Annotated in this window: 203 protein-coding genes and 9 pseudogenes (2 of these 212 running past the window's edge); 151 read left to right on the top strand and 61 right to left on the bottom strand. The window is 32.9% G+C overall.

From position 1 onward, the window contains the following. Window positions 1–386, bottom strand: the 5' end (the start) of a protein-coding gene (locus tag SAMSHR1132_RS12970) for an alpha/beta hydrolase (RefSeq protein WP_000814445.1). It extends 529 nt beyond the left edge of the window; 386 of the gene's 915 nt are visible here — the first part of the coding sequence; the start codon lies at window positions 384–386; its stop codon lies beyond the left edge, outside the window. Between the two features lie 178 nt (window positions 387–564). Here SAMSHR1132_RS12970 and SAMSHR1132_RS12965 point away from each other — a divergent pair, with 178 nt between their 5' ends. Further along, window positions 565–1119 (top strand): TetR/AcrR family transcriptional regulator C-terminal domain-containing protein, encoded by a 555-nt coding sequence (locus SAMSHR1132_RS12965; protein WP_001100497.1) that lies wholly within the window; start codon window positions 565–567, stop codon window positions 1117–1119. A gap of 15 nt (window positions 1120–1134) precedes the next feature. Here SAMSHR1132_RS12965 and SAMSHR1132_RS12960 read toward each other — a convergent pair. Further along, window positions 1135–1515 (bottom strand): annotated as a pseudogene (locus SAMSHR1132_RS12960) (transposase); the annotation flags it as partial. Between SAMSHR1132_RS12960 and SAMSHR1132_RS14160 the strand changes: the two are divergent. The 15 genes and pseudogenes from SAMSHR1132_RS14160 to SAMSHR1132_RS12880 form a co-directional block, all read left to right on the top strand. Continuing rightward, a pseudogene (locus SAMSHR1132_RS14160) lies at window positions 1505–1729 on the top strand (AAA family ATPase); the annotation flags it as partial. The pseudogenes SAMSHR1132_RS12960 and SAMSHR1132_RS14160 sit on opposite strands and share 11 nt — an antisense overlap. A gap of 189 nt (window positions 1730–1918) precedes the next feature. Continuing rightward, complete coding sequence (locus tag SAMSHR1132_RS12950) at window positions 1919–2104, top strand: hypothetical protein (RefSeq protein ID WP_000604733.1); 186 nt, start codon at window positions 1919–1921, stop codon at window positions 2102–2104. 35 nt (window positions 2105–2139) lie between these two features. Next, window positions 2140–2805, top strand: a complete 666-nt coding sequence (locus tag SAMSHR1132_RS12945; RefSeq protein ID WP_000697875.1) for a response regulator transcription factor — start codon at window positions 2140–2142, stop codon at window positions 2803–2805. A 10-nt stretch (window positions 2806–2815) separates the two neighbouring features. Further along, window positions 2816–3703 (top strand): sensor histidine kinase, encoded by an 888-nt coding sequence (locus SAMSHR1132_RS12940; RefSeq protein WP_000142802.1) that lies wholly within the window; start codon window positions 2816–2818, stop codon window positions 3701–3703. Window positions 3704–3809: 106 nt separating this feature from the next. Further along, complete coding sequence (locus SAMSHR1132_RS12935) at window positions 3810–4565, top strand: ABC transporter ATP-binding protein (protein ID WP_000923758.1); 756 nt, start codon at window positions 3810–3812, stop codon at window positions 4563–4565. Continuing rightward, window positions 4562–6568, top strand: a complete 2007-nt coding sequence (locus tag SAMSHR1132_RS12930; RefSeq protein WP_000702338.1) for an ABC transporter permease — start codon at window positions 4562–4564, stop codon at window positions 6566–6568. Before SAMSHR1132_RS12935 ends, SAMSHR1132_RS12930 begins: the two co-directional genes overlap by 4 nt. A 1167-nt stretch (window positions 6569–7735) precedes the next feature. Next, window positions 7736–7987, top strand: a complete 252-nt coding sequence (locus tag SAMSHR1132_RS14395) for a hypothetical protein (protein ID WP_042355824.1) — start codon at window positions 7736–7738, stop codon at window positions 7985–7987. A gap of 9 nt (window positions 7988–7996) precedes the next feature. Further along, entirely contained in the window at window positions 7997–8494 is a 498-nt protein-coding gene (locus tag SAMSHR1132_RS12920; protein WP_001065264.1) for a glutathione peroxidase, read from the top strand. Window positions 8495–8902: 408 nt separating this feature from the next. After that, complete coding sequence (locus tag SAMSHR1132_RS12915; RefSeq protein WP_000775125.1) at window positions 8903–10789, top strand: assimilatory sulfite reductase (NADPH) flavoprotein subunit; 1887 nt, start codon at window positions 8903–8905, stop codon at window positions 10787–10789. A 60-nt stretch (window positions 10790–10849) separates the two neighbouring features. Beyond that, on the top strand, window positions 10850–11455 hold the full coding sequence (locus SAMSHR1132_RS12910) for an NAD(P)-binding protein (protein ID WP_001057043.1): 606 nt from the start codon (window positions 10850–10852) through the stop codon (window positions 11453–11455). Between the two features lie 458 nt (window positions 11456–11913). Further along, window positions 11914–13284 (top strand): CitMHS family transporter, encoded by a 1371-nt coding sequence (locus tag SAMSHR1132_RS12905; RefSeq protein ID WP_001083507.1) that lies wholly within the window; start codon window positions 11914–11916, stop codon window positions 13282–13284. Window positions 13285–13516: 232 nt separating this feature from the next. Beyond that, window positions 13517–15367 carry an anaerobic ribonucleoside-triphosphate reductase gene (gene nrdD, locus SAMSHR1132_RS12900; RefSeq protein ID WP_001071723.1) on the top strand — a complete coding sequence of 617 codons (1851 nt, stop codon included), beginning with the start codon at window positions 13517–13519 and terminating at the stop codon, window positions 15365–15367. Next, window positions 15364–15900: an anaerobic ribonucleoside-triphosphate reductase activating protein gene (nrdG, locus tag SAMSHR1132_RS12895; protein WP_000173327.1), complete on the top strand. Its 537-nt coding sequence runs from the start codon at window positions 15364–15366 to the stop codon at window positions 15898–15900. Before nrdD ends, nrdG begins: the two co-directional genes overlap by 4 nt. A 557-nt stretch (window positions 15901–16457) precedes the next feature. Then, window positions 16458–18080 carry a BCCT family transporter gene (locus tag SAMSHR1132_RS12885; protein WP_000711872.1) on the top strand — a complete coding sequence of 541 codons (1623 nt, stop codon included), beginning with the start codon at window positions 16458–16460 and terminating at the stop codon, window positions 18078–18080. Between the two features lie 262 nt (window positions 18081–18342). After that, window positions 18343–19029: an MBL fold metallo-hydrolase gene (locus tag SAMSHR1132_RS12880; protein ID WP_000184401.1), complete on the top strand. Its 687-nt coding sequence runs from the start codon at window positions 18343–18345 to the stop codon at window positions 19027–19029. A gap of 187 nt (window positions 19030–19216) precedes the next feature. Here SAMSHR1132_RS12880 and cudC read toward each other — a convergent pair whose 3' ends face one another. Continuing rightward, window positions 19217–19780, bottom strand: coding sequence for a choline uptake/conversion transcriptional regulator CudC (gene cudC, locus SAMSHR1132_RS12875; RefSeq protein WP_000198606.1), 564 nt, complete (start codon window positions 19778–19780; stop codon window positions 19217–19219). 259 nt (window positions 19781–20039) lie between these two features. Between cudC and betB the strand changes: the two genes are divergently transcribed. The 5 genes from betB (at window position 20040) to mbcS (ending at window position 26538) form a co-directional block, all read left to right on the top strand. Further along, window positions 20040–21530 carry a betaine-aldehyde dehydrogenase gene (gene betB / locus SAMSHR1132_RS12870; protein WP_000421710.1) on the top strand — a complete coding sequence of 497 codons (1491 nt, stop codon included), beginning with the start codon at window positions 20040–20042 and terminating at the stop codon, window positions 21528–21530. 260 nt (window positions 21531–21790) lie between these two features. Continuing rightward, on the top strand, window positions 21791–23500 hold the full coding sequence (betA, locus tag SAMSHR1132_RS12865; protein WP_000066522.1) for a choline dehydrogenase: 1710 nt from the start codon (window positions 21791–21793) through the stop codon (window positions 23498–23500). Window positions 23501–23771: 271 nt separating this feature from the next. Next, window positions 23772–23984, top strand: coding sequence for a sterile alpha motif-like domain-containing protein (locus SAMSHR1132_RS12860; protein WP_000011689.1), 213 nt, complete (start codon window positions 23772–23774; stop codon window positions 23982–23984). Window positions 23985–24300: 316 nt separating this feature from the next. After that, window positions 24301–24744 (top strand): antibiotic biosynthesis monooxygenase family protein, encoded by a 444-nt coding sequence (locus SAMSHR1132_RS12855; protein WP_000780656.1) that lies wholly within the window; start codon window positions 24301–24303, stop codon window positions 24742–24744. Between the two features lie 198 nt (window positions 24745–24942). Continuing rightward, complete coding sequence (gene mbcS / locus SAMSHR1132_RS12850; protein ID WP_001172353.1) at window positions 24943–26538, top strand: acyl-CoA synthetase MbcS; 1596 nt, start codon at window positions 24943–24945, stop codon at window positions 26536–26538. Between the two features lie 62 nt (window positions 26539–26600). Here the strand turns inward: mbcS and SAMSHR1132_RS12845 are convergent. Continuing rightward, window positions 26601–26938: pseudogene (locus SAMSHR1132_RS12845) on the bottom strand (hypothetical protein). Window positions 26939–27225: 287 nt separating this feature from the next. Here SAMSHR1132_RS12845 and lqo point away from each other — a divergent pair. Next, window positions 27226–28722, top strand: coding sequence for an L-lactate dehydrogenase (quinone) (gene lqo, locus SAMSHR1132_RS12840; protein ID WP_001130053.1), 1497 nt, complete (start codon window positions 27226–27228; stop codon window positions 28720–28722). Between the two features lie 185 nt (window positions 28723–28907). On the opposite strand, the gene SAMSHR1132_RS12835 is transcribed toward lqo, so the two are convergent. Continuing rightward, window positions 28908–29798, bottom strand: coding sequence for a fructose bisphosphate aldolase (locus SAMSHR1132_RS12835; RefSeq protein ID WP_001031401.1), 891 nt, complete (start codon window positions 29796–29798; stop codon window positions 28908–28910). Between the two features lie 122 nt (window positions 29799–29920). Next, the gene (locus SAMSHR1132_RS14390; RefSeq protein ID WP_000280977.1) at window positions 29921–30337 is read right to left on the bottom strand and encodes a hypothetical protein; all 417 of its coding nucleotides are present in this window, start codon (window positions 30335–30337) and stop codon (window positions 29921–29923) included. A gap of 254 nt (window positions 30338–30591) precedes the next feature. Between SAMSHR1132_RS14390 and SAMSHR1132_RS12825 the strand changes: the two genes are divergently transcribed. After that, window positions 30592–31929 carry an aspartate aminotransferase family protein gene (locus SAMSHR1132_RS12825; protein ID WP_000048710.1) on the top strand — a complete coding sequence of 446 codons (1338 nt, stop codon included), beginning with the start codon at window positions 30592–30594 and terminating at the stop codon, window positions 31927–31929. A gap of 73 nt (window positions 31930–32002) precedes the next feature. Here the strand turns inward: SAMSHR1132_RS12825 and SAMSHR1132_RS12820 are convergent, their stop codons facing one another. Continuing rightward, window positions 32003–33451, bottom strand: a complete 1449-nt coding sequence (locus SAMSHR1132_RS12820; protein ID WP_000534437.1) for an APC family permease — start codon at window positions 33449–33451, stop codon at window positions 32003–32005. A 706-nt stretch (window positions 33452–34157) separates the two neighbouring features. Here SAMSHR1132_RS12820 and SAMSHR1132_RS12810 point away from each other — a divergent pair. Continuing rightward, complete coding sequence (locus SAMSHR1132_RS12810) at window positions 34158–35117, top strand: L-lactate dehydrogenase (RefSeq protein WP_000846635.1); 960 nt, start codon at window positions 34158–34160, stop codon at window positions 35115–35117. A gap of 278 nt (window positions 35118–35395) precedes the next feature. Then, complete coding sequence (gene budA / locus SAMSHR1132_RS12805) at window positions 35396–36100, top strand: acetolactate decarboxylase (protein ID WP_000186131.1); 705 nt, start codon at window positions 35396–35398, stop codon at window positions 36098–36100. Between the two features lie 87 nt (window positions 36101–36187). Here the strand turns inward: budA and SAMSHR1132_RS12800 are convergent, their stop codons facing one another. Beyond that, complete coding sequence (locus tag SAMSHR1132_RS12800) at window positions 36188–37048, bottom strand: oxidoreductase (protein WP_000953551.1); 861 nt, start codon at window positions 37046–37048, stop codon at window positions 36188–36190. A 72-nt stretch (window positions 37049–37120) separates the two neighbouring features. On the opposite strand from SAMSHR1132_RS12800, the gene panB reads away from it, so the two are divergent. The 5 genes and pseudogenes from panB to SAMSHR1132_RS12780 all read left to right on the top strand — a co-directional run bounded on the left by panB (window position 37121) and on the right by SAMSHR1132_RS12780 (window position 40260). Next, window positions 37121–37939: a 3-methyl-2-oxobutanoate hydroxymethyltransferase gene (panB, locus tag SAMSHR1132_RS12795; RefSeq protein WP_000860052.1), complete on the top strand. Its 819-nt coding sequence runs from the start codon at window positions 37121–37123 to the stop codon at window positions 37937–37939. Next, window positions 37932–38783, top strand: a complete 852-nt coding sequence (gene panC / locus SAMSHR1132_RS12790) for a pantoate--beta-alanine ligase (RefSeq protein ID WP_000163748.1) — start codon at window positions 37932–37934, stop codon at window positions 38781–38783. The genes panB and panC overlap by 8 nt, the downstream gene beginning before the upstream one ends. A 1-nt stretch (window position 38784) precedes the next feature. After that, the gene (panD, locus tag SAMSHR1132_RS12785; RefSeq protein WP_000621528.1) at window positions 38785–39168 is read left to right on the top strand and encodes an aspartate 1-decarboxylase; all 384 of its coding nucleotides are present in this window, start codon (window positions 38785–38787) and stop codon (window positions 39166–39168) included. Between the two features lie 315 nt (window positions 39169–39483). After that, window positions 39484–39609, top strand: a pseudogene (locus tag SAMSHR1132_RS14500) (trypsin-like serine peptidase); the annotation flags it as partial. Between the two features lie 15 nt (window positions 39610–39624). Continuing rightward, on the top strand, window positions 39625–40260 hold the full coding sequence (locus SAMSHR1132_RS12780) for an LPXTG cell wall anchor domain-containing protein (protein ID WP_000755977.1): 636 nt from the start codon (window positions 39625–39627) through the stop codon (window positions 40258–40260). Between the two features lie 129 nt (window positions 40261–40389). Here the strand turns inward: SAMSHR1132_RS12780 and SAMSHR1132_RS12775 are convergent, their stop codons facing one another. After that, window positions 40390–42072, bottom strand: coding sequence for a CocE/NonD family hydrolase (locus tag SAMSHR1132_RS12775; protein ID WP_001071575.1), 1683 nt, complete (start codon window positions 42070–42072; stop codon window positions 40390–40392). A 143-nt stretch (window positions 42073–42215) separates the two neighbouring features. On the opposite strand from SAMSHR1132_RS12775, the gene SAMSHR1132_RS12770 reads away from it, so the two are divergent. Then, window positions 42216–42803 carry a TetR/AcrR family transcriptional regulator gene (locus SAMSHR1132_RS12770; RefSeq protein WP_000151108.1) on the top strand — a complete coding sequence of 196 codons (588 nt, stop codon included), beginning with the start codon at window positions 42216–42218 and terminating at the stop codon, window positions 42801–42803. Window positions 42804–42887: 84 nt separating this feature from the next. Here the strand turns inward: SAMSHR1132_RS12770 and SAMSHR1132_RS12765 are convergent, their stop codons facing one another. Then, a complete protein-coding gene (locus SAMSHR1132_RS12765) occupies window positions 42888–43337 on the bottom strand; it encodes a VOC family protein (protein WP_000125699.1) in 450 nt (149 codons plus the stop codon). Between the two features lie 565 nt (window positions 43338–43902). On the opposite strand from SAMSHR1132_RS12765, the gene SAMSHR1132_RS12760 reads away from it, so the two are divergent. Together SAMSHR1132_RS12760 and SAMSHR1132_RS12755 are read left to right on the top strand one after the other, a co-directional pair. Then, a complete protein-coding gene (locus SAMSHR1132_RS12760; protein ID WP_001059091.1) occupies window positions 43903–45411 on the top strand; it encodes an FAD-dependent monooxygenase in 1509 nt (502 codons plus the stop codon). A gap of 193 nt (window positions 45412–45604) precedes the next feature. Then, a complete protein-coding gene (locus SAMSHR1132_RS12755) occupies window positions 45605–46327 on the top strand; it encodes an epoxyqueuosine reductase QueH (protein ID WP_000606202.1) in 723 nt (240 codons plus the stop codon). A 186-nt stretch (window positions 46328–46513) separates the two neighbouring features. Here SAMSHR1132_RS12755 and SAMSHR1132_RS12750 read toward each other — a convergent pair whose 3' ends face one another. Next, a complete protein-coding gene (locus tag SAMSHR1132_RS12750; RefSeq protein WP_000159830.1) occupies window positions 46514–46789 on the bottom strand; it encodes a hypothetical protein in 276 nt (91 codons plus the stop codon). Between the two features lie 154 nt (window positions 46790–46943). Beyond that, the gene (locus SAMSHR1132_RS12745) at window positions 46944–48008 is read right to left on the bottom strand and encodes a quinone-dependent dihydroorotate dehydrogenase (protein WP_000277410.1); all 1065 of its coding nucleotides are present in this window, start codon (window positions 48006–48008) and stop codon (window positions 46944–46946) included. Between the two features lie 217 nt (window positions 48009–48225). Here SAMSHR1132_RS12745 and SAMSHR1132_RS12740 point away from each other — a divergent pair, with 217 nt between their 5' ends. The 7 genes from SAMSHR1132_RS12740 (at window position 48226) to SAMSHR1132_RS12710 (ending at window position 54213) form a co-directional block, all read left to right on the top strand. Continuing rightward, window positions 48226–49092: a fructosamine kinase family protein gene (locus tag SAMSHR1132_RS12740; RefSeq protein WP_001005505.1), complete on the top strand. Its 867-nt coding sequence runs from the start codon at window positions 48226–48228 to the stop codon at window positions 49090–49092. A 337-nt stretch (window positions 49093–49429) separates the two neighbouring features. Continuing rightward, window positions 49430–49708 carry a TIGR04197 family type VII secretion effector gene (locus tag SAMSHR1132_RS12735; RefSeq protein WP_014373916.1) on the top strand — a complete coding sequence of 93 codons (279 nt, stop codon included), beginning with the start codon at window positions 49430–49432 and terminating at the stop codon, window positions 49706–49708. 14 nt (window positions 49709–49722) lie between these two features. Beyond that, the gene (locus tag SAMSHR1132_RS12730) at window positions 49723–50091 is read left to right on the top strand and encodes a hypothetical protein (RefSeq protein WP_000066358.1); all 369 of its coding nucleotides are present in this window, start codon (window positions 49723–49725) and stop codon (window positions 50089–50091) included. Further along, window positions 50079–50375 (top strand): DUF4176 domain-containing protein, encoded by a 297-nt coding sequence (locus tag SAMSHR1132_RS12725; RefSeq protein ID WP_000447705.1) that lies wholly within the window; start codon window positions 50079–50081, stop codon window positions 50373–50375. Before SAMSHR1132_RS12730 ends, SAMSHR1132_RS12725 begins: the two co-directional genes overlap by 13 nt. A 407-nt stretch (window positions 50376–50782) precedes the next feature. Beyond that, complete coding sequence (locus tag SAMSHR1132_RS12720; protein WP_001163733.1) at window positions 50783–51889, top strand: NAD(P)/FAD-dependent oxidoreductase; 1107 nt, start codon at window positions 50783–50785, stop codon at window positions 51887–51889. After that, complete coding sequence (locus SAMSHR1132_RS12715; RefSeq protein ID WP_000895209.1) at window positions 51883–53223, top strand: nucleoside recognition domain-containing protein; 1341 nt, start codon at window positions 51883–51885, stop codon at window positions 53221–53223. The genes SAMSHR1132_RS12720 and SAMSHR1132_RS12715 overlap by 7 nt, the downstream gene beginning before the upstream one ends. Window positions 53224–53322: 99 nt before the next feature. After that, entirely contained in the window at window positions 53323–54213 is an 891-nt protein-coding gene (locus tag SAMSHR1132_RS12710; protein ID WP_000706532.1) for a CobW family GTP-binding protein, read from the top strand. 146 nt (window positions 54214–54359) lie between these two features. Here SAMSHR1132_RS12710 and SAMSHR1132_RS12705 read toward each other — a convergent pair whose 3' ends face one another. The 4 genes from SAMSHR1132_RS12705 to SAMSHR1132_RS12690 form a co-directional block, all read right to left on the bottom strand. Beyond that, window positions 54360–55190, bottom strand: coding sequence for an alpha/beta hydrolase (locus SAMSHR1132_RS12705; protein ID WP_000380158.1), 831 nt, complete (start codon window positions 55188–55190; stop codon window positions 54360–54362). Between the two features lie 29 nt (window positions 55191–55219). Beyond that, window positions 55220–56218 (bottom strand): amidohydrolase family protein, encoded by a 999-nt coding sequence (locus SAMSHR1132_RS12700; protein WP_000836434.1) that lies wholly within the window; start codon window positions 56216–56218, stop codon window positions 55220–55222. A 98-nt stretch (window positions 56219–56316) separates the two neighbouring features. Further along, window positions 56317–57021, bottom strand: coding sequence for an SDR family NAD(P)-dependent oxidoreductase (locus SAMSHR1132_RS12695; protein WP_000161840.1), 705 nt, complete (start codon window positions 57019–57021; stop codon window positions 56317–56319). Then, complete coding sequence (locus SAMSHR1132_RS12690; RefSeq protein ID WP_031787527.1) at window positions 57014–57571, bottom strand: TetR/AcrR family transcriptional regulator; 558 nt, start codon at window positions 57569–57571, stop codon at window positions 57014–57016. Before SAMSHR1132_RS12690 ends, SAMSHR1132_RS12695 begins: the two co-directional genes overlap by 8 nt. Window positions 57572–57697: 126 nt before the next feature. On the opposite strand from SAMSHR1132_RS12690, the gene SAMSHR1132_RS12685 reads away from it, so the two are divergent. The 3 genes from SAMSHR1132_RS12685 to SAMSHR1132_RS12675 are packed head-to-tail and all read left to right on the top strand — an operon-like array spanning window position 57698 to window position 59235. After that, window positions 57698–57997, top strand: coding sequence for a DUF2316 family protein (locus tag SAMSHR1132_RS12685; RefSeq protein ID WP_000055861.1), 300 nt, complete (start codon window positions 57698–57700; stop codon window positions 57995–57997). 20 nt (window positions 57998–58017) lie between these two features. Next, window positions 58018–58833 (top strand): NmrA/HSCARG family protein, encoded by an 816-nt coding sequence (locus SAMSHR1132_RS12680; protein ID WP_000658999.1) that lies wholly within the window; start codon window positions 58018–58020, stop codon window positions 58831–58833. A gap of 24 nt (window positions 58834–58857) precedes the next feature. After that, on the top strand, window positions 58858–59235 hold the full coding sequence (locus SAMSHR1132_RS12675) for a VOC family protein (RefSeq protein ID WP_000616232.1): 378 nt from the start codon (window positions 58858–58860) through the stop codon (window positions 59233–59235). A 153-nt stretch (window positions 59236–59388) separates the two neighbouring features. Here the strand turns inward: SAMSHR1132_RS12675 and SAMSHR1132_RS12670 are convergent, their stop codons facing one another. The 3 genes from SAMSHR1132_RS12670 to SAMSHR1132_RS12660 all read right to left on the bottom strand — a co-directional run bounded on the left by SAMSHR1132_RS12670 (window position 59389) and on the right by SAMSHR1132_RS12660 (window position 61145). Next, entirely contained in the window at window positions 59389–59619 is a 231-nt protein-coding gene (locus tag SAMSHR1132_RS12670) for a DUF896 domain-containing protein (protein WP_000697137.1), read from the bottom strand. A 186-nt stretch (window positions 59620–59805) separates the two neighbouring features. Next, window positions 59806–60189, bottom strand: coding sequence for a hypothetical protein (locus SAMSHR1132_RS13600; protein ID WP_000004802.1), 384 nt, complete (start codon window positions 60187–60189; stop codon window positions 59806–59808). Window positions 60190–60575: 386 nt separating this feature from the next. After that, window positions 60576–61145, bottom strand: a complete 570-nt coding sequence (locus SAMSHR1132_RS12660) for a TetR/AcrR family transcriptional regulator (RefSeq protein ID WP_014373914.1) — start codon at window positions 61143–61145, stop codon at window positions 60576–60578. A gap of 178 nt (window positions 61146–61323) precedes the next feature. On the opposite strand from SAMSHR1132_RS12660, the pseudogene SAMSHR1132_RS14325 reads away from it, so the two are divergent. The 8 genes and pseudogenes from SAMSHR1132_RS14325 to SAMSHR1132_RS12625 all read left to right on the top strand — a co-directional run. Further along, window positions 61324–61413 (top strand): annotated as a pseudogene (locus SAMSHR1132_RS14325) (hypothetical protein); the annotation flags it as partial. Window positions 61414–61539: 126 nt separating this feature from the next. Continuing rightward, the gene (locus SAMSHR1132_RS12655; protein ID WP_000200677.1) at window positions 61540–62595 is read left to right on the top strand and encodes a PTS transporter subunit IIC; all 1056 of its coding nucleotides are present in this window, start codon (window positions 61540–61542) and stop codon (window positions 62593–62595) included. 634 nt (window positions 62596–63229) lie between these two features. Next, window positions 63230–63931, top strand: coding sequence for a lytic transglycosylase IsaA (isaA, locus tag SAMSHR1132_RS12650; RefSeq protein ID WP_000751272.1), 702 nt, complete (start codon window positions 63230–63232; stop codon window positions 63929–63931). Window positions 63932–64196: 265 nt separating this feature from the next. Next, entirely contained in the window at window positions 64197–64685 is a 489-nt protein-coding gene (locus tag SAMSHR1132_RS12645) for a GNAT family N-acetyltransferase (protein WP_000586365.1), read from the top strand. A 517-nt stretch (window positions 64686–65202) separates the two neighbouring features. After that, window positions 65203–67020: an acyltransferase family protein gene (locus SAMSHR1132_RS12640; protein ID WP_000379839.1), complete on the top strand. Its 1818-nt coding sequence runs from the start codon at window positions 65203–65205 to the stop codon at window positions 67018–67020. A 359-nt stretch (window positions 67021–67379) separates the two neighbouring features. Next, window positions 67380–68174, top strand: coding sequence for a CHAP domain-containing protein (locus tag SAMSHR1132_RS12635; RefSeq protein ID WP_000725213.1), 795 nt, complete (start codon window positions 67380–67382; stop codon window positions 68172–68174). Between the two features lie 663 nt (window positions 68175–68837). Further along, window positions 68838–69992: an aminotransferase class I/II-fold pyridoxal phosphate-dependent enzyme gene (locus tag SAMSHR1132_RS12630; RefSeq protein WP_096001356.1), complete on the top strand. Its 1155-nt coding sequence runs from the start codon at window positions 68838–68840 to the stop codon at window positions 69990–69992. Between the two features lie 22 nt (window positions 69993–70014). Then, window positions 70015–71013, top strand: coding sequence for a D-lactate dehydrogenase (locus SAMSHR1132_RS12625; RefSeq protein ID WP_000161376.1), 999 nt, complete (start codon window positions 70015–70017; stop codon window positions 71011–71013). Window positions 71014–71102: 89 nt separating this feature from the next. Here SAMSHR1132_RS12625 and copZ read toward each other — a convergent pair whose 3' ends face one another. The 3 genes from copZ to cwrA form a co-directional block, all read right to left on the bottom strand. Continuing rightward, the gene (copZ, locus tag SAMSHR1132_RS12620) at window positions 71103–71309 is read right to left on the bottom strand and encodes a copper chaperone CopZ (RefSeq protein WP_000076662.1); all 207 of its coding nucleotides are present in this window, start codon (window positions 71307–71309) and stop codon (window positions 71103–71105) included. A 306-nt stretch (window positions 71310–71615) separates the two neighbouring features. Beyond that, on the bottom strand, window positions 71616–74024 hold the full coding sequence (locus tag SAMSHR1132_RS12615; protein ID WP_000024118.1) for a heavy metal translocating P-type ATPase: 2409 nt from the start codon (window positions 74022–74024) through the stop codon (window positions 71616–71618). A 237-nt stretch (window positions 74025–74261) separates the two neighbouring features. After that, a complete protein-coding gene (gene cwrA, locus SAMSHR1132_RS12610) occupies window positions 74262–74453 on the bottom strand; it encodes a cell wall inhibition responsive protein CwrA (protein ID WP_001221565.1) in 192 nt (63 codons plus the stop codon). A 229-nt stretch (window positions 74454–74682) separates the two neighbouring features. Between cwrA and SAMSHR1132_RS12605 the strand changes: the two genes are divergently transcribed. From SAMSHR1132_RS12605 to SAMSHR1132_RS12595, 3 genes are all read left to right on the top strand, one after another. Then, window positions 74683–75279 (top strand): sugar O-acetyltransferase, encoded by a 597-nt coding sequence (locus tag SAMSHR1132_RS12605; protein ID WP_000136511.1) that lies wholly within the window; start codon window positions 74683–74685, stop codon window positions 75277–75279. Between the two features lie 194 nt (window positions 75280–75473). After that, complete coding sequence (pruA, locus tag SAMSHR1132_RS12600) at window positions 75474–77018, top strand: L-glutamate gamma-semialdehyde dehydrogenase (RefSeq protein ID WP_000259684.1); 1545 nt, start codon at window positions 75474–75476, stop codon at window positions 77016–77018. Window positions 77019–77128: 110 nt separating this feature from the next. Continuing rightward, window positions 77129–77296, top strand: a complete 168-nt coding sequence (locus tag SAMSHR1132_RS12595; RefSeq protein WP_014373913.1) for a hypothetical protein — start codon at window positions 77129–77131, stop codon at window positions 77294–77296. A gap of 75 nt (window positions 77297–77371) precedes the next feature. On the opposite strand, the gene farR is transcribed toward SAMSHR1132_RS12595, so the two are convergent. After that, window positions 77372–77920 carry a fatty acid efflux pump transcriptional regulator FarR gene (farR, locus tag SAMSHR1132_RS12590; RefSeq protein ID WP_000665235.1) on the bottom strand — a complete coding sequence of 183 codons (549 nt, stop codon included), beginning with the start codon at window positions 77918–77920 and terminating at the stop codon, window positions 77372–77374. A 142-nt stretch (window positions 77921–78062) separates the two neighbouring features. Here farR and farE point away from each other — a divergent pair, with 142 nt between their 5' ends. From farE to SAMSHR1132_RS12570, 4 genes are all read left to right on the top strand, one after another. After that, a complete protein-coding gene (gene farE, locus SAMSHR1132_RS12585) occupies window positions 78063–80543 on the top strand; it encodes a fatty acid efflux MMPL transporter FarE (protein WP_001051411.1) in 2481 nt (826 codons plus the stop codon). 246 nt (window positions 80544–80789) lie between these two features. Then, window positions 80790–81017 (top strand): FeoA family protein, encoded by a 228-nt coding sequence (locus SAMSHR1132_RS12580; protein WP_000935796.1) that lies wholly within the window; start codon window positions 80790–80792, stop codon window positions 81015–81017. Between the two features lie 11 nt (window positions 81018–81028). Continuing rightward, a complete protein-coding gene (feoB, locus tag SAMSHR1132_RS12575) occupies window positions 81029–83023 on the top strand; it encodes a ferrous iron transport protein B (RefSeq protein WP_000432918.1) in 1995 nt (664 codons plus the stop codon). Window positions 83024–83035: 12 nt separating this feature from the next. Further along, window positions 83036–83206 carry a FeoB-associated Cys-rich membrane protein gene (locus SAMSHR1132_RS12570; RefSeq protein ID WP_000217627.1) on the top strand — a complete coding sequence of 57 codons (171 nt, stop codon included), beginning with the start codon at window positions 83036–83038 and terminating at the stop codon, window positions 83204–83206. A gap of 70 nt (window positions 83207–83276) precedes the next feature. Here the strand turns inward: SAMSHR1132_RS12570 and clpL are convergent, their stop codons facing one another. Beyond that, the gene (clpL, locus tag SAMSHR1132_RS12565; protein WP_001058995.1) at window positions 83277–85382 is read right to left on the bottom strand and encodes an ATP-dependent Clp protease ATP-binding subunit ClpL; all 2106 of its coding nucleotides are present in this window, start codon (window positions 85380–85382) and stop codon (window positions 83277–83279) included. Window positions 85383–85790: 408 nt separating this feature from the next. On the opposite strand from clpL, the gene SAMSHR1132_RS12560 reads away from it, so the two are divergent. After that, window positions 85791–86312, top strand: a complete 522-nt coding sequence (locus SAMSHR1132_RS12560; RefSeq protein WP_000384651.1) for a methylated-DNA--[protein]-cysteine S-methyltransferase — start codon at window positions 85791–85793, stop codon at window positions 86310–86312. A gap of 185 nt (window positions 86313–86497) precedes the next feature. On the opposite strand, the gene SAMSHR1132_RS12555 is transcribed toward SAMSHR1132_RS12560, so the two are convergent. After that, on the bottom strand, window positions 86498–87664 hold the full coding sequence (locus tag SAMSHR1132_RS12555; protein WP_000151981.1) for a hydroxymethylglutaryl-CoA synthase: 1167 nt from the start codon (window positions 87662–87664) through the stop codon (window positions 86498–86500). Between the two features lie 253 nt (window positions 87665–87917). Here SAMSHR1132_RS12555 and SAMSHR1132_RS12550 point away from each other — a divergent pair, with 253 nt between their 5' ends. Further along, window positions 87918–89195 carry a hydroxymethylglutaryl-CoA reductase, degradative gene (locus SAMSHR1132_RS12550; RefSeq protein ID WP_001190996.1) on the top strand — a complete coding sequence of 426 codons (1278 nt, stop codon included), beginning with the start codon at window positions 87918–87920 and terminating at the stop codon, window positions 89193–89195. 143 nt (window positions 89196–89338) lie between these two features. Here the strand turns inward: SAMSHR1132_RS12550 and SAMSHR1132_RS12545 are convergent, their stop codons facing one another. Then, on the bottom strand, window positions 89339–89770 hold the full coding sequence (locus tag SAMSHR1132_RS12545) for a CHAP domain-containing protein (RefSeq protein ID WP_000875615.1): 432 nt from the start codon (window positions 89768–89770) through the stop codon (window positions 89339–89341). Between the two features lie 419 nt (window positions 89771–90189). Continuing rightward, window positions 90190–90408, bottom strand: coding sequence for a sterile alpha motif-like domain-containing protein (locus SAMSHR1132_RS12540; protein ID WP_000011686.1), 219 nt, complete (start codon window positions 90406–90408; stop codon window positions 90190–90192). Between the two features lie 166 nt (window positions 90409–90574). Here SAMSHR1132_RS12540 and cidR point away from each other — a divergent pair, with 166 nt between their 5' ends. The 8 genes from cidR to SAMSHR1132_RS12500 all read left to right on the top strand — a co-directional run bounded on the left by cidR (window position 90575) and on the right by SAMSHR1132_RS12500 (window position 99215). After that, on the top strand, window positions 90575–91453 hold the full coding sequence (gene cidR / locus SAMSHR1132_RS12535; RefSeq protein ID WP_000351761.1) for a cidABC operon transcriptional activator CidR: 879 nt from the start codon (window positions 90575–90577) through the stop codon (window positions 91451–91453). 238 nt (window positions 91454–91691) lie between these two features. After that, the gene (gene cidA / locus SAMSHR1132_RS12530; protein WP_001174559.1) at window positions 91692–92087 is read left to right on the top strand and encodes a holin-like murein hydrolase modulator CidA; all 396 of its coding nucleotides are present in this window, start codon (window positions 91692–91694) and stop codon (window positions 92085–92087) included. Continuing rightward, on the top strand, window positions 92080–92769 hold the full coding sequence (locus SAMSHR1132_RS12525; protein WP_001001008.1) for an LrgB family protein: 690 nt from the start codon (window positions 92080–92082) through the stop codon (window positions 92767–92769). Before cidA ends, SAMSHR1132_RS12525 begins: the two co-directional genes overlap by 8 nt. 45 nt (window positions 92770–92814) lie before the next feature. Next, window positions 92815–94554: a pyruvate oxidase gene (locus SAMSHR1132_RS12520; protein ID WP_001062644.1), complete on the top strand. Its 1740-nt coding sequence runs from the start codon at window positions 92815–92817 to the stop codon at window positions 94552–94554. 300 nt (window positions 94555–94854) lie between these two features. Further along, window positions 94855–96921 carry a glucose-specific PTS transporter subunit IIBC gene (gene ptsG / locus SAMSHR1132_RS12515; RefSeq protein WP_000473670.1) on the top strand — a complete coding sequence of 689 codons (2067 nt, stop codon included), beginning with the start codon at window positions 94855–94857 and terminating at the stop codon, window positions 96919–96921. Between the two features lie 384 nt (window positions 96922–97305). After that, window positions 97306–97716, top strand: coding sequence for an acyl-CoA thioesterase (locus tag SAMSHR1132_RS12510; RefSeq protein ID WP_000206038.1), 411 nt, complete (start codon window positions 97306–97308; stop codon window positions 97714–97716). A 39-nt stretch (window positions 97717–97755) separates the two neighbouring features. Then, on the top strand, window positions 97756–98100 hold the full coding sequence (locus tag SAMSHR1132_RS12505) for a thioredoxin family protein (RefSeq protein ID WP_000240659.1): 345 nt from the start codon (window positions 97756–97758) through the stop codon (window positions 98098–98100). A 146-nt stretch (window positions 98101–98246) separates the two neighbouring features. Further along, window positions 98247–99215, top strand: coding sequence for an alpha/beta hydrolase fold domain-containing protein (locus SAMSHR1132_RS12500; protein WP_001228155.1), 969 nt, complete (start codon window positions 98247–98249; stop codon window positions 99213–99215). A gap of 81 nt (window positions 99216–99296) precedes the next feature. On the opposite strand, the gene SAMSHR1132_RS12495 is transcribed toward SAMSHR1132_RS12500, so the two are convergent. Together SAMSHR1132_RS12495 and SAMSHR1132_RS12490 are read right to left on the bottom strand one after the other, a co-directional pair. Beyond that, window positions 99297–100232 (bottom strand): DMT family transporter, encoded by a 936-nt coding sequence (locus tag SAMSHR1132_RS12495; RefSeq protein WP_014373910.1) that lies wholly within the window; start codon window positions 100230–100232, stop codon window positions 99297–99299. Between the two features lie 179 nt (window positions 100233–100411). Further along, complete coding sequence (locus tag SAMSHR1132_RS12490) at window positions 100412–100615, bottom strand: hypothetical protein (protein ID WP_001177185.1); 204 nt, start codon at window positions 100613–100615, stop codon at window positions 100412–100414. 549 nt (window positions 100616–101164) lie between these two features. Here SAMSHR1132_RS12490 and SAMSHR1132_RS12485 point away from each other — a divergent pair. The 5 genes from SAMSHR1132_RS12485 to SAMSHR1132_RS12465 are packed head-to-tail and all read left to right on the top strand — an operon-like array spanning window position 101165 to window position 104153. After that, on the top strand, window positions 101165–102208 hold the full coding sequence (locus SAMSHR1132_RS12485) for a PTS fructose transporter subunit IIC (RefSeq protein ID WP_000353629.1): 1044 nt from the start codon (window positions 101165–101167) through the stop codon (window positions 102206–102208). Window positions 102209–102210: 2 nt separating this feature from the next. After that, the gene (gene sdaAB, locus SAMSHR1132_RS12480; RefSeq protein WP_001140229.1) at window positions 102211–102891 is read left to right on the top strand and encodes an L-serine ammonia-lyase, iron-sulfur-dependent subunit beta; all 681 of its coding nucleotides are present in this window, start codon (window positions 102211–102213) and stop codon (window positions 102889–102891) included. A gap of 13 nt (window positions 102892–102904) precedes the next feature. Continuing rightward, a complete protein-coding gene (gene sdaAA / locus SAMSHR1132_RS12475) occupies window positions 102905–103804 on the top strand; it encodes an L-serine ammonia-lyase, iron-sulfur-dependent, subunit alpha (protein WP_000460417.1) in 900 nt (299 codons plus the stop codon). An 18-nt stretch (window positions 103805–103822) separates the two neighbouring features. Beyond that, the gene (locus tag SAMSHR1132_RS12470; RefSeq protein WP_042355800.1) at window positions 103823–103930 is read left to right on the top strand and encodes a hypothetical protein; all 108 of its coding nucleotides are present in this window, start codon (window positions 103823–103825) and stop codon (window positions 103928–103930) included. A gap of 52 nt (window positions 103931–103982) precedes the next feature. Then, a complete protein-coding gene (locus SAMSHR1132_RS12465) occupies window positions 103983–104153 on the top strand; it encodes a hypothetical protein (protein ID WP_001549802.1) in 171 nt (56 codons plus the stop codon). A gap of 291 nt (window positions 104154–104444) precedes the next feature. Here the strand turns inward: SAMSHR1132_RS12465 and SAMSHR1132_RS12460 are convergent, their stop codons facing one another. Next, window positions 104445–104936, bottom strand: a complete 492-nt coding sequence (locus SAMSHR1132_RS12460) for a GNAT family N-acetyltransferase (RefSeq protein ID WP_000617350.1) — start codon at window positions 104934–104936, stop codon at window positions 104445–104447. A 193-nt stretch (window positions 104937–105129) separates the two neighbouring features. On the opposite strand from SAMSHR1132_RS12460, the gene srtA reads away from it, so the two are divergent. Beyond that, entirely contained in the window at window positions 105130–105750 is a 621-nt protein-coding gene (srtA, locus tag SAMSHR1132_RS12455) for a class A sortase SrtA (protein ID WP_000759363.1), read from the top strand. A gap of 230 nt (window positions 105751–105980) precedes the next feature. After that, the gene (locus tag SAMSHR1132_RS12450) at window positions 105981–106781 is read left to right on the top strand and encodes a Cof-type HAD-IIB family hydrolase (RefSeq protein WP_000237537.1); all 801 of its coding nucleotides are present in this window, start codon (window positions 105981–105983) and stop codon (window positions 106779–106781) included. Between the two features lie 246 nt (window positions 106782–107027). Here the strand turns inward: SAMSHR1132_RS12450 and SAMSHR1132_RS12445 are convergent, their stop codons facing one another. Next, the gene (locus SAMSHR1132_RS12445; RefSeq protein WP_000161546.1) at window positions 107028–108020 is read right to left on the bottom strand and encodes a D-lactate dehydrogenase; all 993 of its coding nucleotides are present in this window, start codon (window positions 108018–108020) and stop codon (window positions 107028–107030) included. A 269-nt stretch (window positions 108021–108289) separates the two neighbouring features. Between SAMSHR1132_RS12445 and SAMSHR1132_RS12440 the strand changes: the two genes are divergently transcribed. Then, window positions 108290–108961 carry an NAD(P)H-dependent oxidoreductase gene (locus SAMSHR1132_RS12440; RefSeq protein ID WP_000069108.1) on the top strand — a complete coding sequence of 224 codons (672 nt, stop codon included), beginning with the start codon at window positions 108290–108292 and terminating at the stop codon, window positions 108959–108961. A 117-nt stretch (window positions 108962–109078) separates the two neighbouring features. Here SAMSHR1132_RS12440 and SAMSHR1132_RS12435 read toward each other — a convergent pair whose 3' ends face one another. Together SAMSHR1132_RS12435 and SAMSHR1132_RS12430 are read right to left on the bottom strand one after the other, a co-directional pair. After that, a complete protein-coding gene (locus SAMSHR1132_RS12435) occupies window positions 109079–109885 on the bottom strand; it encodes a VOC family protein (RefSeq protein WP_000863980.1) in 807 nt (268 codons plus the stop codon). A gap of 173 nt (window positions 109886–110058) precedes the next feature. Next, window positions 110059–110343, bottom strand: a complete 285-nt coding sequence (locus SAMSHR1132_RS12430) for a GNAT family N-acetyltransferase (RefSeq protein WP_000067119.1) — start codon at window positions 110341–110343, stop codon at window positions 110059–110061. A gap of 226 nt (window positions 110344–110569) precedes the next feature. On the opposite strand from SAMSHR1132_RS12430, the gene mhqR reads away from it, so the two are divergent. The 3 genes from mhqR to mhqD all read left to right on the top strand — a co-directional run bounded on the left by mhqR (window position 110570) and on the right by mhqD (window position 112665). Beyond that, entirely contained in the window at window positions 110570–111004 is a 435-nt protein-coding gene (gene mhqR, locus SAMSHR1132_RS12425) for a MarR family transcriptional regulator MhqR (protein WP_000376235.1), read from the top strand. Between the two features lie 77 nt (window positions 111005–111081). After that, window positions 111082–112050 (top strand): ring-cleaving dioxygenase MhqE, encoded by a 969-nt coding sequence (gene mhqE, locus SAMSHR1132_RS12420; RefSeq protein ID WP_000183744.1) that lies wholly within the window; start codon window positions 111082–111084, stop codon window positions 112048–112050. Between the two features lie 21 nt (window positions 112051–112071). After that, a complete protein-coding gene (gene mhqD / locus SAMSHR1132_RS12415) occupies window positions 112072–112665 on the top strand; it encodes a methylhydroquinone degradation carboxylesterase MhqD (protein ID WP_000400023.1) in 594 nt (197 codons plus the stop codon). A gap of 104 nt (window positions 112666–112769) precedes the next feature. Here mhqD and SAMSHR1132_RS12410 read toward each other — a convergent pair whose 3' ends face one another. The 4 genes from SAMSHR1132_RS12410 to SAMSHR1132_RS12395 all read right to left on the bottom strand — a co-directional run bounded on the left by SAMSHR1132_RS12410 (window position 112770) and on the right by SAMSHR1132_RS12395 (window position 117996). After that, window positions 112770–113849: a YkvI family membrane protein gene (locus tag SAMSHR1132_RS12410; protein ID WP_014373909.1), complete on the bottom strand. Its 1080-nt coding sequence runs from the start codon at window positions 113847–113849 to the stop codon at window positions 112770–112772. Between the two features lie 338 nt (window positions 113850–114187). After that, on the bottom strand, window positions 114188–116152 hold the full coding sequence (locus tag SAMSHR1132_RS12405; protein ID WP_000192164.1) for a fructose-1,6-bisphosphatase: 1965 nt from the start codon (window positions 116150–116152) through the stop codon (window positions 114188–114190). A gap of 382 nt (window positions 116153–116534) precedes the next feature. Then, window positions 116535–117299, bottom strand: coding sequence for an ABC transporter permease (locus SAMSHR1132_RS12400; RefSeq protein ID WP_000536971.1), 765 nt, complete (start codon window positions 117297–117299; stop codon window positions 116535–116537). Window position 117300: 1 nt separating this feature from the next. Further along, entirely contained in the window at window positions 117301–117996 is a 696-nt protein-coding gene (locus SAMSHR1132_RS12395) for an ABC transporter ATP-binding protein (RefSeq protein WP_000383664.1), read from the bottom strand. 390 nt (window positions 117997–118386) lie between these two features. Here SAMSHR1132_RS12395 and SAMSHR1132_RS12390 point away from each other — a divergent pair, with 390 nt between their 5' ends. The 3 genes from SAMSHR1132_RS12390 to SAMSHR1132_RS12380 are packed head-to-tail and all read left to right on the top strand — an operon-like array spanning window position 118387 to window position 120092. Further along, the gene (locus tag SAMSHR1132_RS12390; RefSeq protein ID WP_096001354.1) at window positions 118387–118848 is read left to right on the top strand and encodes a MarR family winged helix-turn-helix transcriptional regulator; all 462 of its coding nucleotides are present in this window, start codon (window positions 118387–118389) and stop codon (window positions 118846–118848) included. Beyond that, window positions 118841–120004 (top strand): MFS transporter, encoded by a 1164-nt coding sequence (locus SAMSHR1132_RS12385; protein ID WP_000185199.1) that lies wholly within the window; start codon window positions 118841–118843, stop codon window positions 120002–120004. The genes SAMSHR1132_RS12390 and SAMSHR1132_RS12385 overlap by 8 nt, the downstream gene beginning before the upstream one ends. After that, on the top strand, window positions 119994–120092 hold the full coding sequence (locus SAMSHR1132_RS12380; RefSeq protein WP_042355791.1) for a hypothetical protein: 99 nt from the start codon (window positions 119994–119996) through the stop codon (window positions 120090–120092). Before SAMSHR1132_RS12385 ends, SAMSHR1132_RS12380 begins: the two co-directional genes overlap by 11 nt. A gap of 8 nt (window positions 120093–120100) precedes the next feature. On the opposite strand, the gene SAMSHR1132_RS12375 is transcribed toward SAMSHR1132_RS12380, so the two are convergent. Next, a complete protein-coding gene (locus SAMSHR1132_RS12375) occupies window positions 120101–120712 on the bottom strand; it encodes a DedA family protein (RefSeq protein ID WP_000435044.1) in 612 nt (203 codons plus the stop codon). Between the two features lie 545 nt (window positions 120713–121257). Here SAMSHR1132_RS12375 and SAMSHR1132_RS12370 point away from each other — a divergent pair. From SAMSHR1132_RS12370 to galU, 13 genes and pseudogenes are all read left to right on the top strand, one after another. Further along, the gene (locus tag SAMSHR1132_RS12370) at window positions 121258–122535 is read left to right on the top strand and encodes an MFS transporter (RefSeq protein WP_042355951.1); all 1278 of its coding nucleotides are present in this window, start codon (window positions 121258–121260) and stop codon (window positions 122533–122535) included. Window positions 122536–122740: 205 nt separating this feature from the next. Continuing rightward, entirely contained in the window at window positions 122741–122944 is a 204-nt protein-coding gene (locus SAMSHR1132_RS14320; protein WP_001004924.1) for a hypothetical protein, read from the top strand. Window positions 122945–123342: 398 nt separating this feature from the next. Next, complete coding sequence (locus tag SAMSHR1132_RS12360; protein ID WP_042355949.1) at window positions 123343–125154, top strand: FUSC family protein; 1812 nt, start codon at window positions 123343–123345, stop codon at window positions 125152–125154. A gap of 149 nt (window positions 125155–125303) precedes the next feature. Further along, the gene (locus tag SAMSHR1132_RS12355) at window positions 125304–125720 is read left to right on the top strand and encodes a DUF2188 domain-containing protein (protein ID WP_001146428.1); all 417 of its coding nucleotides are present in this window, start codon (window positions 125304–125306) and stop codon (window positions 125718–125720) included. A gap of 263 nt (window positions 125721–125983) precedes the next feature. Then, entirely contained in the window at window positions 125984–126676 is a 693-nt protein-coding gene (locus SAMSHR1132_RS12350) for a GTP pyrophosphokinase (RefSeq protein ID WP_000289132.1), read from the top strand. Window positions 126677–126857: 181 nt separating this feature from the next. Beyond that, window positions 126858–127625 carry a MerR family transcriptional regulator gene (locus tag SAMSHR1132_RS12345; RefSeq protein ID WP_000073992.1) on the top strand — a complete coding sequence of 256 codons (768 nt, stop codon included), beginning with the start codon at window positions 126858–126860 and terminating at the stop codon, window positions 127623–127625. A 149-nt stretch (window positions 127626–127774) separates the two neighbouring features. Then, window positions 127775–128455: a GntR family transcriptional regulator gene (locus SAMSHR1132_RS12340; protein WP_000220917.1), complete on the top strand. Its 681-nt coding sequence runs from the start codon at window positions 127775–127777 to the stop codon at window positions 128453–128455. Window positions 128456–128479: 24 nt separating this feature from the next. Beyond that, a complete protein-coding gene (gene gntK / locus SAMSHR1132_RS12335; RefSeq protein WP_000876668.1) occupies window positions 128480–130033 on the top strand; it encodes a gluconokinase in 1554 nt (517 codons plus the stop codon). Between the two features lie 115 nt (window positions 130034–130148). Beyond that, a complete protein-coding gene (locus tag SAMSHR1132_RS12330) occupies window positions 130149–131507 on the top strand; it encodes a gluconate:H+ symporter (RefSeq protein WP_000481417.1) in 1359 nt (452 codons plus the stop codon). Between the two features lie 383 nt (window positions 131508–131890). After that, window positions 131891–131993, top strand: a pseudogene (locus tag SAMSHR1132_RS12325) (hypothetical protein). Next, a complete protein-coding gene (gene fnbA, locus SAMSHR1132_RS12320; RefSeq protein WP_014373906.1) occupies window positions 131977–135123 on the top strand; it encodes a fibronectin-binding protein FnbA in 3147 nt (1048 codons plus the stop codon). Before SAMSHR1132_RS12325 ends, fnbA begins: the two are co-directional and overlap by 17 nt. 673 nt (window positions 135124–135796) lie before the next feature. Then, window positions 135797–138709 (top strand): fibronectin-binding protein FnbB, encoded by a 2913-nt coding sequence (gene fnbB / locus SAMSHR1132_RS12315; RefSeq protein WP_014373905.1) that lies wholly within the window; start codon window positions 135797–135799, stop codon window positions 138707–138709. A 179-nt stretch (window positions 138710–138888) separates the two neighbouring features. Next, window positions 138889–139755 carry a UTP--glucose-1-phosphate uridylyltransferase GalU gene (gene galU / locus SAMSHR1132_RS12310; RefSeq protein WP_000721334.1) on the top strand — a complete coding sequence of 289 codons (867 nt, stop codon included), beginning with the start codon at window positions 138889–138891 and terminating at the stop codon, window positions 139753–139755. A gap of 210 nt (window positions 139756–139965) precedes the next feature. Here galU and sarU read toward each other — a convergent pair whose 3' ends face one another. Continuing rightward, a complete protein-coding gene (sarU, locus tag SAMSHR1132_RS12305; RefSeq protein ID WP_000386371.1) occupies window positions 139966–140709 on the bottom strand; it encodes an HTH-type transcriptional regulator SarU in 744 nt (247 codons plus the stop codon). A 323-nt stretch (window positions 140710–141032) separates the two neighbouring features. On the opposite strand from sarU, the gene SAMSHR1132_RS12300 reads away from it, so the two are divergent. From SAMSHR1132_RS12300 to SAMSHR1132_RS12285, 4 genes are all read left to right on the top strand, one after another. Further along, on the top strand, window positions 141033–141389 hold the full coding sequence (locus SAMSHR1132_RS12300; protein WP_000998867.1) for a SarA family transcriptional regulator: 357 nt from the start codon (window positions 141033–141035) through the stop codon (window positions 141387–141389). Window positions 141390–141691: 302 nt separating this feature from the next. Next, window positions 141692–146575 carry an E domain-containing protein gene (locus tag SAMSHR1132_RS12295; RefSeq protein WP_001208316.1) on the top strand — a complete coding sequence of 1628 codons (4884 nt, stop codon included), beginning with the start codon at window positions 141692–141694 and terminating at the stop codon, window positions 146573–146575. A gap of 347 nt (window positions 146576–146922) precedes the next feature. Next, window positions 146923–148116: an MFS transporter gene (locus tag SAMSHR1132_RS12290; protein ID WP_000966088.1), complete on the top strand. Its 1194-nt coding sequence runs from the start codon at window positions 146923–146925 to the stop codon at window positions 148114–148116. Then, window positions 148097–148330 carry a hypothetical protein gene (locus SAMSHR1132_RS12285; protein ID WP_096001329.1) on the top strand — a complete coding sequence of 78 codons (234 nt, stop codon included), beginning with the start codon at window positions 148097–148099 and terminating at the stop codon, window positions 148328–148330. Before SAMSHR1132_RS12290 ends, SAMSHR1132_RS12285 begins: the two co-directional genes overlap by 20 nt. 106 nt (window positions 148331–148436) lie before the next feature. On the opposite strand, the gene SAMSHR1132_RS12280 is transcribed toward SAMSHR1132_RS12285, so the two are convergent. The 3 genes and pseudogenes from SAMSHR1132_RS12280 to SAMSHR1132_RS12270 form a co-directional block, all read right to left on the bottom strand. Next, window positions 148437–148730: a hypothetical protein gene (locus tag SAMSHR1132_RS12280; RefSeq protein WP_001102138.1), complete on the bottom strand. Its 294-nt coding sequence runs from the start codon at window positions 148728–148730 to the stop codon at window positions 148437–148439. Window positions 148731–148848: 118 nt separating this feature from the next. Beyond that, on the bottom strand, window positions 148849–149124 hold the full coding sequence (locus SAMSHR1132_RS12275; RefSeq protein WP_000678760.1) for a hypothetical protein: 276 nt from the start codon (window positions 149122–149124) through the stop codon (window positions 148849–148851). 281 nt (window positions 149125–149405) lie between these two features. Further along, window positions 149406–151216: pseudogene (locus SAMSHR1132_RS12270) on the bottom strand (phospho-sugar mutase). 116 nt (window positions 151217–151332) lie between these two features. Between SAMSHR1132_RS12270 and SAMSHR1132_RS12265 the strand changes: the two are divergent. From SAMSHR1132_RS12265 to SAMSHR1132_RS12225, 9 genes are all read left to right on the top strand, one after another. After that, window positions 151333–151725, top strand: a complete 393-nt coding sequence (locus SAMSHR1132_RS12265) for a (deoxy)nucleoside triphosphate pyrophosphohydrolase (protein ID WP_000755945.1) — start codon at window positions 151333–151335, stop codon at window positions 151723–151725. A gap of 1 nt (window position 151726) precedes the next feature. Continuing rightward, the gene (locus SAMSHR1132_RS12260) at window positions 151727–154588 is read left to right on the top strand and encodes a DEAD/DEAH box helicase (protein ID WP_000088726.1); all 2862 of its coding nucleotides are present in this window, start codon (window positions 151727–151729) and stop codon (window positions 154586–154588) included. A 308-nt stretch (window positions 154589–154896) separates the two neighbouring features. Continuing rightward, complete coding sequence (locus tag SAMSHR1132_RS12255; RefSeq protein ID WP_072324236.1) at window positions 154897–155655, top strand: tandem-type lipoprotein; 759 nt, start codon at window positions 154897–154899, stop codon at window positions 155653–155655. Between the two features lie 111 nt (window positions 155656–155766). Further along, a complete protein-coding gene (locus SAMSHR1132_RS12250) occupies window positions 155767–156540 on the top strand; it encodes a tandem-type lipoprotein (RefSeq protein ID WP_000581884.1) in 774 nt (257 codons plus the stop codon). A 244-nt stretch (window positions 156541–156784) separates the two neighbouring features. Beyond that, window positions 156785–157579 (top strand): tandem-type lipoprotein, encoded by a 795-nt coding sequence (locus SAMSHR1132_RS12245; protein ID WP_014373904.1) that lies wholly within the window; start codon window positions 156785–156787, stop codon window positions 157577–157579. Continuing rightward, window positions 157566–158921, top strand: a complete 1356-nt coding sequence (locus tag SAMSHR1132_RS12240) for an alpha/beta hydrolase family protein (protein WP_000083861.1) — start codon at window positions 157566–157568, stop codon at window positions 158919–158921. Before SAMSHR1132_RS12245 ends, SAMSHR1132_RS12240 begins: the two co-directional genes overlap by 14 nt. Then, window positions 158921–159247 (top strand): hypothetical protein, encoded by a 327-nt coding sequence (locus SAMSHR1132_RS12235; RefSeq protein WP_000494026.1) that lies wholly within the window; start codon window positions 158921–158923, stop codon window positions 159245–159247. Before SAMSHR1132_RS12240 ends, SAMSHR1132_RS12235 begins: the two co-directional genes overlap by 1 nt. 2 nt (window positions 159248–159249) lie before the next feature. Further along, window positions 159250–159543 carry a hypothetical protein gene (locus tag SAMSHR1132_RS12230; RefSeq protein WP_000270268.1) on the top strand — a complete coding sequence of 98 codons (294 nt, stop codon included), beginning with the start codon at window positions 159250–159252 and terminating at the stop codon, window positions 159541–159543. A 353-nt stretch (window positions 159544–159896) separates the two neighbouring features. After that, window positions 159897–160088, top strand: a complete 192-nt coding sequence (locus tag SAMSHR1132_RS12225) for a hypothetical protein (protein ID WP_001224379.1) — start codon at window positions 159897–159899, stop codon at window positions 160086–160088. A 138-nt stretch (window positions 160089–160226) separates the two neighbouring features. Here SAMSHR1132_RS12225 and SAMSHR1132_RS12220 read toward each other — a convergent pair. Both SAMSHR1132_RS12220 and SAMSHR1132_RS12215 read right to left on the bottom strand, forming a co-directional pair. After that, window positions 160227–160413, bottom strand: a pseudogene (locus SAMSHR1132_RS12220) (hypothetical protein). After that, window positions 160349–160630: a single-stranded DNA-binding protein gene (locus SAMSHR1132_RS12215; RefSeq protein ID WP_000120222.1), complete on the bottom strand. Its 282-nt coding sequence runs from the start codon at window positions 160628–160630 to the stop codon at window positions 160349–160351. The pseudogene SAMSHR1132_RS12220 and the gene SAMSHR1132_RS12215 overlap by 65 nt, the downstream one beginning before the upstream one ends. Window positions 160631–160927: 297 nt before the next feature. Between SAMSHR1132_RS12215 and SAMSHR1132_RS12210 the strand changes: the two genes are divergently transcribed. The 3 genes from SAMSHR1132_RS12210 to SAMSHR1132_RS12200 all read left to right on the top strand — a co-directional run bounded on the left by SAMSHR1132_RS12210 (window position 160928) and on the right by SAMSHR1132_RS12200 (window position 163154). After that, the gene (locus SAMSHR1132_RS12210; RefSeq protein ID WP_000217463.1) at window positions 160928–161623 is read left to right on the top strand and encodes an SDR family oxidoreductase; all 696 of its coding nucleotides are present in this window, start codon (window positions 160928–160930) and stop codon (window positions 161621–161623) included. 248 nt (window positions 161624–161871) lie between these two features. Next, window positions 161872–162285, top strand: coding sequence for a DUF1433 domain-containing protein (locus tag SAMSHR1132_RS12205; protein WP_001034763.1), 414 nt, complete (start codon window positions 161872–161874; stop codon window positions 162283–162285). A 446-nt stretch (window positions 162286–162731) separates the two neighbouring features. Further along, a complete protein-coding gene (locus SAMSHR1132_RS12200) occupies window positions 162732–163154 on the top strand; it encodes a carboxymuconolactone decarboxylase family protein (RefSeq protein ID WP_001146760.1) in 423 nt (140 codons plus the stop codon). Between the two features lie 75 nt (window positions 163155–163229). Here the strand turns inward: SAMSHR1132_RS12200 and SAMSHR1132_RS12195 are convergent, their stop codons facing one another. Next, window positions 163230–164768, bottom strand: a complete 1539-nt coding sequence (locus tag SAMSHR1132_RS12195; protein WP_000200968.1) for an AbgT family transporter — start codon at window positions 164766–164768, stop codon at window positions 163230–163232. Between the two features lie 234 nt (window positions 164769–165002). Here SAMSHR1132_RS12195 and SAMSHR1132_RS12190 point away from each other — a divergent pair, with 234 nt between their 5' ends. The 11 genes from SAMSHR1132_RS12190 to cntE all read left to right on the top strand — a co-directional run bounded on the left by SAMSHR1132_RS12190 (window position 165003) and on the right by cntE (window position 176755). Then, the gene (locus SAMSHR1132_RS12190) at window positions 165003–165821 is read left to right on the top strand and encodes an SDR family oxidoreductase (RefSeq protein WP_000824959.1); all 819 of its coding nucleotides are present in this window, start codon (window positions 165003–165005) and stop codon (window positions 165819–165821) included. 232 nt (window positions 165822–166053) lie between these two features. Next, window positions 166054–166821 (top strand): MBL fold metallo-hydrolase, encoded by a 768-nt coding sequence (locus SAMSHR1132_RS12185; RefSeq protein ID WP_001026127.1) that lies wholly within the window; start codon window positions 166054–166056, stop codon window positions 166819–166821. Between the two features lie 675 nt (window positions 166822–167496). After that, on the top strand, window positions 167497–168318 hold the full coding sequence (cntK, locus tag SAMSHR1132_RS12180; RefSeq protein ID WP_001081677.1) for a histidine racemase CntK: 822 nt from the start codon (window positions 167497–167499) through the stop codon (window positions 168316–168318). A 10-nt stretch (window positions 168319–168328) separates the two neighbouring features. Further along, window positions 168329–169147, top strand: coding sequence for a D-histidine (S)-2-aminobutanoyltransferase CntL (gene cntL / locus SAMSHR1132_RS12175; RefSeq protein WP_001058787.1), 819 nt, complete (start codon window positions 168329–168331; stop codon window positions 169145–169147). After that, window positions 169140–170444 carry a staphylopine dehydrogenase CntM gene (gene cntM / locus SAMSHR1132_RS12170; protein ID WP_000040571.1) on the top strand — a complete coding sequence of 435 codons (1305 nt, stop codon included), beginning with the start codon at window positions 169140–169142 and terminating at the stop codon, window positions 170442–170444. Before cntL ends, cntM begins: the two co-directional genes overlap by 8 nt. Window positions 170445–170583: 139 nt before the next feature. Then, window positions 170584–172182, top strand: coding sequence for a staphylopine-dependent metal ABC transporter substrate-binding lipoprotein CntA (cntA, locus tag SAMSHR1132_RS12165; RefSeq protein WP_001229068.1), 1599 nt, complete (start codon window positions 170584–170586; stop codon window positions 172180–172182). A 12-nt stretch (window positions 172183–172194) separates the two neighbouring features. Then, window positions 172195–173130, top strand: coding sequence for a nickel/cobalt ABC transporter permease (gene opp1B / locus SAMSHR1132_RS12160; RefSeq protein ID WP_000472241.1), 936 nt, complete (start codon window positions 172195–172197; stop codon window positions 173128–173130). Then, window positions 173127–173993 (top strand): staphylopine uptake ABC transporter permease subunit CntC, encoded by an 867-nt coding sequence (gene cntC / locus SAMSHR1132_RS12155; protein ID WP_000584757.1) that lies wholly within the window; start codon window positions 173127–173129, stop codon window positions 173991–173993. Before opp1B ends, cntC begins: the two co-directional genes overlap by 4 nt. Then, window positions 173993–174808, top strand: a complete 816-nt coding sequence (gene cntD, locus SAMSHR1132_RS12150) for a staphylopine uptake ABC transporter ATP-binding protein CntD (RefSeq protein ID WP_000173860.1) — start codon at window positions 173993–173995, stop codon at window positions 174806–174808. Before cntC ends, cntD begins: the two co-directional genes overlap by 1 nt. After that, a complete protein-coding gene (locus SAMSHR1132_RS12145) occupies window positions 174801–175550 on the top strand; it encodes an ABC transporter ATP-binding protein (protein ID WP_000598773.1) in 750 nt (249 codons plus the stop codon). The genes cntD and SAMSHR1132_RS12145 overlap by 8 nt, the downstream gene beginning before the upstream one ends. Window positions 175551–175561: 11 nt before the next feature. Then, window positions 175562–176755, top strand: coding sequence for a staphylopine family metallophore export MFS transporter CntE (gene cntE / locus SAMSHR1132_RS12140; protein WP_000675397.1), 1194 nt, complete (start codon window positions 175562–175564; stop codon window positions 176753–176755). Between the two features lie 226 nt (window positions 176756–176981). Here cntE and lnsB read toward each other — a convergent pair whose 3' ends face one another. Then, complete coding sequence (gene lnsB, locus SAMSHR1132_RS12135) at window positions 176982–177731, bottom strand: CPBP family lipoprotein N-acylation protein LnsB (RefSeq protein WP_000072468.1); 750 nt, start codon at window positions 177729–177731, stop codon at window positions 176982–176984. Window positions 177732–177924: 193 nt separating this feature from the next. On the opposite strand from lnsB, the gene SAMSHR1132_RS12130 reads away from it, so the two are divergent. Next, window positions 177925–179502, top strand: a complete 1578-nt coding sequence (locus SAMSHR1132_RS12130; protein WP_000143498.1) for an FMN-binding glutamate synthase family protein — start codon at window positions 177925–177927, stop codon at window positions 179500–179502. Window positions 179503–179669: 167 nt separating this feature from the next. Here SAMSHR1132_RS12130 and SAMSHR1132_RS12125 read toward each other — a convergent pair whose 3' ends face one another. After that, complete coding sequence (locus SAMSHR1132_RS12125) at window positions 179670–180134, bottom strand: YehR family lipoprotein (protein ID WP_000736690.1); 465 nt, start codon at window positions 180132–180134, stop codon at window positions 179670–179672. 235 nt (window positions 180135–180369) lie between these two features. Here SAMSHR1132_RS12125 and SAMSHR1132_RS12120 point away from each other — a divergent pair, with 235 nt between their 5' ends. The 4 genes from SAMSHR1132_RS12120 to SAMSHR1132_RS12105 all read left to right on the top strand — a co-directional run bounded on the left by SAMSHR1132_RS12120 (window position 180370) and on the right by SAMSHR1132_RS12105 (window position 184653). Then, the gene (locus SAMSHR1132_RS12120) at window positions 180370–181446 is read left to right on the top strand and encodes a M42 family metallopeptidase (RefSeq protein ID WP_001076690.1); all 1077 of its coding nucleotides are present in this window, start codon (window positions 180370–180372) and stop codon (window positions 181444–181446) included. 247 nt (window positions 181447–181693) lie between these two features. Next, entirely contained in the window at window positions 181694–182356 is a 663-nt protein-coding gene (locus SAMSHR1132_RS12115) for an ABC transporter ATP-binding protein (RefSeq protein ID WP_000923518.1), read from the top strand. Further along, on the top strand, window positions 182349–183122 hold the full coding sequence (locus tag SAMSHR1132_RS12110; RefSeq protein WP_000072156.1) for an ABC transporter permease: 774 nt from the start codon (window positions 182349–182351) through the stop codon (window positions 183120–183122). The genes SAMSHR1132_RS12115 and SAMSHR1132_RS12110 overlap by 8 nt, the downstream gene beginning before the upstream one ends. Window positions 183123–183465: 343 nt before the next feature. Further along, entirely contained in the window at window positions 183466–184653 is a 1188-nt protein-coding gene (locus SAMSHR1132_RS12105; protein WP_000115416.1) for an MFS transporter, read from the top strand. 64 nt (window positions 184654–184717) lie between these two features. On the opposite strand, the gene SAMSHR1132_RS12100 is transcribed toward SAMSHR1132_RS12105, so the two are convergent. Both SAMSHR1132_RS12100 and SAMSHR1132_RS12095 read right to left on the bottom strand, forming a co-directional pair. After that, entirely contained in the window at window positions 184718–186070 is a 1353-nt protein-coding gene (locus SAMSHR1132_RS12100) for a carboxylesterase family protein (RefSeq protein WP_000704099.1), read from the bottom strand. 312 nt (window positions 186071–186382) lie between these two features. Then, complete coding sequence (locus SAMSHR1132_RS12095; RefSeq protein ID WP_001030724.1) at window positions 186383–188020, bottom strand: APC family permease; 1638 nt, start codon at window positions 188018–188020, stop codon at window positions 186383–186385. Between the two features lie 180 nt (window positions 188021–188200). Here SAMSHR1132_RS12095 and SAMSHR1132_RS12090 point away from each other — a divergent pair, with 180 nt between their 5' ends. The 8 genes from SAMSHR1132_RS12090 to SAMSHR1132_RS12050 all read left to right on the top strand — a co-directional run bounded on the left by SAMSHR1132_RS12090 (window position 188201) and on the right by SAMSHR1132_RS12050 (window position 197275). Further along, the gene (locus SAMSHR1132_RS12090; RefSeq protein WP_000565923.1) at window positions 188201–188800 is read left to right on the top strand and encodes a YdeI/OmpD-associated family protein; all 600 of its coding nucleotides are present in this window, start codon (window positions 188201–188203) and stop codon (window positions 188798–188800) included. Window positions 188801–189383: 583 nt separating this feature from the next. Further along, on the top strand, window positions 189384–190616 hold the full coding sequence (locus tag SAMSHR1132_RS12085) for a betaine/proline/choline family ABC transporter ATP-binding protein (protein ID WP_000948993.1): 1233 nt from the start codon (window positions 189384–189386) through the stop codon (window positions 190614–190616). After that, a complete protein-coding gene (locus tag SAMSHR1132_RS12080; protein ID WP_000560002.1) occupies window positions 190613–191248 on the top strand; it encodes an ABC transporter permease in 636 nt (211 codons plus the stop codon). Before SAMSHR1132_RS12085 ends, SAMSHR1132_RS12080 begins: the two co-directional genes overlap by 4 nt. Window positions 191249–191264: 16 nt before the next feature. Beyond that, window positions 191265–192203 (top strand): osmoprotectant ABC transporter substrate-binding protein, encoded by a 939-nt coding sequence (locus SAMSHR1132_RS12075; protein WP_000734093.1) that lies wholly within the window; start codon window positions 191265–191267, stop codon window positions 192201–192203. A gap of 2 nt (window positions 192204–192205) precedes the next feature. Then, window positions 192206–192901 carry an ABC transporter permease gene (locus tag SAMSHR1132_RS12070; RefSeq protein ID WP_031787198.1) on the top strand — a complete coding sequence of 232 codons (696 nt, stop codon included), beginning with the start codon at window positions 192206–192208 and terminating at the stop codon, window positions 192899–192901. 626 nt (window positions 192902–193527) lie between these two features. Then, the gene (locus SAMSHR1132_RS12065; protein WP_000381277.1) at window positions 193528–194928 is read left to right on the top strand and encodes an MFS transporter; all 1401 of its coding nucleotides are present in this window, start codon (window positions 193528–193530) and stop codon (window positions 194926–194928) included. 239 nt (window positions 194929–195167) lie between these two features. Continuing rightward, window positions 195168–196103, top strand: a complete 936-nt coding sequence (locus SAMSHR1132_RS12060) for a 2-dehydropantoate 2-reductase (RefSeq protein ID WP_000684064.1) — start codon at window positions 195168–195170, stop codon at window positions 196101–196103. Between the two features lie 320 nt (window positions 196104–196423). Further along, window positions 196424–197275: an NAD-dependent epimerase/dehydratase family protein gene (locus SAMSHR1132_RS12050; protein WP_000034525.1), complete on the top strand. Its 852-nt coding sequence runs from the start codon at window positions 196424–196426 to the stop codon at window positions 197273–197275. 89 nt (window positions 197276–197364) lie between these two features. On the opposite strand, the gene SAMSHR1132_RS12045 is transcribed toward SAMSHR1132_RS12050, so the two are convergent. Continuing rightward, window positions 197365–198861 (bottom strand): serine hydrolase FLP, encoded by a 1497-nt coding sequence (locus SAMSHR1132_RS12045; RefSeq protein ID WP_000152894.1) that lies wholly within the window; start codon window positions 198859–198861, stop codon window positions 197365–197367. A 230-nt stretch (window positions 198862–199091) separates the two neighbouring features. Here SAMSHR1132_RS12045 and SAMSHR1132_RS12040 point away from each other — a divergent pair, with 230 nt between their 5' ends. Next, complete coding sequence (locus SAMSHR1132_RS12040) at window positions 199092–200921, top strand: APC family permease (protein WP_000483057.1); 1830 nt, start codon at window positions 199092–199094, stop codon at window positions 200919–200921. Window positions 200922–200997: 76 nt separating this feature from the next. Here the strand turns inward: SAMSHR1132_RS12040 and SAMSHR1132_RS12035 are convergent, their stop codons facing one another. Next, a complete protein-coding gene (locus SAMSHR1132_RS12035; RefSeq protein ID WP_001185672.1) occupies window positions 200998–203076 on the bottom strand; it encodes a cation:proton antiporter in 2079 nt (692 codons plus the stop codon). 156 nt (window positions 203077–203232) lie between these two features. Beyond that, complete coding sequence (locus SAMSHR1132_RS12030) at window positions 203233–204642, bottom strand: amino acid permease (RefSeq protein ID WP_000101547.1); 1410 nt, start codon at window positions 204640–204642, stop codon at window positions 203233–203235. A 286-nt stretch (window positions 204643–204928) separates the two neighbouring features. On the opposite strand from SAMSHR1132_RS12030, the gene SAMSHR1132_RS12025 reads away from it, so the two are divergent. Next, window positions 204929–205735, top strand: coding sequence for a metallophosphoesterase (locus tag SAMSHR1132_RS12025; RefSeq protein ID WP_000690424.1), 807 nt, complete (start codon window positions 204929–204931; stop codon window positions 205733–205735). A gap of 534 nt (window positions 205736–206269) precedes the next feature. On the opposite strand, the gene SAMSHR1132_RS12020 is transcribed toward SAMSHR1132_RS12025, so the two are convergent. Beyond that, a complete protein-coding gene (locus SAMSHR1132_RS12020) occupies window positions 206270–206926 on the bottom strand; it encodes a C39 family peptidase (RefSeq protein ID WP_001080274.1) in 657 nt (218 codons plus the stop codon). 112 nt (window positions 206927–207038) lie between these two features. On the opposite strand from SAMSHR1132_RS12020, the gene SAMSHR1132_RS12015 reads away from it, so the two are divergent. Beyond that, window positions 207039–207518 (top strand): GyrI-like domain-containing protein, encoded by a 480-nt coding sequence (locus SAMSHR1132_RS12015; RefSeq protein WP_000875877.1) that lies wholly within the window; start codon window positions 207039–207041, stop codon window positions 207516–207518. Window positions 207519–207633: 115 nt separating this feature from the next. Here the strand turns inward: SAMSHR1132_RS12015 and SAMSHR1132_RS12010 are convergent, their stop codons facing one another. The 3 genes from SAMSHR1132_RS12010 to SAMSHR1132_RS12000 all read right to left on the bottom strand — a co-directional run bounded on the left by SAMSHR1132_RS12010 (window position 207634) and on the right by SAMSHR1132_RS12000 (window position 210890). Then, complete coding sequence (locus SAMSHR1132_RS12010; RefSeq protein WP_001191960.1) at window positions 207634–208845, bottom strand: multidrug effflux MFS transporter; 1212 nt, start codon at window positions 208843–208845, stop codon at window positions 207634–207636. Between the two features lie 184 nt (window positions 208846–209029). Beyond that, window positions 209030–209689, bottom strand: coding sequence for a membrane protein (locus SAMSHR1132_RS12005; RefSeq protein WP_000831306.1), 660 nt, complete (start codon window positions 209687–209689; stop codon window positions 209030–209032). Window positions 209690–209747: 58 nt separating this feature from the next. Beyond that, window positions 209748–210890, bottom strand: a complete 1143-nt coding sequence (locus tag SAMSHR1132_RS12000; RefSeq protein WP_001177027.1) for a glycerate kinase — start codon at window positions 210888–210890, stop codon at window positions 209748–209750. Window positions 210891–211157: 267 nt separating this feature from the next. Between SAMSHR1132_RS12000 and gtxA the strand changes: the two genes are divergently transcribed. The 10 genes and pseudogenes from gtxA (at window position 211158) to SAMSHR1132_RS11945 (ending at window position 221798) form a co-directional block, all read left to right on the top strand. Further along, window positions 211158–211544 (top strand): flippase GtxA, encoded by a 387-nt coding sequence (gene gtxA / locus SAMSHR1132_RS11995; protein ID WP_000779346.1) that lies wholly within the window; start codon window positions 211158–211160, stop codon window positions 211542–211544. A 134-nt stretch (window positions 211545–211678) separates the two neighbouring features. Continuing rightward, window positions 211679–211786, top strand: a complete 108-nt coding sequence (locus SAMSHR1132_RS11990) for a type I toxin-antitoxin system Fst family toxin (protein ID WP_000482653.1) — start codon at window positions 211679–211681, stop codon at window positions 211784–211786. Window positions 211787–212549: 763 nt separating this feature from the next. Beyond that, window positions 212550–214313, top strand: a complete 1764-nt coding sequence (locus SAMSHR1132_RS11980) for an ABC transporter ATP-binding protein (RefSeq protein ID WP_001064639.1) — start codon at window positions 212550–212552, stop codon at window positions 214311–214313. Between the two features lie 24 nt (window positions 214314–214337). Continuing rightward, window positions 214338–216071, top strand: a complete 1734-nt coding sequence (locus SAMSHR1132_RS11975) for an ABC transporter ATP-binding protein (RefSeq protein ID WP_000486509.1) — start codon at window positions 214338–214340, stop codon at window positions 216069–216071. Window positions 216072–216487: 416 nt separating this feature from the next. After that, window positions 216488–217174 (top strand): dethiobiotin synthase, encoded by a 687-nt coding sequence (gene bioD, locus SAMSHR1132_RS11970; RefSeq protein WP_001217904.1) that lies wholly within the window; start codon window positions 216488–216490, stop codon window positions 217172–217174. After that, a complete protein-coding gene (gene bioA / locus SAMSHR1132_RS11965) occupies window positions 217152–218510 on the top strand; it encodes an adenosylmethionine--8-amino-7-oxononanoate transaminase (protein WP_001110052.1) in 1359 nt (452 codons plus the stop codon). Before bioD ends, bioA begins: the two co-directional genes overlap by 23 nt. Before the next feature lies 1 nt (window position 218511). Further along, window positions 218512–219556: pseudogene (bioB, locus tag SAMSHR1132_RS11960) on the top strand (biotin synthase BioB). Beyond that, window positions 219498–220622, top strand: a complete 1125-nt coding sequence (locus SAMSHR1132_RS11955; RefSeq protein ID WP_000577170.1) for an aminotransferase class I/II-fold pyridoxal phosphate-dependent enzyme — start codon at window positions 219498–219500, stop codon at window positions 220620–220622. Before bioB ends, SAMSHR1132_RS11955 begins: the two are co-directional and overlap by 59 nt. A gap of 5 nt (window positions 220623–220627) precedes the next feature. Further along, entirely contained in the window at window positions 220628–221314 is a 687-nt protein-coding gene (locus tag SAMSHR1132_RS11950) for a 6-carboxyhexanoate--CoA ligase (RefSeq protein ID WP_014373902.1), read from the top strand. Between the two features lie 16 nt (window positions 221315–221330). Continuing rightward, entirely contained in the window at window positions 221331–221798 is a 468-nt protein-coding gene (locus tag SAMSHR1132_RS11945; RefSeq protein WP_000200960.1) for a QueT transporter family protein, read from the top strand. A gap of 51 nt (window positions 221799–221849) precedes the next feature. Here the strand turns inward: SAMSHR1132_RS11945 and SAMSHR1132_RS11940 are convergent, their stop codons facing one another. The 4 genes from SAMSHR1132_RS11940 to sbi all read right to left on the bottom strand — a co-directional run bounded on the left by SAMSHR1132_RS11940 (window position 221850) and on the right by sbi (window position 227286). Continuing rightward, the gene (locus SAMSHR1132_RS11940) at window positions 221850–222827 is read right to left on the bottom strand and encodes a leukocidin/hemolysin toxin family protein (RefSeq protein WP_000783434.1); all 978 of its coding nucleotides are present in this window, start codon (window positions 222825–222827) and stop codon (window positions 221850–221852) included. 7 nt (window positions 222828–222834) lie between these two features. Continuing rightward, window positions 222835–223773: a leukocidin/hemolysin toxin family protein gene (locus SAMSHR1132_RS11935; protein WP_000594510.1), complete on the bottom strand. Its 939-nt coding sequence runs from the start codon at window positions 223771–223773 to the stop codon at window positions 222835–222837. Between the two features lie 746 nt (window positions 223774–224519). Further along, the gene (locus SAMSHR1132_RS11930; RefSeq protein WP_000240358.1) at window positions 224520–225446 is read right to left on the bottom strand and encodes a leukocidin/hemolysin toxin family protein; all 927 of its coding nucleotides are present in this window, start codon (window positions 225444–225446) and stop codon (window positions 224520–224522) included. Between the two features lie 529 nt (window positions 225447–225975). Then, window positions 225976–227286 (bottom strand): immunoglobulin-binding protein Sbi, encoded by a 1311-nt coding sequence (sbi, locus tag SAMSHR1132_RS11920; RefSeq protein WP_000790873.1) that lies wholly within the window; start codon window positions 227284–227286, stop codon window positions 225976–225978. 586 nt (window positions 227287–227872) lie between these two features. Here sbi and SAMSHR1132_RS11915 point away from each other — a divergent pair. Together SAMSHR1132_RS11915 and SAMSHR1132_RS11910 are read left to right on the top strand one after the other, a co-directional pair. Further along, complete coding sequence (locus SAMSHR1132_RS11915) at window positions 227873–228739, top strand: cation diffusion facilitator family transporter (protein ID WP_000019134.1); 867 nt, start codon at window positions 227873–227875, stop codon at window positions 228737–228739. A 309-nt stretch (window positions 228740–229048) separates the two neighbouring features. Further along, on the top strand, window positions 229049–229735 hold the full coding sequence (locus SAMSHR1132_RS11910) for a 2,3-diphosphoglycerate-dependent phosphoglycerate mutase (RefSeq protein WP_001125204.1): 687 nt from the start codon (window positions 229049–229051) through the stop codon (window positions 229733–229735). 152 nt (window positions 229736–229887) lie between these two features. Here SAMSHR1132_RS11910 and SAMSHR1132_RS11905 read toward each other — a convergent pair whose 3' ends face one another. Next, a complete protein-coding gene (locus SAMSHR1132_RS11905; RefSeq protein ID WP_000762708.1) occupies window positions 229888–229992 on the bottom strand; it encodes a putative metal homeostasis protein in 105 nt (34 codons plus the stop codon). 178 nt (window positions 229993–230170) lie between these two features. On the opposite strand from SAMSHR1132_RS11905, the gene SAMSHR1132_RS11900 reads away from it, so the two are divergent. Further along, window positions 230171–230686, top strand: partial view of an MDR family MFS transporter gene (locus SAMSHR1132_RS11900; protein WP_000078863.1) — the 5' end (the start) only. It continues 924 nt past the right edge of the window; the window shows 516 of its 1440 coding nt (coding positions 1–516); its start codon is at window positions 230171–230173; its stop codon lies off the right edge, out of view.

Raw genomic sequence — 230686 nt, 5'->3', positions numbered from 1 at the left:
ATACGACGTTCTGTTCTTGCTGCACTTACTGTATATCCACCACCTGCACAAACGCCAAGCGCACCAATTCTGTCATTATCCACAAAGTCTAATGTTGTAAGATAATCAACTGAAGCTCTAACGTCTTCTGTTCTCGCAAATGGATCTTCTAAATATCTAGGAGAACCTTCACTTTCACCTTGATGTGATGCATCATATACAACCGTAACGTAGCCAAATTCTGCTAGTTTCTCTGCATACATACCTGCTGTTTGTTCTTTAACACCGCCACCTGGGTGACAAACTGTAATTGCTGGATATTTTTGGCTTTCATCAAATTGTTTTGGTGTATATAAATTCGCTGCTAATAAATTTGTTTTACTTTTAAAATTAACTGATTGTTTCATAGATTAAATGCCTCCATTTTTTTATATAAGTCATTCATTTGTTGTAGATATTTATTACTCTTGTGTGTATAATGCTATACTAGAGTATTTAAATGTACAATTCAATTAACAAGGAAGCACATATGTGTTTTAATACACAGTTTTAAAAAAATGGGTTTTAAAAGAAAGGAGTATTATTATGAATGTTGGGGATTTACGTGTTGTTAAAACGAGGGCAAGTATAAATAACGCCTTTATGACACTATTTTTCGAAAAAGATTTTGATACGATTTCAATTAAAGAAATTACAGAATATGCTCAAGTTGGGAGAAAAACATTTTATCTACATTATATTGATAAATATGATTTACTAGACCAAATCGTATCAAAAAAACTTATAGAGCTCGAACAAATTGGTGAAATGAAGAATCGTCTGGGTGTACAAGAGGGTACACAATTATGGTTTAAATTTTTCGAAGACAATAGAGCTTTTTTTATGAGACTTTTCAATATTAGTAGTACTTCAAATTATAAGAAAAAGCTGCTTCATTTTATTGAAGAAGAATTTAAGAAGAAAGTTCCGACACGTGTTGCTACGGAAAAAGGCTTAGACTACGACTTATATATTAATTTTATTAGTAATGGTATTATAGGCCTACTAGATATCTATCTAAATCGTAGCGATGACACACAAGAACAAGACAAAATAACCTTACAAGTATCACGATTACTATCTTTGTATGATTTAACATAGATTAAAAATGAAAGCTTAGGACATTAAGTTCTTAGGCAATGTAAAAAGCTGATTTCTATTAATTATTTGATAGAAATCAGCTTTTTTGATATGTATTTGATAATATACAGCTCGTTGAGCTGCTATTTTCCTTATATTAAGTGCTATTAATACAAAACCTAGTTCTCGCTTAACTTTATTTATCCCTTGAACTGACATTCGAGTGAAACCCAAAATAGCCTTCATAAATCCAAAAACAGGCTCTACATCAATTTTTCTTTGACTATAGATTTTTTTCGTTTCTGGTTCAGAAAGCTTTTGATTAATTTGGGCTTTAAAGTATTCCCAATTATAATTCTTCATAATTTTCTTATTGGATTTTGAATTTGGCTTCACGCATTGATTGCTCATAGAACATAAGTGGCAAGATTTAGGCTTTAATTTAAAACACGAAGATTTTACTGATTATGAGGCAATAACGACGATTATTAAAATTACAAAAGGGAATTTTAGGCTGATTCATCGCTTATTTTCGCAGATAGACAGAATTATGGATGTAAATGGTTTAGATAAAATAAGTACAGAAGTCATAGAAACAGCTAGAGATAGTTTAATCATAGGTATTCGATAATAGAAAAAGCAACACATTTTAATATAGTGCGCTACTTTTCTCATTTATTAGGCAAAGTCATTCTCATATATCGAGTAAAGTGACAAGCTACAGAACACTTTAAAATGAATATATATGACATTGTTGACTAGAAAGCGTTAAAATAGAAGTATATGTAACATTGAATTAATTGAAAATTGAGGTGAAAAGATGATACTAGTAATGTTGTCACCGTTATTAATCATATTCTTTATTGTGATGTCCATTTTAGAAGAGCGTCGCCGTTCAAAGAAAAAGCAACTCGAGAAAGAGCAAGAAAATGCACAAAATCAAAATGATACGGAACATATAGACAAACTTGAGTCATTACAGCAATCACAAGATAAAAATGAATAACAAAAGATAATTCAATTAAAGGAAGAAGATTATAGATGAAAATATTAATTGTTGAAGATGATTTTGTTATAGCGGAAAGTTTAGCATCTGAATTAAAAAAATGGAATTATGATGTGGTTGTGGCAGAACAGTTTGATAATATAACAGCCGTTTTTAACAATCATCAACCACAGCTTGTGCTGTTAGATATCAATTTACCTACTTTAAATGGTTTTCATTGGTGCCAAGAAATACGCAAAACATCAAATGTACCTATCATGTTTATTAGTTCGCGTATTGATAACATGGATCAAATTATGGCTATACAAATGGGTGGCGATGATTTTATTGAAAAACCATTCAATTTGTCATTAACTATTGCTAAAATTCAAGCGCTTTTAAGACGTACTTATGATCTAACAGTAGTCAATGATACGCTGACAGTCAAAGGGTGTACGCTAATATTAGATGAAGCTAAGGTTGCTTATCAAGGGGAGAGTATACAGCTATCTTTGACGGAATTACAAATTTTAAAATTGTTGTTCCAAAGCGAAGACAAGTATGTGAGTCGAACAGCTTTAATTGAAAAATGCTGGGAGTCTGAAAACTTCATAGATGATAATACATTAGCAGTAAATATGACACGTCTACGTAAAAAATTAAGTACTATAGGCCTCAATGATTTTATCACTACCAAGAAAAATGTTGGATATAAAGTATAGGGTGAATATGATGACGTTTATTAAAAAAATTGCTCAGGAAATAGGTATAGTTGTTGTTATTGTAGCTTTGTTTGGCTTGATGTTTTATCTATATCGATTGCCACTAGAAGCTTTTTTATTGACGCTTGCAATCGTTTCATTGTTATTACTTATTTACATAGGAATTATGTACTTAATCTTTGTTAAGACTATAAGTCAACAGCAACAAATTGAAAACTTAGAAACAGCATTGTATCAACTTAAAAATGATCAGCTTGAATATAAAAATGATATAGAAAGTTATTTTTTGACATGGGTACACCAAATGAAAACGCCAATTACTGCGGCACAACTATTACTTGAAAGAGATGAACCAAATGTTGTGAATCGTGTTCGCCAAGAAATTATTCAAATTGATAACTATACAAGTTTAGCATTAAGTTATTTAAAATTATTAAATGAAACATCTGATATATCAGTCGCTCAAATATCAATTAACGATTTAATTAGACCAATTATTATGAAATATTCGATACAGTTTATTGATCAAAAAACAAAAATACATTATGAACCTTGTCATTGTATGGTATTAACCGATGTACGATGGACTTCTTTAATGATAGAACAGCTAATTAATAATGCATTAAAATATGCTAGAGGTAAAGATATATGGATTGAATATGATGAGAAATCAAAACAATTACATATTAAAGACAATGGTATTGGCATTAGTGAAGCGGACTTGCCAAAAATATTTGATAAAGGCTATTCAGGATATAATGGACAACGCCAAAGTAATTCAACGGGCATCGGTTTATTTATTGTGAAGCAAGTTTCCAATCATACGAATCATCCTGTTTCAGTCATATCTAAACAGAATCAAGGTACAACATTTACGATTCAATTTCCAAATGAATAAAACTTTCAATATTGTAAGTATACTAGTAACATTTTTTCGCTATTTTGAATGTTATTAGTATTTTTTTGTTTTAATATAGAACTAACAAAGAAATGAGGTGCGTACCATGTTGCTCGAAGTTAAACATGTAAAAAAAGTGTATGGTAAAGGTTTAAACGCTACAACAGCACTTAATCATATGAATTTGTCGGTGGAAACAGGCGAATTTGTTGCTATTATGGGTGAATCCGGCTCAGGGAAGTCCACATTACTAAATTTAATTGCTTCTTTTGATGGAGTGACTGAAGGTGACATTATTGTGGATGGCACACATTTGAATAACATGAAAAATAAAAGCAGGGCGTTGTATCGACAACAAATGGTTGGTTTTGTATTTCAAGATTTTAATCTTTTACCGACGATGACTAATAAGGAAAATATTATGATGCCTTTAATTTTAGCAGGTGCAAAGCGAAAAGAGATATCGCACCGTATAAAGCAATTGACGGAGCAGTTACATATAAATGACATAATAAATAAATATCCTTCAGAAATCTCGGGTGGTCAAAAGCAACGCATCGCTATAGCACGTGCACTAGTAACAAACCCAACAATATTATTAGCGGACGAACCGACAGGAGCTTTAGATTCAAGAACTTCCAAAGAATTGATGAAATTATTTCAAGATATCAACAAACAAAAACAAACGATATTAATGGTGACACATTCTAATATAGATGCGTCTTATGCAGCACGTGTCATTTTTATAAAAGATGGACGTTTATATCATGAAATTTATCGTGGTGAAGAAAATCAATTAACATTTCAACAACGTATAGCAGATAGTCTATCACTTGTGAATGGAAGAAGTGCAAAAATATGAAAATAAGATTGCTATGGCATATTGTTCGTCGTCAGTTTGTCACACAGAGACTCGTTATCATACCCTTCATCTTAGCTGTCAGTGTACTATTTATGATTGAGTATACACTTGTTTCAATTGGATTGAATCGTTACGTTCAGCAGAAAAATGATTTGTTTGTGCCGTTTATTATAATAGCGAATATATTTATGGCGCTTCTAACATTAATTTTTATTTTATATGCAAATCACTTTATGATGTCGCAGAGAAGAAAAGAATTTAGCATATTTATGACATTGGGTATGACTAAAAAAGGTATGCGCTTAATGATAGTTATGGAAACAATGATCCAATTCATTATCATTTCAGTAATAAGCATTGCCGGTGGTTACTTGCTTGGGGCCGTTTTTTTCTTGTTTATACAGAAAATAATGGGTAGTACAAGTGCCACATTAAAACATTATCCATTTGATGTGTCAGCCATGTTAATTACCTTGATTATTATTGCGTTAGTGATGTGTATGCTATTAATATTTAATCTTTTTAGCGTTAATTTTCAAAAGCCGATTACATATCAACATCGCTCCGATTCAAGTAGTGGTATATCGCGATGGCTACGCTATTTTTTAATTATCATCGGTATTGCAGCATTGTATCTCGGTTATTTTATGGCACTACAGGAAGATACGACATTTGGTGCATTTTTTAAAATATGGATTGTTATTGGATTAGTGATTGTCGGAACTTATGCATTTTTTATTGGTATGAGTGAGATAATTATTAGTTTATTGCAACATTTACCAAACATATATTATCATCCTCATTACTTTTTTGTCGTCACTGGTATGCGAGTTCGTTTGAAAATGAACGCAACGAGTCTTGCTACCATAACACTACTATGTACGTTTTTAATAGTAACGATAACGATGAGTGTAACAACTTATCGCGACATGGATCATGCAATTACAAAGTTATTTACGAATGATTATGATATCATCACGTATATGAAACAAACAAATGAACCATCAGAGCGGCAACAAACCATTGAAAATATTCAACGAGATTTGAGACAAGTTGTTGATGCTCGAGATTTTAAAGTTTATCAAATGGTATTATTTAGAGCGACTCTGGAAAAGAAGAATGCCCATTATAACTTAAAACAGGCTAATGATGATATGCCAATAGATTTTATTGGAAATGAAGGAGCGATATTTTCAAGTCAATCGGTGATGATTACTGTACTGGCAGAAGAAGATTATAATCGTTACCAAAAAAGTAAAGTACATTTAAACAAAGATAGTATAGGAATGATTACGAATGTACCGATTTTTAAAAGGCAGTCTCAGGTAGGTCTAAATAATCAATGGTATCAGGTGAAACAGTTAAACGAGCATAAATTTAACTTAATAATGATTCAAGATAGTATGACGCTTATTGTAAAAGATAAAAAGCAACTTCAAAAAGTAAGAGAATTTTACGCACCTGAACAGAAGAAAATAACAACAGCCATTAACTTTAATACACCTAGTGATAAAAAATTGACGACACATCAAGCTCAAATGATTTCCAAAAAGTATAGCGTTTCAATAAATTCAAAATCTGAAATGTTAGGTGTTTGGCATCGCTTATCAGGAGGTTTGATTTTTGTAGGTGGGGTAGTATCATTTGTACTTATTATGGGGATATTTTTAATGATGTATTATAAGCAAATTTCAGAAGGTTATGCTAATCAACATAATTATGTCATTATGGAGCAAGTTGGATTAGACAATAAAAAAATAGAAAAGATAACTCGAACACAAATGTTTTGGCTATTTTCGATACCAATAGTTGTTGCATTGATTCATACATTGGTAGCAAGGAAAATTATATACACTATATTAAATATGATTGGCATAAACAACTATCATGTTTTTATTACGAGTTATATCACCGTAGTACTAATTACTTTAATAATATATGTAAGCATGTACAAAATAACGTCGAATGTTTATTCGAAAGTCATATATCGACAGCGAAAGTAATAAACAATAATGTAGTTAAGAATTTTACGTAGTAAATGTAACTAGAAAGCATGTACATTATATATGCTAAAACGTATATAAATATTTTGAACCGATAGGCTGAAATGGCTTATCGGTTTTCTGGATTTGGAATATATTTTTGAAATATCAAAAAAATATAGCTTGTTTATATAAAATGATTTAAAATGTTTTATAACAACATATTTTATGCAACACATAAAATGTGTAAATCACAACATGAATCATTAAATATGTTGTTATAAACAAAGACGCGATAGCACTACAGAATGTCGTTATAAAACGATTGAAAAATACATACTGATACTTGTGAAAATAGAAACAAAAAGCTAATGAGGGGTATTACAAAATGAAATTGTATGTAATATATCTTATTTAATGCAATTAGTTTACTTTTCGAAAAAATCATACTTCAAAATGTTTGAAAATTAACACAATTCAGTTTATTTTTAGAAGAATAAACCGAAAAAACTTTCAATGCATACACATCGCTATCTTATACGTAAAACAATTTGTATATATAGGATGAAAAACAAGTCCAATTTATTAATTAAGCATTTTAATAGTGAATAACTGAACCTTATAAAACAATCAGATTCATATTGATAAAAATGATGGATTGAAAAATAATAAGATTAAAAAATCATTAATTTACAATTATAAAACAAGTAATTATTGGCATTCAATATTACTTACAACTACTAACTTTATGTGAACGAGACGTTACTGAAAAAACAATAAGTAGCATATCTATTTAGAATGTTCGTTTTTAATTTTTATAATTGAATAATTATTATTGATGATTTAATATGTATTCGGTCGCACACGATACAAAGTGACTTGTTTTAATAATATGCAATAATATGAAATTTGTTGTCGCGTGTAACAATGTAAAAGCGTGTTATTTTAATTTTAGGAGGGTTATAAGGATATTTAATGAAACAAAGGAGGGCTTAATAAACAATCACATGTGAAGTTTATAAGGATTAGATGAGTTGGGCAGCTCTTTAATCCATAGTTATAACTAAATTTAAAGTGTTAGCTTTAACGTATGGTATCAGTATGTATAGGTTCTAACTAAAGTATTAATCTATAGTTTAAAGAGCAGTCTAATTGTCTTTTTAAAAATAGAAAATAAGGATGATTATAATGAGGGGTTATAACGAAAGATATTGTATATGGACAAATACAACTATACAATGTGATTATTTTAAGGTAGAAAGACAGGGTGAAAATGACGCTATATCGCATAGGTTGACTAACAACATAAAATCGAACATTTTTTATTTTATAGTTGGAAAATATATCGCGCTATATAATTCGTGTTCGCGGTACGAAAACATACTTATTTTATCAGAACATTCTAAAAAAACACTATTCAATAGAATAAAGACTGTGTAGGGGTGTCTTATGAATAATAGAAATGTGTATGATATCGAAGTAAGTGATTATAAAGGTATCACTTATAAATTAGAAGCGTTTAAAGGTAAAGTTATTTTAGTTGTTAATACTGCAACAGAATGTATATATAGCGAACAATTGAAACAATTAGAAACACTGTTTCAAAAATATAAAGATCGCGGATTGGTAGTGTTGAGTTTTCCAAATAATAATTTTGATAATCGACAACCAGGTTCTAATGAAGAAATTTTAAAAATTAGTCGCGAAAAATTTGGCGTCACATTTCCAGTCTTAGCTAAAATTTCAGTGAACGGGGACGATGAACACCCGTTATTTACACATTTAAAACATGAACAACCAGGTATCTTTGGGTCCCCAATTAAATGGAACTTCACAAAATTTATTATCGATCGACAAGGTAACGTTGTAAATCGATATTTACCAATGGATGATCCACTGGATATGTCGGCAAATATTGAAGTATTATTGCAAGAAGCTTCATCTTAAATATTAAATAGAGCGCTTTACGTAAGGTTGAATAAACATGCCTCTTAATGATGTATTAGTAATATGTCATTAGGGGGTATTTTTTATTCGGAAAATCAGTAATTTGACCTATTTTACTGAATAGCTGATTTGGTACATAATAAGTAGTAAATAAATAGAAAATTGCATCGATGAACAATCTGAAATATCAAGATAGTACGACATAGTGAACATGTTTAGAGTACTAGAAGTCTGTACAGTATTTTACTGCAGTGGAAACTGAATAAATGAAAGTAAAGATAAACAGTTAGTGAAAACAGGCTTATTATTTGTAAAATGGTTTAATACCAATACTCTCTAGTATGAAAAGTATACGTCGATGATAGTGATGAAACAATGATATATTTCAAATCTAATGAGGTGAAACATTTGAAATTAAATACGTCTAATAGTCCATTTAATGAAAAACAAGTAACAGAATTGAATCAATTGTTACAAACATTGACGCAAAGCCAAAAACAGTGGCTTAGCGGATATTTACTAGCGGTGGATAATGATGATGCAACTACTGGTAGTGCGTTAGAGCAAACAGTTGAAGAGATAGAAGGCAATAATAATCATCTATCAGAACAACAATTAACATCTGCGAGTTATATGCTACAAAATAAAGAGCCACACATTCAAGCTAGTCAGAGACATGTAACGGTACTTTATGGGTCTGAATCAGGTAATGCGATGGGGTTGGCTGAAATATTTTCAGAACGGTTAAATGAAATTGGTCATCAAGTTTCTCTGATGTCAATGGATGATTATGATACGACGAGTATCGCGCAGTTAGAGGATTTATTTATTATTACTTCTACACATGGTGAAGGTGAACCACCTGATAATGCATGGGATTTCTTTGACTTTTTAGAAAAAAATGACGCACCAAATTTAAGCCATGTGAGATATTCAGTACTTGCTTTAGGAGATCAAACGTATGAATTTTTCTGTCAAGCAGGTAAAGACGCCGATACTTTATTGGAAAAACTAGGTGCCGAACGTATATGTCAACGAGTAGATTGTGATATAGATTATGAAGAATATGCTGAAAAGTGGATGTCAGATGTTATTAATAAGATTGATACGAAAGCAGAAGGTATTCAAAGTGAAACCATCATAAGTGAGTCAATCAAGTCTGCTAAAGAAAAGAAATATTCTAAATCGAATCCGTATGAAGCGGAAGTGTTAGCAAATTACAATTTGAATAGTGCAGGGTCAAATAAAGAAACGCGCCATATTGAATTTTTACTTGATGATTTTAGCGAGTCCTATGAACCAGGAGATTGCATTGTAGCACTACCTCAAAATGATCCTGAATTAGTTGATACATTGATTTGCATGCTAGGCTGGGATCCACAATCAACAGTACCAATCAATGATCAAGGGGACACATTGCCGATAGTTGATGCACTAACGTCACATTTTGAAATTACTAAACTAACAGTGCCATTGCTTAAAAATGCCGATATATACTTTGACAATGAAGCATTGTCTGAACGCATTGAAGATGAGGCATGGACACGTGAATATGTCATAAATAGAGACTTTATAGATTTGTTAACTGATTTTCCGCCAATAGAATTACAGCCTGAAAATATGTATCAAATACTTAGAAAATTACCGTCTAGAGAATATTCTATTTCTAGTAGTTTTATGGCAACACCAGATGAGGTTCATATTACAGTTGGAACGGTTCGTTATCAAGCACATGGTCGCGAGAGAAAAGGTGTATGCTCTGTACATTTTGCTGAGCGTATTAAACCTGGTGATACAGTGCCAATATATTTGAAGAAGAATCCGAATTTCAAATTTCCTGTGCAACAAGATATTCCTGTCATTATGATTGGTCCAGGTACAGGAATTGCACCATTTAGAGCATATTTACAAGAGCGTGAAGAACTTGGTATGACAGGTAATACTTGGTTGTTCTTTGGTGATCAACATCGTGATACAGACTTTTTATATGAAGATGAGTTAGAAGAATGGCTTGAAAATGGAAATTTAACACGTTTAGATGTTGCATTTTCAAGAGACCAAGAGCAAAAAGAGTATGTGCAACACCGCATTATGGAAGAAAGTGCACGATTTAATGAGTGGCTTGACCAAGGTGCTGCCATTTACATTTGTGGTGATGAAAAATGTATGGCAAAAGATGTTCATCAAGCAATTAAAGATGTTTTAGTGAAAGAGCGTCATATTTCTCAAGATGAAGCGGAGCAACTATTAAGACAATTAAAGCAGCAACAACGATATCAACGTGATGTCTATTAGTTTGACGCAATGAATAAATGAAAATGTGCAAACAAAATATTATAGAGGGTGTCGTTCAACATGAATATGCCATTAATGATAGATTTAACAAATAAAAAGGTTGTTATAGTAGGCGGTGGAGCCGTTGCAAGTCGTCGTGCACAAGTACTAAGTCAATATATTGAAAGTATGACCGTTGTTAGTCCTAACATTACGAAAGACCTTCAAAAATTAGTGGAAGAAGGTATCGTAATATGGATAGAAAAATCTTTTGAACCGAATGATATTGCGGATGCGCATTTTATTATTGCAGCAACGAACGATTCAAAAGTTAATGAAGTAGTAAAACAAGCCGTACCTAAGCATGCTTTATTTAATCATGCTGGTAATGCATTAGACGGCAATGTTGTATTTCCAAGTACATTTCGTCGAGATAGACTGACAATTAGTGTATCATCGGACGGTGCAAGTCCTAAACTGACTAAACAGATTATGTTAGAACTTGAAAAATTATATCCGCTCTCATACAGTTCATATGTTCATTTTCTGTATGTTTGTCGAAAAAAAATAAAAGTTCTAGACATACCGCAAAGTGAAAAGCAAAGACTGCTGTCAAAAATAGTGTCAAAAGAATATCTTAATCATGATAAACAAATACAATTTCTGACAGAAATAAACGAGAATTAGAGAGGTCGTACTGTCTAATGGCAGTCTTAAATTACTAGTAAATTTGTTATTGATTGAAAATGGCATATTTGAGTAATTCATATAACCCTATAATGTGATAGCAATTTAAAAAAGACAAATAATATTTAGATATATGAAAGTAATTTAATAAAATAGATTATCAAATTGAAATCTGGTTGAAGTAGCTAAGAAAGATAGCTTGCTTTAGCCAGATTTTTTATGTAACAAAGCATCAATCATTAATTGAAATAGAAAATAGTATGCGCGTTTCTAAAACGAAAGATTTATTTTTCATTTTAGAAACCTTCTACTTACAGGATGTTAACAAGAAACTTACACAAAAAAGATTTTTTTGATAAAATAAGATAACTTAAATATAAAAAATTATATTATTTTGATTATTTAAGTTAAAGAGGGGGACTATGTAAATTGTATAAAAAGTGGAGGGAGAAATTGATATGAATAGTGATAATATGTGGTTAACAGTAATGGGGCTCATTATTATTATTTCAATTGTAGGTTTACTCATTGCTAAAAAATTAAATCCAGTGGTAGGTATGACATTGATACCATGTCTAGGAGCAATGATTTTAGGATATAGTGTAACTGATTTAGTTGGTTTCTTTGGTAAAGGACTAGATCAAGTTAAGAATGTCGTAATTATGTTCATTTTTGCTATTATTTTCTTTGGCATTATGAATGATAGCGGCTTATTCAAGCCACTCGTAAAGCGTTTAATTTTAATGACGAGAGGCAACGTTATCATTGTATGTATGATGACAGCTTTAATTGGAACATTAGCGCAATTAGATGGTGCAGGTGCAGTAACATTTTTACTTTCAATTCCTGCGTTATTACCATTATATAAAGCGCTAAACATGAATAAATATTTATTGATTTTACTATTAGCATTAAGTGCTGCCATTATGAACATGGTACCTTGGGGAGGTCCAATGGCTCGTGTAGCTGCAGTTTTAAAAGCTAAAAGTGTAAATGAACTATGGTATGGATTAATCCCAATTCAAATTGTAGGATTTGTTCTTGTCATGTTATTTGCGGTGTATTTAGGATTTAAAGAGCAAAAGCGTATTAAAAAAGCAATTGATAGAAATGAATTACCGCAAACACAAGATATAGATGTACATAAATTAGTAGAAGTATATGAGCGTGATCAAGATATAAAATTTCCTGTAAAAGGACGCGCGAAGACAAATCCAATGATTAAATGGATAAATACAGCGTTAACTGTGGCTGTAATCATTGCGATGTTAATGAATGTTGCACCACCTGAATTCGCCTTTATGATAGGTGTTTCACTTGCACTTGTTATTAATTTTAAATCAGTTGATGAACAAATGGAGCGTTTAAGAGCGCATGCACCAAATGCATTGATGATGGCTGCTGTTATTATTGCTGCAGGTATGTTTTTAGGGGTGCTAAATGAAACGGGTATGCTAAAAGCAATCGCAACAGATTTAATTAAAGTGATTCCTGCAGAAGTAGGACCATATTTACATGTTATAGTAGGCTTTTTCGGCGTACCGTTAGACTTACTTACTAGTACAGATGCCTATTATTTTGCAGTGTTACCTATTGTTGAACAGACGGCTGGTCAATTTGGTGTACCATCTGTATCAACCGCATATTCAATGGTAATTGGAAACATCATTGGTACATTTGTAAGTCCATTTTCACCAGCATTATGGTTGGCGATTGGTCTGGCAGAAGCAAATATGGGCACATATATTAAATATGCATTCTTTTGGATTTGGGGATTTGCCATCGTAATGTTAGTGATTGCGATGTTAATGGGTATCGTTACAATATGATAAATTAGCTAGCAACACTAGATTTAGTAGTGGTCACACCATACGTTGAACAGACGGTTTGATCTTAGAACAATTTTAAAAATTAATGAAATAATTGTGTGGAAATATGAATTTCACTAAATGTTAAAAACTTTGTGACGGTTTAGTTAACACTAGCATTAAAATTTGAAAATACTATATATAGTGGTTTAACGTAATAGGTAGACACAATATATAGGAAGAAGGGGTAAAATTGAATCAAATCGAAGAAGCACTAACAGGTTTGATTTCTAAAGATCCTGCTATTGTTAATGAAAATGCCAACAAAGATAGTGACACATTTTCAACTATGAGAGATTTAACAGCAGGTATCGTTTCTAAATCATACGCATTAAATCATTTATTACCGAAACACGTTGCAGATGCACATCAAAGAGGGGACATACATTTTCACGACTTAGATTATCATCCATTCCAACCGTTAACAAACTGTTGTTTAATAGATGCTAAAAATATGCTACATAATGGATTTGAAATAGGCAACGCGAATGTGACATCACCAAAATCAATACAAACTGCGTCAGCGCAGCTTGTACAAATTATAGCTAATGTTTCTAGCAGTCAATATGGTGGCTGTACGGTCGACCGCGTTGATGAATTACTCAGTACATATGCACGACATAATGAAGAACAACATAGAAGCATCGCACAGCAATTTGTCAAAGAATCTGAAATTGAACGCTATGTTGACCAACAAGTCACAAAAGATATAAATGATGCAATTGAAAGTTTAGAATATGAAATTAACACCTTGTATACGTCAAATGGACAAACACCTTTTGTAACATTAGGATTTGGATTAGGTACAGATCACTTAAGCCGTAAAATACAACAAGCTATTTTAAATACACGTATTAAAGGATTAGGTAAGGATCGTACGACAGCCATTTTCCCAAAACTTGTATTTTCAATTAAAAAAGGCACAAATTTTAGTCCACAAGATCCCAATTATGACATTAAGCAATTAGCATTAAAATGCTCAACAAAACGCATGTATCCGGACATATTGAATTATGACAAACTTGTAGATATTCTAGGCGATTTCAAAGCACCAATGGGGTGTCGTTCATTTTTACCAAGTTGGAAAGATGCGGAAGGTAATTTTGAAAATAATGGACGTTGCAACCTTGGTGTTGTGACACTAAATTTACCTAGAATGGCACTTGAATCTGCCGGTAATATGACCAGATTCTGGGAAATTTTTTATGAACGTATGGACGTATTGCACGATGCATTACTTTACCGTATACATCGATTAAAAGATGCTGTGCCGAATAATGCACCTATTTTATATAAAAGTGGCGCATTCAACTACAAATTAAAAGAAACGGATGATGTTGCAGAATTATTTAAAAATAAACGTGCAACGATTTCGATGGGCTATATTGGATTATATGAAACAGCTACTGTTTTCTATGGTCCAGACTGGGAAACTTCTCAAGAAGCAAAAGCCTTTACGATTGAAATTCTTAAAGAGATGAAACGTTATCAAACGAAATGGACTGAGTTATATGATATTTGGTTCAGTATTTATAGTACGCCAAGTGAATCTTTAACAGATCGATTCTGTCGTTTAGATCAAGAAAGATTTGGAGACATTAAAGACATCACGGATAAAGGATATTATCAAAATTCTTTCCATTATGATGTACGAAAAGATGTCACACCTTTTGAAAAGTTAGATTTTGAAAAAGATTATCCTTATTATGCAAGTGGTGGTTTTATTCATTATTGTGAATATCCGAAACTTCAGCACAACTTGAAAGCACTTGAAGCGGTATGGGACTATTCTTATGACAAAGTTGGTTATTTAGGTACAAATATCCCTATTGATCATTGTTACGAATGTGATTATGATGGTGACTTTGAAGCAACTGAAAAAGGATTTAAATGTCCAAACTGTGGAAATGATAATCCTAAAACAGTTGATGTTGTTAAACGAACATGTGGATATTTAGGAAATCCCGTACAACGCCCAGTAATTAAAGGTCGTCACAAAGAAATTTGTGCCCGTGTAAAACATATGAAAGCGCCTAAAGAATGACACTTTTAGACATTAAGCAAGGGCAAGGCTATATTGCTAAAATAGAATCACATAGCTTTGTAGATGGCGAAGGGGTAAGATGCAGTGTTTACGTATCAGGATGTCCGTTTAATTGTGTAGGATGTTACAACAAAGCTTCGCAAAAGTTCAGATATGGTGAGCAATATACAGAAGATATATTAAACGAAATTTTAGATGATTGTGACCACGACTATATATCGGGACTCAGCCTATTAGGTGGCGAACCATTTTGTAACTTGGATATCACATTAAATCTTGTTAAAGCATTTCGAGAACGTTTCGGAAACACGAAGACAATATGGGTATGGACTGGGTTTTTATATGAATATTTAGCAAATGATTGTACAGAGCGTCGGGAATTATTATCATATATTGATGTTTTAGTAGACGGTCTATTTATTCAACATTTATTTAAACCCGATTTACCTTATAAAGGGTCTTTAAATCAGCGTATTATAGATGTACAACAATCACTTGCAAATGCACGCATGATTGAATACATTGTGAGTTAAAAAAGAATTAAGCAGTCAAGCTACAGTAATAGAAGTAGATCTTGGCTGCTTTTGTTTGTTTAAAATAAAATAATTAAAGTTTGAGAGACTATTAAATAGTAAAAGTTGTAAAGATACCTTTATTGAAATGATGGATAGGCAATTTGAAATAAAAAGAGTTAAACATTTGATAAAAAAGTAAATAATAAAAAATGCACATATAGCGTTGAACATTTATACAAAAAATAATTTTAGTAGGAAGTTTGTCTAACTTTTGATAGCGTTTTACAATAAATAAATATTCATTAAAAGTGTATTAAAATACAATATAAGGCAAATGATAAAATTTGTTAAATTCGTTAAATCATAACTTAACACAGCTGTTTTAGCGCTATTAATGTTTTGTTTATTGTGAGAAAAATTATATAAATATTCAATAATTGCCAACTTTCAAATTGTATGAAATTTGCATTATTATTAAATATTAGTTATTGTCAATTTTGTGAATCAATATAATTATTACATTTTGAGATAAATCGAAACAGGATTCATAAAATTAATAATTAGGGGGAGCACAATTGAAAAAAGAGAAAGTTATGGACTGGACGACCTTTATAGGTACGGTAGCTGTACTTCTTTTTGCAGTTATACCTATGATGGCTTTTCCAAAAGCAAGTGAAGATATCATCACTGGTATTAATAGTGCCATTTCTGATTCAATTGGTTCGATATATTTATTTATGGGGCTGGCGATTTTTTGCTTTGTAATGTATATCGCATTTGGCAAGTATGGTAATGTCACACTAGGTAAAGCGAGTGATAAACCAGAATTCAATACATTTACATGGGCAGCTATGCTGTTTTGTGCAGGCATCGGCTCTGATATTTTATACTGGGGTGTCATTGAATGGGCTTTTTATTATCAAGTTCCGCCAAATGGTGCAAAAAGTATGAGTGATGAAGCACTTCAATATGCGACACAATATGGAATGTTTCACTGGGGACCAATTGCATGGGCAATTTATGTCTTACCAGCATTACCAATTGGCTATTTAGTGTTTGTTAAAAAACAACCTGTTTATAAAATTAGTCAAGCTTGTCGCCCGATTTTAAAAGGGCAAACAGATAAATTTGTTGGTAAAGTTGTAGATATCTTATTTATCTTTGGATTACTAGGTGGTGCGGCAACATCCCTAGCACTAGGTGTACCGTTAATTTCAGCAGGTATTGAAAGACTAACAGGTCTAGATGGTAGAAATATGGTATTACGTTCGGCAATTTTACTGACAATTACGGTAATATTTGCAATTAGTTCATATACAGGTTTGAAAAAAGGTATTCAAAAACTAAGTGATGTAAACGTCTGGTTATCCTTTGTTTTATTAGCATTTATATTTATCGTTGGTCCAACCGTCTTCATAATGGAAACAACGGTTACAGGTTTCGGTAATATGTTAAGAGATTTCTTTCATATGGCGACTTGGCTAGAACCATTCGGTGGTATTAAAGGACGAAAAGAAACGAATTTCCCACAAGACTGGACAATATTTTACTGGTCATGGTGGTTAGTATATGCACCGTTTATTGGCTTATTCATCGCTAGAATTTCTAAAGGCAGACGTCTTAAGGAAGTCGTGTTAGGGACTATTATTTATGGGACACTCGGATGTGTATTATTCTTTGGTATTTTCGGTAATTATGCTGTGTATTTACAAATTTCTGGTCAGTTTAATGTGACGCAGTATTTAAATACACACGGTACTGAAGCAACTATTATTGAAGTAGTGCATCATTTACCATTCCCGTCATTGATGATTGTGCTGTTCTTAATATCAGCCTTTTTATTCTTGGCGACAACATTCGATTCAGGATCATATATTTTAGCGGCTGCTTCTCAGAAAAAAGTAATTGGAGAACCGCTACGTGCCAACAGATTATTCTGGGCATTTGCACTATGTTTATTACCATTTTCATTAATGTTAGTTGGTGGTGAACGTGCATTAGAAGTATTGAAAACAGCGTCAATATTAGCAAGTGTCCCATTAATTGTTATCTTCATTTTTATGATGATATCATTCTTGATTATTTTAGGACGCGATAGAATTAAACTTGAAACGCGAGCTGAAAAATTAAAAGAAGTAGAGCGACGTTCATTGAGAATCGTTCAAGTATCAGAAGAAGAACAAGACGATAATTTATAATTAAAAGCGGGTCTGGGATGACGAAATGAATTTTGGAAAATATCATTTCTATCCTACTCCCGTTTTTTTAGTAGCATCGTGAGATGAACTCTCAATTTTTCAATAATGACGTGCTAAAAGCTTTGAGTTTTTTAGTGTCCAAAGCGCCCATTTACTATATGAAGCATATCTAAATCGAAGTTTGAAAGACTCGCATTGATTATAAAATTTAATAATGGGTATTGCGTATGTACAACTCAAATTAATCGAAGGATGAAATAAAATGACTAATCAATTTAAAAATAAACAGTCCCAATTACATGACAGTTTAGAATCCATCACAAAAAATTTATTTGCGACACCTACTTCGGAACTACCATTTGATAAACGATTTCTATTTAAATCTTTTATTTTAAAACGTGAAACAGGTAATATTGTTATCTATCATTCCGGACAATTAGATGAGTCCAAACAAGATATTGCATCATTAGGTGGTGTTTCAAAAGTATTGATGAATCATGATCATGAGTCTATAGGAGGTTCTAATCAAGTTGAGGCGCCTTACTTTATACATGAAAACGATGTGGATGCATTGAAACATAAGATTTCTGTTCAAAAACAATTTAGTAATCGTGAAATGTTGGATGCGGATTTAGAAGTTATTCCTGCGCCTGGACATACACCAGGAACGACACTGTTTTTATGGGATGATGGTCATCATCGGTACTTATTTACTGGGGATTTTATATGTTTTGAAGGTAATAGATGGCGTACAGTTATATTAGGTTCAAGTGATAGAGAAAAGTCTATTCAAAGTTTAGAGATGGTTAAAGAATTAGATTTTGATGTACTTGTACCTTGGGTTACTATCAAAGATGAACCTCTAGTTTATTTTGTAGAAGATGAATATGAAAAATGTGAGCAAATACAAAATATTATTGACAGAGTACGTGAGGGCGAGAATAGCTAATTGAAATATATTAGCGAAGTAATGTAATGAGTCTATGAAAGCACTAGAAAATAACTTCATAATTGATTGTCATATAAAAATAAAAACGGTAATTTCTATCTCAACATTAGAAATTACCGTTTTTTCGTGCACCTATAGCATTGTTTTAAATATCTATTGTTGTTATTGTCGCTGTTCGAGTTTGATTTTAATCTTCAGAACTAGAAGGTTGTTCTGGAATTGGGAAATATTTAAAAATTTCACCACTTTCAATTGCTTCAGTCAATTGATCTAACCATTCATAGTACACATGTGTATGATCAAGTTGAGCTTTAATTTTTTGAACTTCTTGTGCTTCAGATTCCGTCAAATCACTACTTTCAAGTAGCGGATTTATAATTGCCTGTGCATCTTTTACTGCTTCAACGTTGATATCTATTTCACGTTGGAATTTTTTAGTGAAAAAATTTCTGAAGAAGATAAAAAAGTCTTTTTCTGCAATAAAATGTTGTTTTCGACTACCTCTTGTGAATTGTTGTTTAACAATATCAAATTCTTGTAGTTTTTTAACGCCAGCACTCATGCTCGGTTTACTCATTTGCAATTGATGACGCATTTCATCAAGCGTCATACTGCCTTCAAACACCATAGTGCCATACAAGTTACCTACACTTCGATTCGTGCCATACAAATCCATTGTCTGTCCAATTGAATTAATTACAATATCTTTTGCTTGTTCTAATTGTTGCTGATTGTTCTGAGAACGAGTCATCATTGCACCTCCATGCATCGTTTTGGTCATTTGTCACTCTAAAATAAATACTAATACATTATAAGACCTTTTATAAAAAAAGACATTAAAAATATTTAAAGTGTTAAAGTTAAACGTTTCGTTAATTAAAAATCTAACAAACTTACAAAACTAAATTCATTAATTGTTTTGCAAATTGACACAATTTTCATTTCTATGCTAACATAAGTTTGTAAAATTCGTTAAATAAAAATTTAACAAACTTAACGGAGGTTGTTGAATGGAACTTTTAAAACATTTATCTCAGCGTCAATACATTGATGGTGAGTGGGTTGAAAGCGCGAATAATAATACAAGAGATATTATCAATCCTTATAATCAAGAAGTGATATTTACAGTTTCTGAAGGGACTAAAGACGATGCTGAACGTGCTATTTTAGCAGCGAGACGTGCATTTGAGTCTGGAGAATGGTCACAAGAAACTGCTGAAACGAGAGGTAAGAAAGTACGTGCTATCGCAGATAAAATTAAAGAACATCGCGAAGAATTAGCACGCTTAGAAACATTAGATACTGGAAAGACGTTAGAGGAATCATATGCAGATATGGATGATATTCATAATGTATTCATGTATTTTGCTGGCTTAGCAGATAAAGACGGCGGCGAAATCATAGATTCACCAATTCCAGATACAGAAAGTAAAATTGTTAAGGAACCAGTTGGTGTGGTAACACAAATCACACCATGGAACTATCCATTATTACAAGCGTCATGGAAAATTGCGCCAGCACTTGCTACGGGTTGTTCACTAGTTATGAAGCCAAGTGAAATTACACCTTTAACAACGATACGTGTTTTTGAATTAATGGAAGAAGTTGGATTCCCTAAAGGTACAATTAATCTTATTTTAGGTGCTGGTTCTGAAGTCGGTGATGTGATGTCAGGTCATAAAGAAGTTGATCTTGTATCATTTACAGGTGGCATTGAAACTGGTAAGCATATTATGAAAAATGCTGCTAACAATGTTACGAATATTGCCTTGGAGCTTGGCGGTAAAAATCCAAACATAATCTTTGATGATGCTGACTTTGACTTGGCGGTAGACCAAGCATTAAATGGTGGATATTTCCATGCCGGACAAGTTTGTTCAGCAGGATCAAGAATATTAGTACAGAACAACATTAAAGATAAATTTGAAGAAGCGCTTATTGATCGAGTGAAGAAAATCAAATTAGGCAATGGTTTTGATGCTGATACTGAAATGGGACCAGTCATTTCAACAGAACATCGTAATAAGATTGAATCTTATATGGAAGTAGCTAAATCAGAGGGTGCGACAATTGCAGTCGGTGGCAAGCGTCCAAATAGAGATGATTTGAAAGCTGGTTTATTCTTTGAACCTACTGTCATTACAAACTGTGATACATCAATGCGCATAGTACAAGAAGAAGTTTTTGGTCCAGTAGTAACTGTAGAAGGGTTTGACACTGAAGAAGAAGCAATTCGATTAGCAAATGATTCTATATACGGATTAGCAGGTGCTGTATTTTCTAAAGATATTGGAAAGGCACAACGTGTTGCAAATAGATTAAAACTTGGAACAGTTTGGATTAATGATTTCCATCCATACTTTGCACAAGCGCCATGGGGCGGATATAAACAATCAGGTATCGGTAGAGAATTAGGTAAAGAAGGCTTAGAAGAGTACTTAGTTTCAAAGCACATTTTAACAAATACAAATCCGCAATTAATAAATTGGTTTAGTAAATAAAACTAGATAAGGTGAGTGCCATTGTAAGAACACAAGACACTCACTTTATTATGTATAAGTGGCGAGATATTGATTGGTAATTTGGACTCAGACTGAAAGTGAACAATAGATTATTTCAAAAATTCAAATGACAGTAGTCATATAAAAACTAATATTGTCAGTTAAGTAAAAATAGAGATTCAATGATAACTAATCAGCCACTAACAAATAGTTCATGCAATACTCACTTTGAAATACAACAAACTTTGGAGGTCATAACGATGAGCAATAAAAACAAATCATATGATTATGTCATCATTGGAGGCGGTAGTGCAGGTTCTGTACTTGGTAACCGTCTAAGTGAAGATAAAGATAAAGAAGTCTTAGTATTAGAAGCGGGTCGCAGTGATTATTTTTGGGATTTATTTATTCAAATGCCAGCTGCGTTAATGTTCCCTTCAGGAAATAAATTTTACGATTGGATTTATTCAACAGACGAAGAACCACATATGGGTGGTCGTAAGGTGGCACATGCTCGAGGTAAAGTTTTAGGCGGATCAAGTTCAATTAATGGCATGATTTACCAACGTGGTAATCCAATGGACTATGAAGGTTGGGCTGAGCCAGAAGGTATGGAAACTTGGGACTTTGCACACTGTTTGCCTTATTTTAAAAAATTAGAAAAAACATACGGCGCAGCACCTTATGATAAATTTAGAGGCCATGATGGTCCAATCAAGTTAAAACGAGGACCAGCAACAAATCCATTATTCCAATCGTTCTTTGATGCAGGTGTAGAAGCGGGTTATCATAAGACGCCTGATGTGAATGGATTTAGACAAGAAGGATTCGGACCTTTTGATAGTCAAGTTCACCGTGGTCGTCGTATGTCGGCTTCAAGAGCATATTTGCATCCAGCAATGAAACGTAAAAACTTAACAGTTGAAACACGTGCTTTTGTCACGGAGATTCATTACGAAGGTAGAAGAGCAACAGGTGTGACATATAAGAAAAATGGAAAATTGCATACTATTGATGCTAATGAAGTCATCTTGTCTGGTGGAGCATTCAATACGCCACAATTACTACAATTATCAGGTATCGGGGATTCAGAATTCTTGAAGTCAAAAGGTATTGAACCACGTGTTCATTTACCAGGTGTAGGTGAAAACTTTGAAGATCACTTAGAAGTATATATTCAACATAAATGTAAGGAACCTGTATCGTTACAACCAAGCTTAGATATTAAACGTATGCCATTTATTGGTTTGCAATGGATTTTTACACGTACAGGTGCAGCAGCATCTAATCATTTTGAAGGTGGCGGATTCGTTCGTTCAAATAACGAAGTTGACTATCCTAACTTAATGTTCCATTTCTTACCTATAGCAGTAAGATATGATGGTCAAAAGGCAGCAGTTGCACATGGTTATCAAGTCCACGTAGGTCCGATGTATTCAAATTCTCGTGGTAGCTTAAAAATTAAATCTAAAGATCCTTTTGAAAAGCCGAGTATCCGTTTTAATTATTTATCAACGGAAGAAGATAAAAAAGAATGGGTAGAAGCTATTCGTGTAGCAAGAAACATTCTATCTCAAAAAGCTATGGATCCATTTAATGGGGGAGAAATTTCACCAGGACCAGAAGTTCAAACAGATGAAGAAATTCTTGATTGGGTCCGTCGAGATGGAGAAACAGCATTACACCCATCTTGTAGTGCTAAAATGGGACCTGCTTCAGATCCAATGGCAGTTGTGGACCCATTAACAATGAAAGTTCACGGTATGGAAAATTTACGTGTAGTAGATGCATCAGCTATGCCGCGCACAACTAACGGTAACATCCATGCACCAGTGTTGATGTTAGCTGAAAAAGCTGCGGACATTATACGTGGAAGAAAACCTTTAGAACCTCAATATGTGGATTATTATAAACATGGTGTTCATGATGAAAATGAAGGGGCAATCGAAGTAAAACCGTATGCTAAATAATCAAATATTTGTGTAATATCTATAGCCTGGCACATGTTGTAATAGTGCCAGGCTTATTAAATAGAGAAATTGAGTATTGAAAATTAAAGCATTACATTATGCAGCAATCAGAAATATAGGGAAATAAGTGATAATAACCATAATTAGACTAGACTACAAAGTGTTTAAAGTATGAATAACTATAAAAAGTTCACTAAATAGACATTTAAATGTGTTTTCTTGGAAGCTTTCGTGGTAGGATTTATATAAGTAAATGGAGAGAAGGAATACTATGAGCTTTTACGAATATATACAAACTTTTAAAGATGATAAAACACCATTAGGCGAATTAGCGATTTGGATAAAAGAAGATGAATCATTTCCAAAACAAGAAAAGCTAACAGAAAATATTTTGTCTTATTTTCATCAAACGTCCAATTTAGATCATGAGTTTTTAGAAATTGTTAAAAGATCTCTTTCTCTGTATGATCAATTAAAATCATAAACCGATAATATGATGTTAGCTATATATAAATACGAAAGCCGATAATTCTTAATAAAGGAGTTAGCGGCTATTTTTACGCAGAATAATAGTTGTTTTCATGGAATTAAGTCGAAAATTTAACCGATTGATACAGGAAAATTGTTGGAAATAGTGTGAATAAATTTAAAATTACTGCAGTTCGTTCTAATATAGCATCACTTGTTTACACAAAGATTTATCACTTAAAGTGAGTGCGCAGTATGATTGCTTTTTTTAAAATAAGGGAATAAATGACTAGTAGTGAAGATAAAAATATTAAGAAATGAAGGCGTAAGTGATGAAATTATATGACGCATATAGAGCGTATTTAATAGAAGAATTGGATGACGGTATTACAATACAAAAAAATAATGACATAGCCTATTATGATGTCTTGGAGGAAATCAATGATTTATCAAATGATACGTTATGCGTATTAAATCATCTATATATTAACAAAGGTCAAGAAGATGCATTTGAACAAAAATTTTTACAACGTACTAAACATTTGCAACATGTTAATGGATTTAAAGCGTTACGGTTTTTAAGGCCAAGAATGGCTGGTCGACATTATATTATTATTACGCTTTGGAAAGATAGACAATCATTTTATAATTGGCAAAATTCAACCGAGTATCAACAGACGCACAAGCATCGTGGAACGTCAAAAGGTGCTGATGTTAAGATAGTTAATCGTGAATTATCTTACAATATTCGCATTGAATTAGCTGAAAGTATTTAAAAGAAAACGCATATCAGAAAGATTTTAAATGTCCTTGAAAGTTGCCGAAAGTCATATAGTACTTTTAAGGACATAAATATTTAACTCTATTTAATTGAAAATTCTGTAAAGATAGGCGTATGATATACATAATTCATTTATAAAATAACAGCGTTCATTACAGGAAAAGTGGATGTATGATATGAAAGGAAGTTAGTTATGCAAAAGTCAGATTTATTTGCGCCGGAGAAATATAATATTATTTCAGAAATCGAAAAATACAGTCATATACCTGATAAAAAAGCCATTCTTTATCATAATACTGAAGGCGAAGATATAACGGTAACTTACCAGCAATTAATTGAACAAGCCAATAAAGTAGGAAATGTACTTGCATCTCATGGTTTATCGAAAGGCGATAAAGTATTAATCATGATGCCACGTTCTATAGCAACGTATGAATTATATATTGCTGCTTTAAAATTAGGCGTTGCAATCATTCCATGTTCTGAAATGTTAAGAACCAAAGATTTACAATACCGTATTACACACGGTGAAATTAATGCAGTCATTGCATTAGAACCTTTTACGGTTGAATTTGAAAAAATTAAAGAATATGAGACGTTAACTAAATTTGCTATCGCTGGTCAAAAAGATGGCTGGATTTCACTCGAATCTGAGAAGGAAAATGCAAGTAATCAATTAGAAATAGCTGATACGACGCGAGACGATACAGCAATTTTATCTTATACCTCTGGCACAACTGGAAATCCTAAAGCAGTGACACATTGTCATGGATGGGGATTTGCACACTTACAAATGGCGCCCAAACATTGGCTATGTATTAATGAAGATGATTTAGTATGGGCTACAGCAGCACCAGGATGGCAAAAATGGGTTTGGAGTCCATTTTTATCTGTGTTAGGTTCTGGGGCAACAGCTTTTGTTTTCAATGGAAGATTTAGTCCTGAAACATATTTAGAATTGCTTCAAAAATATCAAATTAACGTATTATGTTGCACACCGACGGAGTATCGTATGATGGCAAAGCTACAGAATTTAAATGACTATGATTTAACACATTTACATAGTGCAGTTTCTGCAGGTGAACCGCTAAATAGAGAAGTAGTAGAACAATTTAAGAAACATTTTGATTTAACCGTAAGGGATGGTTATGGTCAAACAGAAAGTACATTGTTAATCGGTTTTTTAAAAGATACACCACAAAGAAGCGGATCGATGGGGAAAGGCATTCCAGGGAGTTTTGTAACAGTAGTAGACGATGAAGGTAATGATGTTCCAGCTAATACGAAGGGGAATATTGCAGTCCCACTTGATTTGCCTGCACTTTTCAAAGGCTATTACAAAGAGCCAGAGCGCACAGCGAAAGCACAAGCGGGGAAATACTATATAACAGGTGATTTAGCTCATGTAGATGATGATGGCTATTTCTGGTTTGAAGGTCGTCGAGATGACATTATCATCAGTTCAGGCTATACAATTGGGCCTTTTGAAGTTGAAGATGCTTTAACCAACCATCCTGCTGTAAAAGAATGCGCAGTAGTAGCTAAACCACATGATATTCGTGGTAATATCGTTAAAGCATTTGTTATTTTACAGAATCATGTTACAGGTGATGATGCACTCATTAAAGAGTTACAACAATTCGTAAAAAATGAAGTAGCACCATATAAATATCCAAGAGAAATCGAATTCGTTGACGATTTACCAAAAACAAATTCAGGTAAAATTCGTCGTGTTGAGCTACGAGATGCTGAAATAAAAAAATGGCAACAACAAAAAGATAGCAAATAATAAACATAGCAAAGCAGTCCAATGCGTTAGGTATGATGATACGCAATGGACTGCTTGTTTAGTTATGGTGTTCTTTTTCGTCGAGTGATAAATATTAAAATAACTTTAGAAATAAGTGCAATTAGTATTAAGAACGAGAAAATATAAGATATTAAACCTTGAATCTCCCAGTTTAATAAAAAGTCATAACCATCACCGATATTAAATTTAAACTCAGTATGTGTCAGAATGATAACTACAATACCTACAAGCGCAAGATTCAAAATAAATTTCAATATTAAAGGTAATTGAAGTGATTTTCTTAGATGCATATATTGAATCTCCTTTTTATGATTGATTTTACACTTATATTGTATCAAAATAGGTATATGTTTAAAATGCTGTGTGTCGGGAGTAAAATGGAAATGGTAGTTAGCGATTTATTACCAAATAATTATGATTGATTTGATATTTATCTTTTATGAATAAAAGATTTAATATATTGCAAAGTTAATGAATAATTATAATTTACATTTACCACTGCTTGCTTTAACATATATATGTAAGCATTAACTATAGCATTTTGTTACAGCGTATCAATTGAAACAGGAAGTTATTTATGGCGTTGATATTTTATAGAGATATGTCAGTTTTATGTAACTTTCATATTGATGATACACATTTACAATTTTTGGAGAGGTGAAACCAATGGCTAAGTCTAATAGTAAAGACATCGTTTTAATTGGAGCCGGTGTACTTAGCACAACATTCGGTTCAATGTTAAAAGAAATTGAGCCAGACTGGAATATCCACGTTTACGAACGCTTGGATCGTCCTGCAATCGAAAGTTCAAACGAAAGAAATAATGCTGGTACGGGTCATGCAGCATTATGTGAATTGAACTACACTGTTTTACAACCTGATGGTTCTATCGACATCGAAAAAGCTAAAGTGATTAACGAAGAGTTTGAGATTTCAAAACAATTCTGGGGTCACTTAGTAAAAAGCGGTAGCATCGAGAACCCAAGAGAATTTATCAATCCATTACCACATATCAGTTATGTTAGAGGTAAAAACAATGTTAAATTCTTAAAAGATCGTTACGAAGCGATGAAAGCATTCCCTATGTTCGATAATATCGAATATACAGAAGACATCGAAGTAATGAAAAAATGGATTCCATTGATGATGAAAGGCCGTGAAGATAATCCTGGTATTATGGCGGCAAGTAAAATTGACGAAGGTACAGATGTAAACTTCGGTGAATTAACACGTAAAATGGCTAAAAGCATTGAAAAGCATCCAAATGCAACAGTGCAATTTAACCATGAAGTTGTTGATTTCGAACAATTATCAAATGGACAATGGGAAGTTACTGTTAAAAATCGCCTAACTGGTGACAAATTCAAACAAGTAACTGACTACGTATTCATCGGTGCTGGCGGTGGAGCGATTCCATTATTACAAAAAACAGGTATCCCTGAAAGTAAACATTTAGGTGGATTCCCTATCAGTGGACAATTCTTAGCTTGTACAAACCCACAAGTTATTGAACAACACGATGCCAAAGTTTATGGTAAAGAGCCACCTGGTACACCACCAATGACAGTACCTCACTTAGATACGCGTTACATTGATGGTCAAAGAACATTGCTATTTGGACCATTTGCCAATGTTGGACCTAAATTCTTGAAAAACGGTTCTAACTTAGATTTATTCAAATCTGTTAAAACATACAACATTACAACTTTATTAGCAGCAGCAGTTAAAAACTTACCTTTAATTAAATATTCATTTGACCAAGTGATTATGACAAAAGAAGGTTGTATGAACCACTTACGTACATTCTACCCAGAAGCACGTAATGAAGATTGGCAATTATACACTGCTGGTAAACGTGTTCAAGTTATCAAGGATACTCCTGAACACGGTAAAGGATTCATTCAATTCGGTACAGAAGTGGTTAACTCACAAGACCATACTGTAATCGCATTATTAGGTGAATCACCTGGGGCTTCAACTTCAGTTTCAGTTGCGTTAGAAGTATTAGAACGTAACTTCCCTGAATACAAAACTGAATGGGCACCTAAAATTAAGAAAATGATTCCATCATACGGTGAATCATTAATTGAAGACGAAAAATTAATGAGAAAAATCCGTAAACAAACTTCAAAAGACTTAGAATTAGGTTATTACGAAAACTAAATTCTAATAGTTATATTTAAAATCGGGCAACTGAGAAATCTTAAAGATTTTTCAGCTGTCCGATTTTTTTCGCGTCATCTATAATACGTACGGTAAATTCATGTTAATCAAAAAAGACTCATACACAATGCCTTTAAAGCACATGTATGAGTCTTATCTATTAGTTTAAATTTTTGATGTAAAAGTTAGTTTTTGTTTACAGAAGCATCGTAAATAGATTCTACAGCATCACCTAAAGCTTTGTCGAATTCTTCTTTAGATTGATCAGCTCTTAAATCACTAGCTAAAGCACGTGAGAAGCTTGCGATAAGTTCATCGTTATCTTTAAGTAATTCATTAGCTTTTTCTCTGCTGTAACCGCCTGATAATACAACGACACGAACAACATTAGGATGTTCAGCTAAGTCTTTGTATAAGTTTGGTTCAGTAGGAATTGTTAATTTTAACATTACTAATTGATCAGCATTTAAGCTATCTAAACCTTTTTTAAGTTCAGCTTTTAATACTTTTTCAATTTCAGCTTTGTCTTTTGCATTAATATTAACTTCTGGTTCGATGATTGGAACTAAACCTTTAGCAATAATTTGTTTCGCGACTTCAAATTGTTGCTCAACAACGTCTTTGATACCTTGTTCATTTAATTCTAAAATGTTAGAACGCATTTTTGTACCAAAAATGTGACGCTCGTTTGCACGATCTAATAAACCGTCTAAGTTGTCGATAGGTTTCATTAATTGAACACCATTTTGCTCTTCAGCAAGACCTTTGTCTACTTTTAAGAACGGGACAACACCTTTATCAGCTAAGTAATCAGCAGTGTATTTGCCTTCTACTTCGCGATCCATTGTTTGTTCGAAAAGAATCGCACCTAAAATTTTATCAGGTGAGAATGAAGGTGAAGTTACCACACGTGTACGCATATCGTGAACAAGTTGGAACATTTCGTCTTCATTGCTATATTGATCTTCGTTTACACCGTATTCTTTAAGTGCTTTTGGTGTACTACCACCACTTTGGTCTAATGCGGCAATAAAGCCTTTTCCATTTTTCATTTTTTCTAATTGCTCTTTATTCATACTTTCCACTCCTTAACTTTTCAATACACCTCCAGTATGATAAAAATGAGAACATTTCTCAAGTCATAAACCTTGAAAAATGTATAAAATGTGAAAAATAATTGTCAGTTTAATTAAAAATATTATTTTATTCTGGATATGCTAAACATCATTAGCAGCATAAAACAGATATGCGAGATTATCCATCCAATAAATTCAATACTATTAAATTGGAACATTGGTCGCTGTGCAATGAAAATTAAGAAAGGATATAAAGTGATAAATATGAAAAATAATAGTACATAGCTCCAATAATAAAATCTTTTAAAGAAATGAAATAACAGCACAAAAATGATATAGATAACAATGCCGATTATTAAGTGACACATCAATTCCAAGATAAATGGTGTATTTTCAGGTGCAATTAAAAAATCTAAATTTAATAATAAATCTTCTATATGCGTTTGAGCATTTAACATATCAAACAACTTGGTTATCCATAACAAAATGACTGATATGACTATCGCAGCTGTAAAATGAAAAATAATCTTTAAATACATTCACGACACCTCAAAAGTAAAATTGAAATATATTCTTTGTATTCCCTAATTAAATAGTGAATATCCAAATTGATAATTGGAATTATACAATTCGCAATTATCAGAATATATTTACAAATCTGAATTTTATTAGTATATTGGATAGTATTCAAAATGGCATGACAGTATTTAAATGAAATTGTGAGTCGAATTTTATGATCGATTTTAGATTGCTGGTTTTACGAATAATTACTGTCATTGGGAGGGAATGTAAGATGAGTAAAGTACATCAATTAATCCAAGAGGACGAGCATTATTTTGCGAAATCTGGACGTATTAAATATTACCCATTAGTTATTGATCACGGTTACGGAGCAACATTGGTTGATGTTGAGGGGAAAACGTATATCGATTTGTTGTCTAGCGCGAGTTCTCAAAATGTAGGTCATGCACCCAAAGAAGTGACAGAAGCGATAAAAGCACAGGTAGATAAATTTATACATTATACACCAGCATATATGTACCATGAACCTTTAGTACGTTTAGCTAAAAAGCTTTGTGAAATTGCACCAGGAGCTTTTGAAAAAAGAGTAACATTTGGTTTAACTGGATCAGATGCAAATGATGGTATTATTAAATTTGCTAGAGCATATACTGGTCGCCCATATATTATTAGCTTTACGAATGCATATCATGGTTCAACCTTTGGTGCATTATCTATGTCAGCGATTAGTTTAAATATGCGTAAACATTATGGGCCACTACTGAATGGTTTTTATCATATTCCTTTTCCTGATAATTATCGTGGCATGTATGAACAGCCGAAAGCCAATACTATAGAAGAATATTTAGCACCTTTAAAAGAAATGTTTGCGAAATATGTACCCGCTGAAGAAGTTGCATGTATTGTTATTGAAACGATACAAGGTGATGGCGGACTTTTAGAACCAGTTCCAGGTTACTTTGAAGCGTTAGAACAGATTTGTCGTGAGCATGGTATTTTAATGGCAGTAGATGATATTCAACAAGGTTTTGGACGAACGGGTGCATGGAGTTCTGTATCACACTTTAATTTTACGCCAGATTTAATTACATTTGGAAAGTCTTTAGCAGGTGGTATGCCTATGTCAGCAATTGTTGGACGCAAAGAGATTATGAACTGTTTGGAAGCACCTGCACATTTATTTACAACAGGTGCCAATCCGGTTAGTTGTGAAGCTGCATTAGCAACAATTAAAATGATTGAAGATCAATCTCTTCTCCAAGCTAGTGCTGATAAAGGAGCATATGTAAGGCAAAGAATGAATCAATGGGTATCTCAATACAATAGTGTAGGGGATGTAAGAGGTAAAGGTCTCACAATAGGAATTGATATCGTTTCTGACAAAATACTCAAAACACGCGATGCCAGTGCAGCACTTAAAATTTGTAATTATTGCTTTGAACACGGAGTAGTCATTATTGCTGTAGCTGGAAATGTGTTGCGATTCCAACCACCACTTGTTATAACATATGAACAATTAGATACAGCTTTGGATACTTTAGAAGATGCACTGATTGCTTTAGAAAAAGGGGACCTAGATCAATATGATATTGCAGGGCAAGGATGGTAATTGTTAATACTTTAAAATAAAAAATCATTTCCACATCTCAATGTGTCATTCAGATGGGAAATGATTTTTTGTTTTATTTTGGTGGGTGATATTCTTCTACATCATTTTTCTTAGAGTGTCTAAATCCATAGCTTAAATATAGAATAATACCAACAATGAACCAAATTAAAGTATATAATTTTGCTTCGAAACCTAATCCCCAAAATACAAGCAATACTAAGACAAATGTTACTGCTGGTAATACAGGATATAAAGGTAATTTAAATGCAGGAATTGGTAAATCTTTACCTTCACGTTTTCTTAAACGATACATTGCTAATGATACAAACATAAATGCGACTAATGTACCTGCTGAAATTAGTTGTGCTAAGAAAGCGAATGGGAACATTGACCCAATTAAAACGCCAATAATTGTTAATACAATAAGTGCACGATTTGGCAAATGTTTGTCATTTAAATGACTTAACCATGAAGGTAATAAGCCATCTCGACCAAATGAATATAATAAGCGCGAACCAGCTAACATCATACCAATTAACGCTGTAAACATACCGATAACTGAGATAGCTTGAACAATAGCAGCTATAACGCCATGTCCACTTTGACGTAATGCCCAACCCACAGGCTCAGCATTGTTTGCATATTGTGAGTAATGGAACATACCTACTAACACAAGGGCAACGGCGATAAATAATACAATAGCAATACCTAATGAGCCAAGGATACCTCTAGGCATAGTCTTTTGTGGATTAAGTGCCTCTGCTGAGTTCGCAGCGATAGAATCGAAACCGATATATGCTAAGAAAATCATTGAAACACCTGCATAAATACCTTGCCAACCACCAAAGTCACCTGTAGCAGTAACTTTATGTTCTGGAATAAATGGAACATAGTTACTTGCATTAATAGCTGTTAAACCAACAATAACAAATAAAATAATAGCTAATACTTTCAAAATAACTAAAATGTTTTCCATACGTGCTGCTTCTGACATACCGCGTGATAGTAACAGTGCAGTCAATAAAATAACGATAGCAGCAATAATATCGATAAAACCGCCATTCGTACCAAATGGATTTGATAAAGCTGCTGGCAACTCAATACCTATTGGTTTAACCAATCCTCTTAAATTCGCTGAAAATCCAGAAGCTACAAAGGCAACGGCAATAAAGTATTCAGCTAATAAAGCCCAACCGGCAACCCAACCGAAAAACTCCCCAAATAACACGTTAACCCAAGAATACGCTGAACCCGCAAATGGCATAGCAGCTGCCATTTCAGCATAAGTAAAAGCAACTAAGCCAGCTACAATAGCCGCAAGTAAAAATGATAAGGCAACGGCTGGACCTGCGTGTTCCGCAGCGACGATACCGGGTAATGTAAAGATAGATGTTGATACAATCGTGCCCACACCTAAGGCTAAGAAATCACGTACACGCAAAGTACGTTGTAAATGACCATCTTTATTTTGATAGATGGTCGGATCCTCTTTTCGTGCTATTTTATTGAAAAAACTTCCCATAAACTTACCTCCCAAACATTCATAAACAATTCTATACGGTGTTTTTTAATATGTTATATCATAGCACAAATAATTAATATTTTGTCTAAAAATTCTGAAAAATCACAACTTTATGTTACAGATTAATGACTTGCTTTGATAACGCCCATAGATTTTTTAAATGATAGAATTGATTATAGCAGAAATTATATGAATAAGTACTACTTTTTGCTAATTTTCTAACAATTTTGTATATTACATGATACTTTTTTGAATCGCCCTAGTAATAGTGTTCAATCAATAGGTAGATAAAGTATATAAATGATAGAAAAAGATTTCTTTGACCGCGAAAACATTTTTGAAATATGATGTGGAATGAGGGTTGGATTGATATAACTTGATAAGTAATTTAAGTCGATAAACCATACTTTTTAAAACAAAAAAATTAGTAAGTATAATAGTTTGAAAATGCTTATATATAGCGACATAATGCAACTTTCGGATGCTAAAAATTGTCACAAATTTCAAATTACGTGCAAAACCTTGAAATATCAATATTTATTGGCGTTAGAGTGTAAATTGACTCCGCTTACATCTCAGTTTTATGTTTGTAATTTGGTAGCATAATATTATAATAAAATAAAATTGTTAATCTTTAATTTCAGTATAGATATTTTTACGTGTAGTCACGTGTAAAATAAATTCAATTAGGTTAGGAGACATAATTATGAAAACATTTGGTAAAAAGGTTGTATTAATCGGAGACGGATCTGTAGGATCAAGCTATGCCTTTGCAATGGTTACGCAAGGTGTTGCAGATGAATTTGTAATTATTGACATTGCAAAAGATAAAGTAAAAGCAGATGTTCAAGATTTAAACCATGGTACAGTCCACAGTCCTTCACCAGTTGATGTGAAAGCAGGTGAATACGAAGACTGTAAAGATGCGGACTTAGTAGTTATTACTGCTGGGGCACCTCAAAAACCAGGTGAAACACGTTTACAATTAGTTGAAAAGAATACAAAGATTATGAAGAGTATTGTTAAAAGTGTAATGGATAGTGGTTTCGATGGTTACTTCTTAATCGCAGCAAACCCAGTCGATATTTTAACAAGATTTGTAAAAGAATATACTGGATTACCAGCAGAGCGTGTTATCGGTTCAGGTACTGTATTGGACAGTGCACGTTTACAATATTTAATTAGCCAAGAACTTGGTGTTGCACCTTCAAGTGTTGACGCTAGTATTATTGGTGAGCATGGTGATACTGAACTTGCAGTATGGTCACAAGCAAACGTAGCAGGTATCTCAGTATATGACACATTAAAAGAACAAACAGGTAGTGAAGCTAAAGCGGAAGAAATTTATGTAAATACACGTGACGCTGCTTACGAAATTATCCAAGCTAAAGGTTCAACATACTATGGTATTGCTTTAGCATTAATGCGTATTTCAAAAGCCATTTTAAATAATGAAAATAATGTCTTAAATGTTTCTATTCAATTAGATGGTCAATATGGTGGTCACAAAGGTGTATACTTAGGTGTACCAACATTAGTTAACCAACACGGCGCTGTTAAAATTTATGAAATGCCATTAAATGCTGAAGAACAAGCATTGTTCGATAAATCAGTTAAAACATTAGAAGATACATTCGATTCAATTAAATACCTATTAGAAGACTAATACAGCTTTAATTCTTAAAAATAGATATGTTAGTGTTAAGTGAATCTATCAAAGTTGCAGTAATCTGTTACATTGATAGGTTCATTTTTTGTACAGTCATTGATAGTGAGAATACTTTTGGCGTAAAATAATAAATGAATAAAGTATCATGACTCATAAAATGTTAATGACACGAAGCAAAATGTCGAGATGTAATTGACTATATAGGATTGGGATAATACACGAGATACATTTTAGATCATGACGACTAGTAATACTATATGGGAGATGGTTTTCGAATGACAAATGTCTTGTATCAGCATGGCACATTAGGCACATTAATGGCTGGTCTACTAGAGGGAACTGCGACAATTAATGAAGTATTAGAACATGGGAATTTAGGAATCGCAACGTTAACTGGTTCTGATGGAGAAGTGATTTTTCTAGATGGAAAGGCATATCATGCCAATGAACACAAACAGTTTATAGAATTAACAGGTGATGAGAAAGTACCGTATGCATCAATCACTAATTTTAAAGCGAGTAAAACTTTTTCATTGCAACAACTGTCACAAGAAGATGTGTTTGCACAGATTAAAAATGAAATGTTGAGTGACAATTTATTTTCAGCTGTAAAAATTTATGGGACATTTAAACATATGCATGTACGAATGATGCCTGCACAACAACCGCCATATACACGTTTGATTGATTCAGCTCGCAGACAGCCAGAAGAAATAAGACAGAATATTCGTGGTACCATCGTTGGATTTTTCACACCAGAATTATTTCATGGTATAGGATCTGCTGGGTTCCATATTCATTTTGCGGATGATAATAGAAGTTATGGTGGACATGTGCTTGACTTTGAAGTGGATGATGTCGTCATTGAAATTCAAAACTTTGAAACTTTCCAGCAACATTTCCCGGTAAATAATGAGACATTTGTTAAAACAAAAATTGATTACAAAGATGTGGCAGAAGAAATTAGAGAAGCTGAATAATCCAATAAATATCATAAGAAGACCTTAACGATATTTAGAACGAAATGTTTTAAATGCATCGTTAAGGTTTTTAATATGTGCGTGTGTTTAAAGTTGTTGTTGATACGCTTTTAAAAAGCTGTAAATGGTATCTAAGTAAGGCGTATCAAGTTTGTGTGCTCGTGCACGTCGATAAATAAATCCTTGAATTGCTTCAACTTCAAGAGGCTGGTGGTGCATAATATCATAATACATGCTCGTACCCATTTCGTCTGGATAACCTTGATATATGGACATAATGGTATCAACGGTTTGCTCTGAAAAGTCTAAACCTTCAGCCTGTGCAACTCGACAACCATCTTCAAGTAATTGTCTACATAACATACGTATTTCAGGATTATGCATAATTGCGACAGTCTGTCTGCCTAGTGCTGTGATTGAATTAATGCCTAAGTTTACTAACAATTTATACCAAATGGCTTGTTGTATATTTGCTTCCAATACAACATCTATATGACTATTTTGAACTAGATCTTTAAATTGACGAGTTAAAGCAGTATCTTGTAGACGTATTTGATAATCTCTAAAATGCGTAACAACATCGTCTTTCTTTTGACCACTTATGTAAACAACTGCTTGGTATACGTGTTTATATGGAATACGTTCTAATTGACCATTCCCATTTTGAGCTAAAATGATGAGCGTATTCTCATGTGCAAGGCGTTTTAAATGAGGAATAACATCAGAGAGTTGATGTGTTTTTACAGCGATAATGATTACATCGAATACATTTGTTATATCGTCATAACCCATTACAGTAATGTCTTGTGCCGGTGCATGTGGTACAGTATAATATGTTAATGTTTTGGCGTGTTTCCCGATAAGCGTTGCATTAGACATTGATTGTTGCAATTCGTAAGCAATTGTTGAACCAACAGCGCCTGGACCGATAATCGCGACTGATAACATCTTCTTCTTTCCTTTCTATAAAAGATTAATTATACTATTTCTAATAATACTGCAAAAAGAGGTTGAATAACATTGAAAACAGTAAGTCAATTAATAGATATGAAACAAAAGCAAACTAAAATTTCTATGGTAACAGCTTATGATTTTCCAAGTGCCAAACAAGTTGAAGCAGCAAGTATAGATATGATTCTTGTTGGCGATTCATTAGGTATGACAGTATTGGGCTATGAAAGCACGGTACAAGTAACATTAGCTGATATGATTCATCACGGTCGCGCAGTAAGAAGAGGTGCACCAAATACATTTATAGTTGTTGATATGCCAATTGGTGCAGTAGGTATCTCTATGACTCAAGATTTAAATAATGCATTAAGACTTTATCAAGAGACAAATGCAAATGCGATTAAAGCAGAAGGTGCACATATTACTCCGTTTATTGAGAAAGCAACGGCAATTGGTATTCCAGTTGTTGCACATCTAGGTCTAACACCTCAAAGTGTTGGTGTTATGGGCTATAAACTACAAGGTACAACGAAAGCAGCAGCAGAGCAGCTTATTGTAGATGCTAAAAATGTAGAACAAGCTGGTGCGGTTGCATTAGTTCTTGAAGCAATTCCAAATGATTTAGCTGAAGAAATTAGTAAGCACTTAACAATTCCAGTCATTGGTATTGGTGCAGGCAAAGGCACAGATGGTCAAGTATTGGTTTATCATGACATGTTAAATTATGGTGTTGAACATAAAGCGAAATTTGTGAAGCAATTTTCTGATTTCAGTGTTGGTGTGGAAGGTTTAAAACAATACGATCAAGAAGTTAAATCTGGTGCATTTCCGTCAGAAGCATACACATATAAAAAGAAAATTATGAATGAGGTTAATGACAATGACTAAGCTGATTACTACGGTAAAAGAGATGCAACACATTGTTAAAGCAGCCAAGCGCTCAGGCACAACGATTGGCTTTATCCCAACAATGGGTGCCTTACATGATGGACATTTAACGATGGTTCGCGAATCAGTTAGTACAAATGATATTACAGTTGTGAGTGTATTTGTTAATCCATTACAATTTGGTCCTAACGAAGATTTTGACGCGTATCCCAGACAAATTGATAAAGACTTGGAATTAGTATCAGAAGTAGGTGCGGACATTGTTTTTCATCCTACAGTGGAAGATATGTATCCAGGTGAATTAGGTATTGATGTCAAAGTAGGTCCATTAGCTGATGTGTTAGAAGGTGCGAAGCGTCCAGGGCATTTTGATGGGGTGGTAACAGTAGTTAATAAGCTATTTAATATTGTTATGCCGGATTATGCTTATTTTGGAAAAAAAGATGCCCAGCAATTGGCGATTGTCGAGCAAATGGTAAAAGACTTCAATCATGCCGTTGAAATTATTGGTATTGATATCGTTCGAGAAGCAGATGGTTTGGCGAAAAGTTCAAGAAATGTTTATTTAACTGAGCAAGAACGACAAGAAGCGGTACATTTAAGTAAAAGTTTGCAATTAGCACAAGCGTTGTATCAAGACGGTGAACGTCAAAGTAAAGTAATTATAGACAAGGTTACTCAATATCTTGAATCACATATAAGTGGACGCATTGAAGAAGTTGCTGTTTATAGTTATCCTCAATTAGTAGAACAACACGAAATAACTGGACGCATTTTTATCTCGTTAGCAGTTAAATTTTCAAAAGCACGTTTAATAGATAATATAATAATTGGAGCTGAATAAAGTGATAAGAACAATGATGAATGCTAAAATTCATAGAGCAAGAGTGACTGAGTCGAATTTAAATTATGTAGGTAGCATAACGATTGATTCAGATATATTGGACGCGGTAGACATCTTGCCTAATGAAAAAGTAGCCATCGTGAATAATAATAATGGTGCACGTTTTGAAACATACGTAATAGCTGGCGAAAGAGGTAGTGGTAAAATTTGTTTGAATGGTGCAGCATCAAGACTTGTTGAAGTAGGCGACGTAGTCATAATCATGACTTATGCACAGTTGAATGAAGAAGAAATTAAACACCATGCACCTAAAGTAGCAGTAATGAATGAAGACAATGTCATTATTGAAATGATTCACGAAAAAGAAAATACGATAGTGTTATAAAATTAAATAGCATAAGTTAGAAACCTCTAGTAGATAACAATGTAGTTATCCATTAGGGGTTTTTATTTTTATGTCTATCTGATTAGCATAAGAGAAGCATATGTATTATTGTTGCACTTTTATCAGTGTTTAATAATGTACATATTTAAAAAGAAATAAGTTTTCGAATGGATTTTCTAAAACAGTATGCAGAATTTATTTGGTAGAAAATAGAATTCCTAACTTAGCAACATAATTTATAGTCATGTTATTTAGTATTCATGAAGTGGAAAAAATTGAATTGATATCAATTGTATAATAAAATTATATTAAATAGATAAAGCGTATACAGCCAAACTCTATTACAATATTCCGAATGGGTATAAATATTACTCTTTATACGACGAAAAAAATAGATGGATGGGTTACTTTAATAGCAATGATATTAAGGTAGTAAAATAGGAAAGGATGAATAAGATGAAAAAAGTTATAAGTTTATTTGTTGCAATTTTATCAGTGTTGATTTTTACGGATAATGCAAACGCCGAAAATAACAAGCCTGAAGGTGTGAATGAAAATAGCAATTTAATACCAGTTAGACAACCGGATGCAAATTATCCTGGGCCAGTTAGTGATATAGCACGTATGAAAAAACTTGATAATTTAATAGATGGTACGAAAGATCCAAATGTTATCAAGCAGTTGAAAGATGATAATGAGGCTTCGAATAATACTGTAAAGGCAAATGATTCTGGAATAGTATCGGATTGCAGACATTTACTAAAGCATCCAGATAATTTAATGGATGGCACGAAAGATTCAAATGTTAACAAGCAGTTGAAAAACATCAATGGAACATCGAATAATAGTGCTGCAAATCCAAGTACTAAAGCAAAAGATACTCACACAAAAAGTAATAAACAAATAGTTAAACAACAAAGTAATTATTTGGATAACAAGAGCAAAGATGTACATATACAACAATTGAAAGAATTGCCAAAAACAGGCGTAAGCAACGAAAGTAATACAGCAATCATGGCTTTATTTATTGGTCTAATATTGCTTGTAGTAAGTTTAGTGACACGATTTATAAAATTAAATAGCCATCAATAATAAAAAGGGCCACACCTTGGTTTAAGCTACCAAGCGTGTGGTCTTCCCTTGTTATACAATGCTTTCACTATTTCAAGTTGATTTATTTACATGTTGCTTATCAACACAGTCGGCTGTAATCACCATATATTAATTAACGATAGGAATGATTAATTGTGAATCATATTTACCACCAGTATAAATCATGTGCATGCCTTTATTTACGGTTTCTTCATGTTCATAACGTGTTTTCATGCCAGGGGTACTATTACCAATTACAATTTCACTACCTTTAACAACAACTTCTAATGTTTCGCCTTGTTTAAATAGCGTGCCTGAAGGCAATAATTCGATTTCAACAGGTACAATCTCATCTTGTGACAACTTTAATTCTGTTTCATGTTTATGCCAAGGTTGCGCAATTGTGGATTTTTCTTGATCTAATTCACGATGTGATACGCGTAACCAACCAGTAGCTACTTGACCATTTTCAATATGATTAAAATCAGGGAAGTTAACTTCATTACCATGACGATTTAACTTTTTAATACCTGCAAATAAATCCATATCGTCTGATTCTGTAGTGCTTACCCATAGTTTTAAGTTCATGTTTCCAACTAACTCAGTATCTTTGTCAAATGTATATTTAAAACGCACATCTTGTTGTTTATCTTCAGAGTCATACTGTGCAACACGCTCACTACTAATCTTTGCATGATTCAATGTGTGATTGTCAGCATTCAAATACAATGGTGTATATTCTGTGTTAGGTAAAGGGAACACTGACGCTGATTTGAATTCGCCTTTATAAAATTGATCTCTAACTTCATAAATGACATGAGGCGTATCTTTCCAATCGTTATTTTCATCCTTAAGGTAACAATCAAAAAATGCTTTTTGGCGTTCAAGATTCTCTCTAGCGTAGTAGCTTTCCCATTCTTTGCGCCCATGAACATATAGCCATTTTTCTTCTGATGCAGCTTGTTTAAATCCTTCAAAAGAGCCACGGTTGTGCAAACCTTGTGTAGACCAACTAGCACATGTTAGTAGAGGTGTTTTAATTTGTGATAATGGCACTTGACGCTGTTTCCAAAAATCATCGAACAATGGGTGTGCTTGTTGTGCTTGTATCAGATCTTCGATATTTGGATTATCTGTCCATCTCGCAAAAATACCTTGAGTCCAGAAACGATAAAAGCCAGTATCCGGTATACCTCCGTGAAAGGCTACTTCTCTATACATATCATTTAAGCCTTCCCAAGGAATCATTGCTTTTAAATGTGGTGGATTTAATGATGCGACCCACCATTGAGTCACCGCAAGATAAGAAACGCCATTTGTCCCGATATTTCCATTACTCCATGACTGTTTTGCTGCCCATTCAATCACTTCGTAATAATCTTCTGCTTCTCTTTTTGACCATGGAGATAAGACGCCTTTTGATTTGTCACTACCGCGTAATGCAACTTTGACTACAACATAATCATTTGGCACCCAAAATCCTGGGTCTGGTGATTCTTCAGGTGTAAAACTAGATGTCGGAATGGCGCCTAATGTTGGCCAAAGGGCACCCATATTAGTGATTTTAGGCTTATTATCTTTGCCGTAAGTATCTGCAGACATAACTACAGGGAATTTGCCATCTTTATTTGGTCTGAAAATATTAATATATAATTTTTCGCCATCGCGCATTTCCACAGTGACATCTTTTTCCATAATCATTTCTTGATTTCCATATTGAACACTGTCGACAACGATGTGGTTAATACCGGCTTTCACTTCGTTGACATGAGTTACAGTTAATTTTGGATTTCCTAGTAAATGTTGGTTCATTGTTATCACCTTTTTCTGTTTGTTTGTATCACCTATATTAAACAGGTAAACATTGTGTGCCAATCATCAATGTTGGAGATTTGTAGGATAATGAACATAACGTTTATAATTGTTAATAATCATTAGCTAAGGACGTGATAAGGATGACAATAGATCGACGTATTAGAAAATCACAAATCGCGATTAGAGATGCATTTATAGAATTGTTACAGCATCAACAATTGGAACAGGTTACGGTGCAACAAATTGCAGATTTAGCTGATGTTAACAGAAGTACGTTTTATACGCATTATTATGATAAATATGATTTACTGGAAAAATTGGAAGATCAGCAGTTGGAGGAAATTAAAACATTTATTAATGATAATACTTCGAATGAAGCGACTGGACTATCGGCGGATAATATATATAACATTATGAAAATCTTAATAGGAAACATAGAAGAAAATATACCATTTTATCAATTGATGTTTCGTATGGGGAAAGATTCGAATATACACGAAAAACTATATGACTTAATAATGTGTCATTTACAACGTTATAAAAATGAAAATGATCAAATTAATGGTATACCATTTTCATACTTTATGAGTTATGTTTCAGGTGCGGGATTGTCTTTAATAAGACATTGGGTAGAAGATCCAAACCGTATAGACAAAGTTGACTTAATTAGGCATTTTAATATGATTGTCAATCAAGGGCCTGCAACGATAATTAAAAATATACAATAAAATAAGGCAAGCCATGAATCGAGAGTGGCTTGCCTTGCTAAAAATGTTAAACCATATTATTAAATGATATCTTCAGCAATAATATTACTGTGGCATCGCGTTATAATCTTGACCATGTAACATCCAACGAACGCCATATTTATCGGTAAAGATGCCCATTTTGCCACCCCAGAATTGGTCAGCAAATGGTAATTCTATTTCAATTGAAGCATGATCTTTAATTTGTTCATAGAATGTTTCAACTTTATCAGCATCTTCTTTATTATTAACATCATAATCGATTAATAATGAAATACCATTATTAATTTTGTCAGCACGGCCGAAAGAATCTGAACATAAAACTTTAACGCCAAGCACTTCAAATTCAGCATGCATAGTTGCTTCTTGTGCTTGTTCTTTAGACATACCAAAATGTGATGCTTGTTCTTCGCCAACTTCTAAACGTTTAACGTCAGTTGCACCAAATACTTCTTCGTAATATGCAAGGGCTTCTTTTGAATTTTCAAAAGCGATATAAGGGAATAATGCTGTCATGTAAAACACCTCAATGTATTATTTTTATTACTAACACCATGTTACATTAAAAAATGGCAAAAGTATAACTTTTACGATGAATTGAAATCAATCTTTTGTAAAATACATGATAAATTGAAGGATGAAATTACAAATCCAATTGCTTTATCTAAACTAGTGCTTTTACTTTTTTATTTACTCAAATGATCGCTAAATTTCTTTTCGTAATCATATGTATTTAATCAATTCTCTTAAAAATTTTAATTTTGTAATCCAGGTAAAACGCTTGAAAACCAATTTTCAAAATGCAAACCTCCTATATGCACTTTTGGTGTGCATAACTTAATTACGTGGCATTTTATTTTTGATTGAGATTTTGAATATCTCAATATATGAATTATTTGATTGTTTAGACATAGAAAGAGCGCGTATAAACACCGTGGTAATTATTATGTATGGTGATTAATTTTAATGAACACATATTTGAAAGTGTTCATTTTCTAATTTGTAGTAATTTAACACTCTAGCTAATCGATATATGCTTAATCAATAATAAAAAAGTAAATTGTATAGGAGATAGATAAATATGAACAATGGAGTATTAATAGTTGGCGCTGGACCTAGTGGACTAGCTATGGCAATTTCATTAAGTAATCAAGGTGTTCCATTTAAAATTATTGATAAAAATGAAGGGTCGGGTACTGCTTCTCGTGCCATGGCTATTCAATCTAGAGTATTAGAATTCTACCAGCAATTTGGATTTGTAGATAGAATTGTTGAAAGCGGTATTGAAGCAGCTACATTAAAGCTGTATAAAGATAAAAAAGCAATCGCACAAATTCCATTAGGTAAATTAGGCAAAGGTATTAGCCCTTATCCATATGTTTTAACATTACCCCAAGACATTCATGAAAAAATTCTTGTTGATGAACTGAAAAACTTAGGTGGTCATATTGATTGGAAGCATGAATTAGTATCGTTTACAGACGAGGGTAATGCTGTAACAGCTAAAATTCAATCACCTGACGGTAGCGTTTCAACACAAACTTTTTCTTATATTTGTGGTTGCGATGGCGCAAGTAGTGTTGTTAGAAAATCACTTGATATTGGTTTCGCTGGTGGTACTTATCGACAAACCTTTTTTGTTGCTGACGTAGAAAATGGAACAGAATTAAAAGATGCATCCATGGGCTTCCATTATAATTATTTTTGTATGGGATTTCCTGTTAGATTTAAAGGGCAATTGAGATTGATTGGATTAGTCCCTGACAATTTAAAAGTGGATGGTGATGCTCCTAAAGATTTTGTGACACTTATTCCTCATGTAGAACGTATCTTACCAATTAAAGTAAACAAGGTGAATTGGTATTCATCTTATCGTGCTCATCATCGTGTAGCCGAAAGGTTTCGAGTGGGTCGCATTTTCATTTGTGGTGATGCTGGTCATATTCATAGTCCGGCAGGTGGGCAAGGTATGAATACAGGTATCAGCGATGCACTTAATTTAGCCTGGAAAATCTCAGCGGTATTAAAAGGTAAAGCATCGACAAATTTGTTAGATACTTATGAACCAGAACGTATTGAGTTCGCCAAAAAATTAGTTAGTACGACTGATACAGCTTTTCAAATCATGGTTAATAGTCGTATGGTTAAAAACTTTGTTATTCCTTTCTTAGCACCCAAATTATTACGATTTAATACTCTGAAAAAATTATTATTTAAAACTATTTCTCAAACCAATTTAAACTATCATCAAAGTGAATTAAGTACTGGAGAATATGGCAAAATTAAAGGTGGGGATCGTCTACCATGGATTTATAACGAAAACATTGATAACTTTGTACCCTTAAAATCATATGATTGGCAAATACACCTATATGGGACAATGACACAAGATGTTAAACAATTAGCCTATGAAACAGGGGTTCCAATGTATAACGTTCCTTGGAACAAATCAATGTATGCTAAAGGTATTAAGGAAAACTCAGTATTTCTAGTACGCCCAGATAGTTACGTATCTGTGGCTACAGACGCCAAGAATTTAGAACAAATAAAAAATATGATTCATAAATATAGTATTCGTCACTTAAACTAATTAATCCATGATAGAGAAGAGTATTGCAACTTGAACAACACTTTGTCAAGTAGACCTTAAATTAAATTCCTTCAGATACATAAGGGATTTTAGAAATATAAATGTATTAAAATGGATTTCTAACTTTTTTGACTGACATTTAATAAGAATCATATATAATAGAAGTTAATGATTCAATGTGGGAGGTTAAATCATGATTAATGCTGAACCAATTATTGGTAAAATGAAAAATCAAAAAATTAATTATGACAAGGTGCTTAAAAAGTTAATCGGGCAGTGGGAAAGAGAAGCAATCAGACCTAAAATCTTATTGCATAGCTGTTGTGCGCCTTGTAGTACATATACATTAGAGTTTTTGACTCAATATGCAGACATTGCAATATATTTCGCGAATTCAAATATCCATCCGAAAAATGAATATTTACGACGTGCTAAAGTGCAAGAACAATTTGTGGAAGACTTTAATCGCAAGACTGGTGCGAATGTGAAGTATATTGAAGCACCTTATGAACCACATAAGTTTATGAAAATGGTGAAGGATAAAGAATTAGCTGATGAAAAAGAAGGCGGTTTACGTTGTACTGCTTGTTTTGAAATGCGTTTAGATATTGTAGCTAAAGCAGCTGTAGAACATGGCTATGATTACTTCGGAAGTGCATTAACATTATCACCTAAAAAGAACGCACAATTAATCAATGAACTTGGTATGGATGTTCAAAAAATATACGATGTGAACTATTTGCCAAGTGATTTTAAGAAAAGTAAAGGTTATGAACGTTCTATAGAAATGTGTAATGACTATAATATCTTTAGGCAGTGTTATTGTGGCTGCGTCTTTGCAGCGATGCAACAAGGTATTGATTTTAAAACAGTTAATAAAGAAGCGAAAGCATTTTTAGAACAATATCCAGATTAATCTAGTGTGTGACGTAAAGGTATACAGGCCTTGTCTTACATAGAATATATCAAATAATAACCCGAGATTTTAGTGACATGAATCATACTAAAATCTCGGGTTATTTATATAATCGTAAATATTGTAGTTATCATGAATATCTGGATCCAGAGACATCAATCAAAGTCTCACTCTCAATGACGAAGCTTACATCATTTTATGAACAAATCGTATAATTGCTAAAATGACAATGACAAGTGTTGAAATAAGTGAAAACACTTTAAACTTTTTGTAGTCATTTTTCGTTTCATTTTCTCCTGTTTTCATCATTTCACGTAGCTCTTGCTCGATTTCTAAATCAAGATCTGTTTTACGATAACCATTCAAACCTTGACGTTCATCTTCTTCAGGTTGATTTTGTTGCTGTGTGTCTTTGTTGTCAGAAGTCGATATTGTTTTTTTATTATCTGTTTCTTTAGTCATAACAAACGCCTCCGTTATAAAAACGCTATATTTGATGATATATGATATTTAAGCCATTATTTTGAAAATGGTGATAAATATATCTTCTTGAGTTATATCATAATTTTATTAAGACGATTCAGCAAGTTTTAACGTATCATTTGACTATGTTGGGTTAGGCATCTAGTCCTATAATATCATTGACATTGTTAAAATGATTATCTTTTAAGTAGCGCGCGATGCCTTTATTCATTTTCTTAGTTAAACCTGGGCCTTCAATAACAAGTGATGAATAAATTTGAATCAGTGATGCACCGTGACGCATCATCTTGATTGCATCTTCAGTACTGAATACGCCGCCTGTACCTATAATTAAAAATTCACCATTTGTTTGTTGATAAGCATACTTAATTAATTTTAAATTACGTTCAAATAATGGACGACCACTCAAACCGCCTTCTTCGACTTTATTAGCGGAAGTTAAACCATCTCGTTGGCGCGTTGTGTTTGCTAAGATGACACCGTCAAATGTTTTAGTAATCGCCGGTAATAGTGCTTTTAAGCCATCGAAATCCATATCAGACGTTAGCTTTAAATAAATTGGCACTGTTACATCATGTTGTTTTTTAAATGTTGTTAAAGCTTGACATAACATTGAAAATTCATCTTTATCATGGAAATTTTGAAGGTTTTCAGTATTTGGAGAACTGATATTGACTGTGAAAAATGAAACGTCGTGTTTAAACGTATCAATGACTTTTATATAATCTTGATAACGTGCTTCATAAGGTGTCATTTTATTCACACCAACATTGATACCAACAGGTACTTGATAAGCATGTTTACGCAAATGGCTGAGTGCTTTGTTCATACCAATATTATTGAAACCCATACGATTTATCAAGGCATCATCTTCTAATAATCTGAACATGCGTGGTTGAGGGTTACCCGGTTGAGGTTTAGGTGTGATACCACCTAATTCTAATGCACCAAATCCAAGGTGTTCCAATGCTTTTGGCACTTCGCAAGATTTGTCGAAACCAGCTGCTAAGCCAATTGGATTGTCGTACGTATTACCTTGTATCGTTTGTGATAACATTGGGTTCTTGTAAGTGAATAGTTTATCGACGACTGGGAATAAAACTGGAAACTTTTGTAACGTTTTTAATGCATCGATAGTTAGTCCGTGTGCTTTTTCGGGTTCGATTTTGAATAAGAAAGGTTTAATTAATTTGTACATGAGTATGCTCCTATTTCATTATATTTGAGGCTTACTATCCTCAACTTAATATATGTGAAATATATTCTTTTAATAGACTAGCATTTCCCTACATAATTTCCTAGTTAAAACTAAAAAGTTTTGAAAATTGACGCAAGTACTACAAATAATTTTAAGATTAAATCATCTTAATTAGGCAATATAATATTATAAAGTAAGTAGATTGGAAGGTGTTTGTATGAATGAACAATGGTTAGAGCATTTACCTTTAAAAGATATTAAAGATATTTCACCAGTTAGTGGTGGTGATGTAAATGAAGCATATCGAGTCGAAACCGATGCAGATACATTTTTCTTACTTGTCCAACGTGGGCGTAAAGAATCCTTTTATGCTGCAGAAATTGCGGGTTTAAATGAATTTGAGCGTGCCGGCATCACGGCACCTAGAGTGATTGCAAGTGGCGAAGTTAACGGTGATGCGTATTTAGTGATGACATATTTAGAAGAAGGGGCTTCAGGAAGTCAACGCCAGTTAGGGAAACTCGTAGCTCAATTACACAGTCAGCAACAAGAAGAAGGCAAATTTGGCTTCCCATTACCTTATGAGGGTGGCGATATTTCCTTTGATAATCATTGGCAAGACGATTGGTGTACCATTTTTGTCGACAAGCGCATGGACCATTTGAAAGATGCGTTGTTAAATAGGGGGCTATGGGATGCCAACGATATCAAAGTATATGACAAAGTGCGACATCAAATTGTGACGGAATTAAAGAATCATCAAAGTAAACCGTCTTTATTACATGGTGACTTATGGGGTGGTAATTATATGTTTTTACAAGATGGTCGCCCGGCATTATTTGATCCAGCACCCTTATATGGTGACAGAGAATTTGATATCGGTATTACAACGGTATTTGGTGGTTTTACGAGCGAATTTTATGATGCGTATAATAAACATTATCCACTCGCAAAAGGTGCATCTTATAGACTTGAATTTTATCGTTTATATTTATTGATGGTGCATTTATTGAAATTTGGTGAGATGTACCGTGATAGTGTTGCGCATTCTATGGATAAGATTTTACAAGGTACAACAAGTTAGTTACTACGTTAGATTGAGATAAATAATATGCACAGATATTTTTACAATGAGAAGTGTTTCACCTGCCTCGATAAAAATATTTGTGCTTTTTTATTGTTGGAAAATAAAATTTTAATCGCTATTGTTAATTTCTGTAATGCAAAACAAGGTTGAGTTGCAATAAAAGTTATTTTCTAACTTTTTGTTCAATAAAATTCTAGGAATGATACATATTTATTGATACAATAATTTTGAATATAATCATAAAACAATATTTAAGTATAATTGAATGTTTGAATATCATATATTGATACATTTTATAATAATTTTAAAATAATTTAAATGGGAAGAGGTGTAAATGATGAGTACAGTTCAAAGTGATATTTTTAAGACCAATAGTGCATCATCATCTATTAAAAGTGCTGCTGAAACATGTAATAATGTGTCGAAACCGGATAAAGATGAAAGTACAACAGTGAGTGGAAATGAAAATGCCCATAGTGTGATAGATGATTTGATTAGCAAAAATCAATCTGTTGCTGAAGCAATAGGAACTGCGAGCGATAATATACAAAAAGTTGGTGAGGCTTTTGACCAAACTGACGTAATGATTGGTAATGAAATTGGTAAAAATTAAAATGTGGTGAAATGATGTCGAATAAACTTGATGAAATCAATAAAATGATCACAGCGAAACATAAGCAAATGGATGACTTATATGACGAAAAGCAAGAAGTTAAAGCGTTGATAGATGAAAGTGATGCGCTTAATCATTCGATAGAACAATTGTATCAACATTTAGGCGAGCGTTATTATAGTAGCAATATGGCTAGTCGTATGGAACAGTTCCGCGATGAATTTAATTTTGCGAAACGACGTTCAACGGAAGCATTATACGAGCAACAACAGCAAATTCAACATGGCATTCGCAAAGCGGAAGAAGAGATGATTGACTTGGAAATGCGAAGGAATATCGAAATCGAGACGGTGACAAAGGAGGAAAATAAATGGAAACAATAGGAAGCATAATTTATTTAAAAGAAGGTTCACAAAAGTTAATGATTATTAATAGAGGACCAATTGTAGAAATTGAAAATCAAAAGTATATGTTTGACTATTCTGCATGTAAATATCCCATTGGTGTAGTGGAAGATGAAATTTATTATTTTAATGAAGAAAATATAGATTCAGTTATTTTTAAAGGTTATTCTGATCAAGATGAGGATAGATTTCAAGAGTTGTTTAATAATATGAAACAAAATTTGAATAGTGATATACAACGTGGAGAAGTTACACAACAATAAAGAAAAACTTTATCTTTAGAAATTAGTATTTCTTATGCATGAGCTTTACACATGTATTCCCATTTTTTAAGTACACATTATCCACAGCTAACGTGTAAGAACCACTACATAATAAATCATTAGTGGTTCTTTATCATTTCCAGCCAAAAATGTTATCTCTAAGTACTGAGGCTGGATGATAACCATTAAATGTCATTCGCAATCAATTGAACGTACTGTAGCATCCTTAAATTTAATAAAATCCCGCAAGCCAACTTCCAAAATGTAGAAGGATTCTCTACAATAGCGGAAGTTTTTCTTTTAATGTTGAAATTTCTCAAGGATAGGTCTATACTTTATAAATCGTAATTATTACGATTTATAATCAGAAACAATAACATGAAATAGATCATTGAGGGAGTGTTAACATGCAACATCATAAAGTGGCTATTATCGGTGCCGGTGCTGCAGGTATAGGTATGGCCATTACCTTAAAAGATTTCGGTATAGAAGATGTCATTATTTTAGAAAAAGGAACAGTAGGCCATTCATTTAAACATTGGCCTAAATCGACGCGTACGATTACGCCGTCATTTACGTCTAATGGATTTGGCATGCCTGATATGAATGCAGTTTCTATGGATACTTCACCAGCATTTACATTTAATGAAGAACATATTTCCGGAGAAACATATGCTGAATATTTACAAGTGGTCGCCAACCATTACGAACTGAATATCATTGAAAATACCGTTGTCACAAATGTATCTGTAGATGATGCATACTATACGATTGCAACGACAACAGAGACATATAACGCGGATTATATCTTTGTCGCAACAGGTGATTATAGTTTCCCTAAAAAGCCTTTTAAATATGGTATTCATTATAGTGAAATTGAAGACTTTAATACCTTTAATAAAGGACAATATGTAGTTATTGGTGGTAATGAAAGTGGCTTTGATGCAGCTTATCAACTTGCAAAAAATGGCTCTGACATTGCACTTTACACAAGTACAACCGGATTAAATGATCCAGATGCTGATCCTAGTGTTAGATTGTCACCTTATACACGTCAGCGACTAGGTAATGTTATTAAACAAGGTGCACGCATTGAAATGAATGTACATTATACGGTTAAAGATATTGAGTTTAACAATGGTCAGTATCATATCAGTTTTGATAGCGGACAAAGTGTGCTTACGCCTCATGAACCAATACTAGCAACTGGCTTTGATGCAACAAAAAATCCAATCGTTCAACAACTGTTTACGACTACTAATCAAGATATTAAATTAACAAATCATGATGAATCGACACGTTATCCGAATATTTTTATGATTGGCGCAACAGTTGAAAATGATAATGCCAAATTATGCTATATCTATAAATTCAGAGCGCGATTTGCAGTACTTGCCCATCTTTTAACACAGCGGGAAGGCTTACCAGCTAAACAAGAGGTCATTGAAAATTACCAAAAAAATCAAATGTATTTAGATGATTATTCATGTTGTGAAGTGTCATGCACATGTTAGAAGTGAAATATGATATGAGAACGGGGCATTATACGCCCATACCTAATGAGCCTCATTATTTGGTTATTAGTCATGCGGATAAACTTACCGCAACAGAAAAAGCAAAATTAAGATTACTAATTATTAAACAGAAATTAGATATTTCATTAGCGGAAAGTGTTGTTTCTTCACCCATTGCAAGCAAACATGCGATTGAACAATTAACTTTATTTCAAAAAGAGCGTCAACATTTAAGACCGAAAATAAGCGCGACATTTTTAGCTTGGATGTTGATATTTTTAATGTTTGCTTTGCCTATCTATATAGCGTATCAATTTTCAGATTGGTTTCAAAATCAGTATGTATCAACATGGATAGAATATTTAACTCAAATAACATTGCTCAATCACGATATTTTACAGCATATATTATTTGGTGATTACGGTGTGTTATCACTTGGGACATATTCTCTCGTATGGGCATTGCCAGTTGTCATATTGATTAGTTTATCAACTGCTGTTATTGATCAAACAGGACTCAAATCATGGATGATATGGGCAATTGAACCGTCAATGTTACAGATAGGATTACAAGGGAATGATATCGTGCCGCTATTAGAAGGATTTGGATGTAATGCAGCAGCCATTTCACAAGCGGCACATCAATGTCATGCTTGTTCAAAGACGCAGTGTATGAGCTTAATAAGCTTTGGTAGTTCTTGCAGTTATCAAATAGGTGCGACATTATCTATTTTTAGTGTAGCTGGAAAGTCATGGCTATTTATGCCGTACTTAATATTAGTACTTTTAGGTGGTATTTTACATAATAGAATTTGGCTGAAAAAGAATGAGCAACAACATAGTATTCCTATGCCTTATGATAGGAAACTGCATATGCCCAATTTACGTCAAATGGTGCTACAAATGTGGCAAAATGTTCAAATGTTTATCGCTCAAGCATTGCCCATTTTTATAACAATCTGTCTTATTGTTAGCATTTTATCACTAACGCCAATTTTGAATGTTGTATCACAAGTGTTTACACCTGTTTTATCGTTATTAGGGATTTCGTCAGAGTTGTCCCCAGGTATTTTATTTTCAATGATTCGAAAAGATGGCATGCTCTTGTTTAATATGCAACAAGGTTCCGTACTAAAGGAGCTAACAGTGATACAGTTGCTACTACTTGTATTTTTTAGTTCAACATTTACAGCATGTTCAGTCACGATGACGATGTTATTGAAACATTTAGGTGGTAAATCGGCACTTAAATTGATTGGAAAACAAATGGTGACATCATTAGTTTTGATCATTAGTATAGGACTAATTTCGAAAGTGATAATGACGGCCTTTTAAAGAATGAATGAACTATAACTAACTGTAGCGTCCTGTCAGTCAATAGGAAAGCTATCTTCGAATATGCAATTCATATGAATTTTAAGGGGAGAGTCGTAGATGAAAATAGTCATTATAGGTGGTTTTTTAGGGAGTGGTAAAACGACAGTGCTAAATCATTTACTCACTGAATCATTGAAGGAATCGCTGAAACCAGCAGTTATCATGAATGAATTTGGGGAAATGAGTGTTGATGGTGCATTAGTATCTGAAGACGTACCATTAAGTGAACTGACAGAGGGCTGCATATGTTGTGCGATGAAAGCAGATGTATCAGAACAGTTACATCAATTATATCTAGAAGAACAACCAGATATTGTATTTATTGAATGTAGTGGGATTGCAGAGCCTGTATCCGTTTTAGATGCGTGTTTAACACCCATATTAGCTCCATTTACAATAATTTCACATATGATTGGTGTGGTTGACGCAAGTATGTATAAACATATAAAAGCATTCCCCAAAGACATCCAAGGCCTATTTTATGAGCAATTAGCATACTGCTCTGTAGTGTTTGTAAATAAAATAGATTCAGCACATGTTGATACAACGAGTAAACTTTTAAAAGACTTAGAAGTTATTAATCCAGATGCAGATATACAAGTTGGTATGGACGGTAGAGTCGCTTTGCCAATAGCATCACAACAAATGCCGGCATATGCTTTAAGTAAGCATGAATCATTACATAAAACAATGAATCATCAATTTATTCAATCACCAGTTAGGTGTACAAAATCGGAATTTATAAAACGTTTAGCATGCCTTCCGTCTCATATTTATAGGTTGAAAGGATTTATGACATTCGAAGATACTAAACAAACATACCTCATTCAATATACTCAAGGACAATACGAATTAATACCTATGGCATTTTCGAAAAAAGTGCCAGAGTATTTAGTCCTTATAGGAAGAGGTATTGCGAAGGCAGACTATCAATGTTTAGAACAGTAGTATTGTTAGTGGATAATAATAAGTAGACAACTAATTTAAAATATTGGTTAATTTGAATGTTAAAATACAAAAAATAAGCTTGGGCAGTCATCAAAAATATTTTGAAAACTGTCCAAGCTTTTTGTTTGCTGTTTAGTATAGGGGGGTTATCCCCACATTTTTAACAATACATCAGCGAAGCCTTCAGGTTTTTGAATATAACCTAAATGACCGCCTGGGATATCTACAATAGGTATTCCAGTTTCTTTATTGATATAGAAGTTAACATCTTGAGGGAATGATCCTTTTGAATTTGTGCCATTCAGTAACGTGATTTTATCGCTATATTTTTTGAAATCATCTAACGTAATGTCAGAATGAGTGTACTGACGAATTTCAAATTCTGACCAGAACATTGTACGTTTATATTGTTCTTTTCGTCCTTCTTCTGTGTCGGCAGGTTGAGACATCATTTTTGCGTCAATCGGTGCAATGTTTAAAGTTTCACCAAAAGTTTTCATGCCTTTTTCTAATCCTGCTGTCAAAATTTGATGAACAATTTCATCATTTTTATCTTTCCAATAAGTACTATCCGGTAAAAATGTATTGATAGGTGGTTCGTGGAAAGCAATTTTTTTAATGACTTCAGGATAATCTTTTAATACATGCATAGCAACAATAGAACCTGAACTTGAGCCTAATACATATACAGGTTCATCACTTAATGACTTTGCAAGTTCAGCAATGTCTTGTGCATCACGTTTAACACGATAATCACTATCAGGTTTTGCTGCTGAATCAGGAAGCGGTTCAGTTAATTCACTTTCGCCATAATCACGACGATCTACTGCGACAACGGTAAAATGATTTTTTAAACGTTCAGCAAGTGGCATGAAAATGTCACCTGTACCATTTGCGCCCGGTATAAGAATCAGTACGGGACCTTGTCCAACTCGATAGTATCTCAATTTAGCACCTTGTAATTCTAAAGTATCCATATTAATGCCCTCCAATTGTTAATGATTAATTATAAGCCTAATAACTTAGCGCCATTTCTATAACTAATTTTCTCTTTTTCTTCATCAGTTAAACCAAGTTCATCTAAAAAGACACCGAGTTTTTCAGGTTCAATATATGGATAATCAGCGGCATAAAGTATTCTATCAATACCTACTTCTTTTTTAACTAGATCAAATTGCGGTTTCGTTAACATACCACTCGGTGTAATATAAAAGTTATTTTTAAAATAATAGCTGATAGGGTGATTTAAGTGATCAGCAAGTAAAGCCTCATCCATGCGCTCTAGGAAGAATGGGATAAATTCTCCCCAATGTCCAATGATGATATTTAATTTAGGGTGACGGTCAAAAATACCAGATAATACTAAATGTATTGCGTGGATGCCAACATCAATATGCCACCCATAGCCAAAACAAGCAAATGTTGCAGCAGTTACTTCAGGATAATTACCTTTATAATAAGATTGATAAATATCACTATTGACGGGTGCAGGGTGTAAATAAATTGGTACCTCTAAAGCTTCAGCTGTTTTGAAGATAACATCATATTTGTCTTGATCAAGAAAACCGTCTTGTGTACGTCCCATAATGAGCGCACCTTTAAATCCTAACTCATTTACACAGCGTTCGAATTCTTGAGCTGCAGCTTCAGGCTCGTTGATAGGTAATGTTGCAAAGCCCAGGAATCGATCAGGATATTGTGAAATATAATCAGCTAATTGATTGTTAGCTTTTTTACATAGTTCGATGGCTTGTTGTCCGACTAAATTAGAAGGTGAACCATTCCCGTATGATAAAACTTGGATTTGAACATCTTGGTTATCCATGAACTGAATACGTTTATCATGATTGGATAACTCATCAGCATTTGTAAAGCCAGTTTTTTTCTCGAGTCCATCTAACATTACTTTCATAGGTACGCCGTTAGGGTCTGCTGTGTTTGCATTCATTGTTTCATTTTGAATATCCTGGATGACGTAATGTTCTTCAAAAGTGATACTTTTCATTAATTTCCCCTCCAAAATATTTTATATACAATTTTTATATAAATAGCGAAATCCTTTAAACTATATCCATACTTAAATGGTTTAAAACTTAATGATATCTACCAAGGCATTTCGCCATTACCATTAATAAATGTGCCAGTTGGGCCATTTTCATCAATAGTTGCTAATTTAATGATAGGTTTAATACCTTCCGAAACATGTTTAGCATTATTACTGAAATCACCAACCAAATCAGTATTTGTAGCACCTGGATCTGCAGCATTAATCTGCATATTCGGTAACCCTTTGGCATATTGTAAAGTCAACATTGTTACTGCTGATTTTGATGAGCAATAAGCTAATGAATTAACTTTATATTCAGCTGTTTCTGGGTTAGTAACCATTCCAAATGAACCTAAACCACTTGATACATTAACAACAACAGGTTGTTCGGATTTTTCTAATAGCGGAATAAACGTATTCATCATTCGAACGATACCAAATACATTTGTTTGATATACGTCTTCAACGTCACGGGGTGTTAATTCTGAAGGTGCTGAAAATTGACCAGAAATGCCCGCGTTATTAATCAAAATATCAAGACGACCTTCTTTTTCGGCAATCATGTTATAAGCATTTTTAACTGAATAATCACTTGTAACATCAAGTTGTACGTAATGTACACCGAGCTTTTGGGAAGCTTGTTGCCCACGTTCATCGTTACGTGAACCGATGTATACTTTATAACCCAACGCTTTGAGGGCTTTAGCACTTTCATATCCTAAACCTTTATTTCCACCTGTAATTAATACAATTTTAGTCATTACGTTCCACCTCATCTAAGTATATGTTTAATAAATAATTTCGATACATTTCAATTGAAATATGACGATATTCTATTTGGAATCCAAATTCGCGTGTTGATAAGGATTGTAATAGCATATCTGTTTTGAATCTTGAAAATTTGGCATCATCACTCTTAAGTAATTCATGATAAAAATTGAATAATTGTTGATAAAATGCACTTTGGTAAAAACGTAATTTATTGTTTCCAGCCTCTATACAATGTAACAATGCTTTATTGTCCATTTTAAATTGCAAGAGCATATCAAGAGATGCTTTCATAACCTCATATTTAGAATGGTAGGTATTTTTAAGTTGTTTAAATTGTTTCATAAAAACATCGAGATCTCTTTGAATAACGTAAAAGCATAAATCACTTTTATCTTTGAAATGTCGATAGAGTGTTCCCATGCCTATACCTAATTCTTTGGCTATTCGATTCATACTAATATTTTCGACACCCTCTTCGCTAAAAAGCTTATGTGCTAATTCTTCAATTCGTTGTCTGTTTTCTTGAGCGTCTTTGCGCATTATTTCACCTTCTTGAATTGTTAAAATTGACAAACGGATAATACTCCGTTTATTATAAGTCGTGATTAAAAGGATAGCAATTTATATGCAATGTAAGAATACATTCTGAAGAAAAGAGTGATGAATTTGTCATTAAATAAAGAGCAACGTCGCACAACACAAGAAGAATTAGAAGCACATTTTAAAGTTTCAACATTAACTGTTCAAGACATAGCAATAAAGTTAGATACTACACCTGATAAAGTGGAAAAAGCATTGCAAATGAAAGCACCATTGGGTGTTTTTAGTAATCAATTACAAAGTTTTATTCATTTAGTATGGGATGTTAGAGATGTGATTAATAACAACATTGAGGAAAATGGACAAACGCCAGAACCGTATACGTATTTAAAAGGCGAAAAAGAAGATTATTGGTTCTTAAGATAAACAGGGGAGTGTGGTTAAACATGAAAGAAATATTAGTCATAGGTGCTACAGGTAAACAAGGTAATGCCGTTGTGAAACAGTTGTTAGAGAATGGTTGGCATGTATGTGCATTAACAAGAAATAAGAATAATCATAAACTTTCAGAAATAGAACATCCTCACTTAACAATTGTTGAAGGTGATTTAAGCAATCGCGTTAGTTTGAAGTCTGCAATGAAGGGAAAATACGGGCTATACAGTATTCAACCAATCATTAAAGATGATATTGATGAAGAACTAAGACAAGGCACAATGTTAATTGAGGTGGCAGAAGAAGAAAAGATACAACATATTGTTTATAGTACTGCGGGTGGAGTTAATCGTAATCGAACAGGACCACATTTTGAAACGTTAGCAGAAATAGAAAATAGATTAATGGCTTCAAACGTAAATGCTACAATTATTAAACCATCATTTTTCATGGATAATTTTTTACGAATTGCAAATGTTGAAGATGACCATATAACATTACCAGAATTCATTCAACCGAATATTAAGTTTACTATGATTTCTGCTAAAGATATTGCTAAAATTGCTGCATATTTATTTGAACATCCAAATCAATTTAACCATAAATCATTAGAAATCGGTTCAGATGAACTGACATTAACTGAAGTGGCAAAGATTTTTAGTGAGGTAACGGGCAAACCAACCGTTATTGAAGGTGAATTTGTTAGTGGTACTGCAGAAAGACAATGGTTAGAAGAAAAAGGATATGAGGTAGATTTTGAATTAATGTCTGAAATCAATCCTACTAAATTATCTTTAAATACATGGCTTAAAGAACAAAGTTTATAAATATGAGATAAATGGAGTGAGATTATGATTCAATCAATGTGGTTCAATTTACATGTCCAAGATTTAGAGAAGAGTGAACAATTTTATAGGTCATTAGGTTTTGAAATTAATAAAAATCCACAAATGTTAGACAAAATGGTTGGTATTCAAATAGGTCAAACAACAGTGATTTTAATTGAAAATAATCATTTTGAAAAGGTGAGCCAACAAAGTGTTGATGTGAAACCAAATGAAGTTATGATTTCGCTAGGTGTGAAAACGAATGAAGAAGTAAATCGTTTAGTAAATAAAGTGAAAGAAGCAGGTGGTACTGTTGTTCAAGAACCAACTGTAAGTCAAGGTTTTTATGGAGCGATGTTCAAAGATCTTGATGGTCATCATTTTAACTTTTTAGTCTGTTAAATTAATTGTTAATTGATGTCATAAAATAAGCCCATACATAAATGGAATTTTAAGCTGTATGCATTTGTCATAAATGTTGATGACATGCACTAGTGAAATCCATCATGTATGGGCTTTATTATAGTACTAACTAGTTATTTTTGATATTAAACATTAGTTTTGAAGATGACCATATTGCTGACGTAAATCGTAGACTTTATCAGGTGTAACGTCTTGACCAAGTGGATCAACGACTTTCATTGTAGAAAATGTTGTTAATACCTGACCTCGAATCATGCTCAAATAGTCTTGTCTCAAAGCATGTTGTTCTTGTTTTTCAGCTACAGTAAGTGGCTGTACTTTTTCTTTATTTGCAAGTTCATTAATTCTATCTAAAATTTTCATATAGTTATTTCCTCCTAAGAATGTTGATTGATAAGTTTAAAAAGGGTTTTAAAGGTTTCTCTTATTAATCAATACGTTAATTCATGTTATATTTTATTTTTTGTGCTAACACTCGCACATTTTCAAGTTTTAATTAAGGGATTTGAAATTACTGTTTAACAAATAGGTACAATAATTTAACGATAATCAATTAGATGATAGAAGAGAAGTTGAAGTTGTATTGGGGAAATTGGTACTTATGAAAGGATGACGATGCTGAGCATAGAAACTAACTTTGTCAGACGACATCTTTTTAAATTGCGCAAATATAAATAACATATTATTAGACTGTTTAAAGCCAAATATATGGCTTCTATTTAAACCGTCGTCAAATTGATTTATATAATTTTTATACTTCATTTGATAGACAATTTGCTGTACGCTATGCGCAATAACTTTCATTATTTGCTTCAATTTCAACTTCAATTTAGTATCGCCAATTGATAGTACATATTTACTACCACTTTGATACATTAATGGTATGTGTACATGTGTGTATTCAAACCCCATAGGCTCGTCTGTCTCGCTCACGTCAATCCCTCCTTTTTCGTTTGATAAACAACGAACATCATCTATGCGACATCTGTTGTTTAAATATACTATACTACCACATCAAATATTTGCCAATAAACATGCTCGCTTTATCTGTTGCTTAGACAACGTTTATATGAAAGTGTTGTTTAAGTATATAAAAACGCTTGTCATGAGCGTATATAGATTAATATAGAGGTTGTTTAAAATCTATATGCGTGTAGGACAAGCGTCGTACATTTATGATGTGGTATGTAAGGTGTAACTTTGTTCTGCTTAATTGTAGCGAAAAGATATAATTATTTTTAGTAGGGGTTAAATCTTACTTAAATGCTTAATGATAATATTGAAGTAAAACATGCACTGATGCGATATATCTTTATCTTTTAAAAATGAGCAATATGATGTATTAAAAATGGAAGGTTTTTATCAATAAAAACGTCTGCTGAATCTTGGCTTGTATTTAACCAATGTAAAGCTAAACCAGATACACCAGCTGCTAAGAAACTTGCGCTATTTACAATGATATCTCTTTGGTGATCTGGATAGCTGTTTTCTAACATGATGGCAAAAATATCTTCTAACTCATTATTGATACGTTGGTGTGCTTTATGGCAAAATGCTTCACTATTTAACTCACATGACTTTTCAACATCTTTCATATAACTGGCAATCGAAATAAAAATATTGCGTAGTACCTTTTCATTAATAACATTTGAAATGTTCAAGTTATCATTGAGGTCTTTTAAAATAGTTACAGATAATGTGTAATCTAAAATATCTTCTTTATCGGTAAAGTGAGCATAAAATGTTGCACGATTGACTGTTGCGATATCAGTGATATCTTTGACGGTAATTTGTGACAACTTTTTTTCTCGAGAAACTTTTTGAAAAGCATCTACTAGTAATTGTTTTGTTCTTATAATTCTTGGATCTATTGATTTATTTTCCATCATTTGTCACCTATCTAACAGTTGTTGTTTTAATCTTATTATCAATATGTCGTACTTTTATGTCAATATAAATGATTTTATGAAGAGTAAGGGGGCTATAAATACAAATAGCGCTAATTACATAAAGGTAAATACTACTTTCTTCTATATTAATAGTCATTTTTGAAGAATTAATGAAAATAACAATATGTTTGAAAAGTTTTCAAAATTCTTATCTAAAAATTCAGAATTTTGTGATATACTATTTTCCATAGTCTTGAGTTATAGATGATATGGCTAGCCTAAATATAACAACATCGGCATGCACATCTTAGAATTTAAGCTAGCGGTAGCTTATAACTTAAGGCTCTTTATTATTTGCATAAAGATGCGTATACATAAGTGGAAGGATGATATTATGACATCAATTAAAACAATTACACCAAAAGATTTTATATTTAGAGTTTTATCGGGTGTCGCCATAGGTATTGTGGCAGGCTTAGTTCCTAATGCAATACTTGGAGAAATTTTTAAGTATTTTATGGATTATCATCCAATTTTTAAAACATTGCTTGGAGTTGTAGTAGCAATTCAATTTACTGTACCAGCTTTGATTGGTGCATTAATTGCAATGAAATTTGATTTGTCGCCGTTAGCAATTGCAGTTGTATCCAGTGCTGCATATGTAGGAAGCGGAGCAGCTCAATTTAAAAATGGTGCTTGGGTCATTGCTGGTATAGGTGACCTAATAAATACGATGATTACGGCAGCTATAGCTGTATTATTTATTTTGTTAATCCAACATCGTGTTGGTAGTATGGCATTAATTGTTTTCCCAACAGTAGTTGGAGGGATTTCAGGAGCCATAGGTGTTCTAATATTGCCATATACTAGAATGATTACGACAGGCATTGGTAATATGGTAAATGGATTTACAGAATTACAACCAATTATTATGAGTATTTTAATTTCAATGGTATTTAGTCTTATTATTATTTCACCGTTATCGACAGTGGCAATAGCTTTTGCAATAGGTATTACAGGGCTAGCTGCTGGTTCTGCTTCAATTGGAATTTCAGCAACTGAAGCGGTCTTAATTATTGGTACTAGTAAAGTAAATCGACTGGGCGTACCTCTATCTGTATTTTTCGGTGGCGTTAAAATGATGATACCCAATATTGTAAAATATCCGATTTTAATGTTGCCTATATTAACGACTGCAATTGTATCAGGATTGGTTTCCGCAATAGTTGGTATTTATGGAACGAAAGAGTCTGCTGGATTTGGTTTCATAGGTATGGTTGGGCCAATCAATGCGTTTAAATTCATGCACGTTGATTCAGCGTGGTTAAGTGTATTGCTCATTGTAGTTGCATTCTTTGTAGTACCATTCCTTACAGCATGGGTTGCGGATATCATTTATAGAAAAGTATTTCGTCTATATACAAATGATATTTTCAAATTTATGGGATAATTTCAGTTCTATCTATTGAATGAGGCTGTTTTTGAATCGTAAGTTTGTGATAGCCCATCAAGTGATGATAAATGACACCTTTAATAATAGAGGAAAGTTAGTTCGATAATTAAAATTAAATGCGTCTTTGCAAATTGAAAGATTTTAATTTGATAAAAGATATGTATTCTATAATTTTGAATACATAACACTAATAGCATTCAATATGTGTGTAAAACCATACTTATTGAATGCTTTTTAATTGAATGTGATTCCTTAAAAACAGCTGTATTTGATGTCAATAATATTACAGCAATGTAACAAAAATACAATCTGTAATATTACGAAAGCTGTAATAGTTGAGCTAAATATACTAAAAAACTTATGTTTTTCTTGCTATTTCAAGATTAAATAAGATTCAAAAAGAGTTATATTTCTCATTACAGTATAAAACAACCATATTTCAACATTACAAATGACACTTGATATTGTAATGTTTTGTAATAGAAGTGTAATTTACTGGCTACTTTTTTATGATATAGTGATTACCGTTGAAAGAAATAAAAGACATTTTGAACTTGCACTACGACATTTAAATTCAAATATAATTACTAAAAACATAAAACTTACAATTATTACTGGAGGATTTTTTACTATGAAAAAGACAATTATGGCATCATCATTAGCAGTGGCATTAGGTGTAACAGGTTACGCAGCAAGCACAGGACATGAAGCACACGCTGCTGAAGTAAACGTTGATCAAGCACACTTAGTTGACTTAGCACACAATCATCAAGATCAATTAAATGCAGCTCCAATCAAAGATGGTGCATATGACATCCACTTTGTAAAAGATGGTTTCCAATACAACTTCACTTCAAATGGTACTACATGGTCATGGAGCTATGAAGCAGCTAATGGTCAAACTGCTGGTTTCTCAAACGTTGCAGGTGCAGACTACACTACTTCATACAACCAAGGTTCAGATGTACAATCAGTAAGCTACAATGCGCAATCAAGTAACTCAAATGTTGCAGCTGTTTCAGCGCCAACTTACCATAACTACAGCACTTCAACTACTTCAAGTTCAGTGAGATTAAGCAATGGTAATACTGCAGGTGCTACTGGTTCATCAGCAGCTCAAATCATGGCTCAACGTACTGGTGTTTCAGCTTCTACATGGGCTGCAATCATCGCTCGTGAATCAAATGGTCAAGTAAATGCTTACAACCCATCAGGTGCTTCAGGTTTATTCCAAACTATGCCAGGTTGGGGTCCAACAGGAACTGTTGATCAACAAATCAACGCAGCTGTTAAAGCATACAACGCTCAAGGTTTAAGCGCTTGGGGATTCTAATTCCTTCATAATTAATAAAAGTAATGTTTAGACATTAAATATATAGCTCTTCCCATAGAAATTGGGGAGAGCTTTTTTATTAATCAAAGCTACTTTATATAAGGAGCAGAAGTTTAGGTTAGAAAAACCTTATTGTATAATTACTAAAATGGTTGTCGTTATTAAGTATGAAGTGTTATGTAACTTTATTTGAGACTCTAGAGAGTATGATAGATATAAATTTAACGAGAATTTGATAATTAAATTAAATGATAAGGAGACAAAAATGATTATAAATGTAATTGAATATAATAGGTCATATCATGAAGAGTTAATTGGATTTATTTTGTCGATTCAAAAAAATGAATTTAATATTAATATTGATAGAAATGATCAACCTGATCTTGAAAACATCGAACAGAATTATTTGAATAATGGTGGGCAATTTTGGCTTGCAATAAATGATCAACAAAAAATTATTGGTACTATAGGTTTGATTAAGTTAGATAATAATAAGTCCGCACTTAAAAAGATGTTTGTTGATGAAAATTACAGAAATCTAAAAGTGGGAAAGAAACTTTTAGATATAGTTGTAACAACATGTAAAGAAAATAATATTGATGGGATTTATTTAGGTACAATTGATAAATTTATTAGTGCTCAGTATTTTTATTCTAAAAATGGCTTCCGTGAAATTAATCAAAAAGATTTACCAAGTAGTTTTCCAAAATTAGATGTAGATAATAGATTTTATTACAGAAATTTAATAGGTTAATTCGAATCAATGAATAATTGATACGACAACTTTAGTAATATTCATTTTAAAAGTAGGTCATAACAGACATTATATATAAAAGCGGACGTGATATATCGTTTGATTTAAATTATATGATAGACGGCATCTCACTTTATTCTCAATAAATGTTAATTTGTACAGTATAGAATTTTTTAAAAAAGTAAAATTCGAATAGCATATTTAAATAATTGTGTAAAAGTAAGATGAATAAAATATAAAAGGAACCTTTTTTTGTAAAAATATAATGAAAATGACGGTTATTTCGTTAAAAATTTAAGAATCTATGATAATCTATGTTATGTAGTAAAAATGACTAATCTTTATGTGATTTACAGTTGTAAATTTAATTCTAAGGATTGCTTGCTATTTAATAAAAAATTAAAAATCATGTTAATTAAGGGTTAAATCAATTAATAAAAATCAGTACTATATGTTATTTTTAAAAATATTGTGATATGCTACAAAATAGAGAAAAATAAATGGGGCGTTTATTAACATGGATACAAAAGACTTTAAACGTTTAGAAAAAATGTATTCCCCGCGATACTTACCAGGATTAGATGGTTTAAGGGCATTCGCAGTTATAGGAATTCTAATTTATCACTTGAATACACAATGGTTAAGTGGGGGATTCTTAGGGGTAGACACATTCTTCGTTATTTCAGGGTATTTAATAACAAGTTTGTTAATTAGTGAATATTATCGTACGCAAAAGATTGATTTATTAGAGTTTTGGAAACGAAGATTGAAACGATTAATTCCAGCAGTATTGTTTTTAATATGTGTGGTACTAACGTTTACACTTATATTTAAACCAGATTTAATTATACAGATGAAGCGAGATGCTATTGCAGCTATATTCTATGTGTCAAACTGGTGGTACATCTCACAGAATGTAGATTATTTTAACCAATTTGCTATTGAACCACTAAAACATTTATGGTCATTAGCCATTGAAGAACAATTTTATTTGATTTTCCCATTGGTTATCACTTTCTTATTACATAGATTTAAACCGAGAAATATTATACAAACTCTATTTGTTGTGTCTCTTATTTCATTAGGACTTATGATGGTAATTCATTTAGTTACTGGAGACAATTCGCGTGTATATTTCGGTACAGATACTCGATTACAGACATTATTACTAGGTTGTATTTTAGCTTTTATATGGCCACCTTTTGCTTTGAAAAAAGATATTTCTAAAAAGGTTGTTGCCTCATTAGACATTATCGGTATATCTGGATTTGCCGTACTGATGACGTTATTCTTTATTGTTGGAGACCAAGATCAATGGATATATAATGGAGGATTTTATATTATTTCCTTTGTGACATTATTCATTATCGCGATTGCGGTTCATCCTTCAAGTTTATTTGCCAAATTTTTAAGTATGAAGCCGTTTTTAATAATAGGTAAACGTTCATATAGTTTATATTTATGGCATTACCCTATCATTGTATTTATGAACAGTTATTATGTACAAGGGCAAATTCCAGCGTATGTCTATGTTATAGAGATTTTATTAACAGCTTTAATGGCTGAAATTTCATATCGTTTTATTGAAACACCAATACGTAAAAATGGATTTAAAGCTTTTGCGTTTTTACCTAAAAAGAAAAGTCAATTTATTAGAACAATATTGGTTATCTTATTATTAATTCCGACAATCACAGTGCTAGCCGGACAGTTCGATGCGTTAGGTAAGCAGCATGAGACTCAGAAAAAAGAAAAGAAAACAGAATTTAAAACGACGAAGAAAAAAGTCGATAAGAAAGACAAAGCTAAGCAAGATGATAAGCAAAAAGCTAATAGCAAAGAAGATATTAAAAAGTCATCTCCATTATTAATAGGTGATTCAGTCATGGTGGATATTGGTAATGTCTTTACTAAGAAGATACCAAATGCACAAATTGATGGTAAGGTTGGTAGACAACTTGTTGATGCAACGCCGATTGTGAAATCACAATATAAAGACTACGCTAAAAAAGGTCAAAAAGTAGTTGTGGAGCTTGGTACAAATGGTGACTTTACTAAAGATCAATTAAATGAACTATTAGATAGCTTTGGTAAAGCAGATATTTACTTAGTTTCAATTAGAGTACCTAGAAATTATGAAGGTAGAATAAATAAATTGATTTACGAAGCAGCTGAAAAGCGTTCCAATGTACATCTAGTAGATTGGTATAAAGCTTCAGCAGGTCATCCTGAGTACTTTGCCTATGATGGTATACATTTAGAATATGCGGGTAGTAAAGCGTTAACAGATTTGATTGTAAAAACGATGGAAACGCACTCGTCAAATAAAAAATAACTTAAAGCACTAAACTTTTGAAATATTACACTGCTAATGACATTTAGTTGTAAAAAGCAGGTATTTTCTATAAGTTTAGTGCTTTTTTATAACTCAAAGCCTATATTGGCAGTCTTTAAAAATATTGTAGGCATTTTACTTTGAATATTACAGTCGAAGGGGCTTTGTTATGAACACGTTACAATACGATAACAAAGCACACAGGACGTATAATCTATGTTAAAGTTTGTCTTGTCGCAAAACTATAAAAGTTATAATTATTTGCATAGCAAAAAAATAAAAAATATAAATTTTAAAATAATTGAGTCGCTAATGACTATACGTATAGAGTGTTTTAATTATTGGGAGGATATTTAATTATGAAAAAAATCGTTACAGCTACTATTGCAACAGCAGGACTTGCAACTATCGCATTCGCAGGACATGACGCACAAGCCGCAGAACAAAATAACAATGGGTATAATCCTAATGATGCACAATCATACAGCTATACGTATACAATTGATGCTCAAGGTAATTATCATTACACTTGGACAGGAAATTGGAACCCAAGTCAGTTAGAACAAAACAATACGTATTACTACAATAATAATAATACTTACAATACTTCATATAATAATTATAGCTATAGTAACTACAATAACTATAATCGTTCATATCAAAGCAGTAACTATTCATATAACAACTACACATATAATAACCAAGCATCTTCAAATTACTATCATACTGGTGGATCAGGTGCGAGCTATACTACTACAAGTAACAACGTTCACGTTACTTCAACAGTAGCACCATCATCAAATGGCCGTTCAATTTCAAATGGTTATGCATCAGGAAGTAACTTATATACATCAGGTCAATGTACTTATTATGTATTTAATCGTGTTGGTGGTAAAATCGGCTCAACATGGGGCAATGCTAGTAATTGGGCTAGCGCAGCTGCATCAGCTGGCTATACAGTGAACAATACACCTAAAGCAGGTGCTATTATGCAAACAACACAAGGTTACTATGGCCATGTTGCTTACGTTGAAGGTGTTAACAGCAACGGTTCTGTACGTGTGTCAGAAATGAACTATGGTCACGGTGCAGGTGTCGTTACATCACGTACTATTTCTGCTAGTCAAGCAGGCTCATATAACTTCATCCATTAATTAATTATTATTTAATGTCGTCAATATTCTCTAATACGAGGGTATTGGCGTTTTTTGATTTGAGTAATAAACTTGTCGTGGCGACAGTTTGTAAGGGTAAGGTTAATAAGGTGTGTTTGTCATAGGTCCAACAATCCATACTGAAATTATATTAGAGTTTTACTTGATATTAGTGATTGTTAGCGAAAGGTAAGTGGCTATTACGAAGTGGTAAATGAAGGAATTTGATAGTCGATACTTTTACACACACAGATTGAGCAGTTGTTTTTAATTTAATATGCTCGAATTGAAAATAAAATTGAAGTTGGTAGTTTAAATTGATAGTAAACAACGCCTGTTGAGGTTCACGTTTGATTACGTACCTTAATGGGCGTTATACTTTAAACAAGAGGATTTATAATTATGAGGTAGGATGAGACGAGGTCATGCCTTACATTTTATTTTAACTAAGTGTATATTAATCTGAAAATTCTTAATATTGACAATAATAATACGGGTACCTAAAATGATATTAAATTCATTCGGTATGGTAAGGACGGAAACTATATTCGTTATTATAGTGTCAAAAATTTATAATTTCTTAAGTAACTGTCTGCTTTGAAAAATACAAAGTTAAAAAAGGAATGAATCATTTAAAACTTTATTGTTGGAGGAGTGGATATGATGATTTCAAATAAATTAGCGGGTGTACCTGACAGCTATTTTTGTAAAACAATGGGGCGTAAAATTGAACATGGTCCATTACCATTTATTAATATGGCAGTTGGTATTCCAGATGGGCCCACACCTCAAGGTATTATTAATCATTTTGCTGAAGCGTTACGTATTCCGGAAAATCAAAAATATGGTGCTTTTCATGGCAAAGAGTCATTCAAGCAAGCCATTGTTGATTTTTATCAAAGACAGTATGATGTGACGTTGGATAAGGAAGAAGAAGTATGTATTTTATATGGTACAAAGAATGGACTGGTTGCAGTACCAACTTGTGTCATTAATCCAGGAGATTACGTGTTATTACCTGATCCAGGTTATACAGATTACTTGGCGGGAGTACTTTTAGCTGATGGAAAGCCAGTGCCACTTAATTTAGAACCACCACATTATTTGCCAGAATGGTCGAAGGTTAATCCACAAATTTTAGAAAAAACAAAGTTAATATATTTAACGTATCCAAATAATCCAACAGGTTCCACAGCTACGAAAGAAGTATTTGATGAAGCAATTGCAAGGGTTAAAGGTACAGATACTAAAATTGTGCATGATTTTGCTTACGGTGCTTTCGGATTTGATGCTAAAAATCCAAGTATATTATCCTCGGAAAATGGAAAAGATGTTGCTATAGAAATATATTCATTGTCCAAAGGTTATAACATGTCAGGGTTTAGAGTCGGTTTTGCGGTTGGTAATAAAGATATAATTCAAGCTTTGAAAAAGTATCAAACGCACACAAATGCTGGTATGTTTGGCGCATTACAAGATGCGGCAGTATATGCTTTGAATCATTATGATGATTTTTTAGAAGAGCAAAGCAATGTGTTTAAAGCACGTCGTGATCGATTTGAAGGAATACTTGCAAAGGCCAATTTGCCGTTTGTTCACGCCAAAGGAGGCATATACGCCTGGTTGAAAACACCACCTGGCTATGACAGCGAGCAATTTGAACAATTTTTAGTGAAAGAAAAATCCATACTTGTCGCACCGGGAAAACCATTTGGAGATAACGGCAATCATTACGTTAGAATATCTCTGGCGTTAGATGATCAACAATTGGATGAAGCGGCAACAAGGTTAACAGATTTAGCCTATTTATATCATTAATTAAGTTAAGGGTGATGTTAAAATGACAAAAATTAAAATAATGAGTGTACGTGATGAAGATATGCCTTACATTAAAGCATGGGCAGAGAAACATCAAGTTGAGGTAGATATTACGAAAGATGCGTTAACAGATGCCAATGTTGAAACTGTCGCAGGCTATGATGGGTTATCATTGTCACAACAAATACCATTATCAGAACAAGTTTATAAACGATTAAATGAATTAGGAATTAAACAAATTGCTCAACGTAGTGCAGGATTTGATACATATGATTTAGATTTAGCGAGTAAATATAATTTGATTGTATCTAATGTGCCTTCATACTCTCCAAATTCTATCGCAGAGTTTGCTGTGAACCAAGCAATTAATGTGGTGCGTCATTTTAATCAGATTCAAACGAAAGTTCGTGCGCACGATTTTAGATGGGAACCGTCTATTTTATCGAAATCTATTAAAGATTTAAAAGTTGCCGTTATTGGAACTGGGCGCATTGGGCGTGTAGTGGCTGATATCTTTGCTAATGGGTATCAAAGTGAAGTAATTGCATATGATCCATTTCCAAATGCTAAAGTCGCAACATATGTCGAATACAAAGATACGATTGAAGAAGCAATTGAAGGTGCAGATATCGTGACGTTACATATACCTGCAACGAAATATAATCATTACTTATTTGATGCTAAATTGTTTGAACATTTTAAAAAAGGGGCAGTATTTGTCAATTGTGCAAGAGGTTCTTTAGTAGATACTAATGCATTACTCGATGCATTGGATAACGGTTTAATCAAGGGTGCCGCACTTGACACGTATGAATATGAACGTAAGTTATTCCCGAGTGATCAAAGGGGCAAACCATTGAATGATCCATTGCTAGAGTCATTGATTGACCGAGAAGATGTTATATTAACACCACATATTGCGTTTTATACTGAAGCTGCTGTCGAAAATCTAATCGTAGATGCATTAGATGCAACATTAGATGTATTGCAGACTGGGGATACTAAGTTAAGAGTAAATTAAAAATCGAACTGATGAGATAATTTGGAGTGTTGGGTTTCTCATCAGTTCGATTTTTTGATTTGGTGATGATGACGTTGGAAATTGTCTAATTAAACGACATCGTAACCTTGGTCTTCAATTGCGTCTTTCATTTGAGATACAGCAACTTTACTGTCATCATATTGAACACTTACTTGGCCATTTTCAAGGTTAACTTCAGCTGAAGTGACACCATCAATATTGTTTAATGCAGATTCAACTGCACTTTTGCAGTGACCACAGCTCATACCTTCAACATTTAAAATTTCTTGTGACATAGCATTCACCTCCTTTTAGAGCCACTTATTATTTGGAAAATAATTAGTGGCTCTTATGCAGTTGGAGCGAAGGTCCAACTGTAAACCATAGTGCACTTATTATTTGGAAAAATGATGGAACCTAATAGGCGAAGCTATTAGGTAAGATACACTAATTCGCCAAGCGAAAAGTGTAACTATATATGCAGTTGGAGCGAAGGACCAACTGTAAACCACGACAATATATACGTTAGATAAAGCCAATAATCTCGAGCCTACCTAAGAATCATCTCTGAATCACCAAAGAATTCTTCGTTATTAAGAAATCTAGGCATCTTTACGGCGTGGTTCTAAGCGCATTTTTTTCAATCTAAGTGCATTTGTGACAACACTTACTGAACTTAATGCCATCGCAGCACCAGCAACCCATGGTGCAAGTAATCCCATTGCTGCAATAGGAATACCAGCAATATTATAACCGAATGCCCAAAATAGATTTTGGCGAATATTACGAATGGTTGCTTTGCTTGCATAAATGGCTTTAGGAATAAGCATTAAGTCGCCACCAAGAATAGTGATATCAGCTGCTTCAATTGCGACTTCTGTACCTGTACCAATGGCAATACCGATATCTGCTTTAACTAATGCAGGGGCATCATTCACACCGTCACCAACCATAGCCACTTTCTTACCTTGCTGTTGTAGTTTGGCAATCTGTGCAGCTTTTTCTTCAGGTAAAATGTCAGCAATAACTGTATCAATACCAACTTGTTTGGCAATTGCTTGAGCAGTATTTTTATTGTCACCAGTTAACATGGCAACTTCAATACCCATATCGTGTAATTGTTTGATGGCATCTTTAGCATGTTCCTTCACAGTATCTGCAACTGCAATTATACCAGTCAATGAGTGATTAACGGCAATAAGCATAGCCGTTTTACCATCTTGTTCATAATTTATTAAGTCATCAGAAATATGCTTAGGTAAGCTAATATCATTTTCAGCCATTAATTTACGATTACCAACTAATATATGATGGTCTTCAATTGTTGCTTCAATACCATGACCAGGCACGGCTTTAAATGATGTTGTCTCAGTTAACTGCATATGTTTGTCTTTAGCATAGTTTACAATTGCTTCTGCTAACGGATGCTCAGAATCTTTTTCAGCAGTAGCAAGTAATTGTAAAGTTTGATCGTCACCATGATAATCGGTCACGACTGGACGACCATTTGTAATCGTGCCAGTTTTATCTAAAACGATAGTATCAATTTGATGCGTACGTTCAACAAACTCGCCACCTTTAAATAAAATACCATTTTCAGCAGCACGGCCAGTACCTACCATAATAGAAGTTGGTGTAGCAAGGCCTAATGCACACGGACAAGCAATCACGAGAACTGAAATACTTGCAACAAGTGCAGGCTCGAATATGCCAGGTGTAACTAAAGTAAACCAAACGATAAATGTTAATAATGCAATACCAACGACAATTGGAACAAAATAACCCGAAATAATATCTGCTAATCGTTGAATTGGCGCTTTAGAGCTTTGAGCTTCTTCGACAACTTTAATTATGTTTGCTAACGCAGTGTCGCCACCGACTTTTGTTGCTGTCATTGTAATTGTGCCATTTTTATTCATCGTTGAACCAATTACAGTATCTTCAACATTTTTCTCAACAGGGATAGACTCACCCGTTAACATTGATTCATCAATTGAAGTCATACCTTTAATAATTGTGCCATCGACAGGAATTTTTTCACCAGGTTTAACAATAAGCGTATCTCCAACGCGCACATCATTTAATGGAATCATAATTTCATTTCCATCCTTTAAAATACGTGCTTCCTTAGCTTGTAAGCTTAACAATTCGCCAAGTGCATTTGTTGTTTGAGACTTTGCTCTAGCTTCCAAATATTTACCGAATAAAATTAAAGTAATCAGGACAGCGCTTGTTTCAAAATATAAATGCGGTTGCGTTGTTACGCCACTAAGCCAACGTAGCATTTCATAAATACTATAAAAATATGCTGCACTTGTACCAACAGCAACAAGTACATCCATATTGGCGCCACCATTTCTTAAGTTTTTGTATGCACCTACATAAAATTGCCATCCAATAATAAATTGAACTGGTGTTGCCAAGATAAATTGGAACCATGGATTCATAAATAATGACGGTATATGCATATTGAATAAATGTACAAACATTAACATTAATAACGGTAATGATAATGCCGCTGATATGATTAATTTTATTAATTTATGTTGAAGTTCTTTCGTCTTTCGTGACGCTTGATCTTTGTTTTTATCTTTAACTGCTGCATCATAACCTAATTTTTGAATGCGCGTAATAAGCTGATTAGCGTCTGTTTCTTCAGGATAGTAGTCGACTTTAGCTTGTTCTGTTGTTAAATTGACAGTCGCCTTCTGAACGCCATCCATTTTATTTAATACTTTTTCAATACGGCTTGAGCAAGCAGCGCAAGTCATACCTGTTATATCTAATTCAACAGTCTCAACAGCAACACCGTATCCTAAGTGTTGAATTGTATTAATAAATTCTTGGACATCATGTTGGTCAGGGTTATATTCAACGGTTGCTTTTTCAGTCGTTAAATTCACTTGGGCATTGACGTCATCCAGTTTATTGAGTTTCTTTTCGATACGATTTGAACATGCGGCACAAGTCATACCAGTGATGTCTAAAGTTGTTTTTTTCGTATTAGCCACATTATTGCCTCCCCGTGATTCATTGTTACACGTCTAATGTACCCCCTATAGGTATATAAGTCAATCATTGCGTTTTAATTTTCCTGCTAAAAATAAAAAAAGAGAAATTGCCGCACAAATATTGCGCAACAATCTCTCTTGCTATCATCTATATAAAAGAAGTCGAAATAATATTAAAGGATGTATGAATGAAAGGTAAAACTTAAATGACTTCTGGATTTGCATATCGTTGGTGACTTAAAAGAAATCAGATGGGTTAAATTCTTTCGCATGTAAATTTTTGAAATTGTTAAGATGGATGACTTTATCGTCATCTTTGTTGTCTGACAACTGACGACTTGTGTCGTTTGTCATTTCTTGGTCTTGAATCGTTTTAACTATACCTAAAATGATTAAGATAGCAACTGTGCCTGTAAGTAATATTCTCATCGCTATCATACTCCTTTTTCTTTCTCTTAATGATATTGTACGTTATTGAATCCAAAAATAAATGCGTCTAGAGTATTGATTTTGTCTACTACTTTAGAAGTATGTAGCCAAAACATATAGACCAACCACTTATAGGATAGTGAATCTTCAACATATTAGTTGCATGTAAGAACCTCATTTTGATTAAATTTAAACAAGTAAATAAAATTATTAGGAGATGGAAGATGCCATGACGGAAAAAGAAAAAATGTTGGCGCAAGAGTGGTATGACGCAAACTTTGATCAAGATTTAATTAATGAACGTGCTCATGCTAAAGATCTTTGTTTTGAATTAAATCATACAAGACCCAGTGATACAAAGAGAAGAAAGCAATTGATTGATCAATTATTCCAAACTACAACAGACAATGTAAGTATTTCAATTCCCTTTGATACCGATTATGGGTGGAACGTCAAACTTGGCAAAAATGTCTATGTCAATACGAATTGTTATTTTATGGATGGTGGTCAAATTACGATAGGTGACAATGTTTTTATTGGTCCTAATTGTGGATTTTATACAGCGACACATCCGCTTAATTTTCATCAAAGAAATGAAGGATTTGAAAAAGCAGGACCTATTCATATAGGAAGTCATACTTGGTTTGGGGGTCATGTGGCAGTCTTACCTGGGGTTACTATCGGAGAAGGTAGTGTAATTGGTGCAGGTAGTGTTGTTACAAAAGATATACCATCAAATAGTTTAGCGGTTGGTAACCCTTGTAAAGTTATTCGTGAGATTGATAATGAATTTTCGGATGGACATTTTGGTGGTAAAAACGGATAACAAATCAATATGGCATTGTAACTATAAAGTATCAAGTTAAAATATGTGAAATCCTATAAGTTAAGGTGTAGAAGTCTTGTAAATGAAAGCGATTGCAAAACCGACCGTAATCATAGTAAAATGAGTTTAAATGATGTTATATCATTAAATCAAAGGGTTAAACCACTTTCAAAATTTATAGGGGGTAAGTGTACATGGTAGTAGAATTTAAAAATGAACCTGGTTACGATTTTTCAGTTCAAGAAAATGTGGATATGTTTAAGAAAGCATTGAAAGACGTGGAAAAAGAATTAGGTCAAGACATACCATTAGTGATTAATGGAGAGAAGATTTTTAAAGATGACAAAATTAAATCAATCAATCCTGCAGACACATCACAAGTGATTGCAAATGCATCAAAGGCAACAAAAGAAGATGTTGAAGATGCATTTAAAGCAGCGAATGAAGCTTATAAATCTTGGAAAACATGGTCAGCTAACGATCGTGCAGAGCTTATGCTACGTGTTTCTGCAATTATTCGTCGTCGCAAAGCGGAAATTGCAGCAATTATGGTATATGAAGCAGGGAAACCATGGGATGAAGCGGTTGGAGATGCAGCTGAAGGTATTGATTTTATTGAATACTATGCACGTTCAATGATGGACTTAGCTCAAGGTAAACCAGTACTTGATCGTGAAGGTGAACATAATAAATATTTCTATAAATCAATTGGTACAGGCGTTACAATTCCGCCATGGAACTTCCCATTTGCAATTATGGCTGGTACAACATTAGCACCAGTAGTTGCAGGGAATACAGTATTACTAAAACCAGCTGAAGATACACCTTATATTGCTTATAAATTAATGGAAATTTTAGAAGAAGCGGGATTACCAAAAGGTGTTGTTAACTTTGTTCCTGGTGATCCAAAAGAAATTGGTGATTATTTAGTAGATCATAAAGATACACACTTTGTTACATTTACAGGATCACGTGCAACAGGTACTAGAATTTATGAACGTAGTGCTGTTGTACAAGAAGGTCAAAACTTCTTGAAACGTGTTATCGCTGAAATGGGTGGTAAAGATGCGATTGTAGTCGATGAAAAGATTGATACAGATATGGCAGCAGAAGCAATTGTTACATCAGCATTTGGCTTCTCTGGTCAAAAATGTTCAGCATGTTCACGTGCAATTGTGCATAAAGACGTTTATGACGAAGTATTAGAAAAAGCAGTTAAACTAACAAAAGAATTAACGTTAGGTAATACTGTAGATAATACGTATATGGGACCAGTGATTAACAAAAAACAATTTGATAAAATTAAAAATTATATTGAAATTGGTAAAGAAGAAGGTAAATTAGAACAAGGTGGCGGTACTGATGATTCAAAAGGTTACTTTGTAGAACCGACAATCATTTCAGGACTTAAATCTAAAGATAGAATTATGCAAGAAGAAATTTTTGGTCCAGTAGTTGGATTCGTAAAAGTTAATAACTTTGACGAAGCAATTGAGGTTGCTAATGATACAGACTATGGTTTAACGGGTGCAGTAATTACAAATAATCGTGAACATTGGATTAAAGCAGTTAACGAATTTGATGTAGGTAATTTATACCTTAACAGAGGCTGTACTTCAGCAGTTGTTGGCTATCATCCATTTGGTGGATTCAAGATGTCAGGTACAGACGCTAAAACAGGTAGCCCAGACTACTTATTACATTTCTTAGAACAAAAGGTTGTTTCAGAAATGTTCTAATGCTTCATAATGAATAAGAGCCATCCATTGCGGTTGGCTCTTTTATTTATCACTTTAAAAATTAAGTAATGGCAACTATATTTTTAGAAAAGGATAATAGGTATAAGAATATGAAATACGTTATTTCAATAATGATGGGAATTGTATTAGCTATTTGGTCATTTAAACAACTGAGTCAAAGTCATTTAGATAGCGGATTTATTTTATTCTTCATTGTTTATGTGTTGTGTATCAGTTATTTTAATAGCGATAAACAAACTAAAAATAAAAAACGATAGCATGACACGAAATATGAACGTGTATGTTATCGTTTTTGTTATATTTGAGGCAAATGAACATATGTTACTGACCTACTATTTGATTTTAATATTGATTAATCTATGGAAAATGTTATCAATATCTTCGCCAGGCCAGTCTATTTTTTCATCTTTAATCCAATGCATAAATCCTTCAATCAACGAATCATAAATATAAAATATGAGATTGTCTGGAACGTCACTATCAATATCAATCCGATCTCTATTGTTTTTGATATCATCATGCATAATTTTAATGCAAACATTTTTCAGAACTTTATTAAATTCGATATCTTCTTCTTGGAATTCTGCGATTTCTCTCAAATCTTCTTTATTATTAATCGTATCACTAATCGTTTGGAATGGATGGTTAAGGCGATCGCTAATATCTCTAGCAAAGTAGTCTTTAGTCAATTGGTTGAACAAATATTCTAGAAGATCGTATTTATCATAAAAGTGTTTATAAAAAGTTGTACGGTGTACAAGTGCATTGTCACAAATTTGATTGACAGTAATCGTTTGGAATAATTGCTGCTCTAACAATTGAAGTAAACTACTAGATAATGCTTTTTTCGTCTTAATAACTCTTAAATCTGTCTCTTTCATCTACATTTCTCCTTAATGTGTAGTTTAGTATACAAATTTTAAAATTTAATTCTTTAAGAGGTAGGGTATAGATAATATAATCTAACAATAATCTACACTGTATAGTTAAACTATAACGTTGATTTTAAAAGGAGGCAATACTTTGGCAAAATTTTTATATAAGATGGGGACATTCATCGCAAAACATAAGTGGTCTGCACTCATCGCATGGGTAGTCATTGTAGCTGCAATTTTCATACCAATTGCTACGAATGCACCAAAATTTGACAATGATATTAAAATGACGGGATTAAAGTCATTAGATACGAATGATAAAATTGAAAAACATTTTAATCAAGATAGTGAAAAGGCACAAATACGTGTGGTCTTTAAGACGACTAAAGATGATGGAATTGTGCAACCGAGTATTACAAAAGATATTAAGAAAACGTTAAATGATATTAAAAAAGATGACAAGCACATTGATAAAATATCAGATCCTTATGAAAATAAACAAATCAGTAAAGATAAAACAACTGCATTTGCAGATATCACATATGACGTTAATCAAACATCTTTAAAAGATGGTTCTAGAGATAATGTGAAAAGTCATTTAAAGGATTTACGTGACAATCATAATGTACAAACAGAGTTAACGGGTACAGGTATGACATCAACAGATGTAGGTGGTAATTCTGAACTGGTTGGTATTATTGTTGCCTTTGTTGTGCTATTAATTACATTTGGTTCAGTTATTGCAGCAGGATTACCTATTATTAGTGCATTAATTGGTTTAGCCTCTGGAGTAGGTATTATTAGTTTGTTAACTTATGCTTTTGATATACCAAATGTCACACTAACATTAGCAGTTATGATTGGACTAGCGGTTGGTATCGATTATGCATTATTTATTTTATTCAGATACCGACAAGTTATGAAGACTGAAACAGATCACATTAAAGGTATTGGTCTTGCAGTAGGAACAGCAGGTAGTGCAGTTATTTTTGCTGGTGTAACAGTTGTGATTGCAGTATGTGGTTTATCATTAGTAGGTATTGATTTCTTAGCAGTAATGGGATTTGCTTCGGCAATTAGTGTTATTTTTGCCGTAATTAGCGCCTTAACTTTATTACCTGCATTAATAAGCATTTTCCATAAACGTATTAAAGTGAATAAATTACAGTCTAAATTCAAAAAAGATATTGATACGCCATGGTCTAAATTTATTACAGGAAATGCACTTGCGGCAGTATTACTAGGTTTAATCATATTAGTAGCAGCGGCGATACCGGTTAGTCATATGAGACTTGGGATTCCGGATGACGGCGTTAAACCAGCAGATTCTACTCAGAAAAAAGCTTACGATATCATTTCGGATAAGTTTGGCGAAGGATTTAACGGTCAGATACCGATGTTGATTAACGTTAAAGATAAAAAGGATGATCCACAAGGATTACAACAAGATTTACAATCTGTATATAAAGACATTAAAGATAAGAAAAACGTAGATATCGTGACACCACCACAAATGAGTAAAGATAATGAATATGCTTTGATGGTTGTGATACCTAAACATGGACCTAATGCAGAAAGTACCAATGACTTAGTACATGATTTAAGAGATTATAATAAAGACGCGCAAGATAAGTATGGTTTCAAAACAGAAATTTCAGGGCAAAGTGTAATTAATATTGATATGTCCAAAAAGTTAAATGAAGCGATACCTTTATTTGCGTCAGTCATTGTAGTATTAGCATTTTTCTTATTAATGATAGTGTTCCGTTCAATCTTAATACCTTTAAAAGCAGTATTAGGATTTGTCTTATCATTATTGGCAACTTTAGGATTTACTACATTAGTAATGCAAGATGGCTTTATGAAAGGCCTGTTTGGTATTGAAACGACAGGACCAATGCTAGCATTTTTACCGGTTATTACTATAGGTATCTTATTTGGATTGGCGATGGATTATGAAGTCTTCCTTATGTCACGAATTCATGAAGAATATAGTAAAACAGGTGATAATGATTATGCTATTAAAGTAGGATTGAAAGAAAGTGGTCCGGTTATAGTTGCTGCAGCATTAATCATGTTCAGTGTCTTCTTTGCCTTTGTGTTCCAAGAAGATGTCATGATTAAATCAATGGGTATGGCACTAGCCTTTGGTGTTCTCTTTGATGCATTCATTGTCAGAATGATGCTGATTCCTGCATTAACGAAATTGTTTGGAAAAGGTTCATGGTATTTACCAGCATGGTTAAATCGTATTATTCCAAGAGTCGATATTGAAGGACACGCACTTGAAAAGTACAAAACGGTTGAATCGCAAACATCTGAAGTTGAAAATAGTAAGGAAAAGTACGATACTACCTTTAAAGTACACGACCAAGATACACATGTAGCAAAAGGCTCACAATTGCGTGAAGAGACTCAGACAATTGTACTAGATAATAGAACGATGGCATTATATCAACAAGTGAAACAGCACTCAGCAAATCCAATGTTCTTGCACGATGCTTTAGTAGATTACCAAAACAAACATCACTTAAATACACAACAACAAACGACGAATATAGATCAGTTAAATAAAAACATTGAGAAATTGAATCAATTATTAGAACAAAATTTACGTGATAAATCATAATTTGTATCTACTTAAATTATAAAAATGTATGAATAAAAATATAGCCTCTGCTTTAAATGTGCACATCACATTTAAAGCAGAGGTACTTTTTTGCTCTAGATAAATACATAGACAATATTTTTTGAATGTCACAATTTTTTCATAAAAAACGAAATTTATTTAACGAAATTATTGCGCGCTATAATTTTAAGGGTTATCATTTCTAAGTGATAATGATTATTATTTCTAATAGCAGTGAGAAACAGTATGTTAAACGTTAGAAATGGTGAAAAAAACAAAATTTATAAAATTAAACAAATTGATATTAATAATATGAATATGCTTTATCGCTTAAGTGCATTCGGTTTGACGGATGGCTCAACAATTAAGATTAAGCAAAAATGTTTATTTAAAGGGCCATGTATTATTGAAATTAATGGTCAACAACTAAGTATTAGACATTGCGACGCATGTTGCATTGCACTCGAAGAATAGGAGTCTGACAGATGGAAAATTATTGCATATTAGGTAATCCCAATGTCGGAAAGACATCGTTGTTTAATGCGTTGACTGGCTCTTACGAGTATGTAGGAAACTGGAGTGGCGTAACAGTAGAGAAAAAAGTAGGGAAGTTAAAACATCATTTAGGGGAATTAATTGATTTGCCAGGTACATATGATTTGTCGCCAATCTCTGTAGATGAAACGATTGTTACGGATTATTTGTTAAACAATCAATTTACAGGAATGATAAATATCGTTGATGCGAGTCAACTAAAGAGGAATATGCAGTTGACTATCCAATTACTAGAATTAAACAAACCAATGTATATCGGACTGAACATGATCGACGTAGCAACAAAACGGGGGATACATATTGATTATCATAAATTGATGAAAAAGTTGAAAACGCCTATTTTCCCAGTTGTTGCTCGCACAGGTAAAGGTACCGATCATTTACTCGGAGAAATTAAATATTTAGGGGAAGAGGCACAACCACATTTTAAACTCAATTATGGTGAAATGATTGAAAGTGCTATTAAAGATATTTGTCAGTTTATTATGGCGGAAACAACGCATTCAAACTATGAATCAAGATTTATTGCAATTCAATACCTTTTAGACAATGTTCAAATTACAAAGGAATTAAGCCAACATTTATTAGATAAACTGTTAACGATTCGTCAACGATTAATTCAGAAGTTGAATGGAACAACAATTCGCCGTGAAATGGAACGTATTCGCAACCAATTCATTGATATGTTGTTACAAGATATCGTGACATATCCAGATGATGATAAACAATTTTTCAGTACGAAATTAGATAAAATATTAACTCACAAATACTTAGGTATACCAATATTTTTAGGAATTATGTGGTTAATTTTTCAAACGACATTTACATGGATAGGTACACCATTATCTGATCAACTTGACGCATTCATTGGAGGAACATTAACGGACGGTGTTAAGAGTGCCATGAGCTACCTTGGTCTGATACCTTTTTTACAAGATTTAATTACTGATGGCATTATTGCAGGTGTTGGTTCTGTATTAGTTTTTGTACCACAAATTGTCGTGCTCTTTTTCTTTATATCGTTATTAGAAGATTCCGGATATATGGCACGAATAGCTGTCTTAATGGATCGTATCATGGAATCATTTGGTTTAAGTGGAAAGTCATTTATACCTATGATTATCGGATTTGGTTGTAATGTTCCAAGCGTGATGGCTGCGCGAAGTATTGAAAACGAAAAAGAACGTCTAACAACCATTTTAATTGCACCATTTATGTCATGTTCAGCAAGACTGCCTGTTTATGCATTATTCGTAGGTATCTTTTTTAAAGAGAATCAGTCATTAGTGGTACTTAGTTTATATGTGTTAGGCATTGTCATAGCATTTTTAGTAAGTACAGTACTTACTAAGACGGTTTTAAAAAATGATAATGCAATATTTATTGTGGAATTACCGACGTATCGTGTCCCATCAATTAAAACATTGTGGCGTAGTACTTGGGAAAAGGCTAAGGGATTTGTTCGTAAAGCAGGTACATTTATTTTTGGCGGTTCAGTAGTGATATGGCTTTTAAGTTATGTTGGTCCACATGGCATCAATGTAAATATTAACGACAGTTTTTTACATATGGTTGGTAGCTTCTTTGGTATGTTAGTGCAACCGCTTGGATTTGGAACATGGCAAGCTGGTGCTACGTTAGTTCCAGGGTTTTTGGCAAAAGAAGTTATTGTGAGTTCAATGGCAATTATTTATTCATCAGGTGATGCTGGGCTTATTCATGTCATTCAAGATCAATTCACACCATTATCTGCGTATGCCTTTATGATTTTTATATTGTTATACATCCCATGTGTCTCTACTGTGGCAGCAATTCGTAAGGAAACATATTCTTGGAAATGGACAGTACTCGCAGTGGTATATCCATTATTGACTGCCTATGTTTTAACATTTATCTTTTATCAAGTTGGACATTTATTTGTTTAAGGAGTGGTTGAAATGACAGTAATGATTAATATTTTGATATTTTTAGCGATTTTCGGATATGCTTTTTATACATTGGTTAAATTTTTCAAACGTTCTAAGCAAGGGAAATGTGGTACTTGTGAAATAGACAACGATTGTTGTAGTACAGAACAACAGGTAGTAAAACATTTTCCAGGGAAATAATTAAAAAAATGAGCACAGGTACGGGCGACCTGATGCTCATTTTTTTGATACGCTATATGTTAAAGTATCATTATTTACCTTTCACGACTAATTCATTATTTTCAACATCTATATCCACATGTTTAACGTCTGTATGATCTAAATAGTAATCTGTAATTTTGTCGCGTACTTGTTGTTCAACAATACGTCTTAATGGACGCGCACCTAATTCTTCATCATAACCTTCTTCAATCAACCAATCTTTAGCATCTTGAGAAACGTCCATCGTAATACCTTTTTTATCTAATGTAGTTTGTACATCGTCTAATAATAAGTTGACGATGTCTTGTAATGCATCTTTATCTAAATGTAAGAATTCAACGATGCCGTTGAAGCGGTTAAGGAATTCAGGACGGAAGAATTTTTTCATTTCATGCATAATATCTTTTTCTTCAGTATCATTGCCATTTCCAAATCCAGCATTTGATGTACAAATAATAATTGTATTTTTAAAGTTAATGACATTACCTTGGCCATCTGTCAAATTACCATCGTCCATAACTTGTAATAACAATGTTAAAATTTGTGGGTTTGCTTTTTCAATTTCATCAAATAGAATGACTGAATACGGATTACGACGTACTTTTTCAGTTAATGTATTTGAATTATCATCGTAACCGACATAGCCAGCAGTTGTACCTATCATTTTTGAAACAGCAGTTGTATCACTGTATTCACTCATATCAAGTCGGATAAGCGCATCTTTGTTACCAAAGAGGTCAATTGCTAGTTGTTTAGCAAGTTCTGTTTTACCCACACCAGTAGGACCGACAAATAGGAAGCTACCAATTGGACGATTGCCGTCATCAAACCCAGCGCGATTACGACGAATGGCACGTGAAACCATTTCTACAGCTTTATCTTGACCGATGATTTTACTTCTTAAACGATTAGAAATGTTTTTTAAACGTTCAATGTCATTATCATCCATTTGAGATACTGGAATACCAGTTAATCGTTGAATCGTATCAGAAATATCATGAACTGTAGCAACTGCAGTATGTTCGCCATTGCTATTTTCTAATTTATCTTGCAATGATTTGATTTCGTTTTGAATATCATCAGCTTTTTTATATTCTTCAGCACTAACTGCTTTTCGTTTATCATTTTCTAAATTTGAAATGCGTTTTTCAGTCTCTACTTTATCAATTGCAGGACTTTGTGCAGATAAGTGAGCTGCTGTAATATCTAATACATCAATCGCTTTATCTGGTAATAACCGTTGTGGGATATATTGAATTGATAAGTCCACACATGCTTTTAACACATCATCTGGTAATTTTACTTGATGGTGTTTCTCGAATTTTTCACGAATACCTTTTAAAATTTCAACTGTATCTTCAGCGCTAGGTTCATTTACAAGTACTTCATTAAAACGGCGAGTTAACGCAGCGTCTTTAAGGATATTGTTTCGATATTCATCTTGTGTTGTTGCACCAATAATTGAAATCTCGCCACGACTTAATGCAGGTTTCAAAATGTCGGATAAGCCTTTACTACCTGAATCACTTCCTGTAGCACCTGAACCGATAATTTGATGGATTTCATCAAAGAATAGTACGGCATTTTGTGAAGATTTAACACCTTCAATTAACTTTTGAATATTTTCTTCAAAAGCACCACGGTATTGTGTTCCGGCTTCTAATGATGAAATATCTACAGAAATAATTTCTTTGTCTTTGATTGCTGCCGGTACATTTCCTTCAACGATTGCTTGTGCTAAACCTTCAACAATCGCAGTTTTACCAACACCAGCTTCTCCAACTAATATAGGATTGTTTTTAGTTCGTCTACTTAAGACTTCAGCAGTTTCTTGAATTTCTTTATCACGGCCAATGACTGGATCTAATAAACCATCGCGTGCTTCTTGTGTAAGGTTACGACCAATTTGTTCTAAATAATTGCCGTTGCCACCTTGTTGTCCTTGTTGTCTTTGTGCTGCTTGTTGAAAAGCTTGCGCACTTTGTTCGGCAGAGTGATTGCCACTTTGTTGCGTGAGTTGCGCTAGTTCTTCGGGTGAAACTTCTTTGCCATTAATATAGTATTTCTTATTACCACTTTGATTTGTACCTTGCATGTCTTGCATCATTCTTCGAAAAATTGAATCAAAGTCACTATTGAAAAAACCGTTATTCATTTAATATCACCTCTAAATTTTTTTGAACTAAACAAAAAAGAAATTACTTTTGAAGCGTTATGCAAACTATAAACAATTGCAATTGTATTTTTCCACTAATAACAGATGGTAAAACAGAATATTTTTAAAATTTTATGAATATTGTGTGTTATTTTTAATGACAGAATGTATGTTTAATAAAATATTAATGATCTGACGCATTTTCAATATTTTAATTTAAGATTTGGTTTACAAAGCATATGAATAGATTGTATCGTGCGATATTTTTCTGTATTACTCATAGTGATTACTGACATAGTGTGATCTATAAATTTGATTGGCAACTATTTTTAAAATTAAATCATTGAGGTATAAATATTTTCGAACGTAACAATTAAAGCGTATGATTAGAAAAAAGGGGGCATTTTTATGGATTATAAGTGCTATTATGATTCACCGGTTGGACGATTGGAACTTGTGAGTGATGGTGAAAGTTTAACTGCAATTTTATTTGAAAATCAACAAGATAATGGTACGAGAGAAGAACGTGCATCTTTAACGATATTTAAAGATGCGGCACAATGGTTAGACGCGTATTTTAAAGGTGACAACCCTGAAATCACAATATCTTTAACGCCAACAGGTAGCCATTTTCAACAATGTGTTTGGAATGAATTAAGGCAGATTCCTTATGGGACATTAACAACGTATGGAGAAATTGCTAAAAAAGTAGGAAAGCTACTTGATAAGCCGAAAATGTCAGCACAAGCAGTTGGAGGTGCCGTAGGTAGTAATCCTCTGTCAATTATCGTGCCATGCCATCGTGTTGTCGGTAAAACGGGTAGCTTAACAGGATTCGGTGGAACAATTAACAATAAAATTAAGTTGTTAGAGTTGGAGAATATAGACATGGCTGGACTATATATACCTAAACATAGCACGAAGCCTTAACGTTGATAGAATACGTCATAAAAATTCTAACTATAAAAAATGTTAATGTAATATTCCACGCAGGCTTAGCGAATTCCTTCAAGACGAAGTATTATAAATAGAGAAAAGCAGTAAGATTATTTTCAATTAGAAAATACCTTACTGCTTTTTTCACGGATTTATTAAATGTCCTTTAAATGTACAGACTACTCTGGTCTGTGATATTCACGAACGTTATTTTCGATATTTGATAAGTAGAAAATATGACGATCTTCATGAACAGCATCTTGTTGTTCGTCAAAGTCAACGTCATCAAAACGTTTGAAGAATGTTTCATATGCATCAACAGATACTTCGGTACGGTTATTTAATAATGCTTTGTGAGCAGCCTGATCTAAATGATCTTTGTAGCCTTCAACTAATGTCGCACTATAAAATTCGCCAACTGAACCTGATCCATAACTGAATAAACCGATTGTTTCACCAGCTTGTAAATCACGGTTTTCAAGTAATGAAATTAAACTTAAATACAATGATCCAGTGTAAATATTACCGACATAACGGTTATAATCTACAGCGTCTTCATAACCTGAACGTAAACGCTCTTGAGTTGTTTCATCAGCGTTATCAATGATTGACTCTAATGCTTTTTTACCCATTTTTGTAAATGGTACGTGGAAGCATAGTGATGCAAAGTCGGCCAATGATTTACCTTGACGTTTTGCATATTCGTTCCAGCTTTGTTGGAATGAACGGATATAAGCATCTTTAGATAAAGCGCCATCAACTAATGGATATTTATGTCCAGTTGGACGCCAGAAATCATAAACGTCTTCAGTGTAAGCAACAGCATCTTCATTTAATGCCAAAATGCTTGGATTATGTGCAATAACCATCGCAACTGCGCCAGCACCTTGTGTTGGCTCGCCGCCTGAATTCAATCCATAACGTGCTGTATCAGTGGCAATAACTAATACTTTTTCATTTGGTCTTGTCGCTAAATAATCTTTAGCTAATTGAATTGCTGGTGTAGCAGCATAGCAAGCTTCTTTCATTTCAAAGCAGCGTGCAAATGGTTGGATACCTAATAAGTTGTGAATTTGCACAGCAGCTGCTTTTGCAGCATCGACTGCTGATTCAGTTGCCACAATTACCATACCAATTTTCTTTTTATCTTCGTCTGTTATAATGTCCTTAGCAGCGTTAGCGCCCATTGAAACGATGTCTTGGTTTACAGGACTAACAGCCATTTCAGTTTGACCAATACCAATTAAAAATTTGTTTGGATCTACTTGGCGTGCTTCTGCTAATTTAGCCATGTCTACATAGTACTTTGGAACGTAAAAGTTTATTTTATCGATACCTATTGTCATAAGGTTTTACATCCTTTCAAATTTATAAAAGCAACACTTGTATCATATCAGAATATGCTAATTTTATACAAAGAAATATACTAAATTTAAAAATGATTTGACGTTTCTTGTAAGCGTTTTAATTTGCTTTGTTTTATTCTATAGTCAAAACGACAATAATTCAATTAAATTTTAAGACGGATGACATCGTTTTGTGGTAAAAATAGTAGTGATTGTAATGTTAAAAATTATGTGAAGTAAAAGGAGTATGTCCATGCAAAGTTTAGATAAGAATTTTCGACATTTATCTCGTAAAGAAAAGTTACAACAATTGGTTGATAAGAAATGGTTATCAGAAGAACAATTCGACATTTTACTGAATCATCCATTAATCGATGAAGAAGTAGCCAATAGTTTGATTGAAAATGTGATAGCACAAGGCGCATTACCAGTTGGTTTACTACCGAATATTATTGTGGATGAAAAGTCTTATGTTGTTCCTATGATGGTAGAAGAACCTTCAGTTGTTGCCGCTGCAAGTTATGGCGCTAAGTTAGTTAATCAGACTGGCGGATTTAAAACTGTATCTTCAGAGCGTATTATGATAGGCCAAATCGTCTTTGATGGTGTCGAGGATACTGAAAAATTATCAGCAGACATTAAATCTTTAGAAAAGCAAATTCATAAAATTGCGGATGAGGCATATCCATCTATTAAAGCGCGTGGTGGTGGTTATCAACGTATAGCTATTGATACATTTCCAGAACAACAACTACTATCATTAAAAGTGTTTGTTGATACTAAAGATGCAATGGGCGCTAATATGTTAAATACTATTTTAGAGTCTATTACAGCTTATTTAAAAAATGAATTTCCACAAAGTGATATTTTAATGAGTATTTTATCAAATCATGCGACTGCATCCGTAGTTAAGGTTCAAGGTGAGATTGATGTTGATGACTTAACGAGAGGCGACAGATCTGGCGAAGAAGTAGCCAAAAGAATGGAACGTGCTTCTATACTAGCGCAAGTTGATATTCATCGTGCAGCAACACATAATAAAGGAGTTATGAATGGCATTCATGCAGTCGTTTTAGCGACGGGAAATGATACACGTGGTGCGGAAGCAAGTGCGCATGCATATGCAAGTCGTGACGGTCAGTATCGCGGTATTGCTACATGGCGATATGATCAAGAACGTCAACGTTTAATTGGTACAATAGAAGTGCCAATGACATTAGCAATTGTTGGTGGTGGTACGAAAGTATTGCCAATAGCTAAAGCTTCTTTAGAGTTATTAAATGTAGATACAGCTCAAGAATTAGGGCATGTAGTAGCGGCGGTAGGATTAGCACAAAACTTTGCGGCATGTCGTGCACTAGTGTCAGAAGGTATTCAACAAGGTCACATGAGCTTACAATATAAATCATTAGCTATCGTTGTAGGGGCAAAAGGTGATGAAATTGCACTAGTGGCGGAAGCTTTGAAAAAAGAACCTCGCGCGAATACACAAGCAGCGGAACGTATTTTACAAGAACTTAGACGACAATAGTAAATTGCGAATAGCGATTTTAAATGAAAGTTCATGTCAATGCATCACTTGGTTGCGTTTAAATAAATCAATATGAACAAAAAATAAAAACTTCTATCACACGCATACAGGAAATTGAAGCGTTCGTGATAGAAGTTTTTTAATTAATAGATATAGTTATAGTTACGTGCCGCCTTTTTACTTAACACGCGTGTATTATATTTTAATGGGCGATAAAAATTGTACTCTGAAACTTTAATACTACCGTTTTTATATACTTGTTCGACAACTGCGACATGTCCATAATATCCTGCAGTTGATTGCATGACAGCAAATTTTCTTGGTGTACGACCAGTTGCATATTTTGATTTACGTGCGTTATTATACCAATTTTTAGCATTGCCCCATCTATTAGAAACAGGTTTACCGACTTGTGCACGACGTTGAAAAGCCCACCATGTACATTGATTTTTACTATAATAATTTACTGCGGCATGAGACTGGTGAGTTTGTTCGACGGATTGATATGTAAAATCTGCTGTGAAAAGTACTGCAAAAGTAATTAATAAACGAATAAGTATCTTTTTATATTTCATTTTTATCTCCCAAATTAAATTTTTTCTATATTCAACGTTAATTATCATAAACTGAATTTTTTTAGAATACAATGCGAGCAATCAACAATAAAAGTAACTGTAATATCGCTGTCATATAAAGTGTTAAATTGTAATAAAAAAGGAAATTTTCATGAAAAATGCAAATGTGTGGTAGAGAATTAAATTGGCTATATTTGAAAATAATATAAGAAATTACAAGTATGATTAAAATGTTGGATTCGTGGCAAATGAGTTTGACATTTAGATGTAAAAGTCATTATTGAATTTATTATGTAAGTATTGAATAGACATTAAAATTGTACATATTAGCAGAATGAATCTTTACTTTTGGACAATAAAAATAGCGCCCTACGAGTAGAGCGCTAACATGAGATGATGTGACTCCATGTATTCATGTATCATTGTACATTTGTGAATTGGTTGAAAACTGATAGTGCCCGTTTAATTACAGGTACTGAGATGCTTTCAGGACATGGATTTGTTCGAAAATATGACAATATTTCACTATGGCTCTTCACTTCTCTAGGGAAATTGCTATCTTGATTAATCCAATCAACCAATTCACCTAATGGTGTGTCATCACCAAGAAAATTTTGCATAAATTCGTAAAAGCTCAATACCTCACCTCGATTAATATACTTGAGCCATTAACATAATACCATAAAAGAATGTGCATTTTACATAAAAATTTTTATAAAGCAATTTCATAAATCTAAATTTATTGAAAGTTGAAGAAGTTGTGTATAATGAAATAAACGCGTTGAAATAGTTAGGATGATGTTAGTGGATATCAAACATATGAAATATTTTATTGAAGTGGTTAAGCAAGGTGGTATGACTAATGCATCAAAATCATTATACATTGCACAACCAACGATTAGTAAGGCCATAAAAGATATTGAAAATGAAATGGGCACGCCCTTATTTGATAGAAGTAAAAGACATTTAATACTTACAGATGCAGGCCAGATTTTTTATGAGAAAAGTAAAGAAATTGTTGCGTTATATGATTATTTACCATCTGAAATGGAACGTTTGAATGGACTTGAAACAGGACATATTAATATGGGAATGTCTGCAGTCATGAATATGAAAATTCTTATTAATATTCTGGGTGCGTTTCATCAACAATATCCAAATGTAACTTATAATTTAATTGAAAATGGTGGAAAGACAATTGAACAGCAAATTATTAATGACGAAGTGGATATTGGCGTGACAACATTGCCAGTCGATCATCACATTTTCGATTATACTACCTTAGATAAGGAAGATTTGCGACTTATCGTGAGCAGAGAGCATCGACTCGCAAAATATGAAACTGTTAAACTCGAAGATTTAGCAGGTGAAGATTTCATTTTATTTAATAAAGACTTTTACTTGAATGATAAAATTATTGAAAATGCTAAAAACGTTGGCTTTGTTCCGAATACTGTTGCGCAAATTTCACAATGGCATGTGATAGAAGATTTAGTCACAAATGAATTAGGCATAAGTATTTTACCGACATCAATTTCAGAACAATTGAACGGAGATGTAAAATTATTACGCATTGAAGATGCACATGTTCATTGGGAATTAGGTGTCGTTTGGAAAAAGGATAAACAGTTAAGCCACGCTACGACAAAATGGATTGAATTTTTAAAGGATCGTTTAGGTTAAAATATAAATAAACACACTTATTATTTAAGACGTTACATTTTAAAAAGATGTGATGGTAATTTGAATTACAGTCTTAAATGATAAGTGTTTTTTATTATAAAAATGAAGTGAAATATGGATAGCGTTTCCATAGAAAATAGTAATATAAATCATAAAAAAAGAGTATTTTTATAAAGCGTTAGTCATACTTATAATAGATATTGTAACAATTTAGACATATTTAGAAAGGGATGGCGCCATGCAAAAAGTCCAATTAATAATCAAACTGCTATTACAACTAGGAATCATCATAGTGATTACTTATATTGGCACAGAAATTCAAAAGATTTTCCATCTTCCTTTAGCCGGCAGCATTGTTGGTCTATTTTTATTTTATTTACTATTACAATTTAAGATTGTACCGCTATCTTGGGTAGAAGATGGTGCAAACTTTTTATTAAAAACAATGGTGTTTTTCTTTATACCATCAGTTGTAGGTATTATGGATGTTGCTTCTGAAATCACGCTTAATTATATACTCTTCTTTGCAGTCATTATCATAGGTACATGTATCGTTGCATTATCTTCAGGCTTTATTGCTGAAAAAATGTTTACTAAACATAAACATCGTAAAGGTATAGATGCATATGAATGATTATCTACAAGCATGTTTAATGATTTTGTTGACTGTCGTTTTATATTATTTCGCTAAAAGATTACAACAAAAATATCCGAATCCATTTTTGAATCCAGCATTAATTGCATCTTTAGGTATTATTTTTGTATTACTTATCTTTGGAATTAGTTATAACGGGTATATGAAAGGTGGCAGTTGGATCAACCATATTTTAAATGCAACGGTCGTATGTTTAGCATACCCTCTTTATAAAAATAGAGAGAAAATTAAAGATAATGTTTCCATCATTTTTGCAAGTGTATTAACTGGCGTCATGCTTAACTTCATGTTAGTGTTCTTAACACTTAAAGCATTTGGTTATTCAAAAGATGTCATAGTAACGTTATTGCCCCGTTCAATCACAGCCGCTGTTGGTATTGAAGTGTCACATGAATTAGGTGGCACAGATACGATGACCGTGCTCTTTATTATCACAACTGGTTTAATTGGAAGTATTTTAGGATCGATGTTATTACGATTTGGAAGATTTGAATCTTCTATTGCTAAAGGTTTAACGTATGGGAATGCGTCACATGCTTTTGGCACAGCTAAAGCACTAGAAATGGATATAGAATCAGGTGCATTTAGTTCAATAGGGATGATTTTAACTGCAGTTATTAGTTCAGTGTTAATACCTGTTCTAATTTTATTATTCTATTAATTAGAAACTTAAAATGATAAACAGAAAGGGAGGCTATTAGTAATAATGGCAAAAATTAAAGCGAATGAAGCATTAGTAAAAGCACTACAAGCATGGGATATAGATCATTTATATGGTATTCCGGGAGACTCAATTGACGCAGTAGTAGATAGTTTGCGTACAGTAAGAGATCAATTCAAATTTTATCATGTACGTCATGAAGAAGTAGCAAGTTTAGCTGCTGCGGGTTATACGAAACTTACAGGTAAAATCGGTGTTGCATTAAGTATTGGTGGACCTGGTTTAATCCATTTATTAAATGGTATGTACGATGCCAAAATGGATAACGTACCACAATTAATTTTATCTGGACAAACGAATAGTACAGCACTTGGAACTAAAGCATTCCAAGAAGCAAATTTACAAAAATTATGTGAAGATGTGGCTGTTTTTAATCATCAGATTGAAAAAGGTGACAATGTTTTTGAAATCGTTAATGAAGCGATTCGTACAGCTTATGAACAAAAGGGTGTAGCTGTTGTTATTTGTCCTAATGACCTATTAACTGAAAAAATTAAAGATACAACAAATAAACCAGTTGATACGTCTAGACCAACAGTTGTATCACCAAAATATAAAGACATCAAAAAAGCTGTTAAATTAATTAATAAAAGTAAAAAGCCAGTTATGTTAGTTGGTGTTGGTGCGAAACAGGCGAAAGATGAGTTACGCGCATTTATTGAAGCGGCTAAAATTCCAGTCGTTCATACATTACCTGCTAAAACGATATTACCTGATGATCATCCATACAGTATAGGTAACTTGGGTAAAATTGGAACGAAAACATCATATCAAACGATGCAGGATGCTGACTTACTAATTATGGTTGGTACAAACTATCCATATGTAGATTACTTACCTAAGAAGAATATTAAAGCAATTCAAATTGATACAAACCCTAAAAATATCGGGCACCGTTTCAATATTAACGTAGGTATTGTGGGAGATAGTAAAATTGCCTTGCATCAGTTAACTGAAAATATTAAACATGTTGCTGAGAGACCATTCTTAAACAAAACGTTAGAACGTAAAGCGGTTTGGGATAAATGGATGGAACAAGATAAAAATAATAATAGTAAACCATTACGTCCAGAAAGATTAATGGCATCAATCAATCAATTTATTAAAGATGATGCAGTGATTTCAGCAGATGTTGGTACAGCAACTGTTTGGTCAACGCGTTATTTAAACTTAGGTGTAAATAATAAGTTCATCATTTCAAGTTGGTTAGGTACAATGGGTTGCGGTCTTCCAGGTGCAATGGCATCAAAAATTGCATATCCAAATCGACAAGCCATCGCTATTGCTGGTGACGGTGCATTCCAAATGGTAATGCAAGACTTTGCTACAGCTGTACAATATGATTTACCATTAACAGTATTTGTTTTAAATAATAAGCAATTAGCGTTTATTAAATATGAACAACAAGCTGCTGGTGAATTAGAATATGCGGTTGATTTCTCTGATATGGATCATGCGAAATTTGCTGAGGCAGCAGGTGGTAAAGGTTATACAATTAAAAGTGCTAGCGAAGTAGATGCTATTGTAGAAGAGGCACTAGCACAAGATGTACCAACAATTGTAGATGTTTATGTTGATCCTAATGCAGCGCCATTACCAGGTAAAATTGTAAATGAAGAAGCGTTTGGTTACGGTAAATGGGCATTCAGATCGATTACTGAAGATAAACATTTAGATTTAGATCAAATCCCACCTATTTCAGTTGCAGCAAAACGTTTCATATAACTGATTGAAAGATTGTCATAGTTTAATTTAACTGTTATAACGGTAATTTCTGTTTGAATTAAATAGAAGTTACCGTTTTATTTTTATATACAAAGAGATGCGCATGATAAAGGTTGTGAAATTTAAAAAAAGTTGTTGAAAACGCTTTTATAAATATGTATAATGGCTATGAATTAAATATCACTTGCGTGTTACTGGTAATGCAGGCATGAGCAAACAACCGTACTATGAAGATAGTCTTGTTTGTTCATGCCTGCTTTTTTGTACATGGAAGCGGAAATTGAGATAGGGGATGTTTATATGTTTAAGAAATTGTTTGGACAATTGCAACGTATCGGTAAAGCATTAATGTTACCTGTTGCGATTTTACCAGCAGCTGGTATTTTATTAGCGTTTGGTAACGCAATGCACAACGAACAATTAGTAGAAATTGCACCATGGTTAAAAAACGATATCATTGTAATGATTTCGTCGGTCATGGAAGCAGCAGGACAAGTCGTATTTGATAACTTGCCATTATTATTTGCGGTTGGTACAGCACTTGGATTAGCAGGAGGAGACGGTGTTGCAGCATTAGCGGCGCTAGTAGGTTACTTAATTATGAATGCAACAATGGGGAAAGTGTTGCACATTACAATTGATGACATTTTCTCATATGCCAAGGGTGCAAAAGAATTAAGTCAAGCAGCGAAAGATCCAGCACATGCCTTAGTATTAGGTATTCCAACATTACAAACGGGTGTATTTGGTGGTATTATCATGGGTGCATTAGCCGCATGGTGTTACAACAAATTTTATAACATTACACTACCACCATTTTTAGGATTCTTTGCAGGTAAACGATTTGTACCGATTGTGACATCGGTCGTAGCAATTGCAACAGGTGTGGTTTTAAGCTTTGCGTGGCCACCAATCCAAGATGGATTAAATAGTTTATCGAATTTCTTATTAAATAAAAATTTAACATTAACAACGTTTATATTCGGAATTATTGAACGTTCTTTAATTCCATTTGGTTTACATCATATTTTCTATTCGCCGTTCTGGTTTGAATTTGGAAGTTATACTAATCACGCAGGTGAATTAGTACGTGGTGACCAACGTATTTGGATGGCACAATTGAAAGATGGTGTTCCGTTTACTGCTGGTGCATTTACTACAGGTAAATATCCATTTATGATGTTTGGTTTACCAGCGGCAGCATTTGCTATTTATAAAAATGCTCGCCCAGAACGTAAAAAAGTTGTTGGTGGTTTAATGCTATCAGCAGGATTAACTGCATTTTTAACTGGTATCACTGAGCCATTAGAATTTTCATTCTTATTTGTAGCACCAGTACTTTACGGTATCCATGTAATATTAGCTGGTACGTCATTCTTAGTGATGCATTTATTAGGCGTTAAAATTGGTATGACATTCTCAGGTGGGTTCATAGATTATATTTTATATGGTTTATTAAACTGGGATCGTAGCCATGCGTTGTTAGTTATTCCTGTTGGTATCGTATACGCTGTTGTGTATTACTTCTTATTTGATTTTGCAATTCGTAAGTTTAAATTGAAAACACCAGGTCGTGAAGATGAAGAAACTGAAATTCGTAACTCAAGTGTCGCAAAACTACCATTTGATGTATTAGATGCAATGGGTGGAAAAGAAAATATTAAACATTTAGATGCATGTATTACACGTCTGCGCGTAGAAGTGGTTGATAAATCTAAAGTGGATGTAGCAGGTATTAAAGCTTTAGGCGCATCAGGTGTATTAGAAGTTGGAAATAATATGCAAGCTATCTTTGGTCCAAAATCAGATCAAATTAAACATGATATGGCGAAGATTATGAGCGGTGAAATTACGAAACCAAGTGAAACGACAGTAACAGAAGAAATGTCAGATGAACCAGTTCACGTGGAAGCACTTGGTTCAACAGAAATCTATGCACCAGGTGTCGGCCAAATTATTCCATTATCAGAAGTACCTGATCAAGTGTTTGCAGGTAAAATGATGGGTGATGGTGTTGGCTTTATCCCTGAAAAAGGTGAAATTGTCGCACCGTTTGACGGTACAGTGAAAACAATCTTCCCTACAAAACATGCGATAGGTTTAGAATCTGAAAGTGGTGTCGAAGTACTTATTCATATTGGTATCGATACAGTGAAACTGAATGGTGAAGGATTCGAAAGTCTAATTAATGTGGATGAAAAAGTGACACAAGGTCAACCGTTAATGAAAGTGAATTTAGCATACTTAAAAGCGCATGCGCCAAGTATTGTAACACCTATTATTATTACTAATCTCGAGGACAAAAAACTTGAGATTGAAGACGTAAAAGATGTTGATCCAGGTAAGTTAATCATGATAGTAAAATAATCATTAAATATGAAAAAGTATTTCAATTGCATGAACTTCTAATCATTCGTAGTTCGTACTCGAAGTAGATTTTGAAATGTATATCACATAAAAGGCAGTAGTTTAAAATAGGCTACTGTCTTTTTATATACAGATTTATATATATATACAGCGACGGATAACCGAAATATCAATGAAATAGAGTAGGTGTTTTTTGTGAAAAGTGAATGGACTTTCGACGGATTTTTAAAAAAATGCATCTTCGCGACTTGCCAAATTAATAGCGTCATTGAAAAGTTTGATTTTCCGTAATAAAGTTCAATTGCTTGTATTTTTATCATGAAAGTAATAAAAATAAATTAACATGATTTTAAATCTATTTGTAAGATAAGGAGATTTGTCATTATGACAACAGAAGGTCTATTAGTTGCAGAAAAAGAAATTGAAGTGAATGGTTACGACATTGATGCAATGGGTGTCGTTAGTAATATCGTTTATATTAGATGGTTCGAAGATTTGAGAACAGTTTTTATAAATCAGCATATGAATTACTCAACTATGATCAACCAAGGCATTTCACCTATACTTATGAAAACTGAAGCAGAATACAAAGTACCAGTAACGATACATGATAAACCAGTAGGTCGCATTTATTTAGTTAAAGCTAGTAAAATGAAATGGGTATTTAAGTTTGAAATCGTATCTCCAAGTGGAGTGCATTGCATTGGTACACAGACAGGTGGTTTTTACCGATTGAGCGATAAGAAAATTACACGTGTTCCACAAGTATTTCAAGATATTTTAACTTCAAAGTAATTACCGTATTAAAATAAAAAACGTAAGAAGGTGTTCGAAATGGTTAAGCAATTAAATAGTGTCGAAGCATTCCAAGCATTTATAAATCAGCATCCGTTAGCAGTCGTACATGTCATGCGCGATCAATGTAGTGTTTGTCATGCGGTCTTACCACAAATTGAAGACTTGATGAAATCATATCCCAATGTGCCGTTAGCAGTTATAAATCAAAGTCATGTGGGAGCCATTGCTGGTGAATTGAATATATTTACAGTACCTGTTGATTTGATTTTTATGAATGGAAAAGAAATGCATCGACAAGGTCGTTTTATCGATATGCAACGTTTTGAACACCAACTTAAACAAATGAATGATAGTTTGAATCACGAGAAAGGTGAAACGTAACATCGTAACTTGTGATTCGCCAATAACTTTTATTTTCAATGTGGTGTGGACAGCATCGTTTATTTCCCAGTAAATATTGGTAGTAAATAGAATCAGCATGGTACATTAATACTATAGTAGAAATCATCAAAGAGGAGTGACGACAAATGCGTAAAAAATGGTCTACACTAGCGTTTGCATTTTTAGTAGCGGCATACGCACATATTAGAATTAAAGAAAAACGCAGTGTGAAAAGTTATATGTTAGAGGTAGGTATACGTTTATCAAGAGCAAAGCGTCGTTTTATGTATAAAGAAGAAGCAATGAAAGCACTAGAAAAGATGGCGCCAGAGACAGCAGGTGAATATGAGGGCACCAATTATCAATTTAAGATGCCAGTAACAGTAGATAAGCAATACGGTTCAACCGTTTATACCATTAATGATAAAGAAGACAAGCATCAACGAGTGGTATTATATGCACATGGAGGCGCATGGTTCCAAGACCCACTCAAAATTCATTTCGAATTTATTGATGAACTTGCAGAAATACTTGATGCTAAAGTGATTATGCCAGTGTATCCGAAAATTCCGCATCAAGATTATCAAGCGACGTATGTACTTTTTGAAAAGCTATATCATGATTTATTGAATCAAGTAGCAGATTCTAAACAGATCGTTGTAATGGGTGACTCTGCGGGCGGTCAAATTGCTTTATCATTTGCTCAATTATTAAAAGAAAAACATATTGTGCAACCAGGACATATTGTATTAATTTCACCAGTTTTAGATGCAACGATGCAGCATCCTGAAATTCCTGACTACTTAAAGAAAGACCCAATGGTAGGTGTGGAAGGTAGTGTGTTCTTAGCTGAACAATGGGCAGGGGACACACCTTTAGACGACTACAAGGTATCACCAATTAATGGTGACTTAGATGGTCTAGGTCGTATTACATTAACTGTTGGCACAAAAGAAGTACTGTATCCAGATGCTTTGAACTTATCGCAATTGTTGAGTGCGAAAGGTATTGAACATGACTTTATACCTGGGTATTACCAATTCCATATTTATCCAGTATTTCCAATTCCTGAACGTCGACGTTTCTTATATCAAATTAAAAATATTATCGACTAAAATAAAAAACTCTGATATCACAAATGATGTAGCTACGTTTATAAAAAGTAGTTACTTGCTAATGTGATAATCAGAGTTTTCTTATTCATGTATTTCTTTAGGTTGTTTTTTAAGCGATAGTAATAATATCAAAATCATAATTAAAATAATACCGACAATCTGAAATGATTTGAACGCCACATGTAACCACAAACTGCTTGCGATGACTGCTACTACAGGTTCAACAGTTCCGAATAGTGTTGTTTCTTTCGCCGATATGTATTGTAAACTGTCGATAAAGAAATAAAACGCGAGTGCGGTACCGCCGATAATACCAAATAGTAAAAATAAAATTGTAGATAATCCCCATTCTGAAATATTGATTTGCCAAATTGGATGACGTAAATTCATTGCAATGCCAGAAATAAGCATTGCCCACCCGACAATTAGAATCGAACCATAGCGGTTAAGTAATTCTGATGGATAAATTGTATAAAATGCAAGTGCAACACCAGCTAAAATGCCCCAGAATAAACTTGCAGGATTAACGACTAAGTTAGAGAATGAACCGTTAGTTAATAATAAAAATGTGCCTACTAGTGTCATGACGATAGCAAGTACATCAAATAATGTAAGTTTAGCAACACCTCTTAAAACAAACCAAACAATGATATACACAGGTGCAATATATTGTAATAGCGTCGCGATAGCAGCATTGCCTGTATTAATAGATGCCATATAAGCATATTGTACAACTAACATACCGAGTATGCTGAAAATCAATAATTTACCTAGCATTTGTCGATCTTGGAACACGCTAAAAATAGAACGTTTGGGTTGCATCATTTTGTACATAATAAGTAAGAAAATACCACTAATTACAAGTCGAGCAGTGACATACCAATCGATATCGATATTATGATGTTTAAAAAGAAAATCGGAAACTGTACCACCTAATCCCCATAAACACGCGCCTGTTATTGCTAATAAAATACCTTTTAAGCGCAAAGCTGAATGATTATTCGCCAAATATCTCACCCCTTAAAACTCAACACCGACGAATTGAAAAATGTCAGTGCTCAATAATGATTTAGTTTATTATATCGATTTTTAAAGGAGAGGGAAATGAAAAAATAAAAAAACATCTAAGATGTAAGTATCTAGATGAGGATTTTAACTACAAAGGTTATGGGATTTTATAGATAGTAAGATGAGGATTATTTAAATGAAATTTCAGGCAAACTCAAATGTTTTTGTGAAAGCGCTCCGTGATGAGAATGCTGAATATCTAACACGAAATGTGACACATCATGCCCAGTCATGCTCGTATATAAAATAATGACTAAATAAGAAGTGAAAGTTATAAAGATAAGTGCTAAATAGATAGAAATTGCAACTTTAACGGAATGACTTAATTGCATCTATACCGCCTCCATTTAGTTATGGTAATTATTTTCAACTTAAGTGTAACGAATCATTGTTAATTTAATGTAAATTTGAGATTAAAAAAAGTAAAGGTTCAAACTGAAAGTCATCATCATTCCTATCAGAAAACTAGAAATAATATCTTACTTTTATAAACGTATTGCAAATATATGTGTAATAAGTTATTTTTGAATATGGTGTGTTTATTACAAAAAAAGCTCAGGTAAAAAAATATAAAAATAGCCCAAAAGCGAATTTATTCAAAGATTGAAAATTTTTAGAATTATTTCCATTCTAGATTTGTTGGATTTTTAATAAATAACTGTCTGACTATTGAATGTTATTTAGAGTAATAAGTTTATTTACTTATATTATTAGCAATATAAGCAGTTATTTAAACAATATCTTTTAAAAAACTTTCACAATTATGAAATATTTCACTTAAATATTTGATTTGATAACAGATAAAAGTTGAAAACGTTTTCTTAAGGGTGTACGATGTTTATGGTCTGAAAATAAATTAAATAGAGAGAGGTTTTTGGGAAATGGATATTCTGTTAGGTGTAGGCACACTAGTCTTGGTTTTAGTGATCATGACGCTGTTTTTAAAGTATGCACCGTACGGTAAACAAGGACTACAAGCATTGTCCGGTGCGGCTTGTGCGACATTTCTACCACAAGCATTCTTAAGTTACGCTATTGGTGGCGTATTTGACATTAAGTTTTTACAAGATATTGGGGATTTAGCAGGAAGTTTAAGCGGTATCGCAGTAGGTATTCTAACATGCTTAAACTTAGGCGTTGCACCAGTATTTGCGGTCATTGTTGGTTTAGTATTACATGACTTCAAACTATTACCAGCATTCATCGCAGCGTATGCAGTTGCATTTCTTATTAAATGGATTGAAAAGAAAGTGCCAGAAGGCTTGGACTTAATTGTGGTGATCTTATTTGCGCCAGCAATTGCTTTCGGACTTGCATCAATTATTACTCCTGGAGTATTAGCAACTCTTAAACAAATAGGTAGTGCAGTTACTGCAGTAGGTGATAATAATCCATATGCATTAGCGGTTATTTTAGGACTAGTAATTCCAGTTACAGGAATGACGCCGCTAAGTTCAATGGTATTAACAAGTTTATTAGGACTTACAGGTGTTCCTATGGCTATTGGGGCACTCACATGTACAGGTAGCTCATTTGTTAACCTTATTTTATTCCGAAAATTAAATATCGGTGGACCTTCAAAAGCATTTGCAGTTTGTATTGAACCATTGACGCAAATCGATTTAATAGCGCAATACCCAATACAACTATATGGTTCAAATGCACTGATTGGTGTTGTGAATGCATGTATCGTAACATTTAGTGGACTAGTGATAGGTGTTAAAGGTATGGCAACGCCAATAGCCGGAGCTATCGTATTATTTGGCTTTAATAATGCAGTGACATCAATTGTAACAATCGCAACAGTGATTATTGTCAGCATTGTCTTAGCTTATATTATTGGAACATTAATCAATAAGTTTAATTTAATGAATATCAACTTTAAAATGCCGAGCAAAAAGAATCGTATTAAGGAGAGTGTTTAATTATGGCAAAAAGCTATGATTATCAAAGTGCTTTCGATATCATCGGACCAGTTATGATGGGACCTTCAAGTTCTCATACGGCTGGTGCAGTAAAGATTGGGAATTCAGCACGTGCAATATTGGGAGATATTCCAAAAAATATAGAAATACATTATTATGAATCATTTGCTCAAACACATCAAGGGCATGGAACAGATGTCGCTATTGTTGGTGGAGCAATGGGATATTCAACATTTGATAACCGAATTAAGTCTGCTTTAGAAATTGCAGCTGATGATGGTATTAAAATAGATATCATTGAAGAAGAAGGGGACAGTATCGGTCAACATCCAAACTGTGCTTACATTAAATCATCTCGTAATGATGGACGCTATATTGAAATTATCGGTATTTCAATTGGTGGTGGTACAATTAAAATTAAAGGTATTCATATAAATGGTTTAGAAGTAGATTTGAATCATGGATTACCAATCTTAGTTGTAGATGGACACATGACTAAAGCTCAAGTGAATCATTTTATTAATGATATCAATGATATGAAATTGGACTGTAAAGACGAACTTATTAATATAGATGTAGATAAATGTTTAGTTGTTTTACCATTAAATAAAGCAATCTCAGAATCAACATTAAATACAATTAAAAATAAATACAGTGACGTAAACGTTTCCTATATAAATTAGAGGGGGAATAAACATGTTTGATTCAATTAGAGAGACTATAGATTATGCCGTAGAAAATAAAATTTCATTTGCGGAAATCATGGTTAAAGAAGAAATGGAATTGAGCGGTAAATCACGTGATGAAGTGCGAGCGCAAATGAAACAAAATTTAGATGTCATGCGAGATGCAGTAATCAAAGGTACTACAGGTGACGGTGTTGAAAGTGTTACGGGCTACACTGGTCATGACGCAGCAAAATTACGTGATTATAATGAAACACATCATGCCTTGTCAGGTTATGAAATGATTGACGCAGTAAAAGGTGCCATCGCAACAAATGAAGTCAATGCTGCTATGGGTATCATTTGTGCGACACCAACAGCTGGTTCCTCGGGTACCATTCCCGGTGCACTTTTTAAATTAGAAAAAACACATGACTTAACAGAAGATCAAATGATTGATTTCTTATTTACATCAGCATTGTTTGGACGTGTCGTAGCGAACAATGCAAGTGTAGCTGGTGCGACAGGTGGGTGCCAAGCAGAAGTGGGTTCTGCATCTGCAATGGCGGCAGCTGCAGCAGTAGCTATTTTCGGAGGATCACCAGAAGCCTCTGGGCATGCAATGGCACTAGCGATAAGTAATTTATTAGGTTTAGTTTGTGACCCAGTAGCAGGACTTGTTGAAATTCCTTGTGTTATGAGAAATGCAATCGGTTCTGGCAACGCTTTAATTTCAGCAGATTTAGCATTAGCGGGTATTGAAAGTAGAATTCCTGTTGATGAAGTTATTGAAGCAATGGATAAGGTTGGTCGTAACCTTCCTGCATCATTACGTGAAACAGGATTGGGTGGATTAGCTGGCACACCAACTGGAGAGGCAATTAAACGTAAAATCTTTGGCACAGCTGAAGATATGGTGAAAAATAATTAAGCCCATTACAATAAAATATTGATAAAAAAGAAGCATCTGTCTGGATTATTAGTACCAGATAGATGCTTCTTAAGTATCTCTGATGAAGTTGAAAAATTTATGGCAAATTCATTCTCATCAAAATAGTGATTGCAAAAGCGCCCCCGTATATCTAAAATAACTTAAAAGGAGTGATGATATGCTAAGACTATCAATCATCTTTATAGCATTCATCATTAACACAACGATTACATATGGATATACGACTGAGGGAACGTGGGTCAATCTATTATTTAAATCTTTATCACTCAGCATGATTATCGTTTTCATGTTCTACTATATTCGTTTTGTTATTGAGAAAAAGCGTTAAATCAAAGAGCTATGGGGATAGTATTTGGAATGAAAAATAAAGGGGACAATGTAAATCAATGTAATATGCTCTACAAAGTTATATTGGCAGTAGTTGACTGAACGAAAATGCGCTTGTAACAAGCTTTTTTCGATTCTAGTCAACCTTGCCGGGGTGGGACGACGAAATAAATTTTGCGAAAATATCATTTCTGTCCCACTCCCCTGAGAAGTTTACAATTTTATATGTTGGTATGTTATGTTATGTGAATTGACATGGTTGTCTTGTTTTTAATATGTGATTTAAACATTACTAGTCTTGTAAATCTAATTCGTAAAACGCTAAATCTAACCATCGATTAAATTTAAAACCTACATTGGTCAGTGTGCCGGCATGCTTAAAAGCAAACTTTTGATGCAATTGAATACTCGCTTTGTTGGAAGCATCGATGCCTGCAACTAGCGCACGATAACCTTTAGCTTTTGCCTCCACAATTAAATGTTGTAATAATTGACTAGCTATACCTTTTCCTCTAGCTGAAGCATCGACATAAATAGAATGTTCAATTGTATATAAATATGCTGGCCAAGGTCTAAACGAACCGAACGTCGCAAACCCTAAGACACTTCCATTTTCCTCAAATACAAAGATAGGCTCATGCTTACGTTGTTTCGTTTCAAACCATGCGACACGTTCGTCTATGGTTTGTGGTTCATAAGTATAAACAGCTGTAGTATTGATAATGGCATCGTTGTATATCGCTAATATAGCGTTTAAGTCTTCTTTTTTAGCGCATCTAATCATAACTATTCCCCCTTAGTAATTATTAAAAGCGTTTCGTTATTTGAATGCAAATATGTGTAATGAAATCTAACGTAAAAGTATATGTGCAAATTTTATAATATAAAATGAATTGCTATGAGTCATTTTGAAATTAATGGTATACTATATGAAATGTTAATAGGCATTGTGAAATGTATAAAAGGAGCCTTAACGTATGAAAAAATGGACAAATCGATTAATGACAATCGCTGGTGTGGTACTTATCCTAGTGGCAGCATATTTGTTTGCTAAACCACATATCGATAATTATCTTCACGATAAAGATAAAGATGAAAAGATTGAACAATATGATAAAAATGTAAAAGAACAGGCGAGTAAAGATAAAAATCAGCAAGCTAAACCTCAAATTCCGAAAGATAAATCGAAAGTGGCAGGATATATTGAAATTCCAGATGCTGATATTAAAGAACCAGTATATCCAGGACCAGCAACACCTGAACAATTAAATAGAGGTGTAAGCTTTGCAGAAGAAAATGAATCACTAGATGATCAAAATATTTCAATTGCAGGACACACATTTATTGACCGTCCGAACTATCAATTTACAAATCTTAAAGCAGCCAAAAAAGGAAGTATGGTGTACTTCAAAGTTGGTAATGAGACGCGTAAGTATAAAATGACAAGTATAAGAGATGTTAAGCCTACAGATGTAGAAGTTCTAGATGAACAAAAAGGAAAAGATAAACAATTAACATTAATTACTTGTGATGATTACAATGAAAAAACAGGCGTTTGGGAAAAACGTAAAATTTTTGTAGCTACAGAAGTTAAATAATCCATTGCGCTAATGGATTAATATATTTAGTAGAAAACAGTCTTGATTGCGAGACTGTTTTTTGTTTGTTCTGAGATAGAATGCAATCAAATATCCAGTGTAATGTGTTTTGCATATATGAAAGCAATTTCAAAATGTGAATATAGGTTCATTGTGGTATGACAAACTTCATTGCTTGTCGTGAGATGGATATAATGAAGACGACTAAAAGAGCAATGAGGAGGATAATCATGGTTAAGGCTATTGCGGTAGATATGGACGGGACGTTTTTAGATTCGAAAAAGACATACGATAAATCAAGATTTGAAGCGATTTTTACTGAACTTAGAAATAGAGATATTACATTTATTGCTGCGAGTGGCAATCAATATGCGAAGTTGAAGTCTATTTTCGGGGATAGAGATATGTATTTTATTTCTGAAAATGGTGCAGTTATTTATAAAGGCAATGAGTTATATAATTATAAAAGCTTTAATCGTCAGGTGTTTCAACAGGTTGTCGATTACTTAAATATGAACCAAGGTATTGATCAACTCGTCATCTGTGGTTTGAAAAGCGCGTATATTTTGAAACGTACTTCTGAAGCATTTAAAGAAGATACGAGATTTTATTATCATCAGTTAAAAGAAATTGACAGTCTACAACAATTACCTGAGGATGATTATGTCAAAATAGCATTTAATATTAATCGTGAGACGCATCCGAATGTTGATGAAGAAGTAGCGATGCAATTCAGCAATGATATTAAACTTGTCTCAAGTGGGCACGATAGTATTGATATTATTATGCCAAACATGACTAAAGGACAGGCATTAAAACGATTGTTAGATAAATGGGAAATGTCTTCTTCAGAGCTCATGGCCTTCGGAGATGCGAATAATGATAAAGATATGCTTGCGTTCGCTAAGCATAGTTATGTGATGGAAAATAGTCATGATGAAGAATTGTTCAGTATTGCCTCTGCTGTCGCTCCAAGTAATGATAAGCAGGGTGTTTTAACGATTATCGAACAAGAAGTGTTGAAAAAGTAGGTAGTATATCATCAATGAAGCAGCTATCATGATACTAAATACATGTTAAATGAAAACTTTGAATACGAATCATCAAATATTAATATATCTCAAACAGGTTAGGCAATAATGCCATAGTAAAATAAGCGCACTACAATCATTTGAATAGATGATAAAATAAAGCGGATTTTAATCAAATCGATTTTGATACAGATATACAAAATAAAAAGCAAAGGCACATGGCGCGCCTTTGCTTTTAAATATATATTAATTTAAACGTGTTTCACATGTACCAGTGTTAATGACAGATAATGCTGCGTTTAAACCACCTTCAACAAGGTTTTGTACTGCTTCATCAGAGAAGAAAGCAATATGTGGTGTTACTAAAATTCTTTCATGTTCGATTAACTCTAATAATGTTTTATCGTCAATGTCTTTATTAGTCCAGTCATTTGTGAAGTATGCTGCTTCATTTTCATAAGTATCAATCGCAGCACCTAACAAAGTACCATCGTTCACTGCAGCGATTAAATCAGGTGTATTGATGACTGCACCACGTGCTGCGTTAACTAAGATTGCACCTTTTTTCACATGATCAAACATTGCTTTATCGAATAAATGATAGCTTTCTTTGTTCGCTGGAACATGTAAAGAAATAATATCGGCATCTTTAATAGCTTCTTTAACACTATCTTTGTAAGTTAAAAAGTCTAAATCTTTATTAGGATAAGCGTCATAAGCAGTAATTGTAGCACCAAATCCTGCATATATTTTAGCTGTAGCAGCACCGATACGACCCGTACCGATAATTGCAACAGTCATATTTTTAACTGGTTTAGACATGATTTCTGCTTGCCAAGTAAAATCATGTGCTTGTACACGGCGTTCAATATCTGGGAAGCGACGCACTAATTGTAGGGCGATAGAAACAGAATACTCTGCAATAGTTTCAGGTGAATAACTTGGAACGTTAGATACCACAATATTGTGTTTTTTAGCTAAATCTAAATCATACATATCAAATCCAGCAGTACGTTGTGCAATTTGTTTAATACCGTAAGATTCTAATTTAGGATAAACATCATTTTCTAACTTACCAAATTGCATTGTAGTTACGCCATCGTAGTCTTTTAATTGATCGACTGTAGCACTTGATAATAGCTCTTTAGAAGTAGTTACTTCGACGTTATTCTTTTTCCCCCAATTTAATGCCATCTCTTTCTCATAATCACGCGTACCGAAGAACATAATTTTTGTCATTATTAAAAACCTCGCTTTTAAAAGATTGAAAAGTAAATGAGTGAAATTAAAGGTCATGCACATTAAAATCACGCCACAATTTAATTGTGAAAAATATCACAAATATATTATAACACTAAATTTTTCAAAATTCAAAAACGTGTTTAATTGTAGAAAGCCTATAACGTGTGCACAAGTTATACTGGATTGAAAACGGATTACTTTAGTCTTATTTGAACATGAAGTATAATTTGTATAGCAATAAATATAAAAATTGGAGGCTATGTTCAATGAGCAATATGAATCAAACAATTATGGATGCATTTCATTTCAGACATGCGACTAAGCAATTCGATCCACAAAAGAAAGTTTCGAAAGAAGATTTTGAAACAATATTAGAGTCAGGTAGATTGTCTCCAAGTTCTCTTGGGTTAGAACCTTGGAAGTTTGTCGTGATTCAAGATCAAGCGTTACGTGATGAATTAAAAGCACACAGCTGGGGTGCAGCAAAACAATTAGAAACTGCTAGTCATTTTGTGTTAATTTTTGCGCGAAAAAATGTAACGTCAAGATCGCCGTATGTACAGCATATGTTACGAGATATTAAAAAGTATGAAGCGCAAACGATTCCAGCTGTTGAACAAAAATTCGATGCATTCCAAGCAGATTTCCACATTAGTGATAATGAACAAGCGTTGTATGACTGGTCAAGTAAACAAACGTATATCGCACTGGGGAATATGATGACAACAGCTGCATTATTAGGTGTTGATTCATGTCCAATGGAAGGTTTTAGTCTGGATACAGTAACAGATATTTTAGCGAATAAAGGCATCTTAGATACTGAGCAATTTGGTTTGTCAGTGATGGTCGCATTTGGCTACAGACAACAAGATCCACCGAAAAATAAAACACGCCAAGCATATGAAGATGTTATTGAATGGGTTGGACCAAAAGAATAAATAAATCACAGTATGTCTAAATATATAAAATTAAAAAGTTAGCATAAAAGCCTGCGATTACATATATATAAATCGCAGGCTTTTGCTTGAATAATTTTATTAAGTAAGCGTTGATGATTATTTTTCTGGAACAAGGTCAGTATTTGAATGAACTGTGATGTCAAACCCTTCTGGTGCCGTAAATGTATGTGTTGGGGCATCAGGTTGATAAATATCAATATGAGTTAATCCATAACTTTGTGCATTGTTTTGTCTTGCTTGATTGGATTGCCAAGTATTAGCAGCAATATGATGGTGATAATGATTCGTTGACATAAATAGCGCACGTGGAAAATCAGACACATGTTGGAATCCTAATTGTTCAATGTAGCATTGATATGCTGCATTTAAATCATGTGTTTTTAAATGTAAATGTCCAATCATTCCTTTTGCTGGCATACCTTGCCATCCTTCATCAGTACGGTGTGTTAATAATGTTTGGCTATCAACTTCTAAAGTATCCATTTTAACTTTGTCATTTTGCCATTCCCATGAAGATGAAGGTCTATCACGGTATACTTCAATACCATTACCTTCTGGGTCATTAAAATATAAAGCTTCACTTACTAAATGATCGCCAGCGTCGATACCCATATTTTTGTGTGCCACAAAATATAAGAAGTTAGCTAAATCCTCAGTAGTTGGTAATAAAAATGCGATATGAAATAGTCCTGCTTCACGTGGGGAAGGCTGACGTCCGTCTTCTAATAAATGTAACGTTAATGTGTGGCCACCATTACCAACAGATAAAACGGTTGTGTTATCATCAGAACTTTTAACAGATAGTCCTAAAATATTTTTATAAAATGTTGTCATTAAATTTAAATCTCTTACATTCAGCTCGATATTTGTTACTTGTGTTGCTGTTTTATCGTGAAATGCCATCGTGCATCGCCTCGTTTTCTATTTTCTATAAGTTAGTATAAAAAGTATACCAGAAAAGAAAATGAATTGATAGCATAAAGTTTTAAATTCAAAATAATATGACGTTCCGTAATTTTATATTGATGCGAACACATAAAAAAGCGATGGTACAGTCGTACCATCGCAAAATTTATTTATCCAAGATACACATCTTGATATGAATCTTCTTTTTCTAACATATGTTTAGCAAAAGAACATGATGCAATAATTTTTAAATGATTTTCTCTTGCATGTTCAACAACTGCTTTAACTAATTTTTTGCCAACACCTTGACCACCAAGTTCATCAGACACGCCTGTGTGGTCAATATTAATTTCATTGTTATCAACAAAACGGAATGTAATTTCAGCTAATGCATGATTTTCAACGTCACCAATATAGAATTTATTCTCGCCTTGTTTAATTTCAAGGTTACTCATACATATCAACTCCTATCATGAATGATTATTATATTTCCCTATTCTATTTTAACTTAAACGGAGTTAAAGGTGCATGACAGTCATGTGACGACATTGCCGCTCTACAAGCAGTCATTTTTATTAAGTGCAATTTGAAATAAAGATGAAAACACGTATCTTGACATTAAATACATTCAGCTATATAATTTATCTCGAAATCGAAATAAAATGAAAAGTTGGTGATGATATGGATCGAACGAAACAATCGCTCAATGTTTTTGTCGGAATGAATAGGGCATTAGACACATTAGAGCAAATTACAAAAGAAGACGTAAAGCGATATGGCTTAAATATTACTGAATTTGCAGTGCTTGAGTTGCTTTATAACAAAGGTCCGCAACCAATTCAACGTATTAGAGACCGCGTATTAATTGCAAGTAGCAGCATTTCATATGTTGTAAGCCAATTAGAGGACAAAGGTTGGATTACACGTGAAAAGGATAAAGATGATAAACGTGTATACATGGCTTGTTTAACTGAAAAAGGTCAAAGTCAAATGGCAGATATTTTCCCTAAGCATGCTGAGACATTAACAAAGGCATTTGATGTGTTAACAAAGGATGAATTAACAATCTTACAACAAGCGTTTAAGAAACTAAGTGCACAATCTACAGAAGTGTAAGACGTGCACTAAAAATTTACATTAAAATATCTCGATTTCGAGATAAAAACACTAAAGATATAAAGAGGGTATATAAAATGACAAATAATCATAAATTACTAGGTATACACCATGTAACTGCTATAACAGATAATGCAGAACGTAATTATAAATTTTTTACAGAAGTATTAGGCATGCGTTTAGTTAAAAAGACAGTTAATCAAGATGATATTTATACGTATCACACATTTTTTGCAGATGATGTAGGTTCGGCAGGTACAGATATGACGTTCTTTGATTTTCCAAATATTCCAAAAGGGCAGGCAGGAACAAATTCCATTACAAGACCGTCTTTTAGAGTGCCTAACGATGACGCATTAATGTATTATGAACATCGCTTTAATGAATTTGGTGTTAAACACGGTGGTATTCAAGAACTATTTGGTAAAAAAGTGTTGCCATTTGAAGAAGTAGACGGCCAAGTGTATCAATTAATTTCAGATGAGTTAAATGAAGGTGTAGCACCTGGTGTACCATGGAAGAATGGACCGGTTCCAATAGATAAAGCGATTTATGGCTTAGGACCCATTGAAATTAAAGTGAGTTATTTTGACGACTTTAAAAATATTTTAGAGACTGTTTACGGTATGACAACTATTGCACATGAAGATAATGTCGCATTACTTGAAGTTGGCGAAGGTGGTAATGGTGGCCAGGTAATCTTAATAAAAGATGATAAAGGGCCAGCAGCACGTCAAGGTTATGGTGAAGTACATCATGTGTCATTTCGTGTAAAGGACCATGATGCAATAGAAGCTTGGGCAACGAAATATAAAGAATTAGGTATTAACAACTCAGGCATCGTTAATCGTTTCTATTTTGAAGCATTATATGCACGTGTGGGTCATATTTTAATAGAAATTTCAACAGATGGACCAGGATTTATGGAAGATGAACCATATGAAACATTAGGCGAAGGATTATCATTACCACCATTTTTAGAAAATAAAAGAGAATATATAGAATCAGAAGTTAGACCTTTTAATACGAAGCGTCAACATGATTAATTGGAATGAGAGGGATTTGTGATGGAACATATTTTTAGAGAAGGACAAAAAGGTGCGCCAACGCTAATATTATTGCATGGTACAGGTGGCGATGAGTTCGATTTATTGCCATTAGGCGAAGCATTGAATGAGAATTATCACTTGTTAAGTATTAGAGGACAAGTTTCAGAAAATGGGATGAACCGGTATTTCAAACGTCTTGGTGAAGGTGTTTATGATGAAGAAGATTTGGAATTTCGTGGACAAGAATTGTTAGATTTCATTAAAGAAGCTGCTGAGCGTTATGATTTTGATATTGAAAAGGCTGTACTTGTAGGATTTTCAAATGGATCAAATATAGCGATTAACTTAATGTTGCGCTCAGAAGCACCATTTAAAAAAGCATTGTTATATGCACCGTTATATCCAATTGAAGTAATGTCAACAAAGAATTTATCAGATGTCAGTGTGTTGCTTTCTATGGGAAAACATGATCCTATTGTGCCATTAGCTGCAAGTGAAAAAGTCATTAACTTGTTTAAGACACGTGGGGCACAAATCGAAGAAGTTTGGGTGAATGGTCATGAAATTACAGAAACTGGATTAACGACTGGGCAACAGATACTTGAGAAATAACGGTTCTATTAGGAAGCGGACAGATGGAAAAGATTTTTACTTTTCATCTGCCCGCTTTTTTGATTTTGAAGTGCTGTACTAAATTTTACAATGGCATAGATATTTTAATCGATATGTGATTTGCCGGCAATACGCTTAATTAAACCTTTATAGAGTACAGGTATGAGTAAGATGAAACCGAACAATCCCATAATAGGGAATACTTTTCCAATTAATGAAATGAAACCGATAAATGTACTAATATAAGTGATGACAGCCATTGTAATAATTATGATGAAGTAACGTTTGCTAAATGGAACGCTGAAACGTGACGCAAATGCATACATTAATCCAACAACAGTATTGTAGATGACAAGTATCATAATGACAGACATAATAATACCAATTGACGGAGACATTTGTGTTGCTAATTTTAATGTGGGTAAATCAACGTGTTTAATTTTATCGAATTGAGAAATTAAACCTAGGTTAATCATCATGAGTAAAAATGTAATGATTAAACCACCAATGAAGCCACCGTATAACGTTGAGTCACGATACTTAACTTTGCTACCCATCACTGATAAGAAGCTGAAGGCAGCAGCAATTTGCAAGCTTGCATAGTTAATCGCATCAAACCACCATCCAGGTGATAATGATTTCTGCTTATGAATCTGAGCATCATTATTAGCGGCAGTAAAATCAAGATGACTCGTTGTGAAATAGTACACGGCAATCATAATGACAATCGCAATTAAAAATGGGGTAACACCGCCAAGCACAGCAATTAAACGATCGAATTTTAGAAACAGTGTTGCTAAAATGAAGGCGACTAATATGAGTGCGCTCAGCCAATATGGTAAGTTGAAACTTTGATGAATGGTTGATGCGCCACCTGCAGTCATAATAATAGCTAAAGACAACATAAACATTGTCAAAATAATATCAAAACCTCTTGCAATAGAGGGGTATAAGAAATAGTTAATTGAATCAGAATGATTTCGAGACTTTAGATGATGACCTGTATGCATGACAATCATTCCATCTAAAGTAATCAATAGTCCTGTAACAATAATGCCTGAAATGCTATACGCGCCATGACTTGTGAAAAACTGGAAAATTTCTTGACCAGTAGCAAAGCCGGCACCAACGACAACACCAACAAAGGCAAATGCCACAATAATGGACTCTTTTAAGATACGCATGATTTAAAAATGTCCCTTCGTAATTTTAAGTAATATAGAAAATGTAACATACATGTTAATGAAAAATATAGTACTAATATAGTATTTTGTTAAATTGGTGTAGAAGCGGGGGCGTCGGTCATTTTGTTAGTTGATTTTGCATTTTTTACTGTAAAGATGTTATAACACTGTTAACAAGGAACTAGCATAGATACACCAATCCCCTCACTACTCGCAACAGTGAGGGGATTTTTTTCGGTGTAGCTAGGTCGCCTTTTTTCTTATTATTACGTGTACGTAGCCAGTGCGTAAACACTGCACCACTAAATAAGTGACGATACGTGCATCAAATGTCGTCTTTAGTCTAAATAACGATCATGCATTAATATTTTTAAAATATCGATTTGATCTTGTAACTCTTTTCCAATATTAGTATCACGAATCTTCTTACGTTGTAATTCTTTATCTACGACGCGCTTTATAGAAAGTTCATCAATACCTTCGGAAAGGATTTTTTCTTTAGCGTTAAATTGTTGATGTGCAACGAGTTGCATTCCGAATGAATTGTACAACAATGTATATCCTGCAATGCCAGTTGTTGACTGATACGCCTTTGAAAAGCCGCCATCAATGACAAGCATCTTTCCATCAGCCTTGATAGGATCTTCGCCATTAATTTCTTTCACTGGTGTGTGACCATTAATAATGCGACCTTCATCTGGATTTAATCCGAAATCACTGAGCATTTTACGAACCATATTCACATCTTCACGAAGATGATAGTATGGATTTTTTTCTTCCTTGTGAGAAGCTTTATCCGCAATAAAGTATCGCTCAAACGTTGTCATGGCACGCTTACCAAATAATGAAGAATATTTCCCAGTCCATAAATACCAAACTAAATCCGTCGATAAATCGTCAGTTTGATCTTTATGGTCAAATGATTTACGCACATGATACTCAAAGACGTCTAATAATTCTTGACCATTATAAGTTTTTCCGTCAATTTCAAATGATTCCATCTTACCTTGTTCATCAACTGGAATACATCCATGAATGAGTAAATTTCCATTGTATGGTAAGTAAAGCGTACCTTTACGCATTAAAAATGACATATGACGACGTAATTTTTCAGATTGTTGGAAAGATAATAATAGTTTATTCATGACTTCTTCTTCTTCAGGTAGTAATTCTGCAGGATTATCACGATTGACAGTTTGGAAACATGTATCTTTCAATGGGTATGTATTACCATAAACCGTAATTTCATTAGTATCATAATTAACTTTTTCAAGCACAAGACGTTCTTCCATTTCGAAATTTGGACGACGTTTAATAATTGGTATTTCTAACTTGAATTGAATCATCGCAATTGCTTGATGAATTTTAGTAATCTGACTTTCTTCACGTTGAGTTAAACGTTCATGTTTATCGGGTCTTTTTTTAGGTTTAAAAGCAGGATTATCTGCATCATAGTATTTTTCAGCTAAAGTAAGCAGTGGTCTTAAATTTATGCCATAAGCGTCTTCGATAATATCTAAATTATCATAACGTGCACAAATTCGAAGTAAATTTGCTAAGCATACTTTAGATCCTGCATAAGCACCAACCCAAAGCACATCATGATTTCCCCATTGAATATCTAGAGAATGATAATTAATCAGCGTATCCATGATTTTATCTGGTTGCGGGCCACGATCATAAATGTCACCGACAACGTGTAAATGATCAACAACTAAGCGTTGTACAGAATACGCAAGACCTATAATTAAATCATCAGCTTGTTTAAGTTCAATCACTTGGTTAACAAGCGTCTCATAGTAAGATTTTTTATTTTGATATTCGTTACTTTTATATAGTAGTTCTTCGATGATATAAACATATTGCTTTGGCAATGCTTTACGTAGTTTAGAACGAGTATATTTTGAAGAGCAGTATTTAATCAATTCAATTAAATGTTCAATCGTTGTGATATACCAGACATTAAGTTGGCCACAACTTTGAAAATCACTTTTAATCAGCTTTAATTTATCTTCTGGATAGTATACGAGAGCTGTTAAGTCATTGAGCTCCTTTGTTGAAAGCTTTTCTTTAAAAATATCATTGATTTTCGCTCGTACATTCCCAGAACCGTTGCGTAATACGTGTTGAAATGCTTCATATTCACCATGTAAATCGCTGACGAAATGCTCGGTACCTTTAGGTAATTCTAAAATAGATTCCAAATTGATAATTTCAGTTGCAAGCTTTTCTGGAGAATCAAAATGTTGAGATAGCAAATCTAAATACTTCTTTTTTAATTCTTTTTCAGTAATTTGAGTCATTACGTGTCACTCCTGTAGTATATTTCAAACATTGGTTTATAAAATAAATGCGCTTACAACGATTATCAAGAAAACGTTAACATTTTTCAATAAGTATGCTTGAAATGATAAGAATAGAGGGCAGAATTTTGTGGATTTTAGCATTAGGAGGCGTTGTAGTATAGTCAAAAATAAGTGGAGAAGTGATATGTTTATTTTAAAAATGAGATGAGGGATTTTTTATATTCGTAAGTTTCCTAAAAAATTACGATATGTAAAAGTGAGGAATTGCTAAAGTTTGGATGAAAAAATCCCCGCACCATTATTTTGGTGAAGGGATTTGAAAATGATTTTGAATTACGATGGAATATGAGTGTATTTAGACATCTAATACTTTAAGTTACTAAACATTTTTCTTCTTGAAAATAAATACTACAAGGATTAAGAAAATAGAAATATAAACAATATTTCCAATAAACAATTCATGAAGTTCTAGTTTCGTTGACTTACTAAAACCTTTTTCAACTATTTGAATCATAATATTCATCATATTAATAGGGTTCCACTTTAGCAATTCAATTTTTTCTAAAAGTGCCGTTTGAATAACTGCTAATATAGTACTTGCAAAATAAAAAACAATACCTACTGCAATGGCTACGCCCGTTGAATTTGTTGCGCATGATAATAGTAACGTTAAGCTTAAAACTAACCAAACGCCAACAAATATGCCTAAACTAACTAATAATAATTGATTCAATAAAGATAATTGATTACCGCTACTTTCAAATATATTTAAATCATTAAAGAATAAAGACCCAATACCAATTGAAGCGATAATTGTAATAGCAAAATAAATTAAAGAAATAATAAATAATGTGATGACTTTGCTAATAATCATAGTTGTTCTTGAATATTCACGATAAAGTAAATTTTTAATCGTTCCGTAATGAAATTCCATTGAAATGATTGTACTTGCTTGGATAATTAATAAAAGTGCAAACCATGAAAAACCATTAAAACCAGAAATGAAAGTTTCCTTTGGCGTGATATTGTATTTTGTAGCAATGTAACCTTGAGCAACCATTAGTAGAATAAAGACAATCGGTGCGATAAAAGTTGATTTCTTCTTATATAATTTAAAAAATTCTTGTTTAATTAAAGTTCCCATTTTATGCTTGATCCTCCCTTTCTATGATGTCTAGTAATACATTTTCTAAATCATTATCTTTAAATTGTTTAAGTTCTTCTTCCGATGTTTCTGTTACAATTTTACCTTTGTTGATAATAAGGATAGAGTTTGTAATTTTAACCAATTCACTTAAAATATGACTCGAAATTAAGAAAGTAACACCTTCTTGCGCTTTTTGAACAATCAATTCACGTACATCTCGCACAGCTTTTGGATCTAAGCCGTTCATTGGTTCATCTAAGATAACAAATTGAGGATCATTTAAAAATGCTATAGCAATTCCTAATTTTTGTTTCATACCAAGAGAATACGTTTTAGCTTTTTTATGAATGTATTCATCCATATGAAGTTGTGAAACAATTTTATCGATATCTTGAGTGTTTTTTGATTCGTTCAATAACTTCAAGTTTTCATATCCAGTCATAAAAGGATATATTCCTGGATTTTCAATCAATGCACCGATATTGGTTTTGCTATCCTTGCTTTTAATGACGTTAAAACTTCCTTTTTGAAAACTTGAATAGCCCAATATAACTTTCATTAAAGACGTTTTGCCTGCACCATTCGCTCCAACAAGACCTACAATGTGTCCACGTTTTAACGTTAAGGATATATCTTCAAGAATCGTTTTATTTCCTATCTTCTTTGTTAAATGTTCGACTGTTACAACATCCATATCACTATCTCCTTTACAATTAAATAATCTGAATCTTTGGTATTTATATATAAAAATAATTTTATCACATGGCAAGTGTTATTAGAATACGGTTTTAAAAAACTTTAATAATATAAAATATTGATATAAAAATAGGGTTTTTGGGAATTTACAAATGGTATTGTTACATTTATTAAAATGTGCAATTTGTTATGAGTAACTTTTTTGGATAGAAGGCATATTAAAGTGACGAAAACAATTTGTGTGGAAGACAGGATTTATATTGTGAGGAATAAATGGTACATAAATTAGTAAATATATGTTAATTGCAACAATATTTGACAAAAAAAGAGGGATAAATAATAATATAGTTAACCGGTTAACTAATGAAGGGGAGGAATAATAATGGATATGAAAAGAGAAGTTATTTTAAAATTACAACAATTTATTATAGAAAGAGAAAATGTCGATAAAAGAAGGCAGTATAAAAAAGAGAATGAGGCACTGGATTTATCTCTAACACAATTTCATATTATAGAGTTGATTAATAATAATGATAAAGCGAATAATAAATTTTTGTCTGACATGTTAAATGTATCAAAACCAGCGATTACTAAATCGATAAAAAAACTTTTATCGAAAGGCTTAGTAGTTGAATCGCACAATGAATTTAACAAAAGAGAAGTTAATTATTTATTGACGCAAGAAGGAAAAAAATTATCTTATATTCATGATGAATTACATGAAAAAGCGGTAAAAAAATATGAAGAAGTGCTTAAAGTGTTTGATGATGACGAAATGGCAGTTATTATAGAGTTTTTAAACCGTAGTATAGAAGAATTAAAAAAAGAAGAAGATGGTTTAAATGACTAATAGTAATATCAGATTATATGTTCTAGGATTTTTAGCATTTTTTGCATCATTGATTCAAAACATATACACGCCTATTATTCCGAGACTATATGACGATTTTCAAGTACCAATATTATGGATAAATGCTACAGTGGGTGGCTTTATATTTATCGTTGCAATTATGCAAATTGTGCTTGGCAGAAGTATAGATTCTCGTGATTCGAAAAAAGTACTTTTAACAGGTTTGGGAATAGTAATCATATCTAGCTTTATTTGTGCAGTGACACATAATTTTATATTGTTTACTATATCAAGATTACTTCAAGCAATTGGTTGCGGAATTATTCCTCTCGTGACTTTAACTTTATTAGCCAAACTAAGTACAGATAATGGTAGAGCTCAAGCAATGGCGAACTATCAAATATTTTTATCATGTGCGCCAGCTTTGGCACCAATCTTAGGGAGTGCTTTAGGCGCAAGATGGGATTATATTGGTATTTTTAGTTTTTTGCTCGTTATATCTATCGCATTATTACTGATTATCTTTTTTATCGATATTCCAAATGTTGAAAAAGGGATTGTAAAATTAACTGAAAAAATTGAAGAAAAATATTTAACCGATAAAGTGTTTATTACTTTAGTGACATTGGGATTTTTAATATTTTTGACGTACTTTTCAATATTAGTTTATTTACCGACATTATTAAATAATACCTATGATATAGGTGTTGGCATATCAGGAGTTTTGTTTTTACCTATTACTGTTAGTGTTATATTAGGAAGTTTATTTTATAAACGATTGTCAAAAAAATATAATGAAATAATGATACTTCGTGTTACTATAACTGGATTTGCTATATTTACGTTCTTGTTTGGTTGGTTAAACGAATCAAATGTAATTATATTATCAGTAATTATATTTATATTAGGTACTTGTGTTGGTATTGTGCCAGCTTTGCTGTCTACTATAATTTCTAAAAGATTTGAACATATAAAAGGAAAAGTGCTAGGTGTATTTAATTTTGTGAGATATATTGGAATGACTGTCGGTGCATTATTAATTGGTATCATTTCTCAGCCGTTGGTAGCCTTTTATTTCACAACTATAACTATCATGTTAATAATAATATTTCTTTATATAAAGATAGGTGACTTTCAGCTAAAGTATGCCAAATAAACTTAAAAAAGCAGTGAATCATTTCAATAGATGGAATGATTCACTGCTTTTTGTTTATAGAAATTTAAAATTTTTGTCATTATGCTAACAACAATATTATTTTACTCTCTTACGTTTGCCAATGTAACGTATAGCAAAGTAAATGACTGCGATAATGATAACAACATACATAATACGTGAATATGTATGAAGACCAGTCATCAACATACCAAAGCTATCGCTCAACGTGCGTCCTAGTAAAATCAAACCGAAATTCCAAATTGTTGTACCTATTAATGAAATAACGGTAAATGTCACAACATTCATGCGGTTTACACCGGCTGGAATGGTAATCAATACACGTAATACAGGTATGAAACGACAGATAAATACAGCCCATACGCCATACTTTTTAAACCAATCATTTGCTCGCTTTAAATCCTTACTTTTCAATTTAATCCACTTACCATGGCGATCAATAAAACGATATAGACGTTCTTCTGAAATCAAACGGCAGATATAATATAAAATTAACAGCCCTATAAATGATGCGATGGTTGCAATAATAAATAAAGTTAAAATTGATAAATGTGATTTAACAGACATGAGACCTGCAAATGTCAGAATAATTTCCGATGGCACGATAGGTAAAACATTTTCTAATAAAATTAATATAAAAATCGCTGCATATCCAAAACGACTAATAAATTCAGTGATAATTTGTTCCATTATTAAAAATAAGCTCCTTTAATTTTCAGCAATTGCAGACAAATAAGACTTAATAAATCAATGTAATGAAAACAGATGTAGGATACAAAGTTGAAACAAGAATTCGTCTTAAAATGTATTATAAGCAATATAACAAAAAATTGCTTGCTATAAGAGCGAAAAGTCAATAAATGATAATTAAAATGATAGGCGCTGCACAATGAATGCAAGGTATATTTATATGCAATATATAACGAATCAATAATATGTAAGAAAGCCTACAATATACGTTTTAAAACACTATGATTGCAGTATTTTTAAATCAACAAACTATAGGCTACTATGTAACTAAAAGTTCCTTTATATCGTTTTAATAGCAAAAGTTAAGCGGAATTTAATAAAATTTTTATAGATTCTATTGTAAACGCTTTCCATGTCTGATAATATTATAAAAAATAACTTTGGTACAATTTTGTGACAAAGTAGGGGTGGACATGCCAGATGTCCGAAAATTTTTATCGTTTCAGGGTAAGCTTTTAAAATTAATAAGGGAAGTAGGAATAGTTATGAAGGAAAAACGAACTAACGTAAGGTGGATGTTCGCGCTTGCGTTCTTCTTTATTGGGGTTATTGCGTATATGGATAGAGCAAACATTTCATATATTGCTAAACAAATGATGGATGATCTAGGGATGACTAAACCACAATTTGGTTTATTGGCATCATTCTTCTCTCTCGGTTATGCATTAATGCAAGTACCATCAGGTATGTTAGCTGAAAAATTCGGTCCACGTAAGATGATTACAATTGCATTAGTTTGGTGGAGTGCATTTACAATCTTAACTGGTATGATTAAAAATCACGGTTTAATTTATTTAGTGAGATTCTTATTTGGTGTGGGTGAGGCGCCAATGTACCCGTCTAATGCCGTGTTTAACTCATTTTGGTTCTCTAAAAATGAAAAAGGTAGAGCATCAAGTGCTTTATTAGCAGGTTCATATTTCGGACCGGTATTAGCACCAATAGTTACAATTGCTATTGTTAACGCATTTAACTGGCAAGCAGTATTTTACATTTTTGGTGCAGTAGGGATTTTAATGGCTGTATTATGGGCGATTATTGCAAAAGACTTACCTGAGCAACATAGAATGGTTAATGAAGCGGAGAAACGTTTCATTATGGAAAATCGTGACATTGTAGCTACTGAAAAATCATCACCACCATGGAATGATTTCTTCAAACGTTTTAGCTTTTATGCAATTGCAATTCAATACTTTGTTGTACAATTTATCATTACATTATTCTTAATTTGGTTACCGACGTATTTAGCAGAAGTATTCCACGTTAACTTTAAAGAAATGGGCATTAGTTCATTACCTTGGTTATTAATGTTCTTCTTAATCTTATCAGCAGGTGCAATTTCTGACCGTGTATTAGGATTAGGTCGTTCAAAATTTGTAGCTAGAGGTGTAATCGCAATCGCAGGATTTATTGTATTTGCAGTTTCAATTATCTTTGCTGTACGTACAGGAAATTTATATGTAAGTATTTTCTGGTTATCACTAGGTCTAGGGGGTATCGGTATTTCAATGGGTATGAGTTGGGCTGCAGCAACTGATTTAGGACGTAACTTCTCTGGTACAGTATCAGGATGGATGAACTTATGGGGTAATATAGGTGCATTAATCAGTCCACTATTAGCTGGTTTATTCGTAGAACATTTAGGTTGGACAATGACATTCCAATTATTAATTGTTCCAGCAGCAATTGCAGTAATTATGTGGTTCTATGTGAAACCAGATCAACCTTTAATTGTTAGTGATGATAAAACTTTAGAAAAATAATTCAAGCAAGCAATAAGTCTTCATTTAATGGAGATTTATTGCTTTTTTTAATACGAAAAATCAAAGTTGTGATGACTACAGTTATATAGGAATATTTTATAATTTGTATGAACTAGTGTTGATGCGAGCATTGGAAATTGAATAAGAGTAAGTAGATAATTCGGCATTTGATTCTAATTATATAAAACATTTGGAGGAAATATCTATGAATGAAAATTTAGAGAAATATATTAAAATTTTACCTATCTTAGGAATAATGATAAGTGTATTTTTAATCATATTATTCTTTTTCATATGGCATGCGGAAGGTGATTTTTATGTAATTATTTTATATTGCTTAATACCAGTTTTTGTAAATACATCTTTGTATCTACTATACACGTTCATGAATCGTTTTTTTAAGCAATAATGTTCTGTAATACCAAGCTGATTAACATTGACAGTATTCAAAATATAGCGTCATTTAATAAATCTTAGGTTGCACATTAAAATATACTAGTACAGTTCAACAGCTTCAAAAGTTATCAACATATGAATAAAATGCACCTTTTCAAAATTTTTAGAATTTAATTTAAAACACCTTAAAAAGATTTTAAAAGTTATATAATTACGTATAAGGTGTTATAATAGCAAATGTTGCTTAATTATAAATTATAGTAGCGAATTAAATTTATGTATACTAATAAAAAATTATGGAAATATTTTCGCAATGGAAGGAGACGTCGTCATGACATCTTTTTGACATCACTTATTAAAATCAATCGTCAAAACTTAGATTTCTATAAAGGGATAAGACAAGGTTTGTTAATGATAATCCCAGCTTTAATTGGATATTTATATGGCAATTTTCAATTTGGATTACTCGTTGCGACAGGGACATTGGCACATATTTATGTGTTTAATGGATCTGCTAAATCAAAGATTAGAACTGTTATCATATGTAATTTAGCGTTTGCTATTTGTATGATTTTAGGTACTTTAACGGCTACAACGCCATTAGTTTTCGGTCTGACTTTGCTAATTGTCACGGTTATTCCATTTTATATTTTTACAGCTTTGAAAATTGCGGGACCTTCATCGACTTTTTTTATTGTAACGTTTAGCTTACCTATCAATTTACCGATAGCACCAGAAGAGGCATTATATAGAGGATTTGCCATTATTTTAGGTGGCATATTAGCTACTTTGATGGTGTTGGTAACAATCTTACTATCTAAGACGAAAGCAGAAGAACAAGCAATTCAGAATGATTTCACGCTTATCAAGAAATTATTACATCATTATAATGAAAAGGAAAAATTTTTGGAGGTTGCTACTTCAGCGGTAAATGTATTTAAAGCTTCGGATAAATTATTGATTAGTTCAAATTCAAGTAGCGAAAAATTGAGCTCGCGCTTTCAAAAGTTGTTATTGTTGCATACATCTGCGCAAGGTATTTACTCTGAATTATTGGAATTAAATGCTAAAAATATAAGGCCATTACCAGATGAATTGATAGAAATGATGGATTACATCATTCAGCAAATAAGACATCCTAAGCAAGAGTTGGATTATTGGCGCAAAGAAGTTACTGTAACAAACGACTTTGAAAATCTATTTAATCATATTTTGAAAATTGACGAGATAGCAAATGCAAATTCTGAACGCATTGAATATGAAGCAGATATTCATAAGCCACTTTATAGTAAACGAATTTATCAAAATTTAACTTTGGATTCCATTGTCTTTCGTAATACATTGCGCTATGCAGCTATTATGATGGGAGCAATATTTATTGCGCTTATGTTCGATTTCGACAAGGCATATTGGATACCATTATCTACACATACTGTATTGTTAGGTACTTCGACAATCCATGCGATTGAAAGAGGTATGGCACGTGGATTAGGAACGATGTTAGGCGTATTAGTGTTGTCGATCATATTATTCTTTTCAATACCAACACCAGTTGCAGTTGTGTTAATGGGCGTTGCTGCTTTATTTACTGAGGCTTTGGTAGCAGCAAATTATGCGATAGCAGTTATTTTTATAACAATTCAAGTAATCTTAATGAATGGATTGGCGTCACGAAATTTATCCATTGATATTGCTTTTCCAAGAATGACAGATGTGACTATAGGGATCATCATTGCTATTATAGGTTTATTTGTCCTTGGTCAACGTACGGCCTCAGCATTGCTTCCGACTGTAATGGCTGAAGTGATTCGTAAAGAAGCAACAATTTTTCATTATTTGTTCTCTGAAAATAAATATAAAGATGAGGCCTATTTGAAAAATGAAGCGATTAACTTATCGGTAAAATTAAATAATATGACACAAATTTATCATGCTGCTAATGGTGAATTATTCAGTAATAAAATGGCAGTTCGAAATCATTATCCGAGTATATTTGCAATTGAAGAAATAAGTTTTATGTTAAACAGAGCGATGACTAACGAGTCGCGTTATACGATAGATGAGCAATTAATGGGTACATATTTAGTTGTATTCGAAAATATAGCGAAACATTTTGAACTAAATGAGTCTCTAGCCATTAAGACATTACCAGATTTACCGCAATACAATTATATTCAATCAGCACTCATGCATATGCAAGAAAGCAGTGTTGATATGCGATAAAATGTATTGTAAACGGTAAATTTGCCGCGTTAGTCTTACGTTTGTCTGAGGTTATTGAGAAGGATGTCTAAAAAATTGTGTTTAATATGTTTCATTTTATAATTATGGTGGTATATAACATGAATTATAACATATTGGAGGTTTAGAAAATGCCCTATAAAATGAAAGGTTACCCCGAAAAATGGGAAGAATTCGAAGAAGTAAAACGGCAAAAAGCAATAGAAATTGCGAATACGATGCTGAAGGAAGGTTATCTTGAGAAAGACGTTATTCCTATTGCAGCGAAGAAAGCGAAAGATTGGTATCGAGCATTATCGAAAGAAGAAATTAAAGCATTAGAGGAAGAGAACATCGTGCAATTCCATACAGCAACAAAGGAAAAAACAGAGGTGGATAGTGAAGATGCAACAACTGATAATGAAGAACAAATTCAAGAAGTATCAAATCGATATAAATCAAAATTTGATAGTGAAACAAATGAAAGCGAAAGTGGTGTCATTCGACAAAGAGAACCAATCGTTGATGGTCCACATGCTAAAGTTGTGGAATCATTTAAAGACTTATAATATTTCAATTAATTAAACACTTGTGCCTATATCAAGGTAACAGGTGTTTTTTATTATGGTTGTCAGATAAACAATCAATATTTTTTTAAAACCATGGTTTAAAAGTCTTTTAAAATCATGTTTATAAATTGGAAATGTTCATAAAACAGTTGATTAAATATTAAGAGTTTTTTGAATCAGCCAAAAGTACGATAGGGTATTAGTATTATCTTAATAAAATGTCAGGTACAATAAAGATGATTAAATTTCGGAGGTAAGTATAAATGTATGTAGATCGAAAACCATCTTTATATTTAGAAGATTTGCGACATGATTTTAAAAATAGTTTAAGTAAATTTGAAAATGGTGACGAAGCATTTGATACATTATTAGGTTTTGTAGAATTAGATCATATTTATTCATCAGCACTAAAAGAAATTAGTACAAAGCTAAGTATTTTAGATGATAATTTCAATCATATTTATAAACATAATCCTATTCATCATATGGAACGACGTGTTAAAGAAATGCGTAGTTTAATTGAAAAGTTAAATCGTAAAGGATTACCAATTAGTGCACAAGATGCTAAAAAGCATATCATGGATATCGCAGGTATACGCGTTGTTTGTAACTACTTAGAAGATGTGTATTTAATTGAAGAGATGCTTCTGAAACAAGAAGATGTTCAATTAATGAAACGAAAAGATTATATTGAGCATCCTAAAGAAAATGGTTACCGTAGTTTACATATAGTAGTGTCGATACCAGTATTTTTAGCAGAAAGAGTCGAAATATTACCAGTAGAAATACAGATTAGAACCATTGGCATGGATATGTGGGCAAGCTTAGAACATAAAATGCGTTACAAAAACAATGCAGAAACTGAAAAATATAGAGATTTATTAAAAGAATGCGCGACTGAAATTACTGATGTTGAAAACAAGTTACAACAAATTCATTCTGAAATCACGGATTAAAGTAAACGTTCATCATTTAAGCAGTGGTTGAAGTATTATCGAATATAAAGTTGGCAACAAAAAATGCTAGCAATGAGATGCCATGAACTTTGATTTTCTTAAAAATTTTATGAAATATAGAAAAAGTATTTGCTCGTGACGTAAGGTAATCAATTATGTTAAGCGTAGGAGGTGGAAATCTATGTCTAACTATTCAACTGGAGAACTCGCAAAGTTATGTAATGTGACAACTCGAACAATTCAATACTATGATCGCAAAGGTATTTTGAAACCTGAAGGATTTACAGAAGGTAATCGTCGTGTATACACAGAGCAACAACGAGAAACATTAGAGTTAATCTTATTACTTAAAGATTTAGGTTGTGCGTTAAGCGATATAGATATGCTGTTAAAAGGCGACAGTACATTGAAGACGCTCAATGCCATGCTTGAACTTAAACAACAAGACATTGACCGACAAATCAAACAACAAAAAACGATGTTAAACAAAATTAAAAATATCCAACATTACGTAAATGATGAGTCGAAGTCTCCAATATCACATCTAAAAGACATAGATAATGTCATGAGTAAATCAAACGAAATGAAAAACATTCGTCGTAAAATTTGGATTAGCGCTGGTATGATGGGAGTCATCCAATATTCTAGTATTATGAGTGCAATATTGATGAAAAACAAATGGCCGTTTTTAATCGCTTTACCATTTATGATTGGTTATGGCATTGGTGTCACTGCATATTACCAACGCAAAGTTGCCTATTTATGTCCGAATTGTCAACATGTGTTCTCGCCATCTTTATGGCAGGTTGTTAAAGCGCCACACACAGCGACAACACGTCGTTTTGAATGTCCGAACTGTCATGAAACACACTATTGTATTGAGATACCTAAAACACATATGAGTTCAGAAAAATTACATGGGTCAAAAGTATATCCAACAATTAAATAATTTATATAAAAGTGATCATCTTCTTTAAAAGGCTAATAAAAGAGATGGTCGCTTTTTATATATTTTTAAAAGAAAGCGCTTGCAAACGAAAAATAACTATATTAACATACTTGTATACAAGTATGTCGTGCAGGAGTGGAGGGGTATAGATGACGTACGGTTATCCTGAAAAATGGCTGGAAGGAATGACAACTGGTGAAGGTATCGCGGCAGAATTACGATTAGGCATTGTGAACGGTCATATAGCTGAAGGAACGTTACTCACTGAAAACCAAATAGCAAAGCAGTTTAATGTAAGTCGGTCGCCAGTTCGTGATGCTTTTAAATTATTGCAACAAAATCAACTTATTCAACTTGAAAGAATGGGTGCACACGTGCTGCCATTTGGAGAGCAAGAAAAGAAAGAAATGTATGATTTGCGATTAATGCTTGAGTCCTTTGCATTTTCACGTATTAAAAATCAAGACCAACAACCTATCGTCAAAGAAATGAAGAAACAACTTGAAATGATGAAGGTGGCAGTGAAATTTGAAGATGCAGAATCATTTACCAAACATGATTTTGAATTTCACGAAACATTAATTAAAGCATCAAATCATCAATACTTAAATTCATTTTGGAATCATTTGAAGCCTGTGATGATGTCACTCGTTTTAACTTCAATGCGTCAGCGTATGCAACAAAATCCACAAGATTTTGAACGTATTCATCATAATCACCAAGTATTTATTGATGCAGTGGAACAATATGATGGTCAAATTTTAAAAGAAGCGTTTCATTTGAATTTTGACGATGTTGGTAAAGATGTTGGAGGGTTTTGGTTAAATTAAAAGGAATAGAAAGAAGGATTTGTAATGAAATACATGATTGGTGTCGATATAGGAACGACAAGTACTAAATCAGTCTTATACGATGAAAATGGAACATTCATAATGAAACATCAAATTGGTTATGAACTGCATACACCGAATGTTGATGTCTCAGAAGAAAATCCAGATGAATTATTTGATGCAGTATTAATGACGATTAAATATGTTATGAGAGAGTCTAAAATTAATAAAGATGACATTAAGTTTGTATCATTTAGTGCACAAATGCATAGTTTAATTGCGATGGATGAACAGCATCAAAGGTTAACAAATAATATAACATGGGCAGACAACCGTGCAGCAAAATATGCGACATTAATTAATGAAGATTATGACGGAAATGCGATTTATCAACGTACAGGTACACCGATTCATCCAATGTCGCCATTAGCAAAGATTTTTTGGATGAAACATGAATGGCAAGATGTGTTTCAACGTACTGCCAAGTTTGCAGATATTAAGACATACATTTTCTATCAACTATTTGATACATATATCATAGATTATTCAATGGCTTCTGCAACAGGAATGTTCAACTTAGAATCATTAGGTTGGGATGTTGAAACATTAGAGCTGCTGGGTATTTCCCGGGAAATGTTGCCAGAATTAGTGCCAACAACTTATGTGATGAAAGGTATGAAGAAACGCTATGCGACATTAATGGGACTTAATGAAGATACACCGTTTGTTATTGGTGCTAGCGATGGCGTGCTTTCTAATTTAGGTGTCAACAGTGTTGGCAAAGGAGAAGTGGCTGTCACAATTGGTACCTCTGGAGCGATTCGTACTGTAATAGATAAACCACGTACAGATTACAAAGGAAGAATATTTTGTTACGTCTTAACAGAGGATCATTATGTAATTGGTGGTCCAGTGAATAATGGTGGTGTTGTATTGAGATGGTTACGAGATGAGTTGCTAGCGAGTGAAGTTGAAACTGCGAAACGTCTAGGTGTAGATCCATATGACGTTTTAACTCAAATTGCTAAGCGCGTCAAACCAGGCTCTGAAGGTTTGATTTTCCACCCATATTTAGCTGGGGAACGTGCACCACTATGGAACGCAGATGCAAGGGGATCGTATTTCGGTTTGACTTTATCTCATAAAAAAGAACATATGATTCGTGCGGCATTAGAAGGTGTACTCTACAATTTATATACCGTGTATCTCGCGCTAGTTGAAGTGATGAACGAAACGCCTAAGATGATTAAAGCGACGGGAGGCTTTGCGAAAAGTGAAGTATGGCGTCAAATGATGGCGGATATATTTGATACACAATTAGTAGTCCCAGAAAGTTATGAAAGTTCATGTTTAGGAGCATGTGTACTCGGACTTAAAGCGCTTGGAGAAATTGAAGACTTCTCAATTGTTGCATCAATGGTAGGCGCCACAAACAACCATACACCAATTGAAGAAAATGTAGCTATTTACCAAGATCTTGTATCCATTTTCATCAATTTAAGTCGTTCTCTAACAGAGAATTATGAACAAATTTCAGATTTTCAACGTCAACATTTGACTGAAAATAAAACACAATAACCATGTAACTCGAGCATCTTAGATTTGTTGTTGGGCAATGACCACTGTATATGATGCGGTGTAAATGCGTGACGGCAGTATTACATTCTATTGAAAAGAGAAAGAGGGGAATGTCATGTTCAACGAAATATGGCCTTTAATCAGTGTTGTACTAGGTATAGTTATTTTATTAGTATTAATCATTGGATTTAAATTAAACACATTTATATCATTAATCATTACATCTATAATTACAGCGTTAATGCTTGGGATACCATTGACTAAAATTATGGAAACGATTGAGAAAGGAATGGGCAGTACGCTTGGGCATATTGCACTGATTTTCGGATTAGGTGCCATCCTTGGTAAATTACTTGCTGATGGGGGTGGTGCAACACGAATTGCGGATACATTGATTCAAAAATTCGGACAAAAACATGTGCAATGGGCAATGCTTGTTGCAGCCTTTATCGTCGGTATTGCATTATTCTTCGAAGTCGGTCTAGTATTACTGATTCCATTAGTATTTACAGTGGCAAAACGCGCGAATGTTTCTGTATTAAAGCTAGGGCTACCTATGGTAACAGCTTTATCAGTGACACACGGGTTTTTACCACCGCATCCTGGTCCAGTTGTTATCGCAAAAGAATTAAAAGCCAATGTAGGTGATGTATTACTATACGGTATGATTATTGCCATTCCGGTTACACTCATTGCAGGTCCAATTTTTAATAAAGTTGCACAAAAAATGATTCCATCTGCATATACGCGTGAAGGAGATATTTCAGCGTTAGGCGCACAAAAAGAATTTACAGACGAAGAGATGCCAGGATTTGGTGTGAGTTTATTAACTGCAACATTGCCAGTTATATTGATGTTGTTTTCTACAATTACACAACTTGTGACAGGAAACGCCAAACCTACGAATCTATTTGAATCTATCGTTTATATGGTAGGCACTGCTGGAACTGCGATGTTGATAGCAGTATTGTTTGCAATCGTTACGATGGGCTTAATGAGAAAGCGCAAGATGAATCATATTATGGAATCAGTCACAAATGCTATTTATCCAATCGGCATGATGTTATTAATTATTGGTGGTGGCGGTACATTTAAACAAGTATTAATTGACGGTGGTGTCGGCAATACGATTGCTAAAATGTTTGAAGGTACAGAGATGTCGCCGATTTTACTAGCATGGATTGTTGCTGCAGTATTACGTATCGCGTTAGGTTCAGCCACAGTAGCTGCGATTTCAACTACAGGTATTGTCTTACCCTTATTACAATCATCAGATGTAAATGTAGCATTAGTCGTACTTGCGATTGGTGCAGGTAGTGTGATTTTGTCTCATGTGAACGATGCAGGATTTTGGATGTTTAAAGAATATTTTGGTTTAACTGTAAAAGAAACATTCCTTACATGGTCATTGTTAGAAACGATTATTTCAGTTTCAGGTATCATCTTTATATTATTTATTAGCTTATTTGTTTAACTAAATATTAAGTAAACGTGTTTTTGGGCAATTGTATTGGATTGTCTTAAAACACGTTTATTTTTATGGATAAAATCATTCAAAAGAGTCAAAAACCGAACGATATAAAAAGTATATTGGTTGTTTTGATGTAATGAAAGGCGTTTCAAAGTCCGATTAAGTATGTATTGTACAGGCGATTATTATGAGTGTTTTAGTATATTGTTTTAAATTAGATGATAATGAATTTAATTTAAAAAGTGAGTATAAAAAATACAAACCCTTTATTACCAAGCTATTTGAATGGTTTGCGTACAATTTATAGCCGTTTAACAAATGATAAAATTCTAAATTAACATAAAATTAATGACAATCTTAACTTTTTATTAACTTGAGTTTTTGCATTGCTTTTAAAAACCGAACAATATAGAATTGCATTTATTGAATTGAAAAAATTAATGAATTTTACATTTAAAGGGAGATTATTATAGTGAAAAACAGTCTTAGGTACGGCATAAGGAAACATAAATTGGGCGCAGCATCAGTATTTTTAGGAACAATGATCGTTGTTGGCATGGGACAAGATAAAGAAGCAGCGGCATCAGAAAAAAATACTACAGCAGTAGAAGAAAATGGGAATTCAACTACTGATAATAAATCAAGTGAACAACAAACAACTACAAATAATGTTAATAATATAGATGGAACACAAACATATAGCACAACATCAACAGAACAACCATCAAACGCAACACAAGTAACATCAGAAGTAGCACCAAAAGCGGTAGAAGCACCACAAAATGTACAAACTGCTAATGTAGAAACAGTCAAAGAAGAGCGAATTAAGGAAGAAGCGAAACCTCAAGTTAAGGAAACGGCGAAACCTCAAGAAAATAACGGAGATCAAAAACAAGTAGATTTAACACCGAAAAAGTCTACACAAAATCAAGTGGCAGAAACTCAAGTAGAAGTTGCACAGCCAAGAGCAGCAGAAAGCAAACCACGTGTGACAAGATCAGCAGATGTTGTGGAAGCTAAGGATACTAGTGACGCGAAAATGGAAACGGGTACAGATGTGACAAGTAAAGTTACAGTGACTGAAAGCTCTATCGAAGGACATAATAATACAAATAAAGTAGAACCTCATGCAGGTCAAAGAGCGGTATTAAAATACAAATTAAAGTTCGAAGATGGGTTAAAAAGAGGCGATTACTTTGATTTTACATTATCAAATAATGTAAATACCTATGGAGTTTCAACAGCTAGAAAAGTACCAGATATCAAAAATGGATCTGTTGTCATGGCAACAGGCAAAATTTTAGAAGATGGTAAGATTAGATACACTTTCACTAATGATGTTGAACATAAAGTAGAGGTAACAGCAAATTTAGAAATTAATTTATTTATTGATCCAAAAACATTTCAAAGTAATGGAGAAGAAAAAGTTACATCTTCATTAAATGGTTCTAAAACTGAGAAGAATTTAAAAATAGAGTATAAAAATGGTGTGGGAACATATTATGCTAATGTGAATGGTTCAATAGAGACATTTGATAAAGCGAAGAGTAAATTTACACATGTGGCTTATGTTAAACCTTTAAATCAATTTAAATTAGGAACTGTTACAGTTTCTGGGACTGTTACTGATGGAAGTAATCCAAATGGTAAAAATCCAACTGTGAAAATTTATGAAGTATCAAATGATGGTAAAGAACTTCCGCAAAGTGTTTACTTAGACGCATCAGATACCAGTAAATATAAAGATGTAACTAATGAAATGCAAAGTAAATTAACAGTGTATAAAAATGGAAATTACACATTGAATTTGGATAAATTAGATAAGTCGTATGTAATTCATTATTCAGGTGAATATTTAAAGGACGCAAACGAAGTGAATTTTAGAACACAAATGTTTGGATATCCTGAACCACGTTATGGTTATTATTATAATAGCTATCAATTAACTTGGGATAATGGATTAGTTTTATATAGCAATAAAGCTGATGGCAATGGTAAAAATGGACAAATTATTCAAAATAATGATTTTGAGTATAAAGAAGATACTCTTACTGAAACTGTTACAGGACAATATGATAAGAATTTAGTAACTACCGTTGAAGAAGAAACAGATTCATCAACCCTTGACATTGATTACCACACAGCAATAGATGGTGAAGGCGGTTATGTTGATGGATACATTGAAACAATAGAAGAAACTGATTCGTCAATTTTAGACATCGACTACCATACTGCTGTGGATAGTGAAGCGGGGCACCTTGAAGGATATACTGAATCATCTGAAGAATCGAATCCAATTGATTTTGAAGAATCAACGCATGAAAATTCAAAACATCATGCTGATGTTGTTGAATATGAAGAGGATACAAATCCAGGTGGCGGTCAAATTACAACTGAGTCTAACTTAGTAGAATTTGATGAAGAGTCTACAAAAGGTATTGTGACAGGTGCAATTAGTGATCACACTACAGTTGAAGATACGAAAGAATATACAACTGAAAGTAATCTTATCGAATTAGTGGATGAATTACCTGAAGAGCATGGTCAAGCACAAGGTCCAATCGAGGAAATCACTGAAAACAATCATCATATTTCTCATTCTGGATTAGGTACTGAAAATGGTCATGGTAACTATGGCATCATTGAAGAAATTGAAGAAAATAGTCATGTTGATATTAAGAGTGAATTAGGTTATGAAGGTGGCCAAAATAGCGGTAACCAGTCATTCGAGGAAGATACAGAAGAAGACAAACCTAAATATGAGCAAGGCGGCAATATCGTAGATATCGATTTCGATAGTGTACCGCAAATACAAGGTCAAAATAAAGGTGATCAGTCATTCGAGGAAGATACAGAAGAAGACAAACCTAAGTATGAACAAGGCGGTAACATCATTGATATTGACTTTGACAGTGTGCCACATATTCACGGATTCAATAAGCACAATGAAATGATTGAAGAAGATACAAATAAAGATAAGCCAAGTTACCAATTTGGTGGACACAATAGTGTTGATTTTGAAGAGGACACACTTCCAAAAGTGAGTGGCCAAAACAAAGGACAACAAACGATTGAAGAAGATACAACGCCTCCAATCGTACCACCAACACCACCGACACCAGAAGTACCGAGTGAGCCGGAGACACCAACACCACCAGCACCAGAAGTACCGAGTGAGCCGGAAAAACCAACGCCACCAACACCAGAAGTACCAAGTGAGCCGGAAAAACCAACACCACCAACACCGGACGTGCCAAGTGAGCCGGAAAAACCAACACCACCAACGCCAGAAGTACCAAGTGAGCCAGAGACACCAACACCACCAACGCCAGAAGTACCATCTGAGCCAGGTAAACCAGTACCACCTGCAAAAGAAGAACCTAAAAAGCCTTCTAAACCAGTGGAACAAGGTAAGGTAGTAACACCTGTTATTGAAATCAATGAAAAGGTTAAAACAGTTACGCCAGTAAAAGCACAACAACCTAAACAAGTGGATCAAAAGGAATTGCCACAAACAGGTAGTGAAGAATCAACAAACAAAGGTATGCTTTTCGGTGGGCTATTCGGTATTCTAGGTTTAGCATTATTACGTAGAAACAAAAAGAATAACAAAGCATAATGAATCAAAAAATAACGGGTTTATTTCATAGATTATATGAAGTAAGCCTGTTTTTCATTTGAATTAAGTTTTCTAATAAAAAATAAAGAAGTAGATATTCTTAATAATTATTTTAGTGGTTAAAATCTCGAGAAAAACAAATTTGAAAGTGAAATCAGCATTCAAAAATAAACCTTATGGTGAAAAATGATACATATTTGTTCAATCTAATTATTAACTGAATGCAATTTTCGACAATGACAAAATATTGTCGCGAAATACGACTGTTATTCACTGTGTATTTGTTGGAAATACTTAAAATACGAACGATATAAAAAATATAGCGGTGATTTCAATGTGATGAAAGGCGTTTCAGTGAAGATTACATATCGGAATGTACAGGCGACTATTACGTAGATTTTAGTATATTGTTTTAAATTAGATGAAATAGAATTTAATTTGAAAATTAAGTATAAAAAATACAAGACTGTTATATCAATGGTTTCAGACTGTTTGCATGCAATATAATGATGTATTCTAAATAATAAAAATATCAATATTCATAAAGTTAATGATAATCTTAACTTTTTATTAACTCGAGTTTTCGCATTGATTTTAAAATCCGAACAATATAAAATTGCATTTATTGAGTTTAAAAAATAAATGAATTTTACATTTGAGGGAGAATATTATAGTGAAAAGCAATCTTAGATACGGCATAAGGAAACATAAATTGGGAGCAGCATCAGTATTCTTAGGAACAATGATCGTTGTTGGAATGGGACAAGATAAAGAAGCTGCAGCATCAGAACAAAATAGTACAACAGTAGAGGGAAATGGGAATTCAGCTACTGAAAACAAAGCAAGTGAACAACAAACAACTACAAATAACGTTAATACAATAGATGAAACACAATCGTACAGCGCGACATCAACTGAACAACCATCAAAATCAACTCAAGTAACAACAGAAGAAGCACCAAAAACTGTACAAGCACCTAAAGTAGAATCTGAAATAAAATCACAAATTGATTTAACATTGGAAAAAGCTGCTGATAAAGAAACTACAGGAACTCAAGTTGATTCAGCTCAACAAAGAAGCGCTTCAGAAATTAAACCAAGAATGAAGAGAGCGGCTGACGTTTCAGAAGTTGCAGGTAAAGAAGTAGTGGAGAAAGAAGTTAAGACGACTGGTTCGGATGTAACAAATAAAGTTACAGTAGAAGCAGGTAGTGAAATAGTAGGGCATAACCAAGATACAAATGTTGTTAATCCTCATAATGCGCAAAGAGTAACTTTAAAATACAAATGGAAATTCGGTGAAGATATAAAACAGGGGGACTACTTTGATTTCACATTAAGTAATAATGTTGAAACACATGGTATTTCAACATTACGTAAAGTTCCGGAAATAAAAAGTGCAACAGAAGATAAAGTTATGGCAATTGGCGAAGTTATAAATGAGCGTAAAATCCGTTATACATTCACAGATTATATAACTAACAAAAAAGATTTAATGGCTGAATTAAGTTTAAACCTATTTATTGATCCGACAACTGTAACAAAACAAGGGAAGCAAAAAGTAGAAGTAACACTAGGTGATAAAACGATTGAAAAAGAGTTTAATATTAAATACTTAGACGGTGTTAAAGATAGAATGGGTGTTACTGTTAATGGTCGAATTGATACCTTGAATAAAGAAGATGGAAAATTTAGCCATTTTGCGTACGTGAAACCTAACAACCAGTCGTTAACTTCTGTGACAGTAACTGGTCAAGTAACAGCTGGATATAAACAAAATGCTAATAATCCAACAGTTAAAGTTTATAAACACATTGGTTCAGATGAGTTAGCCGAAAGTGTTTATGCAAAGCTTGATGATGCAAACAAATTTGAAGATGTGACTAACAAAGTAAATTTAAGTTACACAGGAGATGGTGGCTATTCTTTGAACTTTAGTGATCTAGATAATTCGAAAGAATATGTAATTAAATATGAAGGTGAATATGATCAAAATGCTAAGGATCTAAATTTCCGAACACATCTTTCAGGATATCATAAATACTACCCATATTATCCGTATTATTCATATTATCCAGTTCAATTAACTTGGAATAACGGCGTTGCATTTTACTCTAATAACGCTAAAGGCGAAGGTAAAGATAAACCAAATGATCCTATAATAGAACGTGGCAATCCTATCGAACTTGATTTTACATCAAAGCAACCTGACGAGAAGCACGAATTGACTGGTACAATTGAAGAAAGTAACGACTCTAAACCAATTGACTTTGAATACCACACTGCTGTTGAAGGTGCAGAAGGTCATGCTGAAGGTGTTGTAGAAACTGAAGAAGATTCTATTCATGTGGATTTTGAAGAATCGACGCATGAAAATTCAAAACATCACGCTGATGTAGTTGAGTATGAAGAAGATACAAATCCAGGTGGCGGTCAAATTACAACTGAGTCTAACTTAGTAGAATTTGATGAAGAGTCTACAAAAGGCATTGTGACTGGCGCAGTTAGCGACCATACAACAGTTGAAGATACAAAAGAGTATACAACTGAAAGTAACCTTATCGAATTAGTGGATGAATTACCTGAAGAGCATGGTCAAGCACAAGGTCCAATCGAGGAAATCACTGAAAACAATCATCATATTTCTCATTCTGGATTAGGTACTGAAAATGGTCATGGTAACTATGGCATCATTGAAGAAATCGAAGAAAACAGTCATGTTGATATTAAAAGCGAATTAGGTTATGAAGGTGGCCAAAATAGCGGTAACCAGTCATTCGAGGAAGATACAGAAGAAGACAAACCTAAATATGAGCAAGGCGGCAATATCGTAGATATCGATTTCGATAGTGTACCGCAAATTCAAGGTCAAAATAAAGGTGATCAGTCATTCGAGGAAGATACAGAAGAAGACAAACCTAAGTATGAACAAGGCGGTAACATCATTGATATTGACTTTGACAGTGTGCCACATATTCACGGATTCAATAAGCACAATGAAATGATTGAAGAAGATACAAATAAAGATAAGCCAAGTTACCAATTTGGTGGACACAATAGTGTTGATTTTGAAGAGGACACACTTCCAAAAGTGAGTGGCCAAAACAAAGGACAACAAACGATTGAAGAAGATACAACCCCTCCAGTTGTACCACCAACACCACCGACACCGGACGTGCCAAGTGAGCCGGAAACACCGACACCACCAACGCCAGAAGTGCCAAGTGAACCAGGTAAGCCAACGCCACCGACACCAGAAGTACCAAGTGAGCCGGAAGTACCAACACCGCCAACGCCAGAGGTACCAACTGAACCTGGTAAACCAGTACCACCTGCAAAAGAAGAACCTAAAAAGCCTTCTAAACCAGTGGAACAAGGTAAGGTAGTAACACCTGTCATTGAAATCAATGAAAAGGTTAAAACAGTTACGCCAGCAAAAGCACAACAACCTAAACAAGTGGATCAAAAGGAATTGCCACAAACAGGTAGTGAAGAATCAACAAATAAAGGCATGTTTTTCGGCGGATTATTCAGCATTCTAGGTTTAGCATTATTACGTAGAAATAAAAAGAATAATAAAGCATAATCAATCCGAAATTGACAGGTTTATTTCATAAATTATATGAAGTAAGCCTGTTTTTTATAATTAAATCAAATTTCCCAAGAAATAATTACATACTCAATGACACTATGAAGGCGTTCTAATTAGTGTTAAAATGACGTTGATACATAGATTTAATACTTAGGAAAAGGAGCACATTAACTTTGAAAAAAATAAAAAAGGCAATCATTCCCGCTGCTGGTTTAGGGACTAGATTTTTACCAGCAACTAAAGCGATGCCAAAGGAAATGCTTCCTATCTTAGATAAACCCACAATCCAGTATATTGTTGAAGAAGCTGCACGAGCTGGAATTGAAGATATTATTATAGTGACGGGTCGCCATAAACGCGCGATTGAAGATCATTTTGATAGTCAAAAAGAATTAGAAATGGTTTTAAAAGAAAAAGGGAAATCTGAGTTACTAGAAAAAGTTCAATATTCTACTGAACTTGCGAATATTTTTTATGTAAGGCAGAAAGAACAAAAAGGTTTAGGGCATGCCATAAGTTCGGCGCGTCAATTTATCGGCAATGAACCATTTGCGGTGTTGCTGGGTGACGATATTGTTGAATCTGAAGTGCCAGCAGTGAAACAGTTGATTGACGTTTATGAAGAAACTGGGCACTCAGTTATAGGTGTCCAAGAAGTTCCGGAAGCAGATACTCATCGTTATGGAATTATTGATCCATTAACTAAAAATGGACGTCAGTATGAAGTGAAAAAGTTTGTTGAAAAGCCAGCACAAGGTACGGCACCATCAAACCTAGCTATTATGGGGCGATATGTATTAACGCCTGAAATTTTCGATTATTTAAAAACGCAAAAAGAAGGCGCAGGTAACGAAATTCAGTTAACAGATGCGATTGAGCGCATGAATAATGATAATCAGGTGTATGCTTATGACTTCGAAGGCGAACGTTATGATGTTGGAGAAAAATTAGGCTTTGTCAAAACAACAATAGAATTCGCATTAAAAGATAACAGTATGAAAGAAGAACTCACACGATTTATTAAAGAATTAGGTTTATAACATTAAAAAGCATGATACTCAACATAATTGGAACACGAAATGGTGAACTAAATTGAATGAGCATCATGCTTAATTTATGTGTTGTGATATATAGTAGGGTATTGAAATAATATAAAAACAAAAGAAAGTTAATTATGTATTTTTATTTATACTAAATTGAGAAGTATTATGATTGCTTATTTATTTTATCAAGAGGTAAATCTGTTAAATTTAAAAGAAAAATTTTCTTGGTTTGAGAATCTTGGAAGTATCTGTGAATATGCTTTTAATAGTGTTATCTTGTATTTTATTTATTTTGATTAACACAATCCTTTCATCTGCAAGGGATCGTTCTTTGATTAGCATACCTTTATTATTTAATCTATTAACTGACCTAACAATTTGAGGATACATAAATCTAATACTTTCAAACAAATCTTTTAAATTTAGTATTTCATGTTTTCGAGATGATATTACATATAATATAGATAAATCAAGAAATGTTAAATTAAATCGATATTTCAAAAAATCTTTTGAGTACATAATGTTCATAAAAAGTATAAAAAATTCTTTGCTATATTTTGGAGCCCATTGAAATTTAATATAGTCTCTATCCTTATTAAATCCTTTAATTATTTTATCTAACTCATTAATAATACATGTAATCTTTTTACGCTGCATGGGAGTGACTGAAACAAAAATAAGACGTTCATCTGTTTCGTTTCTAGACTTATTTATAAATCCTTTTTTAGATAGTGACTTGATGTTCTTTACAACATCAGATTGTTTGTAAAGTATGTCACCAATGATTTCTTTTAGTGAAATACTGTGTTCATTTTTATAATAAAAATATGCTAATATCAACAATTCTTTTAATGATAATTTATATTGTTGCTTTAACTCTTGAGTGAGAAAAAATATGTACTCTTCTACATTTATGAGTTTATTGACCTTTTCGAAAGTTTGATAGTCCACCTTACATTCTCCTACTATTTTATGATGTCCCAATCCTTTATATTATTTAAAGTAATATAAAAACAATCTCTTTTGAAGACATGTTAACCTAAATATTTTTATATATATAATATATAAAATATAAAAAACTAAAAATCATGGAATAACAAATGACAAATTCATTTATTATGCAAAATCAAAAACAATTGAACAAAATCAAAATATAGTGTTATGATTCATTTGTGTTTATAGCTAGCACAACAAACTAAATATATTTGGAGTTATTACTAGTTAAAGACAAATATTATTTGACGTGACAATTAAAAGTAAGGGATGAAGACTTGATGAATGATTTGAAAAGCAAGATCAATATTAAATTAATGAAAAGAGTATTAACTACATATAAGCTGCGTAAATATTTAAAAAAATATTTTTGTCTTACATTAGATAATTATTTAGTTTTAGCATATTTAGATTCATTTAAAAACGATGAACGTAAATATTTTATGAGAGATATTATAAATTATATCGGTATAGACCAGTCTAGAATTGTTAAAAGTGTAAAAGAATTATCAAAAAAAGACTACTTGAATAAATGTAGGGACCCGCACGATAGTAGAAATGTAATTATCGTTGTTTCTGTAAATCAACATAATCATATTAAAAAAATTTTGAATGAAATAAATATTAATGAACTATAGCGTATGTTTCGAAATATTAATATCTTGATGCAGTTAAATGTGTTATTTATGTGTCAAGGTATTTTTTATTTTAGAAACTGAATGATATTGATTTAATGAGATTTTTCAATACATTAGAATGAATTATTCATTGAAAACATAAAAAAAATTTTTATTCGCGAAATGTTTTAAGCTTGATAATATATAAATTATTTTTATAAAGATAAATGCAATATTCTATTGTACAACTCCTTTGACGTTTGTAAAATTACATGTAAATTCACTGTAAGTAAAGTGGAAAATATGGATAAAGGAGTATGCAAATGAGAGAAAAGAAAGGACCGGTAAATAAAAGAGTAGATTTTCTATCAAATAAATTGAATAAATATTCAATAAGAAAATTTACAGTTGGAACAGCATCTATTTTAATTGGCTCATTAATGTTTTTAGGAACTCAACAAGAGGCAGAAGCAGCTGAAAATAATTCTGAGAAACCAACTACTTTAAAAGATAATGTCCAATCAAAAGAAGTGAAGACTGAAGAAGTTACAAAAAAAGACACTGTGCCACAAGGAATAGAAACTAAATCTGAAGTAACTTCAAACAAAGAAACAATCGAACATGGACCATCGGTAAAAGCTGAAGGTATATCAAAAAAGGAGGATACACCAAAAGAAGTAGGCAATGTCGGTGAAGTTCAGTCGAAATCCTTAGTCGCTCATAATGCTGAGACACCTAAGGTTAGAAAAGCTCGCTCTGTTGATAAAGGCTCTTTTGATATTACACGAGATTCTAAGAATGTAGTTAAATCTACCCCTATTACAATTCAAGGTAAAGAACATTTTGAAGGTTACGGGAGTGTTGATATACAAAGCAATCCAGAGGATCTAAAGGTATCTGAAGTCACTCGTTTCAATAATAAAAGTATTGGAAGAAACGAATTGACAGGAGCATTACAATTAAAGAATAAAGTTTCTTTTAAAAATGACTTTGAGTTTAACATTAGAGTAGCTAATAATCATCAATCGGTAACAACTGGCGCTGATGGATGGGGGTTCTTATTTAGTAAAGGTGACGGTAACGAATATTTACAAAAGGGAGGTATATTAGGCCCAAAAGGAATGGAAAATTCAGCAGGATTTAAAATTGATACAGGGTATAATTTTAAAGATCCCATGGATAAAGAAGAGAAACAGGCAGGACAAGGATTTAAAGGGTATGGTACATTTGTAAAAACAGGTACTGACGGGGCTACATCAAAGGTTGGAGCAAACATACCAACAAGAGGTAAAGCGGATAATTCATTCCAATATGCAGATAATTCTGTTGATACTACAGATGGAAAATTTCATGGTCAATTACTTAATAATTTAAAATTAGCATACAATGAACAATCGGGTATAATGAGAGCGGAATATGCTGGTAAAGTTTGGGAAGCCAATATAACAGATTTGGGATTGAATAAATCTGAAGCATACAACTTTTTAATTACTTCTAGTCAAAGACAGGGGACATCTCAAGGTGTCTATGCAAATGGTTGGATGAGAACAGATTTAAATAATTCAACATTTAAGTTAACTCCAAACCTAGTTAATAAAACAGAAACAAAAACAGTAGAGATACCGTTTGAAACAAAACGTGAGTTTAATCCGAAGTTACAACCTGGTGAAGAGCGAGTAAAACAAGAAGGGCAACCAGGAAGTAAGACAATCACAACGCCAATCACGGTGAACCCATTAACAGGTGAAAAAGTTGGCGAGGGTCAACCAACAGAAGAAATCACAAAACAACCAGTAGATAAGATTGTAGAATTCGGTGGCGAGAAAATACCGCAAGGTCATAAAGATATCTTCGATCCAAACTTACCAACAGATCAAACGGAAAAAGTACCAGGTAAACCAGGAATTAAGAATCCAGACACAGGAAAAGTGATCGAAGAGCCAGTGGATGATGTGACTAAACACGGACCGAAAACAGGTACACCAGAAACAAAAACAGTAGAGATACCGTTTGAGACAAAACGTGAGTTTAATCCGAAGTTACAACCTGGTGAAGAGCGAGTAAAACAAGAAGGGCAACCAGGAAGTAAGACAATCACAACGCCAATCACGGTGAACCCATTAACAGGTGAAAAAGTTGGCGAGGGTCAACCAACAGAAGAAATCACAAAACAACCAGTAGATAAGATTGTAGAATTCGGTGGCGAGAAAATACCGCAAGGTCATAAAGATATCTTCGATCCAAACTTACCAACAGATCAAACGGAAAAAGTACCAGGTAAACCAGGAATTAAGAATCCAGACACAGGAAAAGTGATCGAAGAGCCAGTGGATGATGTGACTAAACACGGACCGAAAACAGGTACACCAGAAACAAAAACAGTAGAGATACCGTTTGAGACAAAACGTGAGTTTAATCCGAAGTTACAACCTGGTGAAGAGCGAGTAAAACAAGAAGGGCAACCAGGAAGTAAGACAATCACAACGCCAATCACGGTGAACCCATTAACAGGTGAAAAAGTTGGTGAGGGTCAACCAACAGAAGAGATCACAAAGCAACCAGTAGATAAGATTGTAGAATTCGGTGGCGAGAAAATACCGCAAGGTCATAAAGATATCTTCGATCCAAACTTACCAACAGATCAAACGGAAAAAGTACCAGGTAAACCAGGAATTAAGAATCCAGACACAGGAAAAGTGATCGAAGAGCCAGTGGATGATGTGATTAAACACGGACCAAAAACAGGTACACCAGAAACAAAAACAGTAGAAATACCGTTCGAGACAAAACGTGAGTTTAATCCAAAATTACAACCTGGTGAAGAGCGAGTGAAACAAGAAGGACAACCAGGAAGTAAGACAATAACAACACCAATCACAGTGAACCCATTAACAGGTGAAAAAGTTGGTGAGGGTCAACCAACAGAAGAGATCACAAAGCAACCAGTAGATAAGATTGTAGAGTTCGGTGGCGAGAAAATACCGCAAGGTCATAAAGATATCTTCGATCCAAACTTACCAACAGATCAAACAGAAAAAGTACCAGGTAAACCAGGAATTAAGAATCCAGACACAGGAAAAGTGATCGAAGAGCCAGTGGATGATGTGACTAAACACGGACCGAAAACAGGTACACCAGAAACAAAAACAGTAGAGATACCGTTTGAGACAAAACGTGAGTTTAATCCGAAGTTACAACCTGGTGAAGAGCGAGTAAAACAAGAAGGGCAACCAGGAAGTAAGACAATCACAACGCCAATCACGGTGAACCCATTAACAGGTGAAAAAGTTGGCGAGGGTCAACCAACAGAAGAAATCACAAAACAACCAGTAGATAAGATTGTAGAATTCGGTGGCGAGAAAATACCGCAAGGTCATAAAGATATCTTCGATCCAAACTTACCAACAGATCAAACGGAAAAAGTACCAGGTAAACCAGGAATTAAGAATCCAGACACAGGAAAAGTGATCGAAGAGCCAGTGGATGATGTGACTAAACACGGACCGAAAACAGGTACACCAGAAACAAAAACAGTAGAGATACCGTTTGAGACAAAACGTGAGTTTAATCCGAAGTTACAACCTGGTGAAGAGCGAGTAAAACAAGAAGGGCAACCAGGAAGTAAGACAATCACAACGCCAATCACGGTGAACCCATTAACAGGTGAAAAAGTTGGTGAGGGTCAACCAACAGAAGAGATCACAAAGCAACCAGTAGATAAGATTGTAGAATTCGGTGGCGAGAAAATACCGCAAGGTCATAAAGATATCTTCGATCCAAACTTACCAACAGATCAAACGGAAAAAGTACCAGGTAAACCAGGAATTAAGAATCCAGACACAGGAAAAGTGATCGAAGAGCCAGTGGATGATGTGACTAAACACGGACCGAAAACAGGTACACCAGAAACAAAAACAGTAGAGATACCGTTTGAGACAAAACGTGAGTTTAATCCGAAGTTACAACCTGGTGAAGAGCGAGTAAAACAAGAAGGGCAACCAGGAAGTAAGACAATCACAACGCCAATCACGGTGAACCCATTAACAGGTGAAAAAGTTGGCGAGGGTCAACCAACAGAAGAGATCACAAAACAACCAGTAGATAAGATTGTAGAATTCGGTGGCGAGAAAATACCGCAAGGTCATAAAGATATCTTCGATCCAAACTTACCAACAGATCAAACGGAAAAAGTACCAGGTAAACCAGGAATTAAGAATCCAGACACAGGAAAAGTGATCGAAGAGCCAGTGGATGATGTGACTAAACACGGACCGAAAACAGGTACACCAGAAACAAAAACAGTAGAGATACCGTTTGAGACAAAACGTGAGTTTAATCCGAAGTTACAACCTGGTGAAGAGCGAGTAAAACAAGAAGGGCAACCAGGAAGTAAGACAATCACAACGCCAATCACGGTGAACCCATTAACAGGTGAAAAAGTTGGTGAGGGTCAACCAACAGAAGAGATCACAAAGCAACCAGTAGATAAGATTGTAGAATTCGGTGGCGAGAAAATACCGCAAGGTCATAAAGATATCTTCGATCCAAACTTACCAACAGATCAAACGGAAAAAGTACCAGGTAAACCAGGAATTAAGAATCCAGACACAGGAAAAGTGATCGAAGAGCCAGTGGATGATGTGATTAAACACGGACCAAAAACAGGTACACCAGAAACAAAAACAGTAGAAATACCGTTCGAGACAAAACGTGAGTTTAATCCAAAATTACAACCTGGTGAAGAGCGAGTGAAACAAGAAGGACAACCAGGAAGTAAGACAATAACAACACCAATCACAGTGAACCCATTAACAGGTGAAAAAGTTGGCGAGGGTCAACCAACAGAAGAGATCACAAAACAACCAGTAGATAAGATTGTAGAGTTCGGTGGCGAGAAACCAAAAGATCCAAAAGGACCTAAAAACCCAGAGAAGCCGAGCAGACCAACTCATCCAAGCGGCCCAGTAAATCCTAAAAATCCAGGATTATCGAAAGACAGAGCAAAACCAAATGACCCAGTTCATTCAATAGATAAAAATGGTAAAGTTAGAAAATCTAAAATTGCTAAAGAATCAGTAGCTAATCAAGAGAAAAAACGAGCAGAATTACCAAAGACAGGTGTAGAAAGCACGCAAAAAGGTTTAATCTTTAGTAGTATAATTGGAATTGCTGGATTAATGTTATTGGCTCGTAGAAGAAAGAATTAAAATAATTCATTATTTAAATAATAGTTGATTTGTATTCACTATGTTTAGTTTGTTAAACATAACCTAGAATATGATGAAAATGATATACACCCCAAAAGTTGGATAGTAAGATCTAACTTAAAGGGGTGTATTTTTGCTATAAATTTGATTTTTTTGATAATATTTTAATATTTAATATAATCATAATTAGTAGAATATAACTTTTGGATAGTAATTTTAAAGGTTATGCATAATATTTCAAGTAGTATGTATATTAGAATTAATTGTGCTTTGGATAAAGAGAGTTTAGAAGAAGGTCTAAAAAGGCTGGTGGATGCATTCAACTATTTTTATGAGAGGTGATAAATATGTTGTACTTAGAAGTTTTGAAAAATAGAAACTTTACATATTTATTGATTGGTAATTTCTTACGTCGGAGTTGCTTTGTGCTGTTTTCGTTGCAAATAATTTGGTTTACTGTTGAATTGACAAACCAAGCATCTTTGAAATTATCAATGATGGTTATGAGTCAAACACTTCCATTTATTATATTTGGTATTTTCGGTGGTTCATTTTCTGATAAACACAATAAAAAGAAAATACTTTATCTATCTGATCTTATACTAAGTTTGATTATTATAATTATTCCTATACTAGCAATAACGTCAAATTTAAATTATCTGACGCTTCTAACCATATCTACAGTTATTACCATTATTAACTGCTATACGGATCCTGCGTTTAGGGCAATTCTTCCTGAAATTGTTGATGAGGAGCATTTAGCAACAAGTAATGCGTTAATCGATAGTTTGCAAAGAGGCTCAAATATTATTTTACCTGCTTTAATTGGTGTCATTGTAATACTAGTTGGTAATGTTGGCATCTTTTTTATTTGCAGTATATTGCTATTTTTAGGATTTATTTTTAATGCACTTTTAAAATATACAAATAACAACATGATTGATAGACACTCAAAAGAAGATTTTTCTGAAACTTGGGAATTCTTGAAACAATCTAAAGAAATTCCATTTATCATTATCATTCAATTTGCCTGCATATTGATTAATACAGGTCTTTGGCGTGTTGCATTACCATTGTTTATTTCCAATATATTAAAAGAGGGCGTTGGTGTATATGGACTAGCTACATCATGTTTAGGTATTGCGTCTTTACTAATGTCATTGATTATGGGTTTGCTGCCAGAAAAACGATTAATCTTTAAATTTAGTATTGGTGTTTTAGTTTGGGGAATTGGCTTATCGATTATTAATGTGTTTCCAAGTGTGGCGATATTATATATAGGTGCAACATTAGTGGGACTTGGACAATCTATAGAGGGACTAACAAGATCAGTTGCCATTCAAATAAAGACGCCAAATCATTTGATGGGGAAAGTATTTAGTATCTCATCTACATCGAATTATGCAGCGGATACATTGTCTTTAGGACTGATAAGTTTAATTATACCATTACTAAGCTTAAGTAATATATTTATATCAGGTGGTGCAATTATTTCAATGCTTATCTTAGCTGGGTTAAAGTTTGTTAAGAAGTCTATGTAAACATTATAGAATTTTAATAAATGCTATTAAGGTGGGAATTGAAATGAAATATAAAATTAGTTTGGCTTATAATTTAGCAATTATAATAGGGTCGCTAATTATATTATGTATACTAATATCTAGAGGTCATGATATTTATGTAATCTTGATTTCAATTTTGACTATTTTAGCTAGTTTAATCAATTTATTTTGTGATATTAAAAAGCATAAATGATTCTATATTAATGCAACTTTGTATCCGTACAAGGTTGTATTTTTTTGGCGATTAATTGACATCTGACTGCATACCGAAAAAAACACTCACCCTTTAATATAAAAATTTATGGATATTTTGTGATTTTATAAAAGCAAACATAGAATAATGCTATCGTTAAAAATACGAATGCCAATGCAATACAATCATATTCAAAACTTAGGACTGTAAGCATTAAAAAGATTGCACTCAAACTGATGCATAATGCAAATATATATGCGATTTCAGGTTTGTGTTTATCTGCAATGGTCGTTTGATTTATAAAAGAAATTAAAGTGAAATTTTTAGTAAAAGCAACATAAATACCAAATATAACCATACTAATACAGAATACTATTGTAAATACGATGTTAACGTTCATAGTTGCACCTTCCAGATAGATAGTAATGTACTGTCTTTTATCAATGGATTTTCTAATTAATATATGTATGGCTGTAAAAAACAGTACGTTTTATAAATGATTAGTTAAAGGAATGGGTTTATAAAAGAAAGTTTTGATTATTTGCCATGAAATGAACGGAATGAATGTCATGACTAGAAGTAATATTTTGAATTGGAGCACTTATATTTTGTGACAATTTCGACATTGTATCGTGTTTAACAATGATTGATGAGTTAAAAGTATGCGCATCGGAACTATCGGATTTATGTTCGTAATGTTTGGCTAGTTGCGCCATAATAAATAAAGTGAAGATAAATAAGACAATTAAAGAAATAATGCCCATAATCAAAAGTATTTGTTTAGAGCCTTTCATTATTTCACATCCTTTCTAAAATATATTTGTAACTAAATTTAAAATAGTTATTTTTGTAATTCTAAACCTTTTTCATCGCGAAAACAATTAAATAGGTCGCGGTATTAATTATTATATTATTACCGCTTAAAATGAAAAATACATGAAAATTAATTTTCTAATATACTTTTGAAATTTTATTACAAATCAGCCCCTTCAAAAAGCGGAACCATAAGGATTCAAGTTTCGAAAGGGCTGATTACTATAAGGCGAAATGTAATATTTCGTCCCCAAAAAATTTTTTATTGGTTAAATATCATAGCGTTTATTTTTTGAGCAACATCATCAAAATTAGGACATTTTAATGATACATATAATTTTATTTTAGGTTCAGTACCAGAAGGACGTAAAGCGATAAATCCTTCGTCAAATAAGACACGAATAACATTTGATTTAGGAGAATTAATCTGCGATGTTATATCATCATCCAAATGATAAACCTCACTAGTTAAATAATCTTCAATTGCTTTCACTTTCAGTCCTTGAATCTCTTGCGGTGGATTTGAACGGAAATGTGTCATAATCGATTCAATTTTTTTCTTACCTTCTAATCCTTCTAGGGTATGTGAGAATAAAGTGTCTTCATGTCTGCCAACCGTTTGATATATCAGTTCTAATTCATCTTTCAATGTTTTGCCATATAATTTTAACTCAGAAGCATATTTTATAATGAGTGGCACAATTTGCACGGCATCTTTATCACGTACAAAAGGCTCCGATAGAAAACCATAACTCTCTTCAAATGCGAAAATCATATTTTGATAATCATCGAGCTGCCTTATTTCCTGAGCAATAAATTTAAAGCCCGTCAGCACTTCTTTGTATTCAACATTATTATAGCGTGCTAATGACTTTGTTAACTCACTACTTACAATTGATTGAATCATCAAACGATGACGTAATTGAGACGTTTGTTGAATACGATAATTAAGTAACAGCGCACCAATTTGGTTACCATTAAAATATGTAATTTGACCATGGGCATCACGCTCAGCAATGCCAAGGCGATCTGCATCAGGATCAGTACATATTAATAAATCAGCATCTTTTTTATTTGCAAGTTCGACTGCTTGATCAAAAGCGCGATGGTCTTCAGGATTAGCACTTTGAACTGAGCTAAAATTTGGATCAGGTTTACATTGTGCTTCAACAAGATCAAATTGGTTGAAATTCAATGACTTTAATAACTCAGGTACAATTGGAACACTCGTACCATGTAAACTAGTGAACACAACTTGTAAATCAGATTTAGGAATATAACCAATCATATTTTGAACATGTTTAATGTAATTTTCTGTTACAGATTTAGGTAATGGTTTGATGTATGATGAATTTTGTTTTGAAAAAGATATATCAATCTGTAATGGATCACCAACGTCTTCAATATAGCGACTTACAAGTTCAGATGCATCAGTCGATAGTTGTGCACCATCAGAACCATATACTTTAATACCGTTATAGTCTTTCGGATTATGACTTGCTGTAATCATAATGCCAGCAGTAGTATTAAGATTGCGCACCGCGAACGATAATTCCGGTGTCGTTTTATATGTATCAGGTAAATAAACTGTTATTTGATAGTTTGCTAGTACATTAGAAATAATTTGGGCGAATTCAGTTGAAAGATGTCTAATATCATAATGAATGACTATTGTTGGATTGTTTGTTTGGGCATTTAAATAACGCGCTAAACCTAATGCCAATTTTTCAATAGTAAACTTATTAAGTCGACCTTCACCAAGACCGAATTTTCCGCGTATACCCGCAGTACCAAACGTTAATTTACTTTCAAAACCTTCTCGCTGTTCAATATCAGATTGCTGCTCATAAAAATGTTTAACTAAACTATCATTAGCTCTTTCTATCCATAATTCTTTATCCATTGTTGCTAAACATCCTTTCAAAATCTCAGTTAGACTTAATAAAACATGAAAAATAAAGCCCTTACATTTATGTAATGAATTATAAAGAAATACGCCCCAAAAGTAAAAAACACAGCCCCAAGACAATACTTTTCACAAGTATTATATAATAGATATGTATGAAAATGCATGGAGTAGATTGTGCATGTGAATGTAAAATATTAATTTTTAATATTGCTTTATATATAGTTTTGTAATTTTTGATAGAATAACAATTAAGATGATTTTAATTTGAAGGGTGAGTCTTATGAAAAAAGTAATCAATGTAGTAGGAGCTATTATTTTTTCTGATAACAAAATACTTTGTGCACAGAGAAGTGAAGAAATGAGTCTGCCTTTAATGTGGGAATTTCCTGGCGGTAAGATTGAAAAGAATGAAACTGAAAAAGAGGCTTTGATTAGAGAAATTAGAGAAGAAATGAAATGTGATCTAATTGTTGGTGACAAAGTTATAACTACAGAACATGAATATGATTTTGGCATTGTTAAGTTAACAACATACAAATGTAATTTGAACAAGGAGTTACCAACTCTAACTGAACATAAGAGTATTGAATGGTTGTCAATAAACGAACTTGATAAATTAAATTGGGCCCCAGCGGATATACCAGCCGTTAATAAAATTATGACTGAGGGATAATATGAGTAGATTACTAAATGATTTCAACCAATCTTTACATAAAGGGTTTATAGACAAAAATTTTTCTCATAAAGGGAATTATACACCGAAGCTTTTAGTAAATAATAAAAATGAAAAAGTTCTTTCAACAATTATAGATGAACTTCAAAAATGTGAAACGTTCTATTTTTCTGTGGCTTTTATAACAGAAAGCGGGTTAGCCAGCTTAAAGGCTCAACTATTAGATTTAAGCAATAAGGGTGTTAAAGGGAAAATATTAACATCTAATTACTTAGGATTTAATAGTCCTAAAATGTATGGAGAATTACTTAAATTAAAAAATGTAGAGGTAAGATTAACTGATATTGCTGGATTCCATGCCAAAGGATATATTTTTGAACATAAGGATTATAGTTCTATGGTAATAGGAAGCTCTAATTTAACATCTAATGCGTTAAAGGTTAATTATGAGCATAATGTTTTACTGTCTACTATGAAAAATGGCGATCTAGTTGATAGTGTAAAAAATGAATTTGAATTGTTATGGCAAAAGAGTACCCCACTGACTCAGCAATGGGTTAATTCATATAAAGAATCATTTGAGTACCGCTCCTTAGAAAAATTGGCGGAGGTTGAACAAACTCAAATGCTGCTAGCTGATAAGGTAAAAAAATCAGTGGAAATTGTACCGAATTTAATGCAAGGAGAAGCATTAAGGTCATTAAAAGCTATTAGGGATAAAGCCAAAGATAAGGCGTTAATAATATCTGCAACTGGTACAGGTAAAACGATTTTATGTGCATTAGATGTTAGAGAAGTAAACCCTAATAAATTTTTATTTATTGTTCATAATGAGGGGATTTTAAATAGAGCTAAGGAAGAATTTAAAAAAGTATTACCAATAAAAAATGATAGTGATTTTGGATTATTGACAGGAAAACATAGAGATGTCGATGCCAAATATTTATTTGCAACCATTCAAACATTATCTAGAGATGATAATTTTAAGCAATTTGATGAAAAAGAATTTGATTATATTGTTTTTGATGAAGCACATCGTTCTGCTGCATCTACTTATCAACGAGTATTTAATTACTTCAAGCCTAAGTTCATGCTGGGAATGACTGCAACACCAGAAAGATCAGATGAATTAAGTATATTTGAAATGTTTGATTATAATATTGCTTATGAAATAAGGTTACAAGCAGCATTAGAAAGTGATATTTTATGTCCATTTCATTATTTTGGTGTGACTGATTATGTACATCAAGGTATTAAAGAAGATGATGTAACTAAACTGAGATATTTAACTTCTGATGAAAGAGTTGATTATATTATTCAAAAGACAGATTACTATGGATATTCAGGTGAAATTTTACAAGGATTAATTTTTGTAAGTAGCAAAAAAGAAGCTTATGATTTAGCGGATAAACTAAGTTCAAAAGGGATTAAAAGTGTCGCTTTAACAGGAGACGATAGTGTTAATTATCGCCAAATTGTAATAGAAAAATTAAGAGAAGGTAAGATTAACTATATTATAACTGTAGATCTATTTAACGAAGGTATTGATATTCCAGAAGTCAATCAAGTTGTAATGCTGAGACCAACTGAGTCTAGTATTATATTCATTCAGCAACTTGGTAGAGGGTTAAGAAAAAGTGCAAATAAAGAGTATGTTACTGTAATTGATTTTATTGGTAATTATAAGACCAATTATTTAATTCCGATTGCGCTTTCTGGAGATCAATCGCAAAATAAAGATAATTATAAGAAGTTTTTAACGAATAACGATTCGATTAATGGAGTATCTACAATTAATTTTGAAGAAGTTGCTAAAAAACAGATTTACAATTCATTGGATGCAGTATCATTGAATCAAAATAAATTATTATTAAAAGCTTATGAAGAAGTTGAAAATAGATTGGGACACATGCCGTTACTAATGGATTTTATACAACAACATTCTATAGATCCAAGCGTTATATTTTCTAAATTTAGTAATTATTACGAGTTTTTAGTATGGTATAAAAAAATAGATGCTTTATTGACAGAAAATGAATCTAAAAATCTGGTTTTCTTTTCAAGGCAAATAGCACCTGGATTGAAAAGAATCGATAGTTTAGTTTTAGAAGAACTTTTAAAAAATGAATTAACATATGATGAATTAAAAAATAAAATGTTGAACGAAGTTAAGGATATAACAGAAGATGATATAGAAACTTCATTAAGAATTTTAGATTTCTCATTTTACAACGCAGGAATTGAAAAAATCTATGGAAGTCCCATTATAGAACGTAATGAAAGAATGATAAGACTAAGCGATGCATTTACTATTGCTCTAAGTAATCAAACATTTAAAATATTTTTAGAAGATCTTATTGAATTATCAAAGTATAACAATGAAAAATACCAAAAAGGTAAAAATGGACTGATTTTATATAATAAATATTCAAGAGAAGATTTTAGCAAAATATTTAATTGGAATAAAAATGGTTCGTCTGTAATCATGGGATACATGATAAAAAGCCAAGAAATGCCAATATTTATCATTTATGATAAGCATGAGGATATAAGTGATAGCACAAAATATGAAGATGAATTTTTAAGTCAAGATGAATTAAAATGGTTTACTAAATCTAATAGAACGCTAAAAACAAAAGAAGTTCAGAAAATTTTGTCCCATAGAGCAAAAGGAATTAAAATGTATATTTTTGTACAGAAAAAAGATGATGATGGTATATATTTTTATTATTTAGGAACTGCTGGATATATAGAAGGTTCAGAGAAGCAAGATAAAATGCCGAATGGTTCAAACGTAGTAACGATGGATTTAGCACTCGATAAAGCTGTAAGAGATGATATATATCGCTATCTAACAAATTAATGTAAACCGAAAAATGAATGTTAGTAAAGATGTATTTAAACATCAATTTTAATAAGTAAAGACATTGAAGTTTCAGTGTTATTATTTTAAATATAAGCGCAATTTATCTTAATTAATTAGTTGGTTAGGCCAATAAAAATTATAAAGATATTTGCGCTTTTTAAATAATTTGTGATGTTGATGTGTGAAAAAATACAACTTACAATTAAAATCTACGATGTTTCAATCATAAAATTCCCTCTAGTAATATTAATATTGGAATTTGAACTTAATTTTGCATCAAAAATAAATAATGGGGATGTGAAATGATGATTCACTCAAGAAAGTTGAGACTTTGGCTGTATTTAGTATTATTAGCTGTTTTTATTAGCGCGTGTGGTATGAAAGAGGAGAAACAAATTAAAGAAACTTTCAATAAAACCTTGAGTTTGTATCCAACCAAAAACCTTGAAGACTTTTATGATAAAGAAGGCTTTAGAGATCAAGAGTTTGAAAAAGGAGATAAAGGCACTTGGATAATTCACTCTAAAATGATTATTGAGACAAATGGTAAGAATATGGAATCTAGAGGAATGGTACTCTATATAAATCGTAATACTAGAACAACGAAAGGTAATTTTGTTGTTAGAAAAATAACCGAGGATAGTAAAGGATATACAGACAGTAAAGACAAAAAATATCCGGTGAAAATGGAAAAAAATAGAATCATTCCAATGAAACCAATACAAGATGAGAAGTTAAGAAAAGAAATTGAAGACTTTAAGTTTTTTGTACAATATGGCAACTTTAAAGATATTAATGATTATAAAGATGGTGACATTTCATATAATCCAAATGTGCCAAGTTATTCGGCAAAATATCAATTGAGAAATGACGATTATAATGTCCAACAGCTCAGAAAAAGATATAATATTCCAAGCAACAAAGCCCCGAAACTATTGTTAAAAGGCGATGGCGATTTAAAAGGTTCGTCTGTAGGATCAAAAGATCTAGAATTTACCTTTGTAGAAAACAAAAAAGAAAACATCTATTTTACGGATAGTATTAATTTCAAACCTACTGAATAGGGTTAATAGAAGTTTGGAATGAATATTTCATAAATTGCACAAAACAATTTTTCGTTTTAGTTGTAAATATTAAAAACTGAGTCAGTAATAAAAATATAAGGTGGAGAAATGATGATTCATTCAAAGAAATTAACGCTCGGTATATGTTTGGTATTACTCATTATATTGATTGGTGGTTATGTCATTATGACAAAAACAAATGGTCGAAACGCCCAAATTAAAGACACATTTAATCAAACATTAAAATTATATCCAACCAAAAATCTCGATGATTTTTACGATAAAGAAGGCTTTCGAGATCAAGAATTTAAAAAGGGTGATAAAGGTACTTGGATAGTTAATTCTGAAATGGTAATCGAGCCAAAAGGTAAGGATATGGAAACGAGAGGAATGGTGCTCTATATCAATCGCAATACTAGAACCACAAATGGGTATTATTTTATAAGTGAAATGACAGATGACAGTAACGGCAGACCAAAGGATGATGAAAAAAGGTATCCGGTAAAAATGGAACATAATAGAATCATTCCAACCAAACCGATAGCTGATGATAAATTAAGAAAAGAAATCGAAAACTTTAAATTCTTTGTACAATACGGTGACTTTAAAGATATTAATGATTATAAAGATGGTGACATTTCATATAATCCGAATGTGCCAAGTTATTCAGCAAAGTATCAATTAAGTAATGATGACTACAATGTGAAGCAACTTCGAAAAAGATATAATATTCCAACCAACAAAGCTCCGAAACTATTATTGAAAGGTGATGGTGATTTAAAAGGATCATCAGTAGGATCAAAAAATCTAGAATTTACTTTTGTAGAAAATAAAGAAGAAAACATCTATTTTACGGATAGTATTAATTTCAAACCTACTGAATAGGGATGATATAAGTTTGAAATGAAAATCTTATAAAGTACTAGGTAAAAGGTAATAAAGATAATTCCTGGAATTAATTGTAAATCATACAAGCTTTATCTTTTGATTTAATTGTTTTATAATTCTTATAAGAATATTTGAAATACAAAATATTTATAATCAAATTCATTTGTTCAAAACATTTTTTTCGTTTTAGTTGCGTAAATTAAAGATTGAGTCAGTATTAAAAATATAAGGTGGAGAAAAGATGATTCATTCAAAAAAGTTGAAATTGTGTCTATGTTTGATAATACTATTTGTTTTTATAGGGGGTTGCGGAATGAAAAAAGAAGAAAATAGTAAAGATAAACAAATTAAAGAAAACTTCAACAAAACGTTGAGCTTGTATCCAACCAAAAATCTTGAAGACTTTTATGATAAAGAAGGTTTTCGAGATCAAGAGTTTGAAAAGGGAGATAAAGGCACTTGGATTGTAAATTCTGAAATGGTTATTGAACCAAAAGGGAAAAATATGGAATCTAGGGGAATGGTACTCTATATAAATCGTAATACTAGAACGACAAAGGGATATTATTTTATAAGTGAAACAACATATGATAATAAAGGAAGACCAAAGGATGATGAAAAAAGATATTCCGTAAAAATGGAACATAATCGTATTATTCCAACGAAATCCATAAAGGACGAGAAGTTAAAAAATGAAATTGAAAACTTTAAGTTTTTTGTACAATATGGCAATTTTAAAGATATTAATGATTATAAAGATGGTGACATCTCGTACAATCCAAATGTACCTAGTTATTCGGCAAAGTATCAATTAAGTAACGATGACTACAATGTGAAGCAACTTCGAAAAAGATATAATATTCCAACCAACAAAGCTCCGAAACTATTGTTGAAAGGTGATGGTGATTTAAAAGGTTCATCAGTAGGATCAAAAAATCTAGAGTTTACCTTTGTAGAAAATAAAGAAGAAAACATTTATTTTACAGATTCTGTACAATATACTCCAAGTGAGGGTACAAGTTATGAGTCAAACTGAATATCAAATAAAACCTGGTAATATAACAAGTAACTCTGAAGAAACAAGTTCGATATCTAAAGTGAGCTATGAAATAGAGAATGCAAATAATAATGGCTTGAAAACCGGAAAAATAAAAAAACAAATTAATAATTTAAAAAGAGATAATAAATTCCCTAAAAATTTAGAATACGTTGATAGCTTTACTGATCCAAACACTGGTACAACAACGACTGCGTTCAAAAATAAAGACACTGGCAAAGTGACTTTAGGTATGACAGGTACAAATGTACATCTTGAAGCTATGGGAAATGTTTTGGAACATCCATTTAATCACTCCAATCAAGACGAGAAAGATATGAAGGAAATGTTGAAAGATTTCGGAGCAGACGCCAACATTGGTCTAGGTGCTGTAACGGATAAAGATCCACATTTTAAAGATACGCAAGACTTTATTAAAGATATCAAAAAAGAATATGAAATTGACACAATAACTGGGCACTCACTTGGCGGTAGGGATGCAGTTATTTTAGGCGTTAGTAACGATATCAAAAATATTGTTGTATATAATCCTGCTCCATTATCAATTAAAGATTTTCGTATAATCGCTCTGAATAATATGACGTACAGTGCGATTGGCGACATAGAAATTAAGGAAATGTTGAAAAACTATAATGGACATATAGTAAGGTTTGTTTCTGATAAAGATGAGTTAGATGGTTTTGTTAGTCAGTTTATGTATGATACAGCTGGTGAGAAAATAGTTTTGAAAAATGGTGAAGGCCATGATATGGGAGCCTTTTTAAAGAAATATGCACAAGCTAAAATTTTAGCAGAATTAAGAAAAGTCAAAGGATACGAAGACGCAAATAATAAGTCGTTTAAATCTGTAAAAGACATTACTAAATCAAAATTAGGGAAAGTAGAAGAACTTAGAGTGAATTGGCTGCAAGCAAATGGTGGAGCATTATCCTCGTCTCAACAAAAATTGTTGGAATCTGTTTCAGCATTAATAATAGCAGAGGGATTAAGTCAATTAGTTAAAGAGGAAAGTGACCAACTGGAGAAGATGTACGATAATATGAAGGACAAATTTCAAGAGAATTGGAAGAACTCCCAAGAAGCTGGAAATAAAATAGGAACAAAACTTTCGCATGACGGAGTGCTAACAGCATTAAGGAATGGTGATGCTTATGAAAGTAAGTTTGAGACTGATCCTGAAATCAAAATCGAACAAAAGTTAAAAGAATTGAATGATATAAATAGTGATTGTCACAATTATGTCTCTAAAATTAAAGATAGTGTAAATGCAATTGTAGGTAATGACCAATTATTAGCGAGTCAGATAGCTGGTGTAATATAATGTTTACTGGATATAAGAAAATAAGTGATTTGGAAACTGCATATGATGAAGAAAGAAGAAAATTGAACGATAAATTAGAGCAACTTCAGGAAATTAAGCATCAGATAAAGTTGGATTGTGAATATTCATACGATTGCTTTTTATATCTGAAAAACAAAATGGATTATAGTCAAGAATCAAACGTTAAAATGACGCATATTATAAACGAGTTTAATGATGAAATGACCCAGCGAATTAAAAATGAAGAGATGAAAATAGAACGTTCTAAAGATGAACTTAAAAGAGAATATTTAAAAGAAATTGAAAAAATGGGAGGTAGAGAGTAAAGATGTGGTATGACTCAGTTGTTGAAAGGTTACCAAGCGGGCCGAGTATTAATGCTGTTTTGCAAATGAGACAGATTACTGAAGTTATTGCACCCGAGCATAACAGAATTCACCATGACCATAAGAATAAATTGAAAAATGATGAAGAGCTTTTAATAAATCAAATGAGTAGTCATTTCAAAAAATTTAAAGGCGAATTTGATAATGTAGCTCAAGGGGATTGGGTTAAAAGGGCGAAGAATGAACTGGATGATATTAGTAAGAAATTAAAAAACATTCAAAGAACTGAAATTTAATATCTTATATGATTCCTGAAGCTAAGACAGCATGCGTTCATTCATGCCATTATTAATATAATCACCACAACAAAAAAGCTTCTAATGTGATATTGGAACCTCAAATTCCGTATCATGTTAGAAGCTTTTAATGTCTAAAGAACACCTACATTTTATCATATTTTCTTACTTATTAAACTTTTATATAATTAAATATTTCTTAATTTTCCAAAATAGTGATAAATTTGTGAAAAACATCACAAATCACTTTATTTATTTGGAAATTCATGTAATATTAGACTTGTAAGAAGTTAATAAATAGAGAGAGACGAGAGAGTTTATATAAATACTATATAAACATTGGAGTGATGATTATGAGAAAAGAGATTGAAGCGCTTATTTTCTCAGACGTAAGTAGCTATGATATTTACGTGAACACTGGTGTAAATCAAGGATTAATTGGTGACATTAAAGATGGTTACCTAACTATTGATTCTATGCCTTACATTGATGCTGAGCGTTTGTATCACTTTGCTATGGAACGTAAATCGTTAGTCACTAACTAGTTCTTATTGCCAATGATTACTACCCCTAGTCGGCGGCAATTGAAGTGTGATTGATGTAACTTGCCCTCGTTGGTGAGCAATTGAGGGCAGACCCCTTTAATTAAGTAAACCCTAACTCCCCACAAATCTGGAACGATACTAAAAGCCACGTCCTATATTGGATGTGGCTTTAGTCATGTTTATATTGATTTTTAGAACGATTACCTACAAGATTTACATATAAAACTGTATCATGTCCTTGATATATAAACGAAATGATATTAGAATCCTTCGTTTTCAACTTGTTTAAAATTACGTTTAATGCCGTTATAAGAATATACAACATTATATAATTTTACTTGGGCGTCATGGACACTTGAGAAGGGCATTCTTACATCATCCATATTTTTAACTTCGTGTCGAAATGCTTTTTCGGTTTTTTGTCTTTCTGCAAGCGACATACTTAGCCATTCTTCTTTGCTAAATAAATCCTCAAATCTAAAATCAAATGCAGTTCTTTTACTTTCTGCTCTTAATGCTAAAACACGTTCATGATATGACACGGTTTATTCCTCCCTCTAATCATTCAATCGAATGATAAATCACATTATTAACTTTAGTACTAATATAACGTTTTTACAATAAAGAAGTGACAAATTTCCAACATTTTTAAAAATAAAAAATATAAGCAACGATTATTTGTAGATTACAAATGACTTGAAAATTAATTTATCCATGAAAATGAAGCGAGTTATTATGACCGCTATATGAATTGTGATACGCTTTTTAAAAGTATAAATAGTAATATGTATTTATGATTTACCCTAGAAAATAAAAAAGAATCAAAGGAGTCGATCATTATGACAGTATTAACAGATAAAGTAGCAGTAGTTACAGGTGCAGGTAGTGGTATTGGAGAAGCAATCGCTACATTACTACATGAAGAAGGGGCGAAAGTTGTCTTAGCAGGTAGAAATAAAGAAAAATTGCAAAACTTAGCGAATCAATTGTCACAAGATAACGTTAAAGTAGTTCCAACAGATGTAACGAATAAAGAAGAAGTCGATGAATTGATTAAAATTGCACAAGAAACATTTGGCAGATTAGATATTGTCATCAATAGTGCGGGACAAATGTTATCGTCTAAGATTACTGATTATCAAGTAGATGAGTGGGATAGTATGATTGATGTGAATATCAAAGGTACTTTATACACGGCACAGGCGGCATTACCAACTATGTTAGAACAATCAAGTGGCCATCTTATTAACATTGCATCTATTTCTGGCTTTGAAGTAACGAAAAGCAGTACGATTTATAGTGCGACGAAAGCAGCAGTACATACTATTACTCAAGGATTAGAAAAAGAGTTGGCAAAGACAGGCGTTAAAGTAACAAGCATTTCACCAGGAATGGTAGATACAGCAATAACTGCCGCATATAATCCAAGTGATCGTAAAAAGCTTGATCCACAAGATATTGCAGAAGCAGTATTGTATGCATTAACACAACCGAGTCATGTTAATGTGAATGAAATTACAGTGCGTCCTGTATAAAAAGGTGTTTGAGACGTGGGGGATAGGTGTTTAATGTAACAGATATCGATTTTGTTAATGTTAGTAAGGCAATAATGATATAAGGGCATGATAGGCAATTATTCCTTGCACAATTCTCAGTAACTGGTGATTTTAACAATCAAGTGAGTGAAGGCGACGATATTAGTGTTATGATTTTTAATCTATAATGTTCATAATTATAGATTAAAAAAAATTTCATTTTCCACCACATTTTAGGAGTTACTTTAATGAACAAAAAACATGTTTTTATAATTATTGGTGTCATATTATGTATATGTATAGTTGCTACAGTGATTTATTTAAAAGTGAAATATGACGAAAAAGAAAAGCAAAAAGAAATTTACTACAAAGAACAGCAGGAGCGCATTACACTTTATCTCAAGCATAATACTAAAGAACCGAACACGATTAAATCTGTGCATTTCACAAAATTGGAAACAAGTCCTATGGGTAGCGCTGTGATTGAAGGATACATCAATGAAAATAAAGAAGATGATTTTGTTGCTTATGCATCGCCTGAAAATAACTTTCAATTTGTAGGTGATATAATACTAAGCAAAAATTTATCGGAAATAATTAAAATAAAAACAAAAACACCTGACGAAATCAAAGAAGAATTAGATAAAAAAGAAGGCCACTAGGGTCTTCTTTTTTTGATTAATCTTCCAATAATCTATGTCATTGCTATCGAAGGTGTTTCGCAATTAATAAAAATCACTACATCATCACCAATGCTTCCCCGGTTTTAATTTACATTAACACAACCGAACCCCATTAATGTAAATGAAATAATAGTTTGGCCATTATTAAAACATTATATACCGAATAACAATGGCGATGACGTGATTTATTGACATTGTCAAATTTGCTCAAATGTGTGTGATCTTTTATAAAAAAGGGTAGAGCAAGGTATAATATCCTTTCAATCTGTTTTCATATTTTATATATTTTTTAAATATAAGCGCTAAATGTTTTAACTAAAGCATAGATTGACAAGGTGTTATACAGAATTTCAAATTCTATCCAATATTGTTCGAAGTACAGTATCACTGGATTGGTATTAAACAATGTAAAGGAGAGATAGCAAATGCCGTATAATTACAAGAAACAAAATGGAGAGTTAATGTCTGTGATGAATCAAGGTGAGACATTTATTCATCAATCACCAGTGAATGATGAACTAAGTGCTTTGATTAAGTTACTGATTTCGAAAATTAATGGCTGTAACTATTGTGTTGATCTTCATAAGAAAGAACTGAAAGATTTAGGTGTAACGCAAATGAAAATCGATGAAGTGATGAGTTATAATCATCTAGATTTATTTTCACAGGAAGAAAAAGTGACCTTAGAATTTGCTGAAAAATTAAATGCGATTAAAGATTTTAAAAAATTCGATATTATCGAAAGACTAAAAACATTTTATGATGAAGAGCAAATTACAGATTTAGTATTCGTGGTAAATCAAATCAATAGTTGGAATCGATTGAACATTATTAGTGAAAATTTATAGTTTTATGTCTTAAATATTTATATTATGAAAGCCACTGAACGATTAGAATCCTCGTTTAGTGGCTTAAAAATACTGCTATTTAACGAATATCGGTCCACCTGGTCCAACAGGGATACCTAATAAGAACCAAATGATGACAAATATTGTCCACACAATACTTAGCGCGATTGAATACGGCATTAAACTAGAAAGTAAGGCTCCGAGTTTCATGCGTTTATCGTATTTTTGTGCATAAGTTAATAATAAAGGTAAGTACGGCATCATCGGTGTAATTGGGTTGGTAATTGAATCGCCTACACGGTAAATGGCTTGTGTAAAGGCTGGATGGAACCCAATAATAATGAGCATTGGCACGAAAATGGGGCCTAAAATCCCCCATTTCGCAGATGCACTACCAATTAATAAGTTTACGGTTGCACTTAAAATGATTATGCCTAAAATTAGCACAATACCATTTTGATGTTCTAACAATTTAGCGCCTTTAACGGCAGCGATAATTCCTAGATTACTCCATTTTAAAAATGCGAGTAATTGTGCTGCGAAGAAAACGATAACGATAAAAGTACCCATTGACCCTACAGCTTCTCCAAACATCTTCCCTAAATCTTTCGTGCTTTGGATTTCTTTACTTAAAATACCATAAACTAAGCCAGGGATTAAAAATACGACCAGAATAATTAATCCGACGCCATTAATTAAAGGCGCATTGTCTAGTAAGCTACCCGTTTTAGCATTTCTTAAAAAACTATGTTCAGGAATAGCAGCAATAATTAATAAAATAATTGTTACTATGAAACTAATATTTGCCCATTTTAAAGCATGTGCTTCTTTGTCAGTAATATGTGAAGACGTTTCTTCATGGTCATCATGCATTAAACTGTCATCATATTTTCCTAGTCTCGGAATAATGAGCTTAGTTGTTACTAATAATATAGTTGGTAATAATATAACAACACTCGCTGCGATAAAATACCAGTTCATTGCAACGTTTGTTTTAATTGTATCTGAAACGATGCGTGTTGCTGGTTCTGTAAATGAATACACTAAAGCATCTTGCATACCAACAACAATATTTGCGGCAAATCCACCAACAGCGGAAGCATAAGCCATCGTCAATCCCGCGATAGGGTGATAGCCAATCTTAATGAAAAGCATGGCTGCAAGTGGCGGTAAAATAATTGTTGCAGCATCACCAGCCGTACTACCTAAAATTCCAATCAAAATAATAGTTGGTAAAATTAAGAATCGTGGTGCGCGATTCACAACAGAAATCATTAATTTATCGAAGTATCCTGTTTTCTCTGCGACGCCAATACCAATCATAACAGCAAGCACTAAACCTAATGCTGGAAACTCCGAGAAATTTTTTATGGCGTCATTCATAATCATTGTGAAACCATCATGACTTAAAATATTTTTGACATGAATTGTTTGATGTGTACCTGGATGCTTAACAGATACATTGAAGAGTGAGATTACCCATGTCAAAATAGCTAAGCCAACACACATTAAAAAGAATAATACACTTGGATCTGGTAGCTTATTGCCAATTTTTTCAACGCTATTTAAGAAACCATTGACGATAGAACCTTTTTGTCGATCTTTAGATGTCATCTATTATTCCTCCCCCTTTGTTAAATATTTAAATTGTAACAAAAAACACTTTTAAAAGTAACAATTTTCTGAAAATAATGTAGTTGAAAATAGAAATTTTTATAATATGAAAAATTATGGATTGTTGGTTTAAGTTGGGATACCGACTATCTTTATGGTTTTTAAGTTTATATGATGGGCAGATGTGGAAAGTAATGATTGTAGTTAATGATTTGAAAGTGAGGCGTACTAGGGATGAAACGTTTGGAAAATAAAGTTGTAGTTGTAACAGGAGCAAGTACAGGTATTGGACAAGCTTCAGCAATCGCTTTAGCTCAAGAAGGTGCGTATGTATTGGCAGTAGACATAGCAGAAGTGGTATCAGAGACTGTCGAAAAAATTAAAATTAATGGTGACAATGCGAAGGCGTATAATGTGGATATTTCAGATGAACAACAAGTGGTAGACTTTGTATCTAAAGTAAAAGAACAATTTGGACAGATTGATGTACTATTTAATAACGCAGGTGTAGATAATGCGGCAGGTAGAATTCATGAGTACCCTTTAGATGTGTATGACAAGATTATGAATGTAGATATGCGTGGCACATTTTTAATGACGAAAATGGTATTACCTTTAATGATGACTCACGGTGGCTCTATTGTTAATACATCTTCATTTTCAGGACAAGCGGCAGACTTGTATCGGTCAGGATATAATGCTGCGAAAGGCGCAGTGATTAATTTCACAAAATCAATTGCAATAGAATATGGACGAGATGGTATTCGAGCTAATGCAATTGCACCTGGAACTATCGAAACACCGTTAGTAGATAAATTGACTGGTACAAGTGAAGATGAAGCGGGTAAAACTTTCAGAGAAAACCAAAAATGGATGACTCCACTTGGACGTTTAGGAAAACCGGAAGAAGTTGCTAAATTAGTAGTCTTCTTAGCATCTGACGATAGTTCGTTTATAACGGGAGAGACGATTCGAATTGATGGTGGTGTGATGGCATACACGTGGCCAGGTGAGATGTTAAGTGACAGTGAATGGAAACGTTCAATAGAGTGAAAATGATTGAGGTGAATTCTTTATTTAATGAAAAATAAAGGTGCGCTTTTATATATGATTTCCGCATTTCATAATGCTGTAAAAACGATTAATGAAACTATTTAATTTTTAATGTGAAATCTATATTAGTATAAACGATGATGCGCTTTATGAAATAAATCATAGTCAAAAAAATAGCTTAATTATACTTGTTCTGTCACAATACAAGATAATAAATGTAGGGGGATATATCATGAATATTAGACATATAAGAAATGCAACGGCTGTTATTGAATATGGGGGGAAATATATTTTACTTGATCCAATGTTAAGTGATAAAGGTTCATTTGACCCTTTTCCAAATTCACCGAGACAAGATCAAAAAAATCCGCTTGTAGAACTACCTATGTCAATTGAAGACATTATAAATGACATTGATTTAGTGATTTTAACGCATTTGCATATTGATCATTTTGATCCGAAAGCAATTGAAGTATTGCCGAAAGATATTAAAATTTACGCACAAAATGAAGAAGATGCTAGTGAAGTAGAGAGTTATGGGTTTACAAACGTTTCTGTATTTAATGATGTGACACACATTGGAGAAATTGAGTTGATTAAAACTGATGCTCAACATGGTCATGGAGAAATATTAAATATGACAGGACATGTTCACGGCATGATTTTAAAACATTCTGAAGAGCCAACACTATACCTAGCAGCAGATACAGTTTGGTTTGAAGGTGTTGAAAAAGCATTAAAAACGTATCAACCAGATGTTGTTGTTCTTAATGGTGGTGCAAATCAATTCTTTGAAGGTGGTCCATTAGTTATGGATGAACATGATGTGTTAAAAGTTGCTAATACATTGCCACTTGCGCAAATTGTTGTTGTGCATATGGAAGCAGTCAATCATTGGCATTTATCTCGTAAAGACTTACATGCATTTTTAGAATCACATGAATTAACTAATAGAGTAGTCGCTCCAAACGATGGAGACTTATTAACGTTTGAAAAATAAATTGTTGATAATTTAAATCTTATGGATTAAGGCTAGTTTTAACGTATTGTACGTTGGAGCTAGTCTTTTTTATTGGTAAAAATTTTCAAAATGTCTCGGAAGTGTTGAATAAGCGATGTTTGAGGAATAAACGTATTTAGAAATATGAAAATACATGTACAACCTTTATTGACAATGATTCTCAACTAATATAGTATATAATCAAATCGTAATTGTTACGATTTGTTTTCTGCAACTTTTTTGAAGTTTTAGTTGAGGGGAAAACAGTATACGCATTTAAGTAGGTGTGGTTAAACGGACAATTGCATTTACTTATAGAGCCACATGAAGCACTTTTAAATAAGTTTGCGGTTGCATGCTAACGCAACAACCGAACACTAAGTCATACTTTTCGTTCTGCGAATGAGTATGACTTGCCTAATAGATGGGAAACTATTAGGTTCTTTTTCAATTATTTTTAATAAAAGCACCAGAGGAATACAGTTGTTTGCATTCGCAACAACTGCATATAAAGCCATGCTTTTCGCTTTTGCGAATTAGCATGACTTACCTAATAGATAAAAAGCTATTAGGTTCATCTTCTAGTAATTAAAATTACAGACTTAGAGGAATACAGTTGCTTGCTTCGCACCAACTGCATAAGAGGCTCTAAAATTACATCTAAAGGAGTGTCGTATGAATCGGCAGGTTATAGAATTTTCTAAGTATAATCCTTCGGGGAATATGACGATACTTGTTCATTCAAAACATGATGCTAGTGAATATGCATCAATCGCCAATCAGTTAATGGCCGCAACACATGTATGTTGTGAACAGGTAGGCTTTATAGAATCAACATTCAATGATGATGGTAATAATTTTCACTTAGTAATGAGTGGCAATGAGTTTTGTGGCAATGCAACGATGTCATATATACATCATTTACAAGAAAGTCATTTACTCAAAGATCAATATTTTAAAGTAAAAGTATCTGGATGTTCAAGTTTAGTTCAATGTGCTATTCATGATCATCAATACTATGAAGTTGAAATGCCACAGGCCCATCGTGTTGTGCCAACAACAATTAACATGGGCAATCATTCATGGAAAGCAATAGAAATTATTTATGAAACATATGTGCATTATGTGATTCCAGTTAACCAAGTGACCGTAGAAATTCAACATTTAGTTGAAACATTTGTACGTGAACAACAATGGAATGACAAATATAAAACAGTAGGTATAATGCTTTTTGATGAACAACGTCAATTTTTACAACCATTAATTTATATACCAGAAATCCAAAGTTTAATTTGGGAAAATAGCTGTGGTTCTGGTACAGCATCAATTGGGGTTTTTAATAATTATCAACGTAATGATGCATGCATAGATTTTACAGTACATCAGCCAGGGGGCAGTATTTTAGTGACATCAAAACGATGTCATCAATTGGGATATCAAACTTCAATTAAAGGACAGGTTACAACTGTAGCAACAGGTAAAGCATATATAGAATAAGGAGCCTACAATGAATAACTTTAATAAAGAAATAAGATTGATATTACAACAATATTTAGAAAAATTTGAAGCACATTACGAGCGTGTATTGCAAGACGATCAATACATCGAAGCATTAGAAACATTGATGGATGACTATAGTGAATTTATTTTAAATCCCATTTATGAACAACAATATAATGCTTGGAATGACGTTGAAGAGAAAACGCGATTGTTAGAATCACTTCAACACATTACAGCTCAATGTGTAAAACAAGTCGAGATAATTAGAGCTAGACGTCTATTAGACGGACAGGCGTCTACCACAGGTTATTTTGACAATATAGAACATTGTATTGATGAAGAGTTTGGACAATGCAGTATAGCTAGCAATGACAAATTATTGTTAGTTGGTTCAGGTGCATATCCAATGACGTTAATTCAAGTAGCTAAAGAAACAGGTGCTTCAGTTATCGGTATTGATATTGATCCACAAGCCGTTGACCTAGGACGCAGAATCGTTAACGTCTTAGCACCAAATGAAGATATTACAATTACGGATCAAAAGGTATCTGAACTTAAAGATATTAAAGATGTGACGCATATTATTTTCAGTTCTACAATTCCATTAAAATATAGCATTTTAGAGGAGTTGTATGATTTAACAAATGAAAATGTTGTAGTTGCAATGCGCTTTGGTGATGGCATCAAAGCATTATTTAATTACCCGTCACAAGAAACAGCAGAAGATAAGTGGCAATGTGTAAATAAACATATGAGACCACAGCAAATTTTTGATATAGCACTTTATAAAAAAGCAGCTATAAAGGTAGGTATTACGGATGTCTAAATTATTAATGATAGGCACTGGTCCGGTAGCCATTCAATTAGCAAACATTTGCTATTTAAAATCAGATTATGCAATTGATATGGTTGGGCGTGCCTCTACATCAGAAAAATCAAAACGATTATATCAAGCGTATAAAAAAGAAAAGCAATTTGAAGTTAAAGTACAAAACAAGGCACATCAACACCTTGAAGGTGAATTCGATATAAATCGATTATATAAAGATGTATTAAATGTTAAAGGTGAATACGAAACAATTGTAATGGCATGTACAGCAGATGCATACTATGACACTTTACAACAATTGTCGTTAGAAACTTTGCAAAGTGTGAAACATGTCATTTTAATATCACCGACATTTGGTTCGCAGATGATTGTAGAACAATTTATGTCTAAATTTAATAAAGATATCGAAGTCATTTCTTTTTCAACATATCTTGGCGATACGCGTATTCTTGATAAAGAAGTGCCAAACCACGTTTTGACAACTGGTGTGAAAAAGAAATTGTACATGGGATCTACACATTCAAACTCAACAATGTGTCAACGAATCTCTGCTTTAGCTGAACAATTGAATATTCAATTAGAAGTCGTTGAATCGCCACTGCATGCTGAAACGCGTAACAGTTCACTGTATGTGCATCCACCATTATTTATGAATGACCTTTCATTGAAAGCCATTTTTGAAGGAACAAATGTACCTGTTTATGTGTACAAGTTATTCCCTGAAGGACCGATAACGATGACACTAATCCGTGAAATGCGTTTAATGTGGAAAGAAATGATGGCTATTTTACAAGCCTTTAGAGTGCCGTCAGTCAACCTGCTTCAATTTATGGTGAAAGAGAATTATCCAGTACGCCCTGAAACGTTGGATGAAGGTGATATTGAACATTTTGAAATCTTGCCAGATATTTTACAAGAGTATCTGCTTTATGTAAGATATACCGCAATTCTCATCGATCCATTTTCACAACCAGACGAACACGGACGTTACTTTGATTTTTCAGCGGTACCATTTAAGCAAGTCTATAAAAATGAACAGGATGTTGTTCAAATTCCAAGAATGCCAAGTGAAGACTACTACAGAACAGCGATGATTCAGCATATTGGGAAAATGCTAGGTATCAAAACGCCAATGATTGATCAGTTCCTAACACGTTATGAAGCGAGTTGTCAGGCGTACAAAGATATGAATCAAGATCAACAGTTATCTTCGCAATTTAATACAAACTTATTTGAAGAGGATAAGGCGCTCGTCACAAAATTTTTGGAAATCAATAGAACGCTTTCATACTAAGGGTTTGAAGTTTTATAAAAGAAAAAAATTATTGAATTATGTTTGACATTTACATAAAAATAAGCAAATAATTGAGAAAAATAATCATTACGATTTGATTAAGTAATGCAACTTATCAATTTAGAAAGAGGAAAAACGAATGAGAAAACTAACTAAAATGAGTGCGATGTTACTTGCATCAGGGATAATTTTAACTGGCTGTGGTGGTAATAAAGGCTTAGAAGAAAAGAAAGAGAATAAGCAATTAACGTATACAACGGTTAAAGATATCGGGGATATGAATCCGCATGTTTACGGTGGATCTATGTCTGCTGAGAGTATGATTTATGAGCCACTTGTACGTAACACGAAAGATGGTATCAAACCGTTACTAGCTAAAAAATGGGATATTTCTGAAGATGGGAAGACATATACATTCCATTTAAGAGATGATGTGAAATTCCATGATGGAACGCCATTTGATGCTGATGCAGTTAAGAAAAATATCGATGCGGTTCAACAAAATAAAAAATTGCATTCTTGGTTAAAAATTTCAACATTGATTGACAATGTAAAAGTTAAAGATAAGTATACGGTTGAATTGAATTTGAAAGAAGCATATCAACCAGCATTAGCTGAATTAGCAATGCCTCGTCCATATGTATTTGTGTCTCCGAAAGACTTTAAAAACGGTACAACGAAAGATGGCGTTAAAAAGTTCGATGGTACAGGTCCATTTAAATTAGGTGAGCATAAAAAAGACGAGTCTGCAGACTTTAACAAAAACGATCAATATTGGGGCGAAAAATCTAAGCTTAATAAAGTACAAGCTAAAGTGATGCCTGCTGGTGAAACAGCATTCCTATCAATGAAAAAAGGTGAAACAAACTTTGCCTTCACTGATGATAGAGGTACAGATAGCTTAGACAAAGACTCTTTAAAACAATTGAAAGATACAGGCGACTATCAAGTTAAACGTAGTCAACCAATGAATACGAAAATGTTAGTTGTCAATTCTGGTAAAAAAGATAATGCTGTCAGTGACAAAACAGTCAGACAAGCGATTGGTCATATGGTAAACAGAGATAAAATTGCCAAAGAAATTTTAGATGGCCAAGAAAAACCAGCAACTCAATTATTTGCGAAAAATGTAACAGACATTAATTTCGATATGCCAACACGTAAGTATGACCTTAAAAAAGCAGAATCATTATTAGATGAAGCTGGCTGGAAGAAAGGTAAAGACAGCGATGTTCGTCAAAAAGATGGTAAAAACCTTGAAATGGCAATGTACTATGACAAAGGTTCTTCAAGTCAAAAAGAACAAGCAGAATACTTACAAGCAGAATTTAAGAAAATGGGTATTAAATTAAACATTAACGGTGAAACATCAGATAAAATTGCTGAACGTCGTACTTCAGGTGATTATGATTTAATGTTCAACCAAACTTGGGGATTATTATACGATCCGCAAAGTACAATTGCAGCATTTAAAGCAAAAAATGGTTATGAAAGTGCGACATCAGGAATTGAGAACAAAGATAAAATTTATAACAGCATAGATGATGCATTTAAGATTCAAAATGGTAAAGAACGTTCTGACGCTTATGAAAACATTTTGAAACAAATTGATGATGAAGGTATTTTTATTCCGATTTCTCACGGTAGCATGACAGTTGTTGCACCGAAAGATTTAGAAAAAGTATCATTCACACAATCACAGTATGAATTACCATTCAATGAAATGCAGTATAAATAAAGGAGCAATTAGATGTTCAAATTTATCTTAAAACGTATTGCGCTCATGTTTCCATTAGTGATTGTAGTAAGTTTTATGACATTTCTATTGACGTATATTACAAATGAAAATCCAGCTGTGACAATTTTACATGCTCAAGGGACACCGAATGTAACACCGGAGTTGATTGCAGAAACGAATGAAAAGTATGGCTTCAATGATCCATTGTTAATTCAATATAAAAATTGGTTAATCGAAGCAATGCAGTTTAATTTTGGTACTAGTTACATTACAGGTGATCCTGTTGCTGAACGCATTGGCCCAGCATTTATGAATACATTGAAATTAACTATCATTTCAAGTGTTATGGTAATGATTACATCGATTATTTTAGGTGTAGTTAGTGCATTAAAAAGAGGAAAGTTCACTGATCGTGCGATACGTTCAGTGGCTTTCTTTCTAACTGCATTACCTTCATATTGGATAGCTTCAATTCTTATTATATACGTTTCAGTGAAGTTAAACCTATTGCCGACTTCTGGATTAACAGGTCCAGAAAGTTACATATTGCCAGTGATTGTTATTACGATTGCGTATGCTGGTATTTACTTTAGAAATGTTAGACGTTCAATGGTGGAACAATTAAACGAAGACTACGTACTTTATTTAAGAGCTAGTGGTGTGAAATCAATCACATTAATGCTGCATGTGTTGCGTAATGCATTACAAGTTGCGGTATCAATTTTTTGTATGTCTATACCAATGATTATGGGGGGACTTGTAGTTATCGAATATATATTTGCTTGGCCTGGACTAGGTCAATTAAGTTTAAAAGCGATACTAGAACACGACTTCCCAGTTATTCAAGCGTATGTATTAATTGTAGCGGTATTATTTATCGTATTTAATACATTGGCAGATATCATTAATGCGCTATTAAATCCAAGATTAAGGGAGGGCGCACGATGATAATTTTAAAACGATTATTACAAGATAAAGGTGCAGTGATTGCTTTAGGCATTATTGTATTATATGTCTTTTTAGGATTAGCAGCACCACTTGTGACATTTTATGATCCTAACCATATTGATACAGCAAACAAATTTGCAGGTATCAGTTTTCAACATTTATTAGGCACGGACCATTTAGGTAGAGATATTTTAACAAGACTCATTTATGCTATTAGACCAAGTTTGTTATATGTCTTTGTAGCATTATTTGTTTCTGTATTTATAGGCTCTATTTTAGGTTTCTTATCAGGATACTTCCAAGGGTTTGTGGATGCAATCATTATGCGTGCGTGTGATGTTATGTTAGCGTTCCCTAGTTATGTTGTGACGTTAGCATTAATTGCACTGTTTGGTATGGGTGCTGAAAATATTATTATGGCATTTATATTGACGCGTTGGGCATGGTTCTGTCGTGTTATTCGTACAAGCGTTATGCAATATACGGCTTCAGACCATGTGAAATTTGCTAAAACAATTGGCATGAATGATATGAAAATTATACATAAACATATTATGCCTTTAACGTTAGCAGATATTGCTATCATCTCTAGTAGTTCGATGTGTTCAATGATCTTGCAGATATCTGGCTTTTCATTTTTAGGATTAGGTGTCAAAGCACCTACTGCAGAGTGGGGTATGATGCTTAATGAAGCGAGAAAAGTGATGTTTACGCATCCTGAAATGATGTTTGCTCCTGGTATTGCCATAGTCATTATCGTGATGGCCTTTAATTTCTTATCTGATTCATTACAAGTTGCCATTGATCCCCGCATCTCTTCTAAAGAGAAACTTCGTTCTGTGAAGAAAGGAGTGGTGCAATAATGACTTTGTTAACAGTTAAGCATTTGACGATTACAGATACATGGACAGATCAACCACTCGTTAGCGATGTGCATTTCACAGTAACTAAAGGTGAAACACTTGGCGTTATTGGTGAAAGTGGTAGCGGTAAATCGATTACTTGTAAGTCGATTATTGGTTTGAATCCCGAGCGACTCGGGGTGACAGGTGAAATTATCTTTGATGGTACACCAATGTTGTCATTATCCGAATCACAACTGAAAAAGTATCGTGGTAAAGATATTGCGATGGTGATGCAACAAGGTAGTCGTGCTTTTGATCCATCGACAACAGTAGGTAAACAAATGTTTGAAACGATGAAAGTACATACATCATTGTCTACCCAAGAGATTGAAAAGACATTAATTGAATATATGGATTATTTAAGTTTGAAAGATCCTAAACGTATTTTAAAATCATATCCTTATATGTTGTCAGGTGGTATGTTACAGCGATTAATGATTGCCTTAGCTTTAGCGTTGAAACCTAAGTTAATCATTGCCGACGAGCCAACAACTGCATTAGACACAATTACACAATATGATGTTTTAGAAGCCTTTATAGATATTAAGAAACATTTTGACTGTGCAATGATTTTCATTTCACATGATTTAACAGTCATAAACAAAATTGCAGATCGTGTCGTTGTGATGAAAAATGGTCAACTGATTGAACAAGGAACGCGTGAATCAGTCTTACACCATCCAGAACATGTTTATACAAAGTATTTATTATCAACGAAGAAGAAAATTAATGATCATTTTAAACATGTGATGAGGGGTGATGTATGTGATTAAAGTTACAGATGTTGAAAAATCATATCAAAGTGCACATGTATTTAAGCGCCGTCGAACACCAATCGTCAAAGGTGTGTCATTCGAATGTCCAATAGGGGCAACGATAGCAATCATCGGAGAAAGTGGTAGTGGTAAATCAACGTTAAGTCGTATGATATTAGGTATTGAAAAACCGGACAAAGGTCGCGTGACATTAAATGATCAACCAATGTATAAGAAGAAAGTGAGAAGACATCAAATTGGCGCAGTGTTTCAAGATTATACATCATCATTACACCCATTTCAGACAGTTAGAGAAATCTTATTTGAAGTGATGTGTCAATGTGATGGTCAGCCGAAAGATGTTATGGAAGTTCAAGCTGCCACATTGTTAGAAGAAGTTGGACTATCGAAAGCGTATATGGATAAATATCCTAATATGTTATCAGGTGGCGAGGCACAGCGTGTTGCGATTGCACGTGCCATTTGTATTAATCCTAAATATATTTTGTTTGATGAAGCCATTAGTTCGCTCGACATGTCTATTCAAACACAAATATTAGATTTATTAATTCATTTACGAGAAACGCGTCAGTTAGGCTATATTTTTATTACACATGATATTCAAGCTGCAACGTACTTATGTGATCAGTTAATTATTTTTAAAAATGGAAAAATCGAAGAGCGAATTTCAACAAGTGCATTGCATAAAAGTGACAATGCTTATACAAGAGAATTAATAGAAAAACAACTATCATTCTAAGGAGTGAGATAATGAAAGGTGCAATGGCTTGGCCTTTTTTGAGATTATATATATTAACATTGATGTTCTTTAGTGCCAATGCAATCTTAAACGTGTTTATACCGTTACGAGGGCATGATTTAGGCGCAACGAATACTGTTATTGGTATCGTTATGGGTGCATACATGTTAACAGCAATGGTGTTTCGACCATGGGCAGGACAAATTATTGCTCGCGTCGGTCCCATTAAAGTATTACGAATTATATTAATAATTAATGCTATTGCTTTAATTATTTATGGCTTTACAGGGTTGGAAGGTTACTTCGTTGCCCGAGTGATGCAAGGTGTTTGTACGGCATTCTTCTCGATGTCGTTACAGTTAGGTATTATTGATGCGTTACCAGAAGAACATCGTTCAGAAGGTGTATCATTGTACTCACTATTTTCAACGATTCCCAACCTAATTGGTCCATTAGTTGCCGTAGGTATTTGGAATGCAAATAATATTTCATTATTCGCGATTGTGATTATTTTTATCGCGTTAACAACAACATTTTTTGGATATCGAGTTACATTTGCTGAAAAAGAACCAGATACTTCCGATAAAATTGAAAAAATGCCGTTCAATGCTGTTACAGTATTCGCGCAATTTTTCAAAAATAAAGAGTTGTTAAACAGCGGTATTATCATGATTGTTGCATCGATTGTATTTGGTGCAGTTAGTACATTTGTACCGTTATATACAGTAAGTTTAGGATTCGCGAATGCAGGTATCTTTTTAACAATACAAGCAATCGCAGTTGTTGCGGCAAGATTTTACTTAAGGAAATATATTCCATCTGATGGTATGTGGCATCCTAAGTACATGGTATCAGTATTATCATTATTAGTTATCGCGTCATTTGTAGTGGCATTTGGCCCGCAAGTCGGTGCAATTATTTTCTATGGTAGTGCGATATTAATAGGAATGACACAAGCAATGGTTTATCCAACATTAACATCTTATTTGAGTTTCGTCTTACCAAAAGTAGGTCGCAATATGTTGCTAGGTTTATTTATTGCTTGCGCAGATTTAGGGATTTCACTAGGTGGCGCATTGATGGGACCTATTTCAGACTTAGTAGGATTTAAATGGATGTACTTAATCTGTGGTATGTTAGTCATTGTGATTATGATTATGAGTTTCTTGAAAAAGCCAACACCACGTCCAGCGAGTAGTCTTTAATAAAGTGAATTAAAGCATATTAAGTTAATGAATATAAATGTGATATATTGATCATTGATTGTCATGTTTTGTTGAAATCAAAATTTGGGTGACATAACATATGCAAATCATATCGTTATAGAACGACAATATATCTAAATAAAGCACACTTAGAAGTTAGTTGTGATACTGACTTTTAAGTGTGCTTTTTGATGTATGTGGATAATAGATAATACTCTTAAAAATTTTACATAAAAATATGTAAAACGAGTATGACTGCTAATTGATAGAAATAGCTCACCATAAAATTATTGTTGGATCTTAAATATAAGTAAGTTGCACCGCTTGCTAATATCAATGCTGGAATAAATTCCCACCATGTATTAATGAATGAATAATAGTACAGAGTTTCAAGTATAACGGATAATGCTATTGTAATCTTTAAAGGTATTAATCTGCTTAATTCTTGAATTAAAATATGACGGAAAATAAGTTGGTAAATCAAAATATTTAATATAATGATTAACCAAAACATTATCATTAAACTGATGGAACCATACCCTTCAATTAGTAAATAATGGTCAAGGACAGTGAAGGGATCCACATTTAGTGCGAAAATATCGAAATAATTTAAAAGTAAAAAGAGTACGATACTTAGTGTAAATGATATAAAAATATGCCATTTATATTTGGCGCTGGCAATGATTTGCGAACGTATCATTGGAATAAACGTATCTTCATGCATCCAACGAAAAATAGCTAATGAAATAATAACTGCGAGTAAATAGCTAATGTTCATTGCAATAGGAAAAGAGAGACCCCATGGGGCTTGTTGAGTGAATATAGCTACTAACCCAAAAGTTAAAAAGACGATAATGATTGGCAAGATGTAAATCAAAAATATATAAAGGAAAATAAATCCAATATCACGTTTGAAAAAACGCGATTGTTTGGTAGCGTATTCTTCTTCTATGTAATGTTTATTTGTATTTGACATAGTAAACCTCTTAAATAGTTATATTATATTAATACTTTAGCACATATTACTTTGTATTGTATGTTTGATACATTAAAATTTAAAATGAAAAACATATCATAAAACTATTTTATAAAATAAAACGCTTCCATTGTGTTTTATTTTGTTAGGTGTATCATAAATAATGAATTGAAATTTTGGGGGAGGGATTGTTATGACGTTCTTAACAGTCATGCAATTTATAGTTAACATTATTGTAGTTGGATTTTTACTCACAGTCGTTGTTATTGGGCTTATTTGGCTGATTAAAGATAAAAGGCAATCGCAACACAGTGTTTTAAGAAACTATCCGTTATTAGCACGTATAAGATATATATCAGAGAAAATGGGGCCGGAATTACGTCAGTATTTATTTTCTGGGGATAATGAAGGGAAACCTTTTTCTCGTAATGATTATAAAAATATCGTTTTAGCCGGAAAATATAATTCACGTATGACAAGTTTTGGTACAACAACAGATTATCAGGACGGCTTTTACATACAAAACACGATGTTTCCAATGCAGCGTAATGAGATTTCTGTGGATAATACAACATTGATATCTACATTTATATATAAAATTGCGAATGAGCGTCTGTTTAGCCGTGAAGAATATCGTGCACCTACTAAGATTGATCCTTATTATTTAAGTGATGAACATGCGATAAAACTAGGTGAGAACTTAGCGCATCCTTTTATTTTAAAACGTATTGTAGGTCAATCTGGTATGAGTTATGGTGCTTTAGGTAAAAATGCAATTACTGCATTATCTAAAGGTTTAGCTAAAGCTGGTACTTGGATGAATACAGGTGAAGGTGGTTTGTCTGAATATCATTTAAAAGGTAATGGAGATATCATTTTCCAAATAGGGCCAGGCTTATTTGGCGTTCGTGATAAAGAAGGTAATTTTAGTGAAGATTTGTTTAGTAAAGTAGCACAGACCTCTAATGTTCGTGCATTTGAATTAAAATTGGCACAAGGCGCAAAAACTCGTGGAGGTCATATGGAAGCAGAAAAAGTAAATGAAGAAATTGCTGCGATACGTAATGTCGAACCGTATAAAACAATTAATTCACCAAACCGTTATGAGTTCATTCACAATGCTGAAGATTTGATTCGCTTTGTAGATAAGTTACAAGAATTAGGTCAAAAACCTGTAGGATTCAAAATTGTTGTTAGCAAAGTATCGGAGATTGAAACACTCGTACGCACAATGGTTGACTTAGATAAGTATCCAAGCTTTATTACAATTGATGGCGGTGAAGGTGGTACAGGAGCAACGTTCCAAGAACTACAAGATGGTGTTGGGTTACCATTGTTTACAGCCTTACCAATTGTATCAGGCATGTTAGAGAAATATGGCATTCGAGATAAAGTGAAATTGGCTGCATCAGGTAAGCTAGTGACACCAGATAAAATTGCGATAGCATTAGGGTTAGGTGCGGATTTTGTAAATATCGCGCGTGGCATGATGATTAGTGTCGGTTGTATAATGAGTCAACAATGTCACATGAATACGTGTCCAGTTGGAGTTGCAACAACAGATGCTAAAAAAGAAAAAGCATTAATTGTAGGTGAAAAACAATATCGTGTAACCAATTATGTGACAAGTTTGCATGAAGGCTTATTTAATATAGCAGCAGCTGTTGGCGTATCAAGTCCAACAGAAATTACAGCAGACCATATTATTTATCGAAAAGTCGATGGTCAGTTGCAAACAATACACGATTATAAATTGAAATTGATTAGTTAAACTGTCTATCTAAAATCATCGGAAGAAGCAGATGCTAGATGTAGTGAAAAGCCTGCTCCGAGTACGTTGAGTCTTTTTGATACTTGAATTTCATAATAGTAATACCCTCAGAATGAGATTAAGGTTTGTAGCCTTAGTCTTTTCTGAGGGTATTTTTATGTTATAAACTATTTGTCATCCATTTTGTCTTTTTCTTTTAAACCGCTATGCTTTAACTGTTTTTCAACTTTTTCAAAGCTAAGATATTTATTGTCTTTAGTATCTTTAGAAGATATACCAAAACGTTTATTTAATTCTTTCATATCAACTTTTTTATAATTAATGTCTAAATGTTCAATTGCTTTTTTGTCTTTATAGTCGACTTTGTATTTAGCACCTTTAAGGTCTTTGAAGATATTTTCAGTTTTTGCGAATAACTTTTTAGCTTCATCTTTGTCTATGCCAAGATCATCGTACTTAATTGTGTTTATCGTAGACTGTTTTATAACTTTATCGTCTTTATAAGTGATTGACGTGAGTACGTGTTTACCACTTACGTCACCTTCATAGGTCTTTGTTTGTTCTTTACTACAAGCTGATAATGCAATGATACATATTAATACTACTACAATTAATGAACTTAATTTTTTCAAAGTCAGTCGCCTTCTTTCAGTATTTGATTATAAATAAATTATAACATTTAGAAAAAAATGATGTTATGCAAAAATTTAAATTTTGCAATTTTTTTTGAAGATATGAGATTTTTAAGCGGGATCCTAACAAAATTTTTAAAATTATTAAGCCTGAAAACGATAAAGCGGTAGGGAGTATTTTTCAGAAAGTTAGTGATACAATGTTTATAAGATGAAATACAGGAGGATGAATAACATGAATCAATCAGTCAAATTACTTAAACATTTAACAGATGTAAACGGCATTGCTGGTTATGAAATGCAAGTTAAAGAAGCAATGCGTAATTATATAGAGCCTGTCACTGATCAAATCATTGAAGATAACTTAGGAGGTATTTTTGGAAAGAAAAATGCTGAGAATGATCAATATTCAATTATGATTTCTGGCCATATGGATGAAGTTGGTTTTATGGTAACTAAAATTGATAAACATGGTTTTATTTCATTTACGCCAGTTGGTGGATGGTGGAACCAAGTTATGTTATCTCAAAAAGTAACCATTACAACAGATTCAGGTAAAGAAATTAGAGGTATTATCGGTTCTAAACCGCCACATGTCTTATCACCAGAAGAACGTAAAAAGCCGATGGAAATTAAAAAAATGTTTATAGATATTGGTGTGAGCAGTAAAGAAGAAGCGGAAGAAGCTGGTGTTGAAGTAGGAAATATGGTGACGCCGTATAGTGAATTTGAAGTGCTTGCTAACGATAAATATTTGACTGCAAAAGCATTTGATAATCGTTATGGCTGTGCTTTAGCTGTCGATGTATTAAAACGTTTAAAAGATGAAGCGATAGGAATTAATTTATACAGTGGTGCAACAGTGCAAGAAGAAGTTGGCCTACGTGGTGCCAAAGTTGCAGCGAATACTATCAAACCTGATTTGGCTATAGCTGTAGATGTTGGTATAGCATACGATACGCCAGGTATGTCTGGGCAAACTAGTGAAAGTAAACTCGGTGGTGGCCCAGTTGTTATTATGATGGATGCTATGAGCATTGCACATCAAGGTTTCCGTAAACATATTAAAGATGTAGCTAAAAAACATAACATCGAAGTACAATGGGATACTACGCCAGGTGGAGGTACAGATGCGGGAAGTATTCATGTCGCAAATGAAGGTATTCCAACAATAACAATAGGTGTTGCGTTGCGATACATGCATTCTAATGTATCAGTACTCAATCTAGATGATTATGAAAATTCTGTCCGTCTTGTAACTGAAATTGTTCGTTCTTTAAACGATGAAGTATATAAAAAATTAATGTGGTAATCTAATCCACAAATAATAAAGGATCCTTTTAATATGGTAGGCTGTTAAACAATTGTCTGAAATTAGTTTTTAGGCATTAAACAGTATCCATGTTAAGGGGATTTTTTGTTTTTAATTTAAGTGTTAAAAATCAATTATGCCTAAAATTTGATATAACAAGAAAATGGATTTTTCTTAAATTTAATTGCACTAAAATCCAAAAAAACGGGAATACTATACCTGATATGTTACACGAGGAGCGGTGCAAATGTTGTTAGAAATTAAAGATTTAGTGTATAAAGCGAGCGATAGAATCATACTAGATCATATCAATCTAAAAGTAGATAAAGGCGAGAGCATTGCCATTATTGGTCCGTCAGGTAGTGGTAAAAGTACATTTCAAAAGCAAATATGTAATTTAATTAGTCCAACTAGTGGAGAACTTTATTTTAAAGGTAAACCCTATAATGAGTATGACCCGGAAGAATTGCGTCAACAAATCAGTTATCTGATGCAGCAAAGTGACCTGTTTGGTGAAACGATTGAAGATAACATGATATTTCCATCACTTGCACGCAATGATAAATTTGATAGAAAACGTGCGAAACAATTAATTAAAGATGTCGGTTTGGGACATTATCAATTAAGTTCAGAAGTGGAAAATATGTCGGGTGGTGAGCGACAAAGAATCGCTATTGCACGTCAATTAATGTATACACCAGATATACTTTTATTAGATGAATCGACCAGTGCATTAGACGTTCATAATAAAGAAAAGATAGAAAATATCATTTTTAAGTTAGTGGAACAAGGCGTTGCAATCATGTGGATTACCCATAGCGATGATCAAAGTATGAGACATTTTCAAAAACGCATAACGATTGTTGATGGCAAAATTTCTAAGGTTGAGGAGTTGAATCAACATGAGTAATACGGCACTTGGATTGACGGCGTTGCTTTTAGTCATTCCTATTATCATTTCTTATAAAGAAGGTTTACATATTATTAAAGATTTAATTGTTGCGACACTACGCGCAGTCGTACAATTAATCATTTTGGGATTTTTACTACATTATATTTTTAAAATTAACGATAAATGGCTACTTGTATTGTGTGTATTGGTCATTATCATTAATGCATCCTGGAATACGATTAGTCGAGCATCACCAGTAATGCATCATGTGTTTTGGATATCATTTCTAGCTATCTTTGTAGGTACAGCATTGCCACTTGCAGGTACTATTGCTACTGGAGCGATAGACTTTACAGCAAATGAAGTTATACCGATCGGAGGTATGCTAGCAAATAATGGTTTAATTGCGATTAATTTGGCGTATCAAAATTTAGACCGTGCATTTGTGCAAGATGGAACGAACATTGAATCTAAATTGTCACTTGCAGCAGCGCCAAAATTAGCATCCAAAGGTGCTATTCGAGAAAGTATACGTTTAGCAATTGTACCAACCATTGATTCAGTTAAAACTTATGGTCTTGTGTCGATACCAGGTATGATGACCGGTTTAATTATTGGTGGCGTACCGCCATTACAAGCGATTAAATTTCAACTGTTAGTTGTGTTTATTCATACGACAGCGACAATTATGTCGGCTTTGATTGCGACATATTTAAGTTATGGTCAATTTTTCAATGCTAGACATCAATTGATTGCGCGAACTACGGATGTTAAAAGTGAATAATTTAAGATAGTCACTATTGTTACTTGGTTTATAATTGCGCATATAAAGAACATGAAATTACGCATACATCTTAAGTTGGCATATTAACGTGCTAATTTAAAATGTGTGCGTTTTTTATTGTAAGAAATCAAATGATTGTGTATTAACACTTTGAAATGCTTGTTTTAATTTTGCAAATACTGAAAAATAATTTCATTCTTTTTTCAATATATCCCAGAAAATAGTTGCTAAATATTATATAATAGAACGGTTATAAGTAAATTTGTGTTGTACACATTTATTAATAAATCGTTATTCTATGGGAAATGGATATCGTGAAATTTGTTCGAAAGGAGTTTTATAAATGTCTGTTATGCGATTATTCACATTCATTTTAAGTATTTTTATAGTGGGAATGGTTGAAATGATGGTTGCAGGAATCATGAACTTAATGAGTCAAGATTTACATGTATCAGAAGCGGTTATTGGTCAATTAGTGACGATGTATGCTTTGACATTTGCGATATGCGGGCCAATCTTAGTTAAGTTAACAAATCGCTTTTCTACAAGACCAGTATTGTTATGGACGTTACTTATATTTATTATCGGAAACGGTATTATCGCCGTTGCACCTAATTTTTCAATATTAGTTATAGGTAGAATCATTTCTTCTGCGGCGGCTGCATTGATTATTGTAAAGGTACTAGCTATTACTGCGATGCTAACTGCACCTAAAAATCGTGGCAAAATGATTGGACTTGTTTATACAGGTTTTAGTGGTGCAAATGTCTTTGGTGTACCAATTGGAACTGTAATAGGTGATTTAGTAGGCTGGAGATATACATTTTTATTTTTAATTATTGTCAGTATCATCGTAGGCTTATTGATGATGATTTATTTACCGCAAGATCAAGAATTAAACCGTGGTCCTGTGAATCATGAAGCACCATCTCATGAAAATCATGTTACTTCAAAAATATTAAGACCTGCAGAAGTAGCAAAATATTTAATCATTACGTTCTTAGTCTTGATTGCTAATTCAGTGACATTTGTCTTTATTAATCCTCTTATTTTATCTAATGGACATGATATGTCATTTGTGTCTTTAGCACTTCTTGTAAATGGAATCGCAGGTGTCATTGGTACATCGTTAGGCGGTATATTCTCAGATAAAATTACAAGTAAACGTTGGTTGATGATTTCTGTTTCTATTTTTATCGTCATGATGTTAGTGATGAATGTTATTCTTCCAGGAACGGGTTTATTGTTAGTAGGACTGTTTATTTGGAATATTATGCAATGGAGTACTAATCCAGCTGTTCAAAGTGGCGTTATTCAACATGTTGAAGGTGATACAAGCCAAGTTATGAGTTGGAACATGTCGAGCTTAAACGCCGGTATAGGTGTTGGCGGTATTATTGGCGGCTTAGTTATGGCCCACGTTTCGGTTCAAGCTATCACGTTTACAAGTGCGATTATTGGCGCATTAGGTTTAATTGTTGTTTTCACATTAAAAAATAACCATTATGCCAAAACATATAAATCATCATAGTAAAGCCTAATGAAAAGCACGTCTGATATCGATTCAGTCGTGCTTTTTAAGGTGCGATACAATATTATTGATATGTGCGGAAGTATCGACGTTCATTATGATATTTTGGCCAAGGCATTTTACCTGTTTTAGCAAAATTAGCTAAATCATTTTGCATTTGTCGACTTAAAAATTTAAGATGATTAGTGATTGGATACTGATGTGCTGATAAAATTTGTAAGTTACCGAACCAAAATATCATATCAAGAATATGATAAGCGCTACGATAATGTTCGCTTGAAGTATCATGCCATGCAAATTCTGCAAACCATAATTGTGCGTTTGGATCTTGAATATTGAGTTGTTGCAATAACTGCTCAATTGGTTGTTTGAAATAACAGTGAGTGATTGCTTCAGACTGTTGTCTTGCTGACTGAACGTCTTCATATTTTAATGGAATATCATTCAATTCCATGATATCGATGAATCGTTGTGGCGATAATTTCTTCTGTTCACTTGTGATATAAATATCACCTTCATCTTTTGTATAACATGCCAATATAGGTTTAGATGTTGGGAAATGATGTTTCATATTATCTGTTTTGATAGGTGCATATATTAAATCAAGGCCTTTAGAAAGTCCGCGAGATTGCTTGAATTTAGACATTAGCATCAAAATATCATCTGTAGTTAGCGTTGTTACGTCATCCGTATCTAAATAATCGGCCATCATTTTTTGAAAATGCATAGCTTTGTTGCGCGCATTTTCTAAAGTGTCTAGACGTAATGCACCACTTAGTAGAATAACTTTATGGAAATAAGGTTCGATTTCAGGTAGTTTCATTAAAGTTAAAATACTCATACTGCCCGCAGACTGACCCATCAAAGTAACATTATTAGGGTTTCCACCAAAGCATTCAATAAATAGATGCACCCATTTTATAACATTTATTTGATCTGAAAGTCCATTATTGGAATGAAAATCTTTATTAAAATATGACCAGTCTAAATATCCTAATGCGCCTAAACGATAATTGCATGTGATAACGATAACATCATTATTTTTTACTAAATGCGTTGGTCGATAGAGTTCAGCAGAACCATGACCATTTTCAAAACTTCCGCCATAAAAATAAATGATGACTGGCTTATTAGTTTTGTCATTATGTTGCTTCCAAATATTAAGATATAGACAATCTTCATTTTCAGTAAAGTTTGTTGTTTGAGAGGAGAAAAAATCTTCTAATTTATTTTCGGGTTGAGGTGGGATAGGCTTAATAGTTGTAGCATCAATTGGCTCGTTCCACTGTGTTTTTAACGTAGAATGTTTAAAACGATGGTTATTAATTGGTGGTTCAGCATATGGAATGCCTAAGAAAATATCTAGGTTATCTTGTGTAATACCATAAATTTGACCACCTGCAGTACTTATCTTCATATTTATTAACCTCCTTTATCATCCCCAGTTTAATCATACCATGGTCAAGAAGTGATAGGTGACAACTCTAACAAGACAATTTTGTGACTGAATCAGGCGAGCTTGGTGTGTCTTATTAAATCATTCCATATGAAATTTAGACATGATGGTTAGTGACAATATCATATGAGCTTATTTTCAATCAACTTCGTCTTGTTATGTTATTTATTTATAACCCATTTTCAAAATAAAAAACCAACCAAGATTGTTAAAATCTGTGGTTGGTTAATGTGTGTGCTTTGAGATCATATTTGGAACTGCATTTTAAAATTTTTAATGAGATGACTTGGTTTCTTTATCCAATGTTTCGGTCATCTTCGTATTGATACGTTTTGCTCGACGGAAATAGACGCTTTCAAATGAACTCGTTGTGCCGATGTAATAGAAGATAAGTGCCACAATAATAATAACGATAAAGTCAAATGGATAGTGAATAAAGTTCAATCCTTTAAATTCTTTACTACCTATAAATGACAGTAATGAAAGAACGATAAGATATACAATAATCCATAAACTACCGCCAATTTGCTTCTTCGTATTACGCCAATTCATTCGATATTCATAGAAGAAGTAGATTGGTAAACCGAGTATAATGATTAAAATAACTTCTGCTGTCGTTGGCCACATTGCCCAGTATATAGCTAAAGATGCTAATACAAAAGATAATGGCGCCATGACTTTTAATATTTTTGCTCTGAATGGACGTGTCATTGTTGGCCCCATTTTACGTAAAGCAATCACTGTCGTTGGTCCAGTTAAATAGGCAACTAAAGTGGCAGTAGAAATAACTGCTGCTAGCGTACCCCAATCTCTAAATAATGTAACCATAACCATGCTAATAATGGCATTAAAAATGATTGCTACACGAGGAATATGATACTTTTCATTCATTTTTCCAAGAAATTTAGGGATATGCCCATTTTTCTCCATTGCGCGTAAAACACGTCCTGTAACTGCAACAAATGATACTCCAGTTCCAAAAGGTGAAACAACTGCTTCAATATAAAGTAAAATTGCTAACCAATTAATGCCTAATAAGATAGCTAAATCAGCAAATGGCGAATTGAAATTGATACCGCTCCAGCCACTATGTTGTAACATTGATTGAGGCATAGAGGTAATAAATGTACTTTGCAGAATAATGTACAACACTGCACTGATTGACAGTGAAATAGCGATACCGCGCGCGATATTCTTTTCAGGATTTTTAATTTCTGAACCCATATTAATAATTGTCTGGAATGAATTGAATGAAAAAATAATCCCTGATGCTGTTGTTGCAGCAAATATTGGTGCACTACCATAAGGCATAAAGGTACTTGCTGAATGACCATAGTTAGACGTATCAAAACCAGATAGCATTAGCATGATAATTGTTAACGCAGGAACACCTAGCTTAAACACGGATATTAGACTTGTAAATGATGTTAGAAGTTTAACTGACCAATAATTTAATAATGAAAAGATAACAATGATGAGATACACAGCTAGTAAACCGTATGTGCTTATAGAGCCATTTTCCATCAAATTTGCCATTGGTTTTGCCCAATGCCAAGGCCATGAACTCATATATTGAACTGCTGAAACAGCCTCGATTGGTATAATTGTAACAAGTGATACCCAATTCGCCCACGCTGCAATAAAGCCTAAAAGTGAGCCGTGTGTATACTGTGCATAGTTACTCATGCCGCCAGATTGTGGGAACATTGTTCCAATTTCAATGTAGTTATAGGCAATGGTTCCGATAACTAGAAAACCAATAACCCATGAAATGATTGCGGCTGGTCCAGCTATTGAAGATGCTTCCCAGGCACCGAATAACCAGCCAGATCCAATTAATGACCCCAATCCTAATAACACTAGTTGGGATAAATTAATTTTGTCGTCGTGCGATTGCTTGTCTTTATTCATAAATACTCCTTCGTTATTGCGAAAAATACAAAAAAATAATATGCGACAATTATACGCCTATTACAATAATAGTCAAATTTATTTTTTGTAAAAGTGCAAAAACGATAACTAAATTAGTTTTTTTGAAATTTTGGATATATAATATAATGTATATTGATAAACAGACTGGAAGTGATAATTATGATAGATAAACAACCGAATGAACAAGTAGAAGCATTTTTAAATAAAGAAAGTCAATGGCAACAAGAATATCGATATTTGAGAGATTTAATCTTTAATGAAACAGAATTAGAGGAAGCGTATAAATGGATGCATCCTTGTTACACTATAAAGAATAAAAATGTTGTGCTCATTCATGGTTTTAAAAATTATGTTGCACTATTATTCCATAAAGGTGCTATTTTAGAAGATAAGTATCATACACTCATTCAACAGACTGAAAAAGTACAGGCAGCACGCCAGTTAAGATTTGAAAATCTAGAAGAGATTCAAGCGCGTACTGAAGAAATTAAATACTATTTAGCAGAAGCTATTAAAGTTGAAAAAGCTGGTAAAAAGGTTGAAATGAAGAAAACTGAGGATTATGTCATTCCAAAAGAACTTGAAGATAAATTTGAAGAAATGCCACAATTAGAGTCGTCATTTTATAAATTAACGCCAGGCAGACAGCATCAATACATTTATCATATTGAACAAGCTAAACGCAGTGAAACAAGACAAAAGCGTGTTGAAAAATATATTAACCAAATACTAGAAGGTAAAGGAATGCACGATAAGTAATTTGAAAAAATGATATTCTCAATACATGATATGAACAATCAGTGACTAATGCCATTGGTTGTTTTTTATTTATTAGGTATTTCTTTATAATTCGAAATACCTAATATAGTCATGGTATCGAGTAGATTCGATGATACTTTTTGTATAAACGAAGGCGATGGGCAATGTATATGATTTTTACAAAATAATGACATTTATAATATTTTTTCACATTTCTGACACTTTTTTGTTTTAAACCAACGAATTGCGCATTAATAAATTCGTTTTTGAAAAATGTGAGTTATCAATTTAGTTGCTAATTATAAAATAATGCTGTTTAATAACATCATATAGAGTATGTTAGTTTTAAATGTCGAATATACGAATGTGAAAACAAAGTAATCGGTAGTAATTCAACATACATAGCGCTGCTTACTTTTTGATGATTCACATTACAGATGATAAATATACAATTCTACATAATCAAGACCATGATGTGTACTTGTTTAACTTATGACTCTATTTGTTTAACAATTACTATAATGGTCTTTTTATTTTATGCGTATCATTCGTCATATTTTGTTATGAGGAAGGAGAAATGATTATGTTAAGTATTAAACATTTAACGAAAATTTATTCGGGCAATAAAAAGGCTGTAGATGACATCTCTTTAGATATTCAATCAGGGGAATTTATTGCATTTATAGGAACGAGTGGGAGTGGAAAGACAACCGCGTTGAGAATGATTAATCGCATGATTGAAGCGACAGAAGGGCAAATTGAAATTGATGGTAAAGATGTTCGAAGTATGAACCCTGTCGAATTGCGTCGAAGTATCGGTTATGTTATTCAACAAATCGGGTTAATGCCACATATGACTATAAGAGAAAATATAGTACTTGTGCCGAAGTTACTTAAATGGTCAAAAGAGAAAAAAGATGAACGTGCAAAAGCGCTAATTAAGCTTGTAGATTTACCTGAATCATATTTAGATCGATATCCTGCAGAATTATCTGGCGGACAACAACAGCGTATCGGTGTCGTGAGAGCACTTGCTGCCGAACAAGATATTATTTTAATGGATGAACCTTTTGGTGCATTGGATCCTATTACGAGAGATACGTTACAAGATTTAGTGAAAACATTACAACGAAAATTAGGCAAGACGTTTATCTTTGTAACACATGATATGGACGAAGCGATTAAATTAGCAGACAAAATTTGTATTATGTCTGAAGGTAAAGTGGTGCAATTTGATACACCAGACAATATTTTAAGACATCCCGCAAATGATTTTGTGCGTGATTTTATCGGTCAAAATAGACTGATTCAAGACCGCCCAAATGATAAGACTGTAGAAGGCGTTATGATTAAACCAATCACGATACAAGCAGATGCAACGCTTAATGATGCAGTTCATATTATGAGACAAAAGCGAGTTGATACTATTTTTGTAGTAGATAGTGATAACCATTTACTGGGGTTCTTAGATATTGAGGATATTAACCAAGGTATAAGAGGACACAAAGCTTTGCGTGATATGATGCAACAAAATATTTATACCGTTCAAATTGATTCGAAATTGCAAGATTCTGTTCGTACGATTTTGAAAAGAAATGTCAGAAATGTCCCTGTCGTGGATCAAGACAATCGGTTAGTCGGACTTATTACACGTGCCAATGTCGTAGATATTGTTTATGACACGATTTGGGGTGACAGTGAGGCTAAGGCTACATCGCATACCGAACTTAATGGAAATGAGCATGATTCTACTATAGCCAGTGAACCACATAATGAGAATGTTGATACACATGGTATTGGAGTGGATAAATCATGATAGCATTTCTTCAAGAAAATGGTGGACAACTCATATCGAAAACATTGGAGCACTTCTACATTTCTATGGTGGCATTGTTACTTGCTATCATCGTTGCAGTTCCATTAGGTATTTTATTATCAAAAACGAAGCGAACTGCCAATATTATTTTAACTGTGGCGGGCGTATTACAAACAATACCTACATTAGCTGTACTTGCTATTATGATACCGATTTTTGGTGTTGGTAAAACGCCAGCAATTGTAGCACTCTTCATTTATGTATTATTACCTATTTTAAATAATACAGTATTAGGTGTTCAAAATATCGACAGTAATATTAAAGAAGCTGGAAAAAGTATGGGTATGACACAACTCCAACTTATGAAAGATGTTGAATTACCGCTCGCTTTACCACTAATACTTGGTGGCATTCGCTTATCATCTGTATATGTTATTAGCTGGGCAACGTTAGCAAGCTATGTTGGTGCAGGTGGTTTAGGAGATTTTATATTTAATGGTTTAAATCTTTATGACCCAATGATGATTATAACTGCAACTGTGCTAGTAACTGCTTTGGCATTAATCGTCGATGTATTACTATCACTAGTTGAAAAATGGGTAGTCCCAAAAGGATTAAAGATATCTGGATAATTAGGAGGAAAAGATAATGAAGAAACTAAAATGTATGATAGTCGTGCTTGTATTATCTCTCGCCGTTTTATCTGGATGTAGTTTGCCGGGACTAGGTAGTAAAAGTACGAAAAATGATGTCAAAATAACTGCATTGTCGACAAGTGAATCTCAAATTATTTCACATATGCTGCGACTATTAATCGAACATGATACGAATGGCAAGATTAAGCCAACGTTAGTTAATAATTTAGGATCAAGTACGATTCAGCATAATGCATTGATTAATGGAGATGCCAATATTTCGGGAGTTAGATATAATGGCACAGATTTAACAGGTGTTTTAAAAGAAGAACCAATCAAAGATCCTAAGAAAGCTATGATGGTGACACAACAAGGTTTTCAAAAGAAATTTGATCAAACTTTTTTCAATTCATATGGTTTTGCGAATACGTATGCCTTTATGGTAACGAAAGAAACTGCTAAAAAATATCATTTGGAGAAAGTTTCAGATTTAGAAAAATATAGTAAAGATTTACGTTTAGGCATGGATAGTTCTTGGATGAATCGTAAGGGAGATGGCTACCAAGGGTTTAAAAAAGAATATGGTTTTGATTTTGGTACAGTAAGACCGATGCAAATCGGATTAGTATATGATGCATTAAGTTCAGGGAATTTAGACGTTGCATTAGGATATTCTACTGATGGTCGAATTGCTGCATATGGTTTAAAAGTACTTAAAGATGACAGACATTTCTTTCCTCCATATGCTGCCAGTGCGGTTGCTACAAATGAATTGTTACGTCAGCATCCAGAACTTAAAAAGATAATTAATAAATTAGATGGCAAAATTTCAACTTCAGAGATGCAACGATTGAATTATGAAGCGGATGGAAAAGGTAAAGAACCAGCAGTAGTTGCTGAAGAATTTCTGAAAAAGCATCACTACTTTGAAAATCAGAAAGGTGGTCATTAATGATGGAAGGAAATTTATTACAGCAATTGTTTCATTATTATGCCATGAATTTTGGCTATCTTTGGGATTTATTTTTCAAGCATTTATTAATGTCGGTCTATGGTGTGCTATTTGCATCGTTAATCGGCATCCCATTAGGTATCTTACTTGCGAGATATACTAAATTATCTGGATTTGTAATTACAATCGCAAATATTATTCAAACAGTACCAGTTATTGCAATGCTTGCTATTTTAATGCTAGTTATGGGATTAGGTGCAGAAACAGTCGTATTAACAGTATTTTTATATGCTTTATTGCCAATTATTAAAAATACTTATACAGGAATAGCTAGTGTTGATGTGAATATTAAAGATGCTGGTAAAGGCATGGGCATGACACGAAACCAAGTATTACGAATGATTGAATTACCATTATCGGTTTCAGTCATTATTGGTGGTATTAGAATTGCATTAGTTGTGGCTATAGGTGTTGTTGCTGTAGGGTCATTTATCGGTGCACCAACTCTTGGTGATATTGTGATAAGAGGTACAAATGCGACTGACGGCACAACATTTATACTAGCAGGAGCAATCCCAATTGCAATTATTGCAATCGTCATTGATGTCCTATTAAGAATATTAGAAAGACGTTTAGATCCCACGACACGTCATAAAAAGTCGCAATCAAAGCATCGACCACAAGGAATAAACATGTAATGTGTGCGGTAGGTTTGGAATAAAATTAAATATTATAAAAGCGTTAATAGAGTCTGGAACACAAATCAATGTTCTAGGCTCTACAATGTTATATTGGTAGTAGTTGACTGAATGAAAATGCGCTTGGAACAAGCTTTTTTTCAATACTGGGGCCCCAACACAGAAGGTGACGGAAAGTCAGCTGTCATTAATGTGAAAGTTGGGGACGGGGCCCCGACGTAGAGAATTTCAACAAGAAATTCAACAGACAATGCAAGTTGGGGGACGGGGCCCCGACATAGAGAATTTCAACAAGAAATTCTACAGACAATGAAAGTTGGGGGACGGGGCCCCAACACAGAGAATTTCAACAAGAAATTCAACAGACAATGCAAGTTGGGGTTACAACAATAAAGCAATACTTTTTCTTTAGAAATTAGTATGTTTTTTTCTTCGTAAAAATGTATGCGTTTACACTAAAATAGCAATAATTATCCTGAAATATTTTGTATAAATAAACTCTAATATTGTAAAAATGCTAAAAATTGAAATGTTTTATTTATAATTATCTGCAAATTTATGATATTGTTTCTTAATATATCATATTAAAAATTTGTTTTTTATAACTTAGGAGGCTTTTCTATTTCATGGACACTTCGAAACAATTTAGAGGTGACAATCGTTTGTTATTAGGTATTGTCTTAGGTGTCATTACCTTTTGGCTATTCGCACAGTCACTTGTCAATCTTGTTGTCCCTTTGCAAACGACATACAGTAGTGACGTTGGTACGATAAATATTGCAGTTAGTTTATCAGCGCTTTTCGCTGGACTATTTATCGTAGGTGCTGGTGATGTAGCTGATAAGATGGGACGCGTTAAAATTACATATGTGGGCCTTATTTTAAATGTTATCGGTTCATTGCTTATTATAATAACGCCGTTACCTGCATTTTTGATTATAGGTAGAATAATTCAAGGTTTGTCTGCAGCATGCATTATGCCTGCGACACTTGCCATTATAAATGAGTATTATATTGGAACACGCAGACAACGTGCCTTAAGTTACTGGTCAATTGGTTCTTGGGGCGGTAGTGGTATTTGTACGTTGTTTGGTGGATTAATGGCTACATATATTGGATGGCGTTCGATATTTGTTGTATCGATACTCTTAACATTATTGTCTATGTACTTAATTAAACATGCACCTGAAACTAAAGCTGAACCGGTAAAAAGTTTGAAAGGTGAAACGAAAAAGTTTGATGTTATCGGTTTAATTATTTTAGTGGTGACAATGTTAAGTCTTAACGTGATTATTACGCAGACATCTCATTTCGGTTTAGTTTCACCAATGATACTAAGTTTAATTGTTATTTTTATCTTGTCATTAATCGGTTTTGTTTACTATGAAAATAAAATTAAATATCCGCTTGTTGATTTTTCTATTTTTAAAAATAGAGGATACAGTGGGGCGACAATATCTAACTTTCTATTAAATGGTGTTGCTGGTGGTGCATTAATCGTCATTAATACTTATTATCAGCAACAATTAGGATTTAATTCATCTCAAACAGGATATATCTCGTTGACATATTTAATTGCAGTATTGTTAATGATCCGTGTAGGTGAAAAGATTTTAACTCAGTTTGGTCCGAAGCGTCCACTATTATTAGGTAGTGGATTTACAGTAATTGGGCTTATCTTATTGTCATTAACATTTTTACCTGAAATGTGGTATATCGTGTCTAGCATTCTCGGCTACTTACTGTTTGGTACGGGCTTAGGATTGTATGCTACACCTTCTACAGACACTGCAGTTGCGAGTGCACCAGATGACAAATCAGGTGTAGCTTCAGGTGTTTATAAAATGGCTTCATCATTAGGAAATGCATTTGGTGTAGCAGTATCTGGTACGATTTATACAGTTTTAGCATCAAATTTAAATTTACATTTGGGCGGTTTTTCTGGCATGTTGTTTAATGTCATATTAGCGGTCATTGCATTCTTAGTTATTCTATTTTTAGTTCCCAAAAATCAAACTAACTTATAATTAAAATATTGAAGATATAAATGGTATAAGGAACTTTACTCGATTTGATTTTGTAGCAAAATTTGAAGTGTTTATGAATCCACACCTAATATTGGACGACAATGTTCAGTATTAGGTGTAATTTTATTGATAATAAGGATATCTTATTATAGTTGTTTGTAAATAATTTTCGAATTGACGCTTATATACGAAAGTAGTATTTTAAAAATGAACGACAACGATGAAGAGGGGTTTACAGTATGAAAATTGCAATTGCTGGATCGGGTGCATTAGGTAGTGGCTTTGGTGCCAAATTATTTCAAACAGGATATGATGTAACACTTATTGATGGATATACTTCTCATGTTGAAGCGGTAAAAGTGCATGGGTTAAATATAACGATTAATGGCGAAAAATTTGTATTAAATATCCCAATGTATCATTTAAATGAACAACCACAAGATAGTATTTATGATATTGTTTTTCTGTTTCCAAAATCTATGCAATTAAAATCAGTGATGGATGCCATGAAATCACATATTAATGATGACACAATCGTCGTATGTACAATGAATGGTTTGAAACATGAAGAAATTATTTCGCAATATGTTGCTGAATCACAAATTGTTAGAGGTGTCACAACATGGACTGCAGGTCTTGAAAGTCCAGGACATAGTCACTTGCTTGGTAGCGGGCCGGTTGAAATAGGTGCGTTAGTTGGCGAGGGTAAAGAAAACGTTGTAAAAGTTGCTGAAATTCTTAACAATGCAGGATTAAATGGCGTTATTAGTCAAGATTTACATCAATCAATTTGGAAGAAGATTTGCGTTAATGGTACAGCAAATGCCTTAAGCACCGTATTGGAATGTAATATGGCAGCATTAAATGAAAGTAGTTATGCAAAGTGTTTAATTTATAAATTGACACAGGAAATAGTACATGTTGCAACCATAGATGACGTTCATTTAAATGTTGATGAAGTATTTGAATATTTAATCGGCTTAAATGATAAAGTAGGTGCACACTATCCTTCCATGTACCAAGATTTGATTGTTAATAACAGAAAAACCGAAATTGATTATATCAATGGTGCTGTTGCAACCCTAGGAAAGCAACGTCATATAGAAGCACCTGTGAATAGATTTATTACGGATTTAATACATGCTAAAGAAAGTCAGCGACAAGCACAAGATTAATTGATGCTTTTAGGTGTGGCTGCGAATTAATGACGACAATGTGAAAATCAAGGTCATTATTAAAAGTGAAATGTAGTAAATAGAGGACAGCAGTAAGGTACTTTCCAATTGAAATTATCTTACTGCTGTTTTTTTATTTATCTTCGGCTTAATCTAGATTTCACGTATATTTATGTCCCGGCCTCTAATAGCATTGTCAAGACAGTTTTTATAATGATACTGTTAACAAATTTGAGGCAAATTATTTGGAAGTCTGGCATGAATTTTGTACACTCATCAAGCAAGTAATTATAAGACAAAATAGAGAAAAGGTGTTTATAATGAGTAAAATTTTTGTGACTGGTGCAACAGGCTTAATAGGTATTAAATTAGTTCAAAGACTAAAAGAAGAAGGGCATGAGGTTACTGGTTTTACTACTTCTGAGAATGGTCAACGCAAGTTAGAAGCAGTTGGTGTAAAAGCATATATTGGTGATATTTTAAAAGCTGATACAATTGAACAAGCAGTAGCTGACTTTAAACCAGAGATAATTATCAATCAAATTACTGATTTGAAAAATGTCGATATGGCAGCAAATACTAAAGTACGTATTGAAGGCTCTAAAAACTTAATTGATGTAGCTAAAAAGCATGACGTGAAAAAAGTCATTGCACAAAGTATTGCCTTTATGTATGAACCTGGCGAAGGTTTAGCAACTGAAGAAACACCACTTGATTTTAATTCAACTGGAGATAGAAAAGTAACAGTTGATGGTGTCGTGGGTCTTGAAGAAGAAACAGCACGTATGGATGAATATGTTGTCTTGCGCTTTGGTTGGTTATATGGACCAGGAACTTGGTACGGTAAAGATGGTATGATTTATAATCAATTTATAGATGGACAAGTAACATTATCAGATGGTGTAACATCATTTATCCATCTTGATGACGCAGTAGAAACATCTATTCAAGCTATCAATTTTGAAAATGGTATTTACAATGTTGCTGATGATGAACCTGTAAAAGGATCTGAATTTGCAGAATGGTATAAAGCGCAACTAGGTGTTGAACCAAGTATTGATATTCAACCTGCACAACCATTTGAGCGTGGTGTGAGTAATGATAAGTTCAAAGCACAAGGTGGCACTTTAATTTATAAAACATGGAAAGACGGCATGAATCCAATTAAATAATCATTTTTTCGTTTAATATATAAAAATAAAGACTTGGTCGAATTGTGGATGATATATTATCAAACGCACGGTTCGAACAAGTCTTTTTATTATGTCTTCGTTATCTTTGTATGAAGGAATAACAGAATTACAATTAATGTACTGAATAATGCAATTAATGTTGTAATTAGTGCTAATTTAATTTCTATTGGTAACCAAGTCAGTACAAAAGACCAATTATTGCTACCTAAAATTAAATATGGCATTGCATAAAGCGCTACTGCTAAAGCAATACATATGCATAATGATAACCAACTCAATACAGCAATCCGTTTTGACCTACGCAAAAGAATTTGGCCATGGCGCATTTGCCAACCACGATAGGTCGTAAATAAAAATGCTAACAATATAAATGTTGTCATAACAGCCGTCACAATATTGAATTGTCCTTTATAATGATTCAGCGTTGAAGCAACAGTAGTATAGTGTGTGTTGTTAACTATTTGTGTATTAAGATGTTCAACTAACTTAGGCACATAGTCAGAATTTAAATTAGCTAGTACGACAATACCGTATGATTTTTTTGGATTGAGTAAAATAAATGATGAAAAGTTATCTAACGTACCGGAATGAAAGACTAAATCTTCATCAGTATTTGTAAACCAACCAGATGCATAGGCATTAGCGTTAGGTTCACCAATAGTTGATGATAAATTTTTATGAGATTGCTGAACTAACTGCTTATATTTATCAGGTGGATTAAGTTGAAATTTAATCCAATGCTCCAAATCTTCTGTCGAAGTCATCATATAAGCAGAAGGTGTATCCCAATGATTAAACTCAGGCTTTGAGACAACAGGGCTCGAACCTTGTAATTCATATCCAATAGCATCATGCTTAGATTTATCATTTGTTTGTTTAAATGTCGTGTGTGTCATATGAAGTGGTTTAAGCCAATGGTCTGTCATATATTGTGTATATGATTGCTTTGTGACATTTTGGATGACTAAGCCTAATAGATCATAATTCATATTTGAGTATTCAAATTCCTCGCCTGGCTTATGGTGAAGTTCGTCTCCCATAATAGCACTCGCCACATCTGTTAATTGATTTCGTTTACTAGTAACAGAATCTTCGCTCGTTATATTACTAGGAATACCACTTGTTTGAGCTAAAAGTTGTTTGATCGTGATGTCTTCATTTTGACCGTCATATTTCATTTTAAAATGAGGGACATATTTTGAAACTGGATCATCTAAGTTTAATTTATTTTGTTGTGCTAATTTTAAAATTGCCAGTCCTGTAAATGCTTTTGTATTAGAAGCAATTTCATATTTCGTTGATGGTGTTGCATTTATTTTTTTCTCAATATTTTGATAGCCGTAACCTTTATTTAAAAAGACTTTACCATTTTTTATAATTAATACAGAAGCACCTGGTATATGACCTTGCTGTAAATCGTGACGAATAATTGTATCAATTTGTTTCTGTGAATCATTTGTTAGTTGCGTCTTTGTGTTACTGTGAATTGACAAGAAAATGATAACGGATATCGCGACTAGAATAATGAATGAGATAGATAGAATATAGAGTTTTTTTATAGTCATAAATGTATCCTCATTTGATAATGGTTTTCCTAATATGTATTGAATTATATTTTATTATAACAGTTCAGAGCAAATTGTTGACTTAGGATGTATATTTACAATATTTTTCGATGCAATATAGCTCGATAAGTGTATAATTACATTCGAAATATCAATAAACGCACTATACTTTTCGACAAGATAAGCGTATAGTGATATCCATCAAAAAGTATAAAAAGGATTAGGAGATTATGTTCAATCAATTTAAAAGACTTATTATAGGGCAACCTAAAAAAAACAGAGAATTAAAAGACGAAAAAATCTCAAAGTTTAAAGGGTTAGCGATTCTTTCGTCAGATGCATTGTCTTCAGTTGCGTATGGGCCGGAACAAATACTAATCACATTGTCTGTAGTAGGTGCAGTTGCGACTTGGTATACATTGCCGATTGCCGGTGCAGTTCTTATTTTATTGGCTGCATTAATTATGTCGTATCGACAGGTAATTTATGCTTATCCTAAAGGTGGCGGCGCTTATATGGTGTCGAAGACGAATTTAGGAGAAAAGTGGGGCTTACTTGCAGGCGGATCATTATTAGTTGATTATATATTGACTGTTGCAGTTAGTATATCGTCTGGTGCAGATGCATTTGTTGCAGCATTCCCAAGTTTATATGACCATAAAGTTTTAATTGCATGTTTACTTGTGCTTTTTATTTTAATATTAAATTTACGTGGATTAACAGAATCCGCAACAGTACTTTCTTATCCGGTTTATTTATTTATTATAGGGTTAGTAATACTTATATTAATCGGAACGATTCGCGTTGCAACTGGTGATATTCAACCACATATGCATGCGTCTGTAGGAACAGCGGTACCTGGTGTTACATTATTCTTATTATTAAAAGCATTTTCTTCAGGGGCTTCATCATTAACCGGTGTTGAAGCTATTTCAAATGCAGTAACGAATTTTAGAGAGCCAAGTGCCAAAAATGCTGTGAAAACGCTAATTGCTATGGGTTCAATTTTAGCGTTTTTATTAGTAGGGATTGTAGGTTTAGCTTATGTATATGGTATTATGCCACAAACTGAAACGACAGTTTTATCACAATTAGCAATGCAAATTTTTGGTGATAATGCTGCCTTCTATTTTGTACAGGCTACCACTGTAATGATTTTAGTGTTAGCGGCGAATACTGGATTTACAGCATTTCCAATGTTAGCTGCGTCAATGTCAAAAGATAAATATATGCCAAGAATGTTTACCGTTCGAGGAGATCGATTAGGTTACTCCAATTCAATTATTATTTTAGGCGTTCTAGCTATAATTTTAATCATTGTATTTGATGGTATGACTGAAAATTTAATTCCATTGTATGCTGTAGGTGTATTTATTCCATTTACATTAGCACAATTTGGAATGGTTATTAAGTGGATACATGAACGTCCGAAGAATTGGGTGAGTAAGTTATCAGTGAATTTACTCGGTGGTATCGTAACATTTATTGTTTTTATGATTTTACTCATAACTAAATTTAGCCAAGTATGGCCGATACTTATATTCTTACCATTCGTGGTGATTTTCTTCTTGAAAATTAACAAACATTATCGCGACATTGCAGAGCAACTTCGTTCAGATATAGATGTTCATAATGTTGAAGTAGTAGATCGTAACTTAGCGATTGTGCCAATTACGAGTATTACTACAGCAGTAGACAAATCGATTTATTATGCACAGATGCTCGCAAATAATGATGTGATTGCTGTACATGTATCATTTGGCGATGAGGATGAAAAGGCATTCCAAGAAAAATGGAAACGACATTTCCCTGATGTAAGATTAGTTATTTTACATTCAGAATATCGTAGTATTATACGTCCGATTTCTCGCTTTATTGATAAGATTAACCGTAAAGCAAATGATCAAAACTATATGATTACAGTAGTGATTCCGGAGTTTATTACGAAGAAGCGTTGGCACAATTTATTACACAATCAAACAAGTTTGCGTATGAAATTGTATTTGATTTACCAAAAGAATGTTAACGTATGTACGATTCCATTTAAACTTAAAAAATAATATGAACATAATAACACCCGCTCATATGAGATGATCATGACATTTTCTCATATGAGCGGGTGTTTTAGTATCTTATTTAGTTTTTGGACTGTAGGGCTAAGACGATTTCATTATAGTTGATGTTCTCGCGTATTTGCGCGGCAACAACATTGTTAATTTTGTTACGACGAATAAGTTCATCTAAAAGATTACGTTGTAAATACAATGCTTCCAATTTGTGATTATGAAAAATAGCTTGTGGAATTATTTGATTACGATTTTCTTGACGTTCTTTGCGACGTTGTGCACGCCATTTTAATGAGCGACTCATATCATAATAATGGTTGATGACTAAACTTACTTCAAGTACATTTGTACTATTCTGCTCTTCTTTTAAGCGTAAAATAATATTATGGTTAACAATACGCATCATTTTTTGAACATCTTTAAAGGCATTTTCATATTCTTGTGCTTTTGTTTCTCTATCAATAGCTTTGTTGTGTTTAAATGTTTTAAGACGCAACCAAAACATTTTAAAGAAGTTAGAAAATTTTTCAATAATTGATGATGTTCGATGAGTTTCAGTGAGTTCAACGATATCATGATAATTTTTAATATCTTGAGATGTCGCTTTACCTTTTTCAATTAATCGTTCAAGTGTTGATGTTTCTATATTCTTTGCTATATCTTCTAAACGTTTCAGTTCTTTCGTATTTTTATTTTCAGGTTCTGAATTTAATAAAAATAACAATTCACCGAAGTATTGATTTAATACTGGACGATAATTCGTATTGTTTTTATCTTTTTTGCTTTCATTATTAAAGTGTTCAATTACTTTTTGAACAATGAAAATTTTGGCAGATTGGTATGTCATACCTTTAAATGAATCTTCTTGAATAGCGGGTGTAATTAAAGGTAATACAATTTGCGCTAAGACTAAGCTGATTAATACCATGAGTGAAGCGATAAATAATAAGTCATTACGATATTCAAATGCTTGTCCATTTGTAATGATGAAAGGTAACGTTAATGCCATAGATAATGAAATTGTTCCATGAATACCACACATAGTCATGATGAAAGCGTAACGTCCACGAGAGGGTGGTGTTTCATGTGAATCATGATCATCATCTAGATATGATTGAATATTTTTCGGGAAATAAAAATCTTTGTACCAGAAATAAACCCAGGCAAATCGACAAACATAAATGGCCAATGCGATTAACACAGTAATTAAAATTAAAAATGAAAAGTTTTCAGGTTCTGTTTTGATAATATCAATAACAACAGTAGGAATCATAAAGCCTAATACAACGAATACAAAACCGTTTAGTGCATAACTAAATGTATTCCAAATTTGATGGTAATTCATTTGAAGTTCTGTTTGCGCTTTAATTAAACGATCGCGTTCTAAACCATGAATAAGGCCAGTTACAACGACTGCAATAATCCCTGAAGCATGAACTTGTTCTGCTAAAAAGTAAACGACAAATGGCGTTAATAATTGAATGAATGTTAATGTGTTATTATCTTTTAAACCTTTATTTGCAGTTAAGTCTACACGAACTCTTACGATGACAAAACCAATGATTGCCCCAATCAATACACCTAATACAGTTGAAATAATAAATTGCTCAACAGCTTGGAATAATGAGAAAGTCCCTGTTACTAATGCTGTAACGGCAATTTTGAAAGAAATGATACCTGCTGCATCATTGAGAAGAGATTCTCCTTCAAGAATCGTCATTGAGCCTTTTGGTAACAACTTTCCACGTGTAATCGCTGATACTGCAACGGCATCAGTTGGACATAGTATAGCAGCTATTGCAAAGGCAGCTGGCATAGGTAATGCTGGCCAAATCCAATGTATAAAGTAGCCTACACCTACAACAGTTGCAAATACAAGTGCCATTGACATTAGTAATATAGGTTTACGATATTCTAATAATTTTGTACGTGACACATGGGTGCCTTCAACAAATAGAAGTGGTGCGATAACGGCGAACATGAATACTTCTGAATTAAATTGGAAATCAACATCTATCGGAATTAAAAATACGATAGCACCTAGTGCGATTTGAATAAACGCAGTAGGGATTTGTGGGAAACGATTATTAATGATTGAACTGATAATGACAGCAAAGATAAATATTAAAAAAGCTTCTAATAACGCCATAGTACACTCCTCAAAATTTTAATAGTTAATATTTTATCATTTTTAAGGCATATTGACATAGACTTATTAAAAAAAGAGATGTTATTTCCACTAAAATTTTCTTAATATAAAAAACTCTAGCATTCATTGAATAAATACTAGAGCTCTATAACTACCTTATTTATTATCATATCTGAAATGACCGCTATCTATTTGACGCTGTTCTTCAGCTAATTTTTCGGCATTCGCTTTATATTTTTTGTAGAAAAAGATTAAGAATATAAACCAGAACGGCGAAATATAGATGGCTGCTCTTGTCTCATCACTAAAGAATAGTAAGATGAATACAAAGAAGAAGAATGCCAAAATAATATAGGCAATCGGTTTACCACCAATTAACTTGAATTTACTATTTTTATGTGCCTCAGGATGCTTTTTCAGATACATAATATAAGCAACAATGATCATCGCCCATACCACTAAAAATAGTACCGTTGATAGTGTTGTAACGTATATGAATAGTTGAATCGCATTAGGAAAAATGTAGTTTAACAATGCTGCAATAAGTAATGCGAAAGATGATACAAACATAGATAAGTATGGTACACCGTGACTGTTTGTTTTATTTAAAACTTTAGGACCTAATCCTTGTTGTGATAAACCAAATAATATTCGACTATTTGAATAAATACCACTATTTGTTGCTGACGCAGCTGCAGTTAGTACGACAAAGTTGACGACACCAGCGGCAAAAGGTACACCAATTAAAGTGAATAGTTTAACGAATGGGCTGCTATCTGGATCGATATCATTCCATGGGATAACTGACATGATTACTAAAAGACCACCAATATAGAATAATAATATACGAATAGGTACATTGTTAATTGCTTTTGGTAATGTTTTTTCTGGATCTTTCGTTTCTCCGGCAGTTACACCAATTAACTCAATACCAATGAATGAATATACAGCAATTTGGAATGACATTAAGAAACCAAACGTTCCTCCGGGGAACATACCACCATGGCTGACTAAGTTTGTGAATGATGCATGTCCATAATGTGTTTTAAATGAGAAAAAGATAAGTACAAGTCCGACGATAACCATCGCAATAATGGTAACAACTTTAATAATAGAGAACCAAAACTCTAATTCACCAAATAATCTGGCACCTAATAAGTTGAAACTTATTAAAATTAAAACAATAAAGAGCACAGTAATCCAGTTAGGTACTTGTGGATACCAAAAGGCAAAATATTGTCCCATGGCAGTTAAGTCAGACATACTTGAAACAATCCAACATAACCAATATGTCCAGCCAATGACAAAGCCACCAAATGGTCCCAAATATTCATTTGCAATATCAACAAATGAATTAAATCTTGTATTGCTCAACAACAATTCGCCTAATGCACGCATAAAAGCGAATAATACAACCCCAATAATCATGTATGTGAATAACAGTGATGGACCAGTTAAAGATATCGTTTGACCTGATCCTAAGAACAACCCAGTTCCAATTGCGCCCCCAATTGCTATCAATTGGATGTGTCTGTTATTCAACTCTCTATGCAATTTTCTTGCCATATTTTTCCTCCTCAGGATAAAGCAAATAAAAAAAGTTGTGTGTAAGCGTTTTCTTATTTATAAATACTAAAGAAATCCATTAAATAAAGCAATTATTTTTTTAAATATAAGAAAAAACATTTGATATGTCTAGTTATGATAACTAAAACTTATCAAGTTTGTGAAAAGATATAAGTTATAATGCAAAAATATAAATAGTCATCGAGAATTAAGCTATTTTGTATCAATCCGCGTTGTCTTGTGACATAATGAATGTCATTTCAATTTATGAAAAGAAGGTATGGGTATGAAGATAGGTGTTATTGCTGATTTACATATTGATCGCCATAATCGATTAAAGCCATTGGATTACTTAAAAACTTTAATAGAAGTTGTTAAAAGTAAAAATATAGATATCTTGTTGATTGCAGGAGATATTTCGAATGATTTTAAATTGACTAGTCATTTTATTGAGCAATTAACGCAAAATTTAGATACATTAGTACGTTTTGTTCCGGGGAACCACGATTTATGGAATACGGAGGACACATCGACACAAGAAATATGGGATAGTTACAAATGTATGTCACAATGCTTGGTTGAACATCCGTATATTATTAATGATGAGTGGGCGATTGTTGGACACACTGCTTGGTATGATTATAGCTATGCTGCGAAACGATTTTCATTAGAACAGTTACAAAAGGGTAAGTATTACGGTGCGACATGGCAAGATAAAGAACGGGTTTCGTGGGGGATATCTGATCAACAACTATCCAAACAAGCGGCAACACAAGTAAGGAAAGATATACAGAAAGTTGGAGCGCGTCGAATCATATTAGTTACGCATGTCGTGACTCATGCTGAATTTATTGTCCCAACGCCACATCGTATATTTGATTTTTACAATGCTTATATTGGGACAAGTGATTTTAATGATTTATACAATTTATTTGATATTTCATATAGTGTGATGGGACATGTTCATTTTAGAAAAAATTTGATTGAAAAAGGTAGGCATTTTGTTTGTCCATGTTTAGGTTATCCTAGACAATGGCGCACTGAAGATATTTACCAGGAAATAAATGAAACAATGCAAATACTTGAAATATAAAATGCGTCTAAGACAAAATGCTCCCTTCAAAGTTTTCATTATCTCAATGTCTACTTTGAAGGGAACATTTCAAAATGTCCTAGACTTTACAATGTTATATTGGCAGTCGTTACTAAAAGAAAATGCGCTTGTAACAAGCTTTTTCAATTCTCTTTGTTGGGGCCCAAAACATAAGAAATACTTTTTCTTTAGAAATTAGTATTTCTTATGCATGAGTTTTACTCATGTATTCTTATTTTTAAGTGAGCTTGGGACATAAAACAATGTCCTAAGCTCTATAATATTATATTGGCAGTAGTTGACTGAATGAAAATGCGCTTGCAACAAGCTTTTTTCAATTCTAGTCAACCTTGCCGGCGGGGCCCCAACATAGAAGGTGACGGAAAGTCAGCTTACATTAATGTGCAAGTTGGGGTGGGACAACGAAATAAATTTTGTGAAAATATCATTTCTGTCCCACTCCCAAGAACCACTACATAATAAATCATTAATGGTTCTCTATCATTTCTGTTCCACTCATACATATAACGTTAATTATGTATGAGTATTTTGTTGGTTGTTTACGATTGTATATGAATGAGGTTGTACATAAATACATTTTCTACCTGGTGAATTAAAACTATATTCCATTTTTTCTTTACGAATTTTAATAATTTGTTTACGGTTAGGGAAAATAGCAGGTAGTACGAGACCACGTCGAATATGACTCCAAAGTGGATCAATATAATAATAGTAATGATCGTCATAACCGATTAATAACGTAACATGTATATTGGATACTTGTTTTGCTGGTTTGTTATCGAAACGAAATACACGTAGTAAAGGCTTTGAGCCAAGGTTTGTGTGATAAATTAACACAGGTTGACCTTGATCGATAATTTTTTTGAGGTCATCTAGTGATTTACCAGTTCCGTCTACGATATTTGGGTTATATTGTTGTAAAAATGGTACATATGCTTCAGGGAAAATAGTTTGATGATAGTTGCCAAGCTTAATAAATAAGTGATGACCAACATATCCTTTATGAGGATTATTCGGGTGTGTAGGCCAATTTTTCATAATTTCTGTTGCAGGGATATGTTGATTATTATATTGCAACATCATAGCGGCCGATACACCTTCGCAACCCATAACCATTGGAATTGGGAATAGTTGACTGATAGGTTTAACTGGTAAAATTTTTCGGTTCATAATGTAATCCTCGCCTTTGTTCTGTAAATATTAATTATAATTATATATCGTAAGTTTGAAATGTCATATCAATTTGTTTGGCATTATAAAAATAAAGTGGAGATGGAATTCTATGAAATATAAAACAATAAAACTGCCTAAATTAACTTTGCTGGGAATTAAGAAATCATATGAAAATGGGCGTGAAGCACAACAACATATTGCAGATTTTTGGGGAACATGTTTTGCAGAAGGAACGATTTCAAAGTTACAAGCATCTAATAATGGTGATTTAGATGGTTTGCTAGGTATTTGTATACCAGAACTTGATGGGAAAATGTCTTACATGATAGCAGTTACTGTGACTATAGACAATTGTTCAGTCTCTGATGATTTTGAATTAACAACTTTACCAAGTTCAACTTATTTTGTTTTTGAAGCACAAGGTGTAGTTCCTGATGCTGTGCAACTAAAAATGGAAGAAGTGCATAATTATATTCATAAATATCATGGTGATAATATTAGAGAAGCACCATTTTTTGAATATTATCAAGAAGGAGATACATCGAGTGAACAGTATATTACGGAACTATGGATGCCGATAAATGAATAATAAATATATAGGTTCCACATTTCTAGATTGTTTGAATGTTATTAGTACTAAATAAAATTTTAGAACCCCTTCAAAGACCTTATGTCTATGTTGGGGTTCTATTTATACATACATATTATGCGGAATGTTGCTTTTTAATCATTTTAAAGTAAATGACTTGCAGACTCACCAATAAAACGGCGGTAATAAAAATAATAATCATATAGGGTGACGTATTAAATTCGCCTTTTAAACCAACTAAAGGTGCAATAATGCCACCTAAAATAAATTGGAATAAGCCAAGTAGACTTGATGCGTTACCACTGCCACCTGTACGTTCTTCCATAGCCATCGTAAAACCTAAAGGTCCAATTGAAGTTACTGGACATACATTTAAGAAGAAAGCGACTAACAATACCCAAAGTGGTAAATGGAATACAAGCGTCAAGATAATTAAAGCGACACCAGCGACTTGTATAACAGTTAAAATAATCAATAAAATATGACGGTGTAATTTTTCAACTAATAGTGCCACTATTTGACTGACAACAATGAGTCCTACACCGTTAACAGCAAACATAATACTAAATTGTTGTGGTGTCATATGATACATTTTCTGGGTAATAAATGGAGATGCTGATGAATAACTGAAAAGCATCACATATGTTAAGCCTTGTAAAAGCATTGGAATTATAAATGCTGGCTTTTTCAAAAGGCTACCGAAATCTTTAATTACACTACTAAAGTTAACTTGCTTTAATTCTTCTTTAGGTGTCTTTGGTAACTGAGATGCAACACCAATTAAGATAATTAATGAAACAATCGTTAAAATTGTAAAAATTGAGCGCCATGTTGCTACAGATAAAGCCAATCCACCTGCTAAAGGTGCAAGTATAGTGATAATGCCATTGACTACCATTAATGATGCTAAAAATTTTGCAAGAGCATTACCATTAAATTTATCTCCGGCAGATGCTTTGGCAATAACGATAACACCTCCGCCAGTTAAACCTTGTATTAAGCGCAAAGTTAAAAATAGAGGTAATTGTGTAACGAACATAGATAAACCAGATGCCAAGATGAAAATAATTAAAATAGACACAGCAATACGTTTGCGGCCAAAGGCATCAGATAACGGACCAAAAATAAATTGTCCAAGTGCTAGACCAATCATTGTGAATGATAGAGTTAATTGAATTTCTGATGTAGTAGAACCAAAATCACTTTGCACTTTAGGTAATGATGGTACAAACATATCTATAGTTAGAGGGCCAAATGCTGTCATGACACCTAACGTGATTAACAATAAAAATGAAAACTGTTTCGTTTTGGAATTCGAAGATTGCATAATCCGTCTCCTTATTTTTTATAATTACGTTAAAGTATAAACGTTTTGTGTAGATTTGTATGTAGTTAGAATACAAGTTTATATAAAAAGCCCTATACTCGCAATGTATCATCACTAATCTAGTTATGATACGGCTAAAGTATAGGACTTAATTGCTTAATATTCTTAGTGGAAATCGTAATAATTAATTACCGCCACTATTGTCGTCTTTAAATAAGCTGTCTAATTTTGATTTAATACTATCGAATTTTGTATTAATGTCATTTAACATGCTTTCGATTTTGCCTTGATTTTCATTGTTTTTGAGGGCATTGTTTGCTTCTTTTAATTTGTTGATTTGCTCTTGATAATATTGTGTCAGTTTAGAGTCTGCTTTGTTTTGCTCTTGTTGCTTTAAACTGTCGATTTGGTTTTGTAAACTTTTGATAAGACCGTCAGTATTTTGGTTGTTTTTAATGTTGTCTTTAGCATTATCTACATCTTTGTTGATCTGACCATCTTGATTTTCAACTTGCTTTTTATAATTTTGAGAAACTTTAGGATCATTGCTAACTTTATCGCTATCATTGTTAAATAAAGCGCGTGTAACAAAAATAGCGACTACAATTAATAGAATGGCAATAATAACGTATAACCATTTTTTTGAGCGACGAGATTTTTCATTTTCTTCTTCGAGCATTTGTTCTCTACGATAATCTCTACCGTTATAATAACGCTCAGGATGTTCCTCGGGATTGTTTTTAGCATTTTGTTGTCTATACGATGCGTCTTCAGATTGACGGCGATGTTGTTGATTTTGGTTGTCATATTGATAAGAATCACGATATTTATCAGTTCTTTTCATGGGTTTCACCTCATCCAGATTTTAACTGCTTAAGTATGTTTAGTATGATACTTTGACATTATCGCAATTTTAAAATACGGGCAATGTCAGTTGCAGTATTTAACAAATTTTGTTCACTATTTTGCAAGATGTTTCCTAATGAGCTAGGGGAAGAAATAATAGAAAAAACACTATCAATACCGTAATCATAAACACTTTGATAATTTTCACCTAGACTGCCACAAATTGCGATGACAGGAATATGATGTTGTTTAGCAGCTAATGCAACGCCTACGGGTGTCTTACCAAAAATAGTTTGATAATCCATTCGACCTTCTCCGGTAATAATGAGATCTGCATCTTTAATTCTTTGATGAAAATTTGTAATGTCAAAGACGATATCAATTCCTTTTGTTAATGTTGTGTCGAAGAAAGCTAATAATGCAGCACCCATACCTCCAGCTGCACCAGAACCTGGTACTTGATTAACAGATTTTCCTGTACATAATTTTATCTTATCATGATAATGCGACATTGCGAAATCCAACTTTGGTATCATCTTCGTATCCGCGCCTTTTTGAGGGCCATAAATATAGGTAGCGCCGTGTTCACCTAGTAATGGGTTAGTAACATCACATGCTACTTTAAATGTTACTTCTTTTAGTCTTGAGTCCAAATTGGTTGTATCAATTTGTGCAATATGAGCAAGGTTTTTACCATTCATCCGTAATAATTCCCCGTTTACATCAGTAAACTGCACGCCCAATGCACTTAGCATGCCTGTGCCACCGTCATTTATCGCACTGCCACCAATTCCTAAAATAATCGTCTTAGCACCATGATTTAATGCATCTTTAATTAATTCGCCAGTACCATATGATGATGTATATAAAGGATTACGTTCCTCTTTTTCTAATAAATTCAAACCTGATGCTGCCGCCATTTCAATAATTGCAATTTGTTGTTCATCAGCACGTGCATAACATGCTTCAATAGGTCGCATTAATGGATCATTAACGATCACAGTATGTTTAGTGGCGCCAGTTGCATGCATTAAAGCATCTGTAGTACCTTCACCTCCATCTGCCATCGGAATGATATCATAGTGAATGGTGTTTCCATAAATGTTAGTAAATGCCTGTTTTATAATATTGCCAATTTGCTGTGCGGTCATACTTTCCTTAAATGAGTCAGGAGCGATGACAATTTTTCGTAATTGCATAGTAGACATCCTCTCATTACTGTTGTCGCTCTTATTGTATATAAAATTACTCCTGAACTAAAGCAATCTCTATAGCGTTAATAAGTCGCGTGGTAAGTCAGTTATATTATAATGGCGTATAAGGATGAGAGGAAAGAGACTAAATTTGCTGTGAAAGGGTATAAAAATTGAAGTAAGCATTTTTGAAGAGAAGCGGATTGGCACGCATTTTCGAGTATGTTGGAGAACGTAGTTATACATATATTTTGATGTTGAGGAGTTACACATATGAAACTAACACAAACGCATGCTGAAATTTTAAAATTTATCATTGTCGGCGGTATTAATACGTTGAATTATTATATTGTCTATTTATTGCTGTTAAAGTTATTGCACATTGAATATATGATTAGTCATATTACTGGGTTTATCATTGCTTTTGTGATTTCTTATTATTTGAATTGTTATTTTGTTTATAGAGTAAAACCTACTTGGAGAAAGTTCATTAGTTTTCCAATTACACAGCTTGTCAACGTAAGCTTACAAACAGTTTTATTATATGTTTTTGTATCCTGGCTAAATTTGCCAGCGGAAATTGCGCCATTTGCAGGTTTAATTATTACGATACCCATCACATTTGTATTATCTAAATGGATTTTAAAAGATAGCAATTAAAGTAGCGTAAACTACTAAAAAAACACTTTACGCGAGCTTTAATATTGTGTGGAATATAATAAAAAAATGATATAATATATTGGTCGCCTAACATCTCGGGCGTTACTTTAACGCGGAGAGGAGGTGTATGACGGATGTTCAATTTATTGATTAACATCATGACTACAGCTATAAGCGGCTGTCTTGTTGCGTTTTTTGCACATTGGTTACGAACGCGCAACAATAAAAAAGGTGACAAATAACCAACACCTAAATAAATCCCCTCACTATGGCAGTAGTGAGGGGATTTGGTGTATTTAGATGTTCAATTTATTATGTAACTAATTATAGCATTGATGAACAAGGTGTGCAATGTATTTTTGCAATATTACAATAAATGAATTTAATTATATTAGAATTAAGTATTTCGAAAAATGATTTAATAGTTGAGTCATAGGATCATTAGATAAAGCGAATAATCAATTATAGGGACATTGGGATACAAATCAATGTACTAGACTCTACAAGGCTATACTCAGGGCCCCAACAGAGAGAAATTGGACCCCCAATTTCTACGGGCAATGCAAGTTGGGGTGGGGCCCAATACAGAAGCTGGCGGAAAGTCAGCTTACAATAATGTGCAAGTTGGCGGGCCCCAACAGAGAGAATTTCAAAAAGATAAAGAAACATTTTTTTCTTTAGAAATTAGTATTTCTTATGCATGAGCTTTACTCATGTATTCCTATTTTTTAAGTACGCATTAGCTGAGGCCAATGATAAAAAAACACTACATAATAGATCATTAGCGGTTCTTTATCATATCTGTACCACACCCTTGTGAATTTTAAAAGAAATGTGTCACAAATTCATATGATATTGATAATCGTTATCAACTGATATATGATGTACTTGTAATAAGTGTTAATTTTTAACAAATAACAAATTTATATTTTGTATATCATTCAGTGAAATAAATAATATAAGCGGCTTAATTTAGATTATTAATTGAAAGGAGTTACATATACGATGAACAATCAGATAAATTGGATAAAGATACTCAGCGGGTTTGCTTCTGATAGTAAATGGAAAATTATGTTATCAATTTTGTTATCTATTATCAGTGTCTTTTCTGGGTTAGTTCCTTATTGGGCAGTATTTAAAATTATTTTAATGATGATTAACAATACATATACGATTAATTCGATTATGCTCTATATCTTTATATCTTTAATTGCTTATATTTCACAAGTGTGTTGCTTTGGAGCGTCAACGATGCTATCACATATTACGGCCTATGAGATTTTGTCTCATATACGAAAAAAGTTAGCTCGAAAGTTAATGCGTCTCCCTTTAGGTGTAGTGGAATCTAAAAAAATCGGAGAATTGAAAAATATATTTGTCGATAAAGTTGAAACAATTGAATTGCCATTAGCACATATGATTCCAGAAGTGATTGGAAACTTACTCTTATCAGCTACTATCTTTTTATACATAATGATCATTGATTGGCGTATGGCTTGCGCCTTATTAGTAACGATACCAATTGCATTGTTTGCCTTTAAAAAACTTATGTCTGGATTTAATGAGACATATGCTGAACAAATGCAGTCGAATCATTATATGAATAGCGCCATTGTAGAATATATCGAAGGTATTGAGGTAATCAAAACATTTAATCAATCTCAAAGTTCGTATAAAAAATATAAAGATGCCGTAGATAATTATAAGATTCATACTTTGAATTGGTTTAAAAATACATGGGGATATATGAATTTAGGAACGAGTGTATTACCTTCAACATTTTTAGGGGTTTTACCGGTCGGCATGTATTTGATATCTATCAACCAATTAAACTATGCGGAATTTTTCCTATGTATCGTATTATCTTTAGGTGTAGTAGCACCGATTAAGAATTTTACTAATTATGTAAATCATTTAAAGTCTATACAATACGCATTAACTGAAGTAAATAAAATATTAAGTTTAGATGAGTTAGTATTGTCGTCACAATTCAAAAAGCCTCAACATTATGAAATTGCTTTTAATAATGTTGGCTTTTCATATAACAATGATAAGGAGAATCTGGTCTTTAAGCATTTATCATTTACGGTACCAGAAAATAATTTCACAGCAATAGTCGGGGCATCTGGTAGTGGTAAGTCAACCATTGCCAAGCTTATTTCACGATATTGGGATGTGACTTCAGGTGAAATTACAATTGGTGGCATAAATATAAAAGATATTGAATCGAAACAACTTAACGATTTAGTTGGTTTTGTTGGACAAGATAACTTTTTATTAAATCTTACATTTAAAGAAAATATTAAATTAGGTAATCCTGAAGCTACGGATGAGGCGATTGAAAAAGCTGCCAAGTTAGCACAATGCCATGAGTTTATTAAAAAGTTGCCAGATGGATATGATACGAATGTTGGTACAGTCGGAGATAAATTGTCTGGTGGTGAAAAACAACGAGTCACTATTGCAAGAATGATATTAAAAGATGCGCCAATCATTGTATTAGATGAAGCGACTGCTTATGTTGATCCAGACAACGAACAAAAAATTCAAGAAGCATTAAATGTGTTGACTCGAGATAAAACATTGATTGTTATCGCACATCGTTTAACTACAATTCAACATGCAAATCAAATTATTGTTTTAGGGAAACAACAAATTTTAGAAAAAGGATCACATAACTTATTGCTTAAATTAAACGGTAATTACAAGAAAATGTGGGATATGCATATGTATACAAAAGACTGGGGAATCAATACCGAACATAATTAGACTAATGAGAAAAGGAGGTAAAATATGTTTCAAATTACATTTAAAATTTTAAACTGGATAAGACCATATAAAGTAAGAATGATTTTCGGATTTATCATGTCATTTTTAAATGCAATATTTATTGCACTGCCTATTTTTTTAGCGGCACAAATATTTAATAATGTAGTATCTCATAAACCTATTTATGGAGAAGATATTTTAAATATTGTAATTATCATGATTTTGTTAGTACTGGGTCGATTTATAACAGCATACTTCAAAAGCAGAAGTCATGAGAGTATTGCTTATGAAATGAGTGCGAATGAACGTTTAAATATTGGTGATAAATTAAAAAACGTTCCTTTAGGATATTTTAATTCGCATCATTCAAATGAGCTAACAACGATAGTTACTACAGATTTAACCTTTTTAGAAAACTTTGCCATGAAAATGGTGGACGTTGTTGTTAATGGATACATATTAATTACGGTACTCATATTTTCTCTGCTTGTAGTTTCGTGGCAAGTAGCATTATTAGCATGCATCGGTGTATTACTATCATTTTTTGCGATTCAATTATTAGAAAGAAAGAGCCGACAAAATGCGCCAGCATATCATTATGCTCAAAATCAATTGATTGAAAAAGTGGTAGAAGTTATCCGTGGTATTCAAGTAATAAAGTCATTCGCGAAAGAAAATACGAGTCTTAAAAGTTTTAACCAAGCAGTCAATGAAAGTAAACGCATTAATACAAAAATCGAAATGAAATATATTCCATTCAATTTATTACATTTACTTAGTTTGAAAGTTACTTCGATATTGATTGTGTTAGTTGCATGCTTATTATTTATACATAATACTATTGATTTACCTACATTCATTATGATTTCAATTTTTTCATTTGTAATTTTTGATAGTGTTGAAAACATTAATAGTGCAGCACACGTACTTGAAATGATAGATATAACGATAGATGATATTGAAAAGATAAAAAATGCCCCAGAATTGGATGAGAAGGGGAAAAATTTAACGATTAAAAATGAAAATATCGCTTTTCAAAATGTGGATTTTTCATATGATGACAAGCGAGTGATAAAGGATATAAGTTTTGACATTGCTGCAAACACTTCAACAGCTATCGTCGGTCCATCTGGAAGCGGGAAGTCTACTTTATGTCATTTGCTTTTACGTTTTTACGATATTGATGATGGAAGTATTCGCATCGATGGTGTTGATATCAAAGATATGACATTAAGTACGTTAATGTCGAAAATTAGTGCTGTATTTCAAAAGGTGTATTTATTTAATGATACGATTGAAAATAACATATTATTTGGCAATCCAGGTGCAACGAAAGAAGAAATAATTCATGCAGCGAAGCAAGCATGTTGTCACGACTTTATCATGTCGTTACCTGAGGGATATCAAACAATATTAAATGAAAAAGGTAGTAATTTATCTGGCGGAGAAAAGCAGAGGATATCTATTGCTAGGGCGATATTGAAAGATGCTCCAATAATTATTTTAGATGAAGCAACTGCGAGTATTGACCCTGAAAATGAACAGCTGATTCAAACGGCAATCAATAAATTAAGTAAAGGAAAAACAGTAATTACAATTGCACATAAACTCGAAACTATTAAAAATGCAAATCAGATTATAGTGCTCAACGAAGGTGAAATAATTCAAAAAGGGAGTCATGATGAATTAATTCGCAAACCAGGAATGTATCAAGACTTTATAAAGTTAAAAGCCAAGTCAGTAGGCTGGAAATTGTAAATAATTACTTAGTATAAAATGTAAAAGTGGAAAAATGATATAAAAAAGCTGACAAATAATCAACACCTAAATACCCCCCCTCACTACTGAAATAGTGAGGGGGTTTGGTGTATTTAGATGTTCAATTTATCAGTGTAATATTGCTGTTGTAGAATCATTTGGAAGGTGATATAGGTCGTTTGACCGCCTTTGATAAACTTTGTAAACATTGCTTTAAATACACGTATTTATTAAAGTAATATTTGATTTCTAATTGAGTAAAAACGTTGAACCCTTTCAAAAGTAAGATCAAGATTTTGTCATAATTTATAGTTATAAATAGCAAGTTCAAATTTATGTTTCTTGAAAAACATGCGCCTTAAATGTAAACTTATTTATTATAAAAGTTAACATTAAAAAAGAAGGGCGTATTTTTTATGAGAATTTTTATAACAAGTACAAATACAGATGTAGGAAAAACGTTTGTGACAAAGCATTTGTATCATGCATTAAAAGCATGTGATTATGATGTATGCATTTTTAAACCTTTTCAAACTGAAGAATTGGCGGATGGAACGTATCCGGATTTAGAAGTGTTTAAAAATGAATGTGATTTAAGTTATGACACAACCTCACTTTATACATTTAAGCAACCTGTTTCGCCGCATTTAGCATTTAAAATGACAAATCAAACCTGCCTAAATAAACAAGATGTATTTGATAAAGTGTCTGCCTTAAACGAAAAATTTGATTTTGTCTTAATCGAAGGTGCAGGAGGCATAGGTGTTCCACTATACGAAGGTAAAGAAAGCAACTATATGACGAAAGATTTAATTAATGATTGTGCAGATAGTGTCATTAGTGTCTTGCCGTCAAAATTAGGTGCTATCAGTGATGCGATAGTTCATCAAGACTATATGGATCGCCATGTATCTCCGAATAACTTTTTAATTATGAATCGTTATACAGGTAGTTACATTGAAAAAGACAATCAAATTACGATTGGAAAATTAACTAACAAAACTGTTTATACGCTTAACGAACACGCTAGATACGAAGATTTTTCGGAAGAATTTTTACAACAATTAATAGGAGCTAAAAATGAATTACACACAAGAACTTAAACAAAAAGACTCAGAATATGTTTGGCATCCGTTTACGCAAATGGGCGTATATAGTAAAGAAGAAGCAATCATTATTGAAAAAGGAAAAGGTAGCTACCTTTATGATACGAATGGCAATAAATATTTAGATGGCTATGCTTCGTTGTGGGTTAATGTTCACGGTCATAATAATAAGTACTTGAATAAGGTAATTAAAAAACAATTAAAGAAAATTGCGCATTCCACGTTATTAGGGTCGTCTAATATTCCGTCGATTGAACTTGCCGAAAAATTAATCAAAATCACACCAAGCAACCTTAGAAAAGTATTTTATTCAGATACAGGTAGTGCGGCTGTTGAAATCGCAATAAAAATGGCATATCAATATTGGAAGAATATCGATAAAGAAAAATATGCGAAGAAAAACAAATTCATTACATTAAATCATGGATATCACGGTGATACGATTGGTGCGGTAAGTGTTGGTGGTATTAAGACATTTCATAAAATATTTAAAGACTTAATATTTGAAAATATTCAAGTAGAGAGTCCGTCATTATACAGAAGTAGTTACGAAACAGAAGATGAAATGATGGCAGCGATTTTACAGAATATCGAGCAAATATTAATTGATAGAAATGATGAAATAGCAGGATTTATTTTAGAACCATTAATTCAAGGTGCGACAGGCTTATTTGTTCATCCTAAAGGCTTTTTGAAAAAAGTTGAAAAATTGTGCCGCAAATATAATATTTTATTAATTTGTGACGAAGTAGCTGTCGGCTTTGGAAGAACAGGAAAAATGTTTGCATGTAATCATGAAGATGTTCAACCCGATATTATGTGCTTAGGAAAAGCAATTACAGGAGGTTACTTACCACTTGCAGTAACGCTAACATCTCAAAAAATATATGATGCATTTTTAAGTGATTCGCATGGTGTGAATACCTTTTTCCATGGACATACATATACGGGAAATCAAATTGTATGTACGGTAGCTTTAGAAAATATAAAACTGTATGAGAAATTTAATTTAATTTCTCAAATTGAAAAAACATCAACAACGTTAGAGAAGCAACTATATGCCCTTAAACGACATCCAAATATCGGTGATGTCAGAGGACGTGGATTAATGTTTGGCGTTGAACTTGTCGAAAATAAAGAAAGTAAGGCGCCGTTAGAAATTGAAAAAGTTGAACGAATTATACGTAATTGTAAAGAAAACGGGCTAATGATTAGAAATTTAGAAAATGTCATTACGTTTGTGCCAGTGTTAAGTATGTCAAATAAAGAAGTGAAAACAATGGTACGCATTTTTAAAAAGGCAGTGCATAACATATTAGATAGGAAGTGTTAATATGAATTTGGCTAAACGCATATTACAAGGGGAACAATTAACTAAAGACGCAGTATTAGAACTTTATGAAGATAAGAACATTGACACATTAGATTTATTAAATGAAGCATATATTTTAAGGAAGCATTATTTTGGTAAAAAAGTGAAACTGAATATGATATTAAATGCCAAAAGTGGAATATGTCCTGAAAACTGTGGTTACTGCGGCCAATCTAGAGATATTAAACAGAAGCAAAGATACGCCTTAATTCCAGAAGAACAAATTATTGATGGTGCGAAAGTGGCAAATGACAATCACATCGGTACATATTGTATAGTGATGAGTGGTAGAGGGCCAAGTGATAAAGAAGTTGATCACATTAGTAATACAGTAAGAACGATCAAGTCTCAACATCCACAACTGAAAATATGTGCATGCTTAGGATTAACAAATGATGAACAAGCAAAGAAGCTTAAGTCAGCTGGTGTAGATAGATATAATCACAATATTAATACGAGTGAAAATTATCATGATAATGTTGTGACAACGCATAGCTATAAAGATAGAACAGATACGATAGAGCTAATGAAAGCAAATAATATATCACCGTGTTCGGGTGTGATATGTGGGATGGGAGAATCAAATCAAGACATCGTTGATATGGCATTCGCATTAAAAGAAATGGATGCAGACAGTATTCCAATTAACTTTTTACATCCAATTAAAGGAACAAAATTTGGAAGTATGGATGATTTGACACCGATGAAATGTTTGAGGATTGTAGCATTATTTAGGTTAATTAACCCAACAAAAGAAATTCGTATTGCAGGGGGTAGAGAAGTGAATTTACGTTCTTTACAGCCTCTAGCATTAAAGGCAGCGAATTCAATATTTGTTGGCGATTATTTAATTACGGGTGGACAGCCGAATCAATTGGATTATGACATGATTAACGATTTAGGCTTTGAAATTGATTTTGGAACTTGTGAAAATAAGGAAATGCAAGAATGATATTTCAAGAGCAACTCGATTCGTTACAGCAGAGAGGATTGTATCGATCGCTTAAATCAGTAGGGTATGTAGATAGGCAATATATTGAAGTTGATAAGGAACGATTTGTTAATTTCACTTCAAATGATTATTTAGGATTGGGACAGCTAGCATTTGATCAAGACGATTTTGAAATGTTTATGCGACAGTATAGTTTTCAATTATCAAGTTCAAGATTAATTAGTGGTAGTTCAATTGTCTATGATGAGATTGAAATAATGTTGAGACATTGGCTTGGATTCAGTGCATGTACAATTTTAAACAGTGGATACGATGCTAATCTAGCATTATTTAATATTTTCAAAAATACAAATTGTGTAGTGTTTTCAGATCAAGAAAATCATGCAAGTATAATTGATGGTATTAAATTAAGTGGCTTAGAAAAAAAGATATATAGGCATTTAGATATTGCAGATTTAGAAAATAAGTTAGTTCAATTTGCAGATCAAAACATACCAAAAATCATCATCTCTGATAGTGTCTTTTCAACGAATGGCGACGTTGCTGATATTGAACAATTGGTAGCGTTAAAGCGTAAATACCATGCAATGTTGATACTTGATGTTTCACATAGCCTAGGGTTAGAAAATATCGCGAATTATAAGGAAGTTGATATATTGACTTCAAGTTTATCAAAAGCATGTGGTGCGTATGGTGGTGTGATTTTGAGTGATAGAGACACTAAAGAAATGCTTATTAATCATGGAAGACCATTTATCTACTCAAGTAGCTTACCAGTTTATAATTTATATTTTATAAAAAGAAACATTGAAAGCTTAATTAATGCTAAAAATCGACGAGATAAATTGAGATATTTAAGTGAGTATTTTGATCAAATGATGACATCGATTAATATCAATCATGTTAGCACGTATTCGCCAATTAAGTTTATTGAATTTGATGACATAGAAGCGGCACAACAAACATATCAAAGTTTACTGGATCATTTTATATTCGTGAGTTATTTAAGATATCCAACGGTATCAAAACCAATGCTTAGAATATCGTTATCGTTTTTTCATACAGAACAAAACATTGATGATTTATTTAAAGTATTACATACAGCAAGAAGATTGAGGTGATGGTCATGTATAGTATTAAAATGCGTTCTAGTAATCAAAATCTTCATATTAGTGGTGCTGAAACGATATGCGAACTTGAAAACATAGAACAGACCATTCAAAAATTTTATAATAAAGGATTTTTTCACGAAAATGGCCAGCCAGATTTTCTAAATATAAAAATACAAAAAATTATAGAACCGATTCAACAAATAAAAGCATTGTCTATTATTGAAAATGATAAATCGAATCTTCAAAATTTAATATTGGAATGTGGTATTTCTGAATATGCGCTGAAACAAGGAATGGCTTATATTGAGGATGGCATTGTGTACACTGGTGCTATCATTATATCAGCGACATCAGGGGAACGTTTAGATTCAGCTGGTGATAGAGGGATAAGGGTGACAAATTTTTCGTTTGAAGATATAAATAATAAAGCTGATTTGAGTGAAAGAGTGAAGGATGCTCTAGCTATCGCTTCATGTATAAACTCGAAGCCATATGTAAAAGGGGAGCTTTGTGTCTCTGATGACTTAACGTATACGACAGGCTACTTTGCGACAGGAGCACTGGGCTATCATAGATTGTTTAATATTAAGAAAGCTAATACGAGACATGGCGGCAGAATAATTTTTGTTGATGATGATCTTGTTTTGAACAGTTACATATCATTTTTAGAAAGTACACCAAAACAAATTAATTATAAATAGTGTTAGAGGTTTTAATATGACATCAAAAGATATGACGCAAATAAGTGCAATTGCAGCAATATTAACGATTTTAGCAGTTTTGAAAATACCTTCTATTTTACCAGGACTGGATTTTCAATTATCTGCACCAGTGGCATTATTGATACTAGCTTTCTTTGGAATTAAAAAATATTTTTTAGGTGGATTGTTATCTAGTGTAATTTTACTTATGCTCGGCGTGTTTAATCCAATCAATGTGATAATATCTGTATTCTTTAGATTAATTGCAATATTAGTAGTTTATTTATTGAAAATAAATGTACTTTCGTTAGTTTTAGCAAGTGTTTTGGGCAGTTTATTATCTAGACTATTGTTATCAATCATTTTAAATTTACCGGTATGGGCGGTATTGCTAAACGCAATTCCTGGTATTATATTCACAATTATTTTGGCAATTCCATTGTATCTAGCTTTGAGAAAAAGAATGGCTACATTATTAGAATAGCAAATAAGAAACGGTCGTCATAATTAGGTTGGACGACCGTTTTTTTACTACTTATTTATTAACTTCAGTTTCTTTTTTGTCTAATAATTTTACTGTGTGATTTTCCCAATCAACTTCATATATTGATGTGAAAGTTCTAGTTTTAAAGTTTTTATAATTTGCGCCTGACCAGAAGAAACCGTTCCAGCGAATTTGGTATAAATCCATTTCGCGTTGGTAAGTTACTTTGATTTTAGATTTTTTAGCGCCATTTTGTTTGTGTGACAATACACTTAAAAACTCTGGGTTAAAGTTACTTCTTGATAATAAAGGCATTTGGTGTTGTGCTATGAAATTTTGACCAGCATTTGAACTACTTTGTCTACCACTTAAGAAAATTTCATTGCCATAAGTTGGGTCAAAACTATCACGTCCATAAGGACCCCATCCGTTATTCATAATTTTATGTGCTTCAACACCCCAACCAACATTTTTATAATTTGTATTTCTACTTAATGTTGTTCTATAGCTTTCTTGTTTATAAGTAATTGTTTCAGAAAATGCTGTATTACCATTCAGACCGCCAGATATACCATTTGAGATACTAATGTCACCACCAAATGTATATCCTAAAGTATTTTGAACTTGGAATTCTTCATTTTGATTTTTAGGTGCATAATCAACTACATTTACTGAATCATTAGACTCTGAACTAATAGATACATTGTATTTTGCGCCCCAATATAATTTTGAAAAATCATAGTCTTTAGGATTTGGAGGTGTATAACCAGAGTTAATATTACCAGCAGCTTTTAGTACCAAAGTATCTTTATCATAATTTTTATCTTTGATAAAATTGAAAGTTAAAATTTGAGAAATACGGTATTTATCAGAGTCAGATGTAGCTGTTGTTTTGTATAAAGTAACTCTGCTGTCCACTTTCTTTTCGCTAACTGGTGTGATTTTTTCGACAGCATCAGCAGAATTAGAAAGTAAAAGCAATGCCATTGATGTAATGACGGATGATTTAACTAATTTATTCATTTTCATATTTGCTCTATCCTTTCACTTTTATTTCGTGAGTCTTCCAGTTAACCTCGTATTTCACAGTATAATTTCTATTTAAAAATGCATTATGAATTCTATGACCATCTAAATAACTGTTGCTATAGTGTGTTGCTCTCTTAATTGCATGTGTTACATCCATATTTCTACCGTATGTGATTTCAAACTCACTCGTATCACCTGAACCTTTTTCGTGAGATACTGTTGCGATAAATGACGGATTAAAACCACTTTGTACTAATGGTGGTAAATCGTTATCTGGAAGGAAATAGTCTCTAGGATTTGGACTGTGTGGTTTATATCCTACAAACAAATCTTTATCAAAAGCTGATTTTTGGCCTGTTGGTGTGGCAAATGAATTAGCTTTAACACCCCATAAAATACTCTTAGAGTTTTGATGTTCTACTTCACTTACATAATTTTGTTGTGTATAACTAATTGATTTTGAGTAATTGAATGAACCACTACCACCAATAGAAGGGGCAGTTTTGAAATTACCGCCAATATTATAGCCTAATGTTTGACTTACGTTAGTAGTTTCAACTTTGTTTTTAGGAAGATAGTTTATCAATGAAACATTAGGATCGTTTGTTTTCAAACCGATATTATATTGAAAAGGCCAGCGCATTGATTTGATATGATTGGTATCTTTATAGTTATAATATGCTGTCCTTGAACTAATGAATCCTTGCATTTTAAGGATTAGGGCATCTTTGTTATATTTCTTATCTTTAACAAAATCAAATTGGATATTTTGTGTAACACCCCATTTATTACTTGTTTTATCTTCAGTTCTTTTAATTATTTCAACGTCACCTTTACCGATGTCTTCGGTATCGTTTGCGGCTTTTGCATTTTCAAAAATCGGTGTGGCAAGAGGGACAATTAAACTTGCGGATAAAGTTGTAGCTAATATTTTATTTTTAATCATAAAATTCACTTTCTTTCTATAATTGTCTTTAACTTAATTAAATCATAATATATTTTGAACAGTATTTTAATTAACTGTTCATTAAAAATTGACCGATATCAACTATTTTTTTAATTATGTTTAGTTAACTGAAAAACGGTCAATATAGCCGTTTTGAGTAAATGTTTAAATGATGGTTTTTAACATCGATAGTGTAGTGAAACCCTTGTGTTAGTTGATATTTATGAACGTTTGAACAAGATTAATTTTACGAATATATTGAGTTGTTTTTACCTTAATGTTTGGAAATATAGTGTTTTGGTTTTTTAACTCTTTTTTATTTTCAATTAAAGGTTAAATGTTTATTAACTTGAGAATAAATGTTTAAGGATTTGGCTTAAATTGGTTCATCGTTAATACGTATTTGTATTTTGTAGTGTTTGATTTTTATTTTAGAAAAATTGATTAGTGTTGTTCTGAGAAAATTAGAAAGAGGTTGATAGGAAGTTATAAATGAGAAGTGTGAAAAATGATTTAAAAGCCCTGAGATAACGAATTACCTCAGGGTTTTATTTAATGACATATATTTTGAAATTGCTATTTTGCTGTAATGTACAAGACATTTAATTGCTTATAAATACTGCAATATCACATTTTACTATTGGGTTTGTAAGTTATGTGTAATTTGTTGTGAAATACCAATGATATTAGAAATTTTTAGTAACAATTTATTGCTGTAATCAATGATATATCAATATATTTTAATACTAACGAGATACGCTTTTTACTTTGACTTCATGTGTTTTCCAGTTAACTTCATATTTAACAGTAAAGTTTCTATTTGGAAATGCATTATGTTTTCTATCAACAGCTAGACGATCTCTTGATATATAAGCGTATGTGGCATCTAAGTTTCGGCCATAAGTAATCTCAAATTCACTTGTATCACCTTTACCTCTTTCGTGTGAAAGTGCTGTTATAAATGAAGGGTTAAAGCCACTTTGGATTAAAGGAGGTAGTTGATTATCCGGAACGAAAAAGTTTCTTGCTGATGGGCCTGTTGGATCTTGTGCAAACAAATATTGATCGTATGCAGATACTTGCCCTGAATCAGTCGCAAATGAATTGGCTTTGACACCCCATTTAACGCTTTTTGAGTTTTGGCTATCCACTTCTGTTACATAGCTTTTTTGTGTATAACTAATTGTTTTAGAATAATTAAATGAACCACTACCACCAATAGATGGTGCTGATTGAAAACTACCACCAATGTTATAGCCTAATTTTTGGCTTACATCTGTTGTTTCTACTTTATTTTTAGGAAGGTAGTTGATTAAGTCAACATTAGGATCTTTCGTTTTCAAACCAATGTTATATTGAAATGGCCATGTCATTCTTTTAATGTAAGGATATTTTTTTAGTTCTGAGTAAGTGGTTCTAGATTTAATAAAACCTTGCATTTTTACAACTAAAGCATCTTTGTTATACTTCTTGTCTTTGACAAAATCGAATTGAATATTTTGAGTAACGCCCCATCTTTGGCTACTAACATCTTGAGTTCTTTTAATTATTTCAGCATCTTTGCCGATATCTTCGATATTATTTTCTGCTTTAGACGTTTCTATAAATGGATTGGCAAGAGGAGCAAGTAAACCTATAGATAAAGTTGCTGCTAATATTTTATTTTTAACCATAGAAATCACTTTCTTTCTATTTATTTTTTCTTTCATTTTAAGAATAATATATTGTTAAGCGTTATCAAATTAACTATTCGTTAAAAGTTAATTACTATCAACATATTTTGATAATACATTTTGAAACATTGAAAACTGACCTTTTCTTTTAGAATACTTAGAAGCATATTGATGAACATCATTAAGGAAATTGCGAAATATCAATGTTTGTTACGTGTTTTCGAAATTGAATGTATTTTATTTTGGAGATAGCAGATTTAGAATAATATAGTGTGGACATTTACATAGTTGATTGATGTTAATAAAGTGGTGAAAGTTCAATTAAATGATGAACGATTTGTTAACGAAGTAATATTTATTTAACAAAGTAAATAGGGGAACATGAATTTTGCTGTGGGGAAAGGACATCGATTTGAAATTAAAAAGAACCGCTGATTCAACAAAGAATCAACGGTTCATATATACGGACAGTTTAATACGAAAATTATTTAAATAAAGATGTAAAACTAGAGAAGATATTTTTGACTGATTACTTCCAGAATGATAATAAATTACTTAATGTGTTTTTGATTGATGATGCAGTTTCTGCAGTTGTAATTGCAGCTTTAACCACTTTCGGGTTTTGATAAAATGCGTACAACACTTTGCCTGTGTTTAATGTTTCAGTTACATAATTTCTAACTTGAGCATATGATTTTTGTGCAAAACCACTATCTTTTTTGATTTCAAGAGGTTTAATATAAGATTTCAAGCCACTGCCAAGAACAGTTAACACAGTTTGGTCAATCGCACCTTTGTATTTATAGTAAGTATTATAGTAGTACTTTGCATTTTCATATTTGTCTTTATAGCTTTTATAAGTATCTGTTAAATATTTATAACCATAGTTGAATGAATCTTTCAATGATTGATAGTAACCTAGTAATTTTGATTGAGGTACTTCAACTTTTGGCGATTGAATTTGAGGGACCTCAACTTTTGGCGACTCAGCTTTAGGTTTTTCAATTTGTGGTGATTGAATTTGAGGGACCTCAACTTTTGGTGATGATTTCTTTTCAGCATCTTTTTGAGCTACTAAAGCATCTAATTGTTTTTGTAAATGTTCTTTTACATCCATTGGTGCTTTGTTAACTTCACGTTGAGCTAAACGTCGATTTTCAATAGAATCGTCATTTTTTAATTTTGCGAGCGCATCGTTTGCTGTTTTAACACGCTCATCATGACGAACGATTGCTTTTTCAATTGAAACTTTTTCTACAAAACGATTGTTTTTATCACGTAAATCTTTAGGTAATTTTGAGTTAGCTTCATATGCTGCTGATTTATCATGTGGTGCTTTGTTATCTTGGAAGTCTTGGATTGCTTTATTAGCATTTTCAATGTCTTGACGTTCTTTTGCTTTAGAAGCTTGAACTGATTCAACCCAAACTTGTTGGCTTCTGTCAGGATTTTCTTTAATTTGTGCAATGTAGTTGTTTTTTTGTTCTTCAGTTAAATTGTTATTTTTAAGTACATTGTAAAAAGCATTTTGTTGTCCTACGCGGCGATCAGGGTTTTTGCTGTCTTTAAGTGATTCGCTAAAAACTTCTTGTGCACGTTCAGGGTGTTCACGTAATGTTTTTATGTATTGGTTACGTTGTTCTTCTGTGATGCCTTTCAAATGTAATACTTGGTAAAATGCTTTTTGTTGATCTGTTACATAGTTGTTTTGAGTTGTTTGTTGCTTAGTTGAAGTTTGTTGCGTGTTTTCACTCGCTTTTGCTTCCCCATTTGAAATCATTGTAGCTAAAGTAATAGTTGCTGCCCCAACTAGCAACTTAGAGATGTGTTTATTTTTCATGTTAATTCCCTTTCTTTTTACATATTAAATTTATTGTATGCTTTTAGAATTTATCACAGGTGCATACAAATGGAAATTAACTAATTATTAACTAATGTTAACTAATCGATTAACTTGTGTTAACTAACTAAATAAGCTTTTTATTCAGAATATTCAGCGTGTTAAAAGAGTAGAAATAATAAGTAGGATGCTAAGTTGGTTTCTAAAACAAGCAGTAAAAGTTGGGCGCCTTTCTAACAAATAAATTCGCAGAAAATCAATGAACACATTCGTTAGCTCCGCAACGAATGTATAGGGACCCAACATAGAAACTTTCGAAGCGAAAGTTAACAAGCAATGGAAGTTGGGCGCCTTTCTAACAAATAAATTCTGCAGAAGATCAATGAACACATTCGTTAGCTTCGCAACGAATTCATAAGCCTTTCTAGCTAATAAATTTCGCAGAAAGGCTAAAAAAATTTGTTAGGGAATGCTAATGGAAAAATTAGTTTTATTTTATAAAAATTTATAAAAAATAAAAACGTTGTAAATTTAAAATGAATCATTCATAATATTAATACTATACTAATTCAAGGTGGTTCAACGCATGTCTCATAATGAAAACCTTAAATTGGCGCAAAGAGGTGCTTATTTAAGTTTAACCGTATATATTATCTTATCCATTGTTAAATATGTGACAGGTTTTGTCTTTAATTCTGCAGCAGTTAGGGCAGACGCATTAAATAATATGACAGATATTATTGTATCTTTAGCTGTTATTATTGGATTGAAAATTTCTATTAAACCTGCTGATAGAAATCATCCATATGGTCATTTGAAATCTGAAAACATATCTTCATTGTTGGTGTCATTCGTTATTATGTTTGTTGGTATTCAAGTAGTTATCCAGAATGCGCCTCGTCTATTTAAAGAAGATGATGTTGTACCAAATGCAATAACAATTATTATCAGTTTAATCAGTGGTCTTGTCATGTTGGCTGTCTTTGTTATAAATCAACGCTTAGCTAAAAAGACTAAAAGTAGTTCTTTGAATTCAGCTGCAAAAGATAATCTATCTGATAGTTTAGTTAGTATCGGTACAGCAATTGGATTAATATTTACTCAAATTGGATTTCCGATTGTCGATATTATTTTAGCTACACTTTTAGGTTTATTGATTGTGTATACAGGTTTTGGCATTTTCAAGGAAGCCATTTTTATGTTAAGTGATGGATTTAATGAGACAGAATTAGAAGAGTATCGTAACGATATCTTAGAAGTTGATGAAGTACAAGATGTTAAAAGTATTAAAGGACGCTATCATGGAAGTAGCGTATTTATTGATGTAACCATTGTTGTAGATGCGAATTTATCATTAGTAGAAGCACATCAAATTTGTGATAAAGTTGAACATCATTTACATAAACAAGGTATATCCTCAGTCTATGTACATCCTGAACCAGATCATTTATAAATATTTTAACGCTTTGGTAGGTATAAAGTTATCTACTGAAGCGTTTTTATCTATACATAATTTAGGTTCACCTAAAAATATTTTTAGATATTTAGAAAAATGTATCGTAAAGGTGTATAATATGATTTGTTAATAGGAAGTTATTTATTTGTTTATGAATTAAATAAATGAAAATGGGGAATAAGGTTTATGTATTCTATATCTATAAACTAGCGGTTTAATTTTTGGATTTTAAAGCAAAACAAAAGTTAAATCATTTCAGTTTTCCTGAAATAACATCCTAAGATAAAAGGAAAGAGGTTATTAGTTATGCCAAAATTAATTTTATGTCGTCATGGACAAAGTGAATGGAATGCTAAAAATTTATTTACTGGATGGGAAGATGTTAATTTATCGGAACTAGGTATTAATGAAGCTACTAGAGCAGGAGAAAAAATAAGAGAAAATAATATTGCGATTGATGTAGCATTTACATCATTACTGACACGTGCTTTAGATACAACGCATTATATTTTAACTGAATCTAAACAACAATGGATTCCAGTATACAAAAGTTGGCGCTTAAATGAACGTCACTATGGTGGGTTGCAAGGTTTAAATAAAGATGATGCTAGGAAAGAATTCGGTGAAGAACAAGTTCACATTTGGCGTCGTTCTTATGATGTGAAACCACCAGCAGAAACTGAAGAACAACGTGAAGCATATTTAGCTGATCGTCGTTACAATCATTTAGACAAGCGCATGATGCCATATTCAGAAAGCTTAAAAGATACTCTAGTGCGTGTGATTCCATTTTGGACTGATCACATTTCACAATATTTATTAGATGGTCAAACGGTATTAGTTTCTGCACACGGAAATTCTATTCGTGCATTAATTAAATATCTTGAAGATGTTTCTGATGAGGATATTATCAACTATGAAATTAAAACAGGTGCCCCGCTTGTTTATGAATTAACAGATGACTTAGAAGTTAAAGATAAATATTACTTATAAAAAAGAGCTGCATGTACACAAGGAGTGAGTGTATATGCAGCTCTTAAATATGTGAAGTAATGTAAGGAAATAGTAAGTATAGAGTTATATATTGACGAGCTAGGGATACTCGAAAATATAGTTAGATATACAATATAGTCAAATTAAAACAATTATTTCGCTCTTTTATGTTGTTTAATAATTTTCAAAGCACGCTTTCTTGTTTTAATGTTAGGGCTATTTAAATTACGACGAGCAGTCTGTAAATCTAATTTCATCTCTATCCCTCCTTGTATTTATATTATGCCTCATTCTAATCTAAATGTAAATAGTAATCATTACGTTTTGTGAAAAATTAGAATCAAAGACGTGCTTATTTATTGGAAAATAGGTATAATTGCCGAATGTCTAAAAATTGCGGGATATATTTTAGATAGTGAGGGGAGATGTGTTTAAATGTCACAGAAACAAAAGCTTACGATGATTATTACAATGTTAATGGGTGGCTTCTTTGGGTTGCTTAATGAAACGTTATTGGTAACGGCTTTACCAAGTATTATGAAAGATTTTGATATCTCATATACGCAAGTACAATGGTTGACTACAGCTTTTTTACTGACTAATGGGATTGTTATTCCACTATCAGCACTAGTCATACAACGTTATACAACAAGACAAGTATTTTTAGTTGATATATTAATCTTTTTTGTAGGTACAATGCTTGGTGGATTAAGTCCACATTTTTCAATTTTACTAATTGCACGAATTATTCAAGCATTAGGTTCTGGAATCATGATGCCATTAATGATGACAACGATTTTAGATGTTTTTCAACCACATGAACGTGGTAAATATATGGGGATTTTTGGTCTAGTAATTGGTTTAGCACCAGCAATTGGGCCAACTTTATCTGGTTATTTAGTTGAATATTTAAATTGGCGCTCATTATTTCACGTTGTCGCACCGATTGCA

It is taken from the genome of Staphylococcus argenteus (genome assembly GCF_000236925.1).
In the GTDB taxonomy this organism is placed as follows: domain Bacteria; phylum Bacillota; class Bacilli; order Staphylococcales; family Staphylococcaceae; genus Staphylococcus; species Staphylococcus argenteus.
Note: the sequence above shows the minus strand (reverse complement) of the source record. Positions and strands in the feature narration are given on the sequence as shown.

What these genes read in the sequence shown, in the direction of transcription:
- bioD (WP_001217904.1), top strand. Translation starts at nt 216,488, where the DNA reads ATGAGAATTTTTATAACAAGTACAAATACAGATGTAGGAAAAACGTTT.
- SAMSHR1132_RS12190 (WP_000824959.1), top strand. Translation starts at nt 165,003, where the DNA reads ATGAAACGTTTGGAAAATAAAGTTGTAGTTGTAACAGGAGCAAGTACA.
- SAMSHR1132_RS12715 (WP_000895209.1), top strand. Translation starts at nt 51,883, where the DNA reads ATGTTAGAAGTGAAATATGATATGAGAACGGGGCATTATACGCCCATA.
- SAMSHR1132_RS12505 (WP_000240659.1), top strand. Translation starts at nt 97,756, where the DNA reads ATGGTTAAGCAATTAAATAGTGTCGAAGCATTCCAAGCATTTATAAAT.
- SAMSHR1132_RS12030 (WP_000101547.1), bottom strand. Translation starts at nt 204,642, where the DNA reads ATGGCAAGAAAATTGCATAGAGAGTTGAATAACAGACACATCCAATTG.
- SAMSHR1132_RS12245 (WP_014373904.1), top strand. Translation starts at nt 156,785, where the DNA reads ATGATTCATTCAAAAAAGTTGAAATTGTGTCTATGTTTGATAATACTA.
- SAMSHR1132_RS14390 (WP_000280977.1), bottom strand. Translation starts at nt 30,337, where the DNA reads ATGTATTTAAAGATTATTTTTCATTTTACAGCTGCGATAGTCATATCA.
- SAMSHR1132_RS12945 (WP_000697875.1), top strand. Translation starts at nt 2,140, where the DNA reads ATGAAAATATTAATTGTTGAAGATGATTTTGTTATAGCGGAAAGTTTA.
- SAMSHR1132_RS11980 (WP_001064639.1), top strand. Translation starts at nt 212,550, where the DNA reads ATGAACAATCAGATAAATTGGATAAAGATACTCAGCGGGTTTGCTTCT.
- SAMSHR1132_RS12705 (WP_000380158.1), bottom strand. Translation starts at nt 55,190, where the DNA reads ATGGATACTTTAGAATTACAAGGTGCTAAATTGAGATACTATCGAGTT.
- SAMSHR1132_RS11930 (WP_000240358.1), bottom strand. Translation starts at nt 225,446, where the DNA reads ATGGTTAAAAATAAAATATTAGCAGCAACTTTATCTATAGGTTTACTT.
- SAMSHR1132_RS12920 (WP_001065264.1), top strand. Translation starts at nt 7,997, where the DNA reads ATGAATAATAGAAATGTGTATGATATCGAAGTAAGTGATTATAAAGGT.
- SAMSHR1132_RS12005 (WP_000831306.1), bottom strand. Translation starts at nt 209,689, where the DNA reads ATGAAAAGAACTGATAAATATCGTGATTCTTATCAATATGACAACCAA.
- mbcS (WP_001172353.1), top strand. Translation starts at nt 24,943, where the DNA reads ATGCAAAAGTCAGATTTATTTGCGCCGGAGAAATATAATATTATTTCA.
- SAMSHR1132_RS12820 (WP_000534437.1), bottom strand. Translation starts at nt 33,451, where the DNA reads ATGGGAAGTTTTTTCAATAAAATAGCACGAAAAGAGGATCCGACCATC.
- SAMSHR1132_RS12855 (WP_000780656.1), top strand. Translation starts at nt 24,301, where the DNA reads ATGAAATTATATGACGCATATAGAGCGTATTTAATAGAAGAATTGGAT.
- SAMSHR1132_RS12780 (WP_000755977.1), top strand. Translation starts at nt 39,625, where the DNA reads ATGAAAAAAGTTATAAGTTTATTTGTTGCAATTTTATCAGTGTTGATT.
- SAMSHR1132_RS12410 (WP_014373909.1), bottom strand. Translation starts at nt 113,849, where the DNA reads ATGCGTATCTTAAAAGAGTCCATTATTGTGGCATTTGCCTTTGTTGGT.
- SAMSHR1132_RS12280 (WP_001102138.1), bottom strand. Translation starts at nt 148,730, where the DNA reads ATGAACGTTAACATCGTATTTACAATAGTATTCTGTATTAGTATGGTT.
- SAMSHR1132_RS12385 (WP_000185199.1), top strand. Translation starts at nt 118,841, where the DNA reads ATGACTAATAGTAATATCAGATTATATGTTCTAGGATTTTTAGCATTT.
- SAMSHR1132_RS12240 (WP_000083861.1), top strand. Translation starts at nt 157,566, where the DNA reads ATGAGTCAAACTGAATATCAAATAAAACCTGGTAATATAACAAGTAAC.
- cntL (WP_001058787.1), top strand. Translation starts at nt 168,329, where the DNA reads ATGAATAACTTTAATAAAGAAATAAGATTGATATTACAACAATATTTA.
- SAMSHR1132_RS12355 (WP_001146428.1), top strand. Translation starts at nt 125,304, where the DNA reads ATGCCCTATAAAATGAAAGGTTACCCCGAAAAATGGGAAGAATTCGAA.
- SAMSHR1132_RS12770 (WP_000151108.1), top strand. Translation starts at nt 42,216, where the DNA reads ATGACAATAGATCGACGTATTAGAAAATCACAAATCGCGATTAGAGAT.
- lnsB (WP_000072468.1), bottom strand. Translation starts at nt 177,731, where the DNA reads ATGTCAAATACAAATAAACATTACATAGAAGAAGAATACGCTACCAAA.
- SAMSHR1132_RS12090 (WP_000565923.1), top strand. Translation starts at nt 188,201, where the DNA reads ATGATAGATAAACAACCGAATGAACAAGTAGAAGCATTTTTAAATAAA.
- SAMSHR1132_RS12260 (WP_000088726.1), top strand. Translation starts at nt 151,727, where the DNA reads ATGAGTAGATTACTAAATGATTTCAACCAATCTTTACATAAAGGGTTT.
- SAMSHR1132_RS12605 (WP_000136511.1), top strand. Translation starts at nt 74,683, where the DNA reads ATGACGGAAAAAGAAAAAATGTTGGCGCAAGAGTGGTATGACGCAAAC.
- mhqE (WP_000183744.1), top strand. Translation starts at nt 111,082, where the DNA reads ATGACAAATAATCATAAATTACTAGGTATACACCATGTAACTGCTATA.
- nrdG (WP_000173327.1), top strand. Translation starts at nt 15,364, where the DNA reads ATGACACTTTTAGACATTAAGCAAGGGCAAGGCTATATTGCTAAAATA.
- cntA (WP_001229068.1), top strand. Translation starts at nt 170,584, where the DNA reads ATGAGAAAACTAACTAAAATGAGTGCGATGTTACTTGCATCAGGGATA.
- SAMSHR1132_RS12430 (WP_000067119.1), bottom strand. Translation starts at nt 110,343, where the DNA reads ATGAGTAACCTTGAAATTAAACAAGGCGAGAATAAATTCTATATTGGT.
- SAMSHR1132_RS12130 (WP_000143498.1), top strand. Translation starts at nt 177,925, where the DNA reads ATGACGTTCTTAACAGTCATGCAATTTATAGTTAACATTATTGTAGTT.
- SAMSHR1132_RS12205 (WP_001034763.1), top strand. Translation starts at nt 161,872, where the DNA reads ATGAACAAAAAACATGTTTTTATAATTATTGGTGTCATATTATGTATA.
- SAMSHR1132_RS12510 (WP_000206038.1), top strand. Translation starts at nt 97,306, where the DNA reads ATGACAACAGAAGGTCTATTAGTTGCAGAAAAAGAAATTGAAGTGAAT.
- SAMSHR1132_RS12810 (WP_000846635.1), top strand. Translation starts at nt 34,158, where the DNA reads ATGAAAACATTTGGTAAAAAGGTTGTATTAATCGGAGACGGATCTGTA.
- gntK (WP_000876668.1), top strand. Translation starts at nt 128,480, where the DNA reads ATGAAATACATGATTGGTGTCGATATAGGAACGACAAGTACTAAATCA.
- SAMSHR1132_RS12070 (WP_031787198.1), top strand. Translation starts at nt 192,206, where the DNA reads ATGGAAGGAAATTTATTACAGCAATTGTTTCATTATTATGCCATGAAT.
- SAMSHR1132_RS12965 (WP_001100497.1), top strand. Translation starts at nt 565, where the DNA reads ATGAATGTTGGGGATTTACGTGTTGTTAAAACGAGGGCAAGTATAAAT.
- SAMSHR1132_RS12340 (WP_000220917.1), top strand. Translation starts at nt 127,775, where the DNA reads ATGACGTACGGTTATCCTGAAAAATGGCTGGAAGGAATGACAACTGGT.
- SAMSHR1132_RS12670 (WP_000697137.1), bottom strand. Translation starts at nt 59,619, where the DNA reads ATGAAAATTTTAGATAGAATTAATGAACTTGCAAATAAAGAAAAAGTA.
- SAMSHR1132_RS12465 (WP_001549802.1), top strand. Translation starts at nt 103,983, where the DNA reads ATGCTAAGACTATCAATCATCTTTATAGCATTCATCATTAACACAACG.
- SAMSHR1132_RS11975 (WP_000486509.1), top strand. Translation starts at nt 214,338, where the DNA reads ATGTTTCAAATTACATTTAAAATTTTAAACTGGATAAGACCATATAAA.
- SAMSHR1132_RS12525 (WP_001001008.1), top strand. Translation starts at nt 92,080, where the DNA reads ATGAATGATTATCTACAAGCATGTTTAATGATTTTGTTGACTGTCGTT.
- SAMSHR1132_RS11910 (WP_001125204.1), top strand. Translation starts at nt 229,049, where the DNA reads ATGCCAAAATTAATTTTATGTCGTCATGGACAAAGTGAATGGAATGCT.
- SAMSHR1132_RS12000 (WP_001177027.1), bottom strand. Translation starts at nt 210,890, where the DNA reads ATGCAATTACGAAAAATTGTCATCGCTCCTGACTCATTTAAGGAAAGT.
- panC (WP_000163748.1), top strand. Translation starts at nt 37,932, where the DNA reads ATGACTAAGCTGATTACTACGGTAAAAGAGATGCAACACATTGTTAAA.
- SAMSHR1132_RS12265 (WP_000755945.1), top strand. Translation starts at nt 151,333, where the DNA reads ATGAAAAAAGTAATCAATGTAGTAGGAGCTATTATTTTTTCTGATAAC.
- cudC (WP_000198606.1), bottom strand. Translation starts at nt 19,780, where the DNA reads ATGACTCGTTCTCAGAACAATCAGCAACAATTAGAACAAGCAAAAGAT.
- SAMSHR1132_RS12380 (WP_042355791.1), top strand. Translation starts at nt 119,994, where the DNA reads ATGCCAAATAAACTTAAAAAAGCAGTGAATCATTTCAATAGATGGAAT.
- SAMSHR1132_RS12595 (WP_014373913.1), top strand. Translation starts at nt 77,129, where the DNA reads ATGAAATACGTTATTTCAATAATGATGGGAATTGTATTAGCTATTTGG.
- SAMSHR1132_RS12035 (WP_001185672.1), bottom strand. Translation starts at nt 203,076, where the DNA reads ATGGCGTTATTAGAAGCTTTTTTAATATTTATCTTTGCTGTCATTATC.
- SAMSHR1132_RS12660 (WP_014373914.1), bottom strand. Translation starts at nt 61,145, where the DNA reads ATGATGGAAAATAAATCAATAGATCCAAGAATTATAAGAACAAAACAA.
- SAMSHR1132_RS12405 (WP_000192164.1), bottom strand. Translation starts at nt 116,152, where the DNA reads ATGACTCAAATTACTGAAAAAGAATTAAAAAAGAAGTATTTAGATTTG.
- SAMSHR1132_RS12350 (WP_000289132.1), top strand. Translation starts at nt 125,984, where the DNA reads ATGTATGTAGATCGAAAACCATCTTTATATTTAGAAGATTTGCGACAT.
- SAMSHR1132_RS12015 (WP_000875877.1), top strand. Translation starts at nt 207,039, where the DNA reads ATGAAATATAAAACAATAAAACTGCCTAAATTAACTTTGCTGGGAATT.
- SAMSHR1132_RS12185 (WP_001026127.1), top strand. Translation starts at nt 166,054, where the DNA reads ATGAATATTAGACATATAAGAAATGCAACGGCTGTTATTGAATATGGG.
- cntE (WP_000675397.1), top strand. Translation starts at nt 175,562, where the DNA reads ATGAAAGGTGCAATGGCTTGGCCTTTTTTGAGATTATATATATTAACA.
- gtxA (WP_000779346.1), top strand. Translation starts at nt 211,158, where the DNA reads ATGAAACTAACACAAACGCATGCTGAAATTTTAAAATTTATCATTGTC.
- SAMSHR1132_RS12930 (WP_000702338.1), top strand. Translation starts at nt 4,562, where the DNA reads ATGAAAATAAGATTGCTATGGCATATTGTTCGTCGTCAGTTTGTCACA.
- SAMSHR1132_RS12635 (WP_000725213.1), top strand. Translation starts at nt 67,380, where the DNA reads ATGAAAAAAATCGTTACAGCTACTATTGCAACAGCAGGACTTGCAACT.
- SAMSHR1132_RS12370 (WP_042355951.1), top strand. Translation starts at nt 121,258, where the DNA reads ATGAAGGAAAAACGAACTAACGTAAGGTGGATGTTCGCGCTTGCGTTC.
- SAMSHR1132_RS12570 (WP_000217627.1), top strand. Translation starts at nt 83,036, where the DNA reads ATGACAGTAATGATTAATATTTTGATATTTTTAGCGATTTTCGGATAT.
- SAMSHR1132_RS12710 (WP_000706532.1), top strand. Translation starts at nt 53,323, where the DNA reads ATGAAAATAGTCATTATAGGTGGTTTTTTAGGGAGTGGTAAAACGACA.
- SAMSHR1132_RS12230 (WP_000270268.1), top strand. Translation starts at nt 159,250, where the DNA reads ATGTGGTATGACTCAGTTGTTGAAAGGTTACCAAGCGGGCCGAGTATT.
- SAMSHR1132_RS12360 (WP_042355949.1), top strand. Translation starts at nt 123,343, where the DNA reads ATGATAATCCCAGCTTTAATTGGATATTTATATGGCAATTTTCAATTT.
- SAMSHR1132_RS12225 (WP_001224379.1), top strand. Translation starts at nt 159,897, where the DNA reads ATGAGAAAAGAGATTGAAGCGCTTATTTTCTCAGACGTAAGTAGCTAT.
- SAMSHR1132_RS12460 (WP_000617350.1), bottom strand. Translation starts at nt 104,936, where the DNA reads ATGATTAGATGCGCTAAAAAAGAAGACTTAAACGCTATATTAGCGATA.
- SAMSHR1132_RS12440 (WP_000069108.1), top strand. Translation starts at nt 108,290, where the DNA reads ATGAGCAATATGAATCAAACAATTATGGATGCATTTCATTTCAGACAT.
- SAMSHR1132_RS11940 (WP_000783434.1), bottom strand. Translation starts at nt 222,827, where the DNA reads ATGAAAATGAATAAATTAGTTAAATCATCCGTCATTACATCAATGGCA.
- SAMSHR1132_RS12490 (WP_001177185.1), bottom strand. Translation starts at nt 100,615, where the DNA reads ATGCAATTAAGTCATTCCGTTAAAGTTGCAATTTCTATCTATTTAGCA.
- srtA (WP_000759363.1), top strand. Translation starts at nt 105,130, where the DNA reads ATGAAAAAATGGACAAATCGATTAATGACAATCGCTGGTGTGGTACTT.
- SAMSHR1132_RS12630 (WP_096001356.1), top strand. Translation starts at nt 68,838, where the DNA reads ATGATTTCAAATAAATTAGCGGGTGTACCTGACAGCTATTTTTGTAAA.
- SAMSHR1132_RS12295 (WP_001208316.1), top strand. Translation starts at nt 141,692, where the DNA reads ATGAGAGAAAAGAAAGGACCGGTAAATAAAAGAGTAGATTTTCTATCA.
- SAMSHR1132_RS12720 (WP_001163733.1), top strand. Translation starts at nt 50,783, where the DNA reads ATGCAACATCATAAAGTGGCTATTATCGGTGCCGGTGCTGCAGGTATA.
- ptsG (WP_000473670.1), top strand. Translation starts at nt 94,855, where the DNA reads ATGTTTAAGAAATTGTTTGGACAATTGCAACGTATCGGTAAAGCATTA.
- SAMSHR1132_RS12690 (WP_031787527.1), bottom strand. Translation starts at nt 57,571, where the DNA reads ATGCGCAAAGACGCTCAAGAAAACAGACAACGAATTGAAGAATTAGCA.
- SAMSHR1132_RS12275 (WP_000678760.1), bottom strand. Translation starts at nt 149,124, where the DNA reads ATGAAAGGCTCTAAACAAATACTTTTGATTATGGGCATTATTTCTTTA.
- SAMSHR1132_RS11990 (WP_000482653.1), top strand. Translation starts at nt 211,679, where the DNA reads ATGTTCAATTTATTGATTAACATCATGACTACAGCTATAAGCGGCTGT.
- mhqD (WP_000400023.1), top strand. Translation starts at nt 112,072, where the DNA reads ATGGAACATATTTTTAGAGAAGGACAAAAAGGTGCGCCAACGCTAATA.
- SAMSHR1132_RS12555 (WP_000151981.1), bottom strand. Translation starts at nt 87,664, where the DNA reads ATGACAATAGGTATCGATAAAATAAACTTTTACGTTCCAAAGTACTAT.
- SAMSHR1132_RS12345 (WP_000073992.1), top strand. Translation starts at nt 126,858, where the DNA reads ATGTCTAACTATTCAACTGGAGAACTCGCAAAGTTATGTAATGTGACA.
- SAMSHR1132_RS11950 (WP_014373902.1), top strand. Translation starts at nt 220,628, where the DNA reads ATGTATAGTATTAAAATGCGTTCTAGTAATCAAAATCTTCATATTAGT.
- SAMSHR1132_RS12235 (WP_000494026.1), top strand. Translation starts at nt 158,921, where the DNA reads ATGTTTACTGGATATAAGAAAATAAGTGATTTGGAAACTGCATATGAT.
- SAMSHR1132_RS12935 (WP_000923758.1), top strand. Translation starts at nt 3,810, where the DNA reads ATGTTGCTCGAAGTTAAACATGTAAAAAAAGTGTATGGTAAAGGTTTA.
- SAMSHR1132_RS12740 (WP_001005505.1), top strand. Translation starts at nt 48,226, where the DNA reads ATGAATGAACAATGGTTAGAGCATTTACCTTTAAAAGATATTAAAGAT.
- SAMSHR1132_RS12700 (WP_000836434.1), bottom strand. Translation starts at nt 56,218, where the DNA reads ATGAAAAGTATCACTTTTGAAGAACATTACGTCATCCAGGATATTCAA.
- SAMSHR1132_RS12500 (WP_001228155.1), top strand. Translation starts at nt 98,247, where the DNA reads ATGCGTAAAAAATGGTCTACACTAGCGTTTGCATTTTTAGTAGCGGCA.
- sbi (WP_000790873.1), bottom strand. Translation starts at nt 227,286, where the DNA reads ATGAAAAATAAACACATCTCTAAGTTGCTAGTTGGGGCAGCAACTATT.
- SAMSHR1132_RS12860 (WP_000011689.1), top strand. Translation starts at nt 23,772, where the DNA reads ATGAGCTTTTACGAATATATACAAACTTTTAAAGATGATAAAACACCA.
- SAMSHR1132_RS12550 (WP_001190996.1), top strand. Translation starts at nt 87,918, where the DNA reads ATGCAAAGTTTAGATAAGAATTTTCGACATTTATCTCGTAAAGAAAAG.
- SAMSHR1132_RS12020 (WP_001080274.1), bottom strand. Translation starts at nt 206,926, where the DNA reads ATGAACCGAAAAATTTTACCAGTTAAACCTATCAGTCAACTATTCCCA.
- SAMSHR1132_RS12520 (WP_001062644.1), top strand. Translation starts at nt 92,815, where the DNA reads ATGGCAAAAATTAAAGCGAATGAAGCATTAGTAAAAGCACTACAAGCA.
- SAMSHR1132_RS12100 (WP_000704099.1), bottom strand. Translation starts at nt 186,070, where the DNA reads ATGAAGATAAGTACTGCAGGTGGTCAAATTTATGGTATTACACAAGAT.
- SAMSHR1132_RS11915 (WP_000019134.1), top strand. Translation starts at nt 227,873, where the DNA reads ATGTCTCATAATGAAAACCTTAAATTGGCGCAAAGAGGTGCTTATTTA.
- SAMSHR1132_RS12735 (WP_014373916.1), top strand. Translation starts at nt 49,430, where the DNA reads ATGATGAGTACAGTTCAAAGTGATATTTTTAAGACCAATAGTGCATCA.
- SAMSHR1132_RS12675 (WP_000616232.1), top strand. Translation starts at nt 58,858, where the DNA reads ATGATTCAATCAATGTGGTTCAATTTACATGTCCAAGATTTAGAGAAG.
- SAMSHR1132_RS12835 (WP_001031401.1), bottom strand. Translation starts at nt 29,798, where the DNA reads ATGAATAAAGAGCAATTAGAAAAAATGAAAAATGGAAAAGGCTTTATT.
- SAMSHR1132_RS12195 (WP_000200968.1), bottom strand. Translation starts at nt 164,768, where the DNA reads ATGACATCTAAAGATCGACAAAAAGGTTCTATCGTCAATGGTTTCTTA.
- SAMSHR1132_RS12105 (WP_000115416.1), top strand. Translation starts at nt 183,466, where the DNA reads ATGTCTGTTATGCGATTATTCACATTCATTTTAAGTATTTTTATAGTG.
- SAMSHR1132_RS12435 (WP_000863980.1), bottom strand. Translation starts at nt 109,885, where the DNA reads ATGGCATTTCACGATAAAACAGCAACACAAGTAACAAATATCGAGCTG.
- SAMSHR1132_RS12485 (WP_000353629.1), top strand. Translation starts at nt 101,165, where the DNA reads ATGGATATTCTGTTAGGTGTAGGCACACTAGTCTTGGTTTTAGTGATC.
- SAMSHR1132_RS12750 (WP_000159830.1), bottom strand. Translation starts at nt 46,789, where the DNA reads ATGACTAAAGAAACAGATAATAAAAAAACAATATCGACTTCTGACAAC.
- lqo (WP_001130053.1), top strand. Translation starts at nt 27,226, where the DNA reads ATGGCTAAGTCTAATAGTAAAGACATCGTTTTAATTGGAGCCGGTGTA.
- farR (WP_000665235.1), bottom strand. Translation starts at nt 77,920, where the DNA reads ATGAAAGAGACAGATTTAAGAGTTATTAAGACGAAAAAAGCATTATCT.
- SAMSHR1132_RS12120 (WP_001076690.1), top strand. Translation starts at nt 180,370, where the DNA reads ATGAATCAATCAGTCAAATTACTTAAACATTTAACAGATGTAAACGGC.
- SAMSHR1132_RS12075 (WP_000734093.1), top strand. Translation starts at nt 191,265, where the DNA reads ATGAAGAAACTAAAATGTATGATAGTCGTGCTTGTATTATCTCTCGCC.
- SAMSHR1132_RS12880 (WP_000184401.1), top strand. Translation starts at nt 18,343, where the DNA reads ATGACTAATCAATTTAAAAATAAACAGTCCCAATTACATGACAGTTTA.
- pruA (WP_000259684.1), top strand. Translation starts at nt 75,474, where the DNA reads ATGGTAGTAGAATTTAAAAATGAACCTGGTTACGATTTTTCAGTTCAA.
- SAMSHR1132_RS12045 (WP_000152894.1), bottom strand. Translation starts at nt 198,861, where the DNA reads ATGACTATAAAAAAACTCTATATTCTATCTATCTCATTCATTATTCTA.
- SAMSHR1132_RS12375 (WP_000435044.1), bottom strand. Translation starts at nt 120,712, where the DNA reads ATGGAACAAATTATCACTGAATTTATTAGTCGTTTTGGATATGCAGCG.
- SAMSHR1132_RS12725 (WP_000447705.1), top strand. Translation starts at nt 50,079, where the DNA reads ATGGAAACAATAGGAAGCATAATTTATTTAAAAGAAGGTTCACAAAAG.
- SAMSHR1132_RS11905 (WP_000762708.1), bottom strand. Translation starts at nt 229,992, where the DNA reads ATGAAATTAGATTTACAGACTGCTCGTCGTAATTTAAATAGCCCTAAC.
- SAMSHR1132_RS12580 (WP_000935796.1), top strand. Translation starts at nt 80,790, where the DNA reads ATGTTAAACGTTAGAAATGGTGAAAAAAACAAAATTTATAAAATTAAA.
- SAMSHR1132_RS12655 (WP_000200677.1), top strand. Translation starts at nt 61,540, where the DNA reads ATGACATCAATTAAAACAATTACACCAAAAGATTTTATATTTAGAGTT.
- cntK (WP_001081677.1), top strand. Translation starts at nt 167,497, where the DNA reads ATGAATCGGCAGGTTATAGAATTTTCTAAGTATAATCCTTCGGGGAAT.
- opp1B (WP_000472241.1), top strand. Translation starts at nt 172,195, where the DNA reads ATGTTCAAATTTATCTTAAAACGTATTGCGCTCATGTTTCCATTAGTG.
- SAMSHR1132_RS12765 (WP_000125699.1), bottom strand. Translation starts at nt 43,337, where the DNA reads ATGACAGCATTATTCCCTTATATCGCTTTTGAAAATTCAAAAGAAGCC.
- SAMSHR1132_RS12060 (WP_000684064.1), top strand. Translation starts at nt 195,168, where the DNA reads ATGAAAATTGCAATTGCTGGATCGGGTGCATTAGGTAGTGGCTTTGGT.
- SAMSHR1132_RS12545 (WP_000875615.1), bottom strand. Translation starts at nt 89,770, where the DNA reads ATGAAATATAAAAAGATACTTATTCGTTTATTAATTACTTTTGCAGTA.
- SAMSHR1132_RS12640 (WP_000379839.1), top strand. Translation starts at nt 65,203, where the DNA reads ATGGATACAAAAGACTTTAAACGTTTAGAAAAAATGTATTCCCCGCGA.
- mhqR (WP_000376235.1), top strand. Translation starts at nt 110,570, where the DNA reads ATGGATCGAACGAAACAATCGCTCAATGTTTTTGTCGGAATGAATAGG.
- betA (WP_000066522.1), top strand. Translation starts at nt 21,791, where the DNA reads ATGAGCAATAAAAACAAATCATATGATTATGTCATCATTGGAGGCGGT.
- SAMSHR1132_RS12775 (WP_001071575.1), bottom strand. Translation starts at nt 42,072, where the DNA reads ATGAACCAACATTTACTAGGAAATCCAAAATTAACTGTAACTCATGTC.
- SAMSHR1132_RS12210 (WP_000217463.1), top strand. Translation starts at nt 160,928, where the DNA reads ATGACAGTATTAACAGATAAAGTAGCAGTAGTTACAGGTGCAGGTAGT.
- betB (WP_000421710.1), top strand. Translation starts at nt 20,040, where the DNA reads ATGGAACTTTTAAAACATTTATCTCAGCGTCAATACATTGATGGTGAG.
- SAMSHR1132_RS12825 (WP_000048710.1), top strand. Translation starts at nt 30,592, where the DNA reads ATGAGTAAAGTACATCAATTAATCCAAGAGGACGAGCATTATTTTGCG.
- SAMSHR1132_RS11935 (WP_000594510.1), bottom strand. Translation starts at nt 223,773, where the DNA reads ATGATTAAAAATAAAATATTAGCTACAACTTTATCCGCAAGTTTAATT.
- SAMSHR1132_RS12290 (WP_000966088.1), top strand. Translation starts at nt 146,923, where the DNA reads ATGTTGTACTTAGAAGTTTTGAAAAATAGAAACTTTACATATTTATTG.
- SAMSHR1132_RS12200 (WP_001146760.1), top strand. Translation starts at nt 162,732, where the DNA reads ATGCCGTATAATTACAAGAAACAAAATGGAGAGTTAATGTCTGTGATG.
- clpL (WP_001058995.1), bottom strand. Translation starts at nt 85,382, where the DNA reads ATGAATAACGGTTTTTTCAATAGTGACTTTGATTCAATTTTTCGAAGA.
- SAMSHR1132_RS12680 (WP_000658999.1), top strand. Translation starts at nt 58,018, where the DNA reads ATGAAAGAAATATTAGTCATAGGTGCTACAGGTAAACAAGGTAATGCC.
- SAMSHR1132_RS12080 (WP_000560002.1), top strand. Translation starts at nt 190,613, where the DNA reads ATGATAGCATTTCTTCAAGAAAATGGTGGACAACTCATATCGAAAACA.
- cntC (WP_000584757.1), top strand. Translation starts at nt 173,127, where the DNA reads ATGATAATTTTAAAACGATTATTACAAGATAAAGGTGCAGTGATTGCT.
- SAMSHR1132_RS12745 (WP_000277410.1), bottom strand. Translation starts at nt 48,008, where the DNA reads ATGTACAAATTAATTAAACCTTTCTTATTCAAAATCGAACCCGAAAAA.
- sdaAB (WP_001140229.1), top strand. Translation starts at nt 102,211, where the DNA reads ATGGCAAAAAGCTATGATTATCAAAGTGCTTTCGATATCATCGGACCA.
- SAMSHR1132_RS12760 (WP_001059091.1), top strand. Translation starts at nt 43,903, where the DNA reads ATGAACAATGGAGTATTAATAGTTGGCGCTGGACCTAGTGGACTAGCT.
- SAMSHR1132_RS12050 (WP_000034525.1), top strand. Translation starts at nt 196,424, where the DNA reads ATGAGTAAAATTTTTGTGACTGGTGCAACAGGCTTAATAGGTATTAAA.
- SAMSHR1132_RS12390 (WP_096001354.1), top strand. Translation starts at nt 118,387, where the DNA reads ATGAAAAGAGAAGTTATTTTAAAATTACAACAATTTATTATAGAAAGA.
- SAMSHR1132_RS12040 (WP_000483057.1), top strand. Translation starts at nt 199,092, where the DNA reads ATGTTCAATCAATTTAAAAGACTTATTATAGGGCAACCTAAAAAAAAC.
- SAMSHR1132_RS11945 (WP_000200960.1), top strand. Translation starts at nt 221,331, where the DNA reads ATGACATCAAAAGATATGACGCAAATAAGTGCAATTGCAGCAATATTA.
- SAMSHR1132_RS12010 (WP_001191960.1), bottom strand. Translation starts at nt 208,845, where the DNA reads ATGCAATCTTCGAATTCCAAAACGAAACAGTTTTCATTTTTATTGTTA.
- isaA (WP_000751272.1), top strand. Translation starts at nt 63,230, where the DNA reads ATGAAAAAGACAATTATGGCATCATCATTAGCAGTGGCATTAGGTGTA.
- SAMSHR1132_RS11955 (WP_000577170.1), top strand. Translation starts at nt 219,498, where the DNA reads ATGATATTTCAAGAGCAACTCGATTCGTTACAGCAGAGAGGATTGTAT.
- SAMSHR1132_RS12905 (WP_001083507.1), top strand. Translation starts at nt 11,914, where the DNA reads ATGAATAGTGATAATATGTGGTTAACAGTAATGGGGCTCATTATTATT.
- SAMSHR1132_RS12560 (WP_000384651.1), top strand. Translation starts at nt 85,791, where the DNA reads ATGGATTATAAGTGCTATTATGATTCACCGGTTGGACGATTGGAACTT.
- SAMSHR1132_RS12800 (WP_000953551.1), bottom strand. Translation starts at nt 37,048, where the DNA reads ATGTTATCAGTCGCGATTATCGGTCCAGGCGCTGTTGGTTCAACAATT.
- SAMSHR1132_RS12115 (WP_000923518.1), top strand. Translation starts at nt 181,694, where the DNA reads ATGTTGTTAGAAATTAAAGATTTAGTGTATAAAGCGAGCGATAGAATC.
- SAMSHR1132_RS12940 (WP_000142802.1), top strand. Translation starts at nt 2,816, where the DNA reads ATGACGTTTATTAAAAAAATTGCTCAGGAAATAGGTATAGTTGTTGTT.
- SAMSHR1132_RS12950 (WP_000604733.1), top strand. Translation starts at nt 1,919, where the DNA reads ATGATACTAGTAATGTTGTCACCGTTATTAATCATATTCTTTATTGTG.
- SAMSHR1132_RS12250 (WP_000581884.1), top strand. Translation starts at nt 155,767, where the DNA reads ATGATTCATTCAAAGAAATTAACGCTCGGTATATGTTTGGTATTACTC.
- bioA (WP_001110052.1), top strand. Translation starts at nt 217,152, where the DNA reads ATGAATTACACACAAGAACTTAAACAAAAAGACTCAGAATATGTTTGG.
- SAMSHR1132_RS12065 (WP_000381277.1), top strand. Translation starts at nt 193,528, where the DNA reads ATGGACACTTCGAAACAATTTAGAGGTGACAATCGTTTGTTATTAGGT.
- SAMSHR1132_RS12625 (WP_000161376.1), top strand. Translation starts at nt 70,015, where the DNA reads ATGACAAAAATTAAAATAATGAGTGTACGTGATGAAGATATGCCTTAC.
- SAMSHR1132_RS12645 (WP_000586365.1), top strand. Translation starts at nt 64,197, where the DNA reads ATGATTATAAATGTAATTGAATATAATAGGTCATATCATGAAGAGTTA.
- cntM (WP_000040571.1), top strand. Translation starts at nt 169,140, where the DNA reads ATGTCTAAATTATTAATGATAGGCACTGGTCCGGTAGCCATTCAATTA.
- SAMSHR1132_RS12095 (WP_001030724.1), bottom strand. Translation starts at nt 188,020, where the DNA reads ATGAATAAAGACAAGCAATCGCACGACGACAAAATTAATTTATCCCAA.
- SAMSHR1132_RS12730 (WP_000066358.1), top strand. Translation starts at nt 49,723, where the DNA reads ATGTCGAATAAACTTGATGAAATCAATAAAATGATCACAGCGAAACAT.
- SAMSHR1132_RS12110 (WP_000072156.1), top strand. Translation starts at nt 182,349, where the DNA reads ATGAGTAATACGGCACTTGGATTGACGGCGTTGCTTTTAGTCATTCCT.
- sdaAA (WP_000460417.1), top strand. Translation starts at nt 102,905, where the DNA reads ATGTTTGATTCAATTAGAGAGACTATAGATTATGCCGTAGAAAATAAA.
- cidA (WP_001174559.1), top strand. Translation starts at nt 91,692, where the DNA reads ATGCAAAAAGTCCAATTAATAATCAAACTGCTATTACAACTAGGAATC.
- SAMSHR1132_RS12450 (WP_000237537.1), top strand. Translation starts at nt 105,981, where the DNA reads ATGGTTAAGGCTATTGCGGTAGATATGGACGGGACGTTTTTAGATTCG.
- SAMSHR1132_RS12445 (WP_000161546.1), bottom strand. Translation starts at nt 108,020, where the DNA reads ATGACAAAAATTATGTTCTTCGGTACGCGTGATTATGAGAAAGAGATG.
- SAMSHR1132_RS12910 (WP_001057043.1), top strand. Translation starts at nt 10,850, where the DNA reads ATGAATATGCCATTAATGATAGATTTAACAAATAAAAAGGTTGTTATA.
- cwrA (WP_001221565.1), bottom strand. Translation starts at nt 74,453, where the DNA reads ATGAGAATATTACTTACAGGCACAGTTGCTATCTTAATCATTTTAGGT.
- SAMSHR1132_RS12330 (WP_000481417.1), top strand. Translation starts at nt 130,149, where the DNA reads ATGTTCAACGAAATATGGCCTTTAATCAGTGTTGTACTAGGTATAGTT.
- SAMSHR1132_RS12025 (WP_000690424.1), top strand. Translation starts at nt 204,929, where the DNA reads ATGAAGATAGGTGTTATTGCTGATTTACATATTGATCGCCATAATCGA.
- feoB (WP_000432918.1), top strand. Translation starts at nt 81,029, where the DNA reads ATGGAAAATTATTGCATATTAGGTAATCCCAATGTCGGAAAGACATCG.
- SAMSHR1132_RS12395 (WP_000383664.1), bottom strand. Translation starts at nt 117,996, where the DNA reads ATGGATGTTGTAACAGTCGAACATTTAACAAAGAAGATAGGAAATAAA.
- copZ (WP_000076662.1), bottom strand. Translation starts at nt 71,309, where the DNA reads ATGTCACAAGAAATTTTAAATGTTGAAGGTATGAGCTGTGGTCACTGC.
- budA (WP_000186131.1), top strand. Translation starts at nt 35,396, where the DNA reads ATGACAAATGTCTTGTATCAGCATGGCACATTAGGCACATTAATGGCT.
- SAMSHR1132_RS14320 (WP_001004924.1), top strand. Translation starts at nt 122,741, where the DNA reads ATGAATGAAAATTTAGAGAAATATATTAAAATTTTACCTATCTTAGGA.
- cntD (WP_000173860.1), top strand. Translation starts at nt 173,993, where the DNA reads ATGACTTTGTTAACAGTTAAGCATTTGACGATTACAGATACATGGACA.
- SAMSHR1132_RS14395 (WP_042355824.1), top strand. Translation starts at nt 7,736, where the DNA reads ATGAGGGGTTATAACGAAAGATATTGTATATGGACAAATACAACTATA.
- SAMSHR1132_RS12255 (WP_072324236.1), top strand. Translation starts at nt 154,897, where the DNA reads ATGATTCACTCAAGAAAGTTGAGACTTTGGCTGTATTTAGTATTATTA.
- SAMSHR1132_RS12300 (WP_000998867.1), top strand. Translation starts at nt 141,033, where the DNA reads ATGAATGATTTGAAAAGCAAGATCAATATTAAATTAATGAAAAGAGTA.
- SAMSHR1132_RS12755 (WP_000606202.1), top strand. Translation starts at nt 45,605, where the DNA reads ATGATTAATGCTGAACCAATTATTGGTAAAATGAAAAATCAAAAAATT.
- SAMSHR1132_RS12695 (WP_000161840.1), bottom strand. Translation starts at nt 57,021, where the DNA reads ATGACTAAAATTGTATTAATTACAGGTGGAAATAAAGGTTTAGGATAT.
- SAMSHR1132_RS12400 (WP_000536971.1), bottom strand. Translation starts at nt 117,299, where the DNA reads ATGGGAACTTTAATTAAACAAGAATTTTTTAAATTATATAAGAAGAAA.
- SAMSHR1132_RS12085 (WP_000948993.1), top strand. Translation starts at nt 189,384, where the DNA reads ATGTTAAGTATTAAACATTTAACGAAAATTTATTCGGGCAATAAAAAG.